Below are 230,686 nucleotides of genomic sequence, written 5' to 3' on the forward strand. Positions count from 1 at the left end.
ACAGATATTGCCGGAATGATGTACCAGGGAAAAATGCTGGATGTTTATCTGAACGGAAGACCCTTGAACATTACCTCCAATGAATTGAATTCTTTCCTTGAAGGGATGCCGGCCAATTCGGTAGACAGAATAGAAGTGATCACGCAGCCCGGTGCAGAATTTCCCGCCACTTCCGGAGGGGCAATTATGAATATTATTACGAATAAAAATGCCAATAAATATTTAACGGCTACTTATTCCGGAAACTATTCTTTTACCAATTACGATAAATTCAGAAGCAGAACCACCCATTCCCTGAACCTGAATGCAAGAAACAAGCTTTTCGGATGGCAGCTTAATGTAGGCCAGAATTACCGTGAAAGCATGCTGAATGGTGATCAGGATGTACTTCTGCATAACAATACAGACAGAATAGGGCGTGGTTATTTTGCCAAATCAGGGATTACCTTTGATCTTGGACAGGACAGGTTGCTATTGAACTACGATATTTATCACAACAATAATGATAACTATACTTCGAGCAGAGGGCTTGCCGATATCCTTGTGAGCCGTAACCCTGATATTTTCAGAGAAGCAGATTACAGAGCATCTGATGTGGCCCATACCAATAACCTGAGACAGGAAGCAGTAGTTACCTATCAGAAGCGTTTCAGCGACAAATCTCAAAAACTGGATTTCCAGTTCGGATATACGAAGTCTACTTCTAAATTCGCACAGGACAATTTCTTCCAGGAAGGAAATTTTACGGATAACTGGCAGTTTTTCCGTAATCCGGGGGCAAACAATGTTCTGGATAATGAATCGGATATGGGCATTGCTAATTTCAAGGTAGATTATTCACAGCCTATTAAACTTCTGGACGGAGGAAAAGTAAGTGCGGGTGGACTGTATGAGAGACAGGACTATGATACGGAAAGCAAGGGACTGACCAATCTGGAGTACCAGAGACAGACAGCTTCCACTTATCTTGAATTCCAGGCCAAGCTGAAGAAATTTGACTTTATCTTAGGGGCGCGTGCAGAAAATTATGATATTTCAGGGATTACAAGAGTGGAAAAAGACGGAGCCATTTTAGAAAGAGACCTTACGAAATTTAACCGATTCAAGCTTTTCCCTAATGCAAGTGTACAGTATAATCTGATGAATCAGGTATATGTTGCTGCGAATTACAACAAGAAGATCAACCTGCCGAGTATTTCCGCCCTGAACCCGAATAATGTGGTGTTCGCAGGTCCGAACACGGAAGTTACGGGTAATCCGGATCTTCAACCTACTATCTTTGATAATTATGAATTGAAGGTTTCCGCTTTTGATTATGCCTTCATCGGCTACAGCGTAAGTTCTGCAAAAGACCAGGTAGCCCAGATCATCATGAAAAACGGCAAGAACCTTTTCAACAGACAGGTGAATATTTCGAATATGAGAATTCACAATTTTAATGTAGGTCTTCCGGTTCCGTTTATGATTTTCAGCAAACCGATGAGCGAGATCATGAAATTTGATTTTAATCCGGACAAAATTAATTTCATGTATCTGTATGCAGGCTACCAGAAGCATGAAATTGATAATTTAAACAACAAAGGGTTTTGGATTTTCAATGTGATGACGCAGCTTCTTTTACCTAAAGACATTAAGCTGACAGCGAATTACAGCTACCTGACTCCAAAAGCAGGTTATTTCTACTTTACAGCGGATAAGCCTTTCAACAATAATCTGGATATCACGCTGACGAAAAAGTTCATGAACAACCGTCTTACTGTTTCTGTTTTCGCGAATGATATATTCAACGGACAGGTGATGCAGGTGTATTCTAATCCGCCTGAAGGGGAAGCCGTAAGAATCAGAAGTAAATACGATACGAGAAACTTCGGAATTTCAATTAATTATAAAATTCCGACCAAAAATAAACTGGCCAAAGAGGATCCGAACATCCTGAACCAGACCAAGAAGGAAGATTCTGGTGTGATGCAGAGTCCACAATAATTCTTCTTTAATACAATTAGACAGGCGGTAAAAAATTTTACCGCCTGTTTTTTTGATACACAATAAGTTTTGGCTAAAGCTAATTGGACTGTATTTTAAACAGTAAAACGGGCTAAAGCCCGTTTCTATTGAATATTATAACCTTCAAATAAAGATCTTTGACATCTGCTTTATCTGCGAGCGTAATGATATTTACATCAAAAGTCTACCGTCTGAAATCTCCAGTTCATCACATCTACCAATGTCAACTGGTTTACGCTCACCGGAAGATCCGTTATGATTTTTAAGGTCTGCATGGCCATCATGCTACCTACAATGCCTGGCAGTGCTCCTAAAACTCCCAGGCTGTCGCAGTCGGGTATATACTCATCAACAGGCGGTTCCGGGAAAAGATCTCTGAGATTTTTACTTTCATTATGGTTGAAAACAGCTGTTTGTCCGGAAAAACCTAAAATGCTTCCGTAGACTAAGGGTTTTCCGAGTTTGACACAGGTATCATTAATCAGGTATCTTGTGGTAAAATTATCAGATCCATCCACAATAATATCGTATGATGAAAGAATTTTTTCTGCATTAGAAGGATCAATTTTCTCAGCAATTCCTGTAAATTTCACCTGATGATTTAATGTATTTACAAAGAGCTGTGCACTCTTTATCTTTGAAATCCCGACTGTATTTTCGTTGTGAATAATCTGGCGGTTCAGGTTATGAACTTCCACCTCATCAAAATCGGCGACTCCCAGGTTTCCAACCCCGGCTGCTGCAAGGTACTGAATAACGGGACTTCCCAAACCTCCTGCCCCAATGACAAGAACTTTGGAATTTATAATTTTCCGCTGGCCTTCCAAGCCGATCTCTTCTATGAAAATCTGGCGGCTGTATCTGGCAAAAGTATCTTCTTTATTCATTTCATAATTATTTTGAACCGTTAAGATTTTTTAAGGGTTTAAGAATATTAAGATGAGCTCTGCTTTAAGATTTAAAAATCTATTGATTCTTCTTATTGGTTTAAATTCCGCTGTATGCCGGGTCCCAGTCTTTCATCACCGGATCATAACCGGCTTTCCTGATGCTGGTTTTCACTTCTTCCATGGTCCGTTCATCACTGGTTTCGAACTGTTCCAGAGATTCAACATCTACCGCATACCCTCCGGGATTTGTTTTTGAAGCTGCACTCATGGCCGTAGCCCCAAGGGATATGATATGGTCCCTGAATTTTTCGTTTTCCCTTGTGGATATTGAAATTTCCAGATCTTCATTCCAGATCCTGTAGGCACAGATCAGCTGGAGCAGGTCTTTATCTTCCATGATGAAATTAGGCTCAATGATGCCTTCCGCCGGTCTCAGCCTTGGAAATGAGACTGAAAATCTGCTTTTCCAGTATTGTTTCTGAAGATAATCGATGTGAAGGGCATTAAAAAAGCTGTCTACCCGCCAGTCTTCCAGTCCGAGCAAAACCCCTAATCCTATTTTATGGATTCCGGCTCTCCCGATTCTGTCCGGGGTATCCATCCTGAAATGGAAATTTGATTTTTTTCCTTTGGGATGATATTCTTTATACACTTCCTGATGATAGGTTTCCTGATACACCAGAACAGAATAAACACCTGCGTGATGCAGCTGCAAATATTCTTCTTCCGACAGAGGCTGCACTTCAATTGAAATATTGGCAAAATGAGGCCTTAACAAACGGACAGCATTCAGAAAGTAAGAAATCCCCACCGTTTTATTGGCTTCTCCGCTTACCAGCAACACATGATTCACCTCCATGGATTTTAAAACGGACGCCTCAATCATCAGTTCTGTATCGGAGAGGGTTTTCCTCCGAACGTTATTATCAAGGCTGAAGCCGCAGTAGGTACAGATATTCTGGCACTCATTGCTCAGATACATCGGCGCATACAGCTGAATGGTTTTTCCAAACCGTTTCTGGGTCAGCTGGCGGGTCATTTTGGCCATCAGTTCCAGCTCCACAGCTGCTGCCGGGGAAAGCAGATTCAGGAAGTCATTCAAGGTTTTATTTTTTTTCCGGAGGCTGTTCTGAACGTCGGAATGCGTCACTTTCCGCAACCTTTCTTTGATTTCATCCCACTGATAGTGTTCAAAAACATCTTTAAAGTTGTTCATTATTTTTACTCAATATTATTCAAACAGAAATGAGGTCAGCGGGCTTGAAGCTTCGGCATGATCTGCTATAGCTCCCAAGCCTGATTCGTAAGCTCTTCTTCCGGCAATCACCCCTTCTTTAAAGGCCAGCGCCATATTCACCGGATTTTGCGCGACTGCTATTGCGGTATTGACAAGAACAGCATCCGCCCCCATTTCCATTGCTTTTGCGGCATCTGACGGTGCCCCGATTCCCGCATCCACAACAACCGGGACGTTACTCTGGCTGATGATAATTTCCAGGAAATCCAGTGTTCTCAATCCTTTATTCGTACCAATTGGTGCTCCCAAAGGCATGACCACAGCTGTTCCGGCATCTTCAAGGCGTTTGCAAAGGACCGGATCGGCATGGATATACGGCATGACGATAAATCCAAGCTTAGCCAGCTCTTCTGTGGCATACAGGGTTTCGACGGGATCCGGGAGAAGGTATTTCGGATCCGGATGGATCTCCAGTTTCACCCAGTTGGTTTCCAGGGCTTCTCTCGCCAGCTGCGCTGCCAACACCGCTTCTTTCGCTGTTCTTGCTCCTGAAGTATTGGGAAGAAGATGGACATTGGTTTCCTTTAATGAATCCAGTAACCCGTCTTCTGCTGCTCCGGAATCTATTCTTTTCAGCGCCATGGTTACCATATCGGTTCCTGAAGCGATGACAGAAGCCGCCATTTCCTGCAGGTTTCCGAATTTTCCGGTTCCCAGGAAGAGTCTTGAATTAAATATTCTGTCTGCTATTATTAATTTCTGATTATTCATATCATTGCTTTTTTAAATTCACTGATTACTTGCGGCTGGCCCGTGATCTCTCCTGAAACCGCAACACCGTATATTCCGATCTTCTGCAGAAGCTCAATATCCTGAAGCACTACCCCACCGATGGCATATATTTTGGGGATAGCTCTTGAATTATCTTCTAAGTGCTTCACAATATTCCTGTAGCCATCAAATCCTAACACCGGGCTCAGCTGCTCTTTTGTTGCCGTGAATCTTAACGGTCCCAAACCGATATAATCACACGGTTCATTCATCCTCTGAAGAACATCTGAAATGGTATTGGCTGTTCCGCCAATGATTTTATTCTGACCTAAAATATGCCGGGCAATATCTATGGACAGATCTTTCAATCCCAAATGAACCCCGCCTGCATCTATATCTTTTGCAATATCCACATGGTCATTAATAATGCAGACCGCCTGATACTCTGAACAAAGTTTCTTCGAAATTTCGCAGAGCCGGAAAAATTCAGTTTCATCTGCGTTTTTCCAGCGTACCTGTACCCATTGTATGCCATGATCCAAAGCCTTCCTGATATTATATTCCTGCTCAGTTTTGGTCAGTCCCTGAGAGATATATTGTAATTTTTCCATGATTAAACTGAATGAAAACCCAATTAAGAAGGGCATTTAAAAAATTTCTTTATGTATAATTCTTTTTTTTCAGGATATTCTGTCTGCATTTTTTGAATGTATCCAAAGGCTGTTTACTTTCCCAGACCGCACCCAGCAGGGCAGCACCATCTGCTTCGCTTTCAAATACATTACAGATATTTTTTTCATTAATGCCTCCCAATGCAATTAATCGTACATGATCATTCGTTCTCTTGCTCATCTCCTGCAATATATTTGAATCCTCACCATATCCTTTTTTGGAGATACTTGGAAAAACGGGACTTATGAAGGCATATTCCCAGCATTGCTCCAATGCATTAAAGGTTTCAATGTCATGAACAGAAGTTGAAATAATGTATTTTCTTCTATACGGCCGATCTATTCCGTTGCTCCGGTCAGCTTCCCTGAAATGGAACCTGGAAATAGAAAAATCCTTTCCTAAATCATAATATCCGTGCAGTACCAGCTGCGGATAAAACCTTTCATCAATATGCAGAAGAAAATTTTCCATTTCTTCACGGCTCAGCATTGGTTTTCTGATATGCAAAAGATCCAGTCCTTCACAAAACATCCCGTTGATAATCCGTGTTTCGTTCTGAACTATTTTTTCGGGTGTGATCACTAGGATCATATATAAATCTCTTTTCCTTTTTCAATAAATTCCTGGGATTTATCGAGCATTCCTTTCTCTGCGGAATGCCTGATTTCCTGGGTGATTTTCATCGAACAGAATTTTGGTCCGCACATGGAGCAGAAATGGGCAATTTTAGCTCCTTCTGCCGGCAGCGTTTCATCGTGATAGGCTCTGGCCGTGTCCGGATCCAGTGAAAGGTTGAACTGGTCTTCCCATCTGAATTCGAATCTGGCTTTACTTAATGCATTATCCCTGTATTGTGCTCCCGGATGACCTTTTGCCAGATCTGCGGCGTGGGCAGCCAATTTGCACGTAATGACCCCAACCTTAACATCTTCTTTGTTCGGAAGCCCCAAATGTTCCTTAGGTGTAACATAACATAGCATGGCACATCCGAACCATCCGATCATTGCAGCTCCGATTCCGGAAGTGATATGGTCATATCCCGGTGCAATATCTGTCGTCAAAGGACCTAAGGTATAAAATGGCGCTTCATGACATACCTCCAGCTGCTTATCCATATTTTCCTTGATCATATGCATCGGAACGTGGCCCGGACCCTCGATCATCACCTGTACATTATGTTTCCATGCAATTTTCGTCAGCTCACCCAAAGTTTCAAGTTCTGCAAACTGGGCGGCATCATTGGCATCAGCAATGGATCCGGGACGCAGACCGTCTCCCAGTGAGAAAGCGACATCATATTTTTTCATGACCTCACAAATCTCTTCAAAATGGGTATACAGAAAATTTTCTTTGTGATGATAGAGACACCATTTAGCCATAATAGAACCTCCTCTGGAAACAATTCCTGTTACTCTTTTGGCTGTAAGGTGAATATATCTCAATAAAACCCCGGCATGGATCGTAAAGTAAGATACGCCCTGTTCTGCCTGCTCAATCAGGGTATCTTTAAATACTTCCCAGGTAAGATCTTCGGGAACACCTTTTACTTTTTCCAGAGCCTGATAAATAGGAACAGTCCCAATAGGAACCGGACTGTTTCTGATGATCCATTCCCTGGTTTCGTGAATATTTTTTCCGGTGGAAAGGTCCATGATGGTATCTGCTCCCCAACGGCAGGCCCAGACTGCTTTTTCCACCTCTTCTTCAATGCTGGATGAAACGGCGCTGTTTCCTATATTGGCATTGATTTTAACGAGAAAATTACGGCCGATGATCATCGGCTCACTCTCTGGATGATTGATATTGTTGGGAATGATTGCTCTTCCTGCTGCAATTTCATCCCTTACAAATTCCGGGGTGATCTTATTTTTAGGGGTATTGGCTCCGAAACTGTTTCCGGGATGCTGTACAATCATTTCCGGTGAAGCTTTTTCCAGCTGCTCGATCCTTTGGTTTTCCCTGATCGCCACATATTCCATTTCATGGGTAATGATCCCTTGCTTCGCGTAATAAAGCTGGGTGATTTCATGATCTTCTTTAGCAACTTTAGGTTTGTGATCGTATGCAAAACGCAGTTCATCAAGACGGGCATCCGCCAGACGGGCTTTTCCGTATTCGGAGGTGATCCCTGCGAGAATATCCACATCTTTTCTGCCCAATATCCATTGTTCCCTGATTCTGGGAAGTCCCTTCATGATATCGATGGAGGCATTTTCATCCGTATAAGGCCCTGAGGTATCATAAATGGTTACCGGTGGATTATCTTCTAAAGTTCCGTTGGTCAATTTTGTGGGACTTAGTTGAATTTCACGCATTGCTACACTGACCGGATGAATTTTTCCTTCAATATAAATTTTTCGTGCGTTCGGAAATGGCGAACAGGTGATTGAATGAACCATAAATTTTTGTTGTATTAAATGGGTATTATCCGCCCTGAGTGGCAGTAATGATTAAAACTGAGTCTTTGTCTTTAAGAAGTGTGTCTGCCCAGGCGGACAGGGGAATAATTCGGTTGTTGAGGGCTACCGCAATCCCTTTTTTCTTTCCGGGTATTTCAACAGCCAAAAGGGCTTCCAGGTTTCCGGGAAGTACTTCAAATGTTTTCGTGGTGTGGTTGATTGTAAGTTCCATTCCTAATTGTTTTTATATACACTTTAGGAATGGCTCTTATTGTACAATGGAATGTACAGCAAAAGTCATCTGCTTTTCCCTACGCTGGTATAATCCAGATCAGGTTCAAAGGGTAAAGTCTCAGTCTGTATGTTTACAGACACCCCTAAAGTCGGGACGAAGTTAGACATTTTTTCAGACCGGGCAAAATTAAGTTTCAAAACAAAACCCTGAGCTTTGAACCCAGGGCTTTTATTTTTATTTTAATATTTTATTTTTTAATTGCTTTCACATGAGTCAGACTTCCGTCTTTCATCGTTAAATAAAGAATGTACAGACCGGATTTCAGATCTCCCAGATAGATCTCTGTGGACGGCTTGTCAATTGTTTTTATCATTCGTCCTGCACTGTCAAAGACCTGGATTGATTTTACTTTTTCAATATCGGTAATTGTAATAATATCTTTAAATGGATTAGGATATATTTTCATCTTCTCTCTGGCTCCTACTTCGGAAGTACTTAAACAGCCATTATCTACCGTGGCCGTAACCGTAGTTCTAGCGCTTTCACATTTGCTGCTGATCTGCCAGTCGTAGAAATAATAATACGATGTTGAAGGTGAGTTTGCTGTCAGGTTTCCATCAGTGATAGACAATGCTCCCGGAACTGTAAACGGATAGCTGCCCCAGCTGTTCCCGGATTCTCTTATCAGACCGCTTACCCCTCCGGCTCTGGTCAGCATCATTAATTTATACTTACTTCCCGGCGGAACAGTGAAATTCAAAGGAACATATGTTTTCACGTACGGAGCAGCAGAACCTGTCAGGTTTACGGTAATCGTTTGTAAGGTGACAGCCGGAGATACATTTCCATTCTGCAGGGCAATTTCTACCGTTCCTGCACCGGTACCTATTGGGTATACATAGACCCCGTCAATGGTAGTTGTAGTAAACACATCAAAAAGCAGCCCTGCATCTAAAGTATATCCTGATGTAGAGGTCGCATTAGTCAGTCCGGTCGCAGATGTTGTTCCGGTTGAAGCAGCTACGTAATACGGGGTTGTAGTGGTTAAGACAGGAGTAGTAAAGCTTGGTCCGGTTCCCACTGCATTTCCTCCAGTTGAAGCATCGTACCAGGTGATAGTTGCTCCGGCATCTGCTGTGGCAGAAAGTGTTGCTGATTGATTAGGACAAACCGTAGCTCCTGAAGATGTTAAAACTGACGGAGGCAGGCATTGGGTTACCACCTGCACCGGCTGGAGAGACCATATGCTGGTATCTCCACTTCCGCAATTGGATCTGATCCAAACATAATATGAGGTTGAAGGAGCCAGCGGTCCTATTGACGCTGAAGTTCCGGGCACATTAGGAGTTGTAGGTGCCGTGGAAGAGGCTGGAGGCGTATTTATGGTACTGTAGTAAATATCGTATCCGGCTGGTGATGATGGCGATGCCGTCCAGGAAATGGCAGCACTGTTATTGGTTGTTGTACCTCCGGTAAGTCCGGATGGTGCATAACATGTAGGTGGAGTCCAGATATAGGTTAATCCCGCTGTTGGCATTCCCGGAACGGCATTGGTTGTATTAAAGGCCTGCGTACTGCTGTTTGCAATCCCTGGCGTAGAATTTACAAACTCCAGGGTTGTGGCATTGAGACGGGTATTATAATCAGTTGCTGCAGCCCCTCTCAGGCCTATCTGAGCAGTGCCTGAAACTGCGGTACTTCCCGCTAAATAAGCTCCGCTATTATAGACCATCTGAATGGCATTCGAGGTTTCGTGTAAACGGATCTGGAATGAAAAAGCATAGGCCGCAGTAGTAGAAGTGCTGCTGTTAGGTCTGAAATTTTTCCATTGGATTACAGCTTCACGGTTGGGAGCAATACCGGTGGTTTCCCAGCTGATATCACCTGTAGCCCCACCTACATCAAAGACACTGCTGATGTCCCGGCCAAAGACAGAAATGGCACCATCATAAGCTGTGGTGCTTGAAATGGGTGTGGTTGTAGTGGTACTTGGAGTAGTGGCACCAAAAGTTACAAACCCATTCGAGGATACGTTCAATGAATTGTACGCGGTTCCGTTAAACACAAAATCGAATGGAAGGGTCACCGGATACACATTGCTGTTAAGGTTTGTTGCCGAAGTATTACCCGTCGCTGCGCCCAGCACCGTTCCCGATATTGAATTGTAGGTTCCTGCGGCCTGGGTAAAGCTATATGCACTTACCTGACCCCGAGCAGTAGTGACGCTGGCAAATACTGCAAAACCAAGAATGGTCTGCAGATACTTTTTCTTTCCGTTGCCGGAGAAAATTTTGTAAAAATGTTTCATAATTGAATAGGGAATTTAGATTACCACCAATTTATGAATTTTTACAAATAATTTATTAAAAAATAAATTTTAACGAAAAATTTATAATAAATACAAATAAAATAAATTAATTATTTCCTATAATCATGAAATAAATACAAAATATTCTTTTTAAAAACCCTGTTCAAACAAGAAAACCACCTCAAAAGTGAGATGGTTTCTATATTTTCTGATTTAAAAACTTAATAATAGAGTTTTAGATTTTCTGAAATCTTATTCTTCACAAGCTCTCCAGACTGCATCATTCTGCGGTACCTGGGCTATGATTTCAATATTTTCTTTAGTAACAGGATGAATAAATTCGAGTTTTCTTGCATGAAGATTGATTCCTCCATCCGGATTGGAGCGTGGAGCGCCATACTTCAGATCACCCTTTATAGGAACGCCGCTCTTTGACAACTGGGCACGGATCTGATGATGCCTTCCTGTTTCCAGATCAATTTCAAGAAGCATATAATTATCCAGGGTTTTGATCACATGATACGTTAAAATAGCTTCTTTCGCTCCTTCTGTTGCTTTCGGGAACACAATTGCCTTATTATTTTTTTCGTTCTTTTTCAGATAATGAACAAGCCTCTGGCTCTGTGGGATCATTTCTTTTCCTACAACCGCCCAGTATGTTTTTTTAACTTCCCTGTTTTTCACCATCTGCGTAAGTCGGGAAAGCGCTTTGGAAGTCTTGGCATAAATCACCAGACCCGAAGTCGGGCGGTCTATACGGTGAACCAGACCGAGAAAAACATTCCCCGGTTTGGCATCTCTTTTTTTAATAAAATTCTTAATGGATTCCAGCAGAGATTCGTCCCCGGTTTTATCACCCTGAACAAGCTGTCCTACCTTTTTATTGACGACCAAAAGATGGTTATCTTCATATACAATCTGCTCTTCCATGTTTTATGAACGTCTTGGCCTGTTGGTGAACGAAATGATAATTCCTCCAAGAAGACCAATGGTTTTAATCATCGAAAGTTTAGAACCTTCCGGCAAAAATGCTCCTACGATGCAGACCAGAGCTGCCGCATACATGGCATACATGAAATTTTTATTAGGCAATGTGGGTGCCTGTACTAAAAAACTAGCTCCGATCAGCACATAAAAAACCTTTCTGGAAAGCAACTGATTGATTTCCGGAGAAAATAAACTGAACCACCCGGCCGCGAGACAAACCAGTGCCGCAATAGATAAAATACCCTGAATAGATTGTTGGTTCTGCATCAATTAGTAGCTTTCATTTTCGTTAGGGAATTCCACGTTTTTCACATCTTTTACGTACTGGGCTACCGCTCCGGTAATCTCCGTGTACAGATCAAGATATCTTCTCAGGAATTTTGGGCTGAAACCTTTGTTCATCCCAACCATATCGTGGTATACAAGAACCTGTCCGTCACAGTCAGGGCCTGCGCCAATTCCAATCGTAGGAATAGAAATGCTTTCGGATACTTTTTTAGCCAGATCAGCAGGAATTTTCTCTAAAACTACCGCAAAACATCCTAATTCTTCCAAAAGCTGGGCATCAGAAATTAATTTTTCTGCTTCCGCTTCATCTTTTGCTCTTACTTTATAGGTTCCGAATTTATAAATCGATTGTGGTGTCAATCCCAGGTGTCCCATTACCGGAATACCCGCGTTGATGATTTTTTTAATAGATTTTGAAATCTCTTTTCCTCCTTCAATTTTTACGGCATGGACCCCTCCTTCTTTCATCATTCTCACTGCAGACTCCAGGGCTTTTTCCGGATTACTCTGATAGGTCCCGAAAGGAAGATCCGCTACCACAAGTGCTCTGTCTGTCCCCCTAACTACGCTCTGGGAATGATAGATCATCTGATCCAGAGTGATAGGCAGTGTCGTTTCAAAACCAGCCATAACATTGGCTGCGGAATCACCGATCAAAACGGCATCAACTCCGCCTGCATCCACCATTTTTGCCGTGGTATAATCATAGGCAGTAAGCATTGTTATTTTCTCCTTGTCGAATTTCATTTTACGCAAGGTTTCTGTGGTAACTTTTTTAATTTCAGAGTGAACAGACATAATGTATCTATTTTTTAAAAGTTAAAAAGTCGGCTTGCGCCGACTTGAATTTTTGTATGATTGTTATAAAACTACGTGACCTAGTTTCATCAGTTTGTCGTGGTTCAGGATTTTGATATTTCTCCCGTCTACTTCTATGAGACAGTCCTGTTTGAATTCAGAGATCAAACGGATGGCACTTTCTGTGGCGGTACCAATGATGTTGGCAATCTCTTCCCGGGTAAGCGAAATTTTAATAAATCCTTCAGGATCTACACCTAATTTCTGTTCCAGAAGAATCAGGATTTCAGCAAGTCTTTCTCTTACTGTTTTCTGGGCAAGGAATGTGATGGTATTGGATGATTCTCCCAATTCGTAAGAAATCTTCTGAAGCATGGCAAAAGAAAGCTGCGGATCTACTTCCAGAAGGTACATGAAAACGTCTGCCGGAAGGAAAATGCATTCAATGTCCGTCATAGCCTCAGCCTTTGCCTGGAAATTTTCCCCGCAAAGTAATGAACGATAGCCGATAATATCCCCTTCTTTGATAAATCTTAAGATCTGGTCTTTTCCAAAAGCTCCGGACTTGGAAAGTTTGGCAGCACCTTTTTCCAGAACATACACTCCTTTTGGTGTTTCTCCGTCCTCGAAAATGGTGTCATGCTTTTGAAAACTTAATTTTTTCTTGCTGTTAATATATTTTTCAAAATCAGTGCTAGAAAGTCTTTCCTTAAATGATTTATCATTAAAAACTCTGGCGAACCTCTCTTCAATTGCAATCTGTTGTTCCTGCGACATTTTATATGACATTTATCACAAAAATAGAACTTTTTAACACGATAAACAAAAAAAATTGTTATAATTTTGTAGTTCAATATTTTATGGTGGTGAGCGAGAACTGTTTTCATTGTGGTCAAGGTATAGAAAAGGAGCGAATTTTGTTTGATGAAAAGACTTTCTGCTGCAACGGCTGCAAGTCTGTATACGAAATTCTGAATATCAATAATTTAACTAACTTCTACGAGCTTAACAAAAGAGCGGGAATCCGTCCCAGTGAGGAAGGCTCTTCACAGTTTGAATATCTTGATACACCGGAGATCTTTGAAAAAATCACCGATTTCTCCGAAGGAAGCACCAGCCTTGTCACATTCAAAATCCCTGTAATTCACTGTTCGTCATGCATCTGGCTTTTAGAAAGCCTGCATACCCTGAATGAGCACATCCACTACTCTCAGGTTAATTTCACCAGAAAGACCTTACAGATCTCCTTCAATCATAATGATCTCAAATTAAGCGAACTAGCTAACTTTCTTACAAATCTTGGGTACAAACCTGTTATCAGTCTGGAAACTGCCGATAAAAATGTTGATCACTTGGACAAATCTCTTCTGATCAAATTTGCGATTGCAGGCTTTGCGTTCGGAAACGGAATGTTCCTTGCCTTCCCGGAATATGTGGGCGGCGAAGATTACTGGATGGAGCATTACAAAGGCCTTTTCAGAACCCTGATGTTCCTGCTGGCATGTCCGGTTGTATTTTATTCCGCTTCGGATTATTATAAATCTGCATGGTACGGTTTAAAGAACAAAATTGTCAACATTGACGTTCCTATTGTTCTGGGAATTCTTGTTCTCTTCGGACGAAGTATTTACGAAGTGGTCACCGATTACGGCCCCGGATATTTTGACACCCTTTGCGGACTGCTGTTCTTTATGCTGATGGGGAAAATCTTCCAGAAAAGAACTTACAGTGCCTTATCTTACGACAGGGACTATAAATCATTCTACCCTATTGCGGTAACCAAAGTAGATTTTGAGGGGAAACAGGATAACATTCTTCTTTCTGAAATTAAAGTGGGTGACCGGATTCTGGTAAGAAATCAGGAAATTATTCCGGTGGATGCCATTCTGATCAACGGGCAAGGAAATATCGACAACAGTTTTATCACAGGAGAAAGCGAAAGCATCAGCAAACAGCCTGGCGACAAGATATTTGCCGGAGGAAAACAAATTGGTTCTTCACTGGAGCTTGAAGTGATCAAAGATGTCGACCAAAGTTACCTGACCCAGCTTTGGAATAAGGAGGCTTTCAAAAAGCATGAGACCGGGCTAGACACACTCACCAATAACGTCAGCAAGTATTTCACATTCATCATCTTAGGCATTGCGGCAGTTGCCGGCACCTATTGGGCATTTATTGACCTGAATATTATGTTCCAGGTGATATCAGCGATTCTAATCATTGCCTGTCCATGTGCGCTGGCCTTATCTGCTCCGTTTACATTCGGGCACATCATGAGGATCTTAGGCCGTAACAAGTTTTACGTAAAAGATACTTTGACGATTGAGAAAATCGCAAAACTGGATACGATTGTTTTTGATAAAACAGGGACCATTACGCACAGAAAAAAATCAAATATCCGATATGAAGGCGCTGAAATAAACGAATCCGATCAACTGAATATTAAGACTTTATTAAAAAATTCCAATCACCCGCTCTCCAAATCTCTTTATGAATTCATAGAGGTTAATGATGGTTATTTCCCGGTAGAAAACTTCCGTGAAATCTCTGGAAAAGGATATGAGGCAAGCGTAAGAGGAAGTGTCTATAAGATCGGTTCTGCCCGTTACAATGACCAGGAACCGAAAAATCTAGAGACAGCGGTTTACATCAGCAAAAACGGAGAATTCTTAGGAAAATTCATCTTTAAAAATGAATACCGCCCGAAATTAAAGGAACTATTTACCAAGCTTATCAATTACAAAATATTCATCCTGAGCGGAGATAATTCTTCTGAAGAAAACCAGCTTAAAGAGCTTATTCCGAACTACAAAGGACTGGCCTTTAACCAGAGCCCGGAAGACAAGCTTAATTACATCAAAAACCTTCAGGATCAGCACATGAAAGTGGCTATGCTTGGCGACGGACTGAATGATGCAGGCGCTCTCAAACAAAGTAATGTAGGGATCGCCATTGCTGATGATACGAACAGTTTTACACCTTCTTCCGATGTAATTATGAATGGGGATAAAGTGGTAACCCTGGACAACTACCTGAATGTCTGCAAAGGCTCCATTACCATTGTAAAAATGACATTCATAATCAGTTTTCTCTACAATATCGTTGGTTTAAGTTACGCAGTTACAGGTCATATGCACCCGCTCTTCGCAGCAATCATCATGCCAATCAGTTCCATCACAGTAGTTACATTCACTACACTTTCCACCTGGATTTTAGGCCGTAAATATTTCAAAAAACAGGCGTAGAGGCCCTTATTTAGACTGATTTTAAATTAGCTGAAATCGGCATTTCGTGATGAATGTCATTATTTTTCACTAAATTTGAACCCCGAAAATAGGTTAATTTTGTTGTCCAATGGATATTCTATATTTAATGATCCTCTGCAGTGTTTCTTTAGCTGCGATTTTCTTGGTCGTATTTATAGTGTATGCCCGAAAAGGACAGTTTGAAGATGATGAATCTCCGGCTGTCAGAATCCTTTTTGATAATGGAGAAATCAAAGAAAAGGAGGAAAACGGCGACAAAGATAAAGACGATAAAAAAATAGGAGAGAATAATAAAATTGAAGAAAAAAGTGAATAGTTGATATGGAAACACAAAAGTTTAGTTATGACAACAGTATTGTCCGTGCGTTCCTTTATGCGACCTTAGTTTTCGGTCTTATAGGATTTACGTTCGGGCTTACGGCGGCATTAATGCTTTTTTACCCGGAATTGCCGGAATTTTTATTCGGTACAGATGATACAACCATCAATAGCCTTGCATCAGGCAATATTCAGGGGTTAATAAACACTCATGGTGCATTTGGTTTTGGTAGAATCAGAATGCTTCATACCAATACCGTGATCTTTGCATTTGTATGTAATATCGTTTATACCGGTATTTATTACTCGTTACAGAGATTATTAAAAACAAGAATGTACAGTGATACTTTGTCATGGTTACATTTCTGGACCTGGCAGTTTATGATCGTTGCTACGTTCGTTACGTTCTTTATGGGGATCAATACCTCAAAAGAATATGCTGAACACGAGTGGCCGATCGACATATTGATTGCTTTCTCATGGATTATTTTCGGGATCAACATGTTCCTGACGATTGCAAAAAGAAGGGTAAGACACCTCTATGTAGCGATCTGGTTCTACATCGGAACATGGATTGCGGTGGCAATGCTTCACATCTTCAATAACCTTGAAGTTCCTTTATCTTTCACAGGCTGGAAATCTTATTCAGCGTATGCAGGGGTAAAAGATGCAATTGTACAATGGTGGTATGGTCACAATGCGGTTGCATTCGTATTGACAACTCCGGTGCTTGGTTTGATGTATTACTTCCTTCCGAAGGCAGCAGACAGACCGGTATTTTCCTATAAACTGTCTATTATTCACTTCTGGTCATTAATTTTCGTATATATCTGGGCTGGTCCTCACCACCTTCAGTATACCGCTCTTCCTGCATGGGCGCAGGCTGTGGGAACAGGTTTCTCTATCATGCTTATTGCACCATCCTGGGGAGGAATGCTAAACGGACTTCTTACGCTGAGAGGAGCGTGGGATAAAGTAAGGGAAAACCCTATTCTTAAGTTCTTCGTAGTAGCAGTTACCTGTTACGGTATGGCGACTTTTGAAGGTCCGCTTCTGGCAACTAAAAACATCAACAAAATTGGTCACTTTACAGACTGGGTTATCGGTCACGTTCACTTAGGAGCTCTTGGATGGAATGGTTTCATGGCATTCGGGGTGATCTATTATCTGGTACCGATTATGTGGAGAACCAAACTTTGGTCTGTAAAATTAGCTAACTGGCATTTCTGGTTAGGTACATTGGGAATTATTTTCTATGCAGTACCAATGTATATTTCAGGATTCACACAGGGATTAATGTGGAAACAGTTCAACCCGGACGGAACTCTGTTATGGAAAAACTGGCTTGATACGGTAACTGCGATCATTCCTTACTTCAAAATGAGATTCTTAGGAGGTGCATTCTATATTTCAGGATCTATCCTGATGATCGTAAACGTAATTGCTACGGTAAGAAAAGGATCATTCCAGAAAGAAGTTCCTGCTGAAGCGCCTGCATTGGCCAACATCGGAAACAAACGTAAAGAAGGTGAAGGAACTCACTTATGGCTTGAAAGAATGCCGTTATTGTTAGGGATCCTGTCTTTCTTCACGATATCTATCGGTAGTTCTATTGAAATTATCCCGACATTATCATTAAAGAAAAGTGTACCGACTATTTCAGCGGTAAAACCATATTCACCACTTGAACTGGAAGGTAGAGATCTTTATATCCGTGAAGGATGTAATGCGTGCCACTCTCAGATGATCAGACCGTTCAGGGATGAGATCACGAGATTCAACGGTAAAAACGGACAGTATTCCAAAGCAGGAGAATTTGTGTATGACCGACCATTCTTATGGGGTTCCAAGAGAACAGGACCGGATTTACACAGAGAAGGTGGTAAAAACCCAAGTTCATGGCATTATAAGCACATGTACAACCCAAGATCTACATCTGCAGGTTCTATCATGCCTCGTTACCCTTGGTTAATTGCCAATAATCTGGACCGATCTAAAATGGTGGACAAAATGAAACTGATGAAGAATACTTTTGAGGTTCCATACACCAAAGCTGAAATTGATTCTGCCAACACATGGGCAGACAACCAGGCAAAGAAAATTGTAAAAGATATCTTCTCTGAAGCGAATGACCTTAAAGAAGCTTATTCCAAGAGACCTCAGGGAGAACTGGAGAAAAAAGAGATCGTAGCTCTTATCTCTTACCTTCAGAGACTGGGAACTGATATCAAGACTACAGAAATAAAAACAGCAAGTACTAACTAAACATTAAAAGGTTCACATGATTCCTCAGAACTTTAAAGATATATTATCCAATACAGAAAACGCTGGTCTTTACCAGACGCTGGCTCTGATTTTCTTTATGCTGTTCTTCGTAGCTCTTGTAATCTATGTTTTTAGCAGACCTAAAAAATATTATAAGGAGGAAGAAGAAGCTCCACTTGGGGATGATGAGGATGACGATTTTAATTTAAAAAATTAAACTATTTATTATGAAACAAAGAACACCTGTTGTTGTAAACATCTTAATAATAACCGGACTTCTGATAGTTTTTTATTATTTGTTTGTACAAAGCTACTCGTTCCTGACTTCACCTTACTTCTGGGGAACTGTGGTGATCAGTGCTATTTTAGCATACATCCACAGTGCGATCGGAGATTTAATTGAGAATAATAAATTCAAAAAATTAACTCCTGAAGAAAAAGCAGCTTATCTGGCGGAAAAGAAAATTCCTTTCCTGAGAAGAATGTACGACAGTGCTTTCAAGAAACAGTCTGCTACAGAAGAAAAAGATATCCTTATCGACCACGGTTTCGACGGGATTATGGAATTAGATAACCAGTTACCGAAATGGTGGGTAGGTTTATTCTATTTTGGGACTGCTTTTTGTATTGTATATATCGCAGCATACTCTTTCACAGATTTCGCACACCCGTTGAGCGAATACGAAAAAGAATATAAAGAACAGATGGCAAGCATCGCTGAATATGAAGCAACCCAGCCTCCTGTAACTATAGAAACAGCAAAATATTCAGCTGATAATATTGCAGAAGGAAAAGAGCTGTTCAAAACCAACTGTGCATCTTGTCACAAAGAAGACGGTAGCGGTGGTATTGGTCCAAACCTTACGGATAACTACTGGATCAACCAACCGGAGAAGACTTTATTTAAGACTGTTTTCCATATGGACTGGAATGGTTCTCCTACCAACCCTGCGATGAGAGCATTCGGTAAGAACGGAGAAGTTTCTGGTGCCGAAATTGAGAAGATTGCAGCCTATGTATATCACATCAATCAGGAACAGCCGCCAGTGACGCAGGCTCAGGGAGGAGCAGCTCCTCAGGGAACCGAAGCGCATTGGGAAAAAGAATAATTTAAAAAATTAGAAATTATATGAAAAAAACATAATTTGTTATTAAAAAAAATAGTAACGAATTATGTTTTTTCTTTTTTAAACATAGTACAACATGTCAGACATAGAAGAAATAGAAGTACGAGGCGGACAGGGACAGGTTCTGGACCCTGAGACTTACAGAGATTCTATCGGGACAATGGAGCAATCCGGTAAGAGAAAATGGGTATTCCCGAGAAAACCAAAAGGGAAATACACCAATTACAGAAACATTGTAAGTTATGCTTTATTAATTGTTTATTTTGTGGTGCCGTTCCTTAAGATCAATGGCAACCCATTCTTTTTATTTAACGTTATTGATAGGGAGTTTTTCATTTTCGGACAGCCTTTCTATCCACAAGACTTTTTTATCCTTACTTTAGGAGCTATCGCGTCTTTAATTTTTATCATCATTTTTACGATTGCGTTCGGAAGAATTTTCTGCGGATGGATATGTCCTCAGACAATTTTTATGGAATCTATCTTCCGTAAAATTGAATATATCATTGAAGGTGACCGGAATAAGCAAATGAAGCTGGACAGACAGGAGTGGAACAGCGAGAAGATCTGGAAAAGAAGCCTGAAGTGGACGGTTTATATTATTATTTCACTGATCATCACTCACTTTATGCTGATGTATATCGTAGGGTATAAGGAAATATTCAGAATTATTTCAGAAGGACCGTTTGCCCACCCTACCAATTTCATCATCATGGTATTGTTTACCGCAGCATTTTACTTTGTATTTGCGTGGTTCAGAGAGCAGGTATGTACGCTGGTTTGCCCATACGGAAGATTACAGGGTGTTTTAATTGATAAAGATACCATCAACGTTTTCTACGATTTTAAAAGAGGGGAAAACAGATCAAAATGGAGAAAAGGCGAAGACCGTAAAGCGGCAGGAAAAGGGGACTGTATCGACTGTCACCAGTGCGTGGTGGTTTGTCCTACCGGAATTGACATCAGAGACGGACAGCAGCTGGAATGCGTGAACTGTACGGCATGTATTGATGCCTGTGATGAAGTGATGGAAAAAGTAGGTCTTCCAAAAGGACTGATCAGATATGCTTCCGAAAACGAAATTGAGCACCAGACCCAGTTTAAGTTTACAGGAAGAATGAAAGGCTTTGCCGTAGTTCTTGTGCTTCTGGTAGGATTCTTAGGATTCCTTCTTTACAGCCGCGGTGAGATGGAGGCCAAATTCATTAAACCAGCTGGAAGTACATTCTTTGTAAGAGACGGTAAAATTACCAATACGTACAATTACACCTTCCTGAACAAGACGAACGACAAAAAAATTGTTACGATAAAAGTCCTGGAGCCGGCTCACGGTGAGATCACCTACAGTGCATCCAGCAAAATCCAGGTAGACCGGGATAAGATTTCGAAAGGAACGATTAACATCAGCTTCCCGGAAAATGATATGAAATTATCTAAACAGAATATTACCATCGGGGTGTATGATATGAAGGGCAAGCTTATTGATTCCTATCAGACGTACTTCGAAGGACCATTCAAACTTCAATTTTAATAAAAGCTTTGTGGTTTCTTAATCGCAAAGGAAAATCATATAAAGACAAAAAAATCCGGAAGAAATGAAAAATTTTAGTTGGGGACACGGTGTATTTATTGCATTATTTGCATTTATTGCTTTTATACTATCCATGCTGTTTCTTTTCCCGAACGGGCAGAAGAACTCTGAAATGGTAACTGATAATTATTATGAAGAGGAGCTTAAGTACCAGGACGTGATTGATGCTAAAAAAAGAGCTGATGATCTGCAGGAAAAACCTGTATACAGCCAGGAAAAAAGCGGCATTAAAATCACGTTCCCAAAAGATTACAACAACGGTAATGCTACGGTAAAATTTGTTTTAAACAGAACCGACGACCAGAATCTGGATATAAAAAAATCTGTACAGCTTGATGCTTCCCAGTCATTTATCATCCCTGCACAGGTATTGAAAGCAGGAAATTACACGTTGAGACTGATGTGGACCAGAGATAAAGCAGACTACCGAATGGATTATGATGTGATATGGAAATAGGACTTATTTTATCGGCTATTGCTTTGGGCTTCGCTTCCGGCTTTCACTGTGTCGGAATGTGCGGACCTATTGCTTTATCGATGGGATTGACTAAAAAACAGGCCACCAATTTCTATCTTCAGAACCTGACCTATCAGTTCGGAAGGATCGCTACCTATTCTTTACTTGGAGCTATTCTTGGAATCATAGGCGAAGGATTTGAAATGGCGGGTTTTCAGCAGTATTTAACGATCATTGCAGGTATTCTGCTAATCGTTATGGCTTTGTTTTCATTTGGCGGAAAAGATTTCGCTTCCCGGATTCCTTTCCTTTCTAAATTTTTGTTTTCAGTAAAATCAAATTTGGGAAGACTGCTGCAAAAGGCAGATTACCGGTCAAGGTTTACTACAGGCCTTCTCAACGGATTTCTTCCGTGCGGAATGGTTTATATGGCACTTACGGCAAGTCTGGCTGCCGGAGGCGTGTGGCAGGGAGCTTCATATATGGCTTTATTCGGGCTGGGCACACTTCCGTTCATGTTTGCGGTAGTTCTCGCCGGAAATCTTATGAATCAGGCTTTCCGGGTGAAGGTTTTAAAAGCCGTTCCGGTTATTATGATTGTTTTAGGAGGATTATTTATCCTCAGAGGTCTGGAATTAGGCATTCCATACATTTCACCAAGGGCAGAAGCCATGACGATCTCCAGGGATCACAACGGAGCCAACTGCCATATTGAAGGACATGATCACACTTCAAGCAATTGTCATTAATTTAACTAATCCATGAAAAATATACTCTTTTTATTCATTGCAGCCGTATTTGGACTGCAGTCATGCACCATTAATTCTCAAATAGTCTATCATAAAGATGCCGCTTCAACATCCGTTACAGATATTGATATGAGGCAGTTTATGGAGGAAATGAAAGCCATGACCCCCGATTCCCTGAAGCAGAAGAATGAATTTGGGGAAATGGATAAACTGCCCACTGAATGGACTAGCCTGCTTGATATGCAAAAAAAGGAAGGCAAACAGCAGCCTGCAAACCCTGACTCAGTAAGGATCATGAAAAAAATCTTTATGAAAATGAATAAAGAGAACAATGAACCGGCAGGTATTTCCTTAAAAATGGACCGCTTCACACAGGCAGACTATCAGATGCTGAGCAGTTATAACAAAAAAGAAAAGCTGCCGCTGGATCAGAATATCTTTAATAACTGGGACGGAAAAACCCTGACCATCAATACAGACAACTTCAATCTTAAAAATATTGAGGAAACCCTCAGAAGTAAAACATCCAAAGAAGAAGCCGAAAAGGTACAGGGCATGGTCAGCATGTTTTTCAAAAGCATCGAAACCACGCTGAAATTTGAAAATAAGATAAGATCTGTCACCGGAAAACATGACTGGGTAAAGCAGATTGATCCCTACACCGTAAAAATAGACTATGATCTCAAAGCCATGTATGATAAAGATATACAACTTAAACATTCGGATCAGAAGATCATAATCATTACAGAATAAAATAAACCCACCGCATTGGTGGGTTTTCCTTTTACAACCTTTCAGGCTCATAGAAAACTGATGGTGAAAACAATGATCATAGAATTTAAATTTGGTTTTCCAACACAAATTATCACCTCATATAGAAATAATTTTATATTTTTGCACTCGAAATTTTTAATACGACACTTTTTAGTGTTTTAAAAATGTATGTCTAAAAAATTATAATAAATGAAGAAAAATTTTTTTACAGCTATTGTAGCTGGAAGCTTTCTTTGTCTTTCTTTTCTGCAATCATGTGTACATGAAGCTTTGGAAACTGAAGTTGCCAATGTTCAGCAGGATCCTGTATTCTATATCAAAAGTGAATATATGAAGGGAAAAGATATGGTAGCAGGAAAGCTTATAGAATGGGATAAAGCCAGGGAGTATAAGGGTGAAGGAAAAATCGTTCTTATCACGGTACCGGTTAAAAATGAAGGAAGCAGACTTATTGAGGAGCTTACTTTTAGAATAGACAATGGTAAAGTTTCCGGACATATCTGGAAATTTGAGTCAAATTCTGATTTTGAAATTTCTGATTACAGCCTTACCGCTCATGAAATTATGGGAAAAATGACGGGAAAAGTGTCCTACATTTCTCTGGAAGGTTCAATGCGATATGAAAAACAGATTGTAAGAGGTGAATTAATTGATGAAGTAGCCAAAAACGGTTCCGGACCTATGAGTTCTCCTTCATGCAAGCCGTGTCACGGTGAGATAGAAGAAGTTGTCATTCCTTCTCCCGGAGGAGGGACAACCAACCCCTTCCCCGGTAATCCAAGTACTCCAATTCCCGGCGGTGTTATTACCAATCCAACTAACCCGAATAATCCTAACCCGAATAATCCTTCAGGTACTGATCCGTGCAGTAAAATAAAGGGTCAAAAAAACAGTCAGACTTTTAGCCAGAAATTGAATGACCTGACCAATAAGAAAGGTTTAAGTAAAGAAACCGGATATTCCCAGAGAACTAACGGTGATTTTACCTATCACGATCAGGCTTCTGCAAATTCAAACTCCAATGCCTTATCACTCCCTAAAGCTAGTCTTCCGGAAAACAAAGATATCATGGGATATATGCATACCCATGTTGATGACATCACTACCACAAATTCCGATGGCTACGAAGAAACAAGAACGGGAATAAAAATGTTCTCCCCTGCCGATGTGGCATATTTTATGGATATGCTAGCCAATGCACAGGCAGCAGGAAGACCCTTGACAGACGTTTATGCGGTAATGGTTTCAAGCAACGGAACTTATCAGATCAGATTTACAGGAAACCAGTATCAGATCAAGTCATTTACCGAACAGCAAATCGCAGGTTTCTATGAACCTTATAAAAAAGCAATGCTAGGCTCAAAAAATCCGGAAGCTTCCTTTTTGAAATTTCTGGATGAAAAAATGAATGTAAAAGCGACAAACCTCTATAAAATGAATGTGAATGCAAGTGGTGCCACCTCAGAAGTAAAGCTTAATCCGGATAAAACGACAACTTCAACGTCTAATTGTCCTTAATTTTTTTAATAAATACATTATGAAAAATATATTTTTTATTATTCTATCAGTTTTCAGCATACTTTTAAATGCTCAAACTGTTTCTCTGGAAACGATGTCTCAATACAGTCCCGGAAATTATCCTGCTGCAGATTATGTTAAAGACAGTAATGGACTTCTTAACAAGTATGTAGGAACCTGGAAAGGAACTTTAGATGGAAACACCTATGAATTTAATTTTATAAAAAAAGAAAATATGGCTAGTGAGTTTTCTTCTATAAAATGGGATAGATTAATAGGAAGGGTTAAAATAACCTCTTCTAACGGAACCGTTATATTTGACAATTTCAACAAATCTGATGATGATGCAAACTGGGGACATAATTTTCAAAGGAACTTAAAATTATATTTAATAACCTTTTCAGGAGGAAAATCCGGGTGTGTTGATTACGGATTTATTTATGCCGGTATTAAACCTGAAACACCCAACCAAATGACCGTTAATTTCCACCCCGATAATGACATTGTAACACAGAACTGCACCAACTTTAAAACGACAATGCCTACCAATCAAGTGATACATCTAACGAAACAATAAATTATATTCCCGGATTTTGAATCCGGGATTTTTTCTGTCAGCATTTCTTAAGCTTCAACATGTTCAATATTAAATTCATTAAGGCTTACTGATTCTACCTGGCCTATATTTATAAGCTGAAAAAAAAATAAAACCTCCTGTCATTTGACCGGAGGTTTATTTTATATCAGAAATGATTTAATTTTTAGCTGATCAGATCAAATCTTGCATATTCCGCAATTTTCTTAGGAATTCTGATTCCTTCTGCCGTCTGATTATTTTCAAGCAGCGCAGCCATAATTCTCGGCAGAGCCATAGCAGAGCCATTTAAGGTATGCACCAGCTGGGATTTTCCTTCTGTTTTGAAACGGCATTTCAGACGGTTGGCCTGGAAAGTTTCAAAATTAGAGACAGAGCTTACTTCCAGCCACATTTCCTGAGCCGCACTCCATACTTCAAAATCATAGGTCATAGCAGACGTGAAGCCCATATCACCACCGCAAAGTCTTAACACCCTGAACGGAAGCTCAAGATCGGTAAGGATCTCTTTGATGTGTTCTACCATTTCTTCTAAAGCTGCATAAGAGTTCTCCGGTTTTTCAAGTCTTACGATCTCTACTTTTTCAAACTGGTGAAGACGGTTCAGACCTCTTACGTGAGCGCCATAGCTTCCCGCTTCTCTTCTGTAACACTGAGAGAATGCCGTATTTTTAATTGGAAGATCTTTTTCTTCAAGCAATACATCACGGTAAAGATTCGTTACAGGAACTTCAGCCGTAGGAATAAGATACAGATCATCTTCACCAATGTGGTACATCTGCCCTTCCTTGTCAGGAAGCTGTCCTGTACCGTACCCTGAAGCTTCATTCACCACGTGAGGAGGGTTCACCTCCATATAACCTTTCTCAATGTTCTTATCCAGGAAATACTGAACCAAAGCCCTCTGAAGTCTTGCCCCTTTACCTAAATAAACCGGGAATCCTGCACCTGCTATTTTTACCCCCAATTCAAAATCAATCAGGTTGTACTTTTTAGCAAGCTCCCAGTGAGGGATAGCCCCTTCTCCAAGACCTTCCACATCATGAGACTGGAAAATATTCTCGTTATCCTCCGCAGAAGATCCGCTTTTTACTTTTTCAAAAGGAACGTTCGGAATCTGGTATAAAATATCCAGTAAAGCTTTTTCCGTTACATCTAACTGGGACTGCAGTTCTTTACTCGACTCTTTAAATTGTGCTGTTTTAGATTTTGATAATTCCGCTTCTTCTTTTTTTCCTTCCTTCATCAAAAGTCCGATTTCTTTCGAAATTTTGTTGATCTCGGAAAGCTGGGAATCTAATTCAAACTGAATTCTTTTTCTTTCTTCGTCAGTAGCGATCGCATCATCTACCAACCCAAGATTCTTGAATTGTCTTTTCTGAAGACCTTCTAAAACGCGTTCTTTATTGTCGCGTAAAAAATTGACTTGTAACATTTTATTTAGATGTTAAATATTAGATGTCAGACTTATATATTAAGCTGACTTTTTTACAAATTTAAATTATTTTATGATAGTAATGGTATTTATAGCATTAGGAGCGTCCGCTTCTTTCGTAAACACCACCTGGTTGTTATATTTTACCTGAGCAACCTGGAATACCGACGGCGTCCAGCGGTAAAGGATATCCATTACATCCTGTACCACAACCTCCTGATTATTAACTGTTCTTCTAAGGGAAAAAGTCATTCTGGAGCTGTATGTTCTGTTATCCGGGCTTATGGAATCCTGCGTAATCCTCCTGGCACCCCTGATATATTCGAAATAGTACAGAGAGTCGGTAGTCATCTTAAGCGGAATGGATACCGGCGCCACATCAGTGGTTCCGTTATTATCATTCACGGAATATGCGGTGTATGAGCCTGCTTTTTTAGCATTCAGCAAATCCTGCCCTGCGGTGTTTTTGATATAAATGTTCATGACCTGATCTATCCTCTGCAGGGATTCATCATCACTTCCGCATGAAACTGCCACAAACAGCAACGCTATAAATTGAAATATAAAAATATAATTGAGCCTAAATTTCATCTTCTGTTAATTTTCAATACTCTTTCTTATGCAAATGTATAATTATATATTTGTTCTCGTAATATTTTACCATGTTTTTAAACAAACTCAAAAGATTAAACAGCAGCCACATCACCACCATCTTTAAGGGAAACTTTATTTCCAAGTTCGTTTTGGTGATCGGAGGGCTTTTGCTGGCAAAATATTACGGTTCCTCGGAATACGGGATCTTCAGTATTTATCTCAGTATTATGAGCATTTTTACGGTGGTGCTTAGTCTTGTACAGGAGCATATGATTATGCTTGAAAGCGACGAGCAGGATATCAATAATAATTTCAGTGCTGCCGGAATTATTTCATCCGGAATGATGCTTCTGGCTTTTTTACTGGTGCTTATTCCCTTTGATGTTCCGAAGAATATTCTGTTTCTGGGGATTTTCACAGGCTTTATCTATCTTTTCACCAATAATGCCAAGTTTCTGCTCGCCAAAAAAAAATTATTCAAACTGGTTTCTGTACTTACGATTGTAGATTCCCTCGTTAGTTTTCTGTTTCAGGTTCTGTTTGTATTTATTAAAATAGAAAAGGGGCTGGTTATAGGCAGTCTGATAGGCTATATCGTTGCTTTTCTTGCCGCCGTTTATTATGCAAGGAAATATTTTGTTAAACCGGATTTCAAAAGATATATTGCTCAGGTTAAAAAACGGCCGGAGCTTTTTAAATATTCCTATCCTTCCACCCTGATCAATGCACTGGGCAATAACATTATGCCGATCCTGATCTCGCTTTATTTTGCAGATTCGCTTCTGGGGGAGTATTCTTTAGCTGTAAAGATCATGTCTGTCCCGCTTCTGCTGGTTTCCTCCTCTATTGCAACGGTTTATTATCCGAGAGCTGCAGAGATCAACAACCGGGGCAGAAGCAGAAGTGAACTTTTCGCTTATACAAAAAAGATGAGCCTGATGAATTTCTATATTATCCTTGCTCTGTACATCCTGATCAATGTGGTTGGCATTCCGATTCTGGAACTGTTTTTCAACAAAAACTGGGAACATCTGGGCCTGTTTATTTTCCTGATGTCATTCGGGTATCTTACCCGGAGCCTTATTAATCCCATTTCCGATATTTTAACCATTTTAAAAAGGAATAATGTGGCGCTCGTCTTCAATATCTATCTTTTCCTGGCCAATATTGCCGCCATATTGATTGGAAAGGAAAAAGGAATCAGTTATCTCGTAGGTATTTTCTCCCTGTTTTTGTTTGTAGGCTACGGATTTTTGTATTTTTACATTATGTTTATCCTGAAGAAAAATGAATCCGATTAAAAAATTTATTGAATACCAGATCTTCCATAGAATTAATAATTTTTTCTATCCGGAATATTACCGCCAGAAGTATGACTATCTTCTTCCTCACGTCCTTTTCTTTACCTATCTGGTTCCGCAAAAAATCTTGAGGATCAATGGAAAAGTTCCGTGGCCGGTACATTTTACATCGGAAGTCAGGGGATATCAGAATATTAAGAAAGGAATCATGTGCGATCCGGGCGATAATCCTAATATTTACATTCAGGCCAATAACGGAATTATCATAGGAAGTAACGTTGGTTTTGGAGCAGGAACGTCTCTGATCTCCGCGAATCATAACCACAATGACCACAGTATTCATGATGAATGCGGCCCTATCGTCATCGGAAATAATGTTTTTGTAGGAACCAATTCCGTGATCCTTCCCGGAGTACAGATTGGCGATAATGTGGTAATCGGTGCGGGCTCCATCGTGGCTAAAGATATTCCTTCCAATTCCATTGCGGTAGGAAATCCGTGCAAGGTGATCAAACAAAAAGAACCTTATATTGAAGACTTTACAAAGACTGTTTTCAACCGAAAACTGCCTGAAGGCTTCAATCTAAAGTTCTGATTGATTATTTTTTATATGAATTTAAGCAATTCCTGCCGCCCAACTTTTCTCTAATGGAAGCAGAAAGTGACTTAAAAAATCAAGATAGGTATTTTTCGAAAAGTCAAACACCTGGATATCTTTCTGCAGCTCACCACTTCTCAGTTGAGATTTAAACTCCTGAAGTTTCAGGGTCTTTACTTCTCCGTTTTCCACAAAGCTGGCTTTCATCCTGTCGAAAAGCCCAAGCTGGTATTCTTCATCTATTTCGCGCATTACCTTCCCTAAAGCATCAATGCTGCATCCTGAAGCCATTTCTTTCTCTTCGTCTACACACACCACGATAAACTGATTTTTCTCAATTTTAAAGGATGAAGCAAGCGGTTTCCCGTGGGCAGCCCATGTGGCCAGGAAATCGAATAATTTTTCGGTGATTGCTTTGGCCTCTTTGGTTTCAAAAGGCCTTGATGCAGGATATATAATGACTCTGTAATCGTTGGTTTCTACGATACTGGATTCTTCAATTTTCATGTGAATACAATTAAGAGATTTAAAAATTTTACAGATCTTCCGCTTCCGCAAGAAGTTCTACAATGTCTTTTACGGCTACTTCGTCATTCTTGTTAAAGTGTTTTACCCCGTCTGTCATCATCGTATTACAGAAAGGACATCCTGTAGCAATCACTTTAGGCTGGAAAGACAAAGCTTCTTCCGTTCTTTCAATATTGATGTCTTTATTCCCTTTTTCGGGCTCTTTAAACATCTGTGCACCTCCTGCTCCACAGCATAAGCCATTGGTCTTGCAACGCTTCATTTCTACCAGTTCAGCATCCAGCTTTTCAAGAAGCATTCTCGGAGCCTCATACTCATCATTGGCTCTTCCCAGGTAGCAAGGGTCGTGAAAAGTGATCTTTTTTCCCCTAAAGGCACCGCCTTCTATCTTCAGTCTTCCGTCCTCCATCAGGGATTTCAGGAACTGGGTATGGTGTACCACATCGTAGTGTCCGCCCAGGCTTGGGTATTCATTTTTCAGCGTATTGAAACAGTGCGGGCATGCGGTAACGATTTTTTTTACTTCGTAGGCATTCAGGACCTCAATATTGGTAAGGGCCATCATCTGGAAGACAAACTCGTTTCCTGCTCTTTTCGCAGGATCTCCGGTACAGCTTTCTTCCTGTCCCAGAACTGCAAATTCAACGTTTATCTTGTTTAATATCTTGCAAAATGCTTTTGTAATTTTTTTGGCGCGGTCGTCAAAACTTCCGGCACACCCAACCCAAAATAAAACTTCCGGGGACTTTCCTTCGGCAGCATATTCTGCCATTGTTTTTATACTGAAATCCATTTTTTCCAATTTTACCAATATATCAATGTACCAGTTTACCAATGATTGCTACATTGCTACATTATTTTACATTGTTACATTAATTCTCATTAGCCCAATTCAAACGGTCTGCCTGGTTATACTGCCACGGAGCAGCATTATTTTCTACATTCGTCATCATAAGATTCAGCTCCTGAGGGGCAGCAGACTGCTCCATCACGAGGAATCTTCTCATTTCAAAAATAATGGAAAGCGGATCCAGCAATACCGGACAAGCTTCCGTACAGGCATTACAGGTTGTGCATGCCCAAAGTTCTTCTTTCGTGATATAATCATTCAGAAGCTTCTTGCCATCATCTTCGAATTTTCCGTTTTTGTCTATATTTCTTCCCACTTCTTCCAGCCTGTCCCTTGTTTTCATCAGGATCAGTCTCGGAGACAGTTTCTTTCCTGTGATATTGGCAGGACAGACGGAAGTACATCTTCCGCATTCTGTACAGGAATAGGCATTAAGCAGGTGCACCTGGTTCAGATCGAATACGTCTTCTGCCCCGAATTTTGACGGAACATCGGCAGCATCGCCCTCAGCCGGGGCTGCATATGGATCTGCATTGGGATCCATCATCAGCTTGATCTCTTTGGTCACAGAGTCAAGATTATTGAATTTTCCTTTTCTATCAAGATTCGCATACCATGTGCTTGGAAATGCAAGAATAATATGTAAATGTTTTGAGTAATAAAGATAGTTCATGAAGAACAGGATCCCGATAAAATGGAACCACCATGCTCCTTTTTCAACAAACATTAAAAATCCGTTATCGAAACTGAATACTTCTAAAAACGGAATGAACGTTATCTCACTGATGGGAAAGCTTCCATGCTCGGGAAGAGCCCCTCTCATCTGCAAAATATAATCGGAAGCATTCATGGTAAAGAAAGCCATCATCAGGGCAAACTCAATGATCAGAATCCAGTTGGCGTCATTTTTAGGCCATCCGAAAAGTTCTTTCATCGTTAATCTTTTAACCCCGTAAAAATTTCTTCTGATAAAGAATATCACGACTCCGATCACTACCAGCAATGCCAATACTTCTAACGTTGCCGTAAAGAAACTATAGAAACCGTGTCCAAAAATGGTAGCTAAAAACCTATGCGTTCCAAAGATCCCGTCTACAATAATTTCTATCAGCTCTATATTGATAATAACAAAACCTACATATACAAAAAGATGGAGAATAGCTGCCACAGGACGTTTTCCCATTTTGCTCTGGCCCATCGCCACGGTGGCCATGGTTTCCCAGCGCTCGGATTTTCTGTCGCTTCTGTTGATTTCCCTTCCTAATCTGATATTTCTGTAGATCTTTTGCAGGCTCTTGGCAAAAAGCCCGAATCCTGCTACTAATAGGATCAGAAAAATAATGTTATCGATGTACTGCATAAGGTGATTAGTCTTTATTGTTCTTACCGAAAACTGAGAAATTGATGTATCTCTTAGGGTTGGCTTTCATATCTTCAATCAGGGAATTCAGATTGGTAGATGCAGCATTCAGGTTGTTGTAAAGCTGCTCATCCTTCATCAGCTTTCCTAAACTTCCCTGACCGTTATCAACTCCGGCAATCACCTGGTTCAGTTTTCCTACGGTAACATCTAAATTGGCGATGGTGGCATTCAGCTTTTTGGTATCTATGCTTTCTGCAAGGTTACCATATTTATCCAAAGTTACCTTTCCGCTCTTCATTGTAAGGCTTGCATCATCAAGTACCTGCTGCAGTTTAGGATCATTATGTCCTACAAGGCTGTTCACGCTACCTGCAGTAGTCTGTAACGCGCTTACTGTTTTATTAAGGTTAGCCAATAATGCTTTGATCTCCGCTCTGTTTTGTCCGTCAACCAATTGGTTGGCATTAGCCATCAAAGAGTCTACACGGTGTAAAACGGTCTGCAGCTGATCTTTCACCGGCCCTACCTGGGAAGAAAGGCTTCCTAAAGTTCCCAGTTTGAAAGCACCCTGCAGGGTATCGCCGTCTTTTGCTGTCGGGCCGCCATACATCAGGTTCACTCTCATTTCTTTTCCGGACATCAGTCCCGGTTCAAAGATTTCAAGGGTAGAATTTTTGGAAAACTCAAACTTGTCGTCCACAGTAATTTTTACGACAAAACTGATTTTTCCGTCTTTAGCGGTTCTCGGGATGATCTTATCGACCTGCCCTACTTTGAGACCATTGATGGAAACCGCGGAAGACTGTGCCAGCCCTTCTACGTTATCGTATTTTGCGTAAAATATATTATCGGTAGTAAACAGGCTTCTACCTTTCATGAACTGAAACAATAATACAAAGCCTACAATAGCTAAAAGTGCAATGACCCCAGCTTTTAATTCTTTACTCAACTTCACTTGCTAAATTTTTTCTAATAAGCAAATATAGTACATTTTAAATTAATCTTTTTCTTTATTGTTCTGCGTTAAATACAAAAAAGCGGCAGAAAATTCTGCCGCTTTTATATCCTTAAATTAATTTCTTAATTATTGCTGATTTCCGATCTTGCTCCAGATCTCTATTCTGTAATCTTTGATATCCGCATTATCCTGAAGGCTCTTCATCCAGGCCTGTCCGAACATCCCTGCATTTCTCTGGGTAATAGATTCTGTAAACTGCTTAAGGTCACCCGGCTGCTTGTTTACCGTTTCTGATTTTTTGATCAGTACATACACTCCGGTTCCACCTTCGATAGGGTTAGAAAGCTTTCCTTTCGCCACACCAAATGCTGCACCTGCCACTTTAGGCTCCATGGCTCCGGCTACTGAAGGGTTCAGCATATTCACCTGAGCAGTCTGCTTTGTTGAAGCAAATAATTTAGCAATCTGATCTAAGCTTGAAGCTTTAGCTCCTGCAATTTTATCAGAAATCTGTTTTGCTGCCAGTTTATTTTTAACGATCACTTCGATCTGATCTCTTACCGATTCTGGATCAGCAAGACCTGCTTCCTGTTTTCCGTTAAGATAAGCTACAATTTTATCTCCTGTACCTTCTACGGTAAAGAATTCGGTATCTCCTTTAGATCTCTTCTTATCGAAAGCCCACGCTAAAATTTCACCGTCTTTATCAGTACCAAGTCCCTGCAGCTGTCCGTCAAATCTTTTAGCTGTTTTCGGATTGGAGAACTGATAGTTTCCTTTTTTAGCAATATTCACGAAATCGTTGAAAGATTTCCCCTGAACCTGCTGGATGAATCTTCTTGCTTTTTTATCGGATTCTGCTTCTGTAGCCTCTGAAGGCTTCACTTCTTTCACAAGGTTAGCTACTTTATAGCTCATTGCCCCTGCTTTCTTATCTTCAATATTGATAATGTGATATCCGAACTGTGTTTCTACCACACCGGTTGCTCCTTTAGGATTGTTCGCCAAATAAGTAAGGAACTCAGGAACGAAAGGTGTTTCCGGAGTTGTCCATCCCAGGCTTCCTCCCTGAGCTGCTGAACTTGGGTCGTTAGAAAGCTTAAGGAATTCTGTAAATTTAGCCGGAGTTGATTTGACAATAGCTCCGATAGAGTCTGCTAATTTTTTAGCCTGCTCCTTTGATCTTGTCACTCCTTCTCCTGCCGGACTTCCTTTGAAAGCAATAAGGATGTGTCTTGACAAAGTAGAATCTGAAGTCTTTTTATCCAGAAGTTTTGAAACTACATAAAAATTCTGCTCTTTATAAGGTCCGAAGGTCTGTCCGATAGCGGCAGAAGCAATCTGTCCCTGGATCGTCTGTGGCAATTGGTTCGGCGCTGAATACTGACTGTTAAACGGCATATCAGAATTAGCCATAATGAACATGGAATCATTCTTGGTATTCTGGAAGTTCTCCGTTCCTCCGCTCGCATCAGTACCACCTGAGAACAGTTTATTGATTTCCTTCTGAGTCGCTGCATCATCTGCAGGGCTTGGTCTGGAAGGGAAGTAAACGATTCCGATGTTTCTGCTAGGCTCAGCTTTGAACATTACAGGATGCTGCTTGATATAATTTTCAAGGTCCGCAGTAGTAACGTTGATTTTTGTTTTCTGAAGGTAAGCTGCATAATCAATCTTTACGAAATCAATATCAGCCAGCTGATCTCTCTGCTTCATAAGCTCTTCAGCCTCTTTCTTTCCTGTAGTGATCCCTGCAGAAATATTAGTAAACACCTGTCTTGCCATCAATCTGTATTCCACAGTTTTTCTGGTTTTCAACCATTGGTTGTACCCTTCTGGGTTGGTGTTTTTTAATGTTTCAATTTCTTTTTTAAGCTCTTGAGTTTTAAAATTACCTTTCTCATCAAAGAACTGTTTGTTTTGGGCAAACATCTGATCGTACTGGATCTGGTTCCAGAAATAATCATCCGTCATCTCAAAGCCCAATTTTTCAAACTGCTGCTTGATAAGTTTAGATTGTACAAGTAACTGCCATGCCTGCTCTTCAAGCCCCGTTTTCGGACGGCCCTGCTGTTCAGCCTGCTGCTGCAGCACGAAAAGCTGGTCATTGAACTCTTCGCGGCTAATTTTTTCACCGTTTACTTTTCCTAAAACATCAGGATTTTTTCCAAAAACCTTGTCGATGCTTTCCGGGTTTACCAAAAACGCTAAAAGCGCCAATGCGATCACTCCCATCAAAAGCCAAGGCTTACTCCTAATCTGTCCTAAAATTGCCATTTTATATATTATAGTTTTTTATCAGTTTGCGAAAATACACATTTTTAAGAAATTAGAGAAGCAGAAGTTCTTTATTTTAATTTTTAAAATGAAAGTTTATTCAAAAAAGGAAATTTTGACCATATTTTTTAGCAAAAAACAAATGGCACAGCTATTGTGCCATTTAGGTAACTATAATACGCTGCAGGTTTTCAGCGCATATTGTAAAATATCATTTTAACGATTTAAAACGAAGATGACAATTTGTCATTTTATATAAGTATGACAGAATTTGAAGATATTAGTTTAGAGGAAATGATCGGTGATGGGTTTGATATTGTGGCGGAAGAGATCAACCTTTCAGACTTTTCTGAGACCGATAAGAATTCCGAACAGAAAATATTCCCTATCCTTCCTGTAAGAAATATGGTTATGTTTCCCAACGTAGTAATCCCTATTACTGCCGGAAGAAAAGCATCGATACAGCTTCTTGAGGAAGCCCAGAAAAACGGAGATTTCATTGGCATTGTAAGCCAGAAAAATTCTGATATAGAACAGCCGGCGGAAAAAGACATGTACCAGACCGGTACGCTGGCCAAGATCATTAAGATCATCAAGCTTCCTGAAGGCAATATCACGGCTATCACTAAAGGATTTCACAGATTTAAGATCAAAAAGATCGTAGAAAAGCAGCCTTATTTTAAAGCGGAGATCACAAAACTGAAGGATTCCCAGCCAAAGAACAAGGAAGAATATGAAGCCTTGCTTGACAACGTTAAGGATCTGGCTTTAAAGATCATTGAACTTGACCCGAATATTCCAAACGCAGCCAATTTTGCGATTAAGAATATCAGCAACAATGATGATCTCCTGAACTTCATCTGCACCAACGCTAATTTTCCTTCTACCGAAAAACAAAAGCTGCTGGAGGAAAAAAGCCTGATAGAAAGGGCCAATAAATGCTACGAAATGATGCACGAAGATTTCAGAAAGCTGGAATTAAGAAACCAGATCCATCAGAAAACTTCAAAAGATTTAGATAAGCAGCAAAGAGAATATTTCCTGAATCAGCAGATCAGAACCATTCAGGATGAGCTGGGAGGCGGTCCGGAAAGCGATGTGGAAGACCTCATCAACAAAGCAAAAGCAAAAAAATGGAATCAGGAGGTGGAAGAGCATTTCCAGAAGGAAATCAACAGACTGCAACGCCAGAATCCGAATGCTCCTGATTATAACGTACAGAGAAATTATCTTGATTTCTTTACCGATCTTCCATGGGAAAGGTATACGAAAGATGTTTTTGATATTGCCAAAGCCGAGAAAACTTTAGATAAGGCCCACTTCGGTCTGGAAGATATTAAAAAAAGAATCCTTGAACACATGGCTGTTTTAAAATTAAAAAACAACATGAAATCCCCTATCCTTTTATTGGTAGGACCTCCGGGAGTAGGAAAAACCTCCTTAGGAAAATCCGTTGCTGATGCTTTAGGAAGAAAATACGTAAGATTATCTCTGGGCGGGCTTCATGACGAAAGTGAAATCCGCGGCCACAGAAAGACCTACATTGGGGCTATGGCAGGAAGAATCCTGCAGTCTATCAAGAAATCGGGCACTTCCAACCCGGTGATTGTTCTGGACGAAATTGATAAGATCGGACAAGGCCTGCACGGAGATCCAAGCTCTGCACTCCTGGAAGTTCTTGATCCTGAACAGAATAAATCTTTCTATGATAATTTCCTGGAAATGGGCTATGATTTATCAAAAGTGATGTTTATAGCTACTGCCAATTCCCTTTCTACGATCCAGACTCCGCTTTTAGACCGGACGGAAATCATCCAGATCGCCGGATATACCATGGAGGAAAAGACGGAAATTGCAAAAAGACACTTAATTAAAAAGCAACAGGAAGAAAACGGTCTGGATCCGAAATCATTCAAACTGGGGAATCCTGAACTTAAGCATATTATTGAAGCCCATACTTCTGAAAGTGGGGTAAGAACCCTGGAGAAAAGAATTGCTGCCATTGCGAGATGGGTTGCCTTGCAAACGGCTTTGGTGAAGGAATACAATCCAAAAATCACTATTGAAAAAGTAGACGAAATACTGGGAGTTCCAAGACCTAAAAGTCTATCAGAGATCACCGGAGTTCCGGGAGTTGTGACAGGTCTTGCCTGGACAAGTGTAGGGGGAGACATCTTATACATTGAAAGTATTTTAAGCAACGGAAAAGGAGGCCTTACCATGACCGGAAACCTTGGAACCGTTATGAAAGAATCGGCTACCATAGCTCTGGAATATATCAAAGCCAGACATGATGACCTTGGAATCCCGCAGGAAGATCTGGATAAGAAAAACATCCACGTTCACGTTCCGGAAGGTGCAACACCTAAGGACGGACCATCTGCCGGTATTGCCATGCTTACTTCCATGGTTTCTTCGTTCAAAAATAAAAAAGTAAAACCTCATCTTGCGATGACCGGTGAAATCACTTTAAGAGGAAAAGTGCTTCCTGTAGGCGGAATCAAAGAAAAACTGCTTGCCGCGACGAGAGCAGGAATAAAAGAAGTGATCTTATGTGAAGCGAACAGAAAGGATGTAGAAGAAATTAAAAAAGATTATCTGAAAAACCTGACGGTACATTATGTGAACAGGATGGAGGAAGTCATAGAATTTGCTATTGAAAAATAATTCATAACATATCAACTCTCAATAAGGAAACGCGTCTCAGATTATATTTGAGATGCGTTTTTTATTAACCACAAAAGACATAAAAGATTTAAACACTTTAGTTATTTTCAAGTTAAATAAATTACGTACAGAAGTGCACTTAAGTTTTATAAAAAATCAAAGATTTTTTATAAGTCCATTTTCTAAATCAGCTGTATCTGCAAAATCAGCGTACGATAAAACAATAAAACTCAAGGGAAAGTTATACCCTGGAGAGATCGGTTCAATTATGGGAAAGACATACCACACCGCCCTGTTGATGTGCTTTTTTACCAAAAGAATTGTGTTAATTAAACTAAAACGGACACGTAATTAGATGTGTTTTCTTATTTTTATGCAACAGATTTGAAAAATTATGAACTTTCTTAGACTCCCTTTTATCGTTAATCTCACTCTGGTTGTTATATCCATTATTGGCCTTGGCTACCTCTTAGCACTCGGACAGAGTATATTGGCTCCTTTTTTTCTGGCTTTTTTAATGGCTATGCTTTTTCTTCCGGTTGCTACATTCATGGAAAGAAAACTAAGGTTTCCAAGGTCGGTATCTACCATGGCTTCTGTTTTCGTTATGCTGGCTATTTTATCAGGACTTATCTATTTTTTCGGGTCGCAGCTCTCTGATTTCAGCAAAGACCTTCCTCATCTGCGGGAACAGATGACCACAGTTTTCAATAACCTGCAGCACTGGATTTCAAAGACGTTCAATGTAAAGATTGATGAACAGCTGGATTATATTAATCAGGGACTTAACAAGCTGCTTTCTTCTTCCGGCGTGATCCTTGGCTTTACTTTCGGAATATTTTCAAGCGGATTTGGTTTTATTGTATTTTTCACCCTGTTTTTTATCTTTATTTTAAACTACAGAAGAATTCTCAATAATTTTATCGTTACTGTTTTTAACGAAAAACATAAAGCAAGCGTACAGGAAGTGGTTACCGAGATCAGGGTAATGACCAAGAAGTACATAATCGGGCTTTGTCTGCAGGTCTTAATCGTATCAATCCTGACGTCAATCCTTCTTACAATTTTAGGCATTAAATATGCTATCCTTCTGGCTGTATTAACTGGCTTACTAAATGTTATTCCGTACCTGGGAATCTGTATTTCTCTTTTAATCTCATGTTTTATCGCTTTTGCAACCGGCACCCCTTCCACCTGTGTTTATGTAGCGATAGGATATATTGCTGTACATATTATTGATGGAAATATTGTTCTTCCTTTCGTAGTGGGTTCAAAAGTAAAGATCAATGCCTTATTTTCTTTTATCGGAATTATTTTAGGAGAACATCTTTGGGGAATTGCAGGAATGTTCCTCTGCATTCCGGCTATTGCGATTATTAAAATTATTTTCGAAAGGGTAGATGGATTAAAACCCTGGGGAAAACTGCTCGGTGAAGAAGAGAAACCAAACAAGAAGAAAAAGAGCTATAAAATTTCGAAGAATATTACACTGAAAGAAATGGATTAAAACATAAGTAATTGGTAATGGGCAATGAGTAATATAAATTGATTCATACCAGTAAAGTTATTAGTTATTAGTTATTACTCATAAAAAAAATCTGCCTCAGATGAGGCAGATTTTTTATAATGCGCAGAATGGGCTCATTCCACTTGGGCAAAGCTGATCGCATGGAATATAAGACTGATTGTCCGGACAGTATCCTAAATCCGTTCCCGGATTCGTTCCTCCTCCACCCCCGCCTAAACATGGGTCTCCCGGCGGTATTTTACAAGGACAGCCTACCGGTCCGATATCACAGATAGGTGGTTTTCCACCTCCATTGATTTTTTTTAAATGCTCACGATCTAATTTTTGAAGTTTTTTCAACATAATACGATAGTTTAGTTTTGATTTGCAGAACAAATATACCAAATGAAACCATAAATTATTCCACACACAGGGAAAAACCAAAAACATTAACAAATTTTAATAAAAACAGAGCTTTGAATATCATTTTTGTTTTACATTTGATATAAAATCATCAAACATGAAAATCGTAAAGTTTATTCTATGCCTTTTATTCGGATTGGTTTTTATCAATGCCGGACTTGACAAATTTCTTCATTATTCACCAATGCCGAAGCTAACTGCAGAACAGGTGAAAATCTTTGCAGCATTCGGTGAAATTGGCTGGCTGATCCCTTTAGTGGGTATTGTAGAAATTATCGGAGGACTTTTATTTATTATCCCGAAGACCAGAGCTTTGGGGGCTATTATTATCCTTCCGGTTATGGTGGGAATCCTTATTCACAATGTCTACAGGGATCCGAACCAGATGGGAATCATCATGGCTGTGGTGATGTTCCTGATCAATATCTGGATGATTATTGATAACAGGGAGAAATATAAGGCTTTGATTAGTTAAAAAGATTATAGGTAAAAGGTGGCAGGTGGCAGTTATCTAAGACCGTATAATACCTGCTACCTGACACCTTTTACCTGCTACCTAAACAAAAGCACTGAAACCCGTAATTGATCTTCCCACAATCAGGGAATTGATTTCTTTTGTGCCTTCATAGGAGTAAATAGCCTCAGCATCTGCTACAAATCTTGCCACATCATACTCAAGCAGGATTCCGTTTCCACCCATCACTTCTCTGGCTCTGGAAACAATATCACGTGTTCTCAGCGTACAGAATACTTTGGCCAGTGAGGCATGCTCGTCTTTTAAAATTCCTTCATCCTGCATTTCAGATAGCCTGAAAACCATGGTCTGCATTGCAGTAAGATTGGAAAGCATTTCCACCAGATGACCCTGGATCATCTGGAATGAAGCAATAGGTTTTCCAAATTGCTCTCTTGTTCTCGTATATTGTAAAGCACTTTCATAAGCTCCCCGTGCACATCCTGTAGCCATCCATGCTACTCCGGCCCTGGTCATGCGAAGCACCTTTCCGGTATCTTTAAATGAATTAGCATTTTGCAGACGGTTTTCCTCTGTTACCAGACAGTCTTTTAAAGTAATCAATCCATTCTGGACGATCCTCAATGCCATTTTTCCTTTTATTTTTTCCACGGAATATCCCGGATTATCTTTTTCTACAATAAACCCTTTTACTTCGCCGCTGTCCAGGTCTCTTGCCCAGATGATAATCAGGTCGGCAAAAGTGGCGTTTCCGATCCATTTTTTCTGTCCGTTAAGAATCCATCCTTCGGGTGTTTGTTTGCAGGTTACGGTAAGTCCGCCTGCTGCTCCCGACCCTACTTCAGGTTCTGTAAGCCCGAAAGCTCCTATTTTTTCAAATTTCTGCATCTGAGGCAGCCATTTCTGTTTCTGCTCTTCCGATCCGCATATGTAAATAGATCCCATGGCCAACCCTGACTGCACGCCGAAGAATGTTGCAATGGAAGCATCAATTCTTGCCATTTCCATTGCAATAACTCCTTCCATCAGAAAGGGCATTCCCGGACATCCGTAACCTTCATAGGTTACACCGCAGATATTCAGTTTCTGGAATTTAGGAATCAGTTCAAAAGGAAATTCATCCCTGAGCCAGTAATGATTCACCAAAGGCTTCACTTCTTTTTCCATGAATGCTCTTACTTTTAGCTGAATTTCCCGCTGTTCCGGAGTGAGGGTATGGTAGATATCATAAAAATCACCGTCAACAGGAGGAAGCTCTTTCTTCTTCTTGTTGGGATCAAGCATTTTCATCATTCCGTTCAGCTGTTTATCATCCAGTCTGGAGAAATTCTGCATCAGTTTCGGGAGGTCTACTTTCTGGGAGATAGCACTTAACTGGTCAAAATCTATGGATCTGAATAGTTCTATTGCGTTTCTGATTTTGGAAAAAGTATTTGACATAGTAATGTATTGTGGGATTGATTTGTAAAAGTTAAGCAAAAACTGCTCCGAAAACAAGGTTACAAATCGTAATTTATTTTACAAAACATTCATTTACAGTAAATTAAACCGGAAATATTTCTTTACAAACTTTTTACTTCTGATTTTCAAATATTACAATAATTCCTGATTGAACTTTGACCTAAGCAAACCATAAAAAATAAACGCTATGAAAACGACGTACATTAAACTATCACTATCCGCAGTCCTTTTATTAGGGATTTATTCATGTAAAAAAGGAGAAGCTGTTTCTACCGAATATGCAAACTCAACGACAGATTCTGCAACAGTCAATATTTCCGACAGTGTATCCTCTGCCGCAAGCATGACGGTAAAAGACAAGCAATTCATTAAAACAGCTGATGTAAATATGGAAGTTAAGGATGTGTATGAAGCCACAGTTTCCATTGAAAAATCTGTTCAGGATCTTGGAGGATTTGTGACCCACAGTAGTCTCCGCAGCAATGTAATTTCTGAAGATACGTATAATACATCCAATGAAAATGCCATGATGATTAAAAAATTCCAGACGGAAAATACCATGCAGGTAAGAGTTCCTACGGAAAAACTGGGCGAGCTGCTTACTTTGATTAACAATAAGAAACTGTTCCTGAATTCCAGAATAATCAATGCGGAAGATGTAACCTCAGGTATTAAGTACGCCGAAATGGAAGGCAAAAGAATTAAAAAAAACGGCGAAAATATAGAGCAGCTGAAAACCAACAAAGATAAAGTAAAGCTTGACAATGATAATATGGCGGAAGGAAATCTTCAGCAGCTTGCGAACATGGATGTTACGGACAATCTGAAGTACAGCACGATAGACATTTATATCAAAGAACCCAAACTGCGCATTGCTGAAATTGCAGTGACCAATACCAGCAGCATGGACAATAAATATAAATTCAATTTTATCTATGATGCTAAAAACGCTTTTGTAGAAGGTTTTTACCTGATTCAAAAGATCGCTGTCGGGCTTATTACCATATGGCCACTTCTATTAATTTTAACAGCAATACTCTATTTCTTAAGAAAAAGAAAGCTGGCAAGACCGGAAAGCACAAAAATTTCCGGAGAATAAAAGCAATCCTAACCAATTGGTTATCATCATAATTTTAGATTTTACAGACCTCCTGTTTCAGGAGGTTTTTTATTTTTTTGAAAAAAACTGTAACGATTATTGAAGTGCCCTTACCTACTGTTTAAAGAATAAGAAAATCAAAAACTTAATCATATGAAAAATTTAATACAACTTGGGTTTGCGGCATTATTATCATTGAATATGATGGCTGTAAAAGCACAGAATAAAAACACAGAAAACAGTACCCTCTGGGAAATTTCCGGAAACGGACTCACAAAACCTTCTTATCTTGCAGGAACCTGCCACATCATGTGCAGCCAGGATTTTGAAATAAAGCCGAAAGTGATGAAAGCCCTTGAAAAATCTGATCAGCTTGTCATGGAGATCAATTATACGGATCCTGCAGAAATGGCAGCAATGCAGAAAATGTTTCAGGCCGATAAAAAATTATCCGACCAGCTGAGTCCTGAAGAAGCAAAGGAATTAGATAAACTCCTTATTGCTGACTATGGAACGGATCTTAAGAAAATGGATAACTCCAGCTCCCAGGGTCTCTACGCACTGATCTCCCTAAAAGCGGTTCCATGCCCGCAGACTGAAATAAAACTATATGAAATTGAGCTTCTGCAAAATGCCCTTAAAAACAAAAAGAAAGTATACGGGCTGGAAAAAGTGGAAGACCAGATGAATTCTATCAATAAGGCTTATGATCTGAAAGGAGTGATCGGGCAGCTGAAAATGGGAAAAGAATATGAAAAGCTGCTTAAAGAAATGGTGGCAGCATTCAAAAAAGAAGATGTGCAATCCGTTTACACACTTTTTAAAGATGATAAAATAATGAATGCAGACCAGGAAAAGGCCATGCTCACAGACCGGAATAAAAACTGGGCCGAAAAAATGCCGGATATGATGAAAAAAGAAAGTTCTTTCTTTGCCGTTGGAGGCGCCCACCTAATGGGAGAAAACGGAGTGATCCAGCTTCTGAAATCCAAAGGATACACCGTGAAACCGGTAGCGAGCCTATAAACTAACCAAACCATGAAACTATTGTGAGCAGTCAGACTGAAACCGCTTTTTTAAAGCTCATCAACCAGCACAAAGGCATCCTGTACAAGACGTCCCGTATCTATGCGGATTCTGTGGAGGACCGGGAAGACCTTCAGCAGGAAATCCTGATCCAGCTGTGGAAATCTTACCAGAACTTCAAAGGAAACAGTGAATTTTCTACGTGGATGTACCGGGTCGCCATCAATACCGCGATCACTTATCTGAAAAAGGAGAAACAGCGGACAAGTGACCAGACGGATGTACCGCAGCATTTTGAAGTTCAGAATGAAGATTACAATCCTTCAAAAGACCGGCAGCTGGAAGTATTCTACGCCGCAGTCCAGGAACTGAAACCGGTTGAAAAAGCAGTAATCTTCTATTTCATGGAAGGCATGTCCCACAAGCAGATCGGCGACAACCTGGGGCTCAGTGAAGTGAATGCCCGCGTAAAACTAAACCGAACAAAAGAAAAAATACAGCAAATCATAAAAAAATCAGGCTATGAATTTTGATCAATTAAAAGAACAGTGGAATAAGGAAGACGGTGACAACGTCCATATTCCAAACACCATAGAACAATTAAAGAAAAGCAAGCATCCTATTGAAAAAATCCAGAAAAGTATGAAAGCGGAATTTCCGATGCAGATTATCGCTGTGATTCTTATTGGTTTTTTTCCACAACAGCTGGGCTTTCCCACCTCGCAATATGTTATTTACTATACTTCATATGTCATGCTGGTGGTGATATCTTCCTATTACCTGTTTGGCTTCTATAAATTTTATAAGCAGACCGAACTTTATTCAGGAAATACCAAAACCAGTCTCTGGAAAATTTACCACGAGCTTAAACTAAATATGGAAAGATACCAGTCTTTCGGCTTCCTGCTTCTCCCTCACGTGATGATCACGATAGGACTGGAATTTTACAACTTACTGGAGAAAAAAGGAGAATCTTTGGGACATATCTCAAATTCTTTTCAGCAGACCCTGATCATAAGCGTTCTCCTGGGAACCGGAGCCATGGTCGCCGGGATTGTCTTATGGACCAAATATATTTACGGAAGAAATGCTAAACATCTTGAAAATATTCTGAACGAAATGGATGAATAATTTTACTGTACCCTCTTTCACAAAAGAATAACGATGTAACCCCAGATCAAATCCGGGGTTTCTTTTTTTAAAAAAATGTTATTTATCACGCTCAAATTTATCTGAGGTTTTATTTTTCCGTAAATTTGCAGATCAGAAATAAAATGATATGGATTTTATACATTTTAATCCTGCTTTTATTTTCTGAATCTATATAATTCCTAATCATATGCTATCAAAAATAAACCCTATACATACCAACAGCTGGAAAGCACTTGACGAACATTTTGGAGGAAACGACTTCGATATGAGAAGCCTTTTCCAGTACAATCCTAACCGTTTTAATGAATTTTCCATACAGAAAGACAATTTTCTTTTTGATTATTCCAAAAACCTGATCGATTCAAGAACAAAAGAGCTTCTTATTCAGCTAGCCAACGAATGCCAGTTGAAAGATGCCATTTCCCAGATGTTTTCAGGTGAAAAGATTAATGAGACGGAAGGAAGAGCCGTTCTTCATACCGCTTTAAGAGATTTTTCAGATAAAGAAATCATCGTAGACGGTGAAAATATCAAACCACAGATCAGAAGAGTCCTTGATCACATGAAATTCTTCTCCGAAAAAATTATTTCCGGGGAACATAAAGGTTTTAGTGGGAAAGAAATTACGGATGTGGTGAATATCGGCATCGGAGGTTCGGATCTTGGTCCGGTGATGGTGTGTTCGGCTTTAAAGCATTTTAAAACGAGACTGAATGTTCATTTCGTTTCCAATGTAGACGGAAATCACATCGCTGAAACCGTTAAAAAACTGGATCCGGAAACCACGCTGTTCATTATCGCTTCCAAGACGTTCACCACTCAGGAAACCATGACCAATGCCAACTCTGCAAAAGACTGGTTTTTAAAAGCAGGAAAACAAGAGGATGTTGCGAAACATTTCGTTGCTTTATCTACTAATATTGAAGAAGTTAAGAAATTCGGAATCGCAGAGGAAAATATTTTTGAGTTCTGGGATTGGGTAGGCGGAAGATATTCCCTTTGGAGCGCTATTGGTTTGAGCATCGTTCTGGCGGTGGGCTATGACAATTTTGAGCAGCTTTTAAAAGGAGCCAACGATACAGACCAGCATTTCCAGACTGCAGATTTCTCAGAAAATATTCCGGTTCTGATGGGGCTTTTAGGCATCTGGTACCGTAATTTCTATGCAGCAACAAGCTATGCTATTCTGCCTTATTCCCAATACTTGGACAGGTTTGCAGCCTATCTTCAGCAGGGAGATATGGAAAGCAACGGAAAATGTGTAGACAGAAACGGCGAATTTGTAGAATATGAAACGGGACCAATTATCTGGGGTGAGCCGGGGACCAACGGACAGCATGCTTTCTACCAGCTTATCCACCAGGGAACAGAATTGATTCCGGCAGATTTTATCGCTTATGCAAAAAGCAGTAATGCAGTTTCTGATCACCAGCCTAAACTTTTAGCCAACTTTTTTGCACAGACTGAGGCGCTTGCCTTCGGAAAATCTGAAGAAGAAGCAGAAGAAGAATTAAGAAATGCAGGAAAATCCGATGAGGAAATAGACAGATTGCTTAATTATAAAGTTTTCCATGGAAACACTCCGACCAATTCTATCCTTTTCAAAGAATTAACTCCTTTTTCATTGGGACAGTTAATCGCTTTGTATGAGCATAAGATTTTTGTTCAAGGGGTGATCTGGAATATTTTCAGCTTTGACCAGTTCGGTGTGGAATTAGGAAAAGTTTTAGCTAATAAGATCCTTCCGGAGCTTGAAAATAATGAGGCGGTAAGTTCTCATGACAGCTCTACCAACGGATTGATCAATTATTATAAAGGAAATAAATAACCTATGTCTGTACTACGGTCATATTATTATAAACTTCCACCCGGCCTAAGGCTTCTGGGCAGAAAAATTTATTTTTTCCCGATCGATCTCTATGATGGTCTTACCGGGAAAAGATCTAAAAATGCCCCTAAAAAAGGAGACATCTATGTAGGCGGCCGCGGCGATGATTTTATTGCCCACGGAATCCGTCAGGTGAATGCTCTTAAAAAGCACATCGGGATCCAAAATACAGATCATGTTCTGGATGTAGGATGTGGTATAGGAAGAACGGCGGTAGCACTTACAGACATTATTGATAAAGGAACCTATGATGGTTTTGATGCGGTAGAGAAAGGAATTAACTGGTGCAATAAAAATATCGGGGAAAAACATCCAAACTTTAAGTTCAAGTTTACCCCTATTTATAATGATCTGTACAATACATTCAGCCAAAAGGCAGAAGATTTTACATTTCCTTACGAAGATGGCCTGTTTGATAAAGTGTTCCTGTTTTCCGTATTCACCCACATGCAGATACCTGAAATCAAAAGATACCTGAAAGAAATCAGCAGGGTAATGAATAGCGATGGGCAATGCCTGGCCACATTCTTTCTGTATGACGAAACCAAAAAGGAGTTTGGCAGCATGCCTTTCCCTCATCAATATGACGGATACAGGCTGATGGATGACAAGGTAACCGCAGCCAATATTGCGGTAAGCATTCCTTTGCTGAACCAGATGGCGGCTGAAGCCGGACTGCAGGTAGCTATGGTAAAAGGAGGATTCTGGAGAGCAGATGTGGAAAGAGAAGGTGCCGATGAATTCCAGGATATTGTTGTATTCAAAAAAATCTAAATAAAAGTAAATAAAGTAAAAATGGCAGAAATTCTTGACGGACTTAAAGTATCCAAAGAAATCAAGGCTGAAATCAAGGCTGAAGTAGAAAAAATCCTTGAAGGCAAGAAAAGGGCTCCCCATCTGGTGGCCATTCTTGTGGGGAACAATGGAGCCAGCAAAGCGTACGTAAACTCTAAAGTAAAAGACTGTGAAGAAGTAGGATTCCGTTCTTCTCTTCTCAAGTTCCCGAGCACTGTTTCCGAATCTGAATTGCTGGAAAAGATTGATGAGCTAAACAAATCCAAAGAAGTAGACGGCTTCATTGTACAGCTTCCTTTGCCGGACCAGATTGACCAGGAGAAGATCATCATGGCCATTGATCCAAGAAAGGATGTAGATGGTTTCCACCCTGAAAACTTCGGGAAGATGGCCCTGGAAATGGATACGTTCCTTCCTGCTACGCCATTCGGGATTCTGACATTGTTGGAAAGATATAATATTGAAACCAAAGGGAAAGACTGTGTCATCATCGGAAGAAGCAAAATCGTAGGAAGACCGATGAGCATCCTGATGGGAAGAAAAGATTTCCCGGGTAACTCTACCGTGACATTGACGCACTCTTATACAAAGGATATTGAAGAATATACAAAAAGCGCAGACATCGTTATTACTGCTTTAGGTGATCCGCACTTCTTAAAGGGTGATATGATCAAAGACGGCGCTGTAATCGTGGATGTAGGGATTACAAGAGTAGATGACGACTCTCCTAAAGGATATTATCTTGCGGGCGATGTTGATTTTGACAGCTGTGCAGCCAAAGCAAGCTGGATTACACCAGTACCCGGAGGAGTAGGCCCTATGACCAGAGCCATGCTGATGAAAAATACCATCATCGCATACAAAACTTCGGTCTATAACGACTAATTTTAAAATGAACAGAGAAGAAGATATTTTATTAAAAGAAGGTAAAATGCTCCCGGTAATGGAGCATTTTTACACTTTACAGGGAGAAGGAGCACACACAGGAAAAGCATCTTATTTCATCAGATTGGGAGGCTGCGACGTGGGGTGCCATTGGTGTGATGTAAAAGAAAGCTGGGATCCGAACCTGCATCCGCTGATGAACGCAGAAGAAATTGCCGAAACCGCAGCAAAACACTGCAAAACAATAGTGCTTACGGGCGGAGAGCCTCTGATGTGGAATCTGGATATTCTGACAGGAAAATTAAAAGAACTGGGATGTACCATTCATATTGAAACGTCAGGAGCGTATCCGATGAGCGGCCACATCGATTGGATTACACTTTCTCCCAAAAAAACAGGACTTCCGAAAGAGGAGATTTATGAAAAGGCCAGCGAGCTTAAAGTGATTATATTCAATCAGCATGATTTTACGTTTGCCCAGGAACAGGCCGCAAAGGTTTCTGAAAACTGTAAGCTGTATATGCAAAGCGAATGGAGCAAGCGTGATGAGATGTATCCTAAAATCACCGATTTTATCCTGGCACATCCGGAATGGCAAGCCTCGGTACAGACCCATAAATATCTGAATATTCCTTAGACACTGTCTTAAATTTCACAAAAAAGGATTAGAGGTCTTTTTTTTATTAATATGTCCGTTTTTGTGCCTGAAGTATTCAAGTAGTAGAAGAAAATCCAGAATATTTACAGAATACCGGAATTTCCAGTGAAAATTACGTACATTAGCCCATAGTATCCGTTATAACACCGATAGATGCAGAGAATTCGATACTCTAGATACCTGAAATCGATTATTATTTTGCTTGACCTTTTGGTTATTGCATCTATTTTTATTTTCTTTTTTGTAAGCCGGAACGAAAATCTGAAGTATAATAAAGAGACATGGTACGAGAATATCTTCTCACTCATATTGCTGTTTTTGTTCTGGATGCTGTTGAGCGGCAGAACAAAGATTTATAATATCCAGAGGAACCTCACCTATACTTTGTTTCTGGAACGTCTCCTGATTCACTTCCTGTTTTTCATATTGGGCGTTCTGCTTATTGCGAAAGTGAGTAAAAACGTATTTTTCAATTCAGATATATACTGGCTGTCGTTTTATCTCTTTTTCTTTATTTTCCTTGTCAAATCGGTCATCTATTTCAGTATAAAATATTTCCGTTCATTGGGGATTAATTACAGAAATGTGATGTTCCTGGGTGAAGAAGGATCAACGGACATTCTGAAAAACATCTTTGAAAACAGAAAAGATTACGGATATAAAATTTTTGAGTACGAAAATCCTGGTATCAATTCAGACGATCTGGTTGGGTTCTGGAAAAGGAATGGAATTCATACGCTATTTTTATCCACAGAAAATACATTCAGTGAAGAGGTGGAAAAAGAGATCTTTAAGCTGGCCGAAGACAATAAGGTTCATGTATCTCTGATCCCAAGTATTTCGCAGAGTGATTTCTTCCTTTATGATCTCGGATATATCCAGACACAGCCGATTCTCAGCCAGGCAAAATATCCGCTGGATTTTTATTCCAATTTCCTGGTAAAAAGAACGTTTGACATTGCTTTCTCGGCAGTCATTCTGCTTCTGCTGTGTTCATGGCTGTTTCCAATCATTGCTGTTTTAATAAAAGCAACTTCCAAAGGCCCGGTATTTTTCGTTCAGAAAAGATATGGTTTCCATGAAGAGGTGTTTTCGTGCCTGAAATTCAGAACAATGGTTGTAAACGATGAGTCTGCTACAAAAACAACGGCAGAAAACGATTCCAGAATCACTAAAATCGGGAAATTCCTTAGAAAAACCAGCCTTGATGAGCTTCCCCAGTTTATCAACGTCCTGAAAGGGGAAATGTCTATTGTAGGACCACGTCCGCACATGCTGGCTGTGGATAACTATTATAAACCAAAAATCGGAAGGTACAGCTTAAGGAGCATGGTTTCTCCGGGAATTACAGGTCTTGCCCAGGTAAGCGGGCTTCGGGGGGATTACGGGGATGTGGAAGTAGAAATGAGGAAACGTATTCTTGCGGACGCTTTCTATGTAAGAAACTGGAGTTTTGTTCTGGACCTGGTTATTATTTTAAAGACCGTTTTACTGGTCATCGGCGGAGATAAAAACGCAAAATAAATCAAACAAAAAGAAAAGATTAAAATTAAGGAATCATATTTGCTGCTTAGGTTAGGTAAACCTTAGGGCGAGGAAGCGAACTTTACCCTTAATTTAAATAAAAAAACCTAATTTAGCAGCATGTTAAAAAAGTTTTTCACAGCAGTAGGAGAATACATGATCCTTCTAGGTAAATCCTTGCAGAAACCACAGAAAATGAGGGTTTTCTGGAAGCTGTTCATGAGAGAAATTAATGATCTTGGGGTCAATTCTTTCGGCCTGGTGGTCTTCACTTCTATATTCGTAGGAGCGGTAGTAGCCATTCAGATGTTCAATAACTTTGACGCCTCCTCTTTTCCTATCCCTCCGTCCTTCGTAGGATATGCTACGAAAGCGGTACTGGTTTTAGAATTTGCGCCTACCATTATCAGCTTAATCCTTGCTGGTAAAGTGGGTTCATATATTGCCTCCAGTATAGGGACCATGAGGGTTTCGGAACAGATTGATGCTTTGGATATTATGGGGGTCAATTCTCCCAATTTCCTGATATTTCCTAAAATTATTGCCTGTATCATTTTCAATCCTCTTCTGATTGCGATCAGTATTGTTTTTGGGATTTGCGGGGGATATATTGCGGGAGTCCTGACAGGAAACTGGACGGAAAACGATTATATTGTAGGGATTCAGATGTATATGCCTAACCTCTTTATATATTACGCATTTACTAAAACTACGGTATTTGCTTTCATTATTGCTACCGTTCCTTCTTATTTCGGATACAATGTAAAAGGAGGATCGCTGGAAGTAGGTAGAGCCAGTACACAGGCAGTGGTATGGACCATGGTATTTATTATCATTTCCGAATTAATTTTAACCCAATTAATATTAAGCTGATGATTGAGGTAAAAGATCTTAAGAAAAGTTTTGGTGATGTTGAAGTACTTAAGGGAATTTCGACTTCTTTTGACAAAGGAAAAGTAAACCTGATCATCGGGCAGAGCGGCTCCGGAAAAACCGTTTTCCTGAAAAGCTTACTGAATGTATACCAGCCATCATCCGGAGAAATCCTTTTTGACGGCCGTGACATCAATGTAATGACCAGAGACGAAAAACAGCATCTGCGCTCAGAAATCGGGACGGTATTCCAGGGCAGTGCGCTTTTTGACTCTCTTACGGTGGAAGAGAATATCATGTTTCCGCTGGACATGTTTACAAACCTTACGTTCAGGGAAAAAAAGAAAAGGGTTTTTGAAGTGATCGGCCGTGTACACCTGGATAAAGCGGGCAGAAAATTTCCGTCTGAGATTTCAGGAGGAATGCAGAAACGTGTGGCCATTGCGAGGGCCATCGTCAACAATCCGAAATACCTGTTCTGTGATGAACCGAATTCGGGTCTTGACCCGTACACTTCCAATATTATTGACGACCTTCTCCTGGAAATCACCAAGGAATATAACACCACAACGATCATCAATACCCACGATATGAACTCTGTAATGACGATTGGGGAGAAAATTGTGTATCTCCGTCTGGGAATCAAAGAATGGGAAGGTAATAAAGACATCCTCATCACCGCAGGCAATAAAAATCTTATAGACTTCGTTTATTCTTCAGAACTGTTTAAAGAGCTGAGAGAATATTTACTTGAAAATAATAAAACGATTGAAAATACAATCCATAAAATAGATGATAATGAAAAAGATACTTAGTATAGCATTAATCGGGTTTTCAATGTTCGCTTCTGCACAGATCTCTCTGGCAGGAAAAGCCAACCTTATATTCCCGACAGGCTCTCCTTCCTGGAAAAATATCAAAGGAACGGTAAATGATGCCATTGAAGGGACAGGGAAAAACAATGCAGGGTTCAATGTAGGGCTTTCCCTAAAAGTAAACCTTCCTGCCGCATTTTACGTAATGCCGGAGGTATACTACACCCACTTCAAAAATGAATTCACTACGGAAAATACGACGTTTGATGTAAAAAGCAACCGTATTGACGTTCCGCTTCTTTTGGGACACAAAGTTCTGGGAGATATGCTTGGTATCTATGCAGGACCTGTTGCCAGCTATAATCTGAGCACGGATAATACCTACAATGACTTTAAGGAAAATGCTAAAAATGATTTCACCGTTGGCTACCAGTTCGGGGCCCAGCTTGAAATCAAAAAATTCCTTATCAATGCCCGTTACGAAGGATCATTCAGCAAGGATGAAAGAAACTTCATCAATAAAGTTTCCGGTGCAGAGGTACGATATGACAACAGACCTAACCTGTTTCTGGTAGGTATCGGTTACCGATTTAAATAATTTGAAAATAACTTCTATAAAAAACCCTCAATATCTTAGATTTGAGGGTTTTGATTTTGTTTCTGAAGTTCTGCTTCTCTCCTGGCAATTTCCACTGCCTGTTTTTCCAGCTCTTCTTTATCTTTCTGCAGTTGTTTGAATTCTTTTCTTTTCTCTTCCGCTTTTATAGCACTTCCCTTACTTACATAGCCCACCATTCCGCCAATAATAAGGCCTATACCCACTCCGGCCATCACGCCCATCATGTGTGAAATGGTAATTCCCCCTACTGTAAAATCTGTAGTCAGGTAAAAAAGAAGTGCTGAAACCGCCAGTAATATCAGCCCGGTAATTGATAAACTTTTCATAAATATTGTGTTTAGTGGTTAAAATTAAAAAAAAGCCTTACCCAATTTAGTGAAAATTTAATAAGGCTTTACAAGATTAAAATTCTGAATCGTTATATTTTCCCTCCGGCTGCTTTGTAATATTCCAAAGCTTTCGGAAGGTCTTTATTGATATCTGAAATCCTGGTTTCAGGATTCGGGTGGGTAGAAAGGAATTCCGGCTGTCTGGATCCTGAAGATGCCCCCTCCATTCTGTTCCAGAAAGGAATGGCTTCTCTTGGATCATATCCGGCCATAGACATCAGGTAAAGCCCCATTTCATCAGCTTCAGATTCCTGGTTTCTCCCGTATTTCAGTAGGGCCACCTGGGACCCGATAGGATATACTTTTTCAAAAATACCGGCCCATTGTGAATTGGAAATGGTTCCACCCAAAATAGATCCTCCATACTGAGCGACCATCGCCTGGGAAATTCTCTCATTTCCATGTCCTGCCAGAGCGTGGGAAACTTCATGTCCCATTACTACTGCAAGACCGTTGTCGTTTTTTGTAACCGGAAGAATTCCTGTATATACGGCCACTTTCCCACCAGGCATGCACCATGCGTTCAGTTCATTGCTTTGGATCAGGTTAAATTCCCAGCTGTAGTTGGCAAGATCTGCTGATCTTCCTATGCTCTGATAATACCTTTCCGCGGCACTTTTTATTCTGCTTCCCACACTCACTATTCTTTTGGCATCTGCAGTCCCTGAAATGATTTTAGATTTGGACAATGTTGTTTTATATTCCTGGGCAGACATGGTCAGTATTTCCGAATTATTTGCAATCTGCAATGAAGATCTGCCCGTAATTGGATTAGTAGTACAAGCTGCAGTAGACAGAGCCACTGCTCCTATTCCTAATAAATGTGTTAATTTCATAGTTCGAGTGTTAATAATTCAACATTTACAATTTTTATTCCAAAATTATAGATAAGGGATATATTTGCATACATTTTGCTATTTAAATTTAACAATTATTACGATCATGAAAAAGTATATTTCACTTATATTTATTTTTGGATTTCTTTTTTTCTTCCAGAGTTGTTCTTCTCAGGCCACATTGGACCCTAAAATGGTAGATACTCTGGTAGATTCCGAGGAATTTACTTTTGTTGCCCAGCGGGCCAATCCAATGAATTATGATGTGATCAATGTGATGGGTTCTATTCAGAATGCTCCAGTAGCCAGAATGCTTCAACTTGATGGAAGTTATTCCATAGAGATTAAGAAGAATAACCTGGATGTGGCCCTTCCTTATTTCGGAAGAATGTTCAATCCTTCATACAATACAGCTGAAAACAGTTACCGGTTCACCTCCAAGGATTTCACCATCAAAAAATCGAGAAACAAAAAAGGAAACTGGATCTTAAAGATCAAACCTAATGATGTAAGAAATGTGGATGAAATGACGATAGAGGTTTTCAGTAAGGGAAAAGCATTTGTTTCCGTGAGAAGCAACGACAGGCAGCCCATCACTTATGACGGCTATGTTTCCAAGAATGAAGAGACCAAGAAAGAAAAGGAAAAGCCTTAGTCTCCGGATAAGAACTTTTCAACAAATAATTTTGCTTCAGTGCTGGGATTTGAAACCATTTCTGAAGCATTTTTTTTGTGCTGAATATAGGCTTCCTCCACAGAATTACTTCTCTTCATCATAGCCAGGATATATTCCTGAACCCAGTATTCAAACCGTTTTTCGGCCTGGTGGGTACGTACCTCGTTAAAACGTCCGGCTTTCTTTTTCAGGCTGATGAATTCATCTATTTTAGTGTAGATTTCTTCAAGTCCTTCGTTGTAAAGAGCTGATCCCAGCAGCACGGGGATTTTCCAGTTTTTTTCTTTGGGAGGAATAAAGTCCAGTGCACGTTTCAGTTCCAGCCTTGTATTTTTTGCTTTCTGGAGATTATCCTGATCCACTTTATTGATGAAAATAAGATCCACCATTTCCATAATTCCACGCTTAATACCCTGTAGCTCGTCTCCACCGCCAATAATTTTCAGAAATAAAAAAACATCCGTAATATCAGCCACCAGCACTTCAGACTGCCCTACTCCCACTGTTTCGATCAGAATATAATCATATCCGGCCGCTTCACAGATCATCATAGTTTCAAAAGTCGTATTGGCAACACCTCCAAGAAATCCTGAGCTCGGGGAAGGACGGATAAAAGCATTTTCTTCTTTGGCCAGTTCTTCCATCCGGGTTTTATCGCCTAAAATACTTCCTTTGTTGATGGAAGAGCTTGGATCAATCGCAAGAACCGCTACTTTCTTGCCATGGCTGATTACCAGCCTTCCGAAATTTTCAATGAACGTAGACTTTCCGGCACCCGGCACTCCTGTAATTCCTACCCTAACGGATTTTCCTGTAAAAGGCATAATCTGCTTCAGAAGTTCCTCAGCCTGATTCCTGTGCTCCGCTTTTTTACTTTCGACTAATGTAATAGCTTTTGCGATCAGGCGCTTGTTCCCTGACCGTATTCCTTCAATTAGTTCTTCTGTAGAAAATTTCATTGATTCAAAATTATAAAAATAACCTTCAAACTCCTCTATAAACGGGTATTAATTTTATTTCTTCTAAATTAAAACTAGCGTCCGGTTTATCAGCGGGCTGGGGAAATTCCTACATTTGTTTTAAATCAAAATCAAGAAACATGAAAAAAATATCCGCTGCTGCATTATTTACCTGCATATTACTGGCTTCCTGTACTCCCAAGACATCTACGTCCGGACCTATAGGACCTGCCGTATCTACTGCAGAGCAAATAGCACAAGGAAAAACCATTTTTGAAAATTCCTGCGGAAAATGTCATAAACTACCGGAGCCTACAGCATACACTTCTGTACAATGGGTAGGCATCATGAATTCTATGGCACCAAAAGCAAAACTGACGGATGAGCAGCACCAGTGGGTTTATGATTATGTTGTTTCTGTGAAAAAATAATCACCAAATCAAAATAAGGGTATGAAAAAAGTAATTCTAAGTATAGCAGGAGGTGCCACATTGCTGGTATCATGCGGACCTAAAAGCACTGCTGTAACAGGACCCAAGTATACCGCGTCTGAACAGCTGGTTCAGGGAAAAACTATTTTTGAAAACTCATGCTCCCGATGCCACAAACTCCCGGATCCTGCTAAACATGATGACCAGGGATGGATTAAAACCTTAAGCAGAATGGCTCCCAAAGCCAAGCTCACCGATGATCAGCACCAGATGGTTTATGATTACCTGATTTCTGTGAATAAGAAGTAGTTTTTAGAGAGTGGCGCAGGGTTTAAGAGTTTGGGGGTTAGAGGGTATTAGGGTTAGAGGGTGTTTGGGTTAGAAGATGTTTGGGTTTTTAACTGATCACCAATCATTCATAACTTATCGCTCTTTTCTCATTTTAACTCAATTCCTAATCCTGGTTTTCCGGTTAATCTAATTTCCCCGTTCTCTACGAAGTTTCCGGCGGCATAATCGTTGGAGATCAGGTTGGCTCCGTCCAGATCCACAAAATCTGCAAGTCCTGCGAGCATACAGCCTGCAGAAATCCCCACTGTAGATTCTGTCATGCATCCGATCATGACTTTATATCCCAGATCTTTTGCCCTCCGGATCATTCCTAATGCCGGTGTGAGGCCTCCACATTTCATGAGTTTGATATTCACGCTTTGATAATATGGTACAAGCTTTTCCAGGGAATCAAGATCCTGGCAGTCCTCATCTGCCATCCAGTTGGCAAAACCATCTTTACAGAGTACTTTGTAATTTCCAACAGGTCCTGGCTGTTCCAGATAGGAAAACTGACTGCTACCTTCATACTCCTGAAGCCAGATACAATCTTCATCTGTAAAGCTGGCATTCGAGTCAAGCGCTATATTCCGGTTTAATTTCAGCAGTATTTTTACATGATCATGGTTCAGTCCTTTACACTTCACTTTGAATTTGTTCCAGCTGCTGTGTTCTATCTTCCTGATCTGGTCTTCAATAGCTGCTACTGAAATAGTAATGGAGCTTTCTGCGGGATTTCCTGCAGGGATATTATTGAGTTCCGTAAAGCTTCTGTTTTCAAGTTTTCCAAAGAGATCCCAATAGGCACAATCCAGGGCGGACAATAAAAAGGGATGGAGATCCAGCCTGGAAAGAAAAAGGAAAAAATCTGCCGGGTGGATGATCTCCTGCATCTCAAGCAGAGGCTGTATTTCTTTTAGTTTTATAATGAGGGCCTTCAGGTTTATCCGATAATAATCTATCGCAACACATTCGCCATACCCATGACCGTTTAAATGAGATAATCTCACCAGCAGTGCTTCTCTTTTATCATAATTCCCGTAGGAGATGGAGAAGGTTTCTTTTAACTTCAGCTCTTTTATTTCCCAATTTATCGTCATATCCTAACTAATCCACTGTTCTACTATTTTAACCTCAACCCATTTACCTTTGATTTTTTTATAGATTGCAGTATACCCGCTTCCATTTAAATAACCGCAAGAGACAGAATTCTGCACAATGCACAGCGTTTTTTCTTTATTAAAAAAAGGTACGGAAAACTTACGGATACACTGATGGCCAAATTTTGAACGAAACGCAGTCCAAAAATCTTTTTCCCTGTTCTCTGTTAATTTACTGAGATCTTCATCTGAAACATATTGTAATGTCTTCCTGATTTTTGCTGTATCCAGTTTGAAATTAAGCGTTATTTTTTCCTGGCTTTTGTAGTAGGCAGAATCCTTAATTGAAAAAACGGAATCATATTTCAGATGAACTCCTAAAGGTCTGGATTCATCATTTTCCTTTTCAAAAAGATAAACTGCCTGCAAAGGGGTAATCAATACATTATTATTTTCATCTAAAGAAATACTGTCTTTATCAATCAACTGATTCAAAACTTCATATCTTAAATACAAATCTTCATCTATCAAACTGATATTCAATTTAGTATTTGGATTATTTTCATTTTTCTTACAGGAAAACATCAATAATAAAAGCAAAAAAATAAGGCGTTTCATATTCTAAAGCTACAAAAAAAGACCTTCTGAAAAAATCAAAGCCGGAATAAATTCCGGCCATGAGTTATAGTTATTTCTTTTTTTTGGTTTTGGGCATCTTCCCTTTAATAAATTTCTCCCTGTTTTTCAAAAAATCTACCATAGCCTGATTGTAGCTGTAATTTTTTGCTTCTTTCAACGGCTTCAATGCTTTTTTATATTCAAATCTGATCTCGAAAAGCAGTGATTTCTGGATCAGTATCCTGGCTTTATCAATTCCTTTGATCTTTAAAGCATAATTGATGAGCTTTTCCGCTTCCTCCAGATCTTCATTATCCAAAAGGCATTTGATGTAATACTGCGGGGTATTCAGGTTCCCGACATTGCACAGCATCGCTTCCCCGAAATAAATTTTTGCTTTTTCATAATCGGTAAGCATTTCGCTGTATATTCTTCCCATCAGACAAAGGCTGTCTGCATCTTCACGATCGTAGGACAAAGCATAATTCAATGCTTCCAGACAATCCGGAAGGCTGTAAGGGTAGTTATCCAGTGCTTCAAAATAATATTTACTTTTAGTTAAGGTCATACCTGTCGTTTTTGAGTTCTTTTTTCAGGATATTTCTCTGTTTTTTAAATGATTTATCCTGATAATTCTTTTTAAAATCTGTTCCTGAAAATGTACGGACGGGATTTCCTCTCTGCACCTGCAGATGATTGTTCCAGGTGTCCTGCATTCTTTTTTCCAGCTGTCTGATATACAATCCGGTTACTTTTTCTTTCAGCCGCATTACCGCAAGTTTCTTATTCTCCAGCTGCGAACGTGAATCCTGTGCAAATACACTTTCTCCGGTCGGTACATGGACAGCGCGCACGGCAGTATTTACTTTATTCACATTCTGCCCGCCGCTTCCCTGGCTTCTTGTGGTCTGAAACTGAATATCTTTTTCACTGAAACTGATTTTTTCCAGTTCTTCCAGCTCAAAAACGCCGATGAACCAGTTGCTTCTTTTATGAAGTTTCCTGAAGGTACTTTTTCCGGTCCAGCATATGCTTCCCAGCCAGGTTCTTAAAAATACATCCAGGTCTTTTCCTTTTAAAAGAATGGTTACCGATTTCAAAGTCAGGTTTTCATCCCCATTTTCACGGTGGATGATTTCGTAGGCTGTATTATTATTTTTAACTTCTTCAAGGAAGACCTTCAGCACCTTCGCAGTGACCCACTGGCATTCTAAAGGTCCTCTTCCCGAGGTGATCTGTATGATTTTTTCCATTTTTAATTCACTTTTGGAATTTCACTTAATTTAGGGTGTCCTACAGGATCAATCCCTTTCTGCAATAAATCTTTAGCCGCCATTACCGCCCAGCATTTATCACTGGAATGGATATTTCTGTAAAAGGTCAGTAAGGTTTCCGGATTAACCACGGTAAAATCATTGATTTCAATAGTTTCAAGATCATTTCTTTCAAAAAAATCGATGGTAATCCTGTGAGATTTTCCGTTTTCCAACTCTGCCGTTTTTTCATATCTGCGGAAGTTTTCCTCACTCTGCAGGTGGTCGTAGCGGGTCCAGACTTTCTGAAATCCTTCCTGCATGAGGATCATAACCGCTTCTCCAGCATTTTCTTTTCTTACAAAAACATCAATATCCTTGTGGTCGTGGGCATGCTTATATTCCGTATGCCCTTCTTCGGACATAAAATGCCAGGCCCAACCGCCCGATATAATGACCTTATCTTTTAATTTATTTAAAATTTCGAGTCCGTGCAGGATTCTAAACTCCGGCCAGACTTCTCCGTATCTTTTTATATTATGAGGTGCTCCCATTTTTTTGTTTTTTGTTAATAGTTGCCGGTTTCCGGTTATCAGTACTGGTTTTTCAACCGACAACTGAAAACCAGCAACTTCTGTTATTTATCCATTCTCACAATTCTGGGTTGAAAAGTTCCGAGAATGTCTACCAGTTCACTTTGTGCGTTCATCACTTCGTGAATGTCCTTGTACGCCATTGGTGCTTCTTCCGTATTTCCGCCTATCAGCGTAACCTTTTTTAGCTTCAGCTCTTTTTTGATGTCATTCTGGGTGAAAAGACTTCTGCATTCTCCTCTTGAATGGGCTCTTCCTGCTCCATGCGATGCCGAGTTCAGGGAATCGGGATTTCCTTTTCCACGAACGATAAACCCTTTTGCGGTCATAGAACCCGGAATCATTCCCAGCTCGTTTTTATTGGCAGGTGTGGCTCCTTTTCTGTGGACAATCACTTCTTTCCCATTATGAATTTCTCTCCACGCAAAATTGTGATGGTTCTCTATTCTGGCTTTCACTCTTCCTCCCACGGCTTTTACAAGCCTTCTGTGGATATCATCATGACATGCGGATGCGTAATCTCCGGCAAGGTTCATCGCCGTCCAGTATTCCAGACCGAGATGCGTATTCAGATCCAGCCATGCAAACTGTTGGGCTTCTTTTGGAAGCGGGCACTGTTCTGCGGCCACTCTTGAATAATATTGTGCAATCTCAGCTCCTAACCCTCGGGATCCGCTGTGAGACAATATTCCCAGGTATCTTCCCTTCGGAAGCCCGATCTGCTCATCTTCTTCCGTAATTTCCACTTCCCCGAATTCCACAAAGTGATTTCCGCCGCCGGAAGATCCCATCTGTTTAATGGCTTTTCCTTTCAATCTTCTCAAAACCGGGATCATATCGAAGGTATCCCTCTCAAAGATTTCATGATCAATATGAGATTTGTGGGTTTCGTACATCCCGAATTTGGTATGTTCAGCAAGGGCTTTTTCATATTTATCCCTTGCTCCGTCAAGGTATGAAACCGGAATATCCAAAATACTGAGGCTCATCCTGCAGCCAATGTCCATTCCTACTCCGTAGGGGATCACTGCGTTTTCTACCGCCAGAACACCGCCTATCGGAAGTCCGTACCCACTGTGTGCATCGGGCATCAAGGCTCCCTGTACAGAAACCGGCAGTTTTAAAGCTGTGTACAGCTGGTTTTTTGCTTCTTCAGAAATATTATTTCCAAAGATCTGAAACGGGACGCGCTGCGTATTGAGCATTCTTTTCTCTGTTTTTCTGGACGAAAGCAATGATTCCGCAATCTGTCCGAAAGTCAGGTCTTTTTCAAAGCTTTCCGGATTCAGGAGGATTTCTTTTAAAATAGATTTTACATGATGAATATTTTTGGTTGCAAAATTTCTTTTCATGACCTCCAAAGCCACGTTAACACTTTGATTATTCGGATATCCGAGTTTTAATATATCTTTTCCTTTTAGTTTTAAATTTCCCATTGTTTTAATTTTTAAGACATAAGATGTCAGACACAAGATTCAAGACTTTGATCTGTGTATAACTATTTTCATCAACTAACATATTAGTTGAACGGTTTGTGTGAAGAACAGCACGCAGGAATCCTGATAAGGCTCAATAATCCTGTTCTTTTTAATATTGATAAAATTTCGGGAAACCGGAGTTTGTAGTATTGCGCAATAAAAAACCCGAAATCTTTACGACTTCGGGCTTTGATATTTCGTTGTACTATTATTCTAAGAGTATACCAAACCACGAAGCCTTACCACCATAAGGGGTACTCCAGCTAAAGAATTTTGATTCAATTTGAACATTGCTTCGTTGTTTTTAAATTGGTTAAACTTGATTTTCAGGTGCAAATATAATATTTTTTCTGAATATCAAAATATTTTTTTTATTTCAAATGGATCAGGCTTAGAAAAATACCATCTATCACGCTGGTCATTTTCGGAAGATCCAGCGTTTCCAAAGTATCGGTTGTCTCGTGATAATTTTTATTCCTGAAAAATGAGGTATCGGTGATCATCAGGGCAGAATAGCCGAATTTCCAGTAATTGAGATGATCCGAGAAATCGGTTCCTTTTACGAATTTCGGTGCTGTAAAGGTTTCCGTTTTGATCTGATTGGCTTCTTTAAAGTTAGTGGTGAAATGGTTCACGAAATCTCCGGCACTAAACTTTTTGACGAGGGTGATAAAATCCCCTTTATTACCATAAACCCATGACAATACACCTAACGGATAACTTTGGGAGTCTTTTTCGTCCCTGAAATACCCGATCATTTCCACACTTGCCATTCCGTAAACCTCAATATGATGATCTTTGAGGTATTTAGCATGGATATAGCTTCCCATATTCTCAGTTCTGAAGTACGGAGGTTCTTCCAGGGTATAGGCTACGAGATCGATCCTGTAGTTCAGTTTCTGACCTTTAAGCATTCTGGCCAGTTCGAGTAAGGCTGTTACCCCGGTTGCATTGTCATCCGCTCCCTGTTGGTCTCCGCAGACATCGTAATGAGCTCCAATGATGATTCTCTTTTTGTTCTCCGTCCCGAAAGATGAGATCACATTTTTATAGATCCTTCCATCAACATGGTATTCCTGGAAGGCTGTACTGTCACTGTATTTACTGAAATTCTGCTGAATATAATCTGCTACAGTATTCAGCTGGTCAATATTTTTATAATTCCGGAATTTTGGGGTTTGTGTAAGGGCCTGCAGATGGCTTTTCACCAGATTAATATCTGCCGGCACCGGAGACTTCTGTACCGGCCGGTCTTTGCAGTCTGCTGCGAAACAAAACACGGCTATAAAAATCAAGCCTGCAACAATAATGATCTTATTAGCTGCAGGCTTTCTTATATTTTTAAAATTCATCTCTCGGCTGGTTTAAGTTGGAATTCCTGAAATTAACACTTTTCCACCAAACCTTGCAGAGACGATGCATTTTTATTCTTCAGGAAATTAATCTTTTGACCCCAGGCTGTCCATATCATCATCCATTCCTTTGATTTCATTGGAATGATATACTCTTTCTGATCCAAGAAAATAAATATTGTGTCTTGCCTTTGCTATAATTCCGTTATACTCGTGCTCTGTCATCCCTTCAGGAATTGTATCGCGGGTTTCTGACGGTCTCCGGTATACTTCAAGCGCACCGTTGTCATTTAAAACAGTTTTCGCTCTTTGTGCCTGCTCGAGATCATCCGTGTATACAATAACATTGCTTCTTCCTATGCTGTGCTTGCGATAGGCATCCAACATTTCTGCATCGTGAGCGAACACATAGTCGAAAAAACCTTTTGTCTGCTCATCTTCGTGGAAATCACCTGATAATCCACTTTCTACTTTAGACTTTGACACAATAATATTTGCGTCGTCAAAGCCTTTTTCTCTTAAATCTTTTTTAATTTCCTCTGTATCTACAGTCACCGGAAATACTGAAACTACTGTATAAGCCATAATGAAATTTTTCACTTAAACTATACAAAAGCTGTGCAAGTTATGTCTTAGGAAAAAGTTAATTTAAAAATTTCTCTAAAATTTCCACGGCACATTTGGGAAGATTGGTTCCGGGACCAAAGATAAAATCTGCCCCGTTCGCATACAGAAATTCATAGTCCTGCTGCGGAATAACGCCTCCTACCACAATGGTTACATCATCTGCCCCCAGTTTCTTCAGCTCTTCCACCACCTGTGGTACAAGGGTTTTATGGCCTGCCGCCAGAGAAGATACGCCAAGGATATGGATGTCATTTTCTACAGCCTGTTTGGCCACTTCTTCCGGTGTCTGGAACAATGGTGCCACATCCACATCGAATCCCATATCAGCAAATGCGGTAGCGACTACTTTTGCGCCTCTGTCATGTCCGTCCTGACCCATTTTAGCAACCATAAGTCTTGGGCGGCGTCCTTCTTCCTCTTCAAATTTCTGAGTCAGGTGAAGGGCTTTTTCAAAATATTCGTTTTTGCCGGCATTCATAGCGTATACTCCAGAGATTGTTTTAATATTGGCTTTGTATCTTCCAAAAGTTTCTTCCATGGCATCACTCATTTCACCAAGGGTTACTCTTCTTCTTGCAGCTTCTATGCATAAGGCCAGAAGGTTTCCGTTTCCTGTTTTTGCGCTTTCACGGATCTGATCCAGGATTTCAGCAACGGCTTCCGGATTTCTTTCGGCTTTTATCTTTTCAAGTCTTTCGATTTGTTTTCTACGGACTTCGGTGTTATCGATATCCAGGATTTCAATACCTTCCTGCTTCAGGGATGTCCTGAATGAATTTACCCCAATGATGAATTCTTCCCCACTGTCTATTTTAGCCTGTTTTTTGGCGGCAGCTTCTTCAATTCTCATTTTTGGAATTCCGGCTTCTATCGCTTTGGTCATTCCTCCTTCCTGCTCTACCTCATCAATGTATTTCATGGCTTCCTCAATCATCTGCTGGGTAAGGCTTTCCACAAGATTGCTTCCGCCCATAGGATCCACTACATCACAGATACCGCTTTCCTGCTGAAGGATGATCTGGGTATTTCTTGCGATCTTCGCTGAATAATCTGTAGGAAGTGCAATGGCTTCATCCAGTGCATTGGTATGCAGTGACTGGGTTCCGCCGAGAGCTGAAGACAGGGCTTCAATGGCCGTTCTGGTGATATTGTTAAAAGGTTCCTGTTCGGTAAGGGACCATCCTGAAGTTTGAGAGTGGGTTCTTAATGCCAGAGATTTTTGGTTCTGCGGGTTGAACTGCTGTAAAAGAGTCGCCCAGATATATCTTGCGGCACGCATCTTGGCAATTTCCATAAAGTGGTTCATTCCGATGGCCCAAAAGAATGAAAGTCTTGGAGCAAAATCGTCCACATTCATTCCTGCTTTTATCCCGGTTCTTACGTATTCCAGACCGTCCGCAAGGGTATAGGCCATTTCCAGCACCGGAGTGGCACCTGCTTCCTGCATATGGTATCCGGAGATAGATATAGAGTTGAATTTCGGAATATTCTGAGCCGTATATTCAAAGATATCGGCAATGATTTTCATGGAAGGCGCCGGCGGATAAATGTAGGTATTTCTTACCATGAATTCTTTCAGGATATCATTCTGAATGGTTCCGGAAAGCAATTCCTGTTTTACGCCCTGCTCTTCTGCCGCCACGATATAGAAAGACAAAATAGGAAGTACAGCTCCGTTCATCGTCATGGATACGGAGATCTGATCCAGCGGAATTTCGTTGAAAAGGATCTTCATATCTTCCACAGAATCAATGGCTACCCCTGCTTTACCTACGTCTCCTACTACTCTGGAGTGATCGGAATCATATCCGCGGTGGGTGGCCAGATCGAAGGCTACGGAAAGTCCTTTTTGTCCTGCAGCAAGGTTTCTCCTGTAAAAGGCATTGGATTCTTCTGCTGTGGAGAATCCTGCGTATTGCCTGATCGTCCATGGCTTCTGTACATACATGGTGGAATACGGGCCTCTGAGGTAAGGAGCAATTCCCGGAGAAGTCTGTGTTAAAGATTCATTTTTAACATCTTTTTGAGTGTAGGATGATTTTAACTCCAGCCCGTCTTTTTCAAAATTATAGATCTCTCTATCCAGAGGCTCTATATTAAAATCCGGCTTTTTCACAGAAATTGTCTTTCGCATTCCAATAATTTTTGTCTGCGTAAAGTTAATTTTTTTGAACGAAACATGAAACTTATGTTAACTGACAGTTTTACTGATTTTTAATGCATAAAAAAGACCGGACAAATGCCCGGTCTTCGTTATTAATATTCTAACTTATTATTTTTTGATAAGTTTATTCGTGTATGTATTTTTCTCATTTTTGATAGTAATTACATACATTCCTTTGATCAATGATGCTACATTAATTCTGTTGTTAGCATCAACTTGACCTTGCTGAACCAATCTTCCGTCTGCACTGAAAATGCTGTAATCAGCTTTTCCTTTCAGATTTTTAATTTCCACGAAAGTATCTGCAGGGTTAGGATAGATAGAAATTTCTGATGTTTTTGGACCGTTTACATCGTCTACAGCCAATCCGCTGGTGATTTTCACAGGGAAATCTTTAAATGAACCCTGAGAAATAACTCCACCTCCGGTTACCCCAACAGATGGAGATCCGCATGGACCGGTAGCTTTATTGAAGAAAGTGTTTGCCACTCTCATTCTTAAAAGCTTGTCACCTGCATATGCTGTAGCAGGAACGGTAAATGAAACTGACCCTGTATACTGGCCATTAGCAGGAGGGTCTGTACTTACTGAAGCCACTTTTTCTGTCGCTTCAAAGACACCATTTCTGTTATAGTCTATCCATACTTCCATGTTATCATTATATGTAGATACAGTGGTACCTACATTAAAATAAGACAATGTATACTGTGTTCCTTTTGTTAAATTGATCACCTTGGTTGCATCTTCACTATAATCTCTATACGTACTGAAAATATTTTTAAAGGTTAAATCTGAAAAGGCTAAGTTAGAAACGTTCATTTGAGCCATACCGCTGTTATAACTAAAGCTGGCAAAACTATTTCCTCCTGTGGTCATTAAACAGTAATCTACTCCTGTCATCAATCCTTTAGTCTTGAAAGTATAATTACCTGAGAATGCTCCCGGAACCGAATTCACTACGGCAGCCACCTGAGCTTCATAATTAGACTCGTCTTCAAGACTACTTAAGACCACTGAACTTGTTGTACTTGTTGCGTTGGACCAGTTTGTCTGTCCTACTTTTCTGTAATTGATTGAATAGGTAGCACCCGGTACAGCATTCCAGGATAGTCTGGCTGTAGTTTTGGAAATCTCCGTATTTATAGCTGTTACTCCTGTAGGTGCCGCTGTAGTAGATGTAGGAGCTGTTCCTACTGTCACTTGCGGAGATACAGCATAGAATACATTTCCGATAGCAGAAATTTTAAGTTTAACTGCACCTGTTAAGCTGGATGGCATTTGTGCAGTATAACTTCCCGTATTTGGAGTAGAGGCTACGAGTTCTGTCCACGTTGCTCCGTTAACAAGATCTGTAGTGTATTCAATTTTTACATTCGGTGAATTATATGGTGCTGCATTGGTATTGGCAACATCCCATGAAATGGTATTGGCTGCATTATTATACAGGGTAGAAGAAGATGTAAGTCCTGAGAATTTAAAAGGACCGTCATTTCCAACAGTAACGGTAGTCTCAGCAGAAGCAAGCATTGGTCTTCCTGCATTCTCATCTCTTACCGTCACGGCATAATGTAAAGTTCTGGGAACATAAGATACGGTTTCCCAATTTGGAGTTGTAGCAGCTCCCGGAGCTGTTTTATTCGTTAAAACACCATTCATTACCAACGGTAGGCTTGGGAAATATCTTCTTCCGCTGGTTGTTCCGAAATAAGATCTTGCTAAAGCACCCTGTGCGCTATATCCCCATCCGCTGTCTCCGGAAATAGAGTTGTAAGAATCTACACTGTCATACTGCTCCCATGCATATTTAATAGGATCTGCATCTGTAGCAGAAGCCTCCAGATAATAGGCAGTACCTTTAGGGATACTATAAGCCGTAAGCGGGGTAATTACAGGGGCAACATTTGTTGTAATAACTTCTGAAGTTCCACAAGTAGTCTTACCATCCAGACTATTTAATATCTGATTAATAGAAGCATAATGGAAATAGGCATCTGTAGTATTCTGTACGTTATCTCCTGTGATTCCTGCATAACCCATAATGGTAGTACCACCACCAGGTTCAATATTTACACCTGATCCTTCTGAAGCGTGAGAGAAGGTATGGTTAGCTCCCAGCTGGTGTCCCATTTCGTGGGCAGCATAGTCGATATCAAAAAGGTCTCCTGTAGGATTTGTACTTTGGGTAAAAGCAGATCCTTTAGCCAGACTGGTTGAAGTTGCTGGATTTACACATGTTGATGCAATAGAACCGGCATTTCCGTTTCCTCCCGCAGCATTGAATACGTGTCCCATATCGTAATTCGCATTACCCACCACAGAGGTCAGGGTTTGCTGAAGGTTGAGATTTAAATTTCCTGTATAAGGATCTGTTGCAGCATCTGTATATAGGAGAGCAGGAATATCCTGAATGATTGCTTTAATACCAAATTCTTTTTCAAAAATACCGTTTACACGGGTCATGGTAGCATTCATCTGGATTACCGTATTGGTAGTTCCTCCTGTTGGGTCAAATTTCTTGGTATATTCTCCGGTCGTAGAAAGTGCCAGTCTGTATGTTCTGTATTTTGTAATGGCAGGTCTGTTGGTAATTCCTACGTTAGAAAGATTTTTCTTACCGTTAGCTTCCAGTAATTTGATATCTTTAAAATCTTTTTCTTCTGTAGAACATTCAAATCCGTTATCGCTTGCCGTTCTTTTTGTTTTATAGAAAACTCCGTACGTTTGCTTGTCTAAAGAGATAGGCTCTATAAACTGAAATACACCGTCCTTGATAATCATAGACTGTAATTCTGTTGGAGCCGTACTGAATCTTATATATTTTGAAGGATCATCTACTCCCACTCCTACATAAGAACCCAGCTGATATCTGTCTGCCATAGATTGTTCTACAACAGGATCACTATAGACAGCAAATTTTTCAATTTTTCCTTCTGCAGTAGGAAGAGAAACAATTACAGGTTTTGCATCTTTCCCTGTTTCTACAGCATCTTTTAAGGTATTTCTAAGTGATAAAAGATCTACTCTGTAAGCATATTGAACTTCAACTTCCTTTCTGATTTCTGAAGTTCTCTGGGAGGCAGGTTCCCATCTTTGTGCATTAGCAGAAGCCAAACCGGCAGCCAAAGCACACACTAGTAAAATTTTCTTTTTCATAAATTTACAATGATTCTAAAAAATTATTAAGCATTTTCTGCAAAAGTAAAAATTAAAACCAGAATATTATCATTAAAAAAGATTATTCTCATGCCAAATTAAAAAAAATAAGCATAAAATCCATACAAACTCCATTTTAGGATGCTAACAACTGGAAAAAACTCCTGAACAAAAAAGACCGGACAAATGCCCGGCCTTCATTATTAATCTGTTTATTTCTTATTTTTTAATAAGCTTATTCGTGTATGTATTTTTCTCATCCTTGATGGTGATCACATACATTCCTTTCGTTAAACCGGCTACGTTGATGATCTGATCGCTGGCGTCACCGCTTTGAACTAATCTTCCGTCTGCGCTGTAGATTTTGTAATCTGCTTTTCCTTTAAGGTTGGTTACCCCAATAAAGCTTTCAGCAGGATTTGGATAGATTTCCACCTCAGATTTAGTTTCTTTGGTTTCATCCACTGCCAATGCAGATCCAAAGATTCTTACCGAGAAATCCATTACACTTCCTGCTCCGCTGGTGATGGTTCCGTTGGTACCGCAAGCATTGTTTAACGGAGAAGAGAAGTTAGTTGCCACTCTCATTCCCACAACTTTGTTTCCAACAAGAGCAGAAGCCGGAACTGTAAAGTTACCTGCAACGTTTCCTACTCCCAGACCTCCAGATACCTGGCTGTAATTTGTAGCAGGGCTGGTGTATACTTTTTCAGTGGATTCGTAGATTCCGTTTCTGTTATAATCAATCCATACATTGTACGTCATTGGTGCACTCTGATTGTAAAGACCGAAAATAGTGATCGGATAAGAGTTTCCTCTGATCAGGTTGATAATTTTCGCAGGATCTTCACTTACATCTTTGTATGATCTAACGTTGGTATCGATGTGGTTAACATTGGAAAGCTGTACTCTTGCCACGTTTCCTACTGCATTGAAACCAGTATTCAGGATACAGTAGTTGATTCCTGTTGCCAATGGTTTTGTTTTGAACACATAGCTTGAAGAGAAACTTCCGGGTACGGAGTTTACCACAGCAGCCACCTGTGTTTCATATGCTGCTTCGTCTTCAAGACCACTCAGCAATAATGAGTTGGTTGTGCTGGTACCATTCGTCCAGGCAGAAGCACCTACTTTTCTGTAATTCAGAGAATAAGAAGCTGCTCCTGGTACGCTGTTCCAGGAAACGATTGCTGAATTTTTAAGAACGTCTGCAGAGGTTGTGGATAATCCTGTAGGTGCAGCTGTAGTGGAAGTAGGTGCCGCCCCGATAGTTACCGCAGGAGAAACTGCATAGAAAATATTGTTGATTGCTGATACCCTCAATTTGATAGCTCCTGTTAAGCTTCCCGGCATTTGTACGGTGTAGCTTCCTGTATTCGGTGTAGAAGCTACAAGGTCTGTCCAGGTAATTCCGTTATCTGCTGTATAATCTATTTTTACGTTTGCCACATTATAAGGAGCAGCTGTAGTATTCGCTACTTCCCATTTAATAGTGTTTGAGGCATTGTTATAAAGAACAGTAGCTGTAGTAAGTCCACTGAATTTGAATGGTCCGTCGTTACCTACATTTACCGTAGTTTCTAACGATGAAAGCATTGGTCTCTGTGCATTTTCATCTCTTACGGTAACTGCATAATGTAAAAGCCTCGGAACATAAGATACAGTTTCCCAGTTTGGATTTGTAGTTTCAGCAGGATTCGTTTTTTTAGTCAGCGTTCCGTTCATTACCAAAGGCAGACTTGGGAAATATCTTCTTCCGCTTGTGGTTCCGAAATAAGATCTCGTTAATGCTCCCTGTGAGTTGTACCCCCATCCTGCATCTCCGGAAATAGTAGCATCTTCGTCTACGCTGTCATACTGTTCCCAAGTATATTTTACAGGATCTGTATCGGTAGCAGATGCCTCTAAATAATATGCTGTTCCTTTAGGAATGCTGTATGCGGTAAGCGGAGCAATAACCGGCGCTGTATTTGTCGTGATATTCTGAGATACCCCGCAGGTTGTTTTAGCATCAAGATTGTTAAGGATCTGGTTGATAGAAGCATAATGGAAATAAGCATCGGAGGCCATTTGTACATTGTCTTCGGTAATTCCGGCATATCCCATGATAGTGGTACCACCTCCCGGCTCTACATTCACATCGGAGCCTTCGGTATTATTTGAGAAGGTATGGTTTCCTCCTAACTGGTGTCCTAATTCATGTGCTACGTAATCGATGTCAAAAGAATCTCCTGAAGGAACTCCATTGGCAGGCGACGTAAATCCGGAACCTTTGTAAGCTACCGGAGACCCTTGGTTCAATGTCATATCATCGCTGCAGATACATCCTATACATCCGGCATTACCACCCCCTCCTGTGGCACCAAAAAGGTGACCGATATCAAAATTGGCTTCTCCAACGTTGTTATGAAGAACATTCATAAGCTCCCCATTCCACGCGCCACCTACTCCGGCATCTGAATCTGAATAAGGATCAGAAGCGGCTGTGGTATAAATAATATTCTGGTAATCCTGAAGAAGAAGTTTAATTCCAAAGTCTTTCTCGAAAACCCCATTCACCCTGGTCATGGTGTTGTTGATCTGCGTAATAGCTCCCGGAACACCTCCGAAATAGGCTGTGTACTCACCGGTAGTAGACATTGCAAGTCTGTATGTTCTGTACTTTGTACTGGCCGGTCTGTTGGTAATTCCTACGCTAGAAAGATTTTTTTTTCCGTTTTGCTTTAGCAGCATGATGTCCTTAATGTTGGTTTCGTTGGTACCACACTCAAATCCCTGCTCGCTGTTTGTTCTTTTTGTTTTATAGAATACTCCGTACGTCTGCTTATCTGTAGAGATAGGCTCTATGAACTGAAACACACCGTCCTTGATGATCATAGACTGCATTTCCGTAGGAGATGTACTGAATCTTACATATTTGGAAGGATCGTCAACACCCACTCCTACATAAGAACCCAACTGATATCTGTCTGCCATAGACTTTTCCATTACCGGATTGCTGTAGACTGCAAACTTTTCAATTTTCCCTTCTGCTGTAGGAAGAGAAACAATCACTGCCTGTGCTCCCTTACCGGTTTCCACCGCATCTTTCAGAATACTTCTGAGTGATGTAAGATCTACTTTGTAAGAGTACTTCACTTCTACTTCTTTTCTGATCTGAGAGGTTTTCTGCGAAGCAGGCTCCCATCTCTGTGCGTTGAAACTGGCCACACCGGCAGTCAATGCACAAACGAGTAAAATTCTTTTTTTCATAATGAACTACATGAATAGAATTAATAAATTTTAAATATCCGAAACAAATGTAACAATTTCACACATAGTGGCATTAAAAAAAGTGACTAATTTTAATTAAATTAGTCACTTTGATTGATATTTTATTTTTATCGCTTATTTATTAATTCCCATCTCATATAAAGCAAACGATATCAGATCCGCATTTTCGCTGATCACCTGATCTGTTGCTCTTCCTGCTCCATGGCCTGCATTTTTCTCAATTCTCAGCAGAATCGGATTTTTACATCCCTGCTTCTCCTGAAGCTCTGCCCCGAATTTAAACGAGTGGGCCGGAACCACCCTGTCATCATGATCGCTGGTAATAATCATTGTGGAAGGATAGCAGGTTCCCTTTTTTACATTATGCACCGGAGAATATGATTTAAGATATTCAAACATTTCTTTGTTATCCTCTGCCGTTCCGTAGTCATATGACCAGCCTGCACCGGCCGTGAACTTATTGTATCTCAGCATATCCAGTACACCAACACCCGGGAAAGCCACTTTAGCAAGGTCCGGACGCATGGTCATGGTAGCGCCTACCAGCAGACCTCCGTTTGATCTTCCTGATAATGCCATATATTCCTTTGAAGTATACCCTTTGCTCTGCAGATATTCTCCGGCAGCAATGAAGTCTTCAAAAACATTTTTCTTCTGCATTTTTGTCCCTGCATCGTGCCATTTTTTACCATATTCACCGCCTCCACGGATGTTTGGAACTGCATAGATTCCTCCGTTTTCCATCCAGATCGCATTGACTACCGAGAACGCAGGCTGAAGGCTGATATTGAATCCACCGTACGAATAAAGGATGGTAGGATTTTTACCGTTAAGCTTGGTTCCTTTCTTATAATTGATCATCATCGGAATTTTGGTTCCGTCTTTTGAGGTATAAAATACCTGCTCGGAAACATAATTATCCGGATTGAATTTCACTTTCGGCTTCTGATACACCTCTGATTTCCCTGAATCTGCATTAAATTTATAGGTTGTTCCCGGCGTAATATAGTTGCTGAAAGAATAGTAGAGTTCTTTTTCCTCTTCTTTTCCACCAAAACCGCCGATATTTCCTTTTCCGGGAAGAGTAATTTCCCTTACCAGCTTTCCTGTTTTATCGAACTGCTTCACCTGATCGATCGCATCAATCATGTAGGTTGCAAAGAAATATCCGCCACCTGAGGAAATTCCCAGAACATTTTCTGTTTGTGGGATTACATCTTTCCAGGTATCCGGGGAAGGATTCGTGATGCTTGTTTTTACAAGACGCATATTCGGTGCATCTTTATCGGTGAAGATAAACAGGTCATCGCCCTGGGTATCCACGATGCTGGCATTAATATCAAAACCTTTTACAATCTGAACAAAATCACCTCCTTTCTTTAAGTCTTTAATATATAATTCGTTACCGTTTGTTGCATTCGCAGCTGAAACAATCAGGTATCGCTGGTCTTCAGAAACACCGGCTCCGATATATCTTCTCTGGATTTTTTCACCACCGAAGATCAACTTGTCTTCTGTCTGCTTTGTCCCTAATTTATGGAAATAAACTTTATGTTTATCCGTCATTCCGGAAAGTACAGTTCCTTCTTTCGGCTTATCGTAACTTGAATAATAGAAGCCTTCATCACCCTGCCAGGAGATGCCGCTGAATTTTACATCAACCAGCGTCTCATCGATCTGCTTTTTAGTCACCGCGTCTATGATGATGATCTTATTCCAGTCGCTTCCGCCTTCAGAAATAGAATACGCTGCAAGATTGCCTTTTTTGTTGAAAGACAGATTGGAAAGTGAGGTGGTTCCTTTTTCGGAGAACTTGTTCGGATCCAGAAATACATCTGTTGTTTTCGTCTTGTTGTTGGTTCTGTATAAAACAGACTGTGCCTGGAGGCCGTCATTTTTATAATAATAGGTATAGTCCCCTTCTTTGAAAGGCGCTGAAATTTTTTCGTAATTCCAGATATCTTTCAGCTGATCCTTGATCTTGTTTCTGAACGGGATCTTTGAAAGGTAATTCTGGCTGTATGCCACTTCTTCATCTACCCACTTCTTTGTAGCATCAGAATCATTTTCAAGATCTCTGAATGGGTCGGAAACCGCATTTCCGAAATAGGTATCGGTCTGGCTTCCTTTTACTGCCTTAGGATAATTCATTTTTTGAGCATAAAAAGTTGCTGAAAAAAGAACTCCAGCAGTTAATAAAAATGGTTTAAAATTCATAATCAAGGGTTTTATCAAAAATACATAAAGTATGTGACATAAAAAAAAGCCCTGACAACAGAGCTTTTTAATTTATTATATTCATTTTATTTCGATCCGAAACTTTCAAAATAAAAATCCGTTAATCCTGAAACTATTTCATCAGGACTGCCACTCCAATAGTATATTTTTCCGCCTTCGTTCAGTTGGTATAAACTGAATTTCTGTTCTGTTTCTACAGTTTTACTGGCATTTTTAAAATCCTGGACACTCTGAACCAGGTATTTCTTCAGCTCCTCCGGCTTTACATTTTTAATATCACCTGTTGGGATATCAGAGAATTTTGCTGGAACTTTGAAGCTCACCGAATACGTGACTTCAGCAATTTTCTGGTCTTCAATATGTTTGTTCTGAACAATTTTCACTTCTTTAATCGTCAGTTTTCCGGTTTTGAAATTACCCATCATGGCGGTAAAATAATCTTCCGCTTCTTTTCTGCATGCATCGGCTGTTGTTTTGGAAAAGGCAGACAAAAAATTGTCAGTACTTTCCTTCATCATATCCCGGGACATCGTGCTGAAATCCACCTGGTAAGCCGTCTCACCTTCTACGGTAGGCCTTAAATAGTCGTTCAGCCTGTTCAAAACAGCGGTATCATTATTGACAAAAGTTCCGAAGTACATTTCAAAAACTTCCTTCGGGCTTTTTACTTCGGTCTGTGCCGAAAGGTTCTGTCCCATTATTCCCAGCAAAACCAGTACAATAAATTTAAATAATTTCATAATGCATATTTTGTGTGATGTAATCCAAAAAAAAGCCCTTGAAAACTCAAGAGCTGATATATTTGTTTTTTAATAATTGTCTTCTTCTCCCTTCATCTTTTCTGCATTCTCTGCCATGATCACGGCATCTATCATTTCAGCAATATCTCCGTTCATGTAGGCATCCAGGTTATAGATGGATTTGTTGATTCTGTGATCCGTTACCCTTCCCTGAGGATAATTGTAGGTTTTGATCTTTGCAGAACGGTCTCCTGTAGAAACCATGGATTTACGCTGTGCTGCGATATCTCCCTGAACTTTCTGCAATTCTATATCGTAGAGCTTCGTTCTCAGCATTTCCATCGCCAGCTCACGGTTAGCCAGCTGGGAACGGGCCTGCTGACATACCACTACCAAACCTGATGGCTTGTGCGTCAGCTGAACTTTGGTTTCAACCTTGTTTACGTTCTGACCTCCGGCTCCTCCTGAACGTGAAGTCTGCATTTCTATATCTGCAGGATTCAGTTCGAAATCAACTTCTTCTGCTTCAGGTAGCACGGCAATCGTGATGGCAGAAGTATGAACCCTACCCTGTGATTCCGTTTCAGGAACCCTTTGTACACGGTGAACCCCGGATTCAAATTTCATAATTCCGTAAACACCTTCACCTTCCACCTTCATAATCAATTCCTTGTAGCCTTTTGCCGCTTCATTGGAATCTGTTACTTCATGTCTCCAGCCCTTCGTTTTGAAATACATCGTATACATTCTGTAGATATCTTCCACAAATATAGCCGCTTCATCACCTCCTGTTCCGGCACGTAATTCTACGATAACATTTTTATCATCGGCAGGATCTTTCGGGATCAACAGTACCTTCAGTTCTTCTTCAAGGCCTGGCAATTTAGCCTGAGCTTCCAGCTTTTCTTCTTTGGCAAGATCCACAAGGTCCCTGTCTGAACCGTCAGCAATGATCTCGTTAGATTCTTCAATAGCATCCAAAGCGCCTTTATACTGGTCATAAACCGCTACAATTTTACCCAAATCACTGTATTCTTTGTTCAGAGAAGAATATTTTTTTTGATCTGAAATCACATCAGGCTGTATAATAAGATCGGCAACCTCATTATATCTTTGTTTAATAGCTTCTAGTTTTGGAATTAATGATTTAGACATTCTGCAATTTTTGAGAGTGCAAAGATAAGGATTATTAATTCAAAACTCCATGTCATTTTTTTAAAGCATAAGTATTTAACCTGAATTCCGGTGTTCTGACATCAGGATTTGATACAGTTAAAGATTTCTCTCGCAGATTTGGCGGATATTGCAGATTTTTCAACCATAGATTTTACAAAGATTGAGTTGTATGACTGTGACTAATCCGATCTATATTCTTTATTACGGCTTGTTTTTAAAGAATTTCCTGTTAATTCCGTATAAGATGATTGGTTTGTATTTTTTTAAACATTAAGAAGAGTGAAGGAGATAAGTATAGTTAAGAGAAAATCTAAAGATTTTTCATAGCCCTTAAAGCGAAGCTCAGATTAATATTCTTAAACACTTAATAAAAATCTTAATGGTTTAATTTTTTATCACCCGCAGATTTTTAGCATGATAGATAAAAATCTTTGATTTTTTAACTTAGGTGTACTTCTTCTGCGTCATTCATGGAACTTCAAAATTTATTAAGTGTTAAAAATCTTTTGCGCCTTTTGTGGTTATTTTTATTAAACCACAGATTTTTAATGGTGGTGTTTTATATTGTGAGAAACCTGATTTCTATCTTCTTTATTGACCGTTTTTAAAGAATTTCCTGTCGATTCCGTATAAAATCAGTCCGAATGCTACAATTCCAAGGCCGATAATACTTTCCTTAGGGTTATGGATGAGCGTAAAATACAGAATATAGAGGCTGAAAAGCAGGAAAACCGAGGGAAAGATATAGAATACATTGGATTTAAATATTTTCCGCTGATCTTTTTTAAGAAAGAAAACGGTAGAAATGGAAAGACTGGCAAATAACTGAAGAATGAAAGCCGTATACACAAAGATTTCTTTAAAACTTCCTGTCAGAATAATGACGGAAGCAATCACTGCATGGGCAAAAATGGCCCTTACCGGAATTCCTTTTTTATTATTGACGGCAAGCGATTTCCACAGATGATTTTCCTTTGCAAAAGCCTGTGTGAGCCTTGAACCGACCCACAAATATCCGCTGATGGTGGCTATCAACTGTAAAGCAATAAAAACATTGACAATTTTCCCAAAGCTGCTCCCCAGCATATTCCGTGCTGCCTCACCCATCACATCCTCTTTGCCGGCCATCTGACTTACAGGTGCATGTTTCAGCATAATAAAATTAACCAAAAGATAGCTCACGGTCACAAAAACAGTTCCCAGGATCAAAGCCTTTGGAAGATTTTTCCGGACCTCTTTTATTTCACCTGCGATATAAGATGCAGAATTCCATCCGGTGTAAGAATAAGTAACAAAAACCAACGACGTTGCAAATGCTGGAAGCATGATTTCATCCTGCCAGCTTCCACTGAACTCCAAACTGTTTCCTGCATCAGATCCCGGCAACATCACGCCCAAAATAACCAGAATAATAATAAAAGCAATTTTGATGAAGGTGAAAAAATTATGAAACCTACTCGAAGTTTTAAGGCTGAACGATAAACTTGCCGCCACCAGAAAAATAACGGCGATGGCAAAGCCATTTCCAAAGCTGTAATTAAACGCGGAAAGGTATTTTGACATGGCGAGTGCCGCCAAAGCCACGGGAGCAGAAAACCCGATGATCAGTGAAATCCAGCTTACCAGATATCCAAATACGGGATGATAGGTTTCTTTGAGATAGATATAATCGCCACCATTCCCTTTGAAATAAGATCCCAGCTCAGCATAGCAGAATGCTCCGAAGAGGGCAAGAATTCCCCCGATGATCCACAACAGGAAAATACTGTAGGTATTGGTAATATCCGAAAGCTGAAAACCCAGGGTCGTGAAAATCCCGGTCCCGATCATATTCGAGACTACGATTGCTGCAGCGGTTTTCCAGCCTATCTTATGGGTAAGAGTACTCATTAACTGTTAAAAATTAAAGTTAAGCCTTCCGAAGAAGTAATTTCCAAGGGTTCCCATCTGAACCGGTGCGTATTTAAATACTCCGTAATATGAGTTTTCATAAATCTGGCGGTCCGGAAACACATCAAAAGCATTGTTGGCTCCCACAGTCAGGTTTATATTTTTCGTAATGTCATAACCTATACTTACATCCGTAACTACTTTAGGAGAAAATTTCTGAACCTTTCCGAATGGATAGCCATCTCTGATGACCTGGCCAAAATACGTATTTCTCACCATGAAATTGAATTTTCCGATGGCATAATTCAACCCCAGTGAAGCTTTGGTCTTGGGAGACAGGGTCTCTATGATGTTGATCTGGTCCGGCCCGAAGAATTCATTTTGCGCCGGCACCAGCTTTTCAGGAAAGTGGAAGTCAGTAATTTTAGTTTCCGTATAGTTTCCGGCCAAATTGATATTTAAATTTCCTCCACCTAATTTCCAGTCGTAAGCGATAACCAGGTCTATCCCTTTGGTTTCCGTATCTATCGCATTGGCAAAGAACCTTCCGCTTTCTACATTGTACGGCTCCAGTCTGGGGTCTGTAATATTGCTGGTGATCACGATCCTGTCTTTTACTTTGATCCAGTATCCGTCCACCGTAACAGAAAGTCTGTTCACCGGCTTCAGCGTGAATCCTGCACTGGCGTTCACTGAAGTTTCCTGCTTAAGCTTATCAAATCCAAGTGCGCGGGCCGCATCACTATCATTCCTGAAAATACCTTTGGTGACAATTCCGGAGCCTGAAGTTGCAATATCTGCGTAGGAATTGTTAAAATACTGCTGTTGGAGTGATGGCGCTCTGAAACCCGTTCCTATAGCCGCTCTCACCGCATAGTTTTTTACAAATTCATATCTTACGGCCAGTTTTCCATTCAGGGTATTTCCAAAATCCGAATAATTTTCAAATCTTCCGGCAAGGTCTATGTTTAATTTTTTAGCCAAATCATAAGATATATCCGCATATACGGCTGTCGAGTGTCTGGATTTTTTCAGGGCATTATCAGGAGAGAACCCGATAAACGACTGTGATCCTCCATTTCCTTCCACTACAGATCCCGGACCGGCAGGATTTCCATTCACATCGTACCTCGTATAAGAGGCTTCATCTCCGGGTTTGATCTGGTACTGTTCAAAGCGGAATTCTCCACCGAATGCAATATTAAACTGATTCAGATTTTTAGAAACATCAAGATTTACCGTATTCTGAAGAAAACTGTGCGCTCCTGCATAGAAATTTGTAGGGGATTTTGCTCCTAATGAAGCATTATTGGTATTGTTTACATTATAATTGAAGGTATTGCTTCCGAATGTATTGCTTAGATCTACCAGCCAGTTGTTCACATTATATTTGGCTCCCACAGCATAGGAAAAATCGTAGATCTGGGATCCCAATGAAGCCTGAAACCCGTTTGGATAAATGGATTCTACAACATTGGATTTTTCACCCGGCAGCCTTCTGAACCCAAAGCCTTTTCCTTCTTTAATGCTGAATCCCCCAAAAGAATAAAGTTTGATGCTTTCACTTAAAGGATACTCCGAATTGAAAAACAGCTGAGCCTGTCTGATCTGCGCATCCCCGATCTGGAAATTAAAATCATCACGGGTCAGCCCTCTTTCAGCCAGTTTCTGATCATCAGCAGCTCTTGCAGCAGAAGGATCAGCAGCAAACTCATAGGCAAAATTATCCCCGAAAATATCCAGATCATGATTCTGGGTTCTTGTTGTTTTTCCCCTGTGGCTGAGCTGTAAGGAAAGGTTCACGTAAGAATCTTTTTTTCCCAGCGAAGAGCCGTAATTGATGCCGGCCTGGTAGGTTTCGCCATCATTTCTTCCACTGATTCCGTAAGAAGCTGATGCTGATGCACCAATATCTTTTTTCAGGATGATATTCACCACGCCCGCAATGGCATCAGAGCCGTACTGGGCTGCAGCGCCATCCCTCAATACTTCAATCCGGTCAATAGCAATAACGGGAATTGTACTGAGATCCGTTCCTACAGACCCGTTTCCAACGGTGTTCTGATAATTAACCAGGGAAGTGGTATGTCTTCTTTTTCCATTAACCAGCACCAGAACCTGATCCGGCCCCATGCCTCTTAACGTGACAGGATCAATATGTTCCGTACCATCTGAAGCGGACTGTCTTACCGAATTAAATGACGGAATCACATAATTCAGAAGATCCTGAACTGTAGTCTGCGGCGCAGATTTCTGCAATTTTTCTATGTTGATAATATCTACCGGAACCGGTGTTTCCAGCTTTGTTCTCTTTGCATTCCGGTTTCCTACGATCACTACATCTTCAATCTGAGTTCCTTTTTCCTGCTCCTGTGCGTTCACCAAAACCGCTCCCAGAAGTATCACAGACAGGCTTAATTTTTTCATCTTTGTCTTATAAATTAATAATAATATCCCCCGCGGACCTCATCCGCAGCTAAAAAAGACTTCAAGAAATGGAATTGTTGTCAGAATATTGACTTTCTCATCTTCCCCGTCAGCGGGTTGGAATTAGCACCTTTACACTTTTTAGAGACGTGCAGGTTGCTAAGGTTTCATAGGGCCAAATCCCTCCACCTTTCTTGATAAATCTACTGCAAAAGTAGACTAATATTTTGAATTAACCAAAAGCCTGCTTACAACATAAGGCATCTCGGAAATCTGTAGTTAAAAAAAATCTGCGTTATCTGCAAAGTCCGCGTGAGATATCTTAATAAAAACAGGCTTATTCTTTTGTCTTAAAACAAAAGAATCAAAAATTCAAGACTGGAAACTTCCGCTAAAAATAAATCCTGTTCTCTAAAAATTCTAAAACTCGTGCGGATTTAACAGTACTGCTTCGGTACAGTATTTGTGCCGCACTCAAACAGTAGAATTTTCTTAACGTTCACAGGATTAATTTTCTTAACGCTCCATTTTCCTAAGTCGGTTTCTCACTACCATAAATTACTCACAGATGGCTTTTCGATTTACATAAATATAGCAGATGTATCGGGATGTTTGCGTATATTTTTTAACATTAGGTTTTTAAAGCTCTTGTCACTTTTACGGTTAAGCTTTTTAACTACAGATGGCATAGAGTTTAACAGATAATTGCGTTGAATTTAATATTATAAAATTAATTGGTTTGCAAACCAGCAGCCTGCTTACAACATAAGCATCTCGAAAATCTGTAGTTAAAAAAAATCTGCATTATCAGCAAAATCCGCGTGAGATATCTTAATAAAAACAGGCTTATTCTTTTGTCTTAAAACAAAGAATCAAAAATTCAAGACTGGAAACTTCCGCTAAAAATAAATCCTGTTCTCTAAAAATTCTAAAACTCGTGCGGATTTCACATTGCTGCTTCGACACATTATTCGTGCCGCACTCAAACAGTAGAATTTTCTTAACGTTCACAGGATTAATTTTCTTAACGCTCCATTTTCCAAGTCATTTTCTCACTATTGTAAAAATTATCCCAGACAAAATCTTATGTCAATCTGTGGCTTTTATGGTAAAAATAAACAAGGGATAATTTTCATTACCCCTTGATTTTATATTATTTAATAATCATCTTCTGAATTGCAACTCCCGTCTCAGAACGAAGATGAACCAGGTAGGTTCCCGGTGGGTAACCTGCTTTTAATTCATGGGTTCCGCTTTCCTGATTGAGTTTAAACGAATCCATTTTTTTACCGCTCATATCATAAATGGTGATTTCCCCGTTTTTAGCCTTGTGATAGATTAATTTGGCTAAACCGTTCTTTACAGGATTATCTGCAATCTGAAGTGACAGTTTATGTGCAGCATTTACATCAACCGTTGAAAGTGCTCCGGAATAATTTCCGAAAATCCTGAATTCTCCCGGCTGCAGGGTAATTGGCGCTGTTGTGGATACGATATTTGAAATGGAATTATCCATCAGGTTCTGCCATTGCCCGGCATAAGGAAAATAGGGTACCACATTCTGAGCTGCGGTGGTATAATTAGCCAAAACTACTACATTTTTCATTCCGTTGATTGCTGCATCATACACATAAATCCTGGTAATTAATCCGTTTGGATCATTCGTAAGGTTATTGGATTCAATGCTGTATGTTTTTGATTTGAATACCAGATTGGCATTTCTGATGTTGATTATTTTAGCCCAGGTATCATAAATGGCTTTTCTGTTGGCATTGGTATCATATCCTAAACTAAAAGCTACCGGTTTTTCATCGGTACGGCATGCACTATTGATGGAACCGTCTGCGCACCTGTTGATGCTGAATTCGTAGCCCAGTTCCCCAAACTGCCAGATCATTTTCGGGCCGGGGATTGTGAAAAATGTAGCCCCGAAAGCTTTCATTCTTTCAAGCGCCGTATTAAGGTTCGTTACGGCATAACCTCCGTTCACCGCACCATACGCAAGGTTTTTAAACATAAGTCTTTCTTCATCATGACTTTCACCATATCCCACTGCGTGCATATTGGTAAAACCATGGAGACTGTGATTCATCCTGTCATAATTGCTGTTTTCTACATAGCCCATGGTATTCTGATTGTAGGGCTCGGTCTGTTTATTCCAAAGCATCACTCCTTTTCCTTCTGCAATTCTATAGTTGGCCCACTGCTGTTCTTCCGCATCCGTTCCCAAATGTTCAAAGATCATATAAGAATTAGGATCAAGCGCCCATTGCCTGTCTGCATAATGTTTCAGAATATCTACCCTGTCCTGCTGATAAGCGTTGGTACAGTTTTCATCATTTTCAGAGCAGTTTTGGGTAAATCCTTTGGTTAAATCCCATCGGAAGCCATCAATATGGTATTCGGTAAGCCACTGCTGGAGGCATCTTTCAACGTAATATTGCGTTGAAGTGCTTGAATGGTTAAAATCATTAAACACATTGTATGAATGTTTCGGAACCTGATTGAAATAAGGATTGTTCGCGGCAATATCCCCGAAACCGTCTCCATCAGGATCAATATTCCAAAGTCTGGCCAGTGGAGAGCGCCCGGTTGCATGATTAAATGCTATATCGAGAATCACGGCTATCCCGTTCTGGTGGCACAGATCTACGAATTCCTTGAATTTTTCAGGAGTTCCGTATGCTTTGTCCAGTCCGTAGTGGAAAGAGGTATTATATCCCCAAGACAGATTTCCATCAAATTCCATGATAGGAAGAAGTTCAATCGCGTTGATATTTAAATTTTTCAGATAGGATATTTTGTTGATCAGCGACTGCCAGTTTTTTTCCTGCGTAAAATCTCTCAGCAGCAATTCATAGACTACCAGATTTTCTTTGGCCGGTCTCTGAAAGTTCGTTACCTGCCAGCTGTAAGGCGTCTGACCTGTTTTAAACATAGAAACCTCAAAGCTCTGACCTGCGGGAAAAGGCGGCAAATTCGGATAGGTAATGCCTGAGATCCACTGATCATCATAAGACGATAAAATCTGTGGTGAATAAGGATCAGCTACAATCTTCAGATCATTGGTCCTGTACTGGAATGTATACAGCTGCTGAGGCGTCAGCCCGTTCAATTCAATCCAGTAAAGATCCGGATTTGCAGTATCTCTTTTCATCAGGTAGGTATCATTCACAGCCCAGTTATTGAAACTGCCAATGACATGTACAAAGTTTTTATGAGGCGCATACAAGGCGAGGCCCACTTTTGTAGCATCAGCAGGATCGTAATTGATCCCCTGTCTGATCCAGCCCGGAATAGCTTCAGAAATTACATTTCTGGGAATCTGCAGCATAAATGTGGCATTCCTGGAATTAGAATTACCATCTGTTGCAATTAATTCCATATTGGCATCCTGAGTTACGGTATAAGTGTAATTATAAGACTGCGAAGCTGTTGTGGTTGAATTGATGACTGTTCCATTAGCCTTCAGCTGGAAAGTAGCATCCACATTTGTTGATGCGGTAATATTAATTGAATTTCCTGCCGGAACTGTCGTGAGGCTATTGGCGAGCGGATTGGTAAGATTCAGATTTAAAATACCGACATTGACAAAAATATCCGGCGAGGTTTGATGCGAGCCTGTTTTATCTTTTAAGAGAAAGCCAAACCTTCCGATCCCGGTTCTTCCGAAGAAAGCGGTTGGTGTAAATGTTAATGAGTAAGTATCCGCCGTAGCGTTGTAAGTAAATTTATTCAGGTCGTTGGAATTATTCCAACTGCCGTTGGTAGGACAATCCTGACTGTTCTGATAATTGGTGTCAAACGACCAGGACCAGATATATATGGAATTATCTGAAACGCCCCACGCTGTTTCGTCAATCTGGTTTCCGGGAACCGTTAATGTTATGGCATCCGTTTCATTGAACGGATTGGGTGCAATCGTATAGTTAATCTGTCCGAAAACAAGTACTGTGAACAACAGATAAACAATGGAATAAAACTTTTTCATTAAGTTATTTTTATCGAATATAGGATTAATTTTCTTTTTTACACTTCATTTTTTAGTGAAAAATTTATACAAAAAAGGCTCATGAATATATTTCCATAAGCCTTTCCGATAAAAGTAATTGTAATGAACTATTTTTTAATAAAATGTATTTTTTCAAACAACAAAGGGCTTTCCTGGAAAAGCCCCTGCTGATCAATCAAACGTATCCGGACTATTTTTTAATCAATTTCTTAGAAAAAATCTGTCCGTTCTTTAACTTTAATTCTACAATATAAATTCCATTTGGAAGTCCGTTCATATTGATCTGGTTATTCGAAAACTGGATATTGTTAAGCTTCTGGCCTACCATATTGATCACACTAATATTTTCAATTAATGCATCTGATTTCACATTTACGATCCCGTTTGTCGGGTTTGGATAGATTCCAATCGTTTCGGTATTTTTTATGATATCTGAAGTTCCCAGGGCAGCACCCGTTTTAATACATCTTACTGCGGAACCCTGACCTCTCATTGCTCCCGATGAAGGATTGGCAATGGTAGAACCAATATACAGGTATTTTCCTCCTGAGCCTGAGGTATCCGAACTCCAGAAATATCCTCTCTGGCCTGCAAAAGTAAACGCTCCGCTTGAAGAACTTCTGTATCCTGATGCCGGAAGTTTCAGGTGACTGTTAAAAGCTGTTCCCGGATTGGCAATATTTTCGGAATCTACAATACCGGTCCATTCTGCCTGTGAAGGCATCTTCCAGCCTTGCCCTACAGCCTTGCAGGGATCGGCTCCCACTGTACTGGTTACATTAGCAGGATTGGCAGCCGTCCATTTATCGGTCAGTGCAAAAACAGCCCACCATGATGTAGATCCGATGATAAATGCATTGGTTCCGGCCAGACCATCCGGTGTATTCGGTGATGTAGGTGCTGCCGTAGCTGAGCTTCTGAGCTGATGCCCGTCATCCCATCTTCCCCACTGGAAAAGATCTCCGTAAGCAGCTTCATCCCCCAGTGAAGTAGCTATCTGTGAACTTCCAAGGTTCTGCTGTAACCAGATGTTTCCGTCTGCGCCTCTTACTGTTGCATAAGTTACCTGCTGCCCCCGATATGTGAAAGTTACACAACCAACATCTCCCACGTTAGTGCCCGGATCTGTATTTGTACAGCCAGGAGGAACACCGTCCAAAGGTATTCTTTTTACTCTGGTTACATCTTCCGAATACGCCAGTACCAGATAATTATTGGCTTTGTCTATGGCAAGGTCATTAAACTTAGCTTCTCCGGCAGAAATAAAATCTCCGCCAAAAGTGATCCATTCCTGGGTAGCGCTATCAAATTTATACGCGGTATTTCTTAATAAGTTATCATTTTCAAAACGGCTGGCCACAATATAAGCCTGCCCTGACTGGGTAACCGCAATGGCAACATGCTGTACTCTTCCACTGGAGATATTTGCCTGCCCAAGCTGTATCCAGGCGGTTCCGTTAAATTTCTTCACATTTAATCGCTGTCCGTTTGCAGAACTGGACACGTACGCTACATACAGATTGTTATTTCCGTCTATGGCAATATCAGATGTGTACTGTTCTGATGAGGAAGCGGCATCCACGATACTTCCGCCAACCAATGTCCATGTATCGGTGGCTACTGCTGAAGTACTGTTCTGATACACCGTCACTCCTCCTGAAATATTGCAGGTATACACTTTGTCATTAGTTCCGATAACCATTTCAGCAAAGGAAGCTCCATTGGAAAAGCCTGTATTTCCTACCTGCTCCCAGGCTCCGTTCACGAAACGCTGTACCGTTCCTGAATTCTGACTTCCATAGGTAAACAGAACATTGGATGGAGAAACCGCAGAAGCATGATAGTTGGCCGAAGATTCCGTCGCTTTTGGAAGTTGTATCCATGAAGTTCCGTTAAACTGTCGGACTTCAATTCCGGATGCAGGATAGCCTGCCTGATTGGTATAAAAAATATTTCCTGCGTGATCAAGAGATAACGAGTTAAACGTAGCTGTTCCGTCAGTAATTCCTGCAGATCCTCCTACATAAGACCATGAATTTCCGTTGAATTTCTGCACGGAACCTTTACCCACAGAAGTATCATAGTAAGAAAGATAATAATTCCCGGTTTGATCCACCGCCAGATTATTATAACTGCTTCCTCCTGCCGAAACTCCCTGTGCGCCTCCTACATCTTCCCATTGCTGGGCATATAGCTCACTTCCTGCGATGGTCAGCAATGCTAAACCAACCCCTATTTTACGCATCGCAAAATGTAAATTTTGAAACATATTGAATATTATTTTTAATTATTCTAAATTTAATTTAATTTTGCGCAAAATTACTTCACATTCTTAACCGCGAGTTATCATTTTCAAACTTTCAGTTATCCGGTGTAAGGGTTTTTATTTCAAATTGTACCACCCCCGTAAAACGATTTCCTATGAAGAATCTCGCCAGGAGCGGATTGTTATTCAGTTCCGACCATATCAGGATCATCATGCAGGAAGACCAATACCCTGAAAAGTTTTCAAGACTACATATGATTGAAAGCAGGGCAAGTTTCAGCCTCCTTTTTTTGCTAAGTCCCAATATCAGACTGGAAGCTAATGACTGCGACACGAAATTTCTGTTCAGGAAGAACCAGTATATTCTTCATTATTCTTCACAGGAGAGTACGGCAGAGCTTTGGTCGGAAAACCAGGAAACCATCAAATATTTTCAGATCCAGATTAATTACCAGTATATCTTTAACCTCATCGATCCTGAGTCCAGCAAAGAAAATGCAGATATCCTGGAAAATATGATTCACAACAACTATATTTTCCTGCATCAGAAAACGCCGCCATATATGACGGTTGAAATGCATATGATTTTAAATGAGCTGATCAGTGATTCAAAAAAAGGGGTAATGCAGCGTCTGTTCGTTGAAGCGAAGATTATTAAGCTTCTCATTCTTATTTTTGAGCAGTTCAATGAAAAAAATGCAGTCCAGAAGGAACCGGGAACTTCTTTTATCATCAAGAAATTTATTGATGAAAATTACCATAAAAATATCCGCGCGGAAGATATCGGAAGTCTGACCGGGATCAACCAGAATAAAATCAGGAAAGAATTCAAGGCTCAATATCAAATGACTGTTGCTGAATATATTTCGGAGCTGAGAATGCTGAAAGCAAAAAAAATGATCATAGACCAGGGGATTATGATCAAAGAAATTGCTATTGAATGCGGCTACGAATATGTGCAGAATTTCACCCGTGCTTTTAAGAAGAAATTCGGTGTGTCGCCAGAGAAGCTGAGGAACGGATAGAAAACAGAAAAACCGCCTAAAAGATTAAGCGGTTTATATATGTTGTTTTGCTTTGATATTACTTTTTCAGAATTAAGGTGAAAAAGCAATGACAACTCATTAATGATGATGTCCGTGATCGTGTAGGAAAGGTCCGTTTCCTTTTGGCTGGCTGAATACTACTTCTACACCTTCCTGCTCATTAAGTTCTTTTCTTCTGATATCTTCAGGATCAAAAGGTTTAATTTTTCCGAAATATTCTTTCAGACCTTCCGTTAACCACATTGGGATTACCAATCCGAAGAACATGAAGATACACCAGAATCCTACTAAGAACATAATTATAAAGTATACTGTCCAAAGGAACTGGTAGAACGGCCAAAATGCTGATAAAATCGTTATCATTTCTCTTAAAGATTTTAGGCAAAAATAGGACTTTTTTGTGTTGTACACAAAGATACAAGCCCTATTTTTTTAATTTATTTTGATTTTAAACTAATTAGTGCGCAAGATCTGCGAAGAAATCGTTGCCTTTATCATCGGTGATAATGAATGCCGGGAAGTCTTTCACTTCAATCTTTCTTACGGCTTCCATTCCTAATTCCGGGAAATCTACGACATCTACGGAAACAATATTGTCTTTGGCAAGAATAGCTGCCGGTCCGCCGATGGAGCCCAGATAGAAGCCTCCGTACTTACCGCATGCATTGGTGACGTCTTTGCTTCTGTTTCCTTTCGCCAGCATGATCATGCTTCCACCATGGCTCTGGAATTCGTCTACATACACATCCATTCTTCCCGCTGTAGTAGGTCCGAAGCTTCCTGAAGCCATTCCTTCCGGCGTTTTTGCAGGTCCTGCGTAATAGATCGGGTGATTTTTGAAATATTCCGGCATTGGTTTACCGCTGTCGATGATCTCCTTGATTTTTGCATGGGCAATGTCTCTGGCAACGATCAGTGTTCCGTTTAATTTTAATCTTGTTTTGATCGGATATTTAGACAATTCTGCTAAAATTTCAGGCATTGGCTTGTTCAGATTAATTTCTACAGCCTCTTCCAGATGTGGCGGTGTATCCGGTAAAAATCTTTTCGGGTTTTCTTCCAGCTGTTCAAGGAAGATACCTTCTTTGGTAATTTTTCCTTTGATATTTCTGTCCGCAGAACAGGAAACGCCCATTCCCACCGGACATGAAGCTGCGTGGCGCGGAAGCCTGATTACTCTTACATCATGGGTTAGGTATTTCCCTCCAAACTGAGCTCCGATAGCGCTTTCCTGACAGATTTTCTGCACTTTCGCTTCCCATTCAAGGTCTCTGAATGCCTGTCCGGCCTCATTTCCTTCTTTCGGGAGATGATCGTAGTATTTTGCAGATGCCTTTTTCACCGCAGCAAGGTTGGCTTCGGCAGAAGTTCCTCCGATGACAAGAGCCAGGTGATAAGGCGGGCATGCAGCCGTTCCAAGGTCTGAAATTCTTTCCTTAACGAATTCTTCAAGAGATTTTTCGTTCAGTAATGATTTGGTCTTTTGGTACAGGAATGTTTTGTTTGCTGAGCCTCCCCCTTTAGTTAAAAACAGAAATTCATAATAATCTCCTTTTTTGGCATAAATATCAATCTGTGCCGGAAGATTTGATCCTGAATTCTTTTCTTCGAACATGGTCAGAGGAACCACCTGTGAATATCTTAGGTTTCTTTTCTGGTAGGTATTATAAATTCCTTTGCTCAGGTATTCTCCGTCATCTACTCCTGTGTAAACACTTTCCCCTTTTTTTCCCATTACAATGGCTGTTCCGGTGTCCTGGCAGGAAGGAAGAGCTCCTTCAACGGCCACAGCAGCATTCTGAAGAAGGTTGTAGGCCACAAATCTGTCGTTATCTGTAGCTTCCGGATCGTCGATAATTCTTCTGAGACTTTCAAGATGTGAAGAGCGGAGCATGAAAGAAACGTCTGCCATAGCCTCTTCAGCTAACAGCTCAAGTCCTTTTGGATCGATGGTTAAAATTTCCCTGTCGCCTAACTGCTCAACCTTCACATAGTCCGAGGTCAACTTTTTATACACCGTATCATCTTTCTGGATCGGATACGGATCCTGATATCTAAAATCCATTCAATTTTTGTTTGTGCAAAAATACGTCATCCCAAAAAAACATGAGTAAAATCACTCATCCGGATTGATATTTATAATGATTATAAATTGTGGGGTTGTGGGTTTATGGTTAACTTTATGAAATTAATTTATTCAACCAAAAACAGATTTATAAAAATTTCAATCACAATGAATTACAGAATCGAAAAGGACACGATGGGAGAAGTTCAGGTCCCTGCTGATAAGTTTTGGGGAGCCCAGACGGAACGTTCCAGAAATAATTTTAAGATCGGACCGGAAGGTTCTATGCCTCACGAAATCATTGAAGCTTTTGCCTATTTAAAGAAAGCCGCAGCGTATACCAACACGGATCTTGGAGTACTTTCCGCAGAAAAAAGGGATATGATCGCCAAGGTATGTGATGAAATCCTTGAAGGAAAACTTAACGACCAGTTTCCGCTGGTAATCTGGCAGACCGGATCAGGTACTCAATCCAATATGAACATCAACGAAGTGGTATCCAACAGGGCTCACGTGAACAATGGCGGGACTCTCGGGGATAAATCTGAAGTGCACCCGAATGATGATGTGAACAAATCCCAGTCTTCCAATGATACTTATCCGACTGCGATGCATATTGCGGCGTATAAAAAAGTAGTGGAAGTAACCATTCCGGCTGTTGAAAAGTTAAAAAATACGATTGCCGCAAAGGCAGAAGCTTTCAAAGATATTGTAAAGATCGGGAGAACCCACCTGATGGACGCCACTCCTTTGACCCTTGGACAGGAGTTTTCGGGTTACAAAGCCCAGCTTGAATACGGATTAAAAGCTTTAAAAAATACGCTTCCTCACCTTTCAGAACTGGCTTTGGGAGGAACTGCCGTAGGAACCGGACTTAACACTCCAAATGGCTATGATGTAAAGGTAGCGGAATATATTGCGAAGTTTACAAATCATCCATTCGTTACGGCGGAGAATAAATTTGAAGCCCTGGCTGCGCATGATGCCATTGTAGAATCCCACGGAGCACTAAAGCAGCTGGCTGTTTCTTTGTTTAAAATTGCACAGGATATCAGACTTTTAGCTTCCGGGCCACGTTCGGGAATCGGGGAAATTCATATTCCTGAAAATGAACCGGGATCTTCCATTATGCCGGGAAAAGTAAATCCTACGCAGAATGAAGCAATGACGATGGTTTGCGCCCAGGTTCTAGGAAATGACACGACGATTTCTTTTGCTGGAACGCAGGGAAATTATGAGCTGAACGTTTTCAAACCTGTGATGGCCTACAACTTCCTGCAGTCTGCCCAACTGATCGCAGATGCATGCATCTCCTTCAATGATCACTGTGCGGAAGGTATTGAACCGAATCATGATAGAATTAAGGAGCTTGTTGACAAGTCATTAATGCTTGTGACCGCTTTGAATACACATATCGGGTATGAAAATGCTGCTAAAATTGCAAAAACGGCTCACAAAAACGGAACTACCCTGAAAGAAGAAGCGGTAAACCTTGGACTTTTAACGGCTGAGCAGTTTGATGAGTGGGTAAAACCGGAAGATATGGTAGGAAGCCTGAAATAAAGTTTTAAAGAAAGGAGATGGAAGATCGGGAGCCGGGAAGTTGATATTCTCCTGATACATATTTGAAAAACCTCAGAAGTTCTGAGGTTTTTCTTTGTTAATAGTGTTAATCTATGAATATTTGTGTTTTTACCACCAAAGTCCTACCCCGAAAATAAGGGCTTTATCATTTTCAAAACGGTTGTCTTTAAAGAAGTTTCCAAAGTCTTTTTTCACGAAAATACTGAAGTCATTATAGGAAACCGTAAATTGCCCGCCGTAGATAAAAGGATTTACCTGGTAGTTTCCTCTTTCTCTCTGACTGATCCCGTCACCTTTGATAATGTTATTGGTTGACATTTTTACACCGCCATATACATTGGCTCCTATTTTTAATCCCTTGTGATAATCCCTGTACTGAACATCCATTCCTGCATTTTTCAATTTAGAAAAATTATACTGTATTCCCAGCGGCATTACAATGTATCCGGTTCTTAATTTACTCTTTGACAGGCTTTTATCAAAGTTGGCGAGATATATGTCTGCATTTATGTCCTTTGCAAAAAACATATTGTTGTCTATATTCAGGGTCCTCCATGAAAAGCCGATCCCAGAGATCAATCCCCAATGACTGGTTCTTCCGAACTGATAATTGAATTTCAGTCCGAATTCAAAATTTCCTGCATAGCCGAGGTTTTTATCAAGAGCGTTGTCTGCCTTGCTATTGGTGAGATTCATGATTCCATAGCTGATATATCCTCCAACGTCTTTGGTAGGACGGAATTTCTTCAACAGTTCTTCCTTCAGCTCTTCTTTAGACGTTACATCAGCATTAAGCAGGGAATATTTTACCTGTTTCTGAATTACAGTATCCAGATCAAATCCGAGACCTTCTATTCTTTGATCTATCTTTTCCGAATAACGGTCAGCAATCACTGCTTTCTGCTTATCAAATTCAGATCTTTCAAGGTTTTTCGCCTGAAGCTCCAGCAATTCGGTTTCCATGTTCTGCTTCTCTTCCTGGATGATCCCGTCTATTTTTCTGGCATACTCCTCTACTTTTTCCTTAACAATGGGACTTACTTCTGTATCTTCTTTTGACGGAAGGTTCAGCGTCAGTGATTTTTTCTGTGCATACACTGAGCCGGATAACAGGCACAGGCATCCCATCAGGATAAATTTCTTGATCATATCATTAATTTTTATTGTTAAAAAAAGGGTTATTTTCCGTTCAGGTCTATCGTAGCTACATTGCTTTCTTTAGTCTTCTGAATGATATCTTTATGCTCCACGGAAAAGAGCAGGGTTGAAGGATCTACGTATCTTTTCTTTTTCCCCATGTTCTTTGAAGAATCCTCCGTCTTAGCTATAATTCTTTCTATGGGAACCTGAGGAACAACCGGGGCTATTAAAGGGGCTTTTTCCTTTACAGAAACCTTGTGGACCTCCTCTGCCAAAGCTTTTGAAGCAGGAATCTCTTTATAGGCTTGAGAAGGTAAGATTTTAATATTTTCCTGTGTTTTAATCTGTTTTCCCTCAACAAAAGCCGGCTTTTCAACATTATTAACCTTTGCAGGCACTTTCTGCTGAACATTTTCCGGTCTTACGTTAACAATCTGGGGTTGAATATTTTCTTTTTCCCGGTTAAAAAATAGCACAAAACCTAAACCGAAGGCAAGGATTATACAGGCCGCGGCCATCATCCAGTTTACCTTTGATTTTGAAGGAGTTTCTGCAGTCTTTATTTCAATTTCAGACCAGAGATCTCTTGAAGGGGTGATCTCTCTTTCCTCTATCTGCTTCCTGATGCGTTGATCTAAATTATCTCTGAGCGTGTTCATTTTTCATTTTTTTTTGTTGTTGGAGATACAGTACCCTTAACTTCTCTTTTGCACGAAACAGCTGGGTTTTACTTACTGCTAAAGAAATTTTCAGCGTCTCTGAAATTTCCTGATGCGAAAACCCTTCCAGGACATATAGGTTAAAAACCATCCTGTAGCCATCCGGCAGCTGATCCAAAAGCTCCTGGGCATTAAAATCAAAGACGGGATCTTCATCATGAGTCTCTACCATAAAAGCGGGATTGATATCGTCAATATAAAAAACCGTTTTATGGCTTTTGATAAAATTGAGGCATTCATTCACGACAATTCTTCTGGCCCATCCTTCCAGGTTTCCATCTCCCCGGAACGTTTCAATGTGTTTGAAAATCTTACAGAACGCTTTGATCACGCAATCCTCTGCCTGATATAAGTCCGTGACGTAGCTTTTGGCCGTACTCAGGAATTTCTTCACATTCTGCTCATAAAAAATTTTCTGAGCAGCCGGATCCTGTTTTTTAAGGCGGCTTAGCAAGTCTTCTTTTTTATTTCCAAACAAAAGCTTCATGGTGGTCTGTTTCTACTCTAAAGACAATAAAAATGTAAAAAGGTTACACGAAAATGTTTTTTTTCTGAAATTTTAATTTATAACAAAAAAGACAGAAATAATTTCTGTCTGTATGTGATCATTATTAGATACCGGAAGGTGTGGAAACCTGGTCTGCAAAATACTGCTCAAGATCTCTCAGTGTTTCAGGGTTCGTCTGAATATCTTTTACCAGCTGGCCTTTATTTACCACTACAATCCGGTTACAGACTTCCGTGGTATGTGAAAGGTCGTGGCTGGAGATCAGAAAAGTAACGCCGTCCTGCTTTGAAAGCTCTTTAATTAAATTTTTAAGTTTAATCTGAGTGGAAGGATCCAGGTTGGCAAAAGGCTCGTCAAGGATCACAATTTCCGGATTTCCAATCACTGCTCCTATAATTCCTACTTTTTTCTGGTTTCCTTTTGATAAATCGCGGACATATTTTCCTGAATTAAGGATCTCGCCGTTGAAAAAATCGTGGAAAGGTTTTAAAAACTCGTCTACAGAAGCTTTATTCTGCCCTCTCAGCTCCCCGATGAAGTAGAAATATTCTTCCGGTGTCAGATAGCCAATCAGAAAGGTATCATCTACAAAAGCTGAGACTTTATTTTTCCAGGCTTCGGATTCATTGACTTTGATATCATCAATGCTTACAAAACCGGTTGTTGGCTGGATCAGGTCGAGCATAAGGCTGAAAAGCGTAGTTTTCCCTGCTCCGTTGTTTCCTACAAGACCAAATGTTTCTCCATTCGGAATTTCAAGATGTTCAATATTAAGAACGGTAGCCGTTCCGTATGTTTTGGATAAGTTATTAATAGTAATCATAGTTTAGCCTTTATTTTTAAATGCGTCCAGCGTACTGTACTTTTCTCTTTTGTATTGTTTTACGATAATATCGAATATTTTCTCCCTGAACATAAAGCCTGCAAGGCCCAGAACTGCAATGCTTGCCACTCCGGCTGTCATTCCGAACAGGTATTTTGAAACTGCAAAAACGCCCATGGGAAGAAGCATCTTAGGAATAAGAAGAAACATAGCTTTCAGATTAAAGCTGTTTTTCTGACCTATTCTTTTTTCCCTGGAGTTAAGATCGATCTGGGTTTTGTTAAATGCCCCTGACCAAAGGGTAAGCTGGGAATTCACCCCGATATTATAAATCCCTGCCGCAAAGAAGGTCAGATAAACCTCCCATCCGAAATAGGCGTAGAATAACGCCACAATAATTGATGCCGCTGTGATGATATTAATGAGCCACCATTTTGCTTTCAGATATTCTTTATATGGAACATTCAGCGTCATCATCAGCGGATAGTATGAGCTGTCGAAGGAAGGAACCCTCTGCCCGAACAGGAACTGAAAGCCACCTGTTACAAACAGTCCCATAAACATCATCATAGCCGGTGTTTTGTAAATTACGGAAGTATACATCAGCAAACCGTAAAAAAGGAAGAAAAAGCTTCCCATAAGGATACCTTTTGTTACTTTATTGCGCCGCAGCATTTTAATATCGTTATTGATAAATGTCCCGATAACGCCGTATTTATTCAGGAAAGCAATATTCTCCGTTTTACCGAACGTTTTTTTAGCTTCAAGCCCCTGATCAAGATAAAATTCCTGTCTTACATGGTTAAAAGTAATTTTCCATAAAGCTGCAAAAAGCACGACAGAAATCACAATGAAATATGGTCTTTCATAAAAATTATAGAAGAAATTTTCAGAATAGGAAAGTACAGGTACGATATTATAATACGCAAGACCTGCGGTTAAAGCAAAAATACAGCCTACAGCAATGGCAACCGTTTCTTTATTATTAAACAGAATATTGATAAAATTATTAAGATAAAACAATAAAGAAATCCCGACAAACCATGTTAGAACACCCAAAATGCTGTACCCATTGAACATGGCAATGATCGAGAAGGTAATAAAAAAGATGGAATTCAGCCAGCTTAATGCTGAAAGAAAGGTTTTGATCAGCATATAATTGACCAGCGTATTTTTGGGAATGTTCAAGGTCAGGAACGGCTTAATGTTCTGGGTCGGCATTTCCTGCCAGATGTATTTGAAGATCAGGTCTGCTGCCCAGCCGATGATTAAGAATTTTGAAACCACTTTCAGCGGATCCATATGCATTTCTTCCCGCACATAGAAAAATGCGGCAAAAGCACCGCCGGCAAGACATGCCGTAAAATAGAGAATCCCTATAAAACGAAGGATCTTCATGGCAAGGTTCACCCCTACAGAAGTACCGCGGAAAAAGCTTTTGATTTCCAGCCTGAGGAACTTTAGAAACATATTTTAGTTTTTTATATTAGTCAATACAATATAAAATATGTTACAGTTTTTTTTCAGGCCTCTAACTATATTAATAAAAGTATAAACCCGTAAAAAACTAAGCTTGAAATTACCTATAGATAATTTTATTATATTTTTTTTCTACCAATTTATTGTTCCAATATTTTTCTCTAACAACTATATTTCCTTTTTCATCAAGTATGTTTTTGTAAAGTTTAACATCATAAGGGGTTCCATCTTTTCCTAACAGACATCTCTTCATTAAGTTTCCTTTTTCATCATAATCATATGAAATGCGTACTCCAACAACTTCCTCTTTATTATTAACAACTTCTTCTTTAGTAATAAATCCATTTTTATCAAAATTCCTCTTTACATATTGATTTCCAGTGTCAGTGTTATCATTACTTTGAACAATATAATAATTCAATTTATAATTATATGACCATTTATCCAGTCTATTTCGAACTTTTCCGGATCCAGCATAGTCAGAAGAACTTTTCTCTATTATATTTCCCTTTGAATCATATTTTGATTCATTAGAATGAACAAGTTTATCATTTTTATAAGAGCTGAACTTTAGTATATTCCCATTTTTGTCATATGTGAAATCACTTCTGAATACATTATTATTTTTATTTTTTGTAATTACACTTTTAAAATATTTATTTTTAGGATCAAGAATTAACTCAGTATTGTTATATTCATCCTGTTCACTGTGCCCTATAATTTTATTATTTTTATCAAAAAGAATCGTTCCCGTTTCTTTTAATGTATCTTGAAGTGCACCTTCTAAAGGATAGGTATATTGGATTATATGAATCTTTTCAATTTTACCACAGAATGGTTGTGTAGCATCTAATATTGGAATTTCACGAACCTTAATACTTTTACAAGAAATGCAAACTAACAGTAAAGTAATAAATAAGAGTAGATATATTTTCATTATTTGATTTGTGTTTTTAAAAGAATATGCCAAAATATTAAGATATAATATTAGTTTAATTCCTACAAGTAATTTTTATTGACAATAGGATTATTTCAGCCATGACTTTATAATTTAAAATTACTCCTTCGAATTTCTGTAAAAGTGATATGTCACCATTATACTATAAATTTTACCCTATCAATTCTTTAGCCTGCGCCATCGCAGCTTCTGTGATCTTACTGCCGGAAAGAAGCTGGGCAATTTCGTTGAGTTTTTCCTCTTCGTTCAGAGGAATAATGGTGGATTGTGTTTTGCCGGAGATATCGCGTTTCACGACTTTGTAATTGTTGTTTCCTTTGGCTGCCACCTGTGCGAGGTGTGAGATGACAATAAGCTGCATATCTGAAGACATTTCGCGCATCAGGTTCCCGATTTCCTCCGCTACTTTTCCGGAAACCCCGGTATCAATTTCGTCAAGAATAAGCGTTGGAAGCTCATCGCTCTCTGCAATGATTTTCTTCACAGCAAGCATTACCCGGGATCTTTCACCCCCTGAAATAGCCGTTTGGATAGGTTTTAACGGGAATCCTGAATTGGCCTGGAACAGCAGCTGGATATTTTCTTTCCCGAAAGCATTAAACTCGGGACTGTCCTGAAGTTCAATATCAACCTTTGCTTTTTCAAGACCTAGCTTTTTCAGAAGTCCTTCTGCTTTTTTAATAAAGAGAGGAACGGATTTTTTTCTGTTTTTGGATAAGTTTTCAGCAAGAGATTGGAGGCTTTTCTCTTTTCTGGAAATATTTTCTTCTATATCAGCGATCTGATTTTCAAGTTCTGAAGCGCCTTTCTGTTCACCTGCAAGCTGATCTCTAAGCTCTTTCAGTTCACTAATATCCGAAACATTATGTTTTAAAAACAGACTGTTGATTTTATTATTAAGCTCAACAAGAATGGCAAGACTTACCGGATTGATCTCTATTTTTTCCGCTTCATTTTCAAGCTCGGAAATAATATCTTTCAATTCCACAAAAGAGGTTTCCATTCTTTCATCCAGCTCGGAAAAGCTGTTTGAAACTTCTGATATTTTTGATAATTTACTTTTAGCTTCGTTAAAAAAGGAAAGGATCCCCATTTCCTCCTGATGGAATCTTGACAGGATCTGTGCAAGGTTTTCAGAGATCATCTCTGCATTTTCCTGAACGGAAAGCTGGTTCTGAAGATCTTCGTAGTCTACATCATCCAGTTTCAATTCTTCCAGCTCATTCAGCAGGAAGTCTTTGTAATCACTTTCTTTTCTATTTTCGGAAAGCTGTGTCTGGAGTTTTTTAAGCTGTATTTTTAAGCTCTGGAAGTCTGAAAACTCATTCTGATACTCTTCAATGTTTTTTTTATTTTCAGAAAGTCCGTCAATAATCTTAAACTGATATTCTGCCGTAAAGAGGTTTGAAGTTTCAAACTGTGAGTGAATATCGATCAATTGGGAAGATAATTCTTTCAGCACATCAAGCGTTACGGGAACGTCATTGATGAATGCCCTGGATTTTCCGGAAGGAAGAATTTCCCTTCTGATAATGGTATGATGTTCATAGTCCAGATCATTTTCAACAAAGAATTTTTTGAACCGGTTGTTGAGATCAAATTCAGTTTCTACAATACTTTTTTCTTCTGATTTGGAGATAGACTTTACCTCTGCCCTTTCGCCAAGGATCAGCCTTAAGGCTCCTAAAATAATAGATTTCCCCGCTCCTGTTTCCCCGGTAATTACCTGCAGGCCATTATTCAACGATACTTCAAGGGTATCAATGAGGGCGAAATTTTTAATGTAAATTCTCGAAAGCATGGATAATAGCTGATTACTTTAAGTAATGCAAATATAGAATTTAGAATTAAGTATTCAATAGCCGGAGATCATGAATGTTTATTTCCATTTATCCCATTTGTTCTCGGAATTTTTCGGAGAAAGAATGATCATCAATTGCTTAAGGTCATTCAGGATAATACCCCCGTTATTCCCGGAATTGAAAATATTGAAGATTTCATCGCTTTTATTATCCAGGAACAGGTTGAAATAGTAGGACTGCTGGAATGAGTTTTCATATCTTTTCAGCTGCATCAGTGCATCAAAGATCACTTTTTTACCCGCTGTCTGATCCTGGTTGAACAAATTGTCCAGTCCGGCTCTGTGATAGGTATACATGGTAGAACGCAGCTGGTTCCAGTTCGGATTGATGATTTCATTAATCAGTATGGTGCGGCTTCTCGGCTCGTTGATCATATTCCATCCTTCATAATTCCTGTTCTGGGAGTTCTGGGCAATCTGCTGTGCTTTTGCAAACCATTGGGTACCACCCATGGACTGGAAGCTGTCTGCATCATAGCCTAAGATCACATACACATAAAAGCTTACTACATCAATCAGATTTTTGCCGGAAAACTGTCTTTCATTAAAAACCAGGTTTTCATTTTCAATGTATTCAAAAGCAAATCTCTGGTCCTGAAGGTTAATCAACGGAGACTCATACGTGGTACTGAATACCGGACGCACCGCCTGAATCACAATGCTTCCTTTGAATCTGTTTCCGTCCCTTTCCGCAATAACAACGGCGAAATTGCATTTGATCTTCTCAAAGTTCTGGAGCTTTTTCCCGGTCCAGCTGGTATTGTTAATAAAGTCCCGAAGACTTTTTTCCAGAGCTTTGTATGCCTGCTGGTTACTTCCTCCCAACTGTTGGGAGTTGATCTGCACCGTAGCAAGCAGTTCCTGGGAAAAACTCAGGTTGTATATAAAAAGCAGTAAGAATAGGCTTATGAATTTTTTCATTATCTAATTAAAAATTGAGAACGGAAATTTATTAAAATTATTTTAAAAGTTGAGCCTCAACAAAATCCAGAATATCCGCGGCTACCTCATCTTTGGACTTCAGATTGAATTCTTTCTTTTCGGTTCTGGTGAATATCTTGATTTTATTGGTATCATTTTTAAAGCCGGCTCCTTCGTCACGGAGGGAGTTCAGCACGATCATATCCAGGTTTTTCTTTTCCAGTTTTCCTTTGGCATTTTCCTCTTCATTCTGCGTTTCCAGGGCAAATCCTACCAGAAACTGATGGGTTTTCTTTTCGCCCATGGTTTTAAGGATATCCGGATTTTTAACGAGTTCAATGGTTAAACTATCATCATTCTTTTTAATTTTCTCTTTGGCGACCTCTTTTGGAGCATAATCTGCCACCGCAGCGCTTGCAATGCCAATATCCACGCGGTCATAAAACTCAAACACTTTATTCAGCATTTCTCTTGCAGAAGTTACTTTATGGAGCTGGATATTCTTATCATCCGTAGTCTGGAAACTGGGTCCTGAGATCAGAATCACATTTGCTCCTCTTTTTGACGCCTCTTCCGCCAGGGAAAAGCCCATTTTTCCTGAGGAATGATTCCCGATAAACCTTACAGGATCAATTGCTTCATAAGTAGGTCCAGCCGTGATCAGTACAGTTTTTCCTTCAAGACTTTTTTTAATATTTTCTGATGTAAAGAATTTTTCAACGGTTGAAACAATGGTTTCCGGTTCCGCCATTCTTCCCTGCCCGATAAGGCCACTGGCCAGCTCACCTGTTTCAGCCGGAATGATGATGTGCCCATAATCTTCAGCCAGTTCAATATTCTGTCTGGTAGAAGGGTGCGCATACATATCAAGATCCATAGCAGGAGCAATAAATACGGGACATTTCGCGGACATATACGTGGCAATGACGAGGTTATCACACATTCCGTGCGTCATTTTAGCTAAAGTATTAGCTGTGCAAGGTGCAACGATCATAACGTCTGCCCATAATGCCATTTCCACATGACTGTTCCAGGTTCCATTGTCTCCATAAAAATCTGAATAGACCGGATTTTTTGAAAGGGTAGAAAGGCTCAGCTTCGTTACAAACTGTTCTGCATCGGGAGTCATTATCACCTGAACATCGGCCCCTTTTTTCACAAAATCCCGGATCAGGAAATGGATTTTATAGGCCGCAATTCCTCCGGAAACGGCGATCAGTATCTTTTTGCCGGAAACACTCATTTAGTTTAATTTTTGAAACACTAAATTACTTATTTTTTTGCAGAAAGGCAGTTATAAACAGACAAAGGTCATAAAAGAACTGAATTCCCTTATGACCTTTATATATTAAAAACATAAATGATTATTTTCTGTCTTCTGTCTTTCTGAAATAGATATCTTCATTCAGCCATTCCTCGATAGCAATAGAGGTAGGCTTAGGAAGCTTTTCGTAATGCTTGGAGATCTCAATCTGCTCTCTGTTTTCGAAAACTTCTTCCAATGTAGAATTGTGCACAGCAAATTCATCCAGTTTATTGTGAAGTTCCGTACGGATCTCCGCATTAATCTGCTCTGCTCTCTTTCCCATGATAACAATCGCTTCATAGATTGAACCTACTTTATCTTCAATCTTGTCTTTATCGTAAGTAATAGTATTTACTTCTGCTTTTGTATCTTTTACACTCATTTTGAGAAAATTATTTTATTTTAAGATGGCAAATTTACGAATTATCTTTGAATTTTGAAAGTGGCTGCCGGCGGTGGGGTCTGAAGTGCCGCACTGTCCCTCTGGATCTGCATTGCCTTCTTTTCATTACTGATCTGATCCTTGATCTGCTGATCCGTTTTATTCTTCTCCGCCATTCTATCCGCTTCTTTTTTCTGCCTTGCCGTTAATGCCGCAATTCTTGCTTCGGTCTGTTTTTTTACAACTACGAAGTTCTGCTTTTCTTTTTCCAGTTTTTCTCTCAGCTCTGCTGCTGTTTTGGAATATTCTGTATCCGGAAGCTCTTTTTCTACCAGTTTTGTGTAAGACAGGGCACTTTCGATACGCTCATCTTTAAGATCATAAATAGACTTTGTAGCCAACTCATACCTTGATTTCATGATATAGTCATAGATCTTCGGACGAAGTTTTGTACTTGGAAAATCTTCCAGCACATTTTCCAATGCTACGTTAGCTGCTTTATATTCACCCATTTTGAAATACTGTCTTGCATTCTCGTAGGCTTTAAATTCTAATTTATAAGACAGCTCGTCAATCAGCTGGCTGATGTTTTTAGATCTTTCGGAATTAGGATAATTCGTCAGGAAATCCTGAAGTTCATTGATCGCTGTTTCTGTCGTAGACTGGTCCAGATTATAATCCATAGAACCTTCATAGTAGCATAATGCAGACATATATGCCGCTTCTTCTGCTCTAGGATCTTTAGGGAAATTTACAGCAAAGTTTTTAAACTGGTGTCCTGCCAGCTTGTAGCTTTTGTCATAGTAATTGGCATAAGCCGTATTAAAACCTACATTCGGGAAGTCATCTGTTCCTGCCACGAGGTTAGTAAGCCTGTCATATAGAGCCAATGCATTTTTCCATTTCTTTTTGGCAAAATTTTCATTAGCCGCCTTTAAGATAAAATTCTTGTCAGCACTCTTCATTGCTCTTTCCTGCTGGCTTACGCAAGAGGAAACAACTGCTACTGCAAAAAGACCTAAAATATATTTTTTCATATAAAAAATTCAACAGTTTTCGGATTATACAGCCGATTTACTAATTTGCAAAAATATAACTTTTTTGCCAATAGATTTTTTTTTATGAATATTTAACGTAAAATTAGTCTGCAGCGTATCCCAAAATAGCAAAAACACTCACCAGAAGATTCATTCTTACTTTTTTCTCCGCTTCTTTGGTGTAAGCTTCTTCATTTTTGCTCGGCACATAGAGTTCATAGAAATTTTTATTTCTGATCACAAATAAGGTAGAGCCGAGGATCATGGTAAGAATATCTTCCGGTTTCGGCGTGAAGGTAAACACCCCCGAAGCCACTCCTTTTTTGATAACATCATCCAGTTTCTTTACGAACAGCTGATAGAAATCCAGCAATTCATCTTTAAGATTTTCAGTATGCCGGAGTTCCTGGGTGACAAACCCGTGGAAATAATTGTATTTGAAGAGCTGGGAAACAATGTATTTAATGATCTCTCTAAGCTGCATTTCAGGTTTGCCGTCCTTGATGGTATCTGCAAATTCTGAAAAATTCTCCCTGGTTTTCAATACCCTGTACTGATAAAGATAGGACATCATTTTTTCCTTGGAACCGAAGTAATAGGAAATCATCGCCACATTGATATTGGCTTTGGAACAGATATCTCTTACAGAAGTTCCCTCGTATCCTTTTTTCGCAATAAGTTCTTCGGCAATATCCAATATATGGATCTGTTTTTCTGTAAATTTTTTTCTCATGAAGTGTAGTTTGAGTAAAGTTAAGAAATTTTTAACACATTTATAAACGTTCGTTTAATAATTTTAGATTAATTTTTCAATATAATCGTACCTTTGTTAATGGATTTTTTTGATTTTCACCATCATACGAAGAATATTCTCTACGGTATCTACAATCTAGAGCAGGGCGCGATTCCTCCGGAATCACCTTATTCTATTGGTATTCATCCTAAAGATATCATCGCAGATTCTCTGGAAGGACAGTTTGGCTGGCTGACATCCAATATTTCAGAAAACTGCCTGGCCATAGGAGAATGTGGCCTTGATTCGATGGTTTCCATTCCACAAAAAATTCAGGAAGAGGTTTTCTTAAGACAGATCCGTATTTCCAACGAGGTCAGGAGACCTATGATCATTCACTGTGTAAGAAAATTTTACGAAGTGATTTCTTTTAAAAAGAAAGCCGAACAAGCCCTTATTATTCACGGTTTCAATAAAAAGCAGCGCATTGCCGATGACCTGCTGAGTAATAATTTTTATCTGAGTTTTGGAAAAGCGGTTTTGTATCATTTATCTTTGCAGGATGTTGTAAGAAACACCCCTTTAGACAAAATCTTTTTAGAGACTGATAATGAATCTTTTAATATTGAGGAATTGTATTTAAAAGTTTCCGAGTTAAAGGGTATTTCTCTGGAACAACTGAATGAACATATTCTGGAAAATTTAGACACAATAAAGAATGGATAAGTATTGGCTGGAGAGAACGGAACTCCTGATCAAAGAAGATGGATTAGAGAAGCTTAATAAGGCCAAGGTGCTGGTCGTAGGTCTGGGAGGCGTAGGTTCTTTCGCTGCAGAATTTCTGGCCAGAGCCGGGGTAGGAAGTATGACCATCGTTGACGGTGATACGGTAGATATCACGAACATCAACCGCCAGCTTCCCGCACTTCATTCTACAGTAGGAAAACATAAAGTGGAAGTAGTAGCAGAAAGACTTCTTGACATCAACCCTGCACTTCAATTAGTCAAAATCAACGAATTCCTTAATCCGGAAAGGATGGATGAAGTTCTTGATGCGGACCAGTTTGATTATATCCTGGACTGCATTGACAGTGTCACTCCAAAGCTATGTCTCATCAGGGCTGCAAAACGACGAAAAATAAAAATTGTAAGCTCCATGGGAGCTGGTGGAAAGACCGATCCAAGTAAAGTAATGGTAAGGGACATCAGCAAAACACAAAACTGTTTTCTCGCCAGACAGATTAGAAAAAGATTAAAAAAAGAAAAGATCAACAAAGGGTTCAGATGTGTATTCTCCAATGAACTTCAGCAGGAGGAAAGCTTAAAAATGACCGACGGATTGAACTATAAAAGATCTTTTTACGGTACTATCAGCTATATGCCCGCTATTTTCGGATTGTATGCAGCATCTGAAGTCATCAATTATCTAGTGAAAAAAGATTAATGCAGAACTTTAAATACCCGAGAGAGGAAAAACTCAAAAAAAACACTGAAATCGCTTTACTTTTTGAAAAAGGTAAATGGAGAAGCTGTGGAAATCTGAGATTGATTATTCTGAAGGATAAACCTACTCAGCCCGTAGAACATCACAAATTTGGGGTTTCTGTTTCTAAAAGGTATTTTAAGAAAGCGGTACATCGGAACAGGGTGAAAAGACTGTTAAGGGAATGCTACCGTCTCAACAAGGAGCAGTTTAAAGAAGCATTTGGAAATAAAACACTGGCAATGATGTTTTGGGTTTCTCCTGAACTTCCAGCTAAGTTTCAGGAGGTGGAGGAGCAGTTTATTAAGCTGTGCCAGATGCAGAAGAAGTCTTGAAAATGTAATGGTAAAATGTAACAGTGTAATAGTGTAACAGTTTACCAATGAATCATAAACTTATCTTTTTCTTCCCACAGAGTATACATATATTTTGATAATATTTTTCAGTATAAAATCTTTGATTTTTTCTAAACTTATGTGAACTTCTCCCCCCATTCCAATTTAAACTTCAAATGACTTAAGTGTTTAAAAACTTTTGTCCCTTTTTTGGTTAATTTTTAAACCATAGATGGTACAGATTTTCACATATGATTGTGGAGAGTATCTACTGCAAAAATTCAAAGTGGTAATTTTTTATAAAATCTTGCATAGTTTTTGTAATTTTAGGGAAAACAATAAATCTGAAAATTAAAATGTTAGACCATATTCCCTACTTCTCTTATGTGCTCAGTGCCTTTATCGGTATCGGTTTGGCTGCGGCAACCGGCTTCAGGGTTTTTCTCCCGATGTTTGCGGTAAGTCTGGCTTCTTACTTCCACTGGATCCCGATGAACGAGCATTTTGAATGGCTTTCCGGGTTACCGGCACTTATTACGACCGGAATTGCAACCATTGCTGAAATTTTAACGTATTACATTCCGTTTGTGGATCATCTTCTAGATACTATTTCTGTTCCTTTAGCTACCGTGGCAGGCTCAGTTTTATTTGCCAGCCAGTTTGCAGACCTGGGGACTTTTCCGCAGTGGGCACTAGCCTTAATTGCCGGTGGAGGAACGGCAGCTACCATAAGCTCCGGTTTCGCAGGTATACGGGCGGCTTCTACGGCCACAACGGGAGGTCTGGGAAATTCTGTGGTAGGAACCACTGAAACTGCAGGTGCGGGAGTAATGTCTATATTGGCAATGGCAGCCCCTGTTATTGCAGCTGTTCTTGCTATTATCCTGATTATTCTTGTGATTGTCTACGGACGGAAAGCCTGGCGCAAACTTCGGGGCAAAAAAAATACAACGGACCCTATATAATACAAAAGGCTGGACCTATGCGGTTCAGCCTTTTTATAACTTATTTATTTTGTTAGCCTTTGCTTCTGAAATCTTTTATTTCCTGGATTTTAGATTGAAAATATTCTTTCTTTTCAGGGTTTTTGTTGATCAGGATTTCGAATGCTTTTATAGCTTTTGTATATAATTTCTGTTCAAAATACAGATTAGCCAGCGTTTCCGTCATCAAATGGGAAATATCATCGTTCTTTTCTTTAACCACATATGTGCTTTCTTCTTTCAGCTGGCTTATTCTCGGGTTATTTTCAATGAATGCTTCTATGACTTTTTCCTGAACTTCTGTCTTATCTTTTTCAACAGGCTCTTCTGCAGGCCTTTCTATTTTAAGCCAGCTCTGCCATGTATTGATAAATCCGGGAACGTTACTGTCTGCCGGAGTTTTTTCAGCTTTAACTTCCAGAGCAGGTTCGTTTTCAATATCAGCGTTCTCCTCTTTTTCTACGGATAAACTGGAAATATCTGAGCCGAAGAATGAAACATTCATCACCGGAGCTTCTTCTGTACTTTTAGGTTCTTCAGGTTTTTCTTCTGTCGGTTCCGGAGTCTCGCTTTCTTCAGGAGCATGATCTTCTGAGACTGTTTCAACGGCTTCCTGAGGTTCTTCCTTGACTTCTGCAACTATTTCTTCCTTCTTTTCTTCAACAGGCGAAATTTCGTCCTGCTTTGACACTTCAGTTTTAGCAACTGGAACTTCTTTTTCTTTACTGATTACAGAATCCGGAAGATTGGATTCCAGGCTCATAGGCTTCCATCCGGAAACTTTCTCAACCTCCACCTCTTTTTCTTCTTTTCCCTGAACCTCTGCCGGTTCTTCATTCTGCTCCGTCTGCTCTGTTTCAGCTTCAGGCTGTTTAGCTACCGGTTCAGGCTGTTCCGGCTCAGCTGCGGGAGCTTCTGCTTTTGGCTCCTCTTTTTCTGTAGACCAGAAATGGAAACTTTGGGTCTCTGCAAAACTGATCTCGTGGTCCGTCGTTTCAGGTTCATCAGTTTCAGTTTTTGGAGCTGCCTGAGCTTCTTTCATTTTCTTCTCCACTTCTTCAATCAGGCGTCTCATTTCTTCCTCATGCTTATTCACATTCGGTTTGGAAATTTCAGCAACAACCGCTTCATCATTATTACTTCCCTGGATTTTAACTTCCGGCAGGAATTCATCCATTCCGTGGAAACTGATTTCAGCCTCTGGTTCAGCTACCTCTTCATGAATAGTATCTTCAATGCTGTTAACGGTTACGGATTCTTCATCTTTTTCTTCAGTTACAGATTCCTCAACAACATTTTCCTGTTCTTTTTCTTCTGCAATTTCTTCATCAGGAACAAAAGCTTCTATTTCATGAAAGCTCAGATTGTCTTCCTCTTCTGCTGTTTCAGTCGTGGTTTCGGTTTTATCTTCTTCAATAATCAATTCGGGAGTAAATGCTACATCTGCTTCTGAATTTTCCTCTTGTTCATTTTCAACAGCCTCTGTTTCATCTGCAACTTCTTTATCAAGTTCTTTTGCAGGTTCTGCTTTTTGGGTAACCAATACTCCGGATTCCAGTGTGGATTCAAGATCTATGGTCTCAGAATTAGCTTCGTCAAGGAAGTTTTCTTCGCCTTCAAAAAGAATCCTGTTTCTTTCTCCGTTAATGTAAATATGTTTAATATCCTGAACAGGCGGTATCATATGCGCTGCCTCTTCGTATTGGGTTTTTATTTTTTCCGAAGGCTCCTCCCTTTTTATCGGGAAAACTTTTTCTTTATAAGAATATTTTACGGCTTTTTCAACGGACTTTGAAGATTGTTTTTCTTCGGTAAGCTCCGGCTTGGTCTCCTTCCTGATCTTCCCGTTGATCAGCTGATAGAGCAGCTTTTTATCTGTGGTATAAGCCGCAGTGGTAGAAAGTTCTTTCTGATAGTTTTCTTTATCATAAAGGTGTACCCCAAATAAATGAAGCGCCCTTATGTTCTGGACATAAGGAAAAGTATGAATTTCATCTTTCAAAAGACCAAGATCTTCCGACTGAATATTTTTGGGGTTCTTTAATAATTCTAAAACTCTGGGATTCATCTTACCAATTGGCTACAATATCGTTAAATATCTTGTTAATAATTCTGTCTGTCACAAGCTTCACCTGGGAAGCTTCGATCTCACTCTGGGTTAAATTACTGTTATACACAGCTTCATCCGAGTACGTTCTGTCAAAACTTGAATCCGGGTGGATTTTGTTTTCGTAATGTACTTTTACCGTGATCGTCAGTTTGCTCTGTGCCTGCTGCACTATACCGCCCGAAGGGTTCTGTATTGTATTGGAACTGATCGTAGTAGGTGAGAAACCATAGTCGGTAATTTCACCTTCTATCAAAATATCAGGATTAGATTTTGTTCCTTTTAAAGTGGTTCTCTGTAGAAACCTGTTCTGGATATCTGTGGAAAACTGCTGGGAAAGCGTTGGGTTTACCAGCGCTGCATTATTCGGGAATTCATTGATCTGAACGGTTTTTTCGTCCGTCAATGAGGATCCTGTAAAGGAATAACACTGATGAAACAATGAAAGGATAATGAATCCAAATATGATCTTTAATTTACTCATGCCATTTTTTGATTTACTGATTCTAATACGTCTTTGTAGGCTGCATATTTCATACAGATTCCTACCGGAATGGAAAACAGGATTCCTATTCCACATACGATGATACCAAGCTGGGAAATAAACCCTACTATAATAGAAAATACAAAGATTTTCAGGAAGTTTCTTCTGGCCAGTTTCCACGAAAGCATAAAAGCTTCTCTTACGCTGGTCATTCTGTGCAGCGAAATCAGAGGCTGTATAAAAAACATGGACACTGAAACCGCCAGCATCAGGATAATGACCAATAACACCCAGATCCCCATGCCTCCTGCAAATAAAGCACCTCCGGTTTCCGAAAAGGATCCGTCTGTAGCATTAGCTGCAAAAATAACCGGCAGCAAGGATATCTGAATCGGGATCATGGCTACAATTACTACAGCTAAAATAAGCAGGAACAGTTTCAGGTACATCACAAAATCTGTAAAGTCAAAAATATCTCCTGCGGACACTTTTTCTCCTTCATCTACTTTTTTGCAGATCTTATAAAAGTTTCCCATTCCAAGAATTCCGCAGAAAGGGATAAAATTCATAACAAATAGAAGTATTGTTGCTACGATAAATCCGCCGACATCTTTTTTGAAAAGTTCCATACCATCGGACAGGTACTTTCCTATATTGAAATCATATCCTTTCAAGCTGAGTAATTCTAAATTTTTCATTCCTGTTTTTAGTCTTCTAAGTTATATTGTTTTATTTTTCTGTATAACGTTCTTTGTGAAATTCCAAGTTCATCTGCGGCTCTGTTCCTGCGTCCTTTGTGTTTCTCCAACGCTTTGATGATCAGATCTTTTTCATTATTCTGAAGAGACAGAGATTCCGGTTTGTTTTCTTCTATTTCTATTTCTTCAATATCTTCGTAGCTGTCATCAGCATTTGAAATAATGGCAGGTGCACTCTGTACCACAGGAGATTTGTCTTCAAAATACAGCAGTGAATTCTGACTTACCGGTTGGGCCTGTTCTGCGGAGTAAATCCTGTTGATCAGGTTCTTTTCCTGGTTGCTCAGATCTGCGGTTCCGCGGTTCTTTATCAGTTCTGAAGTTAGTGATTTTAAATCATTAATATCACTTCTCATGTCAAAGAGAATTTTATACATAATTTCTCTTTCACTTCCGAAATCATTCTGTTTCTGAGCACCCTGATTGTTTACCACCATAGGAAGATGGGTTTCCATCGGAATATATTCTGCCAGCTTTTCCACCGTTATTTCACGGTTTCTTTCCACTACGGTCATTTGTTCCACCAGATTTCTCAGCTGACGAACATTCCCGGGAAAACTGTAATTTTCAATATAATGTACCGCGCTTGGCTCCAGCTCCAGTTCAGGCATCCTATATTTTTCTGCAAAATCTATTGAGAATTTTCTGAACAGCAAATGGATATCTCCCTTTCTGTCTCTTAAAGGCGGCATATCGATCTGAACGGTATTTAAACGGTAATACAGGTCTTCACGGAATCTTCCGTCGTGAATGGCTTTCATCATATTAACGTTGGTTGCCGCAACAATTCTTACATTGGTTTTCTGTACCTGCGAGGAACCTACTTTCATAAATTCGCCGCTTTCCAGCACCCGAAGAAGACGAACCTGGGTCTGAAGGGGAAGTTCTCCTACCTCATCCAGGAAGATAGTTCCGCCGTCTGCCACTTCAAAATAACCTTTTCTTGTGGCTGTAGCTCCTGTAAACGCTCCTTTTTCGTGTCCGAATAATTCAGAGTCTATGGTTCCCTCAGGAATTGCCCCGCAGTTGACCACGATATAGGGCTGATGTTTTCTTTTGGATTCCGAATGGATGATTTTGGGGATGAATTCTTTCCCTACACCGCTTTCCCCGATCACCAGAACGGAAATATCTGTAGGTGCTACCTGTACAGCCTTTTCCAGGGCCCTGTTCAGGACAGGAAAGTTTCCGATGATGCCAAAGCGGTTCTTTATATTTTGTAACTCGTTGCTCATAAAGTAAATTTTTGATTATTGATTTAATACTACGCTACAGTTCTGCGATCTGTTTTCTGTAGACTTTGTTAAAATGATGGGTATAGACATCTTTCATAGTCTTCCCCTCATCATAAGTTTGTAAGGCTAACTTTTTTAAATCCAAATAATCTTTGTTTCTGATTTTAGAAACTTTACTTTTAAAATATATGTTTTCGGCAAAGTCATTTTCTTTGCTCTGCTGTTCAAAATGTTCCCAGGCTTTATCATATCTCCCAAGTTCAAAGTAAGTCACTCCCAGCTGGTAGTGGTCATACATGCCTTTGAAATAGTTCCTTGACGCCAGCAGATTTTCGATAATCCCCGCAGCTTTCACCTTCTGTCCTAAAGCACTGTAAGACATTGCTCTTACCACATCCAGGTGATAATCGCCGTTTAAGGATCTTCCCAGATCTTCGGGATAGTATTTTTTCAATTCTTCTAAATCCTGAACAGCACCTTTATAATCACGCAGAAACTGGAATTTACACCAGCCTCTGTAGCCCAGATGCATTTTGGGATCTACAGAAACCGCTTTGTCAATAAGAATTTTCCAGGTTACAAAATCTCCGTTCTTAAGATAGGGAACGGCTTTTTCCATGTAGGAATTAGAAAAATCCGGACACAGCCCGATGGCTTTATCAAAAGCCTCCTGAGATTCGCGGCTGTCCTGTCTGTCTGAAGCCCAGTTGTATAACTCACAGGCTTTTTTGCAGTTCTCACCCTCTACTGCATTACAGTTGACCTGTGCAATAGTATTGGTGTAAACGATAAGCAATAAAAAGCTAAGGTAATACCTCTGAAACTTTTCCATCTTCAATTTTATAGGTTAAATACTGATAATAGCCCGTTTTTAAACCTCTTATCTCTTTCGGAAGCCAGCCGTCCAGCGATTTGGTAAACCGCAGCAGCTTCTCTCCCAGTATTTTGTCCGGTGCTGTTTCTTTCAGCTCTGTATTCATCTGCTGAACTCTGAACAAGCCGGTTTTTCTTCACAATTTACTAAAAATCTCATGGTAATATAACCGCTCATTTTAGTTCCGGAGGATATTTTTTCTTTTTCAAGTTTTTCTATAATGGCCAGTTTCTCGCCTTTATAGTCAAACTGTCTGGCACCCTGATAATACTGAATACTCATTCTCTTTTCCGGACTGCATTTTTCAAAAGCCGGATCATCCAGTTTTTCATCAAATTCAATATCTCCTACCGTTGCGGGATACTTGCTCATGCTCTTCTCTGTCTGGCAGGATACCAGCACAAATGAAAACAAAGCAAAAAAGTAGACCGCTCTTATCAAGGCATTTAATTATTCCGCTGTTCTCCCTAAAAGCGTGCCCTGTGTGTTGTCATAGACAAAAACATCCACAATGTCACCTATTTTCTGTCCTTCCAGCATATCGAATACACAAACGGCATTCTGGGAATTTCTTCCTTTCCACTGGTTTTTATTCTTTTTGGAAACTCCTTCAATCAGAACCTGGTGCATTCTTCCTACATAAGACTCCATTCTTTTTCTGGACAGCTCCCCCTGAAGTGCAATCACCTCAGCAAGACGTCTCTGCTTTACATCAGCAGGAATATTGTCTTCCATCTTCTTGTGTGCCGGAGTTCCCGGTCTTTCAGAATAGGCGAACATATAACCGTAATCATATTCCACTTCTTTCATCAGGCTTAAAGTATCCTGGTGGTCTTCTTCGCTTTCGTTACAGAAACCGATGATCATATCCTGGGAAAACGCAATATCAGGAACAATTTCCTTTGCCTTTTTGATTAAATCCAGATATTCTTCGCGGGTATGCTGCCTGTTCATGGCCAGAAGCATATTATTACTACCGCTCTGTACAGGAAGGTGAACGTATTTGCAGATATTGTCGTGTTTTGCAATCATTCTGAATACATCAAGGCTCATGTCCTGCGGATTGGAAGTGGAAAATCTCACTCTCATTCCCGGAACGGCTTTAGCCACCTGATCAAGCAATTGTGCAAAATTTACTGCTGTAGCCTTCTGCATTTCAGATGCTTTCGCAAAATCTTTTTTAGGACCTCCTCCATACCATAAGTAAGAATCTACATTCTGGCCTAAAAGGGTAATTTCTTTATATCCGTTCTCCGAAAGGTTTTTACATTCTTCAATAATAGAATGCGGGTCACGGCTTCTTTCTCTCCCTCTGGTAAACGGAACCACGCAGAAGGTGCACATATTATCACATCCCCTGGTGATGGTTACAAATGCTGTCACTCCATTTCCGCCTAAACGGACCGGGTTGATATCTGCATAGGTTTCTTCTTTGGAAAGAATTACATTAATGGCGTCTCTCCCGTCTTCCGTTTCTTTCAATAGATTGGGAATATCCCTGTAGGCATCGGGACCTACCACAAGATCCACCAGCTGCTCTTCTTCAAGGAATTTGGTTTTCAGACGTTCAGCCATGCATCCCAGCACTCCAACCGTCATGCCCGGTCTTTCTTTTTTCAGCTTTTTAAACTGGGAAAGACGCATTCTTACGGTCTGCTCCGCTTTTTCACGGATGGAACAGGTATTTAAAAGGATAAGGTCTGCTTCTTCTACTTTCAGGGTGGTATTATACCCCTGCTCATTAAGAATAGATGCAACAATTTCGGAATCAGAAAAGTTCATCTGACAGCCATAGCTTTCTAAAAACAGCTTTTTAGAGTTCTCAGGCCTTTCAGCGATGGCAAAAGCTTCTCCCTGTTTTGTTTCGTCTATATATTTTTCCTGCACAATAATTGTTTTAAATTTCAATGCCCAGCATTTAAAATCCAAAGCATTTGCGATGAATTTAAAAACCTGAACAGATTAGTCTGCAAAGATACAAAATATTGTGACAGAATGTCCGGAGATTATTTTGGAGGGTTAAAATTTAACGGAAGCGTATAAAAAGATTCTACCGGTTCTCCATCTCTTGTTGCCGGTGTCCATTTTTTCTTTCTCATACTTTTGATTCCGTCTATAATTCTTTGATCAAATTCTGCATTTCCGGAAGATTCCTGCAGCTTGATGTTTTCCATCTCTCCGACTTTACTTACGGAAAAAGCTACTACCAGTTTAAAGGGCTGTGTCCATGTGAAACCACTCAGGTCAATCCGCTTTGCCACTTCTTCTCTAAAGCTTTTTATTCCTCCTGGTAAACCTACAAGCCTTGCCAGGTCATTCCCTGTATAGCCGTCTTTATATCTGTTGAACATTATATCAGGGGCAATAAAGAAGGTTGTTACTGCCTGTTTTTTAACTCCTTTAATCACAGCCGGCTTCCATTTGGTCATACTTTCAACAACTGTTACTCCGAGGTCGAAAGCACATTTATTTTTTGCTGCCGCTTCTGATTGATCTATCCCATATTTAACGGTCGCATCTTCATAGACAACTAATTTCAGATTGTAAAATTCGCTTTTATTTTCGCAGGGTTTTAAGCCCTTATCGATAAGGATCTGATGAAAGTCTCTGTAAAACTGTACTTCCCCACCTTCATAGGAATCCATCCCTTTTGGATAATCCGGGATGGCATTTTGAGAGAAGCCTTTAGCTCCGATAAATAGCAAAGGTAGTAGTAAAAGGTATTTCATCATCTTAATAATTTACAGATCTGTTGCGATTGAAGAAAAATTCATTTTAAGTTTGATCTGCGAGGCAACCGGCTTTCCATTGCATGAAGCAGGAACCCAGCTCTTCTTGATTCGTCTTACCACATATTTCATATCATCGAAAAAATAAGTGCTGTTGGCTACTTTTGGAGTTCCCTCAATTTGGGTCACTTTTCCGGTTTCATCCACGGTAAGGGTAAAGGTAAAATCCCCGTTCAGCACATAGAAATCCGAATTCAGATAATCATACATAAATTTCTTTAGGGTTTCCTTATAAACGGCTACTCCGCCTTCGAATGCTGCCGGCTTAAAATCGGTACAGCCTTTTACAGCCACCTGCAAAAGAGGTTCTTTGATATCTATTTTCAGGAGGTTTTTATTAAGTTCTGCAATCGGATTATCATCCCTGTCCTCAACATCCTGCTGTGCCCACGTAAAATTCCCGATAAGAAGCGCTAAAAATAAGGTAAAAGCTTTCATAGACCTGTATTCATTAGTTATTAAAATATATCGCAAAGTTAATTATTTAACCTGATTCCGGGCGAAGAAAATCGATATTTGAGCTGGAAGAAGGAAGAGGGAAGATGGGAGCTAATCTCAGTCCTCATAATTGTTGATCAGGGTAAAATTAAATCTCTGTTCCACATTTCTTATTTTGACTTCAATAACTTCCAGCTTCCATCTCCAAATTTCCTGGCAATAGACTACAACAGTCCTTTAATGTGCTTATAATTGGTCTTCACCGTATCCAGAACCTCTTCCATTTTACCGCCAAGCATAAGCTGCGCCATGGATTTCGTCATTCCAAGAACCTGATCGAAGTCTATTTTCGGAGGCAGCGCCAGCGCGTTGGGATTCGTAAAGATATTCAGCAGATAAGGTCCGTCGTAAGCCAGGCATTCTCTGATGGCATTTTCCACTTCTTCCGGTTTGTGCACATTTTTTCCGGGATAGCCCATTGCCTGTGCCACCATCGCAAAATCAGGATTGATCATATCTGTTTCATTGTCCGGCATTCCGCCAACTTCCATTTCCAGTTTTACCATTCCCAGAGTTCTGTTGTTGAAAACAATAAGCTTAACCGGAAGTTTATACTGAAAAATAGTAGCCATATCTCCCAGCAGCATAGAAAGTCCGCCGTCTCCGCACATGGCAATCACTTCCCTTCCCGGATAGGTCAGTGAAGCTCCAATGGCCATCGGCATCGCATTCGCCATAGATCCGTGATTGAAAGACCCCAGCATTTTCCTTTCGCCGGTTCCTGTAATAAACCTTGCTCCCCAGACACAGCACATGCCGGTATCTACCGTAAATATCGCATCTTTTTTAGCCAGCTGATCCAAAGTATGCGCTACATATTCGGGCTGGATAGCATCTTCTTTTCCAAAGTCTTTTACATAAGCCAGTTGGTTTTCTTTTACTTTTTCATAAAATGCAAGCTGCTCGTTCAGGAAATGAACATCCGTTTTTTCCTGAATTAGCGGCAGCAAAGCTCTGATTGTTTCTTTAACATCTCCCGCAAGACCAAGCTCCAGTTTTGCTCTTCTTCCTAATCTTTCGGGACTTTCATCGATCTGGACAATTTTATTTTTAACGGGCATGAATTTCTGATATGGAAAATCAGTTCCCAGCATAATTAAAAGATCGGCCTCGTGCATAGCGGCATATGCAGATGGAAAACCGAGAAGCCCTGTCAATCCTACTTCATTGGGATTGCCCGGCTGAATTGACATTTTCCCACGGAAAGAATAGCCTACAGGGGCTTTCAGATGTTTTGAGAGTTCAATTACCTCCTGATTCGCTTTTTCAGCCCCAATTCCACAGTAAAGGGTTACCTTTTTACTTTCGTTGATCAAATCTGCAAGGCTTTTCAACTCTTCATCGGAAGGCCTGATAACCGGATTGGTTCTAAATAACTGTGTGGAAGTGGAACCTTCTTCGGCATCCAGTTCAGAAACATCTCCCGGGAGCCCGATCACAGCCACCCCTTTTTTTGAAATGGCGTGCTGCATTGCAGTCTGTAAAGTTCTCTGCACCTGCTCCGGTCTCGTGATCATCTGGTTATAGTGACTGCAGTCATCAAAAAGTTTTATGGTATTGGTTTCCTGGAAATAATCCATTCCCATTTCGTCACTTGGAATGGTGGAAGCAATTACGAGCATCGGAACATGGGATTTATGAGCTTCGTATACGCCATTAATCAAATGGACATGTCCGGGCCCGCAACTTCCGGCACAGACTGCAAAGCCCTCCAGCTCTGCCTCTGCAGCGGCTGCATAAGCCCCTACTTCTTCATGCCGTACGTGAATCCATTCGATACTGCTTTTTTTCACCGCTATATTAAGATGGTTGAGACTGTCGCCGGTTACTGCATAAATTCTTTTCACATGGGCATTTTCGAGCATTTCAACAATCTGCTCTGCTATGTTTTTAGCCATAATTATTCTTTTTTGGTGTTGTTTGGTCTTTGAATACTGAAGAGAATATGGATTGAAAAGTTTTCGTCTAAAAACGCTTCTCTCAAATTTAACTAATAAATTATAATTTCTATGCCAAGATTATATTAAAATTTCAACACATTCAGCCTTATATTGGTATTGAAAAGTTTTTTAAACCATTAAGAGAAGTGAAGATTTTAAGGATAGTTAAGATAAAAATCAAACGATTTTTTTTTAGCATACATTCTTCGGAGAAGGCTCAACTTAATACTCTTAAAAGCTTAATGAAAGCTTAAGGGTTTAAATATATTCCGGCTTTTTTCAAATAAAAAACTCCACAGTAATCTGCGGAGTTGTTGTTAATTTATATTTGATTTATATTACTTCTATCTGATTTCTCAGCAGGTCTTCAAATTCGTCCCTTTTACGGATCAGATGGGCTTTTCCGTCCAGGAACAAGACTTCAGCAGGCTTCAATCTTGAATTAAAGTTTGAACTCATTTCAAAACCATAAGCTCCGGCATTATGGAAAGCCAGAATATCCCCTTCCCGTACTTCATTCAGCTTTCTGTCCCATGCGAAGGTGTCTGTTTCGCAGATATTTCCGACGACGGTATAGATTCTTTCTGCACCTTTCGGATTAGACAGGTTTTCAATCAGGTGGTAAGAGTCATAGAACATCGGACGGATCAGGTGGTTGAATCCTGAATTTACACCTACAAAAACGGTAGCTGTCGTCTGCTTGATCACGTTAGCTTTTACTAAAAGATAACCGCTTTTTCCGACCAGGAATTTTCCCGGTTCAAACCATAGCTCGAATTTTCTACCTGTAGATTTTGAGAATTCCGACAGGACTTTCTCTACTTTTTTACCTAAAGTTTTCACATCCGTTTCTTCTTCACTGTCCTGATAAGGGATTTTGAATCCGCTTCCCATATCCAGATACTTCAGATTAGGGAAATGCTCTGAAAGTTCGAGCATAATATCCAATGCCTGCAGGAAAACGTCCGGATCTTTAATTTCACTTCCTGTGTGCATATGAAGTCCCTCCACATTAAGGTTGGTGCTTTTCATCACCCTTTCAATATGACGGACCTGGTGGATGGAAATACCGAACTTGCTGTCGATATGTCCCGTTGAAATTTTGTAATTTCCCCCGGCAAAAATATGCGGATTGATTCTTACCAGGATAGGATAGGTATTCCCGAATTTATTTCCGAACTGCTCCAGAATAGAGATATTGTCGATATTGATGTGTACACCCAGTTGCATAGCTTCTTCAATTTCTGCAAGGTCTACACAGTTGGGCGTGAAAAGGATTTTTTCTTTAGGAAACCCTGCTTTGAGCCCAAGTTTTACTTCGTTTATTGAAACACAGTCCAAAGATGCACCGAGGTTCTTGACATACTTCAAAATGTTGATATTGGTTAATGCCTTGGCGGCATAGAAGAACTTAGTGTGTTTTAAAAAAGAGGATGTAAGTTTCTCGTATTGAGTTTTAATAGATTCTGCATCGTAAACATACACCGGTGTGCCAAATTCGCTGGCAATCTTTAATAATTCTTTTGGATTCATAATTTCATTTTAACATAAAAAATGGCAGATTCTTAAAAAAAGAGCCTGCCACAGTGATTATTTTATGCAAGACAACTTTTTTAAATATTCCAAACCTTAGAGAACTTTACAGCTCCCTTTTTTCCAGTTTTTATTTGTTTAAAATTTTGCATTGCTTCTTTTTATTTTTTGCAAAAATACTATTTATTTTTTATTTGTATGTGAATTCGTTAAGTACTTTTAATCCAGCTTTGTTATTTTAAGGTCTGTAAAATGGCCCAATGTGCCCGGTCCGATCCACAATCCTATGCTCCCCCGCTGGTTTCCGCCCTGTTTTAAATCGTTGACGATAAGGGTCGGCTGCGAGGCTCCGTTGATATAAAGCTTAGCTGTTTCATTCTTAACCTCTATTTTCACTTTGGTCCATTCACCAGGCACCAGATCGGCATAAGACTCGTACTTTTCCGGGGTTTCCTTTCTTAGTTTTTCCCACGGATATCCCGGCCATGAAATATACTGGGTAGAATGATTCCTGCGTACCTGGTCATTGGCCCGGCCGTTGGTAGGGCGCAGGTAAAACACTTCCATTTTTGAAATATCTTCAGCAACCCGGAAAGCAATTCCTACGAATCCACGGGCCGTTTCGCTGGCGGTAGAACTGGTTTGTCCGGAAACAGTTGCTTCAATTGTTCCGTTATGAAAATCTATATTTTTCAGAACTGCCAATGTTTTTTCATTGGTGACTTCACCCTGAATTTCCAAAACCATTGCATTTTTATTCTTATACTTCTCTTCTTTCACTGTCACCTGAGACAGATTAACATCCGTTGTCTTTAGTGAAGTTTTCTGTGCTTTGGATGAAAAGCTTATAACGAGGCTCAGCAGAACCGTTGCAAATAATTTTTTGCTGATCATATTCTTGTTTTTTTAATATCTAAAGATCAATCCGAAGATAACAAAAATCAAGGCGTATGTGATCATGAATTTTTATTTCGGTAATGGCAGTGTTTCGAAATCACCCCGTAAGAGCGCAAGCTGTAAATCATTATGCAGGTCTGTGGAAGACAGAGGAAGATCTATTTTCAGTTTGGCGAGCCTGCTCATGGTCTGAATCTGCGTAAACAGGTCATAGAAACCATAAGCAGTTATTTTGCCGTTTTCAATGATCAGGAACAGTTTTTCGCCCAGTTTACGTCCCTGTCCCAGCCAGAGTTCATTTCTTTTCCGGAAATCAATCTTTTTCACGAAGGCATCAACATCATTATACTCTTCCTGAAGGCTGATAAACTGCACTGCTTTGGTGCCCTGTGTAAATGACCGGAATTTTAGAATCGGTTTGTCCGTTTTGTTGAGTTTGTTCTTCTCAACAATATATTTACTATTCCTGAAGTAAAGCCCGAACGGGAAAACTTCTCTTTTTTTGATATTCTTAGAATTCAGGATCAGTTTTGCGATAATATCTGTTCCTGTAAGTTCATAATTGATCTGCTCAACCTCTTTCTGAAGCAGTTCCCATTTTTTAGATTTGGAATTGAATACTTTCTTTGAAAATTTGTTGATATCCTGAACATATTCGGACAAAATGATTTTTCCGGCTTCATTCTGAAAATAGACAAACCCTTTTTCATTGGGAAGATCCTGGGTGAGAACTTTGATCTTGTTGATGTAGGTTTTGGCATTGGTTTCGTCATGCTGCTTCTGGATGATCTCATTTTCAGTGTCTTTTGAGATCAGAAGTTTAAACAGTTCCAATGTTGCCCGGGCATCGCCTTCCGCCCTGTGGTGATTTGTCAAAGGAATTCCAAGGGATTTCACCAGTTTTCCCAAAGAATAGCTTACCTCATCCGGGATCATTTTTTTGGCTAAGGGAATCGTATCTAACGTATTGATCTGAAATTCATACCCAAGCCTCTTGAAAGACTGGCGGAGCATTCTGTAATCAAAATCAATATTATGTCCTACAAGCGTGGTATTCTCGGTAATTTCAATAACCCTTTTTGCTATTTCGTGAAATTTCGGGGCGGTTTTTACCATTTTGGGCGTAATACTGGTGAGTTTTTGCACAAAAGGGGTAATATCACTTTCGGGATTGACGAGAGATATAAACTGGTCAGTAATTTTCTGGCCATCATACCTGTAGATGGCTATATCTATAATGCATTCATTTCTATAACCTGCACCATTACTTTCTATATCTATAATCGAATACATTGAATTGTAGTTATACTGCTATTTTTTTAAGTTTATTGTTAACGGTTCTGCCATAGAGATCCTGAATATGAAGACCTAATACATAACCCATGCCATTGGTTTTAACTGCCACAGTTCTGCTGTATATCTTTAGCATTAAAAAGAAAAACAGCTTAAAATATACGGCATCCTGCCCAATAAAGCGGTACAGCCATATATTATCAAGCCCTAAAGGCAATCCCGCTAAAATAACAAAAAATATGTCAAAAAAAAGTAAAACAGGCATTGTTACTGTTCCTGATCAGATTCAAACTTCCAGACTGATACAATAAAAAGCTGATACTCTTTTGATAACAGTTTATTCTTTACCAAATAAATTTAAATATTATCTCCTTCTTCCGCCCAAACCAAACATCCCAAGGATGGCTTTTGCTCCTTCACGCATCAGTGTACTGGTAAACGTCCTTCCCGCCTTACTTTGAAGGACCTGCTCGAACATTCCCGGTTCTTCCTTCACGGGCTTGGTTTTCTGCGTTGGTGCAGGGTTCTGAGCTGCCTGCTCCATTCTGTTGGTTAATATTTCATATGCTGAATCTTTATCAACGGGCTGCTCATATTTCGCTACCAAAGCAGAATTTCCGGTGAGTTCTGAAATTTCAGCATCGTTCAGGACATCCATTCTGGACTCCGGGGAGATCAGGTAGGTATGAACCAACGGTGTAGGGATTCCTTTTTCATCCAGAGCTGTTACAAATGCTTCCCCGATTCCCAGGTTCTGGATCAGGCTGGATGCATCGTAAAATTCAGTTGTCGGATAATTTTCAACCGCTTTAGAGATCTCTTTTTTATCTTTTGCCGTAAAGCCCCTTAACGCATGCTGGATCTTCAGACCAAGCTGCGACAGTACATTTTCCGGAACATCACCAGGAATCTGAGTGATAAAATAAATCCCAACGCCTTTGGAACGGATCAGTTTTACCATGGTTTCGATCTGTGAAAGCAGTGCTTTTGAAGATTCGTCAAAGATCAGGTGGGCTTCGTCAATAAACAGCACCAGTTTTGGCTTTCCGCTGTCCCCTTCTTCAGGGAAAGTCATATAGATTTCTGCAAAAAGGGAAAGCATAAATGTAGAGAACAGCTGCGGCTTATTCTGTATTTCCGCCACTCTCAGGATATTCACAACACCTTTTCCGTCTCTGGTTTCAAGAAGATCATGAACATCAAAGCTTAGTTCGCCGAAGAAATCGGATGCTCCCTGCTGCTCCAGTGCAACAATAGATCTCAGGATAGCGCCTAAAGAAGAAGAAGCTATAGATCCGTAGTTGGCAGCCAATTCAGCTTTTCCCTGTGCATTATCGGTAACATACTGCAGTACTTTCTTTAAATCGTTAAGATCAATTAACGGAAGACCTTTATCATCACAATATTTGAAAACAATAGACATAATGCTCTGCTGGGTATCATTAAGCTCTAAAATTTTACTTAACAAAACCGGCCCGAATTCTGTAACGGTAGCTCTCAGCTTCACGCCTTTTCCGCCGGAGATGCTCATCAGCTCTACAGGAAATGCCTGTGGATTATACGGAAGCTGTGTTTTAGCATATCTTTCCTCTATGATAGGGTTCATTTGCCCTGCTTCAGCAATTCCGGAAAAGTCTCCTTTAATATCCAATACAAGAGAAGGAATTCCGGCATGGGAAAGCTGTTCTGCAAAAACCTGGAGCGTCTTGGTTTTACCGGTACCTGTTGCCCCTGCAATAAGCCCATGGCGGTTGATGGTTTTCAATGGAATCGTTACATTGACTTCCGGAACCACTTCTCCTCCCAGCATTCCTTTTCCGAGTATAATATGTTCTCCTTTTGGGGTATATCTTGTATTCAGTTCTTCAATAAATTTTGTTTTATCTGCCATTTGATCTTTTTTAACTTATAAATATAAAAGTTTTTGTAAAATATTCAGGGATTAAAGTAATATTTCAGGATTAAATTTAGTTATAGCTTCTGTAAAATAATACTTACTTTCGTCTAAGCAATGATAACCTTTTTACTAGCATAATCACATGATGATAAAGAAAAACCTACTTATTATTTTATCTCTTTTATTCACCACTCTCTCTTCCCAGAAAAGAGTAAAACCTGTACCCCTTCCTGTGAAGGGAGATTTCACCCATCAAGCTACTTCTGTTATATTTCCTGCTTTATGGTCAGGATTCCAGCGTGAGGAAATTTACACGTATGATCTTAAAAACAATCATTTGGCGATAGGCTACGTGCAGCAAATAACGAAAAAAAGCAAAACAACCCTCACGCTTTATATTTACCCTAAAAAATACACAGACAACCAGCTGCTCAGAGATGAATTTTCGTCTTATGAGTATGCGCTTAACCAAAATTCCAATAAAGGGACCGATCTTAAGCCTTTGTTTGGCAGTGCTTCCAACGATCTGGTAAAAGTCAATTATATATATTCAATTTTTGACCACTCCATGGGACAGCCGGATTTTTTTAAAGGAGTAAAATATACCGCAAAGAAATCTCTTCTTGCCATTTATGAATGTGGAGGCTGGGATTTCAAGATCAGGGTATCCAGTGATGACATGACGTATGAACAGCTGGAGGAACTTAAAAATAAAACTGAAAATTATTTTGGAATACTGACTATTGCATCCAAAAAACATCTTCCAATAGACAAAGCTCCGGATATTATCTTATCTCCTGTTGTGAAAAGAGATTCCATGATGATCAACTCCACGATCACGGCAGCCCAGGCAAAGATTGAATGGCTGGGTACTCATGCGGAAAAGAAAGAAATGCTGACAGGTTTCAATGATATGAATATCGGATCTGAAGTATTTGCTATTGAAAAAATGATAGAATTTTATAAGGCTCATGAAAAAGACTGGCCAATGGACCAGGATACCAAAAAATATTTTGATGAAATGATAAGAATTGCCGATAATGGAAGAATCAAAGATCATATTTATGATAAATACAACAGACTGATCAATTATGAGCAGGGTGCCGATAAAAGAGATGATTATATCCAGTTTAAAATAGATAAGAATATTTCGGAAGACACTAACCAGATTTTGTACAAAATATTTTATAAATTAGAATAAATAAAGACTATATAGATTTATTCTATCATTATAGTTTTTGTATTGTGGCATGTTTTAAAAATAAAACCCGATTTTTGTAGATTAATAGCACAATAAAATTGTTTATAAATAAGATGAAAGTTGAACAAATATATACAGGATGCCTTGCTCAGGGAGCATATTATATTGTATCAGAAAATGAAGCTGCCATTATTGATCCGCTTAGAGAAGTAAAACCCTATCTGGATCGTCTGGAAAAAGACAACGTTACCTTAAAATATATTTTTGAGACTCACTTCCACGCCGATTTTGTTTCGGGGCATTTGGATCTCAGTAAAAAAACAGGGGCTCCTATTGTGTACGGTCCTACTGCCTTACCCGCATTTGAAGCAATTATAGCTGAAGACAACCAGATCTTTGAGATCGGAAAAGTAAAAATAAAAGCTCTGCACACTCCCGGACATACCATGGAGAGCACCACTTATCTTCTTATTGATGAACACGGAACCGAAACGGCTATATTTACAGGAGATACCCTGTTTTTAGGTGATGTGGGAAGACCGGATCTTGCCCAGAAAGCGACTAACCTTACCCAGGAAGATCTTGCAGGAATTCTGTATGACAGCCTTCATAATAAGATTATCCCACTGGACGACAGCATTACGGTTTATCCAGCCCATGGAGCCGGATCTGCATGTGGAAAGAATATGCAGAAAGAAACGGTAGATATTCTGGGAAATCAGAAAAGAACCAATTACGCCCTTAACCAGCCGGATAAGGAATCATTCATCAGAGAGGTTCTGGACGGGCTTACCGCTCCGCCGAAATATTTCGGAATGAATGTAGCCATGAACAAAGGCGGCTACGAAAGTCTTGACGTGGTGATGACCAAAGGACTGAATCCTGTTTCTGCGGAGGATTTCGAAAATTTTGCTGAAGAAACGGGCGCTTTAATCTTAGATACCAGAAGTGCAGCAGAATTCCATAAAGGATTTATTCCTAATTCCGTAAACATCGGCTTAAAAGGAGATTTTGCGCCGTGGGTGGGGAATATGATTGTAGATGTAAAACATCCGCTTTTACTTGTTACCGATGAAGGAACCGAAGAAGAGGTGATCACGAGACTGAGCAGAGTAGGCTTCGATAATGTTTTAGGATATTTGGACGGCAGTTTCAACGCATGGAAAAGTGCAGGAAAAGAAACGGATGAGATCAAAAGAATATCTCCGGCTGAGTTTGCTGAACAGTTTACAGAAAACGCCACCGTCATTGATGTGAGAAAGCTTAGCGAATATTCCGCCGAGCATATAGACAATGCCTACAACAAACCGCTGGATACCATCAGCGACTGGGTAAATACCATTGATGACTCTGAACATTTCTTCCTTCACTGTGCCGGAGGATACAGAAGCATGATTGCAGCAAGTGTTCTTAACGCTCACGGAATCAGAAACTTTACTGAAATAGAAGGAGGCTTCAACGGGATCAAGAAAACAGAAAAATTCCCTACGACAGATTTTGTATGCCAGTCTAAAACGTTGTAAGACACCAGGCGAATGGTACAACCAAAATAAATACCTGTAAACATTTAAACAGCAACAAATTAACCCAAAACTATGTCACAAAAATTCCAGGATATCATCAATTCCGAAAGACCCGTTCTAATTGATTTTTTTGCTACGTGGTGTCAGCCATGCAAAGTACAGTCGTCCGTTTTGAATACGGTAAAGGAAAATGTAGGCGAAGGCGCAAGAATCATCAAGGTAGATGTAGATCAATACCCGGCTCTGGCTGCCCAGTATGGAGTACGAGGCGTTCCTACACTGGCTGTCTTCAAAAACGGCGAACTTTTATGGAAGGAAAGTGGTGTACATGATGTGAATACGCTTACAGAGTTGCTGAAACAGTATGCTTAGGCTAAGATTGAGGCTAAGGCTTAGACTTCGATCTTAACCTTAGCCTCAACCTCGGTCTATAATTCAATAGAAAACGAATCCCTGTCGTTCAAAAACTGGAAGTGTTTTCTGAAGTCATTCAATTCTTGCTTATTCCATTCTGCAGAAACCATATTTCCGTTCTTTTGGGAAATTTCTGTTCCGTCCGCAAAAAAACAGTGCGAGCTTTCCTGGTAAAAAAGGCCATTCCCATCCGTCCCGATTCTGTTTAACCCAAACACAAAAGACAGGTTTTCAATCGCTCTGGCTTTTAACAGAAGTTCCCAGGCACCTACCCTTTTTTCAGGCCAGTTGGCTACATACAAAGCCGCATCGTAATCATCATTATTCCTTGCAAATACCGGAAACCTAAGATCATAGCATACCTGCAGCAGAATTCTGAATCCTTTATAATTCACAATAGTTCTTTTATTCCCGGGGGTATACACTTTATCTTCCCCTGAAAAAGAAAACAAATGTCTTTTATCATAAAATACGGTTTCTGCGTCAGGCTGTACAAAATACATCCTGTTATAAAACTTTCCTTGCTCCTCAACGGGTGCACTTCCACAAATGGCGGCATTTTTTTCTTTTGAAATTTTCTTCAGAAATTCAAGAGATTCCTCATTCCTGTCGGAAACTTCGGAAGCATCCATACAGAAGCCTGTTGAAAACATTTCCGGAAGCAGGAATAGATCCGCTTCCACTTCCTTCAACTGGTCTTCAATCAACCGAAAATTCTTTTCTTTATCTTTCCAGACAATATCAAAATTAAGTCCTGCAATTCTCATAAACTCTGTTAAAAAACTTCAATAAAAATACAATTTTCCATTGATTTCGGTTCTATTTTTGATGGGGATATTTTTTAGTACTATCATTTAAAAGAAAAATTTATGAAGAAATTGTTTTTGGTGTTGATGATCGCTTTTTTCGGGACAGCAGCTAACGCGCAGGCGTATACAGGGAAAGGAGACCATAAGATCCAGCTGGGACTCAGTGCCTGGGGTTATGGAACAGGGATTACCGGAACTTATGATTATGGCTTGAATAATCTCGTATCAGTTGGTGCAGGTATCAATGGTTATTTTGGCAACTACAAAGATCATGATAAAGATAACCGTGTTTTTGTGTTCGGGAGAGTGAATTTCCATCTTCAGGAAGCCCTTCAACTGCCTGCCAAATGGGATATCTATCCTGGCGTGGATGTTGGGGTTTTAGGCAGAGATTTTGGAATCGGGGCGCATATCGGAGCGCGCTACTTTTTCACGGAGAAAGTGGGTGTTTTTGCAGAAGTAGGCAACAACGGCAGCATAGGGGTTTCTTTCAATCTGTAAAATCCTTCAAATATATGACAAAGCTTCTCGTTTCGGGGGGCTTTTTTATTTGGCATAGTTTTGATAATTGTTACCTTTGCAAATTAAAATCTAAAATTTATTAATGGAATTAGCAATCAAGATTTTCCAGTTCATACTAAGTATATCTATTTTAGTGGTTCTTCATGAGCTTGGACATTTTTTACCGGCAAAATGGTTTAAGACCAGAGCTGAGAAATTCTTCCTGTTTTTCGATCCATGGTTTTCTATCTTTTCTATGAAGAAAATCAACGGAAAATGGCAGTATAAGTTTCTTTCCAAAAACCTTCCAGATACAAAAACTGTTGTAGTAGACGGAAAAGAGAAAGAAGTTCCTATCGACATATCGCAGCTTCCTGACAGTGACTGGAGAAAGCATCCGGAGCAGACCAAATACGGAATCGGATGGCTTCCTTTCGGGGGTTATGTGAAAATTGCAGGGATGATTGATGAAAGCATGGATACCGAGCAGATGAAAAAACCTGCAGAACCATGGGAATTCAGATCAAAACCGGCATGGCAGAGGCTGATCATTATGCTTGGAGGGGTAACTGTAAACTTTTTCCTGGCGTGGATCATCTTCGGATGCCTGTCTTACTTTAATGGAGAAAGTTCTTTTGACACAACCAAAGTGGACACTCCGATGCATTATACCGGTATTGCAAAAGCGATGGGCTTTGAGGATGGGGATAAAATCTTAAAAGTAGACGGAAAAGTACAAAATAACCTGGATAAACTGTCTCTTGATATTTTATTAAGTGACCAGGTAACGGTTTTAAGAAAAGGGAAAGAGGTTACTTTTAATACCAATGATGACGGAAAGGCATTGGCTTTCAAGGATGAAAATCCAAGAGCATTTCTTACGCCAAGATATGCACCCGTAATTGATACTATCGTTAATGCTAAAACCGCTGCGGCAGGTTTGAAAATTGGTGATCAGGTTGTTTCGGTAAACGGACAGAAAATCAATTATTATGATGAGCTTCAGGGCCTAGTGGTAAAAAATGCAGGTAAAACGATCAATACAGAGGTGTTAAGAGGCGGTGTGGTACAACCCTTAAGCCTTGAGGTTTCTAAGGAAGGAACCTTAGGAATTGCGTCTTACAAACAACTTCAAAAGTATGCCAAGACTCAGGATTTCACTTTTGTTCAGTCCATCGGAAGAGGATTTACCAGAAGTATTGAAAGCTTAACGTATCAGGTGAAGCAGTTTAAACTGGTATTCAACAAGAAAGTTCAGGGATATAAGAAGGTGGGCGGACCGCTCGCTATTATCAAGAATATGCCGGTAGAAAAATCAAAAGACGGCGCTGTATCGGTAAACTGGAGTATGTTCTGGAGCTTTACGGCAATGTTTTCCGTGTGGTTGGCATTCCTGAACCTTATTCCTATTCCGGGACTTGACGGTGGCCACGTATTATTTACTTTATGGGAGGTGATTACAGGAAAACCGGTTCCTCAGAAAGTATTGGAAAATGCCCAGATGATCGGGGTTATCTTCCTGTTAGGATTGATGTTACTGATCTTCGGAAGTGATATCTTTAAAGCACTTACAGGCAGTTTATAATTTTTTTGAAATTTTTTCTAAAAAATATTTGTAGGGTATAAATATTCGTCCTATATTTGCACCACTTAAAACAAAGGACATTCCTCCTTAGCTCAGTTGGTTAGAGCATCTGACTGTTAATCAGAGGGTCGCTGGTTCGAGCCCAGCAGGAGGAGCCAATAAGGATTAAACACTTACATTCATTTGTAGGTGTTTTTTTTTGCGTTAAACTTTTCAGGCCTGATAAATCTATTATATATTAGCAAAAAATATGAAATCAGCCTTACCGCAGGGTATAAACATCAGCCTATCTCATGAAAAGAATCTTTATTTCGTTATTAACCGCCTTTTCCATTATGCAGGTTTCAGCACAAGAAAAGTCTTATTTTTTATCTACTCCATCCCTGAGCCCTGATGGGAAAACGGCTTACTTTTCTTATGGCGGAGACCTCTGGAAAGTTGATGCTGATGGTGGAAACGCCTCCAGAATTACAGCTTTAGAAGGAGAAGAAATCAATCCGCGTATTTCTCCAGACGGAAAATGGCTGGCATTCAGCTCCAATCAATATGGTAATTACGATGTTTATGTGATGCCTGCAGAAGGCGGAACGATAAAACAACTTACCTTCCACACCGGAAAAGACGAAATAGAAAACTGGGGCTGGGACAGCAAAACCATTTATTTTACCTCCAGCCGAAGCAATAATTTCGGCAGTTTTAAAATAACCATTGAAGGAAAAACTCCGCAAAAGCTTTTTAATAATTATTTCAATAACACCAGCGGGATCGCAGAAACGCCAGGAGGAGAATACCTCTTTACCAATTCTTCGGAAGCCGCCCATCAGACGCACCGTAAGCGCTACAAAGGAGAAAATAATCCAGATATCCTGGGCTACAACCCAAAGAGCAATTCTTTCAGACAGTACACCAATTATGAAGGAAAAGATTTCAACCCAAGCGTAGATAAAAACGGCATTATTTATTTTATATCCGATGAGAAAAATAACGAATACAACCTTTATAAAATTGAAAATAGGGAGAAGGTTTTCCTGACTCAATTTGAAACTTCTATTAAAAAGCCTTTTGTCTCTGCTAACGGATCAAAAGTGATATTTGAAAAAGACTATCAGCTTTATATTTACGACGTAGCTTCAAAAAACACAAAACTTCTGGACATCAGCCTGAATACGAATAAAACCCTGGAAAAAGAGCAAAATTTCAGTGTAGAAAATAATATTTCTTATTATGATGTTTCTCCGGATGGGAAAAAAATGGCCTTTGTAAGCCGTGGCGTCCTCTTCGTTTCGGATATTGAAGGAAAGTTCACCCAGCAGATTTCCGACGGCAAAGAGCGCGTCATGGAAGTAAAATGGCTGAAGGACAACCGCACATTGCTGTTCAGCCAGACGGATAAAGGCTACCAGAACTGGTTTAGTATTGCAGCAGACGGAAAAGGCAAAGCAAAGCAAAGCAACTAACGAACGATTTACGGAACAACCGCAACATCACGCTTAACAGCGATTTTTCAAAAGCGGTGTATTTAAGCGGCCGCGACGAGGTAAGGATCATGGATCTGAAAAACTTCAGCTCTTCCACGATTGTAAAAGATGAAATCTGGGCGTTCCAGAATTCAAGACCTTCCTTCTCACCCAATAACGAATATATTCTATTCTCTGCCAAAAGGAATTTCGAGCTGGATATTTTCATTCATCACATCAAAAAGAATGAAACCATCAACCTTACCAATACAGGAGTTTCGGAGGAAGATCCTTTCTGGTCTCCCAACGGTAAATACATTTATTTCGCCAGCGACAGAACCAACCCGTCTTATCCTTTAGGAATGCAAAAATCAAATATTTACAGAATGGCCCTGGACTGGTTTGATGAACCTTACAAATCTGAGAAATTCGACAAGCTTTTTGTGGAGGAAAAAAAATCCGCTGAAACTACAAAGGACAGCAAAAAGAAAAAAGACAAAAAAGAAGAAAAACCGAAAGAGCCTGTTATTAAGGAACTGAAAGTGAACCCGGAAAACACCCTGGAAAGAATAGAGCTGGTTACGGACAGGTATGGATACCAGGATGATCCTGTAGTTTTTGCTGATGACAAAAAAGAGATCCTGTTGTTTAATTCCAACCAGGATAATGGAAAAAGGCAGCTGTTCAAAAAAGTCTTTACTGATTTCGAACCGACAAAATCGGAGAAAGTTTTTGATAAGGCAGCTCAGTACCTTACAAAAGTTGATAAAAACCTTTTCGCAATCGTAGAAGGTAATATTTATAAAATAACCCTGGATGCTTTAAAACCTGAAAAAATCAATATTCAGTATACTTTTGACAAAGATCTGGCTTCTGAATTTACCCAAATGTACGACGAAACCTGGACGGGTGTTGAAGAAAATTTTTACGATGAAAACTTTCACGGCATCAACTGGAAAACGAAAAAAGAACAGTACGCAAAGTACCTGCCGTACGTGAATAACAGAAATGACCTCCGGATTTTACTAAATGATCTTTTGGGTGAGCTAAATTCTTCGCACACCGGATTTTCTTCATCCGGGAAGGAAGAAACCCGATACCTGAACTATTTTACCAATGAAACCGGAATTTTGTATAAAGCAGATCAGCCTTATGTGGCAGAATGCATTGTCCGGAAATCTCCTGCTTTCCGCTCCGGCGTGGATATTAAACCCGGAGACCTGCTGGTTGCGGTCAACGGAAAAAATATTGACCCCAATGAAAACCGGGAATCCTATTTCACGAGTCCGAAAAAGCAGGACGAACTGATCCTTACCTTTAACCGTGGCGGTAAAAACATAACAACGAAAGTACATCCTATTTCCAATATGGATTTAAAAGTATTGCTTTACGATAACTGGATATTCAATAACCATCAGCGTGTGGATAAGCTAAGCAACAACCGTATTGCTTATTCCTACATGAAAAACATGTCTACTGACGAGCTGGACCGTTTCCTGCTTGATATGGTAGAACAGGAAAACAGAAAAGATGCCGTTATCCTCGATCTCAGGTACAATACCGGAGGAAATGTCCATGATAAAGTCCTGAACTTCCTTACCCAGAAGCCTTATCTGCAATGGAAATACCGTGAAGGAAAAATGAGTACCCAGCCTAATTTTGCTCCTGCCGGAAAACCTATCGTTCTGCTGATCAATGAAGCTTCATTAAGCGACGCTGAGTTGACTGCTGCCGGCTTTAAAGCACTGAAACTGGGGAAAATTATTGGACAGGAAACCTACCGATGGATTATTTTCACCTCCGGAAAAAACCTTGTAGACGGTTCTTACTACAGACTGCCTTCCTGGGGAACCTATACCCTTGACGGTCAGAATCTGGAAAAAACAGGAGTAAAGCCGGATATTTACGTTAAAAACACCTTTATAGACCGCCAGCAGGATAATGATCCTCAACTGGAGCGGGCTGTGCAGGAAATACTGAAAGATTTAAAGAAGTAAAAAATGGTATACCTCGTTTAGCAAGACTTAATAATATCCGAACTGAAATAGCGATTCATCATCTGTTTCGTTATTTTCAGCCTGGAAAAACACGTGGAAAAACCAAAGGCTATCAATTGGAGATAAACTGATATACCCTAATTTCCTTTTTGATTGGATGTTTTATGAATTAATTAAAATATTTCTTACTGAAATTCAACATTTTTAGCCTAAAACAGATGTGAATTGAGGACAAAAACTTGACTGATATTAATATTCCTTATATATTTGCAGCACCTTAAACAAAGGAAATTCCTCCTTAGCTCAGTTGGTTAGAGCATCTGACTGTTAATCAGAGGGTCGCTGGTTCGAGCCCAGCAGGAGGAGCAGAAAAATCGTCAAAATTGACGATTTTTTTTTTGCATTATACCTGTCATACCGATCCGTTCCTTAGTTTTTTGAGAATTACACATTATTCTGTATCAACTTCTGTTCAAACCATCACCTTTTATACGCCGATTAAAAATAACAAAGGTTATCCACAAAAATCTCTATAATTACTCAAAAACTCCATTGTGATTAGCTTAAAAGATAAATGCAGGAAATCAACATTATTTTGTGCAAAAATTTAATAGTGTTTGAAATTCAGCAAATTCCATTGTTAACAATATGTGGAAAAGATATTGGGAAGCTACCGGTAAGCATTGGAAAACCTATTTAAAAGGTCTGTAAACCCTGTCAATAACTTATTAATAACCTGTTGAAAGCTTATGGACAAGACACAAAGGTAAGAGGAAATAATGTGGAAAACCTATGAATACATCTACCCTGCCAGCTCATTCTCAGCTCATCTTCAGAGTTTATTTTTCCTTATAAAATTCACAACAATCAAGTTATTATTGTTCACAATCTTTTACCGTTATTTTCGTTACATTTGTAGTTTTGTGATTTTATATTGAAAACGTTAAAAAATATGATCTTTTTTAAATAAAACAGCACGCTTTTTGTTTGTGCTAATTGCCTGAAGAACCAAATGATGTCAAACAACAACCTCAAATATTACAACCTCTTTTTTCTGCTTTTTATATCCTGCCTGAATTATGCCCAAAACACGGCAAACGGCAGAATTATTGACGCAAAAACCAATAAAGAAATACAGGGTGTGGATATTTTTATCAATGACAATACAGAACCTACTTTAAAAACTTCACTGGGAAGCTTTACCGTACAGTCTGATACCCTGATTTACAAACTGAAATTCTCGAAAAAGAATTATTCTACAGAAACCCTTACGATCACTCCTGAAAATGCGGGAAATATTTTCGTTAAACTTTCTCAGGAAAAGGAAAACACCATTGCTGAGATTGTTATCCACAACGAGAAACCGAAATACAAGAATAAAAAAGAAAACCCCGCGTATGCAATTATGCAAGAGGTATGGAAACGGAAAAGGAACAACGGTCTGGAAAAATTTGACACCTACACGTATAAAGAGTACGAAAAAATCCAGTTTGACGCGAACAACCTGGACAGTGCTTTTATGAGCAAAAAGATTTTTAATAAACTGGATTTCATTTTCGACTATGCAGATTCTACGGCCAGCGGAAAGATTGGATTACCTATTTTCCTCAACGAATCGATTTACGAAAATTACGGTGAGAATAAACCCGGAAAAAAGACTAAAAGATTGCTCGTTGCCCAGAAAACATCAGGTTTCCAGGATAATCAGGTGATTACCATTACCGCAAAAAACCTGTACCGGGATATCAATATTTATGACAATACACTGAACTATTTTGATATCGGATTTCCCAGCCCGGTGGGCTCCAATGGATTCAGTACTTACGATTACAATTTAACGGATACCATCTCTATTCATGGTGAAAATGCTTACAAAATCCGGTATCAGCCTAAAAGAAAAGAAGTTTTAGCCTTTCAGGGTTATCTGTATATAGACACGGACAGTTATGCCGTTTTAGGGGCTACTTTAAAATCTACGCAGAAGATCAACGTTAACTTTATCAACAGTATTTCTACTGAGCTGGAATATGACAATCCGGACGAAAACACGTTTCTTCCCAAAAAATTCATCACGGAAATAGAATTAACCCCTTTTGCTAAAAAAAGAACCTCCAAGAGTATCATTGCGAAAAGAACAGTAGACTATTCCCAATATGACTTCAACAAGCCTCTTGACGATAAAGTATTTACCCGCAGACAGGAGGAATATGATGATAAATTTGTAGATAAAGATGATGCGTATTGGGTAAAGGCGAGACCTGACACTTTATCGAAATCTGAACGGGGCGTTTATGAAATGCTTGATAAGCTGCAGCAGACCCCCAAATTCAACCGTATCGTTAAAATCTACGAAACACTGGCATCAGGTTATTACAATGCCTTTAAAGGAATTGACATCGGTCCTATCTTCTCCATTTACGGAAAAAATGAAGTGGAAGGCGACAGGATAAGATTGGGAGCAAGATCCTATTTTGGGCAGAACGACCCATGGAGAGTGCAGTTTTACACCGCTTACGGATTCAAGGATCAACAGGTTAAATATGGAGCTGAAGCCAGATATATGTTCAACCGGGTGAACAGGTTTATGATTGGCGCAGGAACAAAAAGAGATATCGAACAGCTGGGTGTACAACTGACCACCGATGACGGGATTATGGCGCGAACTTTTGCTTCATCCACCCTTTTTGCAAGAGGAGAGAATGCATCTTTAAGTTCTATCAATAAAACGAATATTTTCGCATCTATTGAGCCATGGAAAAATTTCCAGGTAAGAGTAGACGGAACTTTACAGAGTATTAAGTCCGCCAATCCGGAAAAGTTCAGCCTGATGTATTACCGCAACGGTGATCTGAGAAAAACCCTTAATGATTCTCACGTTACGCTTAGCTTAATTGCAAGACCGGGAGCGAAATTCTCCCAAACCGGAGTAGACCGTTATGAGCACGGAACGCTGGCTCCAACCATCATTCTGAAATACACCAGAGGAATTGAAGGTCTTTTTAACGGTGATTTTAATTACAACAGGCTTCAGTTTATGTTCTATAAGCCGATACTGATCGGAAGTTGGGGAAAAACATTGGTTAGCTTTGAAGCTGGGAAAACTTTTGACACCGTTCCTCTAGCGTTGCAGAATGTGGTTCCTGGAAACCAGTCTTACAGTCTTGCCCAGAATACTTTTGCGCAGCTTAATTATTACGAATTTGTGGCGGATACTTATTCTACGCTACATCTGGAACATCATTTCAATGGAAAAATATTGTCATTTATTCCTCTAATCAAAAAGCTTAAACTCAGAGAAATTGCATTTATCAGAAGTGCGTACGGGACTTTAAGCGATGCTTCCAAAGCGATTAACGTGGACGGATTCAAATACTCTGCGCCAAGTGAGCAGATCTATTTTGAGTACGGATTCGGTATTGAAAATATCGGAATCGGAAATCTTAGGATATTCAGGGTAGATTTTAACTGGAGAGGAAACTATCTTGACCGGCCGGATATTTCAACATTCGGAGTGAAAGCCGGATTTCAGGTTGGATTCTAAATATAAAAGAGGCTGGATCAAAAATGATCCAGCCTCTTTCGTTCTCACCCCATACCATATTTCATTCTGTACAATTTTTTATAGTGAAAGTACAATTTTTCCAAATAAAGGGCGTTCCCGTTTTGAATCTTCCATTCTGTGATGGGCATCTCTGATGGCTTCAATAGGGTATACACTGTCTATCACCGGCTTTATATGTCCCGCTTCAATTAGTTCCGTAATATGATGGAGCTCATCCCTGCTTTGACGGGTAAAAACAAAATGGTAGGTAGCATTTCTTTCCCACGCGTGAATTAAGTTTTGTGGCCGTGCAATATCAACCAATGTTACAATCTGACCATAGCTTGCCAAGGCAAGAGGGCCATCTGCCAGCATGCTTCCTCCTATTGTATCTATAATTACATCCACCCCTCTTCCTTTTGTATGCGCTAAAACTTCTTCCATATAGTTTTTATTATGGTGATCAATAACAACATCCGCCCCAAGATCTCTGAGTTGATCATGTAAAACGCTTTGCGCTGTTGTGTATACAAAAGCTCCAAGAGATTTGGCAACCTGTATGGCGAGCGTTCCAACACCCCCGGCGCCTCCGGGAATAAGAATGGTATCCCCTTTTTTAAGCTTAGCCCGCACCACAAGCATCTCCCACACTGTTCCTCCAATCAGCGGAATAGCTGCCGCTTCCTCATAATTAAGATTCTCCGGCATTCGGGAAAGTGATGATTCGTCTGTCAGATGATACTCTGCATAGCTCCCGGAACTCCCAAAACGTGGAGAATAATAGACTTTGTCGCCGGGCCGCCACTTTTTTACGGCCTCACCTGTTGCTATAACCTCACCTGCAATGTCATGACCGGTTATAACAGGCAAATCAAATACCGCCGGATAATCTCCCCTTCTTACCTGATAGTCAAGGGGATTTACAGAAGTAGCCCTTACTTTCACGAGCACCTGGGATTGATCCGTTATAGAAGGAACAACCGCTTCGGTTAACTGAAGAACTTCCAGCCCTCCATAATTTTTGATTTCAATTGCTTTCATAATTCTGGATTTCGCTTATTTTCGAAATATTTAATTAAAAAAATTTAAAATGCCTTCTGAATGAGTTGATTGAGTGTATCAATCGCCCCTTCATTACGCTTGTAGTAGGTCCACTGCCCAGCTCTGGTCGCTTCAATAAGACCACATTTCTGCAGTGAGCTCAGATAATCGGATGTGGTGGATGGAGACAGACCTGCCTTTTTGGTAATGTCGCTTACACAGACTCCCAAGTTAGGATCATAATCCTCTAATTCCTCCGCAGGAAAATGGAGACGCGGTTCTTTAAGCCAGATCAGTATGTTGATCCGGGTTTGATTACTGAGCGCTTTAAAAACCATTATTAATTCCATGCTTCAAATATATCGATAATTTCCGAAATACCGAAACTATTTGGAATAAATAGCCACATTGGAAATTCATCACCATATGTTACTAAAAATCCCCAACTTCTGTTGAGGATCATTTTTCAATAACTTTATTTAATTAACAATCGCATGGATCCGGATCCATAATCATGTTTCTGCACATCAGTCTCTGCTGTGGCGTCCATGTACACCATTGAACACAGGTAGTAGCGGGAGCAGGACATCCTAAAGCTCCTCCGTCGATTGTTCTTAATTCTTTTTTAGACAATTTCTTCAGATTTTTCATAGTATTTTGTTTTAATTGGTGTGCCTACTCTATATGCTTTTCGGCTTTCGCATGTGATTTTCATTTGATTGTAAACAAATATATAAATATTTCACTATAAATAGAATATTAATGAAAATATTTTTGACTCTCTTAGTAAATACATAAAAAAACCTCAGCTACTGCCGAGGTTTAATTTTATAAAACGCTTAAGATTATGCGTTTGGTTCTACAGATACGAAAGATCTGTTGTTTGCTTTCTTTCTGAAAACTACTTTACCGTCTACTAGTGCAAACAAAGTGTGGTCTTTACCCATACCCACGTTTTCACCCGGGTGGTGCTGTGTACCTCTCTGTCTGATAATAATATTTCCGGCAATAGCTTCTTGACCTCCGAAAATCTTCACACCTAATCTTTTAGAGTGAGACTCTCTACCGTTCTTGGAACTACCGACTCCTTTCTTGTGTGCCATTTTATTACTGGATTATTTATTAAGTGCTTTAAATTGATCGATGTTCTTAATGATAGCAGCATCTACTTCTTCATGAGTAAGAACAGTCTTTTCTAATTCAACTTTAACTGCTTTACCTAAAGTAATTAAAGTTTCTCTGTTTTCTTTAGACTGAGAAAGGTTGTTTTTCTTTAAGTGATAGTTCAGTTCGTGATCTTCACCAAAGTTAACCGTTGCGTTGTCTGAAAGAACTTCAGCCTTCACCGTTTCTTTTTTAGCAGCCTTCTTAGAACCTCCATCAAAACCAGTGATACCAGTGATTTTAATTTGAGTTAAAGATTGTCTGTGACCGTTTTTCACCTGGTAACCTTTTCTTCTTTTCTTTTTGAAAACGATTACTTTATCAGCTTTTACGTGGTCAAGGATCTCTGCATCTACAGTGATTCCGCTTACAGCTGGGGCGCCTACAGTGATTGAACCGTTTACAGTAAGAAGAATTTTATCAAAAGAAACTTTGTCTCCTTTTTCTCCTTTCAAACGGTTTACAAACAACTTCTGGTCTTGCTCAACTTTGTATTGAAGCCCTGCTATTTCTACAATTGCAAACATTGTTTATAAATTTTTAGTTATTTCGAGGTGCAAATATATGAATAAAATTCTAAATAGCTTACAATCAGATCTGTATTTTTTTCAAAAAAACATACAAAATTTCATTTCACTATGTTTTGAATAATTTTTAACACTAAAGTGCTCATACTTATAATATAATTTTATACCTTCGTTATCACCAAAAAATATTTTATATGAAAAGAAACTTCAAATTCTGCCTTTTGGCAGGAGCCATTGCCGCATTCTCACTGTCTGCGTGCCGTGATGACAAAATGGAAGAATCCGTACTTCCGGAAGCCCAATCAGAAAGCGCTAAGATAGACCAGCCCGGAGATCTTGAAAAAATCTGTTCTTACGTAGATCAATACTGGAGCTCCACTGCCGTCCTGAAAACGGGTCTTCAAAACACCGCAGACACCAATTTCATGAACGCCCAGATGACTAAAATTGCCAGTCTGTGGGGAAGAAGCAATCCTACGCTTCGTTTTGTAGATGATCCCTCAAATTTCAATTCTACTTACAACGCAATTTCTTATTCTACAGGAAAAATTTACTATGGGTACGCCATCTACGCTGATGCAAAAAACAAAGGCGGAGATATCGTTAACGCCATGATCCTTGCCCATGAGTATGGCCACCAGCTTCAGTACATTTTTAATCTTCCTTCTGTAAATGAATCTACAGCCAGACCTAATGAACTGGAAGCAGACGGTTTTGCAGGCTACTACCTGAGAAGACCAAACGGCTATAACAAAACAAGCTTTGCAGAAATTGCCGCTGCTTATGAATTTGCACAAAGTATCGGAGATTACCAGACGACCAGCTCAAACCACCACGGAACACCTCCTCAGAGAAGATCCGCTGTACGTTTAGGCTTCCTTCTTGGACAGTATGATCTTAGTGCTTCCAGTTTTGACTACAACTTCTTCTATTATTACCAGGGCGTATTAAACGGAACTTATAAAATGGGTAAAAACTCAGCAAATCCGGAACTTGACGCTTATATGAGTCAATATATGGACGAGCTCAGAAAAATCCAGACCGGGGAAATCTCTGCGGAAGAATTCAAACATCTTAAATAAACATTCATTTTTAGCATATTTAATAAAGGAGGCAGGCAGCAATGTTCTGTCTCTTTTTATCTTATTTTGACAAATATCCCAAAGTTTATTTATTTTTGAACCATATCCTATATTCATGAATAGAGATCTCTATATTGATTTTGCCAAAGGAATGGCAACCCTTTCCATTATATTTATCCATACCGCTTTCTGGTCCGGCCAGTTTTATATTCCGGCAGAAGTACGGGTATTTTCCCTGGTATTTGACGTAGCCCTGTTCTATGCCCTCAGCGGAATCACTTCAGGTTCAAACGTTGAAAAAACATTCTACAGGTTACTGAAACTTCAGATCACCTATATGATCTTTGTGACCTTCCTGTTCTTCATGGATTATTTTTTCAAGGTATTCGGGCTCACATTTTTCTCTCTGGAATGGCTGCAAAGTTTTTATTCCACTTTCGGTTCAAAATATGCCACAACAGGCGTATCCGATATCCCGCAGTGGCAGAATCTGGGCAACTGGTACCTCCATCAGTATACCAACGCAGATACATTCCCAGTGGTTATGGGAAGTTTCTGGTACCTGAAGGTCTATTTCATCCTTGCCGTTTTTGGTGTGCTGATTTTAAGATTTTTCCCGAAACATGTCAATTGGTTTATCGCATTATGCTTTATTCTGACTTTAACATTCAATATTTTCCCGGAATATTATCCTGCCGGTCAGGTGGGTTATGTAGCTTTCTATCTCGCCGTTTTTTTGATTGCACACCAGATGCGTGGAAAAACCATCCCCGCAAAGATCATCCCTGTACTGTATGGATTAGTGGCTGCAGCGCTGATATGGATGTTCTGGTATTACGGAGGTGAGATCTTTTATAAGATCAACAAAAACAAATTCCCTCCAAGGATTCCATACATTATCTGGTCACTGTTCTCCCTCACTACCCTGTTTGTTCTTTACAACAGATTAAAGATTACGAAAGAGAATTTTGTGACCCACATCGGGAAAAATGCCATCTTTTTTTACTTCGCTCAGGGTTTAAGTTCTTCATTGGTCTATTTCATTGTGGTTCCTCTAAAGGAAAATATGCCTTGGTGGGTTCTGATGGTGATTATTTATATCATTAATGTTATCCTTGCATTCATCATTGCTGCCGGATTGAAAAAAGTGGATGATCTGGGTTGGAAAGTTTTGGAGTTTTTAAGAAAAAAAACGGCTATTTAATACTTGTAGGGCCATTTTGAAATAAAATAATCTTTATTCCCGCAATTTATTTAATTTTACAGAAAAATTCAAAGCATGTTTAAGTTGAAACTTCCTACCGACCCAAGGTGGGCGAATATTGCAGAGGAAAACATTGAAGAAATCTTAACGGACCATGCCTGGTGCGAGCAAAAAGCAGCAACCAACGCCATCGGTCTGATTACAATGCTTCCCGAATATTCGGAGATCGTAACGGAACTTCTCGCCATCGCGCAGGAAGAACTGGATCATTTCAACCAGGTGCACGAAATCATAAAAAAAAGAGGCTATACCTTCGGAAGAGCCCGGAAAGATGATTATGTGAATGAGCTTGCCAGATTTATCATCCAGGGAAGCCGTGAAGACTTAATTGTTGATAAAATGCTTTTTGCCGCAATGATTGAGGCCAGAAGCTGTGAAAGGTTTAAAGTACTGACCGAAAATATCAAAGATGAAGAGCTTAAAGCTTTTTACAAAGAACTGATGATCTCTGAAGCCAATCACTACACGACATTTATAGGATTTGCAAGACAGCTGGGCGACCCTGAAAAAGTGAACCAGCGCTGGGAGGCATGGCTCGAATATGAAGCCAATATTATTAAATCTTACGGAAACAAAGAATCCATTCACGGTTAAAATAAAAAAGTAAAAAATCCACGTTGAAAAAACCGACCTTCGAGAATATTGCCAATTTTTTTCTGAAAAATTTCTTTCAGGGACTTGTGATTATCGGTCCTATCGGGCTTACCATTTTTGTCATCTGGTATATCGTAAGCGCTATTGACAATATTATTCCTTCCGTGGCAAAGGAAATCCCGGGACTGGTTTTCGTTTCAACCATCCTGATCACAGCCATCCTTGGCTATCTGGGAAATAAATTCGTAGTGGGAAGGTTCTTTTTTGATACCATGGACAGCCTGCTGGAGAAAACTCCGGGAGTAAAACATATTTATACGCCTACAAAGGACGTTATGTCCTCATTTGTAGGCGACAAAAAGAAATTCAACGATCCTGTCTGGGTTAAAACCAATGAAAATCCGGAGATCTGGAGAATTGGTTTTTTAACGCAAAAAGAAATGTCGGATGTTGAAAAACACAATTACGTTGCGGTATATCTGCCCCATTCCTATGCCATCTCAGGATGGGTAATTGTGACTGAAGAAAAAAACATCAAGCCTGTAGTAGGCATGACTGCAGCTTCTGCCATGAAATTTGCAGTAAGCGGCGGTGTCGCAGGATTCCATTCGGACGACAATATTTTTAAAGCTCCGGAATAAATTTCGTCTTATCTCTCAACCGGCATTCTCGTGCTGTTTTTCCCTTTTTACATTTAAAGATTATGTTAACCAGAAAAATATTTTGGAAAAACCAACATATACTTTATTAATTTTACAAAATTCAGATAATTACAAAAAAATATGATCACTAATAATCCATTGTTACATTGCGATCCTGAAAAAGGAGTATGCGAAATCCTTGAGACACCAGATTCAGAAGCCTCTGCAGAACAATTGCAGAGTACAAAAGATAAAATCACCATTATTTATTATACAGATCCTATCTGCTCTTCCTGCTGGGGAATTGAGGCTCAACTGAGAAAAATGAAGTTGGAATACGGCAATGCAGTGGAACTGGATTACAGAATGGGAGGGCTTCTACCTTCCTGGGATATATACAATTCCGGCGGTATCAGCAAGCCCGGGGATGTGGCACACCATTGGGAAGAAGTCAGCCCGTATTACCGGATGCCTATCGAAGGCGGAGTATGGTTAAAGGACCCTCTGAACTCTTCCTATCCACCGTCAATTGCTTTTAAAGCTGCTCAGATGCAGGACAAAAAGAAGGCGGTAGACTATATGAGAATCACCCGTGAAATGGTTTTTCTTGATCAACTTAATATTACAAAGACTGAACATCTTGAAAACGCGGCTGAACTGGCCGGTTTAGATGTTACTCAATGGAAGGAAGATTATGAATCCAAAGCTCAGATTGAGTTTAAAAAAGATCTTGATCTGGCAAGACAGCTTGGTGTAAGAGGGTTTCCTACATTAATCTTCACTAAAGACGAAGAAATTTTAGATATTCTTTACGGCTTCAAACCGTATGCAGATTTTGAACGAAGAATAACCAAAATAAGCCCTGAGGCAAAAAAACAAAAATATTCTACAGAACCGGATCAGCTCTTTGCTGTTTATCCTACTTTAACCACTCAGGAATTCGCGGTCCTTTCCAATATTTCATTCGAAAAAGCGTTTGAAACTCTTATGGAACTTAATGCAGAGGATAAAATTTCCCGTAAGAAGTATAAAAACGGAGATCTCTGGGTCTCCGGTACAAACTAATAACACTATAAAAACGAATTAAGGATGTATAAAGTTGCAATCATAGGCGCTGGGGTTTCCGGACTGAGTATGGCCAATTATCTGGAAAAAAATAATATCGATTACCATATTTACGAAAGAAGAACCCAAAATGACCTGAAAGGACATGGGTTTATTCTTCCCAAAGAAGGCATTGAATTTCTCTCCAGCATCGTTAATATTGATGAGCTGTACAAAAAAGGCCAGTTTTTAAAAAAATACCTCCACTATCATCAAAGCGGTGAAGTTCTTTCTGAAAAGGAGCTTGACGATGTTTTTGTAGTGTCCAGAAGTGCCCTGATTGAAATTCTGGCCCAGGGAGTGCCTTCCGATAAAATATCCTATGAAACCACCGTGACTCTGAACGGTTTTTCCGAAGGAAAAGCTGATATCACAATAAATGACGGAGACCCTTTGGACGCTGATATCATAGTGGCATCAGACGGTTCCAGAAGCAGAATCAGGAGAAAGATCTTTGAGGATGAAAAAATGAAGGCCGTTTTAGAAAACGAAGTAGTTAACATTATCGAAAATGAAGAAATTGCCAGTAAACTTGAAAGTAATTTCCTGAAATTTCATCATGAAGACGGCGGCCTGACTTTCGGGGTTTTAAAACTTTCTTCTACAAAAGTACTCTGGTACTGCCAGTTTGATATCACCAGATTCTTCATCAACGAAGATTACACTCCGGACTGTATCAGACAATTTATTGTTGATCATTTTGGAGACTGGAATCCTCTGGTAACTTCCATCATCAATGATTCCAGCTATGAAAACGCTCACATCTGGAGAGTATATGAATTGGAAAAGCTGAATCCTTTTTACCACGAAAACGTAGTATTTATAGGTGATGCTGCGCATCCGCTGATTCCTTTTACCAGCCAGGGAGTGACTTCCGCGCTGAAAGATTCTTTCGTTTTAACCAATCTTTTACTGGAAGGAAACAGTCTTACGGAAACCTTCAAAACATACGAGGAAGTAAGAAAAGCAGAAATAGAGATTCATATCAGTAACGGAAGATCCTTACTGAACCAGTTCCTGCTGCCCTTATGCGAGCAGCAAAAAAATACCTTACCCATTTCATACAAATAAAACATGTTTACAAATAAAGATATCAATTTCGAAGCGCTGAAAAGAAAAGCCTATAACGGAAGATGGGCAACTCTTGAGAATGGAATTATTCCATTAACGGCAGCAGATCCGGATTTCAGAATGTCACCGGAAATTGAACAGGGAATCATTGAATACATCAAAGACGGATACCTCAGCTACGGACCGTTTTCCGGAATTCCTGAATTCAAAGCAAGCGTAGCCAAACACTTCAATATTGAAAAAAAGGGAAGCTTTACGCCTGATAATGTTTTAGCAGTAAACAGTGCCGCCCAGGGCATGTTTCTGATCGCGAAATACGTTCTCGGTCCCGGGGATGAAGCTATCATTTTTGATCCGGTGGATTTTCTGTTTAAAAAAACGGTGGAAGCTGCAGGCGGAACCATCAAATTGTGTGCTGTAGATTCCAAAACAGGAGAAATCGATTTTGAGATGCTGACTTCCCTGATCTCTCCAAAAACAAAGATGATCAGCATCTGTAATCCTCACAATCCGGTGGGGCGGGTCTATTCAAAAGAGGTATTGATCAGGATTTCTGAAATTGCAGAAGCGCATGATCTTTGGGTAATGAGTGATGAGATCTGGAGCGATATTGTGTATGACCAAAAGGAATTTAATACCTATTCATCGGTTTCTGAAGCAGCAAAGAAAAAAAGTTTTACTGTTTTTGGGTTTTCGAAATCATTCGGGATTGCAGGATTAAGAATCGGGGCTGTTTTGTGTAATGACCAGGATCTTCTGGATGACTTTACAGAAAAATCCCAGTTCAATTCTACCATTGAAGGGGTGTCCACATTATCTCAGATTGCGGCAAGTGTAGCTATTGAAAAGGCAAAACCATGGTTCAATGATTTCCTTACCCACCTGCAGCACAACAGGGATCTTGCCCACAGCATGTTGAGCAGCTCGGGTATTTTAACCCCAAACTTACCGGAAGCCACTTTTGTGATTTTCCCCAAAATAGAAAACGGACTATCAAGTGATGCTTTTGCCCAGCATGTTTTAAAAGAAGGAAAGGTAGCCATAGTTCCCGGTTCGGAAAGATGGTTCGGAAAAGGAGCTGAAGGTCACATCAGAATTTGCTTCTCTACTTCCCGCGAGCTCCTGGAAGAAGGGCTTAACCGGATGATCAGAAGCTTTTAAAGTTAAAATTTTTCGTTAATTTGAATTAAACAATTAATATTTTACTCAAATTAACGAAAAATTAACTTATTTTAAATATTTTACACACAATCGCGTATTTTCACATTGATTTGAGGATAAAATTCAATATTTTTGAAACAATCACCAAATCAAATATGAAATATGAAATTGAATTACACCAGTATTCTTTTTTTAGGAACGGTATCGATGTTTTATTCGCAAAACACTAATGATACCATTCCTAAAGAGTCTAAAATAGAAGAAGTATCCGTTACCGGAAGCCGCAATAAAAAAAGAACCGTTACCAATACTCCGGTTCCTGTGGACGTAATAGACATCAAACAGGTCAGCCAGTCTACAGGACAGATAGAGGTCAACCAGCTTCTCCAGTTCAGTGCACCTTCATTTAATTCTAACAAACAGTCGGGATCAGACGGAGCTGATGCAGTAGATCCGGCAACACTTCGCGGACTTGGTCCGGATCAGACTCTTCTTCTCCTTAACGGAAAAAGATACCACCAGTCATCACTGATCAATCTTTTCGGGACCAAAGGAAGAGGAAATACAGGCTCTGATATGAATACCATCCCGATCGGAGCCATAAAAAGAATAGAAGTACTTCGCGACGGAGCTTCCGCCCAATACGGTTCCGATGCAATTGCAGGGGTAATCAACGTTATTCTGAATGACCGCAATCAGGGTTTTGAAGGGAATGCCTTTTATGGAATGAACCTGTTTAAAAGTCCGGGAGATAAAGACGTAGTCTCCGAACGTAAAATAGACGGGACCACGTTCGACTTCAGTGGAAATTTAGGAACCAAAATAGGCAACAATGGTGGTTTTGGTAACTTCACCGTTGAATTTGTCAATAAAGAAAGAACCATCCGGAATGCCAATCCGGAAAAATATACAACCCCGAGAGAGAAATTCGGTGATGCAAAATCTCAGAATATTTATTTCTTCGGTAATGTGGAACTCCCTTTATCCGATGGCTTGAAATTCTATTCAAGACAGGGATTTTCCCATCGTAAGACGAACGCCTATGCATGGACCCGAACAGCAAACGCTGACGGAAACATTCCTGAAATTTATCCAAACGGATTTAATCCTATTCAGAATACCAGCATTACAGATTTCACTTTTGACAATGGCCTGAAATTCAAAGTGGCAGGATGGGATGTCGACTTTTCCAACGCATTTGGAAGCAACCGGTTCACCTATCAGATCGATAATACAGTGAATGCTACTTTAGGAATAAAATCCCCTACAAGCTTTAATGCAGGCGGACATTCTCTTTTACAGAATACAACCGGATTTAATGCTTCAAAACAATTTGGAGTCCTTAATGGTTTAAATATCGCTTTCGGATCCGAGTTCAGGTACGAACAGTTTGAAATCATCAAAGGGGAAGAAGCTTCGTATGCAATGTATGACATCAATGGAAACATTGTAACGCCAGATACTCCTGACGACTTACTGGTTACCAATCCTCTTTCAGGAACTATTCCTCTCAGCATTCGGCCTGGAGGCTCACAAGGCTTCCCCGGTTATTCACAGGAAGTTAACAGGAATCGCAATAATTTTGCTGCTTACGTAGATACAGAGCTTGATATCACCAAAAACTGGATGATCAGCTTAGCCGGAAGGTTTGAAAACTACAGTGATTTTGGAAGCACTCTGAATGGTAAATTCGCCACAAGATATGCCATTACGCCTCAGTTCGCCTTCAGAGGATCAGTTTCCACTGGCTTCAGGGCACCTTCTCTGGCACAGAAGTATTACAGCCTTCAGTTCACGAATTTTCAGGGAGGAGATATGGTTACTATACAACTTGCCTCGAATGACAGTAGTATTGCTTCAGGAGCCGGAATTTCCCAGCTGAAACAGGAGACATCTCTTAATGGAAGTGCAGGGTTTACTTTCAATACAGGCAAATTCACCGCAACCGTAGATGGTTATTACATTAAAGTAAAGGATAGAATTGTACTTACGGGATACTTTGCCAGAGCTGAACTTCCAGCGGAGGTACAGCTTGAAAATCCCTTTATGGATCAGGCTCAATTTTTTGCCAATGCTGTAGACACACAAACAAAGGGCGTTGATATTATTGTCAGCTATACTGATAACTTAGGATCAGGAAAGATTTCCGCAACGTTAGCCGGAAATTATAACGAAATGGAAATTACAAAAGTCAATACTTCTGATAAACTACAAGGCAAGGAAAATACATATATGAGTCCACGGGAGCAAGCCTTTATATTGGCTTCTGCTCCAAAAACAAAAATTAATCTCAATGTAAATTATAAGATCAATAAGTTCAATGCTAATCTTCAGCTGGTAAGGTTTGATAAAGTAAAACTTATTGGATATAATGACGCAGATCAGCTTTATGGCGCTAAAGTAACCACTGATATATCTTTTGGTTATGAGTTTTCCAAGAATTTCAATCTTACGATCGGAAGCAAAAACCTTTTCAACCGCTATCCTACCTTACAAACCGCTGCTGTAGAAGAAAATACAGAATCCGGAGGAATCTTTGATCCTGTACAGATGGGCTTTGCCGGAAGACAGGCTTTTGCAAGACTAAACTTTAAGTTTTAATACATCACAGAGTTCTATAAGCAAATTTGCCTTTTTGCGAATTTGCTTATAGCTCTTCTTTTACTTCTTTGAAATTTTATAGAGTTTTCCACTGTCGGTTACCGCATACAGATTACCGTCCATTCCATTCAGTACATCCCTGAATCTTTCTTTCTGATCAGCAAGAAGGCGTTCTTCACCGACTACTTTATTATCCTTCATCACAATCCGGTTGATATGCTCACCACTGAGACATCCGATCATCAGGTTTCCTTTCCATTCTTCAATGTTTCCGGTGTAAAAGGTAACTCCGCTTGGAGAAATTACCGGGTCCCAATAATAAACAGGCTGCTCCGTTCCTTCTTTCTGTGTGATTCCGGCTCCTACTTTAGCCCCAGAATACTCAATCCCATACGTTACATCTCCCCAGCCATAATTTTTTCCGGGCTGAATCAGATTAATTTCATCACCTCCTCTCGGCCCCATTTCAACATCCCAAAGTGTTCCGTTGGGATCTATTGCCATTCCCTGCGGATTTCTCACCCCATACGCATAGATTTCAGGTTTATAGCCCTGTTTTCCAATGAACGGATTTCCGGGAGCCGGCTTTCCATCTTTTGTGATTTTCAGGATCTTTCCTAAATAATTGTCTGTTTTCTGAGCATAAACTCTTGTTTCTTTGTCAGATCTTTCTCCTGTACTTACAAATAAGTTTCCATCCTTGTCAAACGCAAGCCTGCTGCCATAGTGCTTGTCGCCGTCATACGAAGGTTCTGCACGGAAAATAACTTTAACTTCTGAAATATTTTTCAAATCAGCTGAAAGTTTCCCTTTCGCAACGGACGTAAGATTTCCTTCCCCAAAAGGCTCTGAAAAACTGAAATAAATGATATTGTTGGTTTTAAAGTCCGGGTCTAGGGCTACATCCAGCATTCCCCCCTGTCCTTTCGAGTCTACTTTAGGGAAGCCTTCAATTTTGGAAACCTGTTTTCCGTCTGTGGAAACTACATTCATATGGCCGTTTTTATCGGTGATAAGAAATTTTCCGTCAGGAAGGTTGATGATACCCCAGGGCCGGCCAAGATCTTTATTCAGGATTTCAACGTTGTAAGCTGTTGAAGTTTTTACGGCTTTAATTCTGGTTTGTCCCTTAAAGGCAGGTTTATAGTTCGTATTCGGCTTATCGGTTTCTACACTACCGTCTGTTCCGGTCTGCTGGGCATTCGCATTGTTTTTATTACAGGATGATAACAGTAAAAAAACACTGAGTGCCGGTATAAAAAGATGATTGATTTTCATAACGTCATGATTAAGTGGTCAAAAGATAAATAGAAAAATAATGCCATAAAAATTTCAAGGCATTTTTGTTTCACCACTTAAGTGACTCAATTTCTTTATACGTGTAGAACCGGTGAAAATTTTACTATCAGGTATTGATCTTCAAATACTTTATGAAGGCTAAAAATTTCTTTCGTATTTTTGTATATATACATCATTTCCTATGAATTTTAATCTTCAATCAGAATATAAACCCACAGGTGACCAGCCCCAGGCGATCGAAAAGCTTACGGAAGGTGTCGAAATCGGCGAAAAATACCAGACTCTTCTGGGGGTAACCGGTTCCGGAAAGACCTTTACCGTGGCGAATGTGGTACAAAACGTACAAAAACCCACACTGGTCCTTGCACATAATAAAACCCTGGCAGCACAGCTGTTCATGGAATTCAAGGAATTCTTTCCTGACAATGCCGTTGAATACTTTGTCAGCTACTATGACTATTACCAGCCGGAAGCCTATATTGCAACTACCGGAACCTATATTGAAAAGGACCTGAGCATCAACGAAGAGGTAGAAAAACTACGTCTTTCCGCAACAGCCAGCCTGCTTTCGGGAAGAAGGGATGTATTGATCGTTGCGTCCGTTTCCTGCATTTACGGTATAGGAAACCCTTCAGAGTTCCATAAATCACTTATCACGTTAGCTATTGGTGAAAAGGTAACGAGAACAGCACTTTTACATTCATTGGTTAATGCACTGTATTCCAGAACACTGACAGACTTCCAAAGAGGTACATTCCGGGTAAAGGGAGATGTGATTGATGTTTTCCCTGCTTATGCTGACAATGCCATTAGAATCCAGTTTTTCGGAGATGAGATAGAGAAAATCCAGAGTTTCGATCCGGTTAGCGGAAATGTGGACTCTAATTTTGACCAGATCCAGATCTATCCGGCCAATCTTTTTGTGACCTCAAAAGAAACCTTAAACGGGGCCATCAGAAATATCCAGGATGATATGGTGAAGCAGGTAGATTTCTTCAATTCCATTGAAAAACCCCTTGAAGCCAAAAGATTACAGGAAAGAACTGAGCTTGATCTTGAAATGATAAAGGAACTGGGCTATTGTTCCGGTATTGAGAACTATTCAAGATATCTGGACGGAAGGCTTCCGGGATCAAGACCCTTCTGCCTGATCGACTATTTCCCGAAAGATTTCTTAATGGTTATTGACGAAAGCCACGTTACCGTTCCCCAGGTTCATGCCATGTACGGCGGTGACCGCAGCAGAAAAGAATCACTGGTGGAATATGGTTTCAGACTTCCTGCGGCAATGGACAACCGGCCTCTTAAGTTTGAAGAGTTCGAGAGCATGCAAAACCAGGTGATTTACGTTTCCGCCACCCCGGCAGATTACGAACTGGAGAAAACCGGCGGCGCTTATATTGAGCAGATCATCCGCCCTACCGGGCTTCTCGATCCTGTTATTGAGGTGAGGCCAAGCCTAAACCAGATCGATGATTTAATGGAGGAAATTCAAAAAAGAGCAGATGCTGATGAAAGGGTTTTGGTGACGACGTTAACAAAAAAGATGGCGGAAGAGCTTACCAAATATTTCACAAAGTTCGGGATCAGGACCCGGTACATTCACTCCGATGTGGAAACCTTGGAACGTATACAGATCATGCAGGATCTCAGGGTAGGTCTTTTCGATGTTCTGATTGGCGTGAACCTGCTCAGAGAAGGGCTTGACCTTCCGGAAGTTTCCCTGGTGGCTATACTCGATGCGGATAAGGAAGGGATGCTGAGAAGCAGAAGATCGATGATACAGACCGTAGGACGTGCTGCAAGAAATGTGAATGGTAAGGCGATTATGTATGCCGATAAAATCACAAAATCTATGCAGGCCGCCCTTGATGAAACCGAATACCGCCGTAATAAACAAATTCAGCACAATGAAGCCAACGGGCTTGTTCCTCAGGCTTTGAATAAAAAAATATCGGAAAATCTGGTCGGCAGAAGCAAAGACTTCCCGGATCCGAAGTATACCCAGAAAGAAATCCTTCAGAAAGCGGCGGAAGCAAAAGCCAGCTATGGCGGAGAAGACATTGAAAAAATGATCGCGCAGAAACAGAAAGAAATGGAAGCTGCAGCCAAAAATCTCGATTTCATAAAAGCAGCCAAGCTCAGAGATGAAATTGCTGCTCTGAAAGAATAAATTTTAATAGAATATTACCCTTACAATCGTAATTCACCCTTCGCTGTGCATTACGATTTTTATTTATAACAATATCAACATTGCATACAAAAGCCGGCAACCTTGTATTCAGACCTTAGTACATTATTAAGATATATCAACTCAATGAGAGGATATACCGCTGGTCTTGTCCGTTTTGCCATTTTGTGATTTAGATCAATAAAAATAGAAAAAGATACCACAAAAAAGCATTTTTAATATATTGTTTCAACAAAAATTGCACACATTTATTAAATTCATGCATATAATTTGTGCAAAAAAATACACAGTGATCATAGTTACCCCTAAAACATGTTGAATCTTATGAAAAAAATTATGTCTTCTCTTACAATGTTGGCCTCAATTGCCGGCTATTCTCAATCAGGGCTTGTAGGTATCAATACCCCATCTCCAACAACAACTTTTGATGTTAACGGAAGTGCAAGAATACGGACATTAGCAGATGCCAGTTCAAACTCAACCTACACAAGAAATGTAGTGGCCGACACTAATGGAAACCTAGGTTATATTACAAGAATTACCAAGCCAACCCCTCCAAACGTAGTCTTAACAAATTATCTTGTAACAGATACGCCAATTACCGTTGCAACCGGAGTAAGCCTGAGTGAGTTTACGCCGGTCATAACTGAATTTTTAGCTAACAGCGCCAATGTTGGCCTGCCAACCTATCATTTTTATGATTCCGGTGGAAATATTTTTTTTGATATGCTAAATCCAGCAAATTCGGTGGGTTATAATATCCGAATCAAATTTATAAGAAACAATTAAGTCCCAACAAATTCAGCAGTATTGACAAATTTTTAAGATTTGTCAAGAAAAGCAGTCAGCTATCAAACTGATTGCTTTTTTTATTTTACCCTCGTAATTTTATGCGATTTAATATAAACATATCTATTTATATTTAGAAATACAACAACCATAAAACAAAACCAACATGAAAACATCAATTTCAAACAAAGAATTCTACGGTCAGCTGCAGCATCTTCCTAAACCTCATTATCCATTCCCGGATTTTATACATCCCCATTTTCAACAGCAAAGAGAAGAATATTATGACTGGATAGACAAGGAATATACATTCCACAGCAAAGAGGCCCGTGAAAAGCATAAACGGCACCACCTAACCGATATTGCTTCCCGTGGCTGCCCTTTCCTGAGCACACTGGAAGAATTAAGCCCCCTTGCGAGTTATGCAGCAAATGGAGCCATGATGGATGATTACTGGGACCGCTGTACCCACAGTGAAATGATTCAGATCACAAAACGTATTATGGCATTACTTACAGGAGAAGACCCTCACGAACCTACAGACAATGGAATATTCCATCAGTTTTGGGTATTAAGGCAGAATATAATACAGTGCAAAATGCCTGAGCACCTGTACAAACAGTTCGTAAAGTCCATTTATGAAGTATTTATTGGTTATTCTGATGAAAGAGTATATTACAGAGACAACTCCGTTCCTCCACTGCCCGTTTACCTCCTTATCCGGGAAGCTACAAGCGGCGTACAGCCATTCTGCAAGTATGTAGCCATGCAGAAAGAATACCGGCAGCTTCCTGAAGAGGTGCTGGAACACGCGCATATACTGCGCCTTCACACGTTGTGCTCCCTGATGATCGGCATTCATAATGACATCATTTCCCTGCCTAAAGAGCTCCACAGGGAAGAAGACACTATGAACCTTGTGAAAGTGCTGCAAAAGGAGAGGAACCTATCTGTCAAAGAAGCATATCTGCTGGCTATGGAAATGCATGACGATTACCTGAAAGAATTTTTACTCCTCCACGAGCACATGCCCCGGTTCGGGCAGTGGCAGGATATGGCGTTTAATTATGTACAGGATCTGGGAATTATGGTTGCGGGAGTCTACGCCTGGCATACCAACGACACTTCCCGCTATGTGAACGGAGGATATGTGGAAGGCGAATATGTTAGTAAAGGTTAAGGTTAAGGCTGAGACTGAGACTGAGGTTAAAATACAAAAAGGAATCGCGATGATTCCTTTTGTGTTTTATACATAATAGATCTGAACCCAAAAATCTTTTAGCGAAGAGATGCTTTTATGGGAATCAGGAGATCCATCAGGCCGTTAAGTTTAATTTCATACACCGTAGCCAGCTGCATTCCCAGCTTTCCTTTAGGCATTCCGTTTCTGTTGAACCACTCAAGATAGCTTACCGGAAGATCCGCAAGGATTGTCCCTTCGTATTTCCCGAAAGGCATCTTAACGACACATATTTCTTTTAATATCTCTGAATTGACTCCCTCCACGTTCTATACAATTAAATCTACTTTACCATCCTGATCAAGGTCTTTCCCCGGCAGCTCGAGGTCCGGCGGCGAATCTTCATCTGAAAATTCATTTCTGTACACCTGGATAAGAAGAACGGTAAATGAGATCAGGATAGGCCCGAAAATAAGCCCCATAAAACCAAATAAATTCATCCCCATGATAATTCCGAATACGGTATTCAGAGGGTGTATATTTTCCAGTCTTTTTAAGAGTGTAAACCGCAGCAAATTATCGGTAAGCCCTACAACCACTATACAGTAGGCGGCAAGTCCAAGCCCCTGCCCAGTATTGCCTTCTGCAATCATAAAGATACACACAGGAACATAAACAATAGCTGCTCCTACTACGGGAATCATGGATGCCGCAGCCGTTAAAGCAAAAAGAAGTACAGGACTTGGGGCTCCGAATATAAAGTACCCTACCAGCGCTACGACTCCCTGCCCTATAGCCACTACAGGAATTCCGATCGCGTTGGCCATAATCAGTTTTCTCAGCTTATCTCCGATCAAAGAGATATTCGCCCTTTTTAATGGAGCGGACGAACTGAGCACTTTTTCAAACAGCCTGGGCCTTTCCAACATAAAATACAGGATGAAATACATGGACATGATCACGGTAAGTGTGTTGAAAGTCCCACTCAGCGCTGAAGTAGAGAATCGTCCGGCAAAGCCTTTTACTTTATCCATATTTTCCTTACTCAGAATATCAAAATTTACCTTAGAGTAGATATACGAGTGTATTTTATCCAGAAACACATTGAATTTTGTCATGTAAACCTGGGCATTCCCAAGCTTATCAATCAGCAGGTCCACAATAAAATAAACCGGAAGAATAAGAATGATAAGACTTGCCAGCATCAGGACCAACGCAGAAAGCCAGGGCTTCCACTTTTTCTCTTCCTGCAGGTAGAAATTATATCTTCTGCAGACCACATAGATGGTGATGGCTCCTAACACCGACGGTATGAACAGGGAAAGGTTGAAACAGATCAATCCTGTAAGCACCAGAATGATGGCGATCAGAGCCACCTGTTTTATTGCAATATTACTGATCTGTTTATCCTTATTCATTATTTGTTTTTATATTAATTTTTAAATGCGATCTGTCTTGGCTTTCCTAAAAAGGCACAGTATGTGGAATACATTACCACCATCATGAATGGCGCCGTTACAATAATACCGATACCGCAAAGAATAACTCCTGCAATGGAAATCAACGCGCCTAAGACAGTTGCACCAATAAATGTTCCATAATTCTCTTTGGCAATATTGAAAGACTTTGATAAAGCCTCAGTAGCCGACGCATTTTCGAACAACAGAATCGGATAACCAATTAAAAGGAAAGGATATACAAAAATGATCGGGAAGAAACACAGAGACATCGCCACAGTGGAAATAATTCCCGAAAGAATACTGTAGATCAGGATATTTACAAAATTCTGTTTGTACCCGATGAACAGATCAGCAAATTCAATCTGATTTTTAGTATTGTATTTATTAACAATATAGATCAATCCTACGTATAGCGGAGCAAGCAGGATTCCCAGAAGACCGGATAATGAAAGATAAAGCGAAAACCCAGGCACATTCCAGTAGCTGAAGCTTGAATAATCTCCCCCGGCGTCTCTCATCTCCTCCACTACAGAAGCCGAATTGAAACCGCTTATAAGCTGAATGGCAAAACCCGCAACAATATAAATGATCATCGCTACGATCCCGTAAAGGAATACCCCTTTATACATTTCAAAAGAATGCGAAATAATAGATCCTGTATCTCTGTTTGGAACGGATCCCTGCTGGTCAAACTCGTTAAATTCTGACATAGTTTAATATTTAATGATTTCACCAAAATTAACTTTTTTTGGGAGAACAAACATATTAAACCTGCTTAAAATTTAACTTTTTTCTGAAAAAATTGTTTTATATAAAGAGTAAATCATTGCATTCCAAAAAGGAAATGTAAAAAGTCCTCCAACAAACAACAGGGCAAAACCAATATACTTAAAGACCACAGCAACGATAACACAAACCAGTATTTCGATGAAATACTTTCTCAACGCCTGTATATTCAAAGAAATTGCTTCAAAAATCCTCTTATCTGTAAAAAACATCAGAGGCGCCACGAAGACCGTGATGCATACCCAGAGCACTGCAAGGAATATGGTTGGCATTGTCAACCTGTACACCATAATCCAGAAAATGTAATAACCAAGGTATTTAAAAAAATTAAGCCCGTTATATCCTGCAAACAGATCTCCCAATTCAATTTTTTCATTAAGGTCCATTTTTCTGAAAATTTGGAACAGACCTAAATTTAACGGATAAAGAAAAATCCCGGTGGCTAAAATAGCATAGCTGAACATCTGATAATTTTCAGTGGCGGCCAGCGCTTTTAATTTTTCAAGATAAACACTGGTCCCTTGCTGTAAAGCTTCCGACAGCTCCTGGTTCTGTTCCCAAAGCCCGAATCTTGCGGCAAAGAAAAACATGGAAGTAAAAAAGACTGCAAAAAAAATGATGGAGAACATTAACTGAAAAATCAATGTTTTATTCCAGTAGAAAAAAGCCTGCTTCAATATAAAATCTATTCCCGGTTTCTGAGGATATCTGTTCTGCATCAAAAAAATTTTATGCAAAAGTAATCATCAATAAGTATTTTTGCAGAATGTTTTCAATGAATCATCAAAAATTTATGGAAATGGACGAGCTTTCTCTTCAGAAGGTTCCGTATTTTTTCATGATCGATTTCCTATCGGAGAATGTAGAAGTGTATCAGGAATATGAAATCGAAAAATCAGGCTTATTAATTGATTTTCAAAGTTTTTCAAACACAAAACACAAGAACGAACTTGCTAAAAAAATTGCATGGAAATCATTTCCGGAAACGCTGGAAAGTTTTAAAGAAGGATTTGATAAAGTTCAGAAAAATATTCGCCTGGGAAATTCCTATCTTACCAATTATACCAGAAAAACTGAAATTCAGACGAATTTGAGCCTTGAAGAAATTTTTTATCACTCAATTGCGAAGTACAAAGTATTTTATAAAGATTTTTTTGTATTTTTTTCTCCTGAAACTTTTGTCAGGATTATTGACGGTAAAATTTTAACCTATCCAATGAAAGGTACTATTGATGCATCATTGGAAAATGCAGCCGAAGTTTTGAAAAATGACAGGAAGGAAAAAGCAGAGCATTATACAGTGGTTGACCTCCTCCGGAATGATCTCAGCATGGTGGCGGATGATGTAAAGGTTGACCAGTTCCAGCATATTGACCTCATCAGGACACAGCAAAAAAACCTGTATGCGATGAGTTCTGAAATTTCAGGAACCTTAAAACCTGAATTTGCTGGAAAGGTAGGAAGCATGATGCAAAAACTGCTGCCTGCAGGATCAATCCTTGGCGCGCCGAAACCTAAAACACTAGAAATAATCTTAGATGCGGAAGGATATGAGAGAGGATACTATACCGGAGTATGCGGCTGGTTTGACGGTGAAAACCTGGACAGCTGCGTTATGATCCGCTTTATTGAAAGAGAGGGAAACCGCCTTTATTTCAAAAGCGGTGGCGGTATCACCCATATGAGCAGACTGGAAGACGAATATCAGGAAATGAAAAATAAAATCTATGTCCCAATTCATTGAAAGTATAAAAGTAGAAGATCAGGAAATCTTCCTATTGGAACTGCATCAAAAACGTATTAATCAGACATTTGCCCACTTCGGAAAAGAGGGTTCCATTGATCTGGCCAAAATCTTTAAAAATCTGGAGCATGATGAAGATGGCCTCTTCAAACTGAGGCTTTCCTATGATCTTGATAAAAGGGTACGAACCATGATGATTCCGTATGCGATTCCTGAAATACACAGCTTCCAACTGGTGGAGAACAACAGCTTCGACTATTCTTTCAAATTTGAAGACCGTAAGGAACTGGATAAGATGAAGATGAAATCTAAAGCAGAGGAAATTATTATCGTGAAGAACAATCATATCACCGATACCTCTTTTTCCAATATCCTTTTCCTGAAAGGCAAGGACTGGTTTACTCCTGCGACTTACCTTCTGAACGGCGTACAAAGACAAAATCTATTGAAACACAAGAAGATAAAAGAAACGGAAGTCACTCTTCAGAACATCAAGCAGTTTTCACATTTTCAACTGATTAATGCCCTGAATGACTTTGATGATATGTTTATTTATCCCATCGACAGGATCACGAATCTGCCGGGAAATGAGGAATATCTGGATCTTTAGCCTCCTTTCATGAATTCAAAATAGGCTTTCTGAACGTCTGCGCTGTTTTTCCCGTACGTATTCACTTCCAGGATTTTCGGTTGCAGATCCGGTTTGAAGAAATTCTCCAAAACCCTGTCCAGTGTAGGCTCGTCTTCCACTTTGATATAGGAAAACCCGAAATGCTTTGCTAAATGTTCAGCATGTTTTCGGTGTTTGGTCGCAATAAATTCATCCAATGTATTCGGGTTGGCATTTCCCGGTCCCGGAATGATCTTAAAGATATTCCCTTCCCCGTTATTGAAGATGATGATCCTTACAAATGGCGGAATATACTGGTTCCAGAGCCCGTTAATATCGTAGAAAAAACTAAGATCTCCCGTAATAACGAGTGTTGGATTGGCATTTTTAATAGCGAAGCCCATAGCAGTGGAAGTTGATCCGTCTATCCCGCTGGTTCCTCTGTTGCAATACATCCTTCTTTTTCCAAAATCAAACAGCTGTGCATATCTGATTGCCGAAGAATTGCTGAAATGGATATTGTAATTTTCCGGAACGGTCTGGGAAGCTTTGTTAAAGAAATAAAAATCGGAAAACTCAGCTTTGTTCAGGAACTGTTCATGTCTTGCATCTTTTTTATCCCTCAAAACATCCCAAAGATTAAAATAAGGTCTTGGTTCAAGGTTAATGAATTTCAGCAATTTGGAGAAGAAAACTTCCGGTTTCACCTCGATCTTTTCAGTGAGGGAAAAATAAGTATCCGGCTGCCAGACTTCATCCAGGTGCCAGTGCTGTTTTGGGCGAGCGTTTCTTAGGAACTGTTTTACTTTTTTGGAAACCACATTCTGACCTACCGTGATCAAAAGATCCGGGGCATACATTTTATAGTCCTCTTCAGTAAAATTGAAGATGTAACGGTCAATATGTCTGAAAAATTTCTCATGATAAAGATTGGAATTGGCTTCACTCAGTACGACAACAGAATGGTTTTTCACAAGCTGCGTCAACTGGCTTTCCAGCTCCGGGCTGTAATCTCTGGTTCCCACCAAGAGCATGATTCTCTGGGAAGTATGCCAGTCGGCAACGAGATTGGAAGGAAGTTCATATTCTTTATGCCTGATTGTTTTTTCAACAGTCGGGAAAGATGGAAGTTCAGAAACCAGTTCGTACAAAGGTTCTTCCAACGGAATATTGATATGTACCGGCCCCTGCTTTTCAAAGCAGAGCTCAATAGCTTTTTTAATGATGTCAAAATTAACGTCTTCTGCATTTTCTTTACTGTCTTCCAAAAGCTGGAAGTCACCATAAGAATGCTGGTGAAAAAGATCCTTCTGCCTGATGGTTTGACCGTCAAAAATATCTACAAAATCCGTAGGCCGGTCTGCCGTCAGGATCAGAAGCGGAACATTCTGGTAAAAAGCTTCCGTTACCGCCGGATAATAATTGGCAGCGGCAGAACCGCTTGTACAGGTTATCGCAACGGGTTTCTTCTCACTTTTAGCCATTCCTATTCCTACAAAAGCAGCACTTCTTTCATCTACAATACTGTAACAGTTGAAGGTGTCAATTTCTGAGAAATGAATCGCCAGAGGAGCATTTCTGGATCCCGGGGAAATGATAACATCTGAAATTCCGTACTGCTGAAGGAGGTGGGCAAGTATCTGAATACTTCGCTTAGAAGAATATTTTTTCATACAGCAAATTTAATTGATAAATACTTATTTTAGAATCATTTCATTTAAAAAAAATGTAATTTTGTATTTCGTAAATTTCTAATAATGGATAAAATACCTAGTGTAGACCTGCGTGATTTCCTTTCGGACAACCCGGAACGCAAACAGAAATTTGTAAATGAAATCGGAAAAGCTTATGAAGAAATTGGTTTTGTAGCCTTAAAAGGCCATTTTCTTGATGACAAACTAGTAGACGAACTCTATGGAGAGGTTAAAAACTTTTTTGACCAGCCGGTAGAAACCAAACAGAAGTATGAAATTCCGGGAATCGGTGGCCAGAGAGGCTACGTAGGATTCGGAAAAGAGACGGCTAAAGGTTTCAAAAAAGGAGATTTAAAAGAATTCTGGCATTTCGGACAGTACGTTTCTGATGATTCAAAGTACAAATCCGAGTATCCTGACAATGTAATCGTAGAGGAACTTCCCAAGTTCAATGAAGTGGGAAAAGAAGCCTACCAGATGCTTGAGAAAACAGGCCAGTATGTATTGAGAGCCCTGGCTCTGTACCTTGGTCTTGATGAGTTTTATTTCGATGATAAAATTGCAGAAGGAAACTCTATTTTAAGACCTATCCACTATCCGCCGATTACCCAGGAACCGGATGATGCCGTAAGAGCAGCTGCTCATGGAGACATTAACCTGATCACTCTTTTGATGGGATCTCAGGGGAAAGGTCTTCAGGTTCAGAACCATAACGGCGACTGGATTGATGCGATTGCTGAGCCGGATGAATTAATGATCAATGTAGGAGATATGTTGTCAAGACATACCAACAATAAATTGAAATCAACCATTCACAGAGTGGTTAACCCGCCAAGGGAACTTTGGGGAACTTCAAGATACTCCATTCCTTTCTTTATGCACCCGGTGAGCGAAATGTCACTGAACGCGCTTGAGAATTGTATTGACGAAAATAATCCGAAGTTGTATGAAGATACCACTGCAGGAGAGTTTTTACATGAAAGACTTATAGAATTAGGATTGATTAAAAAGTAATATAAAAAGTCAATAATTGATCTGCATTCCGGTTATTAACTCATGGTTGTAACTTTCAGGATCAATTATTGACTTTATTTTTTTATCCCGGCAGGTTTATCCTGTAATACAATAAAACTCCGGACAAGGAGTTGACTGTGTAAAAGTTCCCCACGGACAGATACACGTATACGTATCTCCACCCCCGGTTCCTCCACCCCCGCCGCCGGTTCCCGGATCCACATAAGGAACACATCTTCCTCCTGAGCAGATGTGCCCGGCAGAGCAGCCTCCTGTTCCCGGTCCTTCACCTTCAAAACAGAAAGCAGGTGAATCTCCAGCACTGATCTTTTTTTTGTCTTCCCTGGACAGTCTCTTTAAATTTTTCATAGTTTTCGTTTTTGGTATTTCCTACTCTATCAGCTTTTCGGATAACGCTTGTTTTGTCTAAAATTAATTATTTTTCACTAACAATCAAACACTTACCCAATTTTATTCACCTGAATATGAAATTTAACACCAATTACTGTAAAATGAATATAAAAACTACCACATTTTATTTTAGTTAATATAATTTTAATTATATTTGATTTACTATCAAATTTTTAATTAAACATTATGAAAAATCTAAAAAAACTAAGCAAAGGCCAGTTAAAGGACATCTCCGGAGGAGACGGCATTAAACTTCCGGAACCGGAATTCTGTATGTATTATTGTGACGGGGTTGTAGTTTGTGCAACCTGCAGTAACGATTTCAAATGCCCGGACAACACTATGTAAGATTGGAAAAATCCGAGCCTATAAGACAACCGTTCCTTTTGGAGCGGTTTTTTGTTTTTATTTTGGCTAAAGCCGTTGATTTTTTTACTTTTATTATTAAATGGGCTAAAACCCATTTCGATTGAATATGATTCACGGCATGAATAATAATTAATCAAACAACCTCAGCTGCTGATCTTTAGCGCCTGTAAAATTAGCTGTGGAAAGTTTCGGAAATTCCTTTCCGTCAAAAAACTTCTTTCTCCCGATCTTGAAGGTGTTATGAATCATTTCAGCAATATTTCCTTCTCCTCTCTGCCTTTCAAAATATCTTTTATCCCCCAGTTTTCCTCCGCGCATGGACCGGATCAGGTTCAGGACTTTTTGTGCCCGGTCAGGAAAATGAGCTTCAATCCAATTCACGAAAACGGGTTCTACCGTATCATTCAACCTTACCAGAGTATATCCAAAGCTTAAAGCTCCCGCATCTGAAATTGCTTTTAAAATAGTTAACGGCTCGTCACTGTTCAGCCCCGGAATGATAGGTGCTACCATCACATGTACCGGGATTTTGTTCTCTGTGAGGATTTCTACCGCCTTCAGTTTATTGGGTGCCGAGCTTGTCCTCGGCTCCATTTTTCTCCTGAGCTCTTCGTTGATGGTAGGAATACTCAGGGATACCGAAACAAGGTTTTGTTCCGCCATGGGCTTTAAAATATCAATATCTCTGAGGACAAGTGCATTTTTGGTCAGTACATTGACGGGATGTCTGTAATCAAGGCATACCTGAAGGAGTTTCCGGGTTATTTCAAACTGCCTTTCTGCCGGTTGATAGCAGTCAGTATTTCCTGAAAGCAGAATAGGTGCGGGACGGTACCCTCTTTTCTGAAAAAATTTCTCCAGAAGCTCCGGGGCATTTTTCTTAACCATGATCTTTCTTTCGAAATCAATTCCCGCGCTGTAGCCCCAATATTCATGGGTAGGTCTTGCAAAGCAGTAGGAACATCCATGCTCACAGCCCTGATATGGATTCATAGAATATTCCATTGGAAGATCTTCGCTTTTCACCTGGTTTACAATGGTTTTCGGGAAAACTTCGGTGAAAGAGGTCTTAACCGTTTCGAAATCCTCATCATCAGGCTCATAGGTATACCTGTCGAAACGATTGATCACGTTCCGCTGCGCTCCCTGTCCTTTTATGAAATTTTCTTCCGGCATAATAATGTAAAATTAGAATGGATTTTTTTATAAATAATAAGTTTTAACATTAAAGTTATCCACAAAAAAAACCGACCCTGTAACAGAGCCGGATTTCAACATAATTAAATATATCTTTTTACTACTTCAGCGCATAAAATTCCACTCCATGGTATTCATCATCATTATTTTTTCCATCGAAATGTCTGTGATAATCCGAATAGGTATCACTATATTTTTTATCTTTTTTAGTCAATATTTTTTTTATTCCAATAAAACCTAATACTGCCAAAAGACCAACACCTCCTACCAGTAAAACGCCAACTTCTTTTTTCATATTTTTTCGATTTATTACGGTAGCTATTGCAAAAAGCATACCTATTTTGGATTTCGGAATTATAAATTTTGTTAACATTCCAGGTTTATTTCTATAAAAAATATAATTGCTATTTTGCTAATTTTAAAAGGGTAATGGTTTAATTATTGTATTAATTTTTAAAAATAATATTATGGATAATTCAGAGAATATTGACAGAATGACGACCCTAAGCCAGGTTATGGCCACCCTTTCACAAAGAGGGATACACCGGGAATTCAGAATGAATGAGGCCTGCGAGATGAAGTTCGAAAATTCCGACAAAGTCTACCAGCCTTCCGAGCTTACTATATTGAAAACCTACCGTTTTGAAGGAGACAGTAATCCGGATGACAATGCTGTCTTGTATGTGATAAAAGACAATGCAGGAAACCGTGGAATGATCATTGATTCCTATGGTGCGGACAGCAACTATCCCGGTGAAAAATTTGATGAATTTTTACGAGACATTCCCGTTCAGGAAAGCGATGAATTTAATTTCTAGTGACTGACCAGGAATTCAGCATAGATCCCGGGGCTACTCTGCTTCGGGATTTTCTTTTTTCTTAAAGATTTTTTTCAGAATACCTTTCTTCTCTTCCTTAGGAGCTGTAATTTCTTCTTTTTTAGTTTTGATATCCTGTTTCAGTTCTTTCACGGTCTGCTTCACCTCTTTAACTGATGACACGGCTTCTTTTACGGTTTTCTCCGTCTTTTCAACGTTCCTTCCGATCAGGGTTTTCTTCAGCCCCTGCTCAATGCCTTTCCAGAAAAGGTTGAAGAATGATTTGGTGGGATCACGCTCTACATTTTCCACTTCTACGGCTTCAGGAAACTTACCCGAGTTTGATCTGATAAAAATATTGGCAACAGCCGTCAACACTCCTTTTTTCTCACGGTTTTGTTTATCCAGAACGGCAATTTTAAGATCTTTATGCTTCAGATTAAAAGTCCCGTGAATTCCTGCCGGGTTTCCTTTAAAATTAAACAGCATTTCCTGAATGGTTCCGGAAGTGGCTGTCACGTGAAGGTATGGACGAATAAACGGATTGATGCCGCTGGCAGGAAGATTGGATGTTTTTCCTGAGATTGAGAATGCATCATGATGGTCAGCCACATCAAAGGCCCAGTTCACGGAAAGCGGAGCCAGGTTCATGAATGAACAATTGATCCTGATATCCACTTTTGTAGGTTTTCCTTTTACTTTGGCTGAATTCAGGTTTTTCACGTTCATATTAAAATTACTGAAGGTCAGTTTTCCCGGGCCTGCACTCTGCGGAGTATCTTCTTCATAAACCAGAACGGAATTTTTCAGATCCAGGTTATTAACCGTCAACGGAATTTTTATAGAACGAAGCAATCTGGAATAGAGTGGTTTTATCTTTGGGTCATCATTTGGGATCTTACTTCTGAAAATATTGGCATCCGCGGCCTGTATGGTAACATTCGAAGCATTGACAGATTTATGATCCGAAAACAGGTCCCAGCTGCCATCTGCTGTGATCTGCGTGGCTTTAAGATCATACAAATCCCGTTCAACGGGAATCATTTTGATAAACTGTGCTCTCGAAACGATAGGTTTCATGGCAAAATTATTAACCTGAATCTTGTTTTTATTTACTTTTAAAAGCCCTGCACTTAAGTTGTAAAATTGGGTTTTATAGACAAAATTTCTGGTTGTCAGGAAATAATCCTTCACTTTGAAAGAAAGTCCCTGATTATTAGGTTTAGGTGCAATTTCAATAGCATTGACCGTTGCATTCAGATCGTGGAAAGCCAGTGGCTTCATCTCTTTATCATACACAATATCCGAATTTTTAACAGACATTTTCCGAACAATTACCGACTGAATGATTCCCGGTCCGGAATTCCTTTTTGGTTTGGCCGCACCTGCTTTGATGGTTCCGCTTACATTTTCAAGAAGAACGTCTTTCAGGTCGAGATTAAGCTTTCTTTTGACAAATTCAAACGTATTAATGTTAAAAGCAATATGGCCCGTCTTCAAATCCATTGACCCTTCTCCCGGCTCCTGAGTTCCGGGAGACAAGACCAGATTTCTGATTTCCCCGCTTTTAGGGTTCAAGGCAAAATTTTCAACTGTAAAACTCTGATGGTTGGAATACTGAATGTCTCTTCCTGAAAGATGAAAATCCTTATACCCAATGGGAATTACTTCTTCTGCAGTTACCTTGTCAAACTTCAGCTGGTTGACTTTTACATTCAGTGTTTTTGCAGCAAGAAGCTTGCTTCCGTCCGGTTTATTGATGAGGACAGAAAGATTATTCAATCTTACATCTTCCAGATTGACCTCAAAATTCATTTTTTTCTCTGCCTTTCCAGGCTGTATTCCGGTGTTGTGTATGGTAAGGACCGGGTTCTGAAAATCTGCATTTGCCAGTGAAATCCTGTTCTTCTTCAGCACAACATCTTTAAAATCCATTTTAGGAATGGAAAATTCAAACAGCTTTGTTTTTTTAGGATAAAACCTTTTAAACTGTGCGAATGAAAGAAGCGGTATCAGTCGGAAATTCCCGACTGACATCTGTCCGTTGGAGGTTGTAATATTACTGATAGTCACCGCATACACATTATCCGGGCGGAAGAAAAAATCCTTTCCTTTAATATCATAACGGTCAAATACCACAGGTAGCTTATCTTCCACTGATTCTTCCGTCATCTGAAGATTTTCCACAAACAAATCTAGCTCATGGACTGACAAAAACTTCTGTTTGGTATGCTTAAAAATATTGATTGTTCCCTTATTGATTCTGATATTTTCGAACATAACCGGATTTCTTTTTTTCCCTGTTTTTTTGTCTGCAGGTTTGGCCAGACTGATATTCAGATTGGGTTTGGCCAGCAAAAGATCTGTAGAACTGATTCTTTTATTGAAAATAGCATCGTAGATCCCGAAACGGCTGATTTTCAGGGTATCAACGGTGCCCTGAAGACCAATAACATCCACATTCTGAGGGTTTTTACTGTTGATAGTAATTCCTGCAGCAAAAATATTTCCTGAACCCAGATCCACATCCAGCGTTTTATAGGAAACTTTATAATCCGTATTCTTTTTAATATAATCAGGAAGCTGGGTTTTAAGCCATATATTAAGTCCGAAATTCGCTACCAGCAATAATAGCAGCAAAATGCCGAGACTTATTAATAACCTTTTTACCCATTTTTTCATTGGTGACTCGTGTTTATTCTTTTAAATACAGTTCATTATTTTATTTCCAGCTCTATCACATAGCCTTCGTGCCCTCTGATATTTATAAAATCACCGCCGGCAAAACTAAGATACTGCCCTTTGATTCCTGTCAGTTTTCCTGTAAATTCAGGCTTTTTATCAAGGGTAAAAGAATTTACTTTGGCAGGCTTTTCAAAAGGATAATCGAATTTCCACAAATTTTCTCCTTCGCTGTAAAATTTCTGGAAGTCTTCCGGAAAATACTGTCTGATCTTTTGCTGAAAATCGGCAAGGTCCATTTCTCCTTCAAAATCATCCTGCAGCATTTTTTTCCAGTTTGTTTTATCCGGAACATGTTCTTTTAAAGCAACTTCTATCATTCCGGCTTCGTACCGGTTCTCTGTTCTGGCAATCGGGAGTGCAAACGTAGCCCCCTGATCGATCCATCTTGTCGGGATCTGGGTATTTCTCGTTACCCCAACTTTTACATCACCGGTATAGGCAAGATATACAGTATGAGGCTGCAGCTGGATCTCTTTTTCCACTTCCAGGTCACGTTCTGCAACCCCAAGGTGGGCTGTAGAAAGTTCGGGACGGATGATGGTATCACTTGCATACGGACTTTCGAAGAAGCAGTTTTTACAGAATCCCATTCTGTAGATCGCTTTATTCTCCCCACAGTTCACACACTGAAATCCGGTATGTTTTATCCTCAGCTCTTTTCCGAAAAGCTCATTCATGTGGATAAGATCTCCTGAAAGATTCAGATAATACTGGATCGGCTGTGCATCGTAGCTCGTCATTTTTAAAATTTGCCCTTGAAACTGCATAATGATATTTTTAAGTATAAGTAAATATAGAAATTTTATTTGATCCTGTTTTGCAATTTCATCTGTTCCAGTTCCTTTTTTAAAGCAGTTATCTGGCTTTGAAGTCTTTGCAGTTCCGGATCATTTATATTTTTTGACTGCGGTGAATACTGCCATATCAGATGAATATCCTTTATTAATTCATTATGCTCATCCAGCCTTTTTTTACTGATGGTAATACTGTCATTCAAAAGGGTGATCTTTAAAAAATCCTGTCCTTTTTCTTTGAATGACTCATGGTTAATAATAGCCAGCTCGGGATGGCTTTCTTTAATAATTCTGATATAATTTTCTGACCGCTCCTTCAATGTCTCTTTCTCCCACTTCTTTTTAGTAAGCAGGATGCTTGGAATTAAAATAATAACGGAAAGCAAGCTGATCCATACAGAAACTTTACGATTATTGCTGTTTTTCTCCCTGTAATATTTCTGATACCCCAGTACCAGGCTTAATATCCAGGTTCCTACCGCTATAAAAAAGCAATTGATAAGATAAAAATAAAAACCTCCCCAAAAGTATTCCAAGTTTCCGTTGGCAATCCCAAACCCTGCCGTGCACAGTGGCGGGATACACGCTGTAGAAACAGCTACCCCTGCGATAACTTTGATTGCCTCTTTCCTTACGATCCCCAGGAACCACGCCAGCCCTCCCAGCAAAGCTAAAAAGCAGTCGAAAATAGTAGCCGTTTTAAAGCTTTCCAACTGGGACGTTTCCGAATGAAACGGAGAAACCAGAAAATATAATGTGGAAGAACATATAGCCACCACGATCATCAAAAGCCAGTTAAAGACCCCAAGCCTGATCAATCTCCTGTTTCCGATGGAAAATCCAAATGCAATTCCTACAACGGGACCCATCAAGGGAGAAATAAGCATCGCACCGATTACGGCAGCCGGACTATTAACATTTAAGCCAATACAGGCAATACCCATGGAAATTACCAGCAGCCAAAGGTTGTGACCACGGAAATAAATTCCTTCTTCTATCTCTCCGAATGTAAATTCTTCATCTTCTTCCCTCGGAAGTACAAATAACTTTTGAAGATTTATCATTTATTTATATTTTCCGACAAAAGTATAAAAACAGCATTCAAGTTTTATTAATAAATTTGTCCTTAAAAAATCACAAATGACATATCTTGTAACTGGAGGTAGCGGATTCATTGGTTCTCATTTAGTAGAGCGATTATTTAGAAATGGACATTCTGTCATAAACGTTGACAATTTTGATGATTTCTATGCTTATCAGATAAAAATTAAAAATACTTTAGAGTCTATTGATAAAATTTCGGATTTTGAGTTTTCGGACAAAGAAACTGATATTGCCCGTTTAACGGCTGTTTCCCAATCAGACAGGTATCAACTTTATTATCAGGACATCCGTCACAAACAGGGACTTGAAAAGATTTTCAGAAACCATTCAATCGACCTTGTTATTCATCTTGCCGCATTGGCCGGGGTACGTCCCTCCATTGAAAGGCCCCTGGAATATGAAGAAGTTAATGTCCGGGGTACCATGAATCTCTGGGAGCTTTGCAGGGAGTTTAATATTAAAAAATTCATTTGTGCATCTTCTTCAAGTGTTTACGGAAACAACGAAAAGACTCCTTTTTCGGAAACAGACAATGTGGATCGCCCTATTTCGCCTTATGCCGCTACGAAAAAAAGCGGTGAGATCCTGGGGCATGTTTATCATAACTTGTATGATATAGATATGATCCAGCTTAGGTTTTTCACAGTTTACGGACCAAGGCAAAGACCTGATCTGGCTATTCATAAATTTACAAAACTTATTTCGGAAGGACAGGAAATCCCATTTTATGGTGACGGTAATACCGCCAGAGACTATACCTATATTGATGATATCATTGACGGGATTACAAAATCCATCCTTTATCTGGAAAATCATTCCGGAGTTTATGAAATCATCAATCTTGGAGAAAGTGAAGTGGTTACTTTAACTGAAATGCTGAGTACTATAGAAAAAGCCCTTGGAATTTCTGCCATAAAAAAAAATCTGCCAATGCAGCCGGGAGATGTCCTGAAAACCAGTGCAGATATTACAAAAGCTAAGACATTGATTGGCTACAAACCAGACACAAACTTCCAAAATGGCACAAAAAAATTTGTGGAATGGTTTTTGAGAAAATGACATCATGCCATTCGTCAATCCAGCTGTAATGCAGCCTGTGCGGGACAATGAACAAAAATTAATCAAAAAGAATTGAAAATCAAGTATAAAAAAGCATATAATATAAGCTAATTTTATACTTTTGCAAAAAAATTAGAAAATTATGTACTGGACATTAGAATTAGCCTCATATCTAAGTGACGCACCTTGGCCAATGACAAAAGCAGAACTTATCGACTATGCAATCAGAACTGGTGCACCTATGGAAGTAGTTGAAAACCTTCAGGCCATCGAAGACGAAGGAGAAATCTATGAATCTATCGAAGAGGTTTGGAGTGATTATCCTACCGACGAGGATTTCCTTTGGAACGAAGACGAATATTAATTAAAGCAATAAGCTTTAAGCAGTCTGCTTAGAGCTTTTTTGCCCTTTTTTATATATAAAATTCACACGATAAGCGTGTCAGTAAAACGCTTAAAGCATATTGCTTTAAGCATAAAGCAGAAAATTTATGAGTTTTTTAAACAAAGTTCTTAAAGGGTTTTTGGGAGACAAAAAAGCGCAGGACCTAAAAGAAGTAAAAAAAGTTGTAACAAAAATCAAAGCTGTAGAACCAGCCATTCAACAGTTATCTGATGATGGGCTGAGAGAAAAAACTGCTGAGTTTAAAGAGAACATAAAGTCTTCTACCAGCAAAATCACAGCGCAGATAGAACAGATAAAAGAGCAGATAAAAAATTCAGCTAATGTAGATGAAAAAGAAGCTCTTTTCTCAAAGATTGAGGCTCTGAAGAAAGAATCTTACGATATTGAAGAAAAAGTTCTGGCACAAATCCTTCCTGAAGCTTTTGCCCTGGTAAAAGAAACGGCAAGAAGATGGGCTCAGAACGGAGAAATCCGCATCAAAGCAACCGATTGGGACAGACAGCTGGCTGCTGCGGGTAAAGATTTCATAGAAATTCAGGGAGATACTGCAATCTGGAAAAACTCATGGGACGCAGCCGGAACTCCTGTAGTCTGGGATATGGTCCACTATGATGTTCAGTTTATCGGAGGGGTTATTCTTCACAGCGGTAAAATTGCCGAAATGGCAACCGGTGAAGGTAAAACTCTGGTAGGAACATTGCCTATTTACTTAAACTCACTTCCGGAAAGAGGAGTTCACGTAGTAACCGTGAATGACTACCTTGCCAAAAGGGACTCCGCATGGATGGGGCCGCTTTATCAGTTCCATGGAATGTCTATCGACTGTATCGATAACCACCAGCCGAACTCGGACGGAAGAAGAAAAGCATACAACTCGGATATTACCTACGGAACGAACAACGAATTCGGTTTCGATTATCTGAGAGACAACATGGTAACATCCCCTTCAGAACTCGTACAGAGAGAACTGAACTTTGCCATTGTGGATGAGGTTGACTCCGTATTGGTAGATGATGCAAGAACACCATTGATTATTTCAGGTCCGGTTCCTCAGGGAGACAGACAGGAATTTGATGTTCTTAAACCTTCTATCGACAGAATCGTGGAAGTACAGAAAAAAACGGTTTCCACTATTTTTAACGAAGCCAAAAAATTGATCGGGGCTGGAAATACCAAAGAAGGCGGATTCAAACTGCTTCAGGCATACAGAGGTCTTCCAAAAAACAGACAATTAATCAAATTCTTATCGGAAAGCGGAAACAGAGCCTTGCTTCAGAAAGTTGAAGCGCAGTACATGCAGGACAACAACCGTGATATGCCGATTGTAGATAAAGACCTTTATTTCGTTATCGAAGAGAAAAACAATCAGGTGGATCTTACCGATAAAGGGGTAGAATATATGTCTCAGGGGAATTCTGACCCTAACTTCTTCGTTCTTCCGGACATCGGAACGGAAATCGCTGAAGTGGAAGCAAAAAATCTGACTAAAGAAGAGGAATTCGAAGCTAAAGAAAAACTTTTCTCTGATTTTGCTGAAAAGTCTGAGCGAGTACATACTATGAGCCAGCTGTTGAAAGCATACACATTATTTGAAAAAGATGATGAGTATGTGGTAATTGACGGCGAGGTAAAAATCGTGGATGAGCAGACAGGTCGTATCATGGAAGGAAGACGTTATTCAGACGGTCTTCACCAGGCGATTGAAGCTAAAGAAAGTGTAAAAATTGAAGCCGCTACGCAAACCTTTGCTACGGTAACGCTTCAGAACTATTTCCGTATGTACAACAAACTTGCGGGAATGACAGGTACGGCTGAAACCGAAGCCGGAGAGCTTTGGCAGATCTACAAACTGGATGTGGTGGTAATTCCTACGAACCGTCCTATTTTAAGACATGACAGACAGGATCTGGTTTTTAAAACCAACCGTGAAAAATATAACGCCGTTATTGAGGAAATTGAAAGCTTAACAGCAGCACAAAGACCAGTATTGGTGGGTACGACTTCTGTTGAGATCTCTCAATTACTTTCTAAAGCTCTTCAGTTAAGAAAAATTCCACACCAGGTACTGAACGCGAAACTTCACAAAAAAGAAGCGGAAATTGTTGCCGGAGCAGGACAGCCGGGCGTAGTGACCATCGCCACCAACATGGCGGGTCGTGGTACGGATATTAAGCTTTCCAAAGAAGTAAAAGAAGCGGGAGGTTTAGCCATTATCGGTACTGAAAGACACGATTCAAGACGTGTGGACAGACAGCTGAGAGGTAGAGCGGGACGTCAGGGAGACCCTGGAAGTTCTCAGTTCTATGTGTCGCTTGAAGATAACCTGATGCGTTTATTCGGTTCTGAAAGAATTGCAAAAATGATGGACAGAATGGGTCATAAGGAAGGTGAAGTGATTCAGCATTCTATGATCAGCAAATCTATCGAAAGAGCGCAGAAGAAAGTAGAAGAGAATAACTTCGGGATTAGAAAGAGACTTCTTGAGTATGATGACGTGATGAACAAGCAGCGTGATGTAATCTACAAGAGAAGAAAGAATGCTCTGTTCGGGGATCACCTGAAATATGATATAACGAATATGATCTTCGATGTAGCCAATTCTATTGTTGCCAAAGGAAAAGCTACCGGAAACTATAAAGATTTCGAATTCGATATCATTAAATTCTTCACGATGGAATCTCCTGTTTCTGAAAATGATTTCAAAGGAAAACAGATTCCTGAACTGACAGATCTTGTTTTCAAAGCTGCCCAGGAAGATTACAAAATGAAGCTGAACTTACTGAAAGAAAAATCGTTCCCTATCATTGAGAATGTATACCAGAATCAGGGATCTATGTTTAAAATGATCCAGGTTCCTTTCTCAGACGGACACAAAACAATGACTATCGTAGCTGATCTGAAAGAAGCTTATGACACTCAATGTGAAAGCCTGATCAACGATTTTGAAAAGAATATCACTCTATCTATCATTGATGAAAACTGGAAACTTCACCTTCGTGAAATGGATGACCTGAGAAGATCTTCTCAAGGTGCCGTTTACGAACAGAAAGATCCATTGGTGATTTACAAACAGGAATCATTCCACCTTTTCAGTGAAATGGTAGACAAAATGAACAAAGAAATTATCTCTTTCTTATTCAAAGGAGAAATCCCTGCTTAAGGAATTAATAATAAAATCTCATAAAAACCCTGCTTCAGTACTTGCTGAAGCAGGGTTTTGCTATTTAGCACCTAATAATTTCATGATAAATATCAATTCTGTTATTTATTTAGAACAATTAAAAACAATATCTTTGCAGAAAATTTGACTGCTTCATGAAGCTAAAAACTGCAAAGCGCTGGTTTAATTGGCATAAATGGACAAGCCTTATCTGTACCGTTTTTTTGCTGTATCTCTGTATAACAGGTCTACCATTAATTTTCCACGAAGAGATTGAACATCTTTTGGAGGATAATAAGGAAGCTGTGTCCAAAGGTCAGGAAAAATTAAGCCTCGATAAACTGGCAACAATTGCTGAGTCAAAATATCCTGGAGAAAAGGTAAGGTATGTTTTCTGGGACGAAAATGAAAAAAACAAAGTTCTTTTCGATATTGTAGATAAACCGGATGCCCCTTACGAAAAAAGCAAATATTTAGTTTTAAATGAATACACCGGGGAAATTTTAGGAGCTCCCAAAACAGACGGCTTCATGAATATCATTCTAAAGCTTCATACCGATATGTTTCTGGGAATTCCAGGAAAACTTTTTCTAGGACTGATGGGAATGCTGTTCATGGTCTCTATTCTTTCAGGGATTGTTCTTTATGGTCCCATTATGAAAAAATTTGACTTCGGAATGGTCCGTAAAAATAAATCAAAAAGAATTAAATGGCTGGATACCCATAATTTATTAGGAATTGCCATTACTGCATGGATGGCGGTTGTAGGATTTACCGGTGTGATCAATACGCTTTCAGATGTAATATTAGGTCTCTGGCAACAAGGGCAACTGGCGGAAATGACCGCTCCATATAAAAACCAAAAACCTTTAACCGGCAATTTCAGTTCTCTGGAAGAAGCCAAAAAATCTGCTGAGAAAACCATCACTGATATGAAAGTATCCGTCATTGTTTTTCCAGGAACTCCATTTACAAGCAAGCACCACTATGCCGTTTTTATGCGCGGCAATACGGAGCTCACGTCCAAACTATTAAAGCCGGTCCTTATAGATGCCAAAACAGGAGATGTAACAGATTCGCGGGATATGCCCTGGTATGTGAATGCACTTTTTATTTCTGAACCGCTTCACTTTGGAAACTATGGTGGGATGGTACTTAAAATTATCTGGACGGTTTTTGATGTCTTTACGATTCTTGTTCTTATCACAGGCTTGTATCTGTGGATTGCAAGAAGAAAGGCAGAAAAACAACAGTGGAAACTCATTTTAAAAGACGAATAAAGATGAAAAACACATTTTTAAAACTTTGGGGCATGCCTGTCCTCCTGGCTTTTCTTTCTTTATTCGGATTGATTGCAGCACTGCTGGGTGACGGCATTTGGGATCTGTTAGGATGGCTCACATTATCCATCCCCCTATTTTTTTTTATAAAACATTACTTAAAATAAACTTACTACTGAATGAAGAAACTAATATTAAGCATAGCTATCCTGTCAGGGGTCTTTGCTTTAGCGCAGGAAAAAGACAGCGTTAATTCTAAAAATATAGAAGAAATTATCATCAACTCTATCCTTAAAAAAGATTCAGAGTATACTAATAAAATGCCTTTAAAGGCTATTGAAAATCCACAGTCCTACTCTACCGTAGATAGAATATTTTTTGATAATCAAATGATATATTCGGTAGATGATGCTTACAGAAATGTAACAGGTATCCAAAAAATGTGGAGTGCTACAAACAGAGCCGGAGATGGTGGTGCTTACATATCTTTAAGAGGATTTACATCCAACAATTCTTTAAGAAATGGTCTTGTGGCACCGGTTACAACTTCTATTGATGCTGTGAATGTGGAAAAGCTTGAAGTATTGAAAGGCCCGTCCGGGACATTATTTGGTAGTAATGTAACCTCTTATGGAGGGGTCGTTAACAGAGTTACAAAAAAACCTCATGAGAGATTCGAAGGAAATATCTCATTAATCGGGGGAAGTTATAATTATTACAGAGCGCAAGCGGATGTCAATACACCCGTGACTAATGATAAAAAATTAATGTTCCGCTTAAACACAGCTTATACAAACAGCGGAACTTTCCAGAAAACGGATGCCAAAAATTCATTTACTGCTTTTGCTCCTTCATTGTTGTATAAAGTCAACGATAAACTGAGCTTAAGCCTGGATTATGAAATGTTTGATACAAGAGCAAATCCCGAGCAATCATTTTTCTACCTTAAAAAGAACCCAAATTATCCGGGAGATCCATATACCAATGTTGATAATATGAAAGACCTGGAAAAATTAGGATTGGATTACAAACAGTCTTATACAGGAAAAGGTCTTTATACTACTTCAAAAGTAAGAAATATCTTAGGGCAAATTAACTATCAGATTGATGAACATATCAGATCATCAACTAACATAAGTACCGCCTATACTTTTTCAAACGGCTATAATCCATATTTTGGAGTGACTGTAAATCCGTTAGACAATAACATTTATGTAAAAAGAGCTGATCAGTCAACAGATAACAGCAAAAAAACATATTTCCAGGTTCAGCAGAACTTTAATTTCGATTATAAATTTGGAAATGATATGCGTAACAGAACTGTAGTTGGTTTTGATTTTATGAAGATTAAGAACAGACTGCACTATGTATATTTTACACAAGGTTTTTTAACGCCTGATGTCCCAGCAAATGGTTATGATTATGCAGGAACATTTAATTCTGATACATTAGCTCAGGCGTACCAGAATTTACCTAAAAGTACCTATGATCAGATAGATGATCAGGATACATACAGTGGCTATATTTCTAACGTATTTACTCCAACTGAAGGCTTAAATATAATGGCTTCCGTACGATATGAAAGTAATGATTTCAAAGGTGGAAAACTATGGATAAATGATATAAAAGCATACAATCAGTCTGCATTTTCTCCAAAATTCGGGATAGTTTATCAAATTGTAAAAGATAAATTCTCTGTTTTCGGAAATTATCAGAACAGTTTCAAAAGCAATGGATACATATTTACAGATGCCGGAGTAGATCCTGTTTTATCTGATCCTGAAAGAGCCAATCAGTTTGAAGGAGGTTTTAAAGGAAGCATCTTCAAGGGAAGAGTAAACGCAACATTAAGCTATTACAATATCAGAGTAAAAAACTCTTTAGTTACAACAGGATATTCAGGAGCAAACGCTCTTCAGACCCAGGCTGGTCAACTGAAAAGTGAAGGTGTGGAACTGGAAGTAAATGCTTATTTATTAAAAGGATTATCATTAGTAGGAGGCGTCAGCTATAACGACTCAAAATATATAGAATCTGATGCGGCAACGAAAGGAAGAAGACCAGGAACTGCAGGTTCACCATGGTTAGCAAGCATATACGCAAGTTACCAGATTCTTGAAGGAAGCTTAAAAGGTTTCGGCTTTGGTTTGGGAGGAAACTATGCTAACGCTAATGCCATCTTGAATAATAATATTTTAGGAGCAAATAACACCGTTACAGGAAGAGATGTGTTTATCCTTCCATCCTATTTAGTCCTTAATGCAAGTGCTTTCTATGATACTAAGAAATTCAGGATCGGTGTAAAGGTTGACAATTTCACCAACCAGCATTATTGGGTAGGATTTACAACAGCAAATCCTCAGACGCTTATCAATGCTTTAGGAAGTTTCACTTATAAATTCTAACACTAATTTCGGAAGCTTTCAGCTCAATTTACAATGAAAAAAATAACGATAGGAGCCGCATTATTAACATCTCTGTTAAGTTTTGCCCAGGAAAAAGACACCATCAAATCCAATGATATTGAGGAAGTTGTGGTGAATGGAAAATATTATAAAAAGTATGTAGAAAAACAGGGTTCATCTTCTCTCCGTCTGGATGAAGACCTCATCAAAATCCCTCAGAATATCTCTATCATTACCTCCAGAGCACTGGAAGACCAGCAGGTAACCACTTTAAGCGACGGTGTACTGAGAAATGTTGCAGGAGCACAAAGACTGGAACACTGGGGAGATATGTATACAAGAGTCAACATGAGAGGTTCGAGAGCTGCTGCTTTCATGAATGGTGTAAATGTAACTTCCAACTGGGGCCCACTAAGCGAGGACATGAGCTTTGTAGACCATATTGAATTCATTAAGGGTCCTTCCGGATTCTTGATGTCAAACGGTGAACCAAGCGGAATCTACAATATTGTAACCAAGAAACCTACCGGAAATTCTCTTAACGGAAGTGCAAGGGTAACATTGGGAAGTTTCAATATGTACAGAGGAGAGGCTGATGTTGATACGAAGATCACTGATAAAGTGGCCTTCAGATTGAATCTGATGGCTCAGAATAAAAACAGTTTCAGAGATTATGAGTTCAATGACAGATATATCATCAATCCTTCGTTGAAAGTTAATCTCACAGATAAAACGACTTTAACCGCTGAGTACATCTATCAGAAAGCTAAAATGTCTGAAGTAGGTTCTGCGTATGTTTTCAGCTTTGATGGCTATGCCACAAGACCAGTGAGCTACACCCATACCGATCCGGGCATTGATCCGACGAAAGTTGATAATAATACTGTCAATATTAATTTACAGCATAATTTCAACGAAAATTGGAAATTAACGTCTCAGTTAACGTATGTAAATGAATACACAATGGGAAGTGATATCTGGCCAAGTAATTTTGAAGGAAACTACATGATCCGTCGTTTAAATTACTGGGAAGCAGACAACACCATGAAGTTTGGACAGGTATTCTTAAATGGTTATGCGAAAACAGGTATTGTTTCTCACAAAATCTTAGCCGGTCTGGATTTAGGAAGCAAAAAATATATGGCAGACTGGTCTCAGGGATATAATCTTGATAAATTCAATGCTAATGGAGATTACAGAGCTCCAACAGCAACAGATCCGGGGAATACAGTTGCTGATTACAGTTATTGGTATAATCTGAATACAAATAATTATGATGTCAACGGTACGGGAGCGTACTATGGTCCTAACAATTCAAGCACTTATAAGCCTTTCGACAAAAGTACTCCTCTTTCTGTAAGAGCTGGATCAGGAAGTTCTATTGAACAGAATTATACCGGTCTATATTTACAGGATGAATTGGGCTTTTTAGATGATAAACTAAGACTTACAATTGCTGCACGTTATACCAATGTAAAAGAGAATAATTACGGAACCAAATCTGAAGCAGACAAAATAACGCCTCGTATCGGTATTAGCTATTCGATCGATGAAAGCATGTCTGTATATGGTCTATATGATCAGGCTTTTGTTCCTCAGGCAGCTATTTTCAGAGATGGTAGCACTGTAAAACCTATTACAGGGAATAATATGGAGATCGGTGTAAAAAAAGATTGGTTGGGGGGCAAATGGAATACTACGGTATCAGCCTATAATATCATAAAAAATAATGCTACTGTAAACGATCCTGCTAATAGCCCAAGCGAACAATATTCAATTTTGCTTGGAAAAACAAGAGTACAGGGAGTAGAGTTCGATCTTAAAGGTGAAATCACAAGAGGATTCAATGCAATCTTCAATTATGCATTCACTGAAAATAAAATTATAGAATCTAACGACCCTAAAAATAATCCAGAAGGTAAAAGAGTACCGGGATATGCAAAACATACGGCAAACGGGTGGTTGAACTACACATTCACAGACGGATTATTGGAAGGATTCGGATTAAGCTTCGGAGGAACTTACCTTGGAGACAGAAGCAGCTGGGATTGGGGAGGAACCAATACCCAACAGATGGGAGATTACGTAAAATTTGATGCCGGCGCTTCATGGGAAAATTCTAAGTTCAGAGTCGGACTGAATGTTTTCAATGTATTCAACAGATACTTATACTCGGGATCTCCATATGGTAACTATTACTATTATCAGGCAGATGCTCCAAGAAATTTCAGACTATCAATAGGATATAAATTTTAAATAATCAAAAGTTAGCCTCTTCGGAGGTTAACTTTTTGCTATGAAGAAAAAGCATCCCCATAAAAAGAAAATTTCCGGGACAAAGAAATGGTCTGCCAAACTGCATTTGTGGTTTGGTTTGTCCGTTGGTATCATTGTTTTCATTGTAGCCCTTACCGGAACGATGTATGTGTTCAAGGATGAAATACAGAGTGTTCTGAGGAAAGAAGCTATGTATGTAAAAGAAACAAAAACATCAGCAATTCCACTAAGCATTCTTAAGGAAAAAGTAAGTCTGGAGATTAATGAAAAGTACCCGATCAATGCGGTGGAAATTCCTTTGGATAAAAACAAATCTTACCGCTTTTCTTACTACGAAAAAAGCAAAAAAGGCTGGAACTATTTTCAGGAAGTCAAAATCAATAAACTGGTCTATGTAGATCAGTACAGCGGAAAAGTTTTGGCCGTTTACAATGAAAAATATGACCTGTTTCCTATTTTAAAATCCATCCACTGGAGCTTATTATTAAAATCAGATTGGGGAGCATATGTGATAGGAATTCCTACCGTTCTGTTCATCATTATGCTGATCACCGGAATTATTCTGTGGTGGCCGAAGAACAAAAAAGCAAGGAAAGGCCGCTTCTGGTTCAGCTGGGAAAATGTAAAGACCTGGAAACGGAAAAACTACGATCTTCACAATGTTTTAGGATTTTATGCTTCATTTTTGGCCCTGCTGATCAGCATTTCAGGAATCTATTTTGCGTATCCGTATGTAAAAAACACCTTCAACCTGGCATTATCCGGATCCTTGGAGATCCCGAAAGAAAAAGAAATCAAATCTCCGGACTCCTTGATGGTAAAAAATGCTTCTGTTTTTGACATTACGGCTCAGGAAACCAGAAAACTGTATCCACATTCTTCCAGCTTCAGGATTCCCTTAAACGGAAAAAACAAAAAAGGAAAGGAATTAAAAAATATCCCGGTTACCATCTACGGACAGGAAGGCAGATACAGCGAAAGAAACACGCTGATCTTCGATAAATATTCCGGGAAACTACTGGCAGAAAAACCTCATCAGAAGCTGAGCAATGCCGAAAAATATGCCAATGCTAACTACGATGTCCACACAGGCTCTTATTTTGGGCTGTTTGGAAAAATTTTATGGTTCATCACCGGACTCATCTGTACTTCACTTCCTGTGACAGGATTTCTGGTATGGTGGGGAAAACAAAAAAAACAAGGAAAGAAAATATAATGAAAAAAGCGCTATTATCAGTCGCATGCTTGGGATCAGCAACGATTTTTGCACAGGTGAAAGACAGCCTGCAGACCAACAACGTAGATGAAGTTGTGATGACAGCTTCCAGGAAAAAAGAAAGCATCAAAGAAATACCAAGCTCAGTAACCATTGTTGCAGAAAAGCAGATCCAATCTCAACTGACTGTTAATTCAGATATTACCAGCATACTTCAGTATACGGTTCCCAGTTTAGGAACCAATTCCGGGCAGACCTCAAACACGGGACAAACCCTGAGAGGAAGACAGGTTCTGGTCCTTATTGACGGAATTCCACAATCTACTCCATTAAGAAATGGGGCAAGAGACATCAGAAGCATTGATCCTTCGGTGATTGAAAGAATTGAAGTGATCAAAGGGGCATCATCCATCTACGGAAACGGTGCCGATGGGGGAATTATCAATTACATCACCAGAAGAAGCAAGTCCGACAAGAAAATTTCCGGCATTTCTCAGGTTGGTTTTACAGGACAGCCTTATGGAGGAACCTTTGGTGTAAGAGCCAGCCAGCTCCTAACCGGAAAAATAAACAAATTTGATTATGTATTCTCTCTGGCCTATGAAAGAACGGGCTATATGAAAGATGCAGACGGAGTATATCTTACGCCAACGTACAGCACCGCCAAGATGGACAACTACAACGGAATGCTGAAAGTAGGCTACAACATCAATAACGACCAGAGAATTGAAGCCTCTTACATCGGGTATTCATCAAGATCTGACCTCAACTTAGGGTTGAAAACCGGTAAATACGGCATCACCCCAACGATTGGTGAAGGCGTAGGAAAAAACCTTGAAACCACTCCACAGGGAACTCCAAGAAACCATAATTTCCGCATCAATTATGATAACCAGAATCTTTTCTGGGGAACCACCTCATTGAATTTCAATGCTTATATGCAGGATTTCAGAACGGTGTACGGATATAGCGATACCTTTTTCGGAGGAGGACAGTCCAACGTAATTTCCAAAAAATATGGTGCCCGTTTCAACTTTGATACCAAGCTTTGGAATGCCGCCAACTCGCAAGGAGAAGTTATGTACGGAATGGATATTCTGAATGACCAGACCGTGCAGAAGCTGGAAGACGGCCGTTACTGGACGCCAGACATGAATATGACCAATCTTGCCCCTTTTGTTTTGGTGAAAATTGATTTACTGAAAAAGTTAACCATCAAAGGAGGTCTCCGTTATGAGAATATGAACGTAAAAGTAGGAGATTTCAACACCCTTTCTTCCATTAAAAGTGACGGAACCTTCACCACCAGTATTTTCGTGACCGGCGGTGAACTAAAATACAATGCATTGGTAGCGAATTTAGGGGTTCGATATAATGTTGAACCTTTCCTTAACCTGTTCGGAAGCTTCTCCCAGTCCTACTCCATCAATGAACTGGGGAGAATCCTGAGAACCTCCACACAGGGAACCATCCAGAATCTGGAAACAAAACCAATCATCGTAAACAACTACGAGTTCGGGGCCACAGGACAGATTTCAAAGTGGATCAACTATGAAGTCACTTCATATGTAAGTACATCAAAACTAGGTGCTTCATTTGTACAGAGCCCGGACAGGGCACTAATGATCCAGAGATCTCCGGAAATTGTATACGGTGTGGAAGGATTCCTGCATTTTACTCCAACAAAATGGATTAATTTTGGAGGAAGCTACAGCTGGATGGAAGGGATCACTTCTATAAAAGATGATGGAGATTATTCCGCAAAAATTAATAACAGCAGGATTTCTGCCCCGAAAGTACTTGCTTACATTCAGGCAAGACCAATTCCGGCTTTATCCCTAGGACTTGATATGCTTCACGCTTTCCAGCAGGACAGATTCCAGCCCAATGCCAAAACAGGATTGTTCGTATACGGAGAAGGTTATGTTCCGGATTACACCGTTTTCAATTTCAAATCAAGCTACGAAATCAATAAAAACTGGAAAGTATCATTGGGGGTTGAAAACATATTCAACAGAATGAACCAGCCGGCCATTGCATGGTGGTCTGCCCGTGACAGTGAATTCGTGAATTCACCGGGAGCGAGAGGTACTCTGATGCTTGAATATAAATTTTAATTAATCTAAATAAAAAGTTAAACCTATCTTTGCAAGACTTTGAACTGCGATATGAAGAAAAAACATCATCATAAAAAAAAACCGGGTTTCTTTAAAAAATGGTCTGCCAAACTGCATTTGTGGTTTGGTCTGGGGATTGGATTTCTGATCTTCATTATTTCCATTACGGGAGCACTGTATGTTTTTAAGGACGAAATAGAAAACATCACCAGGAAAGATGTGATCTACCATAATGAGCAGCATATAGAGCAGAAAAAGGTTCTTCCCATCCGCATGCTGGAGAAATCCGTTGCGGAACAGGTAAAGGAAAAGTATCCTATCCACTGGGTGAATGTTCCCATTGACAAAAAAATGTCCTATGTATTTTACTGGTATGAGCATAACACCAAAGCCTGGAATTATTTTGATGAGCTTCCGGTCTATAAAGCGGCTTATGTAAATCCCTACACAGGAAAAGTACTCAGGACCTATGATGAAAGAATGGGATTCTTCAATATTGTAAAAATGATCCACTGGAGCTTTTTGCTGAAGCAGGACTGGGGCCCGTATGTAGTAGGAATTCCCGTAATTATCTTTGTGATCATGCTGATTACAGGAATTGTGCTTTGGTGGCCTAAAAACAAAGCTGCAAGAAAACAGCGTTTTTCATTCAAATGGAAAAATATCAAAAGCTGGAAGAGAAAGAACTATGACCTTCATAATGTACTGGGCTTTTATGCGTCTATCTTTGCTCTGATCTTTTCCATTACCGGATTGTTCTATGCGTATTTCGTGGTCCAGGCATTCATTTATGTGATATTCTCGGGTGGGGAAACAAAATACCCGGATTTCTCCCACATCAAAACAAAAGCCCCGATAGAACTTCGAAATGAAGGAACGCTGGATAAAGTCATTAATACCGTACAACAAAAGTATCCGGATGCCTTCGGATTTTCCATTGACCTTGGACACGAGCATATGGATGACCATGAGCACCCGAATTTCGAAGTATATGTAAAACACCTTTCCTACTCTTATCATAAGAGCAGCAGCCTGATCTTTGATGAGAATTCCGGGGAGCTTCTTCATACCCATGATCCGAAGGATAAAAACTTCGGTGAAAAAACAGTGAATGCCAACTATGATATCCACGTGGGAGCCATCTTAGGACTCCCTACCAAGATCATTGCATTCATTGTCAGCCTGATCTGTGCATCATTGCCTGTCACAGGTTTTCTGGTATGGTGGGGAAGAAGAAAAAAGAAACCGGCCAGGGCCGCTTAAAAGTTTTTTAAATAAAAGTTTTCTTAATAATCCATTAATACAATCTTTTTTATAATTTTAACCCTTTAGAATGTATCAATAGAATGTCATTAATAGATTTATCAAAACAGGTTGCCCTCGGAATTGATATCGGTGGAACCAATACCAAGTTCGGAGTAGTAAACCACCGCGGGGAAGTTCTTGAAAAAGGAAGTCTGAAAACCGATGAATATGAGAAAGTGGAAGACTTTATCGATGCTCTCTACGAGCACGTTTCTCCCCTGATCGAAAAACATGGTACAGAGAAAAACTTTGACGGAATAGGTGTAGGTGCACCTAATGCCAACTACTATAAAGGAACCATAGAACAGGCCCCAAATTTACCGTGGAAAGGTTTAATCCCGTTCACTGATCTGATGAAGGCCAAATTCAACCTGCCGTGCACCATCACCAATGATGCCAATGCCGCAGCTCTTGGAGAAATGCTTTTCGGAGCCGCAAGAGGGATGAAGGATTTTATTATGATCACGCTGGGAACCGGTGTAGGAAGCGGAATTATATCCAACGGAAGCCTGATCTACGGACATGACGGTTTCGCGGGAGAGCTGGGCCATACGATTGTAAAACCAGGCGGAAGAAAGCACTGGAGCACAGGATCTGAAGGAAGTCTGGAAGCCTATGCCTCAGCGACAGGAATTGCCATCACAGCCAAGAAAATGAGAGCGGAATTTCCGGAATCGATATTGAATCAATATCCTGAAGAAGCCATCAATTCTAAAACAGTTCATGAATGTGCCCTGAAAGAAGATCCCATCGCGATAGAAGTTTTCAGGTATACCGGACAGAAACTGGGGGAAGCTTTGGCTAATTTCGTGATGTTTTCATCCCCGGAAGCTATTCTTTTATTCGGTGGCGTGATTAAAGCGGGTGATTTTATACTGAAACCCGCAAAACTTCACATGGAACGAAACCTTCTTCCGATCTTCAGAAACAAGGTTAAATTGGTTTTCAGTGAGCTGGATGAAGCTGATGCAGCCATTCTTGGTGCGAGTGCACTGGTTTGGGAAAAAAATAGGCAGAATTTATTCAAGATAAGAGAAGCACCCGATTGGGTGCTTTTTTATTTATACCAAAAATCAATTAAACTACTTTATCATCTGTGGAAATTTGTGGGATTTGTGGGGACAAAATTTTTCATTTTTATTAATTAATAGGATTTTATCCTATTCTTTGTTAAATCGTCCCTTCGGGACTCCCATTCTATTTATTTTAACTATGCTTTAAATCATTTCTTTTCATTCAGCCAATGAAAAACTTTTCCTTATTTTTGATTGATTTTTACCGTTTTGGGCATTAACTGAACCAGTAAAATCATCAACTAAATATCAAGAATAATGGATAATAATACTTTAGAACAGGTCACATTTGGCGGCGGATGTTTCTGGTGCGTGGAAAGCTGTTTCAATATGCTTAAAGGTGTACAGTCTGCCGTTTCAGGATATTCCGGCGGACACAAAGATAATCCCACTTACGAGGAAGTATGTACAGGAGAAACCGGGCATGCAGAAGTGGTACAGATCACATTTGATCCTCAGATCATTTCTTATGCCCAGCTGATGGATGTTTTTTTCTTCCTTCACGACCCTACCCAGCTTAACAGACAGGGGAACGATATCGGAACGCAATACCGTTCTGTTATTTATTACAAAGATGAAGCGGAAAAACAAAAGGCAGAAGAAGCCCTTAAAAAATCTGAAGCCTCAGGAAAATGGCCCGGAAAATATGTGACGGAACTCACCCAATTTGAGAAGTTCTGGCCTGCAGAACAGCACCATCAGGGCTATTATAATGAAAATCCTACTCAGCCTTACTGTAGTGCGGTAGTAGGCCCAAAGATCCAGAAGTTTAAAAAACATTTTGGGGAACTGGGAATGCTGAATGAAGCATAAAAATATAAAGTTCGTCTCACAATTATGGGCGAACTTTTTTATATTGTTTATTAGATCTCATTATATCCAGTCAAACTATCTAGATTGTTTTTAATTTTTTAATATGTGTGTTTTAATGATGTAATCTGAAAGTTTTCTCAGTGGCTTATTATTAACAGGATGCATTCCTGGCCTTGTAAAATATTCAAATTTTCCGTCCGATTTGGAGTACCAGATTTTACCTTCAGACTTAAGCGTAATGGTATCCGGAAAAGTAATTTTTCTGAAATTCTCAACAAGGTCCTTATTAATTGGAATCGGTTTTCCTATTATATTTTCATCATTACAAAAAACTTTCTCATAGTGATCCTCGTTCCAATACATACACTTCGCTTCAGGAACATCAGCCATCTTTGTTATAGGTTCTCCTATATCTCTTCTATTCTCTCGTTCTATTGAAGTCCTACTTAAAAATGTATCCTTTGGTACTATTTTTATATCTCCTTGAATTTCTGAACTGTCTATATCCTCTTCCTGTTTCTGGTTTGTATTTTCAACTTTTGTACTTTCAACATCAGATTTCTTACTAAGAAAAAAATACCCTCCAAACAAAACTAAAGCACCAACAGCACTTGTAATTAAAATCTTTTTTGACTTAGATTCACGCGGCGGAGGCGGTTGCTCAACCACTCCCTGATTATTTTCATCTATACCTTCTCTAATCTCATCACCCGATCCATACTGTTCACTATCAACAAATTGGCTTTTATTAATTTTTTCGGAATCTTTAGAATCTCCGGAATTCTTGGAATCTGAGTTAGCAAAACCTGCTTCCTTATACAATGATTCTGTTTCAGATTCATCATTAACATTGTTCTCTTCATAATCACCTGTAGATTCAATTTCTCGAGCTTCCAGCCCAGTTGGTTCTGATAAAGGTCCGATTTCTTTTGAATCATCTGCTTCCTCTATGTCTTCCTTCTTATTCGGTTCTTCCACAGCAAAGCCAGACAGATCATCATATCTATTTTTGTGATCATAAGGACGGGGTTCAAAATCAATAAGCCAGGATAATAATTCAATATTTTTAGCATCTGTGTCAGAAGTTCTTCCTTTTAAAAAGTTACAAAGAGGCTTGAATTTATCTGTATCAATGTTTCTAATACTTGAAGAATAGTCTGTAGTATCTTCCTTAGTCTGGAAAAAAAGCCTTAGTGCTTTAGTATCTTTTTCCTTGAACCTTTCTGAATATACAATGATACATTCACTCTTCAACCTGGAAGGAGTAGGTTCTGTTAGATGAAGAGAAAGTTCGCCTTTCTCTTTTTTCAATTGATAGGTTTCTCTTACCCTAAGTACATAATTAGTAAACATTTCCCAAACAAATCTAATATTAATTAATCCGGAATTGCCGGAATTTTATCCGAACAACCGGAATTCCTAAAGAATCATTGGAATCCTCGGAATCTTCCTATGCATCAGCATTTTGCAAATCTATCTTTGCTACAGAAATCAGAAACAACTCTGAATAGCTATCAGGGCAAATGTACAAAACAGATTTCATAATGATGTGATAAAGTGAGGATTAATATCTGATCTGGGAAGCAAATTTCAATTTTTACTTTAGATCATCACACTTCCCAAAAATTTAAAGAAGCGCTTCTTTTTCAAAAATGTGTACAGCTCGTGAAAAAATCACGAGAGGAAGAAAAACATCGTCAATTTTTAAATTTTTAAGAAATGTTACAATTAATCTTAATGCTACTAGGTTTAGCATTTTCAAATAACAATACAACTGCATCAACGAGTAATAATACCGGAACAGAACCAACCACACAGACCACTCCGGGAGAGGGATCAGAAGGAAGTGGAGACGACACCGGAGGCAATACCGGACAAAAACCACCTTTATCAGATCCGGGAACAAATCCATAAATTACTAGATCGGAGGGCAATGGAAATCATTGCCCTCTTTTTTGTATCTTAGAAAGAAAAACCTTGAAAAAAATTAAACTGATCACCTTATTAGCTCTTACCCTAATAAGTTGTAAAGATGAGTCCCAAAAGCTACTTGAAAAAAGTAGTTATGAAAATCTAGATAAAGCCAAAAAACTAAGAATCTCCGGAAGTATAGATTCTTCATATGTTTACTATGCAAAGGCCAAGGAAGGATTATTAAGCATCAATGATAAAGTAGAAGCAGCCCGTGCCCTTACCAATCTTGCTATCATAGAAAATGACAAAGGCGATTATCATGCAAGTATTACAAGCTCTATAGAAGCTGAAAAACTATTACAAAACAAAAATGACAGCATTTCTAAAAGCATTGCATCTCCCAATTACAATTCTATTGCAATTGCCTCTAAAAACCTTAAAAACTTTAAAGATGCCATTGAGTATTACAATCGGGCCATTTCCATTTCAGATAATAAAGTAGATTCTCTAAGCTTTTATAATAATATTGGCGACAGTTATTTAGAACAACATGATATTAAATCAGCTAAGATTTTCTTCCAACGAGCACTTCAGACTACAGATAGTATAGATTATGCACGCGCATTAAATAACCTGGCCAAAACAAAGTTTATTGAAAACAATAACTACAACCCTATTCCCGAATTATTGCAAGCCTGGAAAATAAGAAAACATTATAAAGATAATATTGGAATTAATTCAAGTCTGGCAACGATTGCTGATTATTACATCATAAAAGATAAAACGAAAGCCCTTTCCTATGCTGGGGAAATGTATAAAATTGCAACGCAGAACAAAAGTCCGGATGACAGGATTGAGGCTTTAAATAAGTTAATAAGGCTTGATCCTGAAAATCATTCTGAAAATTTTCACACATACAGTTTTCTCACAGATAGTCTCCACGCTGCACGAAACAATTCTAAAAATCAGTTTGCTCTTATAAGATTCGGAAATGAAAAATTAAAAACTGATATTGTTCGTAATGAAAAGCGTATTATGGTATTATCTCTTGCTCTTGGCATAGTGGTTTTGGTTACTATAATTGTATCGCTTTGGTATAAAAAAAGGAAAGAGATCGAGGTCAAAAACACTCAACTAAAGATGTCTAAAAAAGTTCATGATAAAGTAGCTAATAAAGTATACCACGTAATGTCTGAAGTGGAGAACACCCCGGACATGGATAAAGAAACCATATTAGATAAGCTTGAAGGAATTTATAAAATTTCCCGGGATATTTCGTATGAAGATAAAGATAACATATTGGAGGCGAATTTTTCAAAACAGCTCTCAGAAATGATTAAATCTTATGCTTCAGAGAATATTAAGATCCCTATCATAGGAAATGATGAATCTTTATGGGATGATGTTCCGGATAATACTAAAGTTGAATTATTCTATATTATTCAGGAATTGATGACCAATATGAAAAAACACAGTAATGCAGACCGAGTACTTATCAATTTTGAACGGGAAAACAATTTTATTACTATTATATATTCTGATAATGGGATAGGTATGCACACTTTATTACCAAAGAATGGCTTGCAAAATACGGATAACCGTATAAATTCTGTGGGTGGAACTATTAATTTTGACACGAAAGCAGAAAGAGGATTGAAAATAACGCTTTCATTTCCAGTTAAAAATTAATATTATGTTTAAAAAAATACTGATAGCCGAAGATTTCGAGAGTTACAACTCTTCTGTCCAAAAAGTACTAGAAGAATTAAAAATTGAAAATGTAGATAATGTGCATTATTGTGATGATGCATTAATGAAAATAAAAAAAAGCATCCGGGAGAGCGACCCTTATGATTTACTGATTACAGACCTTTCATTTGACACCGATTACAGAGAGCAGAAGTTAACCAATGGGAGAGACCTGATAGAAGCCATTAAAAATGAAGGCGCCTTCATTAAAACAATCGTATTCTCTATAGAAAACAGACCCGAAATCGTAGATAATCTTTTTAAAAAACAAAATATCAACGGTTTTGTATCTAAAGGAAGAGAAGACATGAAGGAATTGAAACGGGCAATTAAAGCGATCTACAATCATGAGAAATACATTTCCTCTAATGTTAAGGATTCTATAAAGAATAAAAATTCATATGATTTTACAAAATTTGATAAAATCCTTATTACTCTGCTTTCCAAAGGAATGCTTCAGAAAAATATTCCTGATTACTTAAAAGAAAATAACATCAAACCCGCGAGCCTTAGCAGTGTAGAGAAATGCCTGAACAATATGAAAGAATCTTTAGGTCTAAGTAATAATGAGCAGCTGATTGCTCTCTGTAAAGATTGGGGAATTATTTAAAATTTCACTCCATCTCAATTCAAAACCTTTCCAATAGCGAAAGGTTTTTTTGTTTTTACGGATAACCGTAATTATTGATTATTAAAGTGTTATAATTTTGAAGTGTTTAATAAAAAAATAAATAATATGAAAAAGTATTACGTAAACATGAAGGCTCAAAGTAATGGGGATCATGAAGTTCATCATGAAGATTGCCAGTATCTTCCGGATTCTCCCAACAGAAAATATCTTGGAGAATATTCTTCCTGTAAAGACGCTGTAAAAGAAGCTAAGAAAACTTATTCTAAGTCAAACGGCTGTAAAACATGTTCTAATGAATGCCATACAAGCTAAGTAAGTATATGGGAAAATTTATTATTACTAAAAGAAAAGATCAGGAATTCCAGTTCAATCTTATAGGAGGAAATGGGGAAAATATATTAACCAGTGAAGGTTATACTCAAAAAGCTTCCTGTCATAAAGGAATAGAATCAGTCAGGGTTAATTCCCAGGATGATCTCAAGTATGATAGAAGATTATCAACAGATAAGAAAGATTACTTTGTTCTTAAAGCTGGAAACGGAGAAATTATAGGGGTAAGCCAGCTTTATAGTTCCAGGGAATCCATGGAAAAAGGAATTGCCTCCGTAAAAAGTAATTCTCCTACTGCTGAAATTACTGACGAAACACTTAAAAACTAAAAATGGATCTCAAAATTAAACTAGAGCAATTGCATCAGAAAGTCGTCGGTCTAAAAGATCAGATTAACACTGAAGAAGCCACAAAAAATGCTTTCGTACTTCCTTTTATACAAATTCTGGGCTACGATATTTTTAACCCAACAGAAGTTATTCCTGAGCATATTTGTGATATTGGTACTAAGAAAGGAGAAAAAGTAGATTATGTAATCCGGAAAAATGATGATCCCATCTTAATTATCGAATGTAAACACTGGAAAGAAAGTGCAGATGCCCACAATTCGCAACTCCACAGATATTATCATGTTTCAAAGTCAAGATTTGGCATTTTAACGAACGGGATTGTCTACAATTTTTACACAGATCTTGAAAAACCTAATATCATGGATGAGAAACCATTTTTCACCATCAATATTGAAGATCTGAAAGACAGTTCCATTAAAATACTGGAAAGTTTTACTAAGAATGATTACAATCTGGAAAGTATTCTGGATTCCGCTGAAGCCTTAAAATACATAAGAGCTATTAGAAAAGAATTTGAAAAAGAAATAGAAAATCCTTCTGATGAAATCGTTAAGCTCCTGGTTAGTCGCTTTTTTGACAAATCTTTAACTGCAAGCAGAATGATTTCTTTTAAAGAGTATACAAAAAAGGCTCTGACAACTTCTATCAATGAATCCATCAGTTTCAGATTAAAATCTGCATTAAGCATTAATGAACAAATTGAAAAACAGGACGAGCCTGTAAAAACAACGCCAGTTGATCATAATAATGAATCGGGTATTGTCACTACAGAAGAAGAGCTGGAAGCATTCCAAATCGCAAAAGCTATTCTGAGGGAAAAAGTCCCATCTAATAGAATTGCTTACCGGGATACCTTATCTTATTTTGGAGTTTTACTCGATGATAACAATAGAAAGCCGCTTTGCAGGTTTCATTTCAACACAGCTAATAAATACATTGAAATGTTTCACAACGGAAAAGATGCCGGTGAAAAAATGCTGTTGACAAGCCTTGATGAAATATACAGTTTCAAAGACCAGCTCCTTAAAACATTAGAAAACTATTAATATGGCTGTATTTGCAATCCCAAATCCAAAGAAAACATTGAATGTTGACATATCACTTGATAGAGTGAAAGAAAGTGTAAAAAATATTACTTTATTAAGTCCAAAATATAAGTTCCACAGTTCAAATGAAATTTTCAACCAATATACTTATGAATCATATGAATTTCTGAGCTTAGGTGTTTATATTGATATCAACCTGAATTCCATATCGGAGAACAAAACGGAAATCACCGTGGAAATCAGGAGAAAAGTAGGAACGTTCAATGAATCTCATGAAGTTACACACGCGAATCAGCATATTGTCAATATCGTCAATTCTATTGCACAATTAACGGCAATGTCAACAGATGAAATAATCAAACTAAAATCCAGACAGTCTCAAAACGTTCCTGCCTTAATAAAAAGCCGAAAAGAAAAAAATACCGCAGCAATACTTTCTTTATTCCTTGGAGGCTTAGGAATACATAGGTTTTATTTGGGGCAGACTCTTATGGGGATGTTTTATCTTATTTTCTGTTGGACTCTTGTTCCTGCTTTTATTGCGTTCATAGATTTCTTTGTCTTCGTTTTTATGGCTCAAAATAAGTTTGACTTAAAATATAATGTATAAAACCCACAATCATGAAACCAATATTAATTATCACCATCATATTAAGTTTATTCTCATTGAACTCTTGTTTTAAGGCGAATGATAATATAATACATGAAGGAAGATGTACCGGATCAGCCAACTGTACAGCATGTTCAAATTGTTCAAGATGCGGACACTGCGGCTCAGGTGGAACATGTGGAGTTTGCAGTAGTAGTTCTTCAAGAAAAACTATTTATACAAGCCGTTCCAGAAATAATAACCGTAAAGAAAAAAAATCTTCAAAAACCAGAAACACAACCCGATCAGCCTCAACTCCAACCTCTCCGCGAACTATTTATAGCTCTCCTACCTCTGTTGTATACTATGCAAAAACAAGAATTGTAAATATTCGTAAAGGACCTGGTATTGAATTTCCTGTTATAGAAAAAATTAAACAAGGTTCAAAACTGATAAAAATTGAAGAACACAATGATTGGATTAAGGTAAAAATTAAGAAAACAGGAACGGAAGGATTTGTTTACTATAAAGATATCAAAAACTAAAACCATTCACCATAAAAAAAGCGAAGACCTCTCTTCGCTTTTTCTATTTTCTTATCATTTCCGTATGCGGAATATCATCCTCAAGGTATTTGTTTCCGGTATCGATAAAGCCGAACTCAGCATAAAATTTTAATAAATAATCCTGTGCGGAGATTTTGATCTCCGAAGTATGGAAACGGTTTTCTATGGTTTCCACAGCATAACGGATCAGCTGTTTCCCTAAACTTTTTCCCCTCGCTTTCTCTGTGGTAAGAACCCTTCCGAACGAAGTTTCATCATATTTGATTCCCTTATCAAAAACACGGCAGTACGCAAGAATTTCCCCATCTTCCTCAGCCCAGATATGAACACCTTTCTGATCGTAGTTATCGAGGTCAGGATACGGACAGTTCTGTTCAATCACAAAAACATCAATACGTGCTTTTAAAACTGCGTACAGCTCAGGAACCGTAAACTCATCGAATGTTTTTATTTTCCAGATTATATTACTCATCGAAACTTACGTTATTATTCTTTAAAAATTCGTTGGTCTTTTGTATAAAGGCCAGGATTTCTTCCCCACCGATTTTCTTTTCCGCCGAAGTAACATATAATTCCGGCAGATCTTCCCACGTTTTGTGCAGCTCAGTCTTGTAATGCTCCACATTCTTAATGGCAATATTAGGTTTCAGCTTGTCTACTTTCGTAAAAACAATAGAAAAAGGAACCCCGCTTTCCCCACACCACTGGATAAACTCCAGATCAATCTTTTGTGGTGTATGTCTGGAATCTACCAGTACAAAAAGATTTACAAGATTTTTTCTGTTCAGGATATAATTCGTGATCAGCTTCTCAAAATCTTTTCTGATCGATTTTGAAACTTTTGCATATCCGTAACCCGGTAAATCCGTCAGGTACCAGTCTTCATTCACTAAAAAATGATTGATCAGCTGGGTCTTTCCCGGCGTTCCGGAAGTTTTGGCCAGGTCCTTATGATTCATCATTGCATTGATCAATGAGGATTTTCCAACGTTTGACCTTCCAATAAAAGCATATTCAGGAATCGTAGGTTCCGGGCAGTCCTGCCATTTTCCGCTACTCTTTACAAAATTTGCTGTTTTAATAACCATTTTGACTATTTTTAGAAAAACAAACCATTAAGAAAAGCTCTTAATGGTTTATTATATTTATTATTTGTTTTAAACTTTATCTTTTAACCAGCCGTAGAGAATTTCATTGAACTCATCCGGTTTTTCCATCATCGCGGCATGTCCGCATTGATCTATCCAGAACAATTCTGAATTCGGGATAAACTTGTGCATATCCTCAGCCACTTCCGGAGGGGTTACGTTATCCTGTTTTCCCCAGATCAGGCAAGTTGGCGTCATGATCTTGGGAAGATCGTTCAGCATATTGTGTTTAATGGCACTTCTTGCCAGCATCACGGTCTTGATCCCTTTCATCCGGTCATTCACTACAGAAAAAACTTCGTCTACCAGATCTTCCGTGGCAACAGCCGGGTCGTAGAAAACCTCTTCCGTCTTCTTTCTGATATAGGAACGGTCATTCTTTCTCGGGAAACTGTCTCCGAAAGTCCTTTCATATAATCCGGAACTCCCTGTTAAAACAAGATTTTTTACCAGATCCGGTCTTGCCAGAGTCAGGATAAGTCCCACATGGCCTCCCATGGAGTTTCCAACAATGGTAACCGGTCCGGAGATATGACTCTCTATAAATTTGATAATATATTTTGCAAGTGTGGTCAGATTCGTATTGAGTACCGGCAGATCATAGATCGGCAGCTGGGGAACATATACCCTGAACCCTTTTTCCGAAAAAAAATCTACCATCTTATCGAAATTACTCAAACCACCCATTAACCCGTGCAACAGCACCAATGGATGTCCTTCTCCCGCCTCTACAAAAGTATATTTCTTTTCTTTTTTTGTACTAAATATCATAAAATGCCTTAATAAAGCTTTGCAAAAATACAAATTAAACCTCAAAAAAATTTTGATTACCCTAATTTAAAGTAAAAATAATATAATCACCTCCTTTTTCTTCATTTTTTTGAAAACCTCTTTGTTATGGGCTAAATAACAGTTTTCACAACCAGCAACATATCAGACAATTACCTTGCCGAAATTCAATCTTTGATAAAACTTATTAACATTAAGTCAAAAAGTGGGAAAAAGTGGGAAATTTTGGAAATTATTATATAAATTTGTCCCAAATGAAAAGTTTCATTGGAACATATGAGTGTAAAATTGACGACAAAGGCCGGTTAAAAGTTCCCTCCTCCCTGATCAAACAGATGGAAAACTTCGACGATAAGGCGTTTGTAGTCAAGAGATCTGTGTTCCAACCCTGCCTCGAAGTCTATCCCATGAACGCATGGGACAAACTGATGGGCAAAATAAATAAGCTAAACAGATTCATTAAAAAGAATGCTGATTTCATCCGGATGTTTACGGCAGGTGTAAAAACGGTGGAACTGGACAATGCAGGAAGGCTTCAGATCTCAAAAGACCTGGTGCATTTTGCAAACCTTCAGAAAGACACCGTGATTACCAGCGCAGGAGAGCTTTTTGAAATTTGGGATAAAGAAGCCTATGAAAAGGTGATTTCTACCAACGAAGCTGATTTTGCGAGCCTTGCCGAAGATGTAATGGGCGCTTTTGATGAGGAATAAACCACTATTGCTGTAAAAAGCAAGGTAAAAAACACAATTAAGTATGTACCACAACCCCGTTTTATTGAAGCAGAGCGTTGATGATTTGGTGACGAATCCTGACGGAATTTACGTGGACTGCACTTTTGGAGGAGGGGGCCACTCAAGGGAAATCCTGAGCAGGCTTTCTGAGAAAGGAAAACTTTTCAGTTTTGACCAGGACTTAGATGCTCTTAAAAATACCATTGATGATCCCAGATTTACCCTGGTGAATCAGAATTTCAGGTTTCTGGAAAATTCTATGCTGATGTATGGGATTTCACAGGTTGACGGTGTTTTGGCAGACCTTGGGGTATCATCCCACCAGTTTGACGAAGCAGAAAGAGGTTTTTCCACAAGAAATAATGCGCCTCTGGACATGAGGATGAACGTGATGCAGAACCTTGATGCCAAAAGAGTGATCAATGAATATGAGGAAACCGAACTGGCAGATATTTTTTATCACTACGGTGAACTGAGAGAAGCAAGAAAACTGGCAAGAGACATCGTTCACCACAGAAAAGCAAAGCCTATCAACACTACCGAGGATCTGAAGAAGCTTTTCAGCTACCTTCCCCCTCACAAGGTAAATAAGTTTTATGCACAGCTTTTCCAGGCGATAAGGATAGAAGTGAATCAGGAACTGGAAGCCCTGAAAGAAATGCTGGTTCAGGCACTGCAGGTGTTAAAACCCGAAGGAAGACTGGTTGTGATCTCCTATCATTCATTGGAAGACCGTCTGGTAAAGAGATTCCTTAAAAACGGAATGTTTGAAGGAGAGCAGGAAAGAGATATCTACGGAAACTATAAAAAGGTATTTGAACTGCTTAAGAGCAAAGCCATTATTCCGGATGATAAGGAAATTGAAGAAAACTCCAGAGCAAGGAGTGCAAAAATGAGAACAGGAATAAAGGTGTGAAAGTGAATGGTGAGTAATCAATTGTGAATATGAAGTTTATAAAAACTGACAATTGACAAACGAAGTAAATTCACTGCAAAGCAAACTGACATAAAAGATTTTGGCAAAAAGAACAACAAACCGCCCTCAGAAGAAGCTCACTTTTATAGACATTATAAAAGGAAACTTTCTGAACCGTGATGAGATCAAAACTCATTACAAGTATTTTTTACTGTTGTTTGTTCTGATGATGGCGATGATTTACAGCAATCACCTCGTCAATAAGAAAATTAAAATTGTCAACGCTTTAAAAGAAGAAACAGAAGAATATAAATCAAGAAACGCTTACGCCCAGAGTAAGCTGATCAAAGTAAAAATGGAATCCGAACTGGGGAAGGAAGTAGCAAGGGACTCATTGATGACCCTGGAAAACCATCCTCATAAACTACTGATAAAACTAGACAGTACAGATGCAAAAACAAAATGAATACGATAACAAACGTAAAAAAACGTTAAGGTGGGGCTACCTCTTCGCAGTGGGAGCTCTGTGCGTATTTGTGATGTTTCTTACCCGGATTGTAATCCTGCAGAACACTAACGTTCAGGAAATTAAGGACGATTACATTAATAAAAACTACCGTGAAGCTACGTTGAAAGCGGCCCGCGGAAACCTGTTTGCATCAGACGGCTCCATTCTTGCCACAACCGTGATGCGCTATGATATCTACCTTGATTTTAAAACCATGAAGGATACCATCTACAGCAACAATATCGGGGCTTTGACGGATTCTTTAAGCAAAATGTTCGGAAAATCAAGAGGAGAATTCAGACAGAAATTTGACCAGCAGAAGAAAAAGAAAAATCAGTACTACACCTTAGTGAAAGGCCTTGATTTTGACCAATACGACAGAATCAGAAACTTCCCGATCTTCAAAAAAGGTAAAAACAAAGGAGGTTTTATCGTAGACCGGAATTATAAGCGTGAGCTTGCCACTTCAGAGATTGGCTCCGGAACAATTGGTGTAGACAATGGAGAAGTGAAAGCCGGACTTGAAGGTGCTTTTTCAAAACACCTTACAGGAACAGACGGGAAAAGACTGGAGCAAAGAATCAACTCATCCCAGTGGAAGCCCATCGATTACTGGAAAGTAAAAGAACCGGTAGACGGAGAAGATGTCTACACCACCTTAGACCTTAGAATCCAGGATATTGCCCACTCTGCGTTAGAAAAGCAGCTGATCACTTTTGAAGCTAAACACGGAACCGTGATCGTAATGGAAACCGAAACCGGAAAAGTTAGAGCACTGGTGAATCTGAGAAGAACAGATGACGGAGAGTATGAAGATTCCTACAACTATGCTTTAAAGGATAATATTGAGCCCGGGTCTACCTTCAAAACCATTTCTCTTCTGGCTGCCATGGACGATGGTTTCATTGATGAAAATACAACGGTAGATGTAGGAGGAGGCGTATGGACCTATGCAAAACAGAGAATATCAGACGGCCATGGCGGAGGAACCTACGACATCAGTGATGTTCTGGCGAAGTCAAGTAACGTGGGAACGGCAAAACTGATCACAAAATATTATGCAGACAAGCCGCAAATATTCCTGGACCACCTGAAAAGATGGAAATTATTTGATAAAATGGATATCGAGCTTCCGGGTATCACAAAACCGAAGATCGTAACGCCACAAAATAAAAGATGGAATGCCGCAACACTGGCCTCCATTTCTTACGGATATTCATCAAATATCAACCTTTTACAGTTGACTACCTTTTATAACGGGGTTGCCAACGGTGGCAAAATGCTTAAACCGCTCTTCATCGACAAGATCATGAAAGACGGAAAAGTAATGTACAGCGCAAAACCTGAGGTTATGGTGAATAAAATGGCTTCAGAAAAAGCCATTAAGATGATGACCAGCGCCCTGACCAAGGCCGTAGAAAAAGGAACCGGACGAAGCATCTTCACACCCAACCTGAAAATGGCCGGAAAAACAGGAACTGCAAGGTTTGAGTACTGGCTTCCGGGACCTATGAAATACCGCGCCTCATTTGCCGGATTCTATCCCGCAGATCATCCCAAGTACACCTGTTACGTCATGATCAGCGAACCGAATACTGCAAAAGGCTTTTACGGAGGATCCGTTTCAGCTCCGGTGTTTAAAGAGATTGCAGGAAAAACATTCCTTAAAACGCCACAGAACATAGAAAAAGAAATGCTGGTAGACAGAAAGGTGAACCTTAGCAAAATGGTTGAACCTAATGTAAAAATAGTTGTCAATAATAAACAAATGCCTAATGTAGTAGGACTTATCGGTAAAAATATAATTCCTCAACTGGAAAACCTTGGTTACCGGGTAGACTACAAAGGCGTAGGCAGGATCAAAGAACAATTTCCACTGGAAGGCACCTCGATCAGCAAAAACCAGAGAATATATTTGTCTCTGCAAAATTAAAATAAGAAAAACCAGTCCCGAAGGGACGATTTAACAAAGGATAGGATAAAATCCTATCAATTATCGATTGATAAAAAATGATAATAACAGAATTATTAAAAAGGATCCCAATTTTAGAAATTCATGGTGATGATACCCGTGAGATTTCAGAATTGGTATTGGATAGCAGGAAGATCACGGAAAACTCACTCTATGTAGCAGTGAGAGGAACCGTTGCAGACGGACATTCATACATTGCATCATCTGTTGAAAAAGGTGCAAAAGCGGTGGTGTGCGAAGAGTTCCCTGAAACTTTGAATGACAATGTAACCTACATCAGGGTAAAAGATTCATCCAAAGCATTGGGACATCTTGCTTCTAATTTTTACGGAAATCCTTCCCAAAAACTTAAATTAATTGGAGTTACGGGAACCAACGGAAAAACCTCTGTGTCTACCCTTCTTTTTGATGTCTTCAAAAATCTGGGCTATGATTCTGCATTGCTTTCCACAGTAGAAATCCGTATCGGGGAGAAAATTATTCCGGCCACTCATACCACTCCGGATGTTATTACCATTAATAAAATCCTGGCTCAGGCGGTTGAGGAGGGCTGTGAATTTGCCTTTATGGAAGTAAGTTCCCATGGAATTGCCCAAAACAGGATTGAAGGTCTCCATTTTAAAGTGGCAGGCTTTACCAATCTTACCCACGATCATCTGGATTATCATAAAACATTTGATGAATACCTGAAAACGAAGAAAAGATTCTTCGATGAGTTAGAAGATACCGCCGTTGCCATCACCAATGTGGATGATAAAAACGGAATGGTAATGCTTCAGAATACAAAGGCAGCAAAAAAGTCTTATGCCCTGAAAACTATGGCGGACTATCATGGAAAATCCCTAGAAATTGATTTTAACGGAATGCTGCTGAATTTCAATGGAAAAGAATTCTGGACCACATTAACGGGAAGATTCAATGTTTACAATCTTTTGCTGGTGTTTGGAATTGCTGCGGAACTGGGCTTTGAGCAGGATGAAATCTTGCAGGCCATCAGCAAACTGAAAAGAGTTTCCGGAAGGTTCGAGACATTCAAATCAGACGGTGGAATTTTCTTCATCGTGGATTATGCACACACTCCGGACGCTTTGGAAAACATCCTGGACAGCATCAATGACATCAGAACGAAGAATGAAAGACTCATCACTGTTTTTGGATGCGGAGGAGACAGGGATCACTCCAAAAGACCTGAAATGGGGAATATTGCCACTAAAAAATCCACACTGGCAATCATCACTTCAGATAATCCGAGAACGGAAGATCCGGCGCAGATCATTAAAGATATTGAAGCAGGTGTTGAACCTCAGAACTTCAGCAAATACACTTCAATTCCGGACAGAAAAGAGGCAATAAAAATGGCAATCAGGTTCGCAGAACCCAAAGATATAGTGTTGGTTGCCGGAAAAGGCCACGAAACCTACCAGGACATTAATGGCGTAAAACACCATTTTGACGACAAAGAAACGATCAATGAACTTTGGAAGTTAATGAGTAAGTGATTTAGATTGAAAGATTGAATTATTTAAAGATTTAAAAATTTGATGATGACTAAAAATTTTGAAAATTTCCCTGTTTATGTCAAGAGTTTAGATCTTATTGAAAAAATATATCAGTTTATTGGAAGCGAAAACCTAGAAAAAGAATTTGAATTCAATAACCAAATAAAAAGAGCCGGATTTTCAATACCCAACAATATTGCAGAAGGCTCTGAATATAATAATAACAGACAATTTATTAAATATTTAAAAATTGCAAAAGGCAGTTGTGCCGAAGTTAGAAGTATGATGATTGTAAGTAAAAGATTAAAATTGGGAGACGAAAATAAAGCAGAAGAAATCATTAATCTTTCACGTGAAGTTTCTTCTAATATTTCAAACTTTATTAAGTATTTAAGTGAAAATATGGAGAAACCCCATCTTTAAATCTTTAAATAAATTAAATTTTTAAATTAAAAAAAGACATGCTATACTATCTATACGAATATCTAACCAGTCAGGGAATCCATATACCGGGATTGGGAATGCTGAAATACATTTCTTTCCGTGCCGGTATTGCCGTGCTGTTTTCTCTTGTGATCGCCCTGGTCTATGGTAAGAGGATCATCAACTATCTTCGCACAAGACAGATGGGTGAGCTGGTGCGTGACCTTGGATTAGACGGGCAGAAGCAGAAAGAAGGAACCCCTACCATGGGAGGGTTGATTATTATTATCGCAACCATCATTCCTGTCCTGCTTTTTACTCGCATTACCAACGTCTATATTGTGCTTTTGCTGGTTTCAATGTTATGGATGGGTGCTATAGGTTTTGTAGATGATTATTTGAAGAAAGTCAAAAAAAATAAAGACGGACTGAGCGGAAAATTTAAAATTGTTGGTCAGGTTGGATTAGGGCTAATTGTCGGAATTACAATGTATTTCCATCCCGATATTACAGTGAAAAGAAAATATGCCGATGCCAAAGTGGTGAACAGAAACAATGTAGAGCAGAATTTTATGCCTACCGAGAAGATCACTGTTTCCACCGTTCCGTTTGCTAAAAACAACGAGTTCGACTACAGCGGAATTTTATTCTGGATGAATGATAAAGATGCCCACGAATGGGCATGGATTGTCTTTATTCCGATCGTTATTTTTATCGTAACAGCCGTATCCAACGGAGCCAATATCACGGACGGAATTGATGGACTCGCCGCGGGAACCAGCGCAGTCATACTGCTTACCCTGGCCCTGTTTGCCTACCTTTCCGGGAACATCATCTTTGCGGACTACCTCAATATCATGTTCCTGCCCAATATGGGAGAAACCACCATTTTTGCCGTAGCCATGGTAGGGGCCGTAATCGGATTTTTCTGGTACAATACCTATCCTGCACAGGTTTTCATGGGCGATACCGGAAGTTTAATGCTGGGGGGGGTGATTGCCGTTTTAGCCATTATATTAAGAAAAGAGTTGCTGATTCCTGTTTTATGCGGAATCTTCCTGATTGAAAACATATCAGTTATGCTTCAGGTAGTAGTCTTCAAATACAGGAAAAGAAAATACGGTCTGGAATATGCCCAGAATAACAGGTTTTTCAGAATGTCACCATTACACCATCATTATCAGAAAGGAGGTTTTCACGAAAGCAAAATCGTAAACAGGATGATCATCATCGGTGTAATACTGGCTATTGTATGCCTGATCACATTAAAAATGAGATAAAAATTTTGTGTAAAGTATGATGTATTAATACAAAACCAAATTACATTAATACATTTTACATACTACATTTTACAAAAGAATAAATATGAAAATAGTTGTTTTAGGAGGTGGAGAGAGCGGATGCGGAGCTGCTTATTTAGCGAAAAAACAAGGTCTGGAGGTTTTTCTTTCAGACAAAGGAGCTATTAAGGATAACTATAAGCAGTTTTTAGCCGAAAATGAAATTGAATTTGAAGAAGGAAACCACAACGAAGAAAAAATATTAAATGCCGACTGGATTGTAAAAAGCCCGGGAATACCGAAAAAAGCAGAGATCGTAAACAAAATTCATGAAAAGGGAATAAGACTTTCCTCTGAAATTGAATTCGCTTCAGAATTTACGGATGCCAAGATCATTGCAATTACAGGAAGCAACGGAAAAACCACCACCACTTCCCTGATCTATTATATCCTGAAAAATGACGGACTGAATGTAGGATTAGGCGGAAATATCGGTTACAGCTTTGCAAAACAGGTTGCTGACGAAAACCATGAATATTATGTGCTGGAAGTAAGCTCTTTCCAATTGGATGATATCCAGAATTTCAGGCCTTATATTTCCTTACTGCTGAACCTGTCACAGGATCACCTGGATCAGTATAACTACAATTATGAAGAATATGCTCTGGCTAAATTCAGAATTGCAGAAAATCAGGAAAATGACAATTTCTTCATCTATAACAAAGATGATGAAATGAGTAAAAATATTTTGGAGAAACTGGAAATAAAGGCGAAAATGATTCCTTTTTCCACCAAAGAAAAATTATCCGAAGGAGGTTTTATCAGCGATGATGAGATCGTAGTAAAAATGAAGGACGGGTTTTCAATGAAAATTGATAAGCTTTCCCTTCTCGGAAACCATAACGTAGCCAATAGCTTAGCCGCTTCAATAGCCGGTAAGATATTGGAAATCAACAACGAAAGCATCAGAAATTCCCTGATGACCTTCCAGGCGGTGGAACACAGACTGGAATTTGTTACAGAAACCGATGGGGTAAAATACATCAACGACAGTAAGGCAACGAATGTAAATGCCACTTATTACGCTCTGGAAAGCATGAAAACTCCAACGGTCTGGATCGTAGGAGGATTAGATAAAGGAAACGATTACTCAGAAATTGAGGAGCTCGTTAAAAGAAAAGTAAAAGCCATTGTCTGCCTTGGAATTGACAATACGAAGATCATAGACTTCTTTAAAGACAAAAAAGAATTCATCTACGATACTTCAAGCATGGAAGAAGCCGTGAAAATATCAAAGTCACTGGCCAAAAGCGGAGATACCGTGCTGCTTTCCCCATGCTGCGCAAGCTTTGACCTTTTCAAAAGCTATGAAGATAGGGGAAGACAGTTTAAAGAACAGGTATTAAAGTAAATGTAGAAAAAGTAAAATGTCGGATGTAAAAAGTATATTGTACACTATACATTTTACTTTTTACAGGAATACAGAAACAATATGGACGAACAGAACACAGAAAACAGAATTGAATTGCTAAAGGGCGATAAAGTACTTTGGATGGTCATCCTTGTGATCTCCATTTTCTCTATCTTCCCGGTATATTCTGCAAGTTCAAATCTGGAATATATCGTTAATAACGGGACCACTACCGGTCACGTGATCAAACATATGTTCTTTGTGGTTCTTGGTCTTGTGATCATGAGAGTGGTGGGAATGATAAAATACGAATACATCGGAAAGCTCAGCAGCATTCTGCTCGGCTTAATGATTGTCCTTCTCGTAGTCACCATGTTTACAGGTCAGACCATCGATGGAGCCAGTGCTTCCAGATGGCTGAAAATCCCTGGAACGCCCATTTCATTCCAGCCGTCATCATTTGCCTTCCTGATGCTCATCATCTATCTCTGCAGGTATCTCACCAAAAAGATAACCAGAGAAAGGCTTCCCATTGAGAACGTAATGTACATCTTCGGCCCTATCCTGCTGGTTTTTGTACTGGTTGCCAAAGATAACGGGTCCACAGCCTTGATGATCCTGATGGTCTCAGTAATTGTCCTCATTATAGGTCAGCTTCACTGGAAGTATATTGCAGGGTTTATTTCCTCATCAGTGGTTGCTATTGTCTTGTTTCTGATTATAGCACTTAACACCAACCTCATTGGAGGAAACCGTGTACACACCTGGATGAGCCGTATAGAAACCTTTACATCCAGCAAGGCAAAAACAGCCGACGTAGATGATGAAAGCGTAAAAGCCAAAAATTATCAGGTCATGCAGGCCACAGCAGCCATCGTACACGGCAGTGTTACAGGAATGGGACCGGGAAAAAGCGCACTGAAGCAAATGCTTCCCCAGTCCGCCTCCGACTTTATTTTTGCAGTTATTGTAGAAGAATACGGATTAATTGGGGCAGCCTTCCTTATCAGTCTTTATCTCATAATGATCATAAGGATTGTGATGATCGCCAGCAAAATGCCCGCCTTTTTCGGGTCTTTGCTCGTGCTCAGCCTCGGGGTAATGATTTTTGTACAGCTCTCAGTGAATATCGCCGTTGCCGTCAACCTCATCCCGGTTACAGGACAGCCGCTGCCACTGATAAGCTATGGAGGAACCTCCATGCTGGTTACCTACCTCCAGCTTGGAATAATTTTAAATATAAGCTCAAGGATACAGATATATGATGAAGAAGGAATGGGCAAAAAACAAAGTGTAGCAGAAATTAACGATATCGCATAAACCAAAGAGTCCCAACGGGACGATTTAACAAAGGGTAGGATAAAATCCTATCTAAAATGAAAAAAGATATCAAACGTATAGACGAAATGAACAAAAAATTAAAAGTAGTATTATCAGGCGGCGGAACAGGAGGACACATCTTTCCGGCCATTGCCATTGCAGATGAAATCAGAAAAAGATTTCCTGATGCAGAGTTTTTGTTCATCGGAGCCAACGGAAAAATGGAAATGGAAAAAGTTCCGCAGGCTGGTTATATGATTGAAGGAATAGATATCGCCGGAATCGACAGGGGAAATATATTATCCAATTTAGGACTTCCTTTTAAAATCCTGAAAAGCTTATCAAGATCAAAGAAGCTGATTAAAAACTTCGCACCGGATTTTGCAGTGGGTACCGGAGGTTTTGCAAGCGGGCCGGCTTTGTATGAAGCCAACAGACTTGGGATCCCAATTTTCATCCAGGAGCAGAATGCCCACGCCGGGGTAACCAATAAAATATTAAGTAAGAAAGCCAAAGCTGTATTTACGGCTTATCCGAAAGTGGAAGGCTTCCCTGCCGACAAAATAAAATTCCTGGGAAATCCTATCCGTGAAAATATCATCACAGGAATGCAGGAAACCGGTCAGGCCAAAGAAAAAATGGGACTGAACAAAGACAAGCTGACCATTCTATCTGTTGGTGGCTCTTTAGGTTCAAGAACATTAAATAACGGATGGAAAGATAACCTTGAAAAGCTAAAAGAAAAAGGGTATCAACTGATCTGGCAGACCGGAAAGCTGGATTATAAAGAACTGAGCAATGAATCCCGGATCTCAGATCTCGGAGTTCAGGTTCAGTTAAAGGAATTCATCAAGGATATGGAACTGGCCTACTCTGCGGCTGATATTATTGTTTCAAGAGCAGGTGCCATTGCCATTTCAGAGCTGGCAGTTGCCAGAAAACCGGTTCTCCTGGTGCCCTTCCCGTTTGCAGCGGAAGACCATCAGACCAAAAATGCCATGAATCTGGTTGAAAAAAATGCAGCCAGAATGGTAAAAGACTCTGAAATGCAGGAAAAATTCTGGAACACCCTGGAAGAAATCTGCAGCAGTGAAAATGTAAGAAATGAAATGTCTCAGAATCTGGAATATTTTGCCAAGCCAAACGCCGCAAAAGAAATTGTAGATGAGATATTTAAAACTGTAAAAAGTACATAAATACATTGTACATAATACATTAATACAAATAAATGAATATTTTAGAAACATATCAGAATTATTACTTCGTAGGAATCGGAGGTATCGGAATGAGTGCTTTGGCACGCTATTTCAATGCTTCCGGTAAGAAAGTGCTGGGCTATGACAAAACCAACACCAAGCTTACCGAACAGTTAATGAAAGAAGGAATTGATATTGTTTTCGAAGATCATATTGACAGGAGGATTACCGGGCTTCAAAAAGAAGATACATTGGTGATCTATACGCCAGCGATCAAAACACTGGGAATCCTGGATTATTTCAATAACAATCAGTTTGAAGTTTTAAAACGTGCAAAAGTTTTAGGCCTGATCACTGAAAATACAGCCTGTATCGCCATAGCCGGAACCCATGGAAAAACAACAACCTCTACATTGGTTTCACACCTTTGTAAAGAAGCCAACCTTCCATTCTCATGCTTTTTAGGAGGTATTTCTGAGAATTTCAGATCAAACTTCCTGTATAACGGGACAAAATATTCAGTGGTGGAAGCCGATGAGTATGACAGAAGCTTCCTGAACCTTTCTCCGGACTGGGCTGTGGTAACCTCTACCGATGCAGACCATTTGGATATTTACGGTGATAAAAGCCATATTGAAGAAGGTTTCAAGCAGTTTGCTGCACTCGTTCCTGATGACAAACAGCTTTTTGTAAGAAAAGGACTGGAAATCGGACGGGCTCACAAAACATATGCGGTGAATGAAACAGCAGATTATTATTCCGATAATCTCCGCATGGATCATGATAAGATCTACTTTGATTTCCACACCCCATTCGAAACCATAAAAGATTTTGTTTGGGAAATTCCGGGAATTCATAATGTGGAAAATGCTACGGCAGCTTTGGCGATTCTTCACAATTTAGGAGTAGATTTTGAAACCCTGAAAAAAGCAATTGCCAATTTTAAAGGAATTAAAAGAAGATATACCAAACATATTTATCCGAACGGTAAAATTTATATTGATGATTATGCCCACCACCCGACTGAAATTAATGCAGTGGTAAGCTCCATCAAAACCTTTTATCCCGATAAAAAACTATTGGTAGTTTTCCAGCCCCATCTTTTCAGCAGAACAAGAGACTTCGCTGACGGATTTGCAGAAAGCCTGAGCAAAGCAGACGAACTGATTCTTCTGGACATCTATCCTGCAAGAGAACTTCAGGAAAATTTTGAAGGAATAACCTCCGGCTGGCTGCTGGAAAAAGTAGACTTAGATAAAAAAGAAAGATCGGACCTGTCCGGTGCTTTCGAAAAAATAAAAGAAAAAGATTTTGATATCCTCCTCACAGTAGGTGCAGGAAACATTGACACCCTGTATGACCCTGTTTGTGAATGGATAAGTTCTTCTGTACAAAGTAAAATGTAAAAAGTACTAAGTACAGAAATCATTTAAGAGAATAACTAGTTAAAATACAATAGTACATTGTACTTTTTACATTGTACAAAAAATATGAAAAATAAATACAGAATATTAAAAATTGCTGTCACAGTGATCATCCTTGGATTACTGCTGAGTTTCTCATTGAAGAGATTCAGCGGCCAGAAGATCACGGACAATAAGATTTCTGTAAAAATGAATGAAAAAACACCCGTATACTTCATTGATGAAAAAGATATCCGGGAAATTGTAAAAAAAGAAAACCCTTCAGGAAAGGTTGGGGACCTGAATATTCCGGTGCTCGAAAAGAAAATTAATGCCCTTCCGGCTGTAGATAGTGCCAATGTCTACTTAAACCTCAACGGAAAGCTGTATCTGGACATCAAGCAAAGAGTGCCTGCATTCAGATTAAATAAAGATGGAAGAGACTTCTATGTAGACGAAAAAGGAACCGAGTTTCCTATTTCAAAAACTTATTCCCATCCATGCATGCTCGTAACAGGAAATGTAAAGCCTGACGAATACGAGAAACTAGCCGAGCTGGTCAAGAAAATTGATAAAGATGATTTCAGTAAAAAATTCTTTATTGGAATTTCAAAAAGCAAAGACAGTTATAATCTCCTTACAAGTGATGGAAATTATAAAGTAGAAATAGGAGATCTGGATAATATAGAATTTAAAGTTAAAGGCCTCAAAACCTTTGTAGAAAAGTATCTGGTGTTCCAGGACCCTCAAAAATACAGTATGGTTTCCGTAAAATACCAGAACCAGATTGTAACCACTTTAAATCCTTATTTCAAAGAAAACGACAGTATTCTGAAAGCAGGAAATAAAGAACTGGCAAAAACTCCGGTCCTGGCAGCAGCAAAGAAACCGGAAATACTGCCTAAAATGGCTGACACCAAGAAAGCAAAAACCCCACCCGCAAAAGCGAAGGAAAAGCCTAAACCCAGGGCAGCAGCCAAACCAAAGGAAACGAAAAAGCCCACAGCCGCAAAGCCCAGGGCAAAAGTGAAAATAGAATAGCAGAAAGAGTCCCGAAGGGACGATTTAATAAAAGATAGGATAAAATCCTATCAATGGATAAAAAGAAAAAAAATCAAATCGACATAAAATGGAAAATCAAGAGTATTCAGTAGGTCTGGACATCGGGACAACAAAGATTGTCGCGATTGTCGGAAGGAGGAATGCACACGGGAAAATAGAAGTTCTCGGGGTTGGAAAGGCCAAAAGTCTTGGAGTTCATAAAGGAATTGTGAATAATATTTCACAGACCATTAATTCAATCAAGGCCGCCGTTTCAGAAGCACAATCCAGCGCAGGAGTTCCTATCCGTAAAGTTACGGTAGGTATCGCGGGAAAACATATCCGTTCCCTGCAGCATTCCGACTATATCATGCGTGAGCATCCGGATAAATTTATCACAGATGATGACATCGAAGCCCTGAAAGACCAGGTAAAAAAACTGGTGATGCTTCCCGGAGAAGAAATCATCCACGTTCTTCCACAGGAATACAAAGTGGATTCCGAGGGTGAAATTCAGGAGCCGGTAGGAATGCACGGAAAACGCCTGGAAGCCAATTTCCACGTGGTAGTAGGCCAGATGGGCAGCATCAGAAACATCGCAAGATGTGTAAGAGAAGCCGGTCTTGAAATGGAGGCCCTTACCCTGGAACCTCTGGCTTCTTCAGAAGCGGTGCTTACCAAAGAAGAAAAAGAAGCAGGTGTTGCTATTGTAGATATCGGAGGCGGTACCACAGACATTGCCATCTTCAAAGATAACATCATTCGTCATACCTGCGTCATTCCTTACGGAGGAGGTATTATTACGGAAGATATCAAAGAAGGTTGTTCCATCATAGAAAAACATGCAGAACAGCTGAAAGTAAAATTTGGTTCTGCCGTTCCTGAACTGGAAAAAGACAGTACATTCGTAACCATTCCTGGCCTTCACGGAAGACCGGATAAGGAAATTTCACTTAAAACTTTGGCTCAGATCATTAATGCCAGAGTAGAAGAAATCCTGGAAATGGTGAATACAGAACTTAAAGCCTACGGCGCATTCGAGCAAAAGAAAAAACTGATCGCAGGAATTGTCCTTACGGGTGGTGGATCCAATCTGAAGCATCTTCGCCAGCTGGCCAATTATACCACTGGTTTTGACAGCAGAATCGGTTTTGCCAACGAATATATAGCCAACGATAAAAACCAGTACCTGAAAGGCCCGGAATTTGCTACTTCAATCGGTTTACTGATGGAGAGTTTAAAGATCCGCGACAAAAAGCAGGGAGCAGAAGCAGAACCGGTTGTAGAAGAGCAGCCAGCCAAAACGGAAGCTACTGTAACACAGGCAGAAACAGCTCAGCCCATACAGCCGGCAGCGGTGGTTCAGGAGCAGGCCGCTGTGAGTGAGCAGCAGGAAAACAGAAGAGCGAAGCTCACGTTCGGGCAGTCGCTGATGGAAAAAGTTAAAAAATTCTTTGAAGAAGTAGAATAAAGCATAAATGATAAAAGATGATTGATTATTGATAAATACCATTTATCACACATCAGGTATCATTCATCAATTATCATTCATCAATTATAAAAAGCATAGTTATGGAAAATATAGGTACACAAGGATTTTCATTTGATTTGCCAAAAGGAAATTCATCCATTATAAAAGTTATCGGTGTAGGGGGCGGTGGAAACAATGCCCTGAAACACATGTACGAAAAAGGTATTTACGGAGTCGATTTCGTGATCTGTAATACCGATGCCCAAACTCTCGACAATAATCCTGTTGCCAATAAAGTGCAGCTTGGTACTACGATTACAGAAGGGCTTGGTGCAGGAGCAGATCCTGAAGTAGGGGAAAAATCTGCCATTGAAAGCATCGAAGAAATCAAGGCCGCTATGGGTCAGAATACCAAAATGGTATTCATCACTGCCGGAATGGGTGGTGGTACGGGAACCGGAGCAGCTCCGGTGATCGCAAAAGTAGCCAAAGACATGGGAATTCTTACGGTAGGTATCGTTACCGTTCCTTTCAGCTTTGAAGGAAAAAGAAGACTTGAGCAGGCAGAAAACGGTCTTGAAAAATTAAGAAATAATGTTGATTCACTGATTGTGATCAATAATGATAAATTAAGACAGCAGTTCGGAAACCTTGGATTCAAACAGGGATTCTCAAAAGCCGATGAAGTGTTAACCAATGCCGCAAAAGGAATGGCAGAAGTTATTACCGGTTACTTTGATGTAAACATTGACTTCAGAGATGCTAAATCTGTTCTTCAGAACTCCGGAACTGCACTGATGTCTACAGGGATCGCTTCCGGGGAAAACAAAGCCGAAGAAGCCGTTAAAAAGGCCCTTGATTCTCCGTTGTTGAATGACAATAAGATCACCGGTGCTAAAAACGTCCTTCTGTTGATCAGAAGTGGTGCGGAAGAAGTGACCATGGACGAGATTGGGGTAATTATGGACCATATCCAGAAAGAAGCCGGAAATACCGCTGATATCATCTTCGGGGTAGGTGCGGATGAGGAACTTGGAGATTCTGTAAGCGTTCTTGTAATTGCTACAGGTTTTTCAAATGACAGCAAAAAGTTTGCAGGTCCTACTGAAAAGATCAGAATCAGTCTTAATGACAGCATGGAGGCTCCAAAAGCATCCCCTTTCAAAACAAGGGAAGAAAGAGAAACTCATGAAACCACTCATGATTTCGGAGGAAAACATACCTTCAGACTGGATGACGAGGACAGTGATGTTCCACAGTTCGGAATGAAGTCTTCTGAAAAAAAAATGATTATTGAGGAAGAAGAGATCAAAAAGGAAGTAAAATTCTTTGATAAAGAGGAAGATACACAAAACAGCCCTGTTAACAGCTGGAGAAACGAAGAAGAATCTGCAGAGGAATCTTACAGCCTATTCTCTTATGACGAAGAAGCAGAAGATCCTAATGACCTGGAAATTGAGTCTTTTAAATTTGACTTCGATGCCAGAAAAGACGAAGCTCCTTCTACACCGGCATCCAGCGCTTTCTCAGAAGAAAAACCTATTGAGTTCAGCTTCTTTGTTAACAATCAGCCTTCTTCCAATGAGCCTAAGACAGATTTCGGGCAGCCAAAGGCAGAATTTACAGCACCAGTAAGTGCCGTAACTGAAATTCCGGTTCAGGCTGTTGAAGCCATCTTCCAGACCAAACAGGAAGAGCCGAAAGCTGAAACAAAACCTGCTTTTGAAGAAAAAACAGAAATTGAAGCTCCGAAATCCACTGAATCTGAATTCACGTTTGTGAATAAAGCTGTAGATCAGGACAGAATTCTGGAGAGAAGAAATAAACTGAAAGAGTTCAATTCCCGCTATCAGAGCTTCGACAGCACCAGCGAATTCGAATCTGTACCGGCTTTCAAAAGAAAGAATATTGCCATAGACGGAACCAATGCATCAGATCAGAACATCAATACCTATCTGTCTGATAACAACGGATCCATGCAGGTAAGAGAAAACAGATTCTTAAACAAAGACGTAGACTAAATAATGTGACGATGGTTTGATTTGATTATGTGATGATTCATAGTCAAATCAACTCATCAGCATATCATCAAATTATCAAAACCATGAGTTTAGAAAATACCATCAGTGAAGCAATAAAAACAGCGATGAGGGAAAAAGACAGAGTTGCTCTGGACTCCCTGAGAGCTGTAAAGGCACAGATTTTACTCCTGCAGACCGAAGCAAGAGGTACTGAAGTGACGGAAGAGCAGGAAATTGCCATTCTGCAGAGAATGATCAAGCAGCGTAAAGACTCCTTCGAACAGTTTACCGCACAGGGAAGAAATGACCTTGCAGAAGTGGAGGAAGCTCAAATGAAAGTGATTGAGAAGTTTTTACCAAAGCAGCTTAGTCCCGAAGAACTGGAAGCCGAAATCAGGAATATTATTGCACAAACCGGAGCTGAGTCTGCCAAAGACTTAGGGAAGGTAATGGGAGCCGCTTCAAAAGCCCTTGCTGGAAAGTCTGACGGAAAGAGTATTTCCGAGATGGCGAAGAAGCTTCTTTCATAAAACGGGCTGCGTGCTCCGGCATCCGGAATCTATTTAGTTCCGGATCATGAGACATAAACCCATAAAAACAGGATATCCAACCTTTGCATATCGATTTGATTAAAGAAGCCCGGAACAGATTGTTCCGGGCTTCATTTTTTTGGATATTTTCATAATTATTAATTCAGTTCATTATAAGGACTGAATAAATGCTGGTTTAACAACTGTAAATCACGTTGTGTTAAATAATTTGAGTGCTTGAGGGAAAGCAGTAAATGTTTTTTTCATGGTCGGTTGTTTTCAGAATCATTTCAAATTTAATAAAATTTTCTCTTTATTCATAGTTTTATTTTATATTTTTTATAATATTATTGAAATATTAATATTGCATTAATTTTATCTGACTAAACCATTGATAGTTTTTATATATTGAACAAAAGCTAAGAATTGTTTAACTTTGTAGTGATAAAAAAACAAAATATATGTATCCAACAGATTTAGTAATGCCTATGAAGGCAGAACTTACAGATAAAGGTTTCGAAGATTTAACATCTCCTGCACAGGTAGAAGAGGCTCTAAAGCAGCCGGGAACTACCCTATTGGTTATTAATTCAGTTTGCGGTTGTGCAGCAGGAGCAGCAAGACCGGGTGTAGTATATTCTTTAACCGGAGAAAAAAAACCGGATCATTTAACAACGGTTTTTGCAGGATATGATACCGAAGCGGTAGCAGAAGCAAGAAAACATCTTGCCCCATTCCCTCCGAGCTCCCCATGTGTAGCGCTTTTCAAGGATGGAGAACTGGTTCATATGCTGGAAAGACACCACATCGAAGGAAACCCTGCAGGCGCCATTGCAGCAAATCTTCAGGCTGCTTTTGATGAGTATTGCTAAAAAACAATAATTTCAAATACAGAACCGTTACATAATTTGTAACGGTTTTTTTATTTAATACGATAAAAATTCTCTGAAAATCCAAATATTGTTATATTTGTTGGAATGGCAACAAAGGCACTTTTCAATACGGTCGTCAACTGGTTTATCCGCCAAAGGATAGATCAGATTCAGAATTTCATGGACCACCCCATTGAAACCCAGAAAGGTATACTTTTCTCACAGCTGTTTCATGCGGAAGACACCGAATACGGCAAAGCCCACGGCTTCAATTCTATTTCCAGCTATCAGGACTTTAAAAATAAAGTTCCGATCGTTGCATATGAAGATTTTGAGCCTTACATCGAAAAAGCCAGACAAGGGCATAAAGATGTAAGCTGGCCTGGCTACATCAAGCATTTTGCAAAATCCTCCGGAACCACCAATGCCAAGAGCAAGTTTATTCCTATCTCCACAGAAAGCCTTGAATACTGCCATATGAAGGCAGGAAAAGACATGGTTTCCATTTACGCCAATAACCATCCGGAAAATCAGCTGTTCACCAATAAAAACCTTCGTCTGGGCGGCAGCTCTGAACTTCACGCAGATTTTAACACCAAATTCGGGGATCTTTCAGCTATTTTAATTGATAACCTCCCTTTCTGGGTAGAGATCACCACCACACCAAGCAAAAAGGTTTCCCTGATGTCCGAATGGGAAAGCAAGCTTAAAGCCATCACTTCCGAAGTAAAAAATGAAGATGTGGGAAGTATCCTTGGTGTACCGAGCTGGATGATGGTTTTGCTTCAAAGGGTTTTAAAAGAAACCGGCAGCGGAAGTATTTCTGAGCTGTGGCCTAATTTAGAGGTATTTTTTCACGGTGGAATCAGTTTTAAGCCCTATAGGGAACAATACAGGCAGATCATAGGAAAAAAGATCAATTACTACGAAATTTACAATGCCTCCGAAGGCTTTTTCGGGATACAGGACAGATCGGACAGTGACGAGATCCTGCTGATGCTTGATTACGGAATTTTCTATGAATTTATCCCGATGGATCAGTTTCATTTTTCCAACCCCAAAGTGGTAAGCCTGGAAGATGTGGAAACCGGGAAAAATTATGCAATGGTCATCACCACCAACGGCGGCCTCTGGAGATACCTCATCGGCGACACTGTTATATTTACTTCAACCAATCCTTTCAGAATAAAGATTACAGGAAGAACCAAGCATTATATCAATGCATTCGGGGAAGAACTGATGATCACCAATGTGGAATCTGCCTTATCCAAAGCCTGTGAGCTTACCGGAGCACGGGTGACAGACTTTACAGGAGCACCGGTCTTTATGAAAGAAAACGAAGGAGGCGCCCACGAATGGATCTTTGAATTCAGCCACCAGCCGGACGACCTGGAGCGATTTACCGATGCTTTTGATCTTCATCTTAAAACCATCAATTCAGATTACGAAGCAAAAAGATATAACAACCTGACCCTGAAAAGACCGATCATCCATATTGCAAAACCGGATCTCTTCTATCACTGGCTGGAATCCAAAGGAAAACTGGGCGGCCAGAATAAAGTCCCGAGACTAAGCAATGACCGGGAATATATAGACCCGCTGCTGGAACTGAACAGATGATAAAAAAGGTACGAAGTCTGATGTCTGAAGATGAAAGTTACTGGTAGTATGAAGACCAATATCTGGTTTTTAAAATCCTGATACCTGGTTGACAATTAAGACAAAGATAACTCCTTCCTTCCATCTTCCTTCCCCCATCAAAAATATAAATAAAAAACGCAGCCGAACTCACGACTGCGTTTTCTGTATACTGTAATATTTCACTATTTATTTAAATCTTCCTTCAGCTTTTTAGCTCCTTCTTCCACTTTGGCAGCTCCTTTTGCTGCTGCATCTTTCACGTCCTGTCCAACCTCTTTTGCCCCTGCTTTAATATCTTTTCCGGCTTTATTAAGGTCTTCTTTCGCTTTCTGGGCAGCATCATCTATTTTGTTCCCGGCAGCATCCATTTTAGTCTTTACATCTTCTTTAGTCTTATCTATCTTGGCCGTATCCACAATGTTAGCCGAGGTTTCGGAAACTGTGGTAGTGGTAGTAGTCACTGATCCGTCGGCATTTTCAACCTGTTCTGTTTTTGTAGTTGATTTTGTGCATGATACCACCAATAATGTGGCTGCAGCCACGGCAAAAATTTGTTTTTTCATATTTTATATTTTTTTAAATGTTTTTTAATCTTATTCTGTTTTTGTTCCGGCAGCCGGTGAATTATCCATTGATTTCTGCTTTTTCTCGGCTTCCGTTTTTTTCTTTTCCTCTTCCAGCTTCTTCTTGTTCTCTTTTTCCAGCTCTTCCTTGAGTTTCTGTTCTTCTTTTTGAAGTCTTTCAGCCTCTTTTACGGAATCCTGGTATTTTTGTGAAGACATCCTGATCTGGCGGACAATATCAATAGAGGTTGCCCCGGGTGAAAACGAATCTACAGCGGCCGTATCATAATGCATTTTCACATTCTGTTCTGTTGCGAAACCCGGAGTTTCCTTCTTTGAACAGGCCGATAACAACAGGATGATGACAAAAACCGCAGATAGTAAATTTTTCATGGATCTAATTTAGCAGAAATTCTGCAATTACAGGATAGTGGTCCGATAATTTTACAGATTGATCTACTTTATAGCTCAAAGGAATAATGGATTTTGAACTGAAGATATAATCTATCCTCAAGGGAACTTTATAATCGTGGAAACTGGAAGAACCACCATTTCCAACGGTAAGGAAAGCGTCTTGAAGATCTTTACCCAGACTGTAGTATTCATATGAATTGGGAACGGAATTAAAATCCCCGGCAAGAATTACCGGATACGGTGAAAAGTCGATGACTTTCCTGATCTTTTTAATCTGTTCTTCATGGGCTTTAAAAGTCGGGGTCATATGGGAAAGAAGTGTTGCAATCTTTCCTCCTTCTTTCGCTAAGCCATCAAATTTAAACATTGATTTATGAAGTCTGAACGGCTCCAGATATACATTCACCACTCGGATGATCTTTCCGTTGATATCTACATCTGCAAAGAAAGAATTTCCCCTCGCCTGATCTTCAATCAGGGCTTCCTGTCTTAAAATCTTATGCTTTGTTTTCAGAATTACAGAAGGATATTTTATCATGTCCTTTCTGATGACCTTGTTGGTATCTTTTTCCTGAACAAGAATAATATCAGCATCCTGATCTGTGATGTATTTTTTTACTTTATCCCAGCCGAAATCCCCATATTTTACATTAAAAGTGAGTACTTTAATATTTCTTATGGTTTTAAAGTTCTCAGCTTTCTCTGTTTTGGGCGAGATATTAACCCATCTTCTCACCGGATTATAAAAAAGCAGAGTCCCTGCTACGAAAGCAATTGCTATTTTTTTTCTTTGAAATACCCAGACTAAAGTAAGCAGAACATATAACGCAATAAGGTATGGGAAGCCAAGGGAAAGTAAATTAAGCCCTCCTATAAAGTTAGGCGGGATCCAGGCATTTCCCAGTGTGCATAACAGCAGCACGGCTACAACAATATGAACAAATAGCAGTAATTGATTCGGCTTCATGAAAGACAGTCTAGGGGTACGACTACTTTTTCATCAAAAATCCTACCAACCAGGACCTATTTAACTAATTTTATGATTATTAATTGTTTAACGAAAAAGTTCCGATCACCGGGTAATGGTCTGAACGCTTGATAGTACGGTCCACTTTATAAGTGACAGGCTGTATCGTTTTTGAAGTAAAAATATAGTCAATTCTGATCGGAAATTTATAGTCGTGAAAGCTTGTTCCACTGCCTTTTCCAGCTTTTACAAAGGCATCCTCCAACCCATCGGAAAGTTGAAAATATTCGTAAGAATTCGGTACAGAATTCAAGTCTCCCATCAGAATCACCGGGTAGGGTGAGTTTTTAATTCCTTCTCTGATGCTTGCTACCTGATCCTGGTGTTTTTTAAAAACAGGAATCAACCGCTTAACAATATTTTTCAGTTTTTGCTCATCTTCTTCCTGTACGCCATCCATTTTGATCATTCCTTTTTCAAATTTAAAAGGTTCCAGATAAACATTGATAAAACGGTATATCTTTCCTCTGATCTCAATGTCTGCCTGGGAGGCATAAGCATTATTGGTTTCGTAATCACTTTTGATGAGCTCTTTGGAGTCTATAATTTTATGTTTTGAAAAAGTTTTAAGAATTCCGTTGTTATCAACGACTTTCATCCCCTTGACTGATATTTTTTTCCCTGATTCCTGCAACATTACAACATCCGCATTGGCATTATTCAGGTATTCATTAATATAGGAAGCGCCTAAAGAACCTCCTTTTACATTAAAAGAAATTAACTTGAGGTCTGCGGTTTGCTTTTTAGCGGTAGAATAATTCACCCATCGCTGTACAGGATTCATAAATATAAGCCCGGCCAGCATAAAGGCAAAAGTTCTTTTTTTCCAGCTGAAAAGCCAGAAAAGGATAAAAACCACATACATAACCATGAGAATGGGAAAACCCAGCGAAAGCAGATTGAACCACGGAAATATTTTAGGCGGAACATAAGCATTCAACAGGGTACAAAGCAACAGGAGCAAGGTCCCCAGATGCAGGATGAATATGATAAGACGGAAAACTTTCACAAACTTTTTAATTGAATCTATAGAGATGTTTTTTCCATATCCTGGCAAGAATCCAGCCAATTAATGCGCCTCCTACGTGAGCAAGATGGGCAATACCTCCTCCGTTTCCGGACACTCCAAGGTAAATGGAAACCACAATAACAATAGGCATCAGGTATTTTACCTTCATAGGAACCGGGATAAACATCAGCATAATCTTTGAGTCCGGATACAGTGTAGCAAAAGCGGTCACAACCCCGAAAATAGCTCCGGAAGCGCCCACCATTGGTGTTGCAACAATACCGTCCAGATTCCCAACCAACTCTTTCTGTTTGATGATAGATTCAGCATTTCCGCTAAAGTTGACATTCGCACCGGATAAGTACGCGTTCACGTTGAATCCAAGTTGCTTCAGCTCACCTGTAATCTGTTGAGCTTCAACAAAATTCCACAAATTAAAAAGGAAAAAAGCACCTAACCCACTCAGAAAATAAAGGATCAGATATTTTTTGTCTCCCAATGTCTGTTCCAGAATAGGTCCGAAGCTATACAGCGTCAGCATATTAAACAGAATATGCATAATGCTCCCATGCATAAACATATGAGTAATGATCTGCCAAGAATGGAAAAACGGAGAAAAGGGATAAAATCCGGCAAGATAACCGATGACCTGGTTTCCGAGAAAATAAGTTCCGATAAATACGATCACGTTAATGATGATGATATTCCTGGTGATCGGCGGTATATTGTTGAACATTTTTTAAAATTTGTTTTTAAAATCATTAAACGGAACTTCATAAAAGCATCTTTTACCATCCGGTAAAAATTCCGGAAAGCCAAGGGCTGTAAAATCTTTAATCATCTGTTCCGCATCTTTTTTGTAGATAAAATCAAATCTGGATTTCGACTGCATTTTGTTCCACTGGTTGAGATAGAACTGCATAAATTCTTCTTCCGTTTTATAATCCAGGATCTCAAAAAGGTTTTCCAGGAACTTCATGGCCTGTGTTTCTTTCAGTCCTTCAGGAAGAGCGTCTATCCTCAGTACGCTTTCATGTGCAATTTTCATGTCAAACCCGAGTTCAGGAAGAAATTTTTTAAAAGAATTGTATTTGGTCTTCTCAATTTCGTTCATGTGATACTCCAGGGAAAACAGTAATGCATGGCTGTTTGGATTGGTGTTGACGTTTGTTTTCTTTGAAGTTTTATTGTTCTCGGAAACCACCAATCTGTGCATCCTTCCCAGATCCAGCATCAGGGTTACATCTCCTTTGTTGAAAAGCCAGTAGCCGTTGGGCAGCCTCATCAGATCCTCATCAAAATCTTCATCTTCAAATAAATTGATTTTAGAAGGCTCTGCGGTAATATTCTGGTGATACATTTCCGTTAGGTTCTGAATTTCTTCCGGACGTACATTTCTCTCTTCAATAAACGGATTATAGTCTTTATCTACAATAATTTCCGGCATTTTAATCACATTTCCCCCACTTCCGTTGCTCTTGCTTGGCAGTGGCCTGTTCATCATGGCATCCAGATCCGGATCTTTATCAAAATCAAGACTTGGGGACACATTATAAATTCCCAGGGATCTTTTAATAGTAGAACGGAGAAGAGCAAAGATAAGATGCTCGTCCTCAAATTTTACCTCCGTCTTTTGCGGATGGATATTCACATCTATTTTTTCCGGATCCAGCTCCAGGAAAAGGAAAAATGTAGGCACATAACCCGGCAGAAGCAGTCCTTCAAAGGCTTCCTGAACCGCTTTATTAAAATACGGGCTTCTGAAATATCTTCCATTGACAAACAGAAACTGCTCACCTCTTGACTTTTTCGCTCCTTCAGGTTTTGCCACAAATCCGTGAAGCTTACACCAGATAATATCTTCTTTGATGGGAATAAGCTGCGGTTGAAGCTTACGTCCAAAAACATCCACGATACGCTGCATCTGACTTCCTTTTCTCAGTCTGAAAACCGCTTCATCATCATGAAACAGGGAAAATTCCAGATTTTCGTGTGCCAGTGCAACGCGCTGGAATTCATCTATGACATGCCTGAATTCAACATTATTGTTTTTAAGAAATTTCCTTCTGGCGGGAACGTTATAAAACAGATTCTTCACCAGAAAATTGGATCCGTCTGCCGTCTGTATAGGATCCTGAAACTGAAATACGCCACCTTCAATGTAGATATTGGTCCCTATTTTAGCATCATTCTGCTTCGTCCTCAGTTCCACCTGGGAAACAGCTGCAATAGAAGCCAGCGCTTCTCCCCTGAATCCTTTGGTAGCAATCCTGAAGATATCTTCCGTACCTCTGATTTTGGACGTAGCATGTCTCTCAAACGCCATTCTGGCATCTGTTTCAGACATTCCTTTGCCGTCATCCACCACCTGGATCAGGTTTTTTCCGGCATCCCTGATGATCAGTTCTATCTTGGACGCATCTGCATCAATAGCATTTTCCAAAAGTTCTTTCACAATGGATGCAGGTCTCTGCACCACCTCTCCTGCCGCTATTTGGTTGGCTACATGATCCGGTAAAAGCTGAATAATATCTGACATAAAACGTATAATCAACTTACAAAAATAGTCAATGGAATTGGTAATTAAAACAATAAAACCGTGAATTAAAATTTAATTATCAACATTTTCACCACAATGGGTTCCTCTGTTCTGCTTTTAACCCAGGGGTATTTTTTGATTGAAAATAACTTTAAATATAAATTTCACGAATGAATCCATGGATAACACTAATAAAATAGGCAAAAAATCTATGGAATTCACTTGATCTGTGGAAGATATTTAAGCAAAGTTTAAAAATAAAACGTATTTGATATCACCTTTGCGTCAAAAACCTTATAAAAAGTGACTTTACAGAATAAGCAACACCCTTTTTCTACCATCGAAAAAGGGTGTTTCACAGCTAGTTTACACAAAAATAATACTGATATTTATTTTTATTTCCTGATCACTTATTCATCAAAAACAAGTGTTCTTTTCTCTTTTCTTTTAGGAATTCCATGCACCTTATCGTACAGATAAGCCAATACATTCGGCTTTTTATAGATCCTGCTGTGGCGGTATCTGGTGTTAAAGTGTCTGATATGAATTTTATAGGCATCATACCCAATCACCACCAGCAAACAGAAGCTGATCACATAAAACACCCTGAATTCAAGATAATAATAGGTAAGTCCTGAGAATACGGCTCCTAAAACATAGGCTGCCATAATACTCATCAGGAGTTTCGCCCTTGCAATCAGTTCACCGTTCTTTCTGTATTTCTTCTGCGTAAACATGGAAAACAGGATTCCAAGGTCGGTAGTGGTTCCCGTAAGGTGGGTAGTTTTCACTGCGAAATTGGAGATACTTGCCGTAAGACCATTCTGAAGCCCGGTGGCAAAAAGCATCAGCGCTACCAGATATTCGGTTTCTTCCAGTGTTTTCTGATAATAAAACTGTCCGTATATCCCTACAAAAAGCAAGCAGATAATCTCCAGAACAATCGGCATGGCATGGGCAAAATACTTACTCCTTTTATTGAAGTTGATCACAATAAAATTGGACAAAAAGCTTCCGAAGAAGAACAGAAAGATCCATGCACCCACCACAGCCACCTGCGACCAGTTTCCTTTACTGATTTCTGCAGCAAATACTGCATAATGTCCCGTTACGTTTGACGTGAAAGAGAGAAATATTAACAGAGAGGCAATATTTATAGTACCCGCAGTAAATGCAGTCAGCGTCCCCAATCTGATATTGTCTCCCAACGTTCGGCTGTTACTATAATTTCTTAACATTTTCTTATTCTTTTAATTGATAATAAATTCTTTAGACCTCAACGAAGATCTCAGCCAGTCTTCCTCTTTCCGGAAGTGTTTCAGCAATTTCCACATGAATTTCCTGAACCTGGAGCTCTTTGCATTTTTTAATATAAGGGGCAATATCAAATTTTCCTTTACCCTTACTTACAATGGATGGAGAATAATAAGCCTCCACGATATCCGCCGCTTTCACATAATTGTTGAATGTTCTCTGAAAGCTGCCCGTGAAGATATCGCAGATGATCTTGTTCACTAGGTGTGGGTATTTATTCCTGATGATCCCATATGCATCACAGAACTCCTGGGGTCTTATTTTATTGAAAATTGTGCTTTTTGTATTAAACAGGAGGTCTCTGATGGAATCCCCGGCCTCATATCCTGAAACCAAAAGAATATTATACTGGTTCTGGTCTTCCGATGCTTCTTTCTCTTTAAGTACTTTTTTTAATATATTAAGTGATTCCAGAGAATAGTCTGTTGCGATTAAGATTGTTTTGGTCATATCTATTAGATTTAGGTTTGCGTTATCTTATTTTGATGATACAAAACTAAAGCGGTAAGATTAGAAGCCTTTTGGAATGGAATTAAAATGTGATTAAAGAGATTAGAATGAGATTAGAATATTGTTAAGGGGTGTTAATATGCGGAAAGGCGAAGGAAGCTGAAAAGGCTAAGAGGGCAAAAGGGTTAAAAAGCAAAATCGCAAAAAGGCTGATTTGCGAATGAGCGAATGTACTTTCAGGCCATTGAAAATTAATGGTCTTCAAATTATCGGTGAAATTTTTTTGAGTCTAATCTAAAAGCAGTTGTGTGGCACGTTTATTCTAATTAATTCAAGATAGTCGTGCGCTAAGTTTATTCCAACAAGTACTTATATCATCATAAAAAGCAAATCCGCTCATTTGTAAATAAGCTTATTTGCCATCTTAGCCTTCTCTGCTTCCTTAGCATTTTCGCCTTTTTGCCTTTTCGCGATTTAGCCTTTCCCCTCAAACCTCCTCCGGTCTCGTGCTGTAGAAATTCGGGAACCTCATCTGTACCGTAGTTCCCTGGTTCTCATAAGAGCTCACAATCAGTTCGCCCTGATGCATTCTTACAATATTTCTGGCCAGAGGAAGCCCGATTCCGTAGCCTTCGTAGTTTTTGGTATTGGAGGCCCTGAAGAATGGGTCATAGATTTTGTTCATTTCTTCCTCAGGAATCCCGATTCCGAAATCTTTTACAATAATATAGACATCTGTATCTGTGGCACCCAGCGAAACTTTTACCTGCTGGAAATTAGAATATTTGCAGCCGTTATTGATGATATTGGCTACCGCAAGATGCAGCAACTGCTCGTTGCCCTGTACTTTTAGTTTTTTGGGATTATCAGGAAGCATGCTGATATCCAGATAAATATTGTTACGTGAGTCTATTTTCCGTAAAGTCTCAATTACATCCCAAAGCAGCTGGTCTATTCTTACCTTATCCATTTTCTGGATTTTTCCGTCGAAACCGGTCTGCGCGATCATCAATAAGGCTTTGATCTTTTTATCAAGCTTCTCCGCTTCATCCAGGATAATTTCCAGGGTATCTTTGTATTCATCTGTCGTTCTGTTGATAGAAAGCGCTACGTCTGCTTCCCCCATGATGGAAGTCAGGGGTGTTCTCAGTTCATGGGAAACATTTCCGATCAGATGGTTCTGGGTTTCAAATGACGTTTCTATGCGGTTCAGCATTCCGTTAAAAGTATCCACCAGTTCATTCAGCTCTTTATTATCAGGCTGGGGTTCCAATCTCAGGTGAAGATTTTCGGAGCTGATCTCTTTTACTTTTCCTGTAATTTTTAAAATAGGTTTAAACAAGGTTTTAGACAGATAAAAAGAAAAGATCATACTGAAAAACAGGGAAAGTACGATGCAGGTCACCAGCGTTCTCTTTAAAAACCCGAGATAATAGATTACGTAATGGTTCTTGGCAGAAGCGATGGCAATATAATCTTTATCATCATATTTAAAAGTCTGGCCGATATAATAAAATTCTTTATCATTATAATTGGCTTCTCCTTTTTTCACGATACTTTTAAAGAAATAATCCGGGATATGGACTTCCTGTGAAATCTTTTTGAAATTGGAATCCGTGGGAATGGCAAAAACATAATCCCTTTCCATCGGAAGTTCTTCGTCGTTCAGACTGTTGAGGATGTAGTTTTCCGGAAGATCCAGATGGTCTTTGCTCTTTTCAATCTGAACAATGGTGGCCGTACGGATCTTCAGCAGTTCATAAAATCTCTGATGTGAAAAGTTGACAATAGAGAAGTAAACCAATCCACTGAACAGCAGAATGATGACCGTAAATACCAGCATCAGGAGCACCATGGTTTTGGTCTGGTTGGTGATCACTTTGTTAAACATCCGTTAAGGTTTTTTCATTACGTATCCCATTCCTATTACGGTATGGATCAGCTTATTATCTTCCTGGCTATCCAGTTTTTTTCTTAAATAATTTACATACACATCCACCACATTGGTTCCCAGCTCATAATTCACGCCCCATACCGCATCCAGGATTTCAGCCCGGGAAATTACTTTCTCGGGGTTGTTCAGAAAATAGAGCAGAAGTTTATATTCTGTAGAAGTCAGTGTAATTTCCTCTCCCGCACGGGTCACCTTTTTCGTATAGTCGTTAAGGATCAGATCTGAGAACTGAAACACATGTTCATTATCCGGTTCAGGTTCAATAATTTCCTGGGAACCATTCCCGTTACTTCTTCTCAAAAGCGATTTTACCCGGGCTACCAGTTCAATAAATTTGAACGGTTTTACCAGATAATCATCTCCGCCACTTTCCAGGCCCAGAACAATATTTTCAGAAGTTCCCAGTGCAGTTAAAAAAAGTATAGGAACATGCTGATTGGTCTTCCTGATTTCTTTGCATACATCCAGCCCATTCATTTCCGGAAGCATAATATCCAGAACCACAAGATCAAAATCATTGGCCTGTACCAGCTGCACGCCTGTACGCCCGTCAAAAGCTACGGAAACTTCATAACCACTTTCCTGAAGTCCTTTCTTAATAAAGGAGACTACACTGGTTTCGTCTTCAATAAGGATAATTTTTTTCATGAGGATGAGGAATTTCACAAAAATAAGGGAAAAGGGTGAGAAGGCAAAATGGATTGAAAAGCGGAAAGGCTAAATCGCGAAAGGGCAAAAAGGCGAAGGGAGCGAAGAAGGCAAATAAGTGGCTTATTATTTCTGCAGCTTGGATATTTACAGAAGCTGTTTAATCCTCAACCCAAATTTCAATTAATTGCACCCATCCATTTGCAAATTTGCCCTTTCGCGATTTAGCCTTTTCTCCCCTTTGCCATCTCAGCCTTCTTCGCTTCCTTCGTCTTCCCCAATAACAATTTTCAATGAATTGATTCCCCACCATACCCAAGCTATATAGAATAATATTAACTTTGCTTTTCATCATACATATATAATGAAGAAAAATAATTTAGGTTAAATTGTAAACACTATGAATGATTTTTTAATAGGTATCGGTAAAAGACTGAAAGATATCAGGAAAAAGAATAATTTAACCATCAACGAGCTGGCTTCCAAAGCCAATGTGAGCAACGGCCTTGTTTCCAGGATTGAGAATGGAAGAACAATTCCGTCACTTCCGGTATTGCTTGATATGATCCAGTCGCTGGAAATTGATGCCAGTTATTTCTTTGAAGGCGTTGAGAAGAAATCCAGCGCCAAGTTCATCTATCTCCCGAAGGACAGCCAGCAGTTTATTGAAAAGGAAGTGGAAGCTGAGGGGTTTAAATATATGCATATCTTCAGCAAAAGCCTCCATTCTTTAGGATTCGAAGCGGTGTTGCTTACCCTGGAGCCCAATTCCAAAAGGGAAAAAGTGATTACTGATGCCTGGGAATTCAAATATGTTCTCAAAGGAGAAGTAAAATATATCATAGATAATGAGGAAATTATTTTAGAAGAAGGAGATTCGCTTTATTTTAACGGAAAATTTCCACACGTTCCGGTGAGCATCAGTAATGAAAGCTGTGTAATGCTTGTTCTTTATTTTTATACGGCATAGAACTGTTTATTTTTCAAACGTAAAGATTTACATGTATGATCTATTATTTCAGGGGGTAAAGATTTCACCTACCTTTAATTAATCTATGCTTATACGTTTTCTTGATCAGATCAATCAAAGATTGATTCTTTCTTTGTAACCTTAAATATCAAGTGGCAGGATTAATCTTGGTGTATTTTAAAAGACTTCCCATTTTAATATTTTGACTTCTTACTTCTCATCTATTTTGTGCTTCACCGGTGCATAATTTTACAAATATGCAACTTTTGATATTCCGGTTTTTCCGAAAATGAACGGAATATTAATCAAAATACATCTGTTTTCTAAAAATTTCTTATCTCAATTATGTAAAGAATTATTTACAAAAACGTCAAAATAACGACTTATAAGCCTGTTTCCCCTGTTTTTCACACGATAATTTCTACCTTCTTCAAAGTAAAATACAGGTAACAAACAGAGCTTATTTGTTAAACAATACTTAATACGAAATATTTATATATATTAAAATTATTAGCTTGTTTTGCAATGAAAATTTAATATATGTAAAAATGAAGACCCAATTAGAGAAATTACTTACCCTTGCTTTTTTGTGTTTGATCTTTTTTGTGTCAGCACAAAAGCAGTTAATTATAGGAACTGTTTTTGACGACAACCAGCCTCTTCCCGGCGCGTCAGTTAAAATAAACGGTTTATCAAAAAATACAGCAACTGATATCGATGGAAAATTTACATTCAATGATATCAAAGAAGGACAATATCATCTACAGATCAGTTATATTGGTTATGAAACGTCTGATATTGACATAGAAGTGAAATCCGGGGAAACGGTGGATCTTGGAGCTGTAAAACTATCCCAGCAGAGAAAAAACATTGACGAAGTTGTCGTAACCGGAACTTTGAAAAATACGGAAGCGAGAGCTTTAAATCTTCAAAAAAACGCGGTAAATATCACCAATGTCATTGCATCAGACGGAATCGGAAAGCTTCCGGACAGAAATGCGGCTGAAACGGTTCAGCGTGTTCAGGGTGTTTCTATTGAACGGGATCAGGGCGAAGGAAGATTTGTTTCACTAAGAGGACTTCCGCCATTCTGGGCCTCTACTACCATCAACGGAAACAGACTTCCTACCGCAGAAGAAGAAACCACATCCAGAGCAACAGCTTTTGATTTTTTCCCTACTGAACTCATTTCCTACGTTCATGTCAACAAGTCTTTCACTCCGGATATGGAAGCCGATGGAATAGGTGGCGGCGTGAACTTCATTACCAAAACACCACCGATGAAAACAGAGTTCAAAGCAACGCTGGGAAGCGGTTACAATGCTAAATCTGACAAAGGTGTTTATAACCTTGGTTTACTTTACGGAGGCAGGACAAAGGATAAAAAATTCGGGTACTTATTCAATGTGGCCCACTTTATCAGAAACTGGTCTACCGATAATTTTGAAGCGAGAAGAAGCGGTGATGAAGGTGTTTTCAGAATGGAACTTCGTGATTATAACGGAGTCAGAAAAACAACCGGTGTAAATGCGGCTTTTGAATACGTGCTTTCTCCAAAGAATACATTTTATCTGAAGGGAATGTACGGAACGCTTTCAGATGATGAAACCCACTATAAACACAGGATCAGATTTGATAAATTCAGTGCAGCCAATAATACGGCAAGAGTAGAGCTTCAGAATATCCATAACCTTCTGATCACAGAGCTTACTTCTGTTTCACTAGGTGGAATCCATACTTTAAACAAAGGGAAAATCGACTGGGATTTATCCTATTATGACAACCGCTTTAAATACGGAAATATTCCGGATAAGCAGAACAATTCTTATTATGTGATCAAATACACCCAATCCGGTGTAGGCATCAATCCTGATTATATTTCCGATCATGGAAACGGTCCAAGAGCCTATTGGAAAGCAGACGGCGGAAAATTAGACTATAAAAACCCGGATGCCTTATTTGGATTCTACAGCGATCCGAATTTTAAAATGGATGCTTCCCAGATGAGATTTACCGACCTTGAATTCTACAAAGTTTTTGTGGAGGAAAAAGACAAGATTGTCGCAGCTTTCAACCACGAAATCAATACGTCTGATAAGCTGACCTTAAAATACGGTTTCAAATACAGGGACAAGGAAAGAAATGCAAGATTCTCCGATATTTTCTACAACTGGAACGGAGGAACTGCCCCGCTGCTTTCGGATTACGCTCCCTATATCACCACTCAGCCGAATGGTCCAAAATACTTAAGCGAAATGAACGCCCACATCGGAAATACATTCGGGCCTGTATTGTCTACTACAGGAATGGATCAGTTCTGGTTCCAGAACCAGGGAAACCTGAAGATCAACCCGGCAGATTCCGAAGCACTGGAATACAATAAGGCATTGGGTAGAAACTTCGATGTTTTTGAAAAGCATGCTGATGCGTATGGAATGGGAACTTATAAACTGAATGACAAGATCATTATTTTAGGAGGAATCAGGTTATCCAATACCAATACAAAAGTACAGGGTTATAATGTGATAGACAATGTTCCTACTCCGGTAGAGCACACCAAGAATTATCTCGCCGTACTTCCAATGTTACATATTAAATACACCTTAAACGATAAAACCAATCTGCGTTTTGCCGCCACACGGACTTTTTCAAGACCCAATTTCGGGGATCTGACGCCAGGTGGAACTTATATTGAAGCGGATAATGAATTCAAAGGAGGGAATCCCAACCTTAATCCAACCTATTCTTTAAACTTTGACCTGATGGGAGAATATTATTTCTCAAATGTGGGGATTGTAAGCGGAGGTGTTTTCTATAAATCCATCACAGATCCTATTTTTCAGGATTCCTTTATCGGAAGCTACAACGGGATGAACGGGGTGCAGTTTACAGCACCGAACAATGGAAAAGCAGCCTGGCTGGGAGGTATTGAACTTGGAATCAATAAGAGATTTGATTTCCTTCCGGGATTCCTGCAATATTTCGGATCCCAGGTGAATGCCACTTTCATGACTTCTGAAATGGAAAAGCCAAGCGGAAGAACAGTAGCACTTCCTTATCAGGCCAAAGAGCTTTATAACGTACAGCTTTTCTTTGAGAAGAAAGGATTCAATGCGAGGCTTGCATACAATTACAAAGGAAAGTATGCGGTAGAATATGCAGAGGATGATATCAATGATTCTTACTATGGAAAATACAGCAGTCTGGATTTCGGAGGATCTTATCAGTTCACCAAACACCTGATGCTCTATGCTGATGTAAACAATATCCTGAACAAACCATTAATCTATCATTTCGGGAAGAACGAAGAACGTCCGGAGCAGGTAGAATATTATGGCGTACGATGTAACCTGGGAATAAAACTGAACTTTTAAAATCTCCTTAATGACTCAAGGCATCAACAAAAAAACACTGGTAACACTGAAGGCTGCATTAGCCGCTTTCGGTGTTTACTTCTGCATGTATGGTTTCCGCAAGCCTTTTACGGTAGCTTCTTTTGAAGGGCTCTCCTATTTTGGGGTAGATTATAAGATCCTGATCATCATAGCCCAGGCGGTCGGTTATTTTATTTCAAAATTCATAGGGATTAAATTTATTTCGGAGCTGAAACCGGAAAAAAGAATTACGTACTTATTGGCAAGTATTGCCGTGGCAGAGCTGGCTTTACTTGGATTTGCAGCAGTTCCTGCTCCTTATAATATTGTTTTCATGTTCATCAATGGTATTCCCCTTGGTATGATTTGGGGCATTGTATTCTCTTATATTGAGGGGCGGAAAACCACAGAGATTATCGGGCTTTTCCTATGTTCAAGCTTTGTGGTATCGTCCGGATTTACAAAATCTACAGGGAAATTCTTAATGGATCATTTTCCGGTGTCAGAGTTCTGGATGCCCTTCTGCACAGGATTAGTATTTATCATTCCTTTAATTATTTTTGCTTTTCTTCTGGAAAGAATTCCCAGGCCTACGGAAGAAGATATTCTGCTTAAAACCAAAAGGCAGCCTTTAAACGGGATGGAAAGAAAAAAGCTGATCCGCCGGTTTTTCGTTCCTATTGTCTGCATTATCTTCCTGTACGTCTGTTTAACTATTTTAAGAGATTTCAGGGATAATTTTAACCGGGAGATCTGGGACGGGCTGAATTTTACGCTGGATAGTTCTATTTTCACCTTAACAGAGATTCCTATTGCCGTTATGGTTCTTCTGATCCTAAGCTTTATGGTTAAAGTGAAAAACAACAAAAAGGCTTTTGCCTATTACCATTATATCTTATTTGGTGGTATTCTGATGGTCGGTCTTTCAACCTACTTATTCCAAAACGGAGCTTTATCTCCGTTCCTGTGGATGATGGTTTCCGGATTTGGAATGTATATCTGCTACATTCCTTTTAACGGAATTTATTTTGACCGGATGATCGCTGCTTTCGATATCAAAGGAAATGTAGGATTTCTGACCTATACCGTAGATTCTTTTGGCTATCTGGGAAGCGTCCTCATCCTGCTTTACAAAAACTTTGGATCATCACAGACTTCCTGGCTTAATTTTTATATTCATCTGAATTATATTATCACAGCCGTTGTTTTTATACTTTCGGTTACGGCTTTTTTAGCCTTCAGGAAAAAAGAAAAACCGAAATCAAACTCTAACCCATTCATTAATTTCGATACGTCGAAAATTTTATAAACTCAAGTAACAATGACAACAAAATTTGATTTAATCGTTGTAGGAGGAGGTATTTTAGGTACATTTCATGCCTATCATGCCCTAAATAAAGGTCTTTCGGTAGCTTTACTGGAAAGAAACTCCGTGCCACAAGGAGCAACGGTAAGAAATTTCGGCCAGGTGGTTCCCTCCGGAATGGATCTTAAATGGCAGAACTTCGGAAGAGAAAGTCTCGCTATCTACAATGAACTCCATGATCAGGCAGATCTTACCATAAGAAAAAACGGTTCCGTATATATCGCCTCTAATGATGAGGAAATTCAGCTTATTGAAGAGCTGTACGAAATCAACAGAAATAATGATTACGAATCGGTTCTGTTATCAAAGAACGACTGCATCAAGAAATTCGACGGGCTCCGTTCGGATTATTGTAAAGCCGGTCTCTTTTTCCCGCAGGAACTTTCGGTGGATTCGGCAGATATGATTGTAAAGCTTCATCAGCTTCTCCGCGAGAAACTGGGAT

General features: G+C 39.5%; 203 protein-coding genes, 2 tRNA genes, 1 pseudogene and 2 riboswitches (2 of these 208 only partly in view). Of the genes and pseudogenes, 103 read left to right on the top strand and 103 right to left on the bottom strand.

All coding sequences use genetic code 11. The features are described 5' to 3' along the window. Positions 1–1,983: the 3' portion of an outer membrane beta-barrel protein gene (locus B7E04_RS01995; RefSeq protein WP_080777089.1), read on the top strand. Its footprint begins 234 nt before the window's first position; only the last 1,983 of its 2,217 coding nucleotides appear in the window; its start codon lies off the left edge, out of view; the stop codon is at positions 1,981–1,983. A 197-nt stretch (positions 1,984–2,180) separates the two neighbouring features. Here the strand turns inward: B7E04_RS01995 and B7E04_RS02000 are convergent, their stop codons facing one another. The 12 genes from B7E04_RS02000 to B7E04_RS02055 all read right to left on the bottom strand — a co-directional run bounded on the left by B7E04_RS02000 (position 2,181) and on the right by B7E04_RS02055 (position 13,366). Continuing rightward, the gene (locus tag B7E04_RS02000) at positions 2,181–2,891 is read right to left on the bottom strand and encodes a HesA/MoeB/ThiF family protein (protein WP_080777091.1); all 711 of its coding nucleotides are present in this window, start codon (positions 2,889–2,891) and stop codon (positions 2,181–2,183) included. 100 nt (positions 2,892–2,991) lie between these two features. Continuing rightward, entirely contained in the window at positions 2,992–4,110 is a 1,119-nt protein-coding gene (gene thiH / locus B7E04_RS02005; RefSeq protein ID WP_080777094.1) for a 2-iminoacetate synthase ThiH, read from the bottom strand. A 15-nt stretch (positions 4,111–4,125) separates the two neighbouring features. After that, a complete protein-coding gene (locus B7E04_RS02010; RefSeq protein WP_080777096.1) occupies positions 4,126–4,902 on the bottom strand; it encodes a thiazole synthase in 777 nt (258 codons plus the stop codon). Next, on the bottom strand, positions 4,899–5,513 hold the full coding sequence (gene thiE / locus B7E04_RS02015) for a thiamine phosphate synthase (RefSeq protein WP_139785314.1): 615 nt from the start codon (positions 5,511–5,513) through the stop codon (positions 4,899–4,901). The genes B7E04_RS02010 and thiE overlap by 4 nt, the downstream gene beginning before the upstream one ends. Before the next feature lie 49 nt (positions 5,514–5,562). Then, positions 5,563–6,165 (bottom strand): thiamine phosphate synthase, encoded by a 603-nt coding sequence (locus tag B7E04_RS02020; protein ID WP_080777098.1) that lies wholly within the window; start codon positions 6,163–6,165, stop codon positions 5,563–5,565. Continuing rightward, positions 6,162–7,973, bottom strand: coding sequence for a phosphomethylpyrimidine synthase ThiC (thiC, locus tag B7E04_RS02025; protein ID WP_080777100.1), 1,812 nt, complete (start codon positions 7,971–7,973; stop codon positions 6,162–6,164). Before thiC ends, B7E04_RS02020 begins: the two co-directional genes overlap by 4 nt. A 25-nt stretch (positions 7,974–7,998) precedes the next feature. After that, positions 7,999–8,205 carry a sulfur carrier protein ThiS gene (gene thiS, locus B7E04_RS02030; protein WP_080777102.1) on the bottom strand — a complete coding sequence of 69 codons (207 nt, stop codon included), beginning with the start codon at positions 8,203–8,205 and terminating at the stop codon, positions 7,999–8,001. Between the two features lie 59 nt (positions 8,206–8,264). Beyond that, a riboswitch (TPP riboswitch) is annotated at positions 8,265–8,362 on the bottom strand. A gap of 93 nt (positions 8,363–8,455) precedes the next feature. Further along, positions 8,456–10,516 (bottom strand): Ig-like domain-containing protein, encoded by a 2,061-nt coding sequence (locus B7E04_RS02035; protein WP_080777106.1) that lies wholly within the window; start codon positions 10,514–10,516, stop codon positions 8,456–8,458. A 252-nt stretch (positions 10,517–10,768) separates the two neighbouring features. Further along, positions 10,769–11,446 carry an RluA family pseudouridine synthase gene (locus B7E04_RS02040; protein ID WP_080777108.1) on the bottom strand — a complete coding sequence of 226 codons (678 nt, stop codon included), beginning with the start codon at positions 11,444–11,446 and terminating at the stop codon, positions 10,769–10,771. A gap of 3 nt (positions 11,447–11,449) precedes the next feature. After that, complete coding sequence (locus B7E04_RS02045; protein ID WP_062652076.1) at positions 11,450–11,770, bottom strand: hypothetical protein; 321 nt, start codon at positions 11,768–11,770, stop codon at positions 11,450–11,452. A gap of 3 nt (positions 11,771–11,773) precedes the next feature. Further along, complete coding sequence (panB, locus tag B7E04_RS02050; protein ID WP_080777110.1) at positions 11,774–12,589, bottom strand: 3-methyl-2-oxobutanoate hydroxymethyltransferase; 816 nt, start codon at positions 12,587–12,589, stop codon at positions 11,774–11,776. Between the two features lie 63 nt (positions 12,590–12,652). After that, positions 12,653–13,366, bottom strand: coding sequence for a Crp/Fnr family transcriptional regulator (locus B7E04_RS02055; RefSeq protein ID WP_080777112.1), 714 nt, complete (start codon positions 13,364–13,366; stop codon positions 12,653–12,655). A gap of 89 nt (positions 13,367–13,455) precedes the next feature. On the opposite strand from B7E04_RS02055, the gene B7E04_RS02060 reads away from it, so the two are divergent. The 11 genes from B7E04_RS02060 to B7E04_RS02110 all read left to right on the top strand — a co-directional run bounded on the left by B7E04_RS02060 (position 13,456) and on the right by B7E04_RS02110 (position 25,231). Beyond that, a complete protein-coding gene (locus tag B7E04_RS02060; RefSeq protein WP_080777937.1) occupies positions 13,456–15,834 on the top strand; it encodes a heavy metal translocating P-type ATPase in 2,379 nt (792 codons plus the stop codon). 109 nt (positions 15,835–15,943) lie between these two features. Then, on the top strand, positions 15,944–16,171 hold the full coding sequence (gene ccoS / locus B7E04_RS02065) for a cbb3-type cytochrome oxidase assembly protein CcoS (protein WP_080777113.1): 228 nt from the start codon (positions 15,944–15,946) through the stop codon (positions 16,169–16,171). Positions 16,172–16,176: 5 nt separating this feature from the next. Beyond that, positions 16,177–18,438, top strand: a complete 2,262-nt coding sequence (gene ccoN / locus B7E04_RS02070) for a cytochrome-c oxidase, cbb3-type subunit I (RefSeq protein ID WP_080777115.1) — start codon at positions 16,177–16,179, stop codon at positions 18,436–18,438. Between the two features lie 16 nt (positions 18,439–18,454). After that, complete coding sequence (locus B7E04_RS02075; protein WP_062652071.1) at positions 18,455–18,655, top strand: cbb3-type cytochrome oxidase subunit 3; 201 nt, start codon at positions 18,455–18,457, stop codon at positions 18,653–18,655. 10 nt (positions 18,656–18,665) lie between these two features. Further along, the gene (locus B7E04_RS02080; protein ID WP_080777117.1) at positions 18,666–19,547 is read left to right on the top strand and encodes a cbb3-type cytochrome c oxidase N-terminal domain-containing protein; all 882 of its coding nucleotides are present in this window, start codon (positions 18,666–18,668) and stop codon (positions 19,545–19,547) included. Between the two features lie 94 nt (positions 19,548–19,641). After that, positions 19,642–21,096 (top strand): cytochrome c oxidase accessory protein CcoG, encoded by a 1,455-nt coding sequence (gene ccoG, locus B7E04_RS02085; protein WP_080777118.1) that lies wholly within the window; start codon positions 19,642–19,644, stop codon positions 21,094–21,096. 64 nt (positions 21,097–21,160) lie between these two features. Beyond that, on the top strand, positions 21,161–21,613 hold the full coding sequence (locus B7E04_RS02090; protein ID WP_080777120.1) for a FixH family protein: 453 nt from the start codon (positions 21,161–21,163) through the stop codon (positions 21,611–21,613). Further along, positions 21,604–22,362 carry a sulfite exporter TauE/SafE family protein gene (locus tag B7E04_RS02095; RefSeq protein WP_080777122.1) on the top strand — a complete coding sequence of 253 codons (759 nt, stop codon included), beginning with the start codon at positions 21,604–21,606 and terminating at the stop codon, positions 22,360–22,362. The genes B7E04_RS02090 and B7E04_RS02095 overlap by 10 nt, the downstream gene beginning before the upstream one ends. Before the next feature lie 12 nt (positions 22,363–22,374). Continuing rightward, on the top strand, positions 22,375–23,115 hold the full coding sequence (locus B7E04_RS02100) for a hypothetical protein (protein WP_080777124.1): 741 nt from the start codon (positions 22,375–22,377) through the stop codon (positions 23,113–23,115). Positions 23,116–23,325: 210 nt separating this feature from the next. Further along, positions 23,326–24,654: a hypothetical protein gene (locus tag B7E04_RS02105; protein WP_080777127.1), complete on the top strand. Its 1,329-nt coding sequence runs from the start codon at positions 23,326–23,328 to the stop codon at positions 24,652–24,654. A gap of 19 nt (positions 24,655–24,673) precedes the next feature. Further along, a complete protein-coding gene (locus B7E04_RS02110; RefSeq protein ID WP_080777129.1) occupies positions 24,674–25,231 on the top strand; it encodes a DUF6705 family protein in 558 nt (185 codons plus the stop codon). Between the two features lie 184 nt (positions 25,232–25,415). On the opposite strand, the gene serS is transcribed toward B7E04_RS02110, so the two are convergent. Beyond that, entirely contained in the window at positions 25,416–26,684 is a 1,269-nt protein-coding gene (gene serS / locus B7E04_RS02115; protein ID WP_080777132.1) for a serine--tRNA ligase, read from the bottom strand. 66 nt (positions 26,685–26,750) lie between these two features. Next, positions 26,751–27,275 carry a hypothetical protein gene (locus tag B7E04_RS02120; protein WP_080777133.1) on the bottom strand — a complete coding sequence of 175 codons (525 nt, stop codon included), beginning with the start codon at positions 27,273–27,275 and terminating at the stop codon, positions 26,751–26,753. A 71-nt stretch (positions 27,276–27,346) separates the two neighbouring features. Here B7E04_RS02120 and B7E04_RS02125 point away from each other — a divergent pair, with 71 nt between their 5' ends. Next, complete coding sequence (locus B7E04_RS02125) at positions 27,347–28,579, top strand: lipopolysaccharide biosynthesis protein (RefSeq protein WP_080777135.1); 1,233 nt, start codon at positions 27,347–27,349, stop codon at positions 28,577–28,579. Next, on the top strand, positions 28,566–29,174 hold the full coding sequence (locus B7E04_RS02130; RefSeq protein WP_080777137.1) for an acyltransferase: 609 nt from the start codon (positions 28,566–28,568) through the stop codon (positions 29,172–29,174). Before B7E04_RS02125 ends, B7E04_RS02130 begins: the two co-directional genes overlap by 14 nt. A gap of 21 nt (positions 29,175–29,195) precedes the next feature. Here the strand turns inward: B7E04_RS02130 and B7E04_RS02135 are convergent, their stop codons facing one another. The 5 genes from B7E04_RS02135 to B7E04_RS02155 form a co-directional block, all read right to left on the bottom strand. After that, positions 29,196–29,684, bottom strand: coding sequence for a hypothetical protein (locus B7E04_RS02135; RefSeq protein ID WP_080777138.1), 489 nt, complete (start codon positions 29,682–29,684; stop codon positions 29,196–29,198). Positions 29,685–29,712: 28 nt separating this feature from the next. Continuing rightward, the gene (locus tag B7E04_RS02140) at positions 29,713–30,498 is read right to left on the bottom strand and encodes a (Fe-S)-binding protein (RefSeq protein ID WP_080777140.1); all 786 of its coding nucleotides are present in this window, start codon (positions 30,496–30,498) and stop codon (positions 29,713–29,715) included. A gap of 79 nt (positions 30,499–30,577) precedes the next feature. Next, positions 30,578–31,915 (bottom strand): 4Fe-4S dicluster domain-containing protein, encoded by a 1,338-nt coding sequence (locus B7E04_RS02145; RefSeq protein ID WP_080777142.1) that lies wholly within the window; start codon positions 31,913–31,915, stop codon positions 30,578–30,580. A gap of 7 nt (positions 31,916–31,922) precedes the next feature. Continuing rightward, complete coding sequence (locus tag B7E04_RS02150) at positions 31,923–32,873, bottom strand: MlaD family protein (RefSeq protein WP_080777144.1); 951 nt, start codon at positions 32,871–32,873, stop codon at positions 31,923–31,925. Between the two features lie 129 nt (positions 32,874–33,002). Continuing rightward, complete coding sequence (locus B7E04_RS02155) at positions 33,003–35,153, bottom strand: peptidylprolyl isomerase (protein WP_080777146.1); 2,151 nt, start codon at positions 35,151–35,153, stop codon at positions 33,003–33,005. Between the two features lie 261 nt (positions 35,154–35,414). On the opposite strand from B7E04_RS02155, the gene lon reads away from it, so the two are divergent. Further along, entirely contained in the window at positions 35,415–37,820 is a 2,406-nt protein-coding gene (gene lon, locus B7E04_RS02160) for an endopeptidase La (RefSeq protein ID WP_080777147.1), read from the top strand. Positions 37,821–38,214: 394 nt separating this feature from the next. Next, a complete protein-coding gene (locus B7E04_RS02170; protein WP_080777151.1) occupies positions 38,215–39,327 on the top strand; it encodes an AI-2E family transporter in 1,113 nt (370 codons plus the stop codon). A gap of 114 nt (positions 39,328–39,441) precedes the next feature. Here the strand turns inward: B7E04_RS02170 and B7E04_RS02175 are convergent, their stop codons facing one another. Further along, positions 39,442–39,690, bottom strand: a complete 249-nt coding sequence (locus B7E04_RS02175; RefSeq protein ID WP_080777153.1) for a hypothetical protein — start codon at positions 39,688–39,690, stop codon at positions 39,442–39,444. A 157-nt stretch (positions 39,691–39,847) separates the two neighbouring features. Between B7E04_RS02175 and B7E04_RS02180 the strand changes: the two genes are divergently transcribed. Continuing rightward, positions 39,848–40,225 (top strand): DoxX family protein, encoded by a 378-nt coding sequence (locus B7E04_RS02180; protein WP_080777155.1) that lies wholly within the window; start codon positions 39,848–39,850, stop codon positions 40,223–40,225. Positions 40,226–40,306: 81 nt separating this feature from the next. On the opposite strand, the gene B7E04_RS02185 is transcribed toward B7E04_RS02180, so the two are convergent. Further along, entirely contained in the window at positions 40,307–41,665 is a 1,359-nt protein-coding gene (locus B7E04_RS02185) for an acyl-CoA dehydrogenase family protein (RefSeq protein ID WP_080777157.1), read from the bottom strand. Between the two features lie 208 nt (positions 41,666–41,873). On the opposite strand from B7E04_RS02185, the gene B7E04_RS02190 reads away from it, so the two are divergent. The 12 genes from B7E04_RS02190 (at position 41,874) to B7E04_RS02245 (ending at position 52,999) form a co-directional block, all read left to right on the top strand. Next, entirely contained in the window at positions 41,874–42,785 is a 912-nt protein-coding gene (locus tag B7E04_RS02190; protein WP_080777159.1) for a DUF4349 domain-containing protein, read from the top strand. A 153-nt stretch (positions 42,786–42,938) separates the two neighbouring features. Next, positions 42,939–43,811: a TraB/GumN family protein gene (locus B7E04_RS02195; protein WP_080777161.1), complete on the top strand. Its 873-nt coding sequence runs from the start codon at positions 42,939–42,941 to the stop codon at positions 43,809–43,811. A 23-nt stretch (positions 43,812–43,834) separates the two neighbouring features. Next, positions 43,835–44,344, top strand: a complete 510-nt coding sequence (locus tag B7E04_RS02200) for an RNA polymerase sigma factor (RefSeq protein ID WP_062652047.1) — start codon at positions 43,835–43,837, stop codon at positions 44,342–44,344. Beyond that, positions 44,334–44,942, top strand: a complete 609-nt coding sequence (locus tag B7E04_RS02205; protein WP_080777162.1) for a hypothetical protein — start codon at positions 44,334–44,336, stop codon at positions 44,940–44,942. The genes B7E04_RS02200 and B7E04_RS02205 overlap by 11 nt, the downstream gene beginning before the upstream one ends. Positions 44,943–45,150: 208 nt before the next feature. Continuing rightward, entirely contained in the window at positions 45,151–46,791 is a 1,641-nt protein-coding gene (pgi, locus tag B7E04_RS02210) for a glucose-6-phosphate isomerase (RefSeq protein WP_080777165.1), read from the top strand. 3 nt (positions 46,792–46,794) lie between these two features. After that, the gene (locus tag B7E04_RS02215) at positions 46,795–47,625 is read left to right on the top strand and encodes a class I SAM-dependent methyltransferase (RefSeq protein ID WP_080777167.1); all 831 of its coding nucleotides are present in this window, start codon (positions 46,795–46,797) and stop codon (positions 47,623–47,625) included. A gap of 21 nt (positions 47,626–47,646) precedes the next feature. Beyond that, a complete protein-coding gene (locus tag B7E04_RS02220) occupies positions 47,647–48,531 on the top strand; it encodes a bifunctional 5,10-methylenetetrahydrofolate dehydrogenase/5,10-methenyltetrahydrofolate cyclohydrolase (protein ID WP_080777170.1) in 885 nt (294 codons plus the stop codon). A gap of 7 nt (positions 48,532–48,538) precedes the next feature. Further along, positions 48,539–49,168 (top strand): 7-carboxy-7-deazaguanine synthase QueE, encoded by a 630-nt coding sequence (locus tag B7E04_RS02225; RefSeq protein WP_080777172.1) that lies wholly within the window; start codon positions 48,539–48,541, stop codon positions 49,166–49,168. Between the two features lie 174 nt (positions 49,169–49,342). Then, positions 49,343–50,713, top strand: a complete 1,371-nt coding sequence (locus B7E04_RS02230; RefSeq protein ID WP_080777174.1) for an exopolysaccharide biosynthesis polyprenyl glycosylphosphotransferase — start codon at positions 49,343–49,345, stop codon at positions 50,711–50,713. 120 nt (positions 50,714–50,833) lie between these two features. Further along, the gene (locus B7E04_RS02235) at positions 50,834–51,586 is read left to right on the top strand and encodes an MlaE family ABC transporter permease (protein WP_080777176.1); all 753 of its coding nucleotides are present in this window, start codon (positions 50,834–50,836) and stop codon (positions 51,584–51,586) included. Then, complete coding sequence (locus B7E04_RS02240) at positions 51,586–52,401, top strand: ABC transporter ATP-binding protein (RefSeq protein WP_062652039.1); 816 nt, start codon at positions 51,586–51,588, stop codon at positions 52,399–52,401. Before B7E04_RS02235 ends, B7E04_RS02240 begins: the two co-directional genes overlap by 1 nt. After that, entirely contained in the window at positions 52,385–52,999 is a 615-nt protein-coding gene (locus B7E04_RS02245) for an outer membrane beta-barrel protein (protein ID WP_080777178.1), read from the top strand. The genes B7E04_RS02240 and B7E04_RS02245 overlap by 17 nt, the downstream gene beginning before the upstream one ends. A 35-nt stretch (positions 53,000–53,034) precedes the next feature. Here the strand turns inward: B7E04_RS02245 and B7E04_RS02250 are convergent, their stop codons facing one another. After that, entirely contained in the window at positions 53,035–53,346 is a 312-nt protein-coding gene (locus tag B7E04_RS02250; protein WP_080777180.1) for a hypothetical protein, read from the bottom strand. A 92-nt stretch (positions 53,347–53,438) separates the two neighbouring features. Further along, entirely contained in the window at positions 53,439–54,245 is an 807-nt protein-coding gene (locus B7E04_RS02255; protein WP_080777182.1) for a M48 family metallopeptidase, read from the bottom strand. Between the two features lie 106 nt (positions 54,246–54,351). On the opposite strand from B7E04_RS02255, the gene B7E04_RS02260 reads away from it, so the two are divergent. After that, a complete protein-coding gene (locus tag B7E04_RS02260) occupies positions 54,352–54,900 on the top strand; it encodes a DUF4251 domain-containing protein (RefSeq protein WP_080777184.1) in 549 nt (182 codons plus the stop codon). Here B7E04_RS02260 and meaB read toward each other — a convergent pair. Beyond that, positions 54,897–55,880, bottom strand: coding sequence for a methylmalonyl Co-A mutase-associated GTPase MeaB (gene meaB, locus B7E04_RS02265; RefSeq protein WP_080777186.1), 984 nt, complete (start codon positions 55,878–55,880; stop codon positions 54,897–54,899). The genes B7E04_RS02260 and meaB overlap by 4 nt on opposite strands. 140 nt (positions 55,881–56,020) lie before the next feature. Here meaB and B7E04_RS02270 point away from each other — a divergent pair, with 140 nt between their 5' ends. Together B7E04_RS02270 and B7E04_RS02275 are read left to right on the top strand one after the other, a co-directional pair. Next, a complete protein-coding gene (locus B7E04_RS02270) occupies positions 56,021–56,311 on the top strand; it encodes a c-type cytochrome (protein ID WP_080777188.1) in 291 nt (96 codons plus the stop codon). 21 nt (positions 56,312–56,332) lie between these two features. Next, positions 56,333–56,620, top strand: a complete 288-nt coding sequence (locus B7E04_RS02275) for a cytochrome C (RefSeq protein WP_080777190.1) — start codon at positions 56,333–56,335, stop codon at positions 56,618–56,620. Between the two features lie 128 nt (positions 56,621–56,748). Here the strand turns inward: B7E04_RS02275 and B7E04_RS02280 are convergent, their stop codons facing one another. The 18 genes from B7E04_RS02280 to B7E04_RS02365 all read right to left on the bottom strand — a co-directional run bounded on the left by B7E04_RS02280 (position 56,749) and on the right by B7E04_RS02365 (position 87,004). Then, complete coding sequence (locus B7E04_RS02280) at positions 56,749–57,741, bottom strand: enolase C-terminal domain-like protein (protein ID WP_080777192.1); 993 nt, start codon at positions 57,739–57,741, stop codon at positions 56,749–56,751. 3 nt (positions 57,742–57,744) lie between these two features. Beyond that, positions 57,745–58,284 carry a hypothetical protein gene (locus B7E04_RS02285; protein ID WP_139785315.1) on the bottom strand — a complete coding sequence of 180 codons (540 nt, stop codon included), beginning with the start codon at positions 58,282–58,284 and terminating at the stop codon, positions 57,745–57,747. Positions 58,285–58,429: 145 nt separating this feature from the next. Next, positions 58,430–58,927, bottom strand: coding sequence for a hypothetical protein (locus B7E04_RS02290; protein ID WP_080777195.1), 498 nt, complete (start codon positions 58,925–58,927; stop codon positions 58,430–58,432). Then, a complete protein-coding gene (gene prfH / locus B7E04_RS02295) occupies positions 58,914–59,612 on the bottom strand; it encodes a peptide chain release factor H (RefSeq protein ID WP_080777196.1) in 699 nt (232 codons plus the stop codon). The genes B7E04_RS02290 and prfH overlap by 14 nt, the downstream gene beginning before the upstream one ends. Before the next feature lie 2 nt (positions 59,613–59,614). Next, complete coding sequence (locus tag B7E04_RS02300; RefSeq protein WP_080777938.1) at positions 59,615–60,166, bottom strand: nucleotidyltransferase family protein; 552 nt, start codon at positions 60,164–60,166, stop codon at positions 59,615–59,617. A gap of 83 nt (positions 60,167–60,249) precedes the next feature. After that, positions 60,250–61,641 (bottom strand): RtcB family protein, encoded by a 1,392-nt coding sequence (locus B7E04_RS02305; RefSeq protein WP_080777197.1) that lies wholly within the window; start codon positions 61,639–61,641, stop codon positions 60,250–60,252. 413 nt (positions 61,642–62,054) lie between these two features. Further along, complete coding sequence (locus B7E04_RS02310) at positions 62,055–63,035, bottom strand: M28 family peptidase (protein WP_080777198.1); 981 nt, start codon at positions 63,033–63,035, stop codon at positions 62,055–62,057. An 87-nt stretch (positions 63,036–63,122) separates the two neighbouring features. Then, a complete protein-coding gene (locus tag B7E04_RS02315; protein WP_080777199.1) occupies positions 63,123–63,620 on the bottom strand; it encodes a hypothetical protein in 498 nt (165 codons plus the stop codon). A 58-nt stretch (positions 63,621–63,678) separates the two neighbouring features. After that, a complete protein-coding gene (gene scpA, locus B7E04_RS02320; RefSeq protein ID WP_080777200.1) occupies positions 63,679–65,796 on the bottom strand; it encodes a methylmalonyl-CoA mutase in 2,118 nt (705 codons plus the stop codon). A 138-nt stretch (positions 65,797–65,934) separates the two neighbouring features. Continuing rightward, positions 65,935–68,979 (bottom strand): reprolysin-like metallopeptidase, encoded by a 3,045-nt coding sequence (locus B7E04_RS02325; protein WP_080777201.1) that lies wholly within the window; start codon positions 68,977–68,979, stop codon positions 65,935–65,937. A 219-nt stretch (positions 68,980–69,198) separates the two neighbouring features. After that, positions 69,199–72,231 carry a reprolysin-like metallopeptidase gene (locus B7E04_RS02330; protein WP_080777202.1) on the bottom strand — a complete coding sequence of 1,011 codons (3,033 nt, stop codon included), beginning with the start codon at positions 72,229–72,231 and terminating at the stop codon, positions 69,199–69,201. A 135-nt stretch (positions 72,232–72,366) separates the two neighbouring features. Beyond that, positions 72,367–74,403, bottom strand: a complete 2,037-nt coding sequence (locus B7E04_RS02335; protein ID WP_228439791.1) for a prolyl oligopeptidase family serine peptidase — start codon at positions 74,401–74,403, stop codon at positions 72,367–72,369. Between the two features lie 152 nt (positions 74,404–74,555). Beyond that, positions 74,556–75,230: a hypothetical protein gene (locus B7E04_RS02340; protein WP_080777204.1), complete on the bottom strand. Its 675-nt coding sequence runs from the start codon at positions 75,228–75,230 to the stop codon at positions 74,556–74,558. A gap of 69 nt (positions 75,231–75,299) precedes the next feature. Then, a complete protein-coding gene (gene prfA / locus B7E04_RS02345) occupies positions 75,300–76,385 on the bottom strand; it encodes a peptide chain release factor 1 (protein WP_080777205.1) in 1,086 nt (361 codons plus the stop codon). 612 nt (positions 76,386–76,997) lie between these two features. Then, the gene (locus B7E04_RS02350) at positions 76,998–78,296 is read right to left on the bottom strand and encodes an APC family permease (protein ID WP_080777206.1); all 1,299 of its coding nucleotides are present in this window, start codon (positions 78,294–78,296) and stop codon (positions 76,998–77,000) included. Between the two features lie 6 nt (positions 78,297–78,302). Next, entirely contained in the window at positions 78,303–80,723 is a 2,421-nt protein-coding gene (locus B7E04_RS02355; protein ID WP_080777207.1) for a TonB-dependent receptor plug domain-containing protein, read from the bottom strand. A 94-nt stretch (positions 80,724–80,817) separates the two neighbouring features. Then, positions 80,818–80,927: riboswitch (SAM riboswitch) on the bottom strand. 949 nt (positions 80,928–81,876) lie between these two features. Beyond that, positions 81,877–84,714 (bottom strand): alpha-amylase family glycosyl hydrolase, encoded by a 2,838-nt coding sequence (locus tag B7E04_RS02360; RefSeq protein ID WP_080777208.1) that lies wholly within the window; start codon positions 84,712–84,714, stop codon positions 81,877–81,879. Between the two features lie 211 nt (positions 84,715–84,925). Continuing rightward, positions 84,926–87,004 carry a T9SS type A sorting domain-containing protein gene (locus B7E04_RS02365; RefSeq protein ID WP_080777209.1) on the bottom strand — a complete coding sequence of 693 codons (2,079 nt, stop codon included), beginning with the start codon at positions 87,002–87,004 and terminating at the stop codon, positions 84,926–84,928. Between the two features lie 152 nt (positions 87,005–87,156). On the opposite strand from B7E04_RS02365, the gene B7E04_RS02370 reads away from it, so the two are divergent. After that, positions 87,157–88,026 (top strand): helix-turn-helix transcriptional regulator, encoded by an 870-nt coding sequence (locus B7E04_RS02370; protein WP_080777210.1) that lies wholly within the window; start codon positions 87,157–87,159, stop codon positions 88,024–88,026. A 99-nt stretch (positions 88,027–88,125) separates the two neighbouring features. Here the strand turns inward: B7E04_RS02370 and B7E04_RS02375 are convergent, their stop codons facing one another. Together B7E04_RS02375 and B7E04_RS02380 are read right to left on the bottom strand one after the other, a co-directional pair. Further along, the gene (locus B7E04_RS02375) at positions 88,126–88,410 is read right to left on the bottom strand and encodes a hypothetical protein (RefSeq protein WP_185113286.1); all 285 of its coding nucleotides are present in this window, start codon (positions 88,408–88,410) and stop codon (positions 88,126–88,128) included. 94 nt (positions 88,411–88,504) lie between these two features. Then, a complete protein-coding gene (locus tag B7E04_RS02380; protein WP_080777211.1) occupies positions 88,505–90,112 on the bottom strand; it encodes a fumarate hydratase in 1,608 nt (535 codons plus the stop codon). 168 nt (positions 90,113–90,280) lie between these two features. Here B7E04_RS02380 and fumC point away from each other — a divergent pair, with 168 nt between their 5' ends. Beyond that, a complete protein-coding gene (gene fumC / locus B7E04_RS02385) occupies positions 90,281–91,675 on the top strand; it encodes a class II fumarate hydratase (protein ID WP_080777939.1) in 1,395 nt (464 codons plus the stop codon). 129 nt (positions 91,676–91,804) lie between these two features. Here the strand turns inward: fumC and B7E04_RS02390 are convergent, their stop codons facing one another. The 12 genes from B7E04_RS02390 to B7E04_RS02445 all read right to left on the bottom strand — a co-directional run bounded on the left by B7E04_RS02390 (position 91,805) and on the right by B7E04_RS02445 (position 103,563). After that, positions 91,805–92,845 (bottom strand): outer membrane beta-barrel protein, encoded by a 1,041-nt coding sequence (locus tag B7E04_RS02390; RefSeq protein ID WP_080777212.1) that lies wholly within the window; start codon positions 92,843–92,845, stop codon positions 91,805–91,807. A gap of 29 nt (positions 92,846–92,874) precedes the next feature. Further along, complete coding sequence (locus B7E04_RS02395; RefSeq protein WP_080777213.1) at positions 92,875–93,495, bottom strand: hypothetical protein; 621 nt, start codon at positions 93,493–93,495, stop codon at positions 92,875–92,877. After that, positions 93,476–94,042, bottom strand: a complete 567-nt coding sequence (locus B7E04_RS02400; RefSeq protein ID WP_080777214.1) for an RNA polymerase sigma factor — start codon at positions 94,040–94,042, stop codon at positions 93,476–93,478. The genes B7E04_RS02395 and B7E04_RS02400 overlap by 20 nt, the downstream gene beginning before the upstream one ends. Positions 94,043–94,166: 124 nt before the next feature. After that, the gene (locus B7E04_RS02405) at positions 94,167–94,886 is read right to left on the bottom strand and encodes an ABC transporter ATP-binding protein (RefSeq protein ID WP_080777215.1); all 720 of its coding nucleotides are present in this window, start codon (positions 94,884–94,886) and stop codon (positions 94,167–94,169) included. Positions 94,887–94,889: 3 nt separating this feature from the next. Continuing rightward, positions 94,890–96,356, bottom strand: a complete 1,467-nt coding sequence (locus tag B7E04_RS02410; protein WP_080777216.1) for a DUF5687 family protein — start codon at positions 96,354–96,356, stop codon at positions 94,890–94,892. Between the two features lie 109 nt (positions 96,357–96,465). Continuing rightward, positions 96,466–97,302 (bottom strand): hypothetical protein, encoded by an 837-nt coding sequence (locus B7E04_RS02415; RefSeq protein ID WP_080777217.1) that lies wholly within the window; start codon positions 97,300–97,302, stop codon positions 96,466–96,468. Between the two features lie 172 nt (positions 97,303–97,474). Beyond that, the gene (locus tag B7E04_RS02420) at positions 97,475–99,124 is read right to left on the bottom strand and encodes a DNA repair protein RecN (protein WP_080777218.1); all 1,650 of its coding nucleotides are present in this window, start codon (positions 99,122–99,124) and stop codon (positions 97,475–97,477) included. 78 nt (positions 99,125–99,202) lie between these two features. After that, positions 99,203–100,105 (bottom strand): type IX secretion system protein PorD, encoded by a 903-nt coding sequence (porD, locus tag B7E04_RS02425; RefSeq protein WP_080777219.1) that lies wholly within the window; start codon positions 100,103–100,105, stop codon positions 99,203–99,205. Between the two features lie 37 nt (positions 100,106–100,142). Then, the gene (gene coaBC / locus B7E04_RS02430; protein WP_080777220.1) at positions 100,143–101,348 is read right to left on the bottom strand and encodes a bifunctional phosphopantothenoylcysteine decarboxylase/phosphopantothenate--cysteine ligase CoaBC; all 1,206 of its coding nucleotides are present in this window, start codon (positions 101,346–101,348) and stop codon (positions 100,143–100,145) included. 121 nt (positions 101,349–101,469) lie between these two features. Beyond that, a complete protein-coding gene (locus tag B7E04_RS02435) occupies positions 101,470–101,793 on the bottom strand; it encodes a DNA-directed RNA polymerase subunit omega (protein ID WP_027372958.1) in 324 nt (107 codons plus the stop codon). Positions 101,794–101,834: 41 nt separating this feature from the next. Continuing rightward, the gene (locus tag B7E04_RS02440; protein ID WP_080777221.1) at positions 101,835–102,830 is read right to left on the bottom strand and encodes an outer membrane protein assembly factor BamD; all 996 of its coding nucleotides are present in this window, start codon (positions 102,828–102,830) and stop codon (positions 101,835–101,837) included. Positions 102,831–102,933: 103 nt separating this feature from the next. Next, complete coding sequence (locus tag B7E04_RS02445) at positions 102,934–103,563, bottom strand: TetR/AcrR family transcriptional regulator (protein WP_062652001.1); 630 nt, start codon at positions 103,561–103,563, stop codon at positions 102,934–102,936. A gap of 99 nt (positions 103,564–103,662) precedes the next feature. Between B7E04_RS02445 and B7E04_RS02450 the strand changes: the two genes are divergently transcribed. The 4 genes from B7E04_RS02450 to B7E04_RS02465 all read left to right on the top strand — a co-directional run bounded on the left by B7E04_RS02450 (position 103,663) and on the right by B7E04_RS02465 (position 106,346). Further along, positions 103,663–104,289: a TatD family hydrolase gene (locus B7E04_RS02450; RefSeq protein ID WP_080777222.1), complete on the top strand. Its 627-nt coding sequence runs from the start codon at positions 103,663–103,665 to the stop codon at positions 104,287–104,289. Next, a complete protein-coding gene (locus tag B7E04_RS02455; protein WP_080777223.1) occupies positions 104,282–105,007 on the top strand; it encodes a tRNA threonylcarbamoyladenosine dehydratase in 726 nt (241 codons plus the stop codon). The genes B7E04_RS02450 and B7E04_RS02455 overlap by 8 nt, the downstream gene beginning before the upstream one ends. After that, complete coding sequence (rnpA, locus tag B7E04_RS02460; protein ID WP_080777224.1) at positions 105,007–105,381, top strand: ribonuclease P protein component; 375 nt, start codon at positions 105,007–105,009, stop codon at positions 105,379–105,381. Before B7E04_RS02455 ends, rnpA begins: the two co-directional genes overlap by 1 nt. Positions 105,382–105,737: 356 nt before the next feature. After that, entirely contained in the window at positions 105,738–106,346 is a 609-nt protein-coding gene (locus tag B7E04_RS02465) for a DUF4126 domain-containing protein (RefSeq protein WP_080777225.1), read from the top strand. A gap of 52 nt (positions 106,347–106,398) precedes the next feature. On the opposite strand, the gene B7E04_RS02470 is transcribed toward B7E04_RS02465, so the two are convergent. The 15 genes from B7E04_RS02470 to B7E04_RS02540 form a co-directional block, all read right to left on the bottom strand. After that, a complete protein-coding gene (locus tag B7E04_RS02470) occupies positions 106,399–108,432 on the bottom strand; it encodes a prolipoprotein diacylglyceryl transferase (protein WP_080777226.1) in 2,034 nt (677 codons plus the stop codon). 1 nt (position 108,433) lies between these two features. Continuing rightward, positions 108,434–108,955, bottom strand: a complete 522-nt coding sequence (gene lptE, locus B7E04_RS02475) for an LPS assembly lipoprotein LptE (RefSeq protein WP_080777227.1) — start codon at positions 108,953–108,955, stop codon at positions 108,434–108,436. After that, entirely contained in the window at positions 108,952–109,653 is a 702-nt protein-coding gene (locus B7E04_RS02480; protein WP_080777228.1) for a DUF7847 domain-containing protein, read from the bottom strand. The genes lptE and B7E04_RS02480 overlap by 4 nt, the downstream gene beginning before the upstream one ends. An 8-nt stretch (positions 109,654–109,661) precedes the next feature. Further along, the gene (locus tag B7E04_RS02485) at positions 109,662–110,948 is read right to left on the bottom strand and encodes a sigma-54 interaction domain-containing protein (RefSeq protein WP_080777229.1); all 1,287 of its coding nucleotides are present in this window, start codon (positions 110,946–110,948) and stop codon (positions 109,662–109,664) included. 34 nt (positions 110,949–110,982) lie between these two features. Next, positions 110,983–111,780, bottom strand: a complete 798-nt coding sequence (locus B7E04_RS02490) for a tetratricopeptide repeat protein (protein WP_080777230.1) — start codon at positions 111,778–111,780, stop codon at positions 110,983–110,985. Beyond that, positions 111,752–111,928: a hypothetical protein gene (locus B7E04_RS22055; protein ID WP_165439400.1), complete on the bottom strand. Its 177-nt coding sequence runs from the start codon at positions 111,926–111,928 to the stop codon at positions 111,752–111,754. Before B7E04_RS22055 ends, B7E04_RS02490 begins: the two co-directional genes overlap by 29 nt. Continuing rightward, complete coding sequence (locus B7E04_RS02495; protein ID WP_080777231.1) at positions 111,925–112,194, bottom strand: hypothetical protein; 270 nt, start codon at positions 112,192–112,194, stop codon at positions 111,925–111,927. The genes B7E04_RS22055 and B7E04_RS02495 overlap by 4 nt, the downstream gene beginning before the upstream one ends. 78 nt (positions 112,195–112,272) lie before the next feature. After that, a complete protein-coding gene (gene miaB, locus B7E04_RS02500; protein WP_080777940.1) occupies positions 112,273–113,709 on the bottom strand; it encodes a tRNA (N6-isopentenyl adenosine(37)-C2)-methylthiotransferase MiaB in 1,437 nt (478 codons plus the stop codon). 119 nt (positions 113,710–113,828) lie between these two features. Beyond that, positions 113,829–114,554 carry an energy transducer TonB gene (locus B7E04_RS02505; RefSeq protein ID WP_080777232.1) on the bottom strand — a complete coding sequence of 242 codons (726 nt, stop codon included), beginning with the start codon at positions 114,552–114,554 and terminating at the stop codon, positions 113,829–113,831. Positions 114,555–114,563: 9 nt separating this feature from the next. Further along, entirely contained in the window at positions 114,564–115,049 is a 486-nt protein-coding gene (locus B7E04_RS02510) for an energy transducer TonB (RefSeq protein WP_080777233.1), read from the bottom strand. A gap of 224 nt (positions 115,050–115,273) precedes the next feature. Continuing rightward, positions 115,274–117,007, bottom strand: a complete 1,734-nt coding sequence (locus tag B7E04_RS02515; RefSeq protein ID WP_080777234.1) for a thiamine pyrophosphate-dependent enzyme — start codon at positions 117,005–117,007, stop codon at positions 115,274–115,276. Positions 117,008–117,382: 375 nt separating this feature from the next. Continuing rightward, on the bottom strand, positions 117,383–118,582 hold the full coding sequence (lysA, locus tag B7E04_RS02520; protein WP_185117061.1) for a diaminopimelate decarboxylase: 1,200 nt from the start codon (positions 118,580–118,582) through the stop codon (positions 117,383–117,385). A gap of 219 nt (positions 118,583–118,801) precedes the next feature. Beyond that, positions 118,802–119,476, bottom strand: coding sequence for a 3-keto-alpha-glucoside-1,2-lyase-like domain-containing protein (locus tag B7E04_RS02525; RefSeq protein WP_080777236.1), 675 nt, complete (start codon positions 119,474–119,476; stop codon positions 118,802–118,804). A gap of 72 nt (positions 119,477–119,548) precedes the next feature. Continuing rightward, entirely contained in the window at positions 119,549–120,772 is a 1,224-nt protein-coding gene (locus B7E04_RS02530) for a 3'-5' exonuclease (protein ID WP_080777237.1), read from the bottom strand. Between the two features lie 364 nt (positions 120,773–121,136). Then, entirely contained in the window at positions 121,137–122,663 is a 1,527-nt protein-coding gene (locus tag B7E04_RS02540) for a helicase HerA-like domain-containing protein (RefSeq protein ID WP_080777239.1), read from the bottom strand. A gap of 148 nt (positions 122,664–122,811) precedes the next feature. On the opposite strand from B7E04_RS02540, the gene B7E04_RS02545 reads away from it, so the two are divergent. From B7E04_RS02545 to B7E04_RS02555, 3 genes are all read left to right on the top strand, one after another. Next, positions 122,812–123,870 carry a hypothetical protein gene (locus B7E04_RS02545; protein ID WP_139785316.1) on the top strand — a complete coding sequence of 353 codons (1,059 nt, stop codon included), beginning with the start codon at positions 122,812–122,814 and terminating at the stop codon, positions 123,868–123,870. A gap of 113 nt (positions 123,871–123,983) precedes the next feature. Further along, on the top strand, positions 123,984–125,393 hold the full coding sequence (locus tag B7E04_RS02550) for an MBL fold metallo-hydrolase (RefSeq protein WP_080777241.1): 1,410 nt from the start codon (positions 123,984–123,986) through the stop codon (positions 125,391–125,393). Positions 125,394–125,465: 72 nt separating this feature from the next. Further along, the gene (locus B7E04_RS02555) at positions 125,466–125,765 is read left to right on the top strand and encodes a thioredoxin family protein (protein ID WP_062651981.1); all 300 of its coding nucleotides are present in this window, start codon (positions 125,466–125,468) and stop codon (positions 125,763–125,765) included. Between the two features lie 56 nt (positions 125,766–125,821). Here the strand turns inward: B7E04_RS02555 and B7E04_RS02560 are convergent, their stop codons facing one another. Beyond that, positions 125,822–126,574 (bottom strand): nitrilase-related carbon-nitrogen hydrolase, encoded by a 753-nt coding sequence (locus B7E04_RS02560; RefSeq protein ID WP_080777242.1) that lies wholly within the window; start codon positions 126,572–126,574, stop codon positions 125,822–125,824. Positions 126,575–126,676: 102 nt separating this feature from the next. On the opposite strand from B7E04_RS02560, the gene B7E04_RS02565 reads away from it, so the two are divergent. The 6 genes and pseudogenes from B7E04_RS02565 to B7E04_RS02590 all read left to right on the top strand — a co-directional run bounded on the left by B7E04_RS02565 (position 126,677) and on the right by B7E04_RS02590 (position 135,697). After that, entirely contained in the window at positions 126,677–127,117 is a 441-nt protein-coding gene (locus B7E04_RS02565) for a DUF6646 family protein (RefSeq protein ID WP_080777243.1), read from the top strand. A 103-nt stretch (positions 127,118–127,220) separates the two neighbouring features. Beyond that, the gene (gene rseP / locus B7E04_RS02570; protein WP_080777244.1) at positions 127,221–128,702 is read left to right on the top strand and encodes an RIP metalloprotease RseP; all 1,482 of its coding nucleotides are present in this window, start codon (positions 127,221–127,223) and stop codon (positions 128,700–128,702) included. Between the two features lie 81 nt (positions 128,703–128,783). Then, positions 128,784–128,860, top strand: a tRNA-Asn gene (locus B7E04_RS02575). Between the two features lie 135 nt (positions 128,861–128,995). Further along, positions 128,996–132,156: pseudogene (locus B7E04_RS02580) on the top strand (S41 family peptidase). Positions 132,157–132,448: 292 nt separating this feature from the next. Beyond that, a tRNA-Asn gene (locus tag B7E04_RS02585) sits at positions 132,449–132,522 on the top strand. Positions 132,523–133,168: 646 nt separating this feature from the next. Continuing rightward, entirely contained in the window at positions 133,169–135,697 is a 2,529-nt protein-coding gene (locus tag B7E04_RS02590; RefSeq protein ID WP_228439793.1) for a DUF5686 family protein, read from the top strand. 78 nt (positions 135,698–135,775) lie between these two features. Here B7E04_RS02590 and B7E04_RS02595 read toward each other — a convergent pair whose 3' ends face one another. From B7E04_RS02595 to rplU, 5 genes are all read right to left on the bottom strand, one after another. Then, positions 135,776–136,738: a zinc-binding dehydrogenase gene (locus tag B7E04_RS02595; protein WP_080777245.1), complete on the bottom strand. Its 963-nt coding sequence runs from the start codon at positions 136,736–136,738 to the stop codon at positions 135,776–135,778. A 44-nt stretch (positions 136,739–136,782) separates the two neighbouring features. Beyond that, positions 136,783–137,088: an ArsR/SmtB family transcription factor gene (locus B7E04_RS02600; RefSeq protein ID WP_062651958.1), complete on the bottom strand. Its 306-nt coding sequence runs from the start codon at positions 137,086–137,088 to the stop codon at positions 136,783–136,785. A gap of 133 nt (positions 137,089–137,221) precedes the next feature. Then, positions 137,222–137,389: a bacteriocin-like protein gene (locus B7E04_RS22060; protein ID WP_165439401.1), complete on the bottom strand. Its 168-nt coding sequence runs from the start codon at positions 137,387–137,389 to the stop codon at positions 137,222–137,224. Positions 137,390–137,583: 194 nt separating this feature from the next. Then, positions 137,584–137,841 carry a 50S ribosomal protein L27 gene (gene rpmA / locus B7E04_RS02605; RefSeq protein ID WP_007842221.1) on the bottom strand — a complete coding sequence of 86 codons (258 nt, stop codon included), beginning with the start codon at positions 137,839–137,841 and terminating at the stop codon, positions 137,584–137,586. Between the two features lie 12 nt (positions 137,842–137,853). Then, positions 137,854–138,429 (bottom strand): 50S ribosomal protein L21, encoded by a 576-nt coding sequence (gene rplU / locus B7E04_RS02610; RefSeq protein WP_080777246.1) that lies wholly within the window; start codon positions 138,427–138,429, stop codon positions 137,854–137,856. A 194-nt stretch (positions 138,430–138,623) separates the two neighbouring features. Between rplU and B7E04_RS02615 the strand changes: the two genes are divergently transcribed. From B7E04_RS02615 to B7E04_RS02650, 8 genes are all read left to right on the top strand, one after another. After that, entirely contained in the window at positions 138,624–139,511 is an 888-nt protein-coding gene (locus tag B7E04_RS02615; protein ID WP_080777247.1) for a neutral zinc metallopeptidase, read from the top strand. 115 nt (positions 139,512–139,626) lie between these two features. Then, the gene (locus B7E04_RS02620) at positions 139,627–140,715 is read left to right on the top strand and encodes an acyltransferase family protein (protein WP_080777248.1); all 1,089 of its coding nucleotides are present in this window, start codon (positions 139,627–139,629) and stop codon (positions 140,713–140,715) included. 75 nt (positions 140,716–140,790) lie between these two features. Continuing rightward, complete coding sequence (miaE, locus tag B7E04_RS02625) at positions 140,791–141,369, top strand: MiaE family protein (protein WP_080777249.1); 579 nt, start codon at positions 140,791–140,793, stop codon at positions 141,367–141,369. Between the two features lie 23 nt (positions 141,370–141,392). Further along, the gene (locus tag B7E04_RS02630; RefSeq protein WP_048505345.1) at positions 141,393–142,010 is read left to right on the top strand and encodes a DUF502 domain-containing protein; all 618 of its coding nucleotides are present in this window, start codon (positions 141,393–141,395) and stop codon (positions 142,008–142,010) included. A 141-nt stretch (positions 142,011–142,151) separates the two neighbouring features. Continuing rightward, positions 142,152–143,075 carry a DsbA family protein gene (locus B7E04_RS02635; protein ID WP_080777250.1) on the top strand — a complete coding sequence of 308 codons (924 nt, stop codon included), beginning with the start codon at positions 142,152–142,154 and terminating at the stop codon, positions 143,073–143,075. 24 nt (positions 143,076–143,099) lie between these two features. After that, the gene (locus B7E04_RS02640; protein WP_080777251.1) at positions 143,100–144,185 is read left to right on the top strand and encodes an FAD-dependent oxidoreductase; all 1,086 of its coding nucleotides are present in this window, start codon (positions 143,100–143,102) and stop codon (positions 144,183–144,185) included. 3 nt (positions 144,186–144,188) lie between these two features. Further along, on the top strand, positions 144,189–145,346 hold the full coding sequence (locus B7E04_RS02645) for a pyridoxal phosphate-dependent aminotransferase (protein WP_080777252.1): 1,158 nt from the start codon (positions 144,189–144,191) through the stop codon (positions 145,344–145,346). Between the two features lie 162 nt (positions 145,347–145,508). Next, positions 145,509–147,947 carry a TonB-dependent receptor plug domain-containing protein gene (locus tag B7E04_RS02650; protein WP_080777253.1) on the top strand — a complete coding sequence of 813 codons (2,439 nt, stop codon included), beginning with the start codon at positions 145,509–145,511 and terminating at the stop codon, positions 147,945–147,947. Positions 147,948–148,007: 60 nt separating this feature from the next. Here B7E04_RS02650 and B7E04_RS02655 read toward each other — a convergent pair whose 3' ends face one another. Then, positions 148,008–149,225 carry a PQQ-dependent sugar dehydrogenase gene (locus B7E04_RS02655; RefSeq protein WP_080777254.1) on the bottom strand — a complete coding sequence of 406 codons (1,218 nt, stop codon included), beginning with the start codon at positions 149,223–149,225 and terminating at the stop codon, positions 148,008–148,010. A 202-nt stretch (positions 149,226–149,427) separates the two neighbouring features. Between B7E04_RS02655 and uvrB the strand changes: the two genes are divergently transcribed. The 3 genes from uvrB (at position 149,428) to B7E04_RS02670 (ending at position 153,406) form a co-directional block, all read left to right on the top strand. Then, positions 149,428–151,419 (top strand): excinuclease ABC subunit UvrB, encoded by a 1,992-nt coding sequence (gene uvrB, locus B7E04_RS02660; RefSeq protein WP_080777255.1) that lies wholly within the window; start codon positions 149,428–149,430, stop codon positions 151,417–151,419. A gap of 342 nt (positions 151,420–151,761) precedes the next feature. Next, positions 151,762–152,226: a hypothetical protein gene (locus B7E04_RS02665; RefSeq protein ID WP_139785317.1), complete on the top strand. Its 465-nt coding sequence runs from the start codon at positions 151,762–151,764 to the stop codon at positions 152,224–152,226. Between the two features lie 166 nt (positions 152,227–152,392). Continuing rightward, the gene (locus B7E04_RS02670) at positions 152,393–153,406 is read left to right on the top strand and encodes a terpene synthase family protein (protein WP_080777257.1); all 1,014 of its coding nucleotides are present in this window, start codon (positions 152,393–152,395) and stop codon (positions 153,404–153,406) included. A 98-nt stretch (positions 153,407–153,504) separates the two neighbouring features. Here the strand turns inward: B7E04_RS02670 and B7E04_RS02675 are convergent, their stop codons facing one another. From B7E04_RS02675 to B7E04_RS02690, 4 genes are all read right to left on the bottom strand, one after another. Continuing rightward, positions 153,505–153,732, bottom strand: coding sequence for a DUF3820 family protein (locus B7E04_RS02675; protein WP_080777258.1), 228 nt, complete (start codon positions 153,730–153,732; stop codon positions 153,505–153,507). Positions 153,733–153,735: 3 nt separating this feature from the next. Next, on the bottom strand, positions 153,736–154,824 hold the full coding sequence (locus B7E04_RS02680; RefSeq protein WP_139785318.1) for an AI-2E family transporter: 1,089 nt from the start codon (positions 154,822–154,824) through the stop codon (positions 153,736–153,738). 14 nt (positions 154,825–154,838) lie between these two features. Then, positions 154,839–155,576 carry a beta-carotene 15,15'-monooxygenase gene (locus B7E04_RS02685; protein ID WP_080777260.1) on the bottom strand — a complete coding sequence of 246 codons (738 nt, stop codon included), beginning with the start codon at positions 155,574–155,576 and terminating at the stop codon, positions 154,839–154,841. A gap of 72 nt (positions 155,577–155,648) precedes the next feature. After that, a complete protein-coding gene (locus B7E04_RS02690; RefSeq protein WP_165439402.1) occupies positions 155,649–156,371 on the bottom strand; it encodes a hypothetical protein in 723 nt (240 codons plus the stop codon). Positions 156,372–156,418: 47 nt separating this feature from the next. Here B7E04_RS02690 and B7E04_RS02695 point away from each other — a divergent pair, with 47 nt between their 5' ends. Together B7E04_RS02695 and B7E04_RS02700 are read left to right on the top strand one after the other, a co-directional pair. Further along, entirely contained in the window at positions 156,419–157,396 is a 978-nt protein-coding gene (locus B7E04_RS02695; RefSeq protein ID WP_080777262.1) for an aminodeoxychorismate synthase component I, read from the top strand. Continuing rightward, complete coding sequence (locus tag B7E04_RS02700) at positions 157,380–158,006, top strand: aminotransferase class IV (protein WP_080777263.1); 627 nt, start codon at positions 157,380–157,382, stop codon at positions 158,004–158,006. The genes B7E04_RS02695 and B7E04_RS02700 overlap by 17 nt, the downstream gene beginning before the upstream one ends. Here B7E04_RS02700 and menD read toward each other — a convergent pair. Beyond that, positions 158,003–159,679, bottom strand: a complete 1,677-nt coding sequence (menD, locus tag B7E04_RS02705) for a 2-succinyl-5-enolpyruvyl-6-hydroxy-3-cyclohexene-1-carboxylic-acid synthase (RefSeq protein ID WP_080777264.1) — start codon at positions 159,677–159,679, stop codon at positions 158,003–158,005. The two genes, B7E04_RS02700 and menD, sit on opposite strands and share 4 nt — an antisense overlap. Before the next feature lie 84 nt (positions 159,680–159,763). Between menD and B7E04_RS02710 the strand changes: the two genes are divergently transcribed. Beyond that, entirely contained in the window at positions 159,764–160,714 is a 951-nt protein-coding gene (locus tag B7E04_RS02710; protein WP_062651937.1) for an isopenicillin N synthase family dioxygenase, read from the top strand. Positions 160,715–160,810: 96 nt separating this feature from the next. Here B7E04_RS02710 and B7E04_RS02715 read toward each other — a convergent pair whose 3' ends face one another. After that, positions 160,811–161,083: a bacteriocin-like protein gene (locus B7E04_RS02715; protein WP_080777265.1), complete on the bottom strand. Its 273-nt coding sequence runs from the start codon at positions 161,081–161,083 to the stop codon at positions 160,811–160,813. A gap of 228 nt (positions 161,084–161,311) precedes the next feature. Here B7E04_RS02715 and B7E04_RS22065 point away from each other — a divergent pair, with 228 nt between their 5' ends. Next, positions 161,312–161,473, top strand: a complete 162-nt coding sequence (locus tag B7E04_RS22065; RefSeq protein WP_165439403.1) for a bacteriocin-like protein — start codon at positions 161,312–161,314, stop codon at positions 161,471–161,473. 150 nt (positions 161,474–161,623) lie between these two features. Here B7E04_RS22065 and B7E04_RS02720 read toward each other — a convergent pair whose 3' ends face one another. Together B7E04_RS02720 and B7E04_RS02725 are read right to left on the bottom strand one after the other, a co-directional pair. Further along, complete coding sequence (locus B7E04_RS02720; RefSeq protein ID WP_080777266.1) at positions 161,624–162,670, bottom strand: PA0069 family radical SAM protein; 1,047 nt, start codon at positions 162,668–162,670, stop codon at positions 161,624–161,626. Positions 162,671–162,791: 121 nt separating this feature from the next. Continuing rightward, the gene (locus B7E04_RS02725; protein ID WP_080777942.1) at positions 162,792–162,986 is read right to left on the bottom strand and encodes a hypothetical protein; all 195 of its coding nucleotides are present in this window, start codon (positions 162,984–162,986) and stop codon (positions 162,792–162,794) included. 172 nt (positions 162,987–163,158) lie between these two features. Here B7E04_RS02725 and B7E04_RS02730 point away from each other — a divergent pair, with 172 nt between their 5' ends. Further along, positions 163,159–163,509: a hypothetical protein gene (locus tag B7E04_RS02730; protein WP_080777267.1), complete on the top strand. Its 351-nt coding sequence runs from the start codon at positions 163,159–163,161 to the stop codon at positions 163,507–163,509. A 33-nt stretch (positions 163,510–163,542) separates the two neighbouring features. On the opposite strand, the gene B7E04_RS02735 is transcribed toward B7E04_RS02730, so the two are convergent. The 3 genes from B7E04_RS02735 to B7E04_RS02745 are packed head-to-tail and all read right to left on the bottom strand — an operon-like array spanning position 163,543 to position 168,112. Next, positions 163,543–166,191 carry a DUF748 domain-containing protein gene (locus B7E04_RS02735; protein ID WP_080777268.1) on the bottom strand — a complete coding sequence of 883 codons (2,649 nt, stop codon included), beginning with the start codon at positions 166,189–166,191 and terminating at the stop codon, positions 163,543–163,545. Between the two features lie 35 nt (positions 166,192–166,226). Next, positions 166,227–167,021, bottom strand: coding sequence for a DUF2797 domain-containing protein (locus B7E04_RS02740; RefSeq protein ID WP_080777269.1), 795 nt, complete (start codon positions 167,019–167,021; stop codon positions 166,227–166,229). Between the two features lie 35 nt (positions 167,022–167,056). After that, on the bottom strand, positions 167,057–168,112 hold the full coding sequence (locus tag B7E04_RS02745) for a DUF389 domain-containing protein (protein ID WP_080777270.1): 1,056 nt from the start codon (positions 168,110–168,112) through the stop codon (positions 167,057–167,059). Between the two features lie 76 nt (positions 168,113–168,188). On the opposite strand from B7E04_RS02745, the gene B7E04_RS02750 reads away from it, so the two are divergent. The 11 genes from B7E04_RS02750 (at position 168,189) to msrA (ending at position 185,263) form a co-directional block, all read left to right on the top strand. Continuing rightward, positions 168,189–169,211: a GDP-mannose 4,6-dehydratase gene (locus B7E04_RS02750; RefSeq protein ID WP_080777271.1), complete on the top strand. Its 1,023-nt coding sequence runs from the start codon at positions 168,189–168,191 to the stop codon at positions 169,209–169,211. A gap of 142 nt (positions 169,212–169,353) precedes the next feature. Then, positions 169,354–169,575 (top strand): DUF2795 domain-containing protein, encoded by a 222-nt coding sequence (locus B7E04_RS02755; protein WP_002662059.1) that lies wholly within the window; start codon positions 169,354–169,356, stop codon positions 169,573–169,575. A 127-nt stretch (positions 169,576–169,702) separates the two neighbouring features. Further along, positions 169,703–172,777 carry a preprotein translocase subunit SecA gene (secA, locus tag B7E04_RS02760; RefSeq protein ID WP_080777272.1) on the top strand — a complete coding sequence of 1,025 codons (3,075 nt, stop codon included), beginning with the start codon at positions 169,703–169,705 and terminating at the stop codon, positions 172,775–172,777. A 155-nt stretch (positions 172,778–172,932) separates the two neighbouring features. After that, positions 172,933–174,057 carry a PepSY-associated TM helix domain-containing protein gene (locus B7E04_RS02765; RefSeq protein ID WP_080777273.1) on the top strand — a complete coding sequence of 375 codons (1,125 nt, stop codon included), beginning with the start codon at positions 172,933–172,935 and terminating at the stop codon, positions 174,055–174,057. A gap of 179 nt (positions 174,058–174,236) precedes the next feature. Continuing rightward, a complete protein-coding gene (locus B7E04_RS02770) occupies positions 174,237–176,462 on the top strand; it encodes a TonB-dependent siderophore receptor (protein WP_080777274.1) in 2,226 nt (741 codons plus the stop codon). A gap of 33 nt (positions 176,463–176,495) precedes the next feature. Further along, on the top strand, positions 176,496–178,718 hold the full coding sequence (locus B7E04_RS02775) for a TonB-dependent siderophore receptor (RefSeq protein WP_080777275.1): 2,223 nt from the start codon (positions 176,496–176,498) through the stop codon (positions 178,716–178,718). Positions 178,719–178,758: 40 nt separating this feature from the next. Then, positions 178,759–179,955 (top strand): PepSY-associated TM helix domain-containing protein, encoded by a 1,197-nt coding sequence (locus B7E04_RS02780; RefSeq protein ID WP_080777276.1) that lies wholly within the window; start codon positions 178,759–178,761, stop codon positions 179,953–179,955. Continuing rightward, complete coding sequence (locus tag B7E04_RS02785; protein WP_080777943.1) at positions 179,955–182,072, top strand: TonB-dependent receptor; 2,118 nt, start codon at positions 179,955–179,957, stop codon at positions 182,070–182,072. The genes B7E04_RS02780 and B7E04_RS02785 overlap by 1 nt, the downstream gene beginning before the upstream one ends. A gap of 51 nt (positions 182,073–182,123) precedes the next feature. After that, positions 182,124–183,335 carry a PepSY-associated TM helix domain-containing protein gene (locus B7E04_RS02790; RefSeq protein ID WP_080777277.1) on the top strand — a complete coding sequence of 404 codons (1,212 nt, stop codon included), beginning with the start codon at positions 182,124–182,126 and terminating at the stop codon, positions 183,333–183,335. Between the two features lie 83 nt (positions 183,336–183,418). After that, positions 183,419–184,525, top strand: coding sequence for an ROK family protein (locus B7E04_RS02795; protein WP_228439795.1), 1,107 nt, complete (start codon positions 183,419–183,421; stop codon positions 184,523–184,525). 183 nt (positions 184,526–184,708) lie between these two features. Continuing rightward, positions 184,709–185,263, top strand: coding sequence for a peptide-methionine (S)-S-oxide reductase MsrA (msrA, locus tag B7E04_RS02800; protein WP_080777278.1), 555 nt, complete (start codon positions 184,709–184,711; stop codon positions 185,261–185,263). A 90-nt stretch (positions 185,264–185,353) separates the two neighbouring features. On the opposite strand, the gene B7E04_RS02805 is transcribed toward msrA, so the two are convergent. Continuing rightward, the gene (locus B7E04_RS02805) at positions 185,354–186,574 is read right to left on the bottom strand and encodes a hypothetical protein (RefSeq protein WP_139785319.1); all 1,221 of its coding nucleotides are present in this window, start codon (positions 186,572–186,574) and stop codon (positions 185,354–185,356) included. Positions 186,575–186,982: 408 nt separating this feature from the next. Here B7E04_RS02805 and B7E04_RS21890 point away from each other — a divergent pair, with 408 nt between their 5' ends. The 8 genes from B7E04_RS21890 to B7E04_RS02840 all read left to right on the top strand — a co-directional run bounded on the left by B7E04_RS21890 (position 186,983) and on the right by B7E04_RS02840 (position 192,417). Then, entirely contained in the window at positions 186,983–187,177 is a 195-nt protein-coding gene (locus B7E04_RS21890; RefSeq protein ID WP_139785320.1) for a hypothetical protein, read from the top strand. Positions 187,178–187,240: 63 nt separating this feature from the next. Then, positions 187,241–188,866, top strand: coding sequence for a tetratricopeptide repeat-containing sensor histidine kinase (locus tag B7E04_RS02810; RefSeq protein ID WP_139785321.1), 1,626 nt, complete (start codon positions 187,241–187,243; stop codon positions 188,864–188,866). 4 nt (positions 188,867–188,870) lie between these two features. After that, positions 188,871–189,536, top strand: a complete 666-nt coding sequence (locus B7E04_RS02815; protein WP_080777281.1) for a response regulator — start codon at positions 188,871–188,873, stop codon at positions 189,534–189,536. Positions 189,537–189,662: 126 nt separating this feature from the next. Beyond that, on the top strand, positions 189,663–189,869 hold the full coding sequence (locus B7E04_RS02820; protein WP_080777282.1) for a hypothetical protein: 207 nt from the start codon (positions 189,663–189,665) through the stop codon (positions 189,867–189,869). A gap of 8 nt (positions 189,870–189,877) precedes the next feature. Next, positions 189,878–190,216 (top strand): YegP family protein, encoded by a 339-nt coding sequence (locus tag B7E04_RS02825; protein ID WP_080777283.1) that lies wholly within the window; start codon positions 189,878–189,880, stop codon positions 190,214–190,216. Between the two features lie 2 nt (positions 190,217–190,218). Next, positions 190,219–191,283 carry a type I restriction endonuclease gene (locus B7E04_RS02830; protein WP_080777284.1) on the top strand — a complete coding sequence of 355 codons (1,065 nt, stop codon included), beginning with the start codon at positions 190,219–190,221 and terminating at the stop codon, positions 191,281–191,283. Position 191,284: 1 nt separating this feature from the next. Next, positions 191,285–191,893: a TM2 domain-containing protein gene (locus B7E04_RS22335; RefSeq protein WP_228439797.1), complete on the top strand. Its 609-nt coding sequence runs from the start codon at positions 191,285–191,287 to the stop codon at positions 191,891–191,893. A gap of 11 nt (positions 191,894–191,904) precedes the next feature. Then, positions 191,905–192,417, top strand: a complete 513-nt coding sequence (locus B7E04_RS02840) for an SH3 domain-containing protein (RefSeq protein WP_080777285.1) — start codon at positions 191,905–191,907, stop codon at positions 192,415–192,417. Between the two features lie 43 nt (positions 192,418–192,460). On the opposite strand, the gene B7E04_RS02845 is transcribed toward B7E04_RS02840, so the two are convergent. From B7E04_RS02845 to B7E04_RS02855, 3 genes are all read right to left on the bottom strand, one after another. Next, positions 192,461–192,910: a GNAT family N-acetyltransferase gene (locus B7E04_RS02845; RefSeq protein ID WP_080777286.1), complete on the bottom strand. Its 450-nt coding sequence runs from the start codon at positions 192,908–192,910 to the stop codon at positions 192,461–192,463. After that, positions 192,903–193,526, bottom strand: coding sequence for a ribosome biogenesis GTP-binding protein YihA/YsxC (gene yihA, locus B7E04_RS02850; protein WP_080777287.1), 624 nt, complete (start codon positions 193,524–193,526; stop codon positions 192,903–192,905). The genes B7E04_RS02845 and yihA overlap by 8 nt, the downstream gene beginning before the upstream one ends. A gap of 69 nt (positions 193,527–193,595) precedes the next feature. After that, entirely contained in the window at positions 193,596–194,357 is a 762-nt protein-coding gene (locus tag B7E04_RS02855) for an alpha/beta fold hydrolase (RefSeq protein WP_080777288.1), read from the bottom strand. Between the two features lie 272 nt (positions 194,358–194,629). Between B7E04_RS02855 and mraZ the strand changes: the two genes are divergently transcribed. The 17 genes from mraZ to B7E04_RS02940 all read left to right on the top strand — a co-directional run bounded on the left by mraZ (position 194,630) and on the right by B7E04_RS02940 (position 214,592). Next, positions 194,630–195,088 carry a division/cell wall cluster transcriptional repressor MraZ gene (gene mraZ, locus B7E04_RS02860; RefSeq protein ID WP_062651911.1) on the top strand — a complete coding sequence of 153 codons (459 nt, stop codon included), beginning with the start codon at positions 194,630–194,632 and terminating at the stop codon, positions 195,086–195,088. A gap of 43 nt (positions 195,089–195,131) precedes the next feature. After that, entirely contained in the window at positions 195,132–196,025 is an 894-nt protein-coding gene (gene rsmH / locus B7E04_RS02865) for a 16S rRNA (cytosine(1402)-N(4))-methyltransferase RsmH (RefSeq protein ID WP_080777289.1), read from the top strand. 100 nt (positions 196,026–196,125) lie between these two features. Then, positions 196,126–196,491, top strand: a complete 366-nt coding sequence (locus B7E04_RS02870) for an FtsL-like putative cell division protein (protein ID WP_062651909.1) — start codon at positions 196,126–196,128, stop codon at positions 196,489–196,491. Further along, positions 196,475–198,466 carry a penicillin-binding transpeptidase domain-containing protein gene (locus B7E04_RS02875; RefSeq protein WP_080777290.1) on the top strand — a complete coding sequence of 664 codons (1,992 nt, stop codon included), beginning with the start codon at positions 196,475–196,477 and terminating at the stop codon, positions 198,464–198,466. Before B7E04_RS02870 ends, B7E04_RS02875 begins: the two co-directional genes overlap by 17 nt. 77 nt (positions 198,467–198,543) lie before the next feature. Next, positions 198,544–200,004, top strand: coding sequence for a UDP-N-acetylmuramoyl-L-alanyl-D-glutamate--2,6-diaminopimelate ligase (locus tag B7E04_RS02880; RefSeq protein ID WP_080777291.1), 1,461 nt, complete (start codon positions 198,544–198,546; stop codon positions 200,002–200,004). Positions 200,005–200,046: 42 nt separating this feature from the next. Continuing rightward, the gene (locus B7E04_RS02885) at positions 200,047–200,427 is read left to right on the top strand and encodes a four helix bundle protein (protein WP_228439799.1); all 381 of its coding nucleotides are present in this window, start codon (positions 200,047–200,049) and stop codon (positions 200,425–200,427) included. 38 nt (positions 200,428–200,465) lie between these two features. After that, positions 200,466–201,707: a phospho-N-acetylmuramoyl-pentapeptide-transferase gene (mraY, locus tag B7E04_RS02890; RefSeq protein ID WP_080777293.1), complete on the top strand. Its 1,242-nt coding sequence runs from the start codon at positions 200,466–200,468 to the stop codon at positions 201,705–201,707. An 85-nt stretch (positions 201,708–201,792) separates the two neighbouring features. Beyond that, on the top strand, positions 201,793–203,118 hold the full coding sequence (murD, locus tag B7E04_RS02895; RefSeq protein WP_080777294.1) for a UDP-N-acetylmuramoyl-L-alanine--D-glutamate ligase: 1,326 nt from the start codon (positions 201,793–201,795) through the stop codon (positions 203,116–203,118). Between the two features lie 81 nt (positions 203,119–203,199). Then, positions 203,200–204,438, top strand: coding sequence for an FtsW/RodA/SpoVE family cell cycle protein (locus tag B7E04_RS02900; RefSeq protein ID WP_080777295.1), 1,239 nt, complete (start codon positions 203,200–203,202; stop codon positions 204,436–204,438). Positions 204,439–204,524: 86 nt separating this feature from the next. After that, positions 204,525–205,634, top strand: coding sequence for an undecaprenyldiphospho-muramoylpentapeptide beta-N-acetylglucosaminyltransferase (gene murG, locus B7E04_RS02905; protein WP_394334766.1), 1,110 nt, complete (start codon positions 204,525–204,527; stop codon positions 205,632–205,634). A gap of 32 nt (positions 205,635–205,666) precedes the next feature. Continuing rightward, entirely contained in the window at positions 205,667–207,040 is a 1,374-nt protein-coding gene (murC, locus tag B7E04_RS02910) for a UDP-N-acetylmuramate--L-alanine ligase (protein WP_080777297.1), read from the top strand. 84 nt (positions 207,041–207,124) lie between these two features. Then, complete coding sequence (locus B7E04_RS02915; protein ID WP_139785322.1) at positions 207,125–208,078, top strand: cell division protein FtsQ/DivIB; 954 nt, start codon at positions 207,125–207,127, stop codon at positions 208,076–208,078. 88 nt (positions 208,079–208,166) lie between these two features. After that, positions 208,167–209,549, top strand: coding sequence for a cell division protein FtsA (gene ftsA / locus B7E04_RS02920; RefSeq protein WP_080777298.1), 1,383 nt, complete (start codon positions 208,167–208,169; stop codon positions 209,547–209,549). Between the two features lie 101 nt (positions 209,550–209,650). After that, on the top strand, positions 209,651–211,570 hold the full coding sequence (ftsZ, locus tag B7E04_RS02925; protein ID WP_080777299.1) for a cell division protein FtsZ: 1,920 nt from the start codon (positions 209,651–209,653) through the stop codon (positions 211,568–211,570). A gap of 83 nt (positions 211,571–211,653) precedes the next feature. Continuing rightward, on the top strand, positions 211,654–212,100 hold the full coding sequence (locus B7E04_RS02930) for a GatB/YqeY domain-containing protein (RefSeq protein WP_080777300.1): 447 nt from the start codon (positions 211,654–211,656) through the stop codon (positions 212,098–212,100). Positions 212,101–212,561: 461 nt separating this feature from the next. Next, the gene (locus B7E04_RS02935; RefSeq protein WP_062651896.1) at positions 212,562–212,972 is read left to right on the top strand and encodes a BrxA/BrxB family bacilliredoxin; all 411 of its coding nucleotides are present in this window, start codon (positions 212,562–212,564) and stop codon (positions 212,970–212,972) included. A 105-nt stretch (positions 212,973–213,077) separates the two neighbouring features. Continuing rightward, on the top strand, positions 213,078–214,592 hold the full coding sequence (locus tag B7E04_RS02940) for a GH3 auxin-responsive promoter family protein (protein ID WP_080777301.1): 1,515 nt from the start codon (positions 213,078–213,080) through the stop codon (positions 214,590–214,592). A gap of 203 nt (positions 214,593–214,795) precedes the next feature. Here the strand turns inward: B7E04_RS02940 and B7E04_RS02945 are convergent, their stop codons facing one another. The 10 genes from B7E04_RS02945 to B7E04_RS02990 form a co-directional block, all read right to left on the bottom strand. After that, positions 214,796–215,176, bottom strand: a complete 381-nt coding sequence (locus B7E04_RS02945; RefSeq protein WP_080777302.1) for a hypothetical protein — start codon at positions 215,174–215,176, stop codon at positions 214,796–214,798. 30 nt (positions 215,177–215,206) lie between these two features. After that, complete coding sequence (locus B7E04_RS02950) at positions 215,207–215,569, bottom strand: hypothetical protein (protein WP_080777303.1); 363 nt, start codon at positions 215,567–215,569, stop codon at positions 215,207–215,209. A 4-nt stretch (positions 215,570–215,573) separates the two neighbouring features. Further along, on the bottom strand, positions 215,574–216,557 hold the full coding sequence (locus tag B7E04_RS02955; RefSeq protein WP_080777304.1) for an endonuclease/exonuclease/phosphatase family protein: 984 nt from the start codon (positions 216,555–216,557) through the stop codon (positions 215,574–215,576). A 79-nt stretch (positions 216,558–216,636) separates the two neighbouring features. Continuing rightward, positions 216,637–217,626, bottom strand: coding sequence for an endonuclease/exonuclease/phosphatase family protein (locus tag B7E04_RS02960; RefSeq protein WP_080777946.1), 990 nt, complete (start codon positions 217,624–217,626; stop codon positions 216,637–216,639). Between the two features lie 7 nt (positions 217,627–217,633). Next, complete coding sequence (locus B7E04_RS02965) at positions 217,634–218,362, bottom strand: rhomboid family intramembrane serine protease (RefSeq protein ID WP_080777305.1); 729 nt, start codon at positions 218,360–218,362, stop codon at positions 217,634–217,636. Between the two features lie 3 nt (positions 218,363–218,365). Next, entirely contained in the window at positions 218,366–220,165 is a 1,800-nt protein-coding gene (mutL, locus tag B7E04_RS02970) for a DNA mismatch repair endonuclease MutL (protein WP_080777306.1), read from the bottom strand. Between the two features lie 410 nt (positions 220,166–220,575). Continuing rightward, a complete protein-coding gene (locus B7E04_RS02975) occupies positions 220,576–221,403 on the bottom strand; it encodes a YoaK family protein (protein ID WP_062651889.1) in 828 nt (275 codons plus the stop codon). Between the two features lie 31 nt (positions 221,404–221,434). Next, entirely contained in the window at positions 221,435–221,929 is a 495-nt protein-coding gene (locus B7E04_RS02980) for a hypothetical protein (protein WP_080777307.1), read from the bottom strand. Positions 221,930–222,416: 487 nt separating this feature from the next. Beyond that, positions 222,417–223,820, bottom strand: coding sequence for a sensor histidine kinase (locus tag B7E04_RS02985; RefSeq protein WP_080777308.1), 1,404 nt, complete (start codon positions 223,818–223,820; stop codon positions 222,417–222,419). Between the two features lie 3 nt (positions 223,821–223,823). Beyond that, a complete protein-coding gene (locus tag B7E04_RS02990) occupies positions 223,824–224,531 on the bottom strand; it encodes a response regulator transcription factor (protein WP_080777309.1) in 708 nt (235 codons plus the stop codon). Positions 224,532–224,931: 400 nt separating this feature from the next. Here B7E04_RS02990 and B7E04_RS03000 point away from each other — a divergent pair, with 400 nt between their 5' ends. From B7E04_RS03000 to B7E04_RS03015, 4 genes are all read left to right on the top strand, one after another. Next, positions 224,932–225,501 carry a helix-turn-helix domain-containing protein gene (locus B7E04_RS03000; protein ID WP_080777311.1) on the top strand — a complete coding sequence of 190 codons (570 nt, stop codon included), beginning with the start codon at positions 224,932–224,934 and terminating at the stop codon, positions 225,499–225,501. A gap of 548 nt (positions 225,502–226,049) precedes the next feature. Beyond that, the gene (locus B7E04_RS03005; protein WP_080777312.1) at positions 226,050–228,875 is read left to right on the top strand and encodes a TonB-dependent receptor; all 2,826 of its coding nucleotides are present in this window, start codon (positions 226,050–226,052) and stop codon (positions 228,873–228,875) included. 10 nt (positions 228,876–228,885) lie between these two features. Continuing rightward, complete coding sequence (locus B7E04_RS03010) at positions 228,886–230,184, top strand: DUF5690 family protein (protein WP_080777313.1); 1,299 nt, start codon at positions 228,886–228,888, stop codon at positions 230,182–230,184. Positions 230,185–230,196: 12 nt separating this feature from the next. Then, positions 230,197–230,686: the 5' end (the start) of a TIGR03364 family FAD-dependent oxidoreductase gene (locus tag B7E04_RS03015; protein WP_080777314.1), read on the top strand. It continues 665 nt past the right edge of the window; the window shows 490 of its 1,155 coding nt (coding positions 1–490); its start codon is at positions 230,197–230,199; its stop codon lies beyond the right edge, outside the window.

Origin of the sequence: Chryseobacterium phocaeense (assembly GCF_900169075.1) — a bacterium.
In the GTDB taxonomy this organism is placed as follows: domain Bacteria; phylum Bacteroidota; class Bacteroidia; order Flavobacteriales; family Weeksellaceae; genus Chryseobacterium; species Chryseobacterium phocaeense.

Coding starts and splice junctions, on each gene's coding strand:
- menD (WP_080777264.1), bottom strand. CDS start 159,679: ATGAAAAAATATTCTTCTAAGCGAAGTATTCAGATACTTGCCCACCTC.
- B7E04_RS02420 (WP_080777218.1), bottom strand. CDS start 99,124: ATGCTTTCGAGAATTTACATTAAAAATTTCGCCCTCATTGATACCCTT.
- B7E04_RS02710 (WP_062651937.1), top strand. CDS start 159,764: ATGGATAAAATACCTAGTGTAGACCTGCGTGATTTCCTTTCGGACAAC.
- B7E04_RS02370 (WP_080777210.1), top strand. CDS start 87,157: ATGAAGAATCTCGCCAGGAGCGGATTGTTATTCAGTTCCGACCATATC.
- B7E04_RS02045 (WP_062652076.1), bottom strand. CDS start 11,770: ATGCAGAACCAACAATCTATTCAGGGTATTTTATCTATTGCGGCACTG.
- B7E04_RS02510 (WP_080777233.1), bottom strand. CDS start 115,049: ATGAAAGCTTTTACCTTATTTTTAGCGCTTCTTATCGGGAATTTTACG.
- B7E04_RS02145 (WP_080777142.1), bottom strand. CDS start 31,915: ATGCAGTACATCGATAACATTATTTTTCTGATCCTATTAGTAGCAGGA.
- B7E04_RS02170 (WP_080777151.1), top strand. CDS start 38,215: ATGAACTTTCTTAGACTCCCTTTTATCGTTAATCTCACTCTGGTTGTT.
- fumC (WP_080777939.1), top strand. CDS start 90,281: ATGAATTACAGAATCGAAAAGGACACGATGGGAGAAGTTCAGGTCCCT.
- B7E04_RS02495 (WP_080777231.1), bottom strand. CDS start 112,194: ATGAGCAAGTATCCCGCAACGGTAGGAGATATTGAATTTGATGAAAAA.
- B7E04_RS02950 (WP_080777303.1), bottom strand. CDS start 215,569: ATGAAAAATTTACTATCTGCGGTTTTTGTCATCATCCTGTTGTTATCG.
- miaE (WP_080777249.1), top strand. CDS start 140,791: ATGTTTAAGTTGAAACTTCCTACCGACCCAAGGTGGGCGAATATTGCA.
- B7E04_RS02375 (WP_185113286.1), bottom strand. CDS start 88,410: ATGATAACGATTTTATCAGCATTTTGGCCGTTCTACCAGTTCCTTTGG.
- B7E04_RS02680 (WP_139785318.1), bottom strand. CDS start 154,824: ATGAATAAGGATAAACAGATCAGTAATATTGCAATAAAACAGGTGGCT.
- B7E04_RS02505 (WP_080777232.1), bottom strand. CDS start 114,554: ATGATGAAATACCTTTTACTACTACCTTTGCTATTTATCGGAGCTAAA.
- B7E04_RS02020 (WP_080777098.1), bottom strand. CDS start 6,165: ATGATCCTAGTGATCACACCCGAAAAAATAGTTCAGAACGAAACACGG.
- B7E04_RS02795 (WP_228439795.1), top strand. CDS start 183,419: ATGTCATTAATAGATTTATCAAAACAGGTTGCCCTCGGAATTGATATC.
- B7E04_RS02530 (WP_080777237.1), bottom strand. CDS start 120,772: ATGTATTCGATTATAGATATAGAAAGTAATGGTGCAGGTTATAGAAAT.
- B7E04_RS02450 (WP_080777222.1), top strand. CDS start 103,663: ATGGATTTTTTTGATTTTCACCATCATACGAAGAATATTCTCTACGGT.
- B7E04_RS02955 (WP_080777304.1), bottom strand. CDS start 216,557: ATGAAGCCGAATCAATTACTGCTATTTGTTCATATTGTTGTAGCCGTG.
- murC (WP_080777297.1), top strand. CDS start 205,667: ATGAATATTTTAGAAACATATCAGAATTATTACTTCGTAGGAATCGGA.
- thiC (WP_080777100.1), bottom strand. CDS start 7,973: ATGGTTCATTCAATCACCTGTTCGCCATTTCCGAACGCACGAAAAATT.
- B7E04_RS02940 (WP_080777301.1), top strand. CDS start 213,078: ATGGCAACAAAGGCACTTTTCAATACGGTCGTCAACTGGTTTATCCGC.
- B7E04_RS02255 (WP_080777182.1), bottom strand. CDS start 54,245: ATGAAATTAACACATTTATTAGGAATAGGAGCAGTGGCTCTGTCTACT.
- B7E04_RS02650 (WP_080777253.1), top strand. CDS start 145,509: ATGAAATTGAATTACACCAGTATTCTTTTTTTAGGAACGGTATCGATG.
- B7E04_RS02545 (WP_139785316.1), top strand. CDS start 122,812: ATGATGATAAAGAAAAACCTACTTATTATTTTATCTCTTTTATTCACC.
- murD (WP_080777294.1), top strand. CDS start 201,793: ATGAAAATAGTTGTTTTAGGAGGTGGAGAGAGCGGATGCGGAGCTGCT.
- B7E04_RS02730 (WP_080777267.1), top strand. CDS start 163,159: ATGGATAATTCAGAGAATATTGACAGAATGACGACCCTAAGCCAGGTT.
- B7E04_RS02640 (WP_080777251.1), top strand. CDS start 143,100: ATGTATAAAGTTGCAATCATAGGCGCTGGGGTTTCCGGACTGAGTATG.
- B7E04_RS02830 (WP_080777284.1), top strand. CDS start 190,219: ATGGATCTCAAAATTAAACTAGAGCAATTGCATCAGAAAGTCGTCGGT.
- B7E04_RS02075 (WP_062652071.1), top strand. CDS start 18,455: ATGATTCCTCAGAACTTTAAAGATATATTATCCAATACAGAAAACGCT.
- B7E04_RS02750 (WP_080777271.1), top strand. CDS start 168,189: ATGACATATCTTGTAACTGGAGGTAGCGGATTCATTGGTTCTCATTTA.
- B7E04_RS02235 (WP_080777176.1), top strand. CDS start 50,834: ATGTTAAAAAAGTTTTTCACAGCAGTAGGAGAATACATGATCCTTCTA.
- secA (WP_080777272.1), top strand. CDS start 169,703: ATGAGTTTTTTAAACAAAGTTCTTAAAGGGTTTTTGGGAGACAAAAAA.
- B7E04_RS02325 (WP_080777201.1), bottom strand. CDS start 68,979: ATGAAAAAGAAAATTTTACTAGTGTGTGCTTTGGCTGCCGGTTTGGCT.
- B7E04_RS02615 (WP_080777247.1), top strand. CDS start 138,624: ATGAAAAGAAACTTCAAATTCTGCCTTTTGGCAGGAGCCATTGCCGCA.
- B7E04_RS03010 (WP_080777313.1), top strand. CDS start 228,886: ATGACTCAAGGCATCAACAAAAAAACACTGGTAACACTGAAGGCTGCA.
- B7E04_RS02685 (WP_080777260.1), bottom strand. CDS start 155,576: ATGTCAGAATTTAACGAGTTTGACCAGCAGGGATCCGTTCCAAACAGA.
- B7E04_RS02550 (WP_080777241.1), top strand. CDS start 123,984: ATGAAAGTTGAACAAATATATACAGGATGCCTTGCTCAGGGAGCATAT.
- B7E04_RS02280 (WP_080777192.1), bottom strand. CDS start 57,741: ATGACGATAAATTGGGAAATAAAAGAGCTGAAGTTAAAAGAAACCTTC.
- yihA (WP_080777287.1), bottom strand. CDS start 193,526: ATGGTTATTAAAACAGCAAATTTTGTAAAGAGTAGCGGAAAATGGCAG.
- serS (WP_080777132.1), bottom strand. CDS start 26,684: ATGTTACAAGTCAATTTTTTACGCGACAATAAAGAACGCGTTTTAGAA.
- prfH (WP_080777196.1), bottom strand. CDS start 59,612: ATGGAAAAAATCATACAGATCACCTCGGGAAGAGGACCTTTAGAATGC.
- B7E04_RS02445 (WP_062652001.1), bottom strand. CDS start 103,563: ATGAGAAAAAAATTTACAGAAAAACAGATCCATATATTGGATATTGCC.
- B7E04_RS02260 (WP_080777184.1), top strand. CDS start 54,352: ATGAAAAAGTATATTTCACTTATATTTATTTTTGGATTTCTTTTTTTC.
- B7E04_RS02080 (WP_080777117.1), top strand. CDS start 18,666: ATGAAACAAAGAACACCTGTTGTTGTAAACATCTTAATAATAACCGGA.
- B7E04_RS02770 (WP_080777274.1), top strand. CDS start 174,237: ATGAAGAAACTAATATTAAGCATAGCTATCCTGTCAGGGGTCTTTGCT.
- B7E04_RS02845 (WP_080777286.1), bottom strand. CDS start 192,910: ATGAGTAATATAATCTGGAAAATAAAAACATTCGATGAGTTTACGGTT.
- B7E04_RS02455 (WP_080777223.1), top strand. CDS start 104,282: ATGGATAAGTATTGGCTGGAGAGAACGGAACTCCTGATCAAAGAAGAT.
- rnpA (WP_080777224.1), top strand. CDS start 105,007: ATGCAGAACTTTAAATACCCGAGAGAGGAAAAACTCAAAAAAAACACT.
- murG (WP_394334766.1), top strand. CDS start 204,525: ATGAACAAAAAATTAAAAGTAGTATTATCAGGCGGCGGAACAGGAGGA.
- B7E04_RS02365 (WP_080777209.1), bottom strand. CDS start 87,004: ATGTTTCAAAATTTACATTTTGCGATGCGTAAAATAGGGGTTGGTTTA.
- B7E04_RS02480 (WP_080777228.1), bottom strand. CDS start 109,653: ATGAAAAATTTAGAATTACTCAGCTTGAAAGGATATGATTTCAATATA.
- B7E04_RS22065 (WP_165439403.1), top strand. CDS start 161,312: ATGAAAAATCTAAAAAAACTAAGCAAAGGCCAGTTAAAGGACATCTCC.
- B7E04_RS02540 (WP_080777239.1), bottom strand. CDS start 122,663: ATGGCAGATAAAACAAAATTTATTGAAGAACTGAATACAAGATATACC.
- B7E04_RS02745 (WP_080777270.1), bottom strand. CDS start 168,112: ATGATAAATCTTCAAAAGTTATTTGTACTTCCGAGGGAAGAAGATGAA.
- B7E04_RS02405 (WP_080777215.1), bottom strand. CDS start 94,886: ATGATTACTATTAATAACTTATCCAAAACATACGGAACGGCTACCGTT.
- B7E04_RS02410 (WP_080777216.1), bottom strand. CDS start 96,356: ATGTTTCTAAAGTTCCTCAGGCTGGAAATCAAAAGCTTTTTCCGCGGT.
- B7E04_RS02485 (WP_080777229.1), bottom strand. CDS start 110,948: ATGAGCAACGAGTTACAAAATATAAAGAACCGCTTTGGCATCATCGGA.
- B7E04_RS02055 (WP_080777112.1), bottom strand. CDS start 13,366: ATGTCGCAGGAACAACAGATTGCAATTGAAGAGAGGTTCGCCAGAGTT.
- B7E04_RS02095 (WP_080777122.1), top strand. CDS start 21,604: ATGGAAATAGGACTTATTTTATCGGCTATTGCTTTGGGCTTCGCTTCC.
- B7E04_RS02820 (WP_080777282.1), top strand. CDS start 189,663: ATGAAAAAGTATTACGTAAACATGAAGGCTCAAAGTAATGGGGATCAT.
- B7E04_RS02395 (WP_080777213.1), bottom strand. CDS start 93,495: ATGAACACGCTCAGAGATAATTTAGATCAACGCATCAGGAAGCAGATA.
- B7E04_RS02435 (WP_027372958.1), bottom strand. CDS start 101,793: ATGAGTGTAAAAGATACAAAAGCAGAAGTAAATACTATTACTTACGAT.
- B7E04_RS02855 (WP_080777288.1), bottom strand. CDS start 194,357: ATGATATTTAGTACAAAAAAAGAAAAGAAATATACTTTTGTAGAGGCG.
- ccoS (WP_080777113.1), top strand. CDS start 15,944: ATGGATATTCTATATTTAATGATCCTCTGCAGTGTTTCTTTAGCTGCG.
- B7E04_RS02645 (WP_080777252.1), top strand. CDS start 144,189: ATGTTTACAAATAAAGATATCAATTTCGAAGCGCTGAAAAGAAAAGCC.
- ccoG (WP_080777118.1), top strand. CDS start 19,642: ATGTCAGACATAGAAGAAATAGAAGTACGAGGCGGACAGGGACAGGTT.
- ftsZ (WP_080777299.1), top strand. CDS start 209,651: ATGGAAAATATAGGTACACAAGGATTTTCATTTGATTTGCCAAAAGGA.
- B7E04_RS02240 (WP_062652039.1), top strand. CDS start 51,586: ATGATTGAGGTAAAAGATCTTAAGAAAAGTTTTGGTGATGTTGAAGTA.
- lysA (WP_185117061.1), bottom strand. CDS start 118,582: ATGAATCCAAAAGAATTATTAAAGATTGCCAGCGAATTTGGCACACCG.
- B7E04_RS02840 (WP_080777285.1), top strand. CDS start 191,905: ATGAAACCAATATTAATTATCACCATCATATTAAGTTTATTCTCATTG.
- B7E04_RS02035 (WP_080777106.1), bottom strand. CDS start 10,516: ATGAAACATTTTTACAAAATTTTCTCCGGCAACGGAAAGAAAAAGTAT.
- rpmA (WP_007842221.1), bottom strand. CDS start 137,841: ATGGCACACAAGAAAGGAGTCGGTAGTTCCAAGAACGGTAGAGAGTCT.
- B7E04_RS02340 (WP_080777204.1), bottom strand. CDS start 75,230: ATGAAATTATTTAAATTTATTGTACTGGTTTTGCTGGGAATAATGGGA.
- B7E04_RS02090 (WP_080777120.1), top strand. CDS start 21,161: ATGAAAAATTTTAGTTGGGGACACGGTGTATTTATTGCATTATTTGCA.
- B7E04_RS02935 (WP_062651896.1), top strand. CDS start 212,562: ATGTATCCAACAGATTTAGTAATGCCTATGAAGGCAGAACTTACAGAT.
- B7E04_RS02360 (WP_080777208.1), bottom strand. CDS start 84,714: ATGAAAAAGTTTTATTCCATTGTTTATCTGTTGTTCACAGTACTTGTT.
- B7E04_RS02000 (WP_080777091.1), bottom strand. CDS start 2,891: ATGAATAAAGAAGATACTTTTGCCAGATACAGCCGCCAGATTTTCATA.
- B7E04_RS02590 (WP_228439793.1), top strand. CDS start 133,169: ATGATGTCAAACAACAACCTCAAATATTACAACCTCTTTTTTCTGCTT.
- B7E04_RS22335 (WP_228439797.1), top strand. CDS start 191,285: ATGGCTGTATTTGCAATCCCAAATCCAAAGAAAACATTGAATGTTGAC.
- B7E04_RS02715 (WP_080777265.1), bottom strand. CDS start 161,083: ATGAAAAATTTAAAGAGACTGTCCAGGGAAGACAAAAAAAAGATCAGT.
- B7E04_RS02135 (WP_080777138.1), bottom strand. CDS start 29,684: ATGAAAATTGAAGAATCCAGTATCGTAGAAACCAACGATTACAGAGTC.
- B7E04_RS02380 (WP_080777211.1), bottom strand. CDS start 90,112: ATGGATTTTAGATATCAGGATCCGTATCCGATCCAGAAAGATGATACG.
- B7E04_RS03005 (WP_080777312.1), top strand. CDS start 226,050: ATGAAGACCCAATTAGAGAAATTACTTACCCTTGCTTTTTTGTGTTTG.
- B7E04_RS02700 (WP_080777263.1), top strand. CDS start 157,380: ATGTCCCAATTCATTGAAAGTATAAAAGTAGAAGATCAGGAAATCTTC.
- B7E04_RS02565 (WP_080777243.1), top strand. CDS start 126,677: ATGAAGAAATTGTTTTTGGTGTTGATGATCGCTTTTTTCGGGACAGCA.
- B7E04_RS02725 (WP_080777942.1), bottom strand. CDS start 162,986: ATGAAAAAAGAAGTTGGCGTTTTACTGGTAGGAGGTGTTGGTCTTTTG.
- B7E04_RS02875 (WP_080777290.1), top strand. CDS start 196,475: ATGCAAAAACAAAATGAATACGATAACAAACGTAAAAAAACGTTAAGG.
- scpA (WP_080777200.1), bottom strand. CDS start 65,796: ATGCGAAAGACAATTTCTGTGAAAAAGCCGGATTTTAATATAGAGCCT.
- rseP (WP_080777244.1), top strand. CDS start 127,221: ATGGAATTAGCAATCAAGATTTTCCAGTTCATACTAAGTATATCTATT.
- B7E04_RS02155 (WP_080777146.1), bottom strand. CDS start 35,153: ATGGCAATTTTAGGACAGATTAGGAGTAAGCCTTGGCTTTTGATGGGA.
- B7E04_RS02390 (WP_080777212.1), bottom strand. CDS start 92,845: ATGATCAAGAAATTTATCCTGATGGGATGCCTGTGCCTGTTATCCGGC.
- pgi (WP_080777165.1), top strand. CDS start 45,151: ATGCTATCAAAAATAAACCCTATACATACCAACAGCTGGAAAGCACTT.
- B7E04_RS02315 (WP_080777199.1), bottom strand. CDS start 63,620: ATGGCTTATACAGTAGTTTCAGTATTTCCGGTGACTGTAGATACAGAG.
- mutL (WP_080777306.1), bottom strand. CDS start 220,165: ATGTCAGATATTATTCAGCTTTTACCGGATCATGTAGCCAACCAAATA.
- B7E04_RS02270 (WP_080777188.1), top strand. CDS start 56,021: ATGAAAAAAATATCCGCTGCTGCATTATTTACCTGCATATTACTGGCT.
- B7E04_RS02330 (WP_080777202.1), bottom strand. CDS start 72,231: ATGAAAAAAAGAATTTTACTCGTTTGTGCATTGACTGCCGGTGTGGCC.
- prfA (WP_080777205.1), bottom strand. CDS start 76,385: ATGTCTAAATCATTAATTCCAAAACTAGAAGCTATTAAACAAAGATAT.
- B7E04_RS22055 (WP_165439400.1), bottom strand. CDS start 111,928: ATGAATACAGAGCTGAAAGAAACAGCACCGGACAAAATACTGGGAGAG.
- B7E04_RS02880 (WP_080777291.1), top strand. CDS start 198,544: ATGATAATAACAGAATTATTAAAAAGGATCCCAATTTTAGAAATTCAT.
- B7E04_RS02100 (WP_080777124.1), top strand. CDS start 22,375: ATGAAAAATATACTCTTTTTATTCATTGCAGCCGTATTTGGACTGCAG.
- B7E04_RS02415 (WP_080777217.1), bottom strand. CDS start 97,302: ATGAAAATATATCTACTCTTATTTATTACTTTACTGTTAGTTTGCATT.
- B7E04_RS02930 (WP_080777300.1), top strand. CDS start 211,654: ATGAGTTTAGAAAATACCATCAGTGAAGCAATAAAAACAGCGATGAGG.
- B7E04_RS02965 (WP_080777305.1), bottom strand. CDS start 218,362: ATGTTCAACAATATACCGCCGATCACCAGGAATATCATCATCATTAAC.
- B7E04_RS02335 (WP_228439791.1), bottom strand. CDS start 74,403: ATGAATTATCCTAAGGCAGTAAAAGGAAGCCAGACCGATACCTATTTC.
- rplU (WP_080777246.1), bottom strand. CDS start 138,429: ATGTTTGCAATTGTAGAAATAGCAGGGCTTCAATACAAAGTTGAGCAA.
- B7E04_RS02305 (WP_080777197.1), bottom strand. CDS start 61,641: ATGGGAAATTTAAAACTAAAAGGAAAAGATATATTAAAACTCGGATAT.
- B7E04_RS02945 (WP_080777302.1), bottom strand. CDS start 215,176: ATGAAAAAACAAATTTTTGCCGTGGCTGCAGCCACATTATTGGTGGTA.
- B7E04_RS02815 (WP_080777281.1), top strand. CDS start 188,871: ATGTTTAAAAAAATACTGATAGCCGAAGATTTCGAGAGTTACAACTCT.
- B7E04_RS02555 (WP_062651981.1), top strand. CDS start 125,466: ATGTCACAAAAATTCCAGGATATCATCAATTCCGAAAGACCCGTTCTA.
- B7E04_RS02275 (WP_080777190.1), top strand. CDS start 56,333: ATGAAAAAAGTAATTCTAAGTATAGCAGGAGGTGCCACATTGCTGGTA.
- porD (WP_080777219.1), bottom strand. CDS start 100,105: ATGAAAAAATTCATAAGCCTATTCTTACTGCTTTTTATATACAACCTG.
- mraZ (WP_062651911.1), top strand. CDS start 194,630: ATGAAAAGTTTCATTGGAACATATGAGTGTAAAATTGACGACAAAGGC.
- msrA (WP_080777278.1), top strand. CDS start 184,709: ATGGATAATAATACTTTAGAACAGGTCACATTTGGCGGCGGATGTTTC.
- B7E04_RS02195 (WP_080777161.1), top strand. CDS start 42,939: ATGAAAAATTTAATACAACTTGGGTTTGCGGCATTATTATCATTGAAT.
- B7E04_RS02205 (WP_080777162.1), top strand. CDS start 44,334: ATGAATTTTGATCAATTAAAAGAACAGTGGAATAAGGAAGACGGTGAC.
- B7E04_RS02655 (WP_080777254.1), bottom strand. CDS start 149,225: ATGAAAATCAATCATCTTTTTATACCGGCACTCAGTGTTTTTTTACTG.
- B7E04_RS02780 (WP_080777276.1), top strand. CDS start 178,759: ATGAAGAAAAAGCATCCCCATAAAAAGAAAATTTCCGGGACAAAGAAA.
- B7E04_RS02490 (WP_080777230.1), bottom strand. CDS start 111,780: ATGGAAAAGTTTCAGAGGTATTACCTTAGCTTTTTATTGCTTATCGTT.
- mraY (WP_080777293.1), top strand. CDS start 200,466: ATGCTATACTATCTATACGAATATCTAACCAGTCAGGGAATCCATATA.
- thiS (WP_080777102.1), bottom strand. CDS start 8,205: ATGGAACTTACAATCAACCACACCACGAAAACATTTGAAGTACTTCCC.
- B7E04_RS02310 (WP_080777198.1), bottom strand. CDS start 63,035: ATGAATTTTAAAAATATAAGAAAGCCTGCAGCTAATAAGATCATTATT.
- B7E04_RS02040 (WP_080777108.1), bottom strand. CDS start 11,446: ATGGAAGAGCAGATTGTATATGAAGATAACCATCTTTTGGTCGTCAAT.
- B7E04_RS02665 (WP_139785317.1), top strand. CDS start 151,762: ATGAAAAAAATTATGTCTTCTCTTACAATGTTGGCCTCAATTGCCGGC.
- B7E04_RS02670 (WP_080777257.1), top strand. CDS start 152,393: ATGAAAACATCAATTTCAAACAAAGAATTCTACGGTCAGCTGCAGCAT.
- B7E04_RS02125 (WP_080777135.1), top strand. CDS start 27,347: ATGTTTTTAAACAAACTCAAAAGATTAAACAGCAGCCACATCACCACC.
- B7E04_RS02250 (WP_080777180.1), bottom strand. CDS start 53,346: ATGAAAAGTTTATCAATTACCGGGCTGATATTACTGGCGGTTTCAGCA.
- B7E04_RS02720 (WP_080777266.1), bottom strand. CDS start 162,670: ATGCCGGAAGAAAATTTCATAAAAGGACAGGGAGCGCAGCGGAACGTG.
- B7E04_RS02140 (WP_080777140.1), bottom strand. CDS start 30,498: ATGGATTTCAGTATAAAAACAATGGCAGAATATGCTGCCGAAGGAAAG.
- B7E04_RS02975 (WP_062651889.1), bottom strand. CDS start 221,403: ATGTTAAGAAATTATAGTAACAGCCGAACGTTGGGAGACAATATCAGA.
- B7E04_RS02915 (WP_139785322.1), top strand. CDS start 207,125: ATGAAAAATAAATACAGAATATTAAAAATTGCTGTCACAGTGATCATC.
- B7E04_RS22060 (WP_165439401.1), bottom strand. CDS start 137,389: ATGAAAAATCTGAAGAAATTGTCTAAAAAAGAATTAAGAACAATCGAC.
- panB (WP_080777110.1), bottom strand. CDS start 12,589: ATGTCTGTTCACTCTGAAATTAAAAAAGTTACCACAGAAACCTTGCGT.
- B7E04_RS02980 (WP_080777307.1), bottom strand. CDS start 221,929: ATGACCAAAACAATCTTAATCGCAACAGACTATTCTCTGGAATCACTT.
- B7E04_RS02400 (WP_080777214.1), bottom strand. CDS start 94,042: ATGAAGCTTTTGTTTGGAAATAAAAAAGAAGACTTGCTAAGCCGCCTT.
- coaBC (WP_080777220.1), bottom strand. CDS start 101,348: ATGAGTGTTTCCGGCAAAAAGATACTGATCGCCGTTTCCGGAGGAATT.
- B7E04_RS21890 (WP_139785320.1), top strand. CDS start 186,983: ATGTTACAATTAATCTTAATGCTACTAGGTTTAGCATTTTCAAATAAC.
- B7E04_RS02220 (WP_080777170.1), top strand. CDS start 47,647: ATGGCAGAAATTCTTGACGGACTTAAAGTATCCAAAGAAATCAAGGCT.
- B7E04_RS02440 (WP_080777221.1), bottom strand. CDS start 102,830: ATGAAAAAATATATTTTAGGTCTTTTTGCAGTAGCAGTTGTTTCCTCT.
- B7E04_RS02595 (WP_080777245.1), bottom strand. CDS start 136,738: ATGAAAGCAATTGAAATCAAAAATTATGGAGGGCTGGAAGTTCTTCAG.
- B7E04_RS02225 (WP_080777172.1), top strand. CDS start 48,539: ATGAACAGAGAAGAAGATATTTTATTAAAAGAAGGTAAAATGCTCCCG.
- B7E04_RS02010 (WP_080777096.1), bottom strand. CDS start 4,902: ATGAATAATCAGAAATTAATAATAGCAGACAGAATATTTAATTCAAGA.
- B7E04_RS02230 (WP_080777174.1), top strand. CDS start 49,343: ATGCAGAGAATTCGATACTCTAGATACCTGAAATCGATTATTATTTTG.
- B7E04_RS02785 (WP_080777943.1), top strand. CDS start 179,955: ATGAAAAAAGCGCTATTATCAGTCGCATGCTTGGGATCAGCAACGATT.
- thiE (WP_139785314.1), bottom strand. CDS start 5,513: ATGGAAAAATTACAATATATCTCTCAGGGACTGACCAAAACTGAGCAG.
- B7E04_RS02515 (WP_080777234.1), bottom strand. CDS start 117,007: ATGGCTAAAAACATAGCAGAGCAGATTGTTGAAATGCTCGAAAATGCC.
- B7E04_RS02110 (WP_080777129.1), top strand. CDS start 24,674: ATGAAAAATATATTTTTTATTATTCTATCAGTTTTCAGCATACTTTTA.
- B7E04_RS02350 (WP_080777206.1), bottom strand. CDS start 78,296: ATGAGTACTCTTACCCATAAGATAGGCTGGAAAACCGCTGCAGCAATC.
- B7E04_RS02620 (WP_080777248.1), top strand. CDS start 139,627: ATGAATAGAGATCTCTATATTGATTTTGCCAAAGGAATGGCAACCCTT.
- B7E04_RS02735 (WP_080777268.1), bottom strand. CDS start 166,191: ATGAAAAAATGGGTAAAAAGGTTATTAATAAGTCTCGGCATTTTGCTG.
- B7E04_RS02180 (WP_080777155.1), top strand. CDS start 39,848: ATGAAAATCGTAAAGTTTATTCTATGCCTTTTATTCGGATTGGTTTTT.
- B7E04_RS02215 (WP_080777167.1), top strand. CDS start 46,795: ATGTCTGTACTACGGTCATATTATTATAAACTTCCACCCGGCCTAAGG.
- ccoN (WP_080777115.1), top strand. CDS start 16,177: ATGGAAACACAAAAGTTTAGTTATGACAACAGTATTGTCCGTGCGTTC.
- B7E04_RS02695 (WP_080777262.1), top strand. CDS start 156,419: ATGTTTTCAATGAATCATCAAAAATTTATGGAAATGGACGAGCTTTCT.
- B7E04_RS02525 (WP_080777236.1), bottom strand. CDS start 119,476: ATGATCAGCAAAAAATTATTTGCAACGGTTCTGCTGAGCCTCGTTATA.
- B7E04_RS02765 (WP_080777273.1), top strand. CDS start 172,933: ATGAAGCTAAAAACTGCAAAGCGCTGGTTTAATTGGCATAAATGGACA.
- rsmH (WP_080777289.1), top strand. CDS start 195,132: ATGTACCACAACCCCGTTTTATTGAAGCAGAGCGTTGATGATTTGGTG.
- ftsA (WP_080777298.1), top strand. CDS start 208,167: ATGGAAAATCAAGAGTATTCAGTAGGTCTGGACATCGGGACAACAAAG.
- lon (WP_080777147.1), top strand. CDS start 35,415: ATGACAGAATTTGAAGATATTAGTTTAGAGGAAATGATCGGTGATGGG.
- B7E04_RS02990 (WP_080777309.1), bottom strand. CDS start 224,531: ATGAAAAAAATTATCCTTATTGAAGACGAAACCAGTGTAGTCTCCTTT.
- B7E04_RS02755 (WP_002662059.1), top strand. CDS start 169,354: ATGTACTGGACATTAGAATTAGCCTCATATCTAAGTGACGCACCTTGG.
- B7E04_RS02825 (WP_080777283.1), top strand. CDS start 189,878: ATGGGAAAATTTATTATTACTAAAAGAAAAGATCAGGAATTCCAGTTC.
- B7E04_RS02465 (WP_080777225.1), top strand. CDS start 105,738: ATGTTAGACCATATTCCCTACTTCTCTTATGTGCTCAGTGCCTTTATC.
- B7E04_RS02300 (WP_080777938.1), bottom strand. CDS start 60,166: ATGGGAGCACCTCATAATATAAAAAGATACGGAGAAGTCTGGCCGGAG.
- B7E04_RS02355 (WP_080777207.1), bottom strand. CDS start 80,723: ATGAAAAAATTAAGCCTGTCTGTGATACTTCTGGGAGCGGTTTTGGTG.
- meaB (WP_080777186.1), bottom strand. CDS start 55,880: ATGAAATTTTCTACAGAAGAACTAATTGAAGGAATACGGTCAGGGAAC.
- B7E04_RS02740 (WP_080777269.1), bottom strand. CDS start 167,021: ATGCAGTTTCAAGGGCAAATTTTAAAAATGACGAGCTACGATGCACAG.
- B7E04_RS02560 (WP_080777242.1), bottom strand. CDS start 126,574: ATGAGAATTGCAGGACTTAATTTTGATATTGTCTGGAAAGATAAAGAA.
- B7E04_RS02120 (WP_080777133.1), bottom strand. CDS start 27,275: ATGAAATTTAGGCTCAATTATATTTTTATATTTCAATTTATAGCGTTG.
- B7E04_RS02130 (WP_080777137.1), top strand. CDS start 28,566: ATGAATCCGATTAAAAAATTTATTGAATACCAGATCTTCCATAGAATT.
- B7E04_RS02190 (WP_080777159.1), top strand. CDS start 41,874: ATGAAAACGACGTACATTAAACTATCACTATCCGCAGTCCTTTTATTA.
- B7E04_RS02900 (WP_080777295.1), top strand. CDS start 203,200: ATGGACGAACAGAACACAGAAAACAGAATTGAATTGCTAAAGGGCGAT.
- B7E04_RS02290 (WP_080777195.1), bottom strand. CDS start 58,927: ATGACCTTAACTAAAAGTAAATATTATTTTGAAGCACTGGATAACTAC.
- thiH (WP_080777094.1), bottom strand. CDS start 4,110: ATGAACAACTTTAAAGATGTTTTTGAACACTATCAGTGGGATGAAATC.
- B7E04_RS02635 (WP_080777250.1), top strand. CDS start 142,152: ATGATCACTAATAATCCATTGTTACATTGCGATCCTGAAAAAGGAGTA.
- B7E04_RS02985 (WP_080777308.1), bottom strand. CDS start 223,820: ATGTTTAACAAAGTGATCACCAACCAGACCAAAACCATGGTGCTCCTG.
- uvrB (WP_080777255.1), top strand. CDS start 149,428: ATGAATTTTAATCTTCAATCAGAATATAAACCCACAGGTGACCAGCCC.
- B7E04_RS02185 (WP_080777157.1), bottom strand. CDS start 41,665: ATGTCAAATACTTTTTCCAAAATCAGAAACGCAATAGAACTATTCAGA.
- B7E04_RS02105 (WP_080777127.1), top strand. CDS start 23,326: ATGAAGAAAAATTTTTTTACAGCTATTGTAGCTGGAAGCTTTCTTTGT.
- B7E04_RS02470 (WP_080777226.1), bottom strand. CDS start 108,432: ATGAATCCCAGAGTTTTAGAATTATTAAAGAACCCCAAAAATATTCAG.
- B7E04_RS02775 (WP_080777275.1), top strand. CDS start 176,496: ATGAAAAAAATAACGATAGGAGCCGCATTATTAACATCTCTGTTAAGT.
- B7E04_RS03000 (WP_080777311.1), top strand. CDS start 224,932: ATGAATGATTTTTTAATAGGTATCGGTAAAAGACTGAAAGATATCAGG.
- B7E04_RS02690 (WP_165439402.1), bottom strand. CDS start 156,371: ATGCAGAACAGATATCCTCAGAAACCGGGAATAGATTTTATATTGAAG.
- B7E04_RS02245 (WP_080777178.1), top strand. CDS start 52,385: ATGAAAAAGATACTTAGTATAGCATTAATCGGGTTTTCAATGTTCGCT.
- B7E04_RS02600 (WP_062651958.1), bottom strand. CDS start 137,088: ATGGAATTAATAATGGTTTTTAAAGCGCTCAGTAATCAAACCCGGATC.
- B7E04_RS02175 (WP_080777153.1), bottom strand. CDS start 39,690: ATGTTGAAAAAACTTCAAAAATTAGATCGTGAGCATTTAAAAAAAATC.
- B7E04_RS02885 (WP_228439799.1), top strand. CDS start 200,047: ATGATGACTAAAAATTTTGAAAATTTCCCTGTTTATGTCAAGAGTTTA.
- B7E04_RS02790 (WP_080777277.1), top strand. CDS start 182,124: ATGAAGAAAAAACATCATCATAAAAAAAAACCGGGTTTCTTTAAAAAA.
- lptE (WP_080777227.1), bottom strand. CDS start 108,955: ATGAGTAAATTAAAGATCATATTTGGATTCATTATCCTTTCATTGTTT.